The following is a 230,686-nucleotide window of genomic DNA, read 5'->3' as shown; positions in this document are numbered from 1 at the left end:
CTTAAAGAACTTAAAGTTTTAATTCAAAAAGTCTATACGAATCCAAAAAATATCAATCTAGTATTAGATAACTATAGATTTAAAATTATTAATGGTTTTGCCTACAACACAGGACTAAATAATCAAGAAATTAAATTTAAGACTGCATATGATGCTGATAGACGAGAAATTGGATTTATACATTCTAAAGAGTGAGAAAACTTTTTAGCTAAGGCTAAAGAATTTAATAATGAAATCAACTATGATGAGCTAGCAAAAATTGCTCTTGAGTTACTAGGCTACAAACGTCAAAGTGCAGTTACAATACAACAAGTTATAGACATATTAAGGAGCACTAATGAAAGAGGAGGTAAATAATGCCAGAATATCCTGAAGTTACAGTTGTAACAAACACTCTAAATTCTTTAACTAGTGGTCACAAAATAATAGATGTTAAAGTTATAAAAGATAAATTAATCAAAAATGCTTCTGAAGGCCAATTTATTGATTTCTTAAAAAACAAAACTATAAAAGAAATATGTAATTACGGTAAGTTTATTCTCTTTACTTTTAATGATAATTCTCGCATGATTTCACACTTAAGAATGTCTGGAAAATATTATGTAATAGACATAAACAGTTCAAACCCAATGATGCAAGAAAATCATAACTATATTTATTTTTATTTAGATAACAATACTGTAATGATTTATAATGACGCCCGTATGTTTGGCTCATTTGAAATCATTCCATCAAGTGATACTCGCAGCATTTATGAAATTAAAAAATTGGCTAACTTGCCGCACCAAGTTGATATAGATGATTTATGAAGCAAATTGCAACGTAAAAATATTAGTATTAAATCAGTTTTACTTGATCAATCATTAGTTTTAGGAGTTGGTAACATCTATGCTGATGAAGCTTTATATCGCATTAGAATGTATCCAATGTTAAAATGCAATAAAGTTTCAAAAACCAGATTAGCCCAATTACTTCAAGCTGCTGGAGATATTATGAATGATTCAGTAGCTCTTGGTGGTTCCTCAGTCCATACATATGTATCCGTTAACTCTAAAAAAGGGAGCTATCAGGAAAAATTGCAAGTTTATGGAAAAGAAGGACAACTTTGTTCCACATGTAAACATTCTTTAATAAAAAAAGTAAAATTAGATTATAAGCAAAATGGTCGCGGAACAAGTTTTTGCCCAAACTGTCAAAAGGAAAGTAATGGATAAAAGACTACTTATTGTAGTAGACATGTTAAATGGTTTTGCTTATAAAGGAGCTCTAGCAAGCTCCAACATCGCTAAAATAGTTCCCACTATTGCTGATATTGCTCAGGATTTCGAACACAATTTATTTGTTTGCGACCATCATTCGGCTGATGATTTAGAAATGAAGCTTTTTCCACTTCATTGTTTGGCCAATGATCCTGAATCTGAAATTGTGGCTCCATTAGCTCCTTATGCACAAGAAATTGTGTATAAGAATACCACTAATGCCTTTTGGGACATACCAACAAGAACTTGGGACCTGTATGATGAATTTTATTTAGTAGGATGTTGCACAGATATTTGCATCTTGCAATTAGGATTAACTTTAAAAACATACTTAAGTAAAATTCATTCAGATAAAAATGTAATCGTATTTCAAAATGCACTTGCTACATATGATAGCAAAGAGCACAATGCTGAGCAATATACTGAAATAGGCTTAAAAGCCCTAAAAAATGCAGGAGTAATTATTAAAACATGAGAACAGTAGATTTACACGGTTTAACTTCTGAACAAGCAATGGTTGAAGTTGTTAAACATCTATATGACCTAAAAAGAAATAAAGTTGACTCAGTACTATTTATTACTGGAAATGGTACTGGAACACTTAAGGCTGCTCTAGAAACTTTTTTAGTGAAAAATAAGATTAAATACAATCTTCAAAATGATGGAGCTGCTTACTATCTAGACTCTAGAGATTGCTTTTCTAGTTCAAATTCAAGTTTATATGACGAAGAAGAGTTTGAAGATGAACTGCTGGATGAAGATGATTTAGAAGATATCTTTACAGGTTACAAATTTTAATTTTAATTAACACCCTCGTGGTGTTTTTTTATATATAAATGTGGAACAATTTTCCAATTTCCACATTTACGATGGTTTTTTTATTATAAATATTTAAATTTAATAAAATAATAATAGAAAAAGAATAACACTGATTACTCAACAAATTAAATGTTAGCTTTAAAAACTTTCAGCTATGATGCAAATTTTAGACCATGAATATTCTAATTCTTGATATGGATCTCAAAAAGCTGTTGGATATCCAAACTTAGATTATCTAAAATCAGTTTTAAAAGAATATTATTCTAAATACATAAATGAAGTAGCTGAAATTAAGTATTTTGTTAGAGTTAATCAATAAGGAAAAGATATGAAAAAAATTTGAAAATATTTAATATTAGGAGCAACTACAATTACTCCAATTTGCGCAACGGTGTCATGTTATACACACGATGAAAATCAGTCTCAAAATAATCATCAAAATTATAAAGGTGAAGTTAATAATAATTTAGCCAAAATTAAAGGAATTGATGAATTAATTTGAGATAAGCCAAATAAAGATTTTGATTTAAAAGGATTAAATGCTGCTGCATTAAAACTTTTAAAAAGTAATTCTGCTGACTCAGTTAATGCAAAACAATATATTAAAGACTTAAAAGACATAATCAAAGTTATTAATCGTCATCCGAAAACTTATGTTAAAATCTTCATCGATGAAGAAGATGAAGACATTATTAAGGATTCATGAGTTGCGATAAGTTTGGTTAATAGTTATATTAAATATTTAAATAGTGAAAAATACGATCTTGGATATCTTCGCGATGTTAGAATTCATAACGATGATAATTCTCGCCCAATTTATGGTCCAACATGATCTGAACTAAAACTAGGTTCAATAAATCTTTATAGTGAAATTGGCCAAGCATTATATTTTGATTCATTATTTAAACCTGTTAGTCAAGAAAAAAATATTAATTTAGTTCAAGATGTTATTAATAAAAAAGACAAAATAAATTGAGAAGAATATGGAAAGCAACATAAGAAATTAAATGCAAATAACCGCAAATATGCTATGGACATACTTAGTGGTGTAGATTTATCTGCTCTTTCAAAACACAGCAAACTATTCCCCGCTAAACTTATGCCTTTGTGAAATGTAGAAGATTTAGCAATGCGTGATAATATTGGTGGATATAATGAAACCAATATGCCAAAAGGATTTAATAACATTTGAGATACAAAAATAGAATATATGGCAAAAAAACTAGATCCAGAATTCAATGCTCCTTTATCTTATATAACAAAAGAAGGCAAAATTATTGATGCAATTACAGACTACAAAATTCAAGAAGTTAAATTTACAAGAGGTGATAATCTTCTTGAACTATTAAAACTAAAAGACATTCCAACTTCAATTATTCAAGGATTAGAAAATCTAAAGAATTCTATTCTTGTTGCTGATAATATCGATTATTTATATGGTCATATTAAATACAATAATTTTGATTCAGATATTACTAAAATAAATAATGCAAACTTCAACCAAAAAGTAAAATTCTATAAGATTACAATCCCTGTTCATGTAACTCGTGGTTCACTAGTTCCTAGAGCATATAGACTTTATCGAAAAGATAATAAAGTATTTATAGATTATCAGCCAAGTAAACGCGCAATCAGTAATGAAACAGAATGATATGAAAGTTTTGAAAGCTATTCAAATTATTTTAAAGATACTTATGAAAAGCAATTCGATAGATTTGCGGGTGATAGATTTATATACCCTTCTAAATATGCTGAAAAAGTATATCAAGACATGAAGTCTGATAAACTAACTAAAGAAGTTGAATATCAAGCTTCTGATAAAGTTTTGAATACATTTGAATTTATTATTCCATTCTTAGCAAGCGAGCCTGAGCCAGAAGTTATTTTTAATGCGATGGATTCTCAAACATATTTCCAATTGAGATATGATTTCGCACATAAAATGGAAGAAGATTGAAGCGAAAGAATGATTCCTGAACCATATAAATTTGATTTCCCATTATTAAATGCTTATGGAGATATAGATTCACAAACATCAAACTTTGCTATTCTTCACAATACTACAATTCCCGAAATTGCTGCCTTATTAAAAGAAAAAGGATTATAGCTTTTATCCTATGCTAGTGCATAGGATTTTTTCTTTAAGAAAGAAATCAAAGTTGATAAGAAAAAATCCATCCGGGAGGATGAATTATTTCTTATCCATATTTTCTATTTCTTGTTTAGCAAGATCTAGCTCTTGAATAAGTTCTTTTTTATCATTATAAGTGGCGTTTAACATATTTTCTTTATTATCTGAGTTTAAATTATTGCTTTCTAAAAAAGTTTTTTGTTTTCCTAACATTTGTCTTAACTTATCCATCAATTTTTCATTTAATGTAAATGTAGCAACTAAATAAGCTGCTGCACATAGTAAAAACACTAAAACTGTATCAAATGGGAAAACTAATCATTTAGTTTCAAAAACTTCTTTGTTATCTGGGCTTTTAACACTGTGAGATTGTGGGATTCAAAATAATGTTAAAACAATTCCAATAATAAAAACATAGTTTGAAAAACGATAAATTGATAGTTTCTTATTTCAAGCTAAAATAAATCCATATATCACCACACTAAAACCATAAGCCACTGACATAACTATTCTTGCCCATAGAGGTAAATAATAGTTTGAATTGGGTATAAAAACATTTCAAGGTATGATAATCCCACTGGTCAAAATTAACAATAAACTAAAAGATATTAAATAAATATAAAATAATGTTCTATATCAATTTCTTTTCTTAGTTTTGTTAGTGGTAGTTTTTTGCTTATCCACGAGAATCTCTCAATCTCATCATTTGTAGAATGAAATCAGCTAATGGTAATGTCACAGTTTCTTCTTTTCCGTATTCTCTGTATGAAATAGTTTCGCTTAATCTTTCTTTTTCACCTAAAATAATTTGAAATTTAGATTTAGACATTTGAGCTTCACGAACCTTTTTACCTAATCTTTCATCTCTATCATCAATTTTTGATCTAAAGTCTGCATTAAATAAAATTTTATTAACTTCTTGAGCATATTTAATGTCTTCTGAGTTATTTGTTGCAGGAATAACTGTAAATTGTTTTGGAGCAAGTCAGAATGGTAAAACACCTTTAGTTTGTTCAAGTAAAATAGCAACAAAACGTTCGTATGTTCCGATTAACCCACGGTGAATCATAACTGGACGTTCTTCCTGATTATTTTGGTTAGTAAATGTAATTTGGAAACGTTCTGGTAATAAGAAATCAAGCTGTAAAGTAGAAACAGTAATTTCGTGGCCTAAAGCTGTAAAGATTTGAATATCCATCTTTGGACCATAGAAGGCAGCTTCTCCAATTTTTTCTTCATATTTAACACCTAATTCGTTAAGCACTTCACGAAGTTGATTTTCTGCTTCATTTCACATGTGGTCATCTTCATAGTATTTTTCTTTGTTTTCTGGATCTCTTAATGAAAGTGAAACATATGAAATTTGTATTTTGAAAATTTCAAGAGTTTCTTTAATTAATTGGTACATTGATTTGAACTCTTCAGCAATTTGATCTTTTCTAACAAATAAGTGCCCTTCTGTAAGAAGCATTCCTCTTACGCGTTCAAGTCCTGTAAGTGCACCTGATTTTTCATATCTGTATAATTGTGATTGTTCTGAATATCTAATTGGTAAATCACGGTATGAACGTTTTTCTGTGTTGTAGCATAAAATATGGTGAGGGCAAGTCATTGGACGTGGAATTAAACGTTCATTTTCAACTACAATAGGTCTAAACATATCATCTTTGTAGTGAGCTAAGTGTCCCGAAATTTCATAAAGTTCTTCTTCACCAAAGTGAGGAGTTAATACTTCAGTAAATCCATATTTTCTGTCCATTTTAAGCACAAGGTTTCTAATTTCGTTGTGAATATACATTCCATCTTCAAGTCAGAATGGTAATCCTTGACCACCTAATTTGTTAAAAGTAAAGAGTTTAAGTTCTTTTCCAATTTTTCTATGGTCTCTTTCTTTTCTGTCTTTCAAGATTTCTAAATAAGCATCTAATTCTGCTTGGCTTTCTCATGATGTACCATAGATTCTTGTTAGTTGGATATTGTCACTATTTCCTCTTCAATATGCACCAGCTAGTGATAAAAGTTTAAAGTATTTAATTTTCTTAGTATCTTCTACATGACCACCTGCACATAAGTCAACAAAAACAGTTTCGTTGTTAAGCGGATCAACTAGAGCATAGAATGTAACATTCTTCCCAGCTGCTACTAGTTCATCATATAATTCTTGTTTATAAGGTTTATTAGTAAAATCATATTCATCAATTGAAACTTGTTTCATAACTAAATTGCGTGAAGCTAGTTTTTTCATGTATTTTTCAATTTTAGATAATTCTGTTTCACTTAATGGTGTTTCGAATTCAAAGTCATAGTAAAACCCTTCATCAGTGGCAGGACCAAAACCTAATTTAACATTTGGATAAAGTTTTTCAACTGCTGCACCTAGTAAGTGGCTTGTTGTGTGATTTAAAAATTTATTTGCTTTCATTGTTCTCCTTAAATTAGTGAAATTATAATACTTTTTTTAGTATATATCGTGCTAAAGTAATATAAATTCTAAATATATACGTCTATAATTTAGTATTATAAGTAAAATTCATATAAAAATAAAAAAAATTAAATTTATATTGATAAAATTAATATGTTATAACTTGATTATTTTTATAACATTTTAAAATACAAAATTAACCAAGGAGAAAAATGAAGAAACAAAAGTGATTTTTTTCACTTCCATTAGTTGCTGGTGCATTTGCAGCTCCATTAGCTGTTGTTGCATGTAACGATACTAAAGAAAAAGATGAAGAAATTAATAAACTTAAAGTTGAAAAAGAACAATTAGCTAATGAAAAAGCTGCTAAAGAAGCTGAATTAACTCAAGCAAACAGTGATAAAGCAGCACTTTTAGCTGAAAAAGAACAATTAGCTAATGATAAAACTGCTAAAGAAGCTGAATTAACTAAGGCTATCAAAGAAAAAGAAGAGTTAGCTAAACTAAAAGAAGCTGAGCTTCAAAAACTTAATGCTAAAATTGCAGAACTAGAAAAGATTAATCAATATCAAAAAGAAGAAAATCTAAAACTTCAAAGTGAAAAAGAACTTAAACTTGCAAAAGGTGTTACTGAAGAAAAAATTAATGCAGTTGAAAAAGTTGAAGGAATTGAAGCAATAGTTGAACAAATCAATAAAACTGAAGGTGAAACAATTGATGCTAAAATTCAAAAATTCATTGAAACAAATTACTCAGAAAAAGATAAAGCTGATGAATTATCTATGTCAATTTTACTTGAATCACAACAATACAGAGAAAATGAAAAAGTAAAAGAAGCTAAAATTGATTTTTCAAGACTTGACACCGAAAACTTAAATGATATTCTTAAATTTGCTGTAGATTTAGTAAATGCAGCAAAATAATAATATAAAGCTTATTAAAATATTTTATGTGCCAATTAATGTTTATAATTGGCATTTTTTATATAAAAAAGTGCCAAGGCACTTGTAATTAACGTGTTGATCATTTAAATGATTTTGCTGAAAGCCCAAATAATACAACACTTCATAAGTAAGGTAAAATTAAATTTATAATGTTTTCTGCTTTTGAGCCAATTTGAATTAAATCATCTTGAGAAATTGCTTTATTGCCTATCAAAATAAATGACTGTAAATTAGTATCGAAATCCGGACGCACCTTGATTCAATTAATTATTTGGCTAGTAGTATCATTTAAATTATTAGCATTTAAATTTTGAATTAATGCATTGAAAGCATCTTGACGTTCAACTGGAGCGTTTGCTCCTAGGGCTAAATTTTGAATAAATAAGATGCTATTATTATTCATTCCTTTTCCATTTGCCAGAATATCTTTTAAACTTGTATTTACTGTTTCCATAAGAGCTGATTGAAATGGCACTACTAATGGTTGTACTGTTTTTAATGAGTTAATAGAATAATAAGTTTTATTAATATCAAAAATATTGTATTTTTCAAATGCTACATTATGAAATTCGTTTGTAGCAATATTATGCATATGATGTAACAATTGATCAATTTCTGGTTTGATTTCATTACCTTGCAATAATGGGAAACGTTTTAAAGCTTGTGTATATTTAGCAACTGATTCTAAATAAGAAATATAATCATTTAAAGCATAAATTGCTGGTGCATCTTTACTTGCAAAATTTATTTCATTATCACCCACTTTTATAATGGATGTAAGGTATGCGCTTCCTTCAAAAGCCATTTTATTTTGGGTAATAGAAGATTTGAAAGGAGATATATATGAAAATCATCACATTCCTTTTACTTCAGAAACTGCAACCATAGGAAATACTTGTCCTGTTAAAAACATGGAAATAATTAATAATGTTGAGCCTAATGCTTGAATCATTAAAATTGATTTAGAAACAGAAACTATAAATAAACCGACAGCTAAAGATACTAAAGTTAAGGTTAATAATGAATAAATTAATCCACCTATTTCTATCTGTTCAAAAATTTGTTTTAATGAAGATAAAGTTACATGGTAATTTACCCCTCCAATAACTTTACTATATACTATTTTACCTTGTGTGAAATAATCAGGTCCAAAAATAATAAATGTAAAAAATAATGTTCATAGTCCAGATAAAAACATAATTATAAAATAGTAACTAGCAACATACAGTAAGAAAACTAAAGGTTTAATTTTTGTAGCACCAATTCTTTTGAGTAATGTAGACTTTTTGAACTCAAAAATTGCCGTAGGCAACGAAACACATGCAATAGCTACCGGTCCGATTGTTAATGATGAAGACGCAATCATTGGATAGTTAAATATCAATCCACACACAACAATAAAGATAATTGGATAACCAAATGCAAAAAATGGCCCCACAAAAGCTTTTCAAAAATGAATGTTAATTAATGCGAATATACCATTAAAGGTTTTTTCAGATTGTGACTTAATTCTTTTTGTTTTCATACTTATCCTATATATTTGTCTAAACATTTAGCCACTGAGCCAAATTGCTCAATGGTTTCTTCTGTTAAAGCATCATAAATTATTTTCCCTTTATGCATAATAACAATTCGATCTGCAATAATCTCAACCTCATTTACATCATGAGAAATCAATAAAATGGAAGACTCATTTGCTATTGCAAATTTCTTAATGAAATGAATTAGTCTGGATTTAATTTTAATGTCTAGACCTGTACTTAATTCATCTAAAATGATTAATTTAGGACAGTGGATAATTGCTAATAATGCATTTAATCTTTGCTGTTGTCCCCCTGATAGTGCTGAAGCTTTGTTATAAATAAATTCATCAATACCAAAAATTTTAATCAAATTATCAATATCACTGTCGGCTAAAGCTGAACCATAAATTTTCTTCATTGAAGAAATAACATCTTTAACATTTAAACCTTGCGGATATGAAGAATCCTGAAATTGAATCCCGATTAGTGCATTGCTAATTTTGCTATTTTCTTGCATATTATAAATGATTTGACCACTTGTTGGGTTTGATATACCAACAATCATTTCAACAGTAGTTGTTTTTCCGGCTCCATTTGAGCCAAGTAAAGCAACATTTTGCCCTTGATATAAAGTTAAATTCATATCTTTTACAGCATAAAATTTCTTATTATGTCGTAACGAAAATTCTTTGCTGACATTTTCAATAGTAATTAATTTCGGTAAATCAAACTTCCTTGTTTCAATTGCCTGATATAATTCGACTTTTTGCGATTGCTTTTCTAAATCAGCTAAAAAAGCCTTTGAAATTTCTTGTACTTGAGCGATGTTATTATTCATATTCTATTCCTTAATAATTAAATTATAAAATTATTTTTATAATAAGGCAAAATATTGTAAAATATGGAAATTTTTTGTTCCACATTATATTTAGTTATTAAATAATAACCTAATAAAAAGCTGCCAGTGTTTACTAGCAGCAATTAATAGCAATTATCTTTCGTCTGTTCATTCAAATTGGAATCCATAAATACTTACAGTATCTCCAATTTCGATTCCCATACGCACTAATTCATCTCATACACCCATTTTTTTCAAAATGTTGTTAAATCTTACTAAATTATCAAATGTATTGATTGGAATACGATTGTAAAGCTCTTCAACTTTTTTGCCTTCTATTTCAAAGTATCCTTTGTACGGGTTCTTAATTACATAGTCAGGTTCGTATTCAATAACTGTTTCTTCTTCTTGATTTTCCTCAATAGTTTCATAATTATGTTTGGTGATCATGTCTCATAATTTAGCCTTAACTTCATCTAAATTTTCACGGAAAATAGCTGAAATAGTTACAACTTCAATTTCAGGATATTTTGCTTTAAATGCCTTGAAATGAGCATCGAAAGCATCTAAGTCAGATTTATTAGCAATTACTAACTGAGGTTTATTTTCGAGTTTTAAATTATATGATTTAAGCTCATTATTAATTATTTCGAAATCTTCAATCGGGTCCTTTTCTTCAGAACCAAAATCAATAATATGAGCAATTACTCTACAACGTTCTATATGTTTTAAAAATTGAATTCCAAGCCCTTTTCCTAAAGCTGCACCTTTAATTAAACCAGGCAAATCAGCTACAGTAAAGGAATCATCATGAAATTGAACCATTCCAAGTTGCGGTACTAAAGTTGTAAATTCATAATCAGCCACTTTAGCTTTCGCGTTAGAAATAGCATTTAAGAATGTTGACTTACCAGCTGATGGTTTACCAACTACTCCAACATCACTAAGTATTTTTAGTACAATATGCGCTTCGAATTTTTCTCCAGGCATTCCGTTTTCACTAATTCTTGGTGCTGTATTTTTGGCTGTTTTAAACTTGGTGTTTCCTCTTCCACCTTTTCCACCTTTAGCAATTAAGTATGGAACATTTGCTTCAATAACATCGGCAATAAGTTTTTTTTCATTGTATACTAAAGTTCCAACAGGTACCTTAATAAAAGTATCTTCAGCGTTAGCGCCATATAAGTTTTTTGGTCCACCTTTAACACCATCTTTAGCAACAATATGTTTATTTTTATAAAAGGCTAATAGTGTATTTTTTCCACTATCCCCAATGAAATAGACGTTTCCACCACGTCCACCATCTCCTCCATCGGGACCTCCTTTATCAACGTGGGCTTCTCTACGGAATGAAACCATCCCATCACCACCACGTCCGGCTTGAATGTTTACATAAACTTCATCAATAAATTTAGCCATATTTTCCCTCCTTTGGGTTATTTATTTTATATTTTATTCTTGCTTGCTTATATTATATATACTTTTGGCAAGATTATAAAAACAGCAATAAAATCTGCTGTTTTTATTCATTAATTTTATTAGATATAGTCGTTTATTCCAATAAAAGTTTGTTCATCTGGATGGTTGATATCTCAGTATCCTGTTTGAATTCTTCTAGCTCTAACTTTTTGGCGATGTAATTCAAGTTTAGATCAAATTCATGAACAAATGTAAATTGATGAATATACCCCAATACTAATTCCAAATAACATAACGATGTTAAATGAGAAATCAGTAGCATTGTTGAAGCATAGTAAAACAAGAATAGCTAAAATAGTTGTTCCTGAAGTATATAAACTTCTCTTTAAGGTTTCAGCAATTGAACTATTAACAATTTTAGTAATGTCTTCTTTTCCTAAAATTTGATTAATATATTGTGTTTTAATTGTTTCTCTAATCTTATCAAATGTAACTACAGTATCATTGATACTTAATCCTAAAATTGAAAGCATAGCAGCTACAATAATAGTTGAAACTTGTAATCTAGTAATTACAATGAAAGCCATAACCATTAAAAAGTCATGTAATAGACCAATAATAGCTGCAATTGAATAAGTTCAACTCATTCTAAATAATAAGTAAAGTACAATTCCAACAAAAGCAATAGCAGTTGCAATTACCGCATTGAGCACTAATTTTTGTGCCTCTGTTGATGAAATAGAATAATCTATTATCTTAAGTGCAGAGTCTTGCGCAAGAATTAATTCTTTAATCTTTTGCAATTGATCAAGTGAAAATTCTTGAGCAGTCTTAATTGAAATCGCTCAGTTATCACTTGCTGAACTTACTTTATTTAGTGAAATAATTGAGTCAACATTTTGAATATCTAGAGTTTGACTATTGTTTAATAAAGCTTGTTGAATAGCTTGAGCTTGAGCTTGAGTTAATTGTCCACCCACATCAGAAGTGATTGTAATATTAGTTCCACCAGAAAATTCTAATGAACGGTTGAATCCAGCTCAAATATCTTTATGAACACCAGATATAGATGCAAATACTATGATTCCAATTAACATAAAGATTAATGATCCAAGAGCGAATCATTTTGATTGTTTAAGGTAGTTGTTATTTTCAACAGCAATACCCATTTTAGTTTTATTATTAATATATCTTTTTCTAATACCTAGTAAGTAAAGCTTATTATCTAGTAAACCAGAGTTAACCAGCATAGTAGCTAAAAATCTAGAAAATAATAGCATAACTAGTAAAGTAAATAAAATTGAAAGAACTAATGTAACTGAGAATCCTCTTACTTCTTTTGTTCCAAAGTAAAAGAGAATAAATCCGACAATAATAGTTGTCACATTGGCATCTAGAATTGAAGAAAGCGATAATTTATTAGCATTCCTAAATGATTTTTTTAGGGAATCGCCACTATATACTTGACGTTTTAGTCTTTCATAAGTAATAACATTAGCATCAACACTAATTCCAATTCCAATAATTAAAGCAGCAATTGTTGCGGGTGAGTATTCACCACGAAGTACTGTAAATAGTAGTAATGTTAGAAATATATATAATGCAATAGAAATTGTGCTTAATGCACCAAGCAATCCATAGTTAACCATCATGAAGATTGAAATTAAACTAAAGATTACAAGCCCTGCATACATTGCATAATTAAATGCATTTGAATTCAAGTTTGGATTTAAATAAATGTTTGAAAGCACATTAAGTTCATAGTCACTAAGACCGAAATTAATTTTTCCAGCTAATTCCCCAGCCTCTTGTGGTGTAAAGTTACCTGTAATTTGCACATCGGCTGTATTTAATGGTCCATTAACACTAGCATCAGAAATTAAGTATTCCTTAGCATTAAATTCATGTTCTTTTAAAATATTTGGAACTCTTTGAGGCTGACCATTAATTCCAGTAATCACGCTATATGGTTGATTATTTACGTGAATAAAGTTTCATAAATTGTGACCTGATGCCTCTCAATCACTTGGATATTTTTCTTGAGCTAACTTAAGTAGCTTTTCAATATTTAATCACATTAACATTCTGTGATCTTGTAACTGAGAAACATATTCAGTTGCCTTGGTCCATTGGAAAATGGCATCTTTATCAGCTAGTCTTAAGTTAACTGAAGTTTTTCCATTTTGGGTGTTTGAAGAAACAGCTGCTGAATTTTGTTTAAATGGTGGAATTCAATTCATTGGGCTTCCACTATTTGAGTTAAGAGAGTTGATTGGGTTTCCTACTTTAAAAATGCCATCATAGAAAAGTGGTTGTAAGTCAGCATTAGTTATGGTTAAAATAGGCTTATCAACAATTTCTTTTTCAAATTCAATACGCTGTGAATCAGTTATAGCTCCACTCTTAGTGATTCTAATTTTTCCTTCACCTTCTGAAGATACTGTTATACCATTAAGTCCAGTACCACCAGTTAAACGTTCAAATAAAGATCTATTAACTTGTTCAGTTAATTGTTTATCGGCATTCTGCCCATCTTTTTTAACTTGAACAAGTACTTCAATTCCTCCACCATACTCAATTGATTTATTAACATTTTTATTTATGTAGAATACACTACCAAAAACAATCGCTAATATTGCTGAGACTATAGTGATGAAACTGATTATTAATCTCTTAAAATTATTTAATTTTAAAAATTTGTTTCATCTCTTTTTCATAACTAGTATATATTTTAGCAAAAAAACTCTATATTCATAATGAATATAGCTTATGCAGTCAATATTTTGACTTTTTTATCAATTTGTTGTGTTATTAGGTTTAAAAATTTTTTTATTGCTTATTATTTTACATGGTAGAAAATAATTACTTTTCTATCCTGCTTATAACACTTATATGACTATATATTAGAGCTAAAAGAAAATAAAAATATCAAATTAATCACAAGCGCTAAATTATATTAAAGCTAGAATTTGCTACAATTTAATTATGAAAAGGACAAATATGATAAAAACAGTTGCACTTATTTCATTATCTAGTGGAGTATTAGGAGAGCCATTTGTAAAACATGAATTAGATTTAGGACTTAAACGTTTGCAAGAAATGGGATTAAAAGTTAAAATAATGCCTAATGCTTTAAAAGGAATGAAATATTTAAATGATAACCCAGAAGCACGAGCACAGGACTTAATACATGCATTTAATGATCCTGAAATCGATTTAATTTTATGCGCCATCGGAGGATTTGATACTTATCGTCTTACACCATATTTAATGGAAAATGATATATTAGCTAAAAATCTAAAACCTAAAGCTTTTTTAGGATTTTCAGATACAACAGTTAACCACTTTTTACTTTATAAGCTAGGTTTAAAAACCTTTTATGGGCAAGCCTTTCTTACTGATATTTGTGAGTTAGATACAGAAATGCTACCTTACTCAAAGCATTATTTTGACCAGTTGATTTCAACCAATACAATTGATCAAATTACTCCGGCAAAGAATTGATATAAAGAAAGAACTGATTTTGGTCCTGATGCCCTAAATACTAGTCGCCAACCTTTGAGCAATGCTAAGGGATTTGAATTATTGCAAGGGAAAGCACAATTCGAAGGAGAGATTCTAGGTGGGTGCATTGAATCAATTTATAGTAACTTTTTAGATACAGATTCACCTGCATATGAGATAACTTCAAAATATAAAATTTTTCCATCATTAAAGGATTGAGAAAACAAAATTTTGCTCTTAGAAACAGCAGAAACAAAATCAACTCCTGAGCATTATTTAAATATGTTAAAGGCATTAAAATCTTATGGCGTTTTTGATAAAATTAATGGTCTTATTGTTGGCAAGCCTCAAGATGAAGTCTACTATGATGAATACAAGAACATTATAAAAATGGTTGTTCCAAGCCATGTACCTGTTTTATATAATATTAATATAGGACACGCTGCTCCTAGATGCATTATTCCATTTGGAATTAAAGCTAAAATTGATGCCAATAAGCAAATTATAGAGTTTGAAAAATAGAGAAAAAACCTAAATGCCTAATATGTAGGAACTAAAAAAATTATTTTTTAATAAAAAAAATACATTTTATTGTATTATATATACATAAATTAAATTGTTAAAGAAAGGAGTTGCTGGTTCAGCAACTCTTTATCATTTACATAGGAGGAAAAATGTTTAATGAAAACAAATTAAAAGAACAATTTCCTAAAATTTTATACGCAAGTATAACAAGCGATCCAGTGTTCGGAAAAACACTGTCTATCACAGTTGATTCTACAAATCTAGATGCAGTTGAAAAAATCTCAAGAGAAATTTCAACATACTTAGAATCACAAAGCTGGTTCACAGATGATTTTTCTTTAGAAGTTCTTTCTAAAGGAACAGATTTATCTGTAACATTTGATAACATTCATGAATTTATTGATAAATATTTAGATATTAAATTAATTAAAGCTTTTGAAGGTTTAACTGAACTAATTGCTAAATTATTATCAATAGCAGATGATTATATTTTAGTTGAATGAAATCAAAAAGGCAGAATCAGAAAAGTTAAGATTGAAAAAGCTAATATATCTGAAATTAGCGAATATATAAAATTTTAAGAGGACATTATGGCTACTAAAAAAACAACCCCAGAAGTTAACAATTCTGAAGAATTTCAATTATTTAGATTGATTGATGAAGTTGCTACACACAATGATTTCTTATTTGATGATATCATGGAAATCTTTCGTCAAGCTACTGAAAGAGCTTTTATCAAAAACATTGACAAAGGTGCAGAAATTGTACTTGAAGCAGATTATGAAAATAAATTAGTTAGAATGTATAACGTAAATGGTGAGGTAGTTGAAGATGACTTTGAATTCAATGAAGAAACACCTGAAGAAAAACTAATTTGCATTACTTTATCACAAGCTCAAGTATTTAATCCTGAAGTCCAAGTTGGTGATATGGTTAGAATTCCATTTACTTTTGCAGACTTGCCAAACAGAATTAATGTTGCAATCTTAAATGATTACAAGCAAGAATTCAAAATAATGGAAAAAGCAAAAATTATTGCTAAATACTCTCAATTGCTAGGCAAAAAAGTTGATGCTAAAGTTCTAACAAGAAATAAAAATGGTTCATATAATGTTTCATTTGAAGATCAAGTTACAGCTTTTTTACCTTCAAACAAAGTTAATGAAAAACTTAACTTGCAACCAGGTAAATTTATTCCTGTATACATTGATGCAATCAATGAAGATTCAAAATTAAGTATTGTTCAAGTATCTACTACTTCAAATACTGAATTATTTGATTTATTATTTAACGAAATTCCCGAAATTCAAAATGGCGACTTGCAAATTGTTGCAATTGAAAGATCAGCTGGATTAAGAGCAAAAGTTGCACTAAGAAAAAACCCGGATCGAAAACTTGATTTCGATACCATTGGTACTGTATTAGGGGAATATTCTGTAAGAATTAATGCAATTTCTGATCTACTTGGTGGAGAAAAAATTGACTTAATTAATTATTCTGATGATATTTTAGAATACATCAAAAATGCTTTAGCACCTGCCAAGGTATTAGATGTTATTGCAAGAAATGAAGACAATACAGTTAAATATTATGCAATCTCACGTGATGCTGAAATCAACATCGCTATAGGTAAAAAAGGTATCAACATTGATCTTGCATCAAAATTAACTAAATGCAAAATTACTGTTATTAAAGCTAGTGAAGCAGTTGAAAGAGGATTTGAATTTAAGAAAGCTGAACAATTTGATACACATTATTTCAAAACAACTGAAAGAAATAAAAATTCTAAAGCAGCAAAAATGCTTAATAACATCGATTCATTTATTGATACAGATGCATTATTCAGTGATTTTAATCATGGATTAGATGAATTTGGAAATGAATTAACACCTGAATCTACTCCAACAACTAAAGCTGTTAAGAAAGTAGCAGCTAAAAGACATGCAATCAACATGAAGGATCTTGATACTTTATTTGATGAAGAAGCAATTAAAATCGAGGATGAATTTGATAACATTGATAGTTATGATTTCATCAGTGAAATTGAAAAATATGATGTTGAATACAGCGATGACAATTCAGATGATTTAGAAGATGAAAAATTAGAAATTACCGAAGAAGAAAATGTTAAAGCAAGCAAAGTACTAAATGAATTTAAAAATTCTAAGGTACAACTTAAAGATTTCAAAGTTGATGATGATCTAGCATCTTATGGATTAGCTGATTCATTAGATGTTTCAGAACTAGTTGATGATGACTGAGAATAAAAATTACACTCGCAAATGTATTGCGACTAATAATATCACGCCAATTAATAAATTAGTAAGATTCAGCTTTGATAAAAGAACTAATCTAGTTGAATTGGATTTAGATCATACCAAACTAAAAAGAGGGGCTTATTTCATCCCTACTCAAGAAAATTGAAATTACATAAAGAAAACCAGAGCTCTTAACCGTGTATTTCGGACAAATGTAAGCCCAGAAACATACACAGAAATAGAGGAACAATTAAAGGAGGTGCTTTATGACAAAGAAAAATAATAGAATTTCAAACATAAATGAAATTAAAGAACAGTTATCAACCACAAAAACAGAATTAAAAGATGGTGTATTTATTTTTACAGAAAAAATGACTATTGCTGATTTCGCTGAAAAAATTAATGTTTCAGCTAATGAAATTATCAAAAAGATGTTTATGCAAGGAAAAATGTGCAACGTTAATACAATTCTGGATGAGGAACAAATTGCTGAAATTTGTTTAGACTATGGATATGACTTCCAAAAAGAAACAAATATTGATGGTTCTAACTTCCTTGATGAAGTTAATTTTACCGATGATGAACAAGATTTAGTTCGCAGATCACCTATCATTACAGTTATGGGACACGTTGACCACGGTAAAACTACTTTAATTGATAAGATCAGACACTCAAATGTTGTTGCTACCGAAAGCAGTGGGATTACACAACACACAGGTGCTTATCAAATTGATTATAAAGGGAATAAAATCACATTCCTTGACACACCAGGGCATGAAGCTTTTACCCAAATGCGTGCACGTGGTGCAAAAGTAACTGATATTGTTATTTTAGTAGTTGCAGCAGATGATGGTGTAATGCCTCAAACTAAAGAAGCTATTGAGCATTCTAAAGCAGCCGGTGTACCAATCATTGTTTTTGTTAACAAAATGGACAAACCTAATAAAGACGTTGACAGAATTAAAGGTGAGCTTGCTGAAAATGATGTTTTAATCGAAGAATATGGTGGAGACACTCAAATTGTTTATGGTTCAGCTATGAAAGGCGAAGGACTTAATGAGTTATTTGATGCCATTATGTTACTTGCAGATATTTTAGACCTAAAAGCTAACCCAAATAGATATCCAATTGGTACAGTAATTGAGTCTAGAATTGATAAAGGAATTGGTTCAGTTTCAACAATAATTGTTGAAAATGGTACTTTATATAAAGGCGACTTCTTAGTTGCTGGTTCACGTTATGGAAGGGTTAGAATGATTTTTGATTCTAATGGAGCAGCAATTGAAAAAGTTACTCCTGGTGCTCCAGGTATTATCTCTGGTCTTAACTATGTTCCAGATGCTGGTGATCGTTTTATTGGATTTAATGATGAAAAATTTGCCAAAAAGTTAGCTCAAGAAAAAGCCAATGCAGACAAAATGGATCTACTTTATTCACAAAGCAATGTAGAAGAAAATATTAATGGTAAAAAAGTTATTAATGTAATTGTTAAATCTGATGTTTATGGTACATCACAAGCTATAAAAGATCAAATTAACTTGCTTGAAAATGATGAAGCTATTATCAAAGTAATTTCAGCTGCAGCAGGTAATGTAAATGAAACTGATTTATTGCTAGCAAAAGCATCAAATGCTACAATTTTCTGCTTTAATTTAAAAGTTTCACCTAATATTAAACAAAATGCTGCCAGTGCAGGTGTTTCATTAATTGTGCACAATGTTATTTACAAAATTATTGAAGACTGTCAAACTATGTTAGATGGTGAAAAAGCTCCAGTTTATGAAGAACGTAAAATCGGTGAAGCTCACATTATAAAAGTATTCTTTTATTCAAAAGTTGGTAAAATTGCTGGATGTATGTGTGACTCAGGTTCTGTAAAAGCAAACTGCAAAGTTAAAGTTACTAGATCTGGAAAAACAATTTACGAAGGTGCTATTGATTCACTAAAACGTGATAAAAATGACACCAAAGAAGTTGTTAAAGGTAAAGATTTTGGTACACATATCAAAGGATTTAATGACATTGCAGAAGATGACATTTTAGAATTTTACGAAGATGTAAGGGTAAACTAAAATATGGATTTACAAAAATTTATTAATCATGTTCCAGATTTTCCGAAAAAAGGAATTATTTTTAAAGATATTGCGCCATTACTTAATAATCCAGATGCATTTAACTATGTAATTGATGAAATGAGTAAATATGTAGCTAATGCAGATATTATTGTAGCACCAGATGCAAGAGGGTTTATTTTTGGTACTCCTGTGGCATACAAAGCTAAAAAGCCATTTGTTATGGTAAGAAAAAAAGGTAAATTACCTGGTAAAGTAGTTCAACAAAACTATGATTTAGAATATGGTAATAGCACTTTAGAAATTCAAGCAGAAGTTCTTAAACCAGGACTTAAAGCTGTTATTATTGACGATATTTTAGCAACAGGTGGAACTACTAAAGCAATTGTTGATTTATTAGCTAATCAAGGAATTGAAGTGACTGATTTAGTTGTCTTAGCAGTCATTCCTGAATTAAATGGAGCAAAAGTCTTAGGGGACATTAAAATCCATTCAATTATGTAAAACTATCAGCCAAATGGCTGATTTTTTTATATCTTTTTTATAAAAAAATCCCATAGGGATTAGCTATGAGATTTTAAAATTTTATTTTTTTTTAATAAGATAGCAAGCATTCCACTTAATCATGTAATTGCCGAAATTGCAACAGCAATTGGTCATCAAGCTCATGGTTTTTTGCCATTTAAGTCTTGATTCAATAAATCTTGGATAGCTGGAGAGGCCATTTGATATTCAGATGAATTCTTAATTGTGTCTACAGCAGCTAAATCATCCTTATCAATTGCTTTATTGTCAGCATGATTTAGTATATCAATATAGTTGCTGTCTTGAATTAATTTTGCTAGTTTAGCATTCTTGTTATCACTCTTATCGAGTAATTGAATTGCTTTGCTTAATTTTTCATTATCACGTGTATCAAGAGCATTGATTAATTCTTCGATACCATTTGCGTGGTTTTTAATATTTTTGCTTGCTTGGCTGATAGCTTCATTAAGTTCTTTATAGCTTTCAAATGTTTCTTGAGGCATTAAACTTAAAGATGTGCTAATTGCAGCTATTTGTTTCTTAAATTTCTTATCTGCTTTTTCACTGTTTAAGGCAGCATTAAGGCTCTTATCAAGTGCAGATAATGTTTGTACGTAAGAAATCATTTTGCTTACTTGTGCAATTACTTCTGGTTTAGCAGTTAGCACAATTTCGCCTAGCAAGGTTGCATTTTCTGGGTGTTCTTGTTTTGCAACAAGTGTGTTTGTTAGGTTAGCAACAATTTGTTGAACATTTTCTTTAACCTTGTTATTTCATGCAACTTGTTCATTTAATAACTTGTCAGCTTGAGCAAAAGTTGTTGCATTGTTAAATTTAGTTAAGTTATCTTTTGCTACTATATCACTTGTGTATTCAGAATTATTATTAATTAAGTTTTGAGCTTGTGTAATACGAGCATTATTATTCATAAATACTTCAGGTGAGAATTGCTCAACTTGATCGTTTAAATTACTTAATTGGTCAACTAATTGTTTCATCTTAGCATTGCCTTCTTCCATGTAGGCAGCATGATTGTTGAAATATTTGTCGCTTAAGTCTTTAATTTTAGTTTGTAAATCTTTGATTTGATTTTGAATTGCTTTTGGTGAATTATATAGCTTATTAGCATTTACTTGTAAGTTATTTTCTAAAGTATTAGCTTTAGTGTTTAACTTAGTGAATTCTTCTTCCATTGCTTTGGCTTGGCCTTTTCCTTGACCAAGTAAATCAAGAGCAGTATTTAAATCACTGTTTAATTGTTCAATTTGAGCAGGTAAGTTATCTAAGTAAACTTGACCAGCTTCAGGAGTAACCTTGCCTACTTTAGCAATAGTGTCTTTAGCAAATTTTAATTTATCTGCTGGAATAAAGAAGGCTTCATATGGCAAGTTAGTTCCAACTTTATAAGCTTCATCCACTTTAGTATAAGTGCCTTTTAATGTTGCCATAGCTTTGTCTAAATCTTGAGCTTGTTTTAGATCTTGAGCCACTTGGTTAGCATCTTGAGCTTGTGCAATAACATTAGCTAATGCGCTAGCTTGAGCATTATTTAAGTTGTTTAAGCCAGCTATAGTATTTAATGCATTTCCTTTAGCATTGTTTAATAATTGTTTTGCAAGTTGACTTGCAATTTCTTGTGTGCTTGCTTGAGAATTATTGCTTACAGCTTGAGATTGTTCAACAATGCTTGGAACTAATGTAGCATACTTATCATTAATTGTTGGAGCAGCTGCGATAGCTTTATCAAGTTCATTTGTTGCATATCTGTGTTGTAAGCTTTCTAAAGCATTTTCAATAGCCACTACGCCACTATCTTTCTTAATTGTTTGAGCTTGTGCTAATTGTTCTTTTAATTGAGCAGAGATTTGATCTTGTGGCATTACAGCGATCTTATCTCTTAATTCTTCAAGAGCCTTGAAGACATTTTCAATAGTCTTCTTAGCATTCGCTACAGCGTTATCAAGAGCAGCAGCAGCTGTATTATATCCAGCTTGAGTATCTTGCTTATTAGCTGCAGCTGTTGCTGCTGTAATATCATCATTACTTAATGTATTAACAATTCTATCTCTTAAAGCACTGTGGTGTTGTTTGTTTCCTTCTTGTAATTCTTTAACAAAGTCTTTAGCTTGATTAATAGATACATATAATTTAGCTTTGTCAATTTCATTTGCAAGTTTATCACTAGCAGCTTTAATTGAATTTTGATCAAATGTAGAATTATTTAATGCATTTTGAGCTTGTTTAATAGCTGCATCAAGCTGACTTGATTTTTCTGCTGCTTGCGCTTTGACAATTACGCTAGCTAAATCATTTTTAGCTAATAATAAGTTTAATTTATCAGCTTGAGCATCATAAGTAGTTCTTGGAGTTGTTACATCTGTATTAGCATATTTTAATAATTCTAAATCTTTAGCTTTTTGAGCTTCCATTTCTTGTTTTAAGTTTTCAAGAAGAGAATCATTAATATTTGCTTTAGATATGGCATCATATGCTAATGCTAACTTATCTTTTAATAATTGGTGATTTACTTTAGCTAATATTTCATCATCACTTGCTTTGGTATTTGAAGCTTGCAATTCTTCTTGGGCTCCATTTAATGTAAGTGCAAAGGCATTTGAATTTTTTAGGTCTTGAGCTAAGTTATCTTTGAATTTAGCTAGTTGATCTAAGGCAGCTAAATGTTGCACTTGACGCCCATTCACAATACCTTCGTATAAGTTTGTTTTTTTATCAAGAGCCTTAGTTACAAATTCATTTGCGTTTTGTTTGTCAGTATCGTTAATAAAGTTTTCTATATTAGCTACTGAAATAATTGAATTATTGTTTGCGACAATTGTATCAATCGCATTTGCAGCTTGTTTTTTAGCTTGAGCAATAGTTGTTAAAGCTTGGGCTACTTGCTCAGCATTTAATGTTGTTGCATTTAAAGCATCATTTGCTTTTGTTTTAGCGTCTTCTAATGTTTGCTTGTTTGCGTTAATAGTATTTACTTGTGATTCAAATCCAGATAATATAGCTTGACTACTATTATTAGGTTTTGTAAATTGATTAATTAAAGCGTCTAAACTTTCATTTTCTTTTACCAAGTTTGCTTTAGCTGTATCTAGATCTTTAGCTGATTTAACTTTTGCATCTAATTGAGCTTTGTTTTCAGTTTGATTTAAAGTTTCTTTAGCCGCAGCTTTTTGATTTGAACTTAAATTATTTAAAGCATCAATAGCGGATATAGCTTCTTGTTTGTTGCTTTCACCATTTAGGCTGTCTTTTACACCATTAATCTTTTTATTTAATGCTTCAATAGCAGCTTTATCAAGTGTAGCTGCTGCTTGATTCTTTATGTTTTCAACATCTAAAACAACTTTATTAAATTCATTTTGCTTATCAACAGTTGCTAGTTTGTAATTATCTTGTTCTTTTGCTGTAGGTAATAAATCTAGGTCGTTTCTTAATTCACCAATTACTTTGTCCAATTCTTTTGCTTTAGTTAATGCAGTATTAACAGCTTTTTGTTTTTCAGCAGCTTTAACTTCATTAATTAAAGCTTGTTTTTGAGTTTTAGATAAGTTTGGCAATGTATTAATTTCAATAATTGCAGCACTTTGAGCTTCTTTTAAAGTATCTGCACTAGCTTTTATTTTATTAAGTACTTCTACTAATTTAGCATTAGCTTTATTAACTTCAGAGATATTTGCATCTTGTTTTAGCTTGTTATCAATTAAAAACTTATTAGCACCATCCTTAGCTTCTTGAATTTCTTGAGTAATTGAATGATCTAATGAATTTCCAGCAGTTTGTAAAGCTGCATTAACTTTATTTAAGTTTTCCACTAATGCTTTAGCAGCTTCTTGCGCCACTTGAACATCATCTTTAATTTTATTTACAGCAGCAATTGTTGTTGCATCTTTTACATTTTGTTTGAATCCTTCAGTGACTTGTGAAGATAATTGACTTGCTGATGTAATTACGCCATTTGCTTCTGCTTTGGCTCGTTCTAGAAGTGTTTGACCATCTAAATTAGCATTCAAGTCATTTGTATTAGTTGTATCTTCTTTTAATGCCTTAACTAAATTGTCTAATTTGTTAACTGTATCTAAATCAGTTGATGTGGTTGCAGTTGTAATATCAGTGTCTAATTTGCTTGTTGCTTCATTAAATGGATTCTTAGTTGTATCGCTTGATTCAGTATATTTAGGTGTGCCCTTTACTTCTTGCCCAGCTTGTTGAGCTTGTTTAGCAGTTGCAATAGCTTGAGCTAAATCACTAGCTTTATTTGCTATATCATTTCCGGCTTCAGGGCTAGAAGCTTTATCAATAGCTGCATTAATAACTTCTTTTTGTTGTTCACTTAATTCATCTAAAATTTGAACCTTATCCTTAGCAGCTTGTTTAGCATTAGCTAATTTAGCTTCACCATTTAAAGCACCTTGTGCAGTAGTCAATTGATCACTTAATTGTTGAATTTGTTCCTTGTTTTTATCTGCAAGGCCCTTAGCTAATTCAATTTTTGAATAATTTAAACCATTGTTAAAGGCATTTTGTTTATTTTCATCAGCATACTTATAATTATTGCTATTTTTATCAAGTTTATCAGCTGATTTAATTACATCTTTTAGCGTTTTTGTAACTGCGTCTAACTCTTGAGCTTTTGCAACTGCTGAATTAATATCTTCATTAGTTACAGCAGAAGAAACTTCACGTTTTAGAGCTTCTTTTTGTTGTCCTGTTAAGTTAGTTAAGTTATCAATTTGATCTTTAGCTTCTTTTTGAGCTTTTAAAATTTCATCTGCTTGACCTGAAGCTTGAATAAGAGCTTGAGATAAGTTTTCTCTTGCCTTATTAATATCAGTAACTTCACTTGGTTGACTAAGTTTAGTATCATTAGATGTTAATAAGTTCTTAGCAGCACTTAATGCAGTATTTAAATCTTGCTTTTTGGCTTCAGGAACTAACTTGTAATCAGGTGTTTTAATAAGTTCTTCAGCTTTTTTTACTTTTTGAATTAATTCTTTAACAGCTGCATTTGTAGATTTAGCTTGTTCTACAACAGAATTAATATCTTTAATTGAAGTTTTGTCTTTTAATTGATCTTCAAAGTGTTTCTTTACTAATGTATCAATATTTTCTAATGCTTCAATTACTGCTTTAGATGTGGCCTTAGCATTTTCTAATTTGTTATTTCCATCTAATGCTAATTGAGCTGTTGCTAGCTCATTTGTTTTAGATTGTAAGTCTATTGTATTTGAAGCAATTTTTTCAACATCAGTTTGAGCTTTAGCTGTATTTACTAATTCTTTTAAAGTTTTAAGAGCATTATCAAAGGTTTCTTGTTTAGTATCTGTAGCCTCTTTATATCGAGGTGTTTCTTTTAAAGCTTTAGCAGCTGTCAATGCATCATTTGCACTACCAAGAGCGCTATCTAGTGCTGCTTCTTTAGTCGCAATATCTTTTACAGCTTCAACAGTTTTTGCTTTATTTACTACGTCATTAGCAGTATCTTTTGCAGTTTTATCTATATTTGTTAATTTTTGGATAGTTTCTAAAGCATCTTTTTGTGCTTCAGCTAAAATAGTATCTCCATCTAAATTAGCAGTTAAAGTATTTCATGCTTGTGTTGCCTGATTAATTGAACCGGCATCAGTAACAGTTAATGTGTCTGGATTTGCATTATGGTTATTCATTTGATTATCAAAAGCAGTTTTTGATTCTTTAGTAGCATTTAAGTATTTTGGAGTATTCTTAGTTTCTGTTGCCTTAGTATAAGCATCACGCAGACTCTTCATTGAAGTATTTAATTTTGTAGCATTTTCTAAAACTGTATTTACTTGAGCTTTATTTTTTGCTTTATTAAAACTATTCTTAATAGCTAGTTTTTGAGCTTCTGTAAGCGAATCTAACTCTTGAGCTTTTACTGCTTCTTGTTCGCGGTATTTTAGAAATTCTTGATATTTAGTTTCGATTATTTGTTTATTGGAGTTAATTTTATCCAAAATACCATCAACAGCATTTTTGTTTATATCAGCATTCCCTTTTTCTACTTCGAAATTCTTTTCTATTTCAGCAAGGCTTTCTCTTATAGTATTGTATTCCGATTCACCATTTAATGCTTCAAATTTATCACCTTTAACTAAATTTTGAAGATTATTTAATGGACTAATTGTTGTTCCGTATGAGGTATCAACATCTTTTAATTCATTAAATTTAGCATCAACTAAATCAATTGTAGTTTCTGAATTAATTTTTTCTTTAAATGTATTTTTTAATGTATCTGAAATATTATTAAATTGTTCAATTAAATCATTTTTTGCTTTTTTGACATCTTGAAGTGCTTTAATTCCATCTAAAGACGATAAATTAAGCTTGTATTTTTTAATAATACCATTTAATACAGATTTCATTAACGGAAGATTATTTGTTCAAGACTCAGGATTAGTTGACTTATATTCATCAATCTTAGCTTGGTAGCCTTGTGCAAATTCTTTAAGCATTTTAGCAGATGCATCATATGGTGTTTTAGTTTCATTTGTAGCATTGATGTATTTATTTTCATTTGTTATTTCATCAAATTTAGCAACAAGTTCTTTAGCAGCAACAATTTCAGAGTTGAATTCTGAATATTCATTTGCTTTAGCTTTTGCACCATCAAGATCTGCTGTTTTAGCTAATACATCTTTTAATCCTAGAATTTGGTCTTCAGTATATGATGGAAGAGCTTTAATTGTAATTTTATCTTGTAAATCTTTTAATTCTTTTTCTCCATCTAAAGCATCTTGATTAGTTTTTATTTCTCGAGCTAGCTGATTTAAAGCAGATACAACTTTATCTAAATCTTCAGCTTTTGTTACTTTAGTTTGATTAATAGTTGTTTTCTTTTCACTTAATGATCTCAACAATGAATCAAATACTGTTTTTGTGTCATTTGAAGCAAATTTGTAATTGTTTTGAGCTTGAGTCTTAACATTATCTGCAGCTTTTGTTGCTGTGTCAAGATCTTTGTAAGCTTTAATAACGGTATTGAATTTTGACTCAATTACTTCTACAGCTTGTTTAGAATCTGCTTGTTGTGCTAAATTATTTAAAGCTTCCTTAGCTTCTCCATTCAAGTCAGTAGCATTAATCGCTTCTACAAGACTGCCAATCTTGCTATTTAAAGCTTGAAGTTCATCTAATTTAGTTTTGTAAAATTGGTCTACATTGGCATTTGTTGCTTCTTTTAAGTCCTTAAATTCTTTTGTATAGTTATCTTTACTTAAGTTATTTAAAGAGTAGAAATCCCCAAATGAATTTCAGTCTGATTTAACAGATTCATTTGTTTTGTAAAATGCATCACCTTGATCTTGCGTAATTCTTTGCTCATTAAGGCTGTAGTATGTAATAGTTTTTTCTATCTCAGAAATTATCTGATTTTTATATTCAGAGTTTTTAATATTTGAGAATGTTTGATTATCATTAATTTTTTCTCTTAAACCAGCAGCTGCTTGTTTTAAGATATCAAATTGAAGGTTTTTATTTAATAATTCTTCAATTTCAGACGTGTTTTTAATTGTATTTTTATTAGTTAAATTTGAAAGTTGTGTAGCTAGTGTTTTTGTATCTTTTAATAAGATTTTAGATTTCAAGATTGCTTCTAAATAATTTTTATTATTAGCTAATAGTTTTTGTGATAATGTGTCCGGTTGAGCATTTTGCTTTAAAAACTCACATATTTCAAATAAAATTGCTTTTAATTTTTCAGCACCTTCTTTTTTGCTATAAGCATTAGCTGTTGAGACACTGTATTTATCATTTTTAATTAATCAATCATTAAAAATGTATCCAAAAATAACATCTGCAAAACCTGTATCAGAAAGCACTACAAGATTATCATAATCATTAATATTGGCCACTGCTAATTTTAGAGGGTTAATTAGTTCATTTAATACTGAAGAATTTATAACATCAGAAGGTAAATATTCCTTGACATATTGTTCAAACATATTTCAGTAATTAAAGTCATTACTTTTTAATATTGAGTCAAGTTTTTGAGAAATTTTGTTATATGTATTGTATTTGCTTACTATTTTTTCGTAAACATTGCTATCACTAACATTAGTGTCTGATTTTAATTCTTCTTTAAAGCTCTCTAATTCTTGTTTTGCTCCTGCAGAATTAAATCATTTGTATAACATTTTATATTTATTGCTTGAAGTATCTTCTGATGATTGCTGACTAATGAATGATTCAATTATTTTAATATTGTGATATTTAGTTAAATAGTTTGTGACATTATTTAAAAAATCATTAAGTGTTTCTGAAGTTACTTTTGTGTCTAAATAAGATTTTAATTTTTCAGCTGTTTCTTTTAATTCTGTTAAATCAAAAATCGTTTTAACTTTATCTGCATCATTATTTAATGTTTTAGCTAAGAAATATAATTTATTTGTTTCTTCGAATGTAGAAATTTTCTTTTCTAAACTTGACACGAAAGTGTCGTAAATGTTATTACCATTCATCTTTGCTTTTAAATTATTAAAATCATCGATTAATGAATCCAATGATATTTTTGATAGTTCTTTATATTCATCAGGAAGTTGAACTTCGCCACCTTCTATAACAAATAAAGAAAAATCATCAATGTTCATTTTGTTAATTTTAGAAATTTCATTTAGTTTTTCATCAATTTGACTTTTATTGCTTGATAATCTATAATTTTTTGTATCTGTAATGTTTGTATTAATCAAATTAATTTTATTTTTAAAATAGTTAATTTTACTAATATTATTAATTAAGTCTGTTCAAAAATTACTATAAATAGTTGAATTATCTACTGGATTAGTGGTTTCATTACCAAATCTTTTTTTATTGAAATCAGAAATTACAGCTTGTTTTATTGCACTTAATTGATTCGGCAAAAGCTGCTCATTGTTAAATAAGAGTTCGTTGAGCCTAGAAGGATTATTTAGTTTATCTAGTAAATCAATTTTCTTTTTGTATTCATCTGAAAGTTTATATTCAACTATTCCTGTTAATTTCCCATCTTTAATTTCAAACTGATGTGAAATAGCACTATATTTAAATGAGTCTTCTTTATCTATAATTAGTGGAATCAGTTTTATGCCATCAAAATCATTAATTTTTGATGTATCTAGCTTAAAATCTTTTATTGTAGTCTTGTATCCATTTTTAATAAATGAATCAGTGTTTTTAAAGTCATCTCAATCAAGTTTAATGAAATCAATTTTTTGATTGTCTTTCATGACATTAAAACCAGAAATTTTTGGATATTGATTTCTGCTTTTATCAATATCATCAATTTGTTCCTGAATATTTATATCAATATTTCTGTATTGTGTTCTTTTAGCAAATGATGTATAAACACCAATATATTGATTAGCAATATCACCCACGCTTGTTGGGTAAAGATATTTTTTTCTAAAATCATCATAATCATTTGCATCAGAAGCTGTTTTATCAAAGACAAACTGAGTATCTTTATCGCTTCTAAATAGCCCTGATACAAATGAAGCATAATTTTTTTGAGAAGCTGTTTTATCTAAAAATGAATTAATTGGTTGTGGCCCAAACTCACTTGAGTAATCAATCAATGAATAATTCATTTTTCTACGAGTTTTAAATTTAACAGTAACTAAGGGAATAGGTCTTAAATTTTTATTGTATCATGTGTCATATCTATTTTTGTCCAAGCCAGAAAAATAATGGAACATAAATACTGAACCAACATTATTGGCAAAAGGGATATATGGACTATCTGGAGTAGTTAAATTTTTTATAAATTTATCAGTATTTAAACCTAAACCAAAATATCTATTATAACCTTTGCTTTCGAAGAAATCTGGTATTTGTGTCATAGAAAACATATCATCAATATCTTTCGGTGAAAAGGCAGGATTTTTTTCATTTCCTCAAAATTGACTATCGGTTGTAATAAATTCCATTGCATCAATAGCTGGTCTATTACTTCCTAAATTTTCATATTCAGGAATAACATTAATTGCTAAAGGAATGGTATTATTTTTATCATTTGGGTTATTTCAATTATGCATTCAATTCCCAATTCTTTGTGACCCGTTTGTCACATTAAATTTGAAGTCTTTAACTCAAAAATTCTCTATTTGATCAATTGGTTTTGTACCATCTGCAGTTTTTACAGGTCATAATCCAAATTTTTGATCAGCAGAATTGTCAAAATGCCCATTGCTATCAGTTATTCTTATATATGCACCTACTTTATTTTCAAGATTTTCGCCTTTATTATCTGGGTTTTGGCCACTAATACGATATCCTAGAATTCTACGTCGATCATCTTCGCTTTGAATTATATGAGAATCATCTTCAACGCCCATATATTCTAATTTAATAGATATTGTTCCCGGAACAATTTCTAAGTCATTAGAAATAGCAAAACCATATGTTCTTTGTCCGAATGTGTATTCATTTCATCAATAAGTTCCATATTGATATACATCCTCACTTAAAGTGCCGGATTCATAAATCATTTCTCAAGTTTGCTCTGGCTTATTTCAGTCTTCAGCATTTGGCGCCTTAGTAAATTTCACAGTTTTTAAAGCATCACTAACTTTCATTATCTTGTCTTTAGAACGCCCATACCCAAATGGTATGTTTTTGACATCAGTATATTCTTCTCTGCCATTATTTTCAGCATTCTCATAAATAATTTTGTCTGGATTAAAAGAGTTGTTTGCAATAACAGTTTCTGAACCTCAGTCAAAAGCCAAAATAGCTGATGGAGCTATAATTGACGCTGTAGTTGCAAAAAGTGGAAATATAATTTTTTGCATTTTTTTGTCTTTCATAACAATATTCCTCCAAAAATGTAATATTTATACTATATTTTACAACTTTTTGCGTTTTTTATAAAAAATGCAGATATCTTTGTTATTGCATTAAAAGTAATTTATTTTAAAAAAATATTTTTAAAATAAAATTTGATTTAAATTTTTGTTTGATTTCGTGATGAGCAGTGCAAAAGATGCAATAAAAGTTAAGCACTGTGTTATGCACTCTACTTAAACCACCTCACTTCGAAGGACTTTATATAAATTTATACAAGCTTAAATTGAAAATAGTTGAGATCCATATATCCAATTCTGGAAGGCTGAAAAAAATTAATAGTTGTGACAAAAGAAATTTACTAAAATCTCAAATTTCAATAACATATCTAAAAAATATTAGAAATATAAAATAAGATAAATACAATGCCTGGAGAATTCTAGGCTAGCAAATTATTTTTAGATTGCAACTGTTATAAGGATAAGTGATTGCATTTCCTGCATAAAGAAAAATATTACATTAAATCAAAACTCAATAAACCTATTGATACATCTAAAAATATTTTTTAAAGATAAATATTTATTTTAATATTGAGAAGTAAAAAATATCTGACATGAAACTAAGTATTTTAGTATTATGCTAAAAATTACATTCAAGAAACGAATAGTTCTATATTATTGGGGCATTCTTTTTTACATCGCATTAGCTTAGAAACATAGGTTTTTATAAAAAATCCCATAGGGATTAGCTATGAGATTTTAAAATTTTATTTTCTTTTAAATAAGATAGCAAGCATTCCACTTAATCATGTAATTGCCGAAATTGCAACAGCAATTGGTCATCAAGCTCATGGTTTTTTGCCATTTAAGTCTTGGTTCAATAAGTCTTGGATAGCTGGAGAGGCCATTTGATATTCAGATGAATTCTTAATTGTTTCTACAGCAGCTAAATCATCCTTATCAATTGCTTTATTGTCAGCATGATTTAGTATATCAATATAGTTGCTGTCTTGAATTAATTTTGCTAGTTTAGCATTCTTATTATCACTCTTATCAAGTAATTGAATTGCTTTGCTTAATTTTTCATTATCACGTGTATCAAGAGCATTGATTAATTCTTCAATACCATTTGCGTGGTTTTTAATATTTTTGCTTGCTTGGTTGATAGCTTCATTAAGTTCTTTATAACCTTCAAATGTTTCTTGAGGCATTGAACTTAAAGATGTGCTAATTGCAGCTATTTGTTTCTTAAATTTCTTATCTGCTTTTTCACTATTTAAGGCAGCATTAAGGCTCTTATCGAGTGCAGATAATGTTTGTACGGAAGAAATCATTTTGGTTACTTGTGCAATTACTTCTGGTTTAGCAGTTAGCACAATTTCGCCTAGCAAGGTTGCATTTTCTGGGCGTTCTTGTTTTGTAACAAGTGTGTTTGCTAGGTTAGCAACAATTTGTTGAACATTTTCTTTAACCTTGTTATTTAATGCAACTTGTTCATTTAATAACTTGTCAGCTTGAGCAAAAGTTGTTGCATTGTTAAATTTAGTTAAGTTATCTTTTGCAACTATATCACTTGTGTATTCAGAATTATTATTAATTAAGTTTTGAGCTTGTGTAATACGAGAATTATTATTCATAAATACTTGAGGTGAAAATTGTTCAACTTGATCGTTTAAATTACTTAATTGGTCAACTAATTGTTTCATCTTAGCATTGCCTTCTTCCATGTAGGCAGCATGATTGTTGAAATATTTGTCACTTAAGTCTTTAATTTTAGTTTGTAAATCTTTGATTTGATCTTGAATTGCTTTAGGTGAATTATATAGCTTATTAGCATTTACTTGTAAGTTATTTTCTAAAGTATTAGCTTTAGTGTTTAACTTAGTGAATTCTTCTTCCATTGCTTTGGCTTGGCCTTTTCCTTGACCAAGTAAATCAAGAGCAGTATTTAAATCACTGTTTAATTGATCAATTTGAGCAGGTAAGTTGTCTAAGTAAACTTGACCAGCTTTGGGAGTAACCTTGGCTACTTTAGCAATAGTGTCTTTAGCAAATTTTAATTTATCTGCTGGAATAAAGAAGGCTTCATATGGCAAGTTAGTTCCAACTTTGTAAGCTTCATCAACTTTAGTATAAGTGCCTTTTAATGTTGCCATAGCTTTGTCTAAATCTTGAGCTTGTTTTAGATCTTGAGCCACTTGGTTAGCATCTTGAGCTTGTGCAATAACATTAGCTAATGCGCTAGCTTGAGCATTATTTAAGTTGTTTAAGCCAGCTAGAGTATTTAATGCATTTCCTTTAGCATTGTTTAATAATTGTTTTGCAAGTTGACTTGCAATTTCTTGTGTGCTTGCTTGAGAATTATTGCTTACAGCTTGAGATTGTTCAACAATGCTTGGAACTAATGTAGCATACTTATCATTAATTGTTGGAGCAGCTGCGATAGCTTTATCAAGTTCATTTGTTGCATATCTGTGTTGTAAGCTTTCTAAAGCATTTTCAATAGCCACTACGCCACTATCTTTCTTAATTGTTTGAGCTTGTGCTAATTGTTCTTTTAATTGAGTAGAGATTTGATCTTGTGGCATTGTCGCAATCTTATCTCTTAATTCTTCAAGAGCCTTGAAGACATTTTCAATAGTCTTCTTAGCATTTGCTACAGCGTTATCAAGAGCAGCAGCAGCTGTATTATATCCAGCTTGAGTATCTTTTGTATTCGCAGCAGTTTGAGCAGCTGGAATATCATCATTACTTAATGTATTAACAATTCTATCTTTTAAAGCACTATGGTGTTGTTTGTTTCCTTCTTGTAATCCTTTAACAAAGTCATTAGCTTGATTAATAGATACATATAATTTAGCTTTATCAATTTCATTTGCAAGTTTATCACTAGCAGCTTTAATTGAATTTTGATCAAATACAGAATTATTTAATGCATCTTGTGCTTGTTTAATAGCTGCATCAAGCTGACTTGATTTTTCTACTGCTTGCGCTTTGACAATTACGCTAGCTAAATCATTTTTAGCTAATAATAAGTTTAATTTATCAGCTTGAGCATCATAAGTAGTTCTTGGAGTTGTTACATCTGTATTAGCATATTTTAATAATTCTAAAGCCTGAGCTTTTTGAGCTTCAATTTCTTGTTTTAAGTTTTCAGGAAGTGAGTCATTAATATTTGCTTTTGATATAGCATCATATGCTAATGCTAACTTATCTTTTAATAATTGATGATTTACTTTAGCTAATATTTCATCATCAGTTACTTTGGTATTTGAATTATTTAGTTCTTTTTTAGCTAATTCTAGGCTTTGTCCAAATGATGTTGAAGCTTTTAATTCTTGAGGTAAAGCTTCTTGGAATTTAGCAAACTTGTCTAAGGCAATTAAATGTTGTACTTCACGTGCAGCAACAAGTTCTTCATATACATTACCATTCTTATCTACTGCTTTTGTACCTGCTAATGTGGCTTTTTCTTTATCTGCAGGAATTACAAAGCTTGGAATATTAGCATCTGAAACAATAGCGCTATTCTTTGCTACAGTAGTTTCAATTGTTTTTGTAGCATCTGTTTTAGCTTTTGAAACATCAGATAAGGCACTTGCAACTTCATTTGCATTTAAAGTTGTAGCTTCAAGTGCTACTCTAGCAACTTCTTTCGCGTTTTCTAATGCTTTCTTGTTATCAGCAAAGTTCTTTGTTTCATTATTAAATGAACTTAAAGCAGCTTCATTAATGTTACTTGGTTTTGTAAATTGATTAATCAAAGTATCTAAGCTGTCTTTAGCTACTTGTAAGTTTGCTTTAGCTTGATCTAGATCTTTAGCTTCTTGTACTTTAGTATCTAATTGTTCTTTATCTTGGGCTTGATTTAATGTATCTTTAGCGGCTGATTTTTGATTTGAACCTAAGTTGCTTAATGCATCAATTACATCTTTAGCAGCTTGTTTATTATCATTACCATTTAAAGCTTCTTTAGTTGTATTAATCTTGTTATTTAATGTTGCAATTGCAGCTTTATCTAAAGCAGCTGCTGCTTGATTTATAATGCTGTCTTTATCTGATGCAACTTTATCAAGATCATTTTTCTTGTCAACATCAGCTAACTTGTAATTGTCAGTAGCTTTTGTTGTTTCAACTGAAGCTAAGTTATCTTTTAATTGAGCAATAGCTTTATCTAACTCTTTAGCTTTTGTTAATGCAGTATTTACAGTTTCTGTATTTTCAGCAGCTTTCACTTCATTAATCAAAGCTTGTTTTTGAGTATTAGATAAGTTTGGCAACTTATTAATTTCAGTAATAGCATCATTTTGAGCACCTTTTAATGCCTCAACATTAGCTTTAATTTTATCAAGTACTTGAGCTAATTTAGCAGTAGCATTATTTACTTCAGTAACATCTACCCCTTGTTTTAGCTTATTATCATCTAGGAATTCACCAGCCTTTGTTTTAGCATCACTAGCTTCCTTAGTTGTTGCTGCATCAAGTGTATTTCCAGCGTTTTGTAATGCAGTATTTACTTTATTAATATTATCTACTAATGCCTTAGCTGCTGCTTGAGCTGCTTTGGCAGCATCTTTTGCTTCATTTACAGCAGCAATTGTTGTCGCTTTATCAACCACATCCTTAAATGCGTTTGCTGCTTGAGGTGATAATTGACTTGCTCCAGCAATTAAACCATTTGCTTCTGCTTTAGCAGCATCTAATCGTTTTTGACCATCTAATGAAGTGTTTGCATCATTTGTCTTAGTTGTATCTTCTTTTAAAGTTTTGACTAAGTTGTTAAGTTTTTCAGTTGAGTCTAAATCTAAGGTTGTTGTTGCAGTTGTAATGTCACCATCTAATTTATTTGCAGCTGTATCAAATGGATTCTTAGTTGTATCACTAGCTTCCGTGTATTTAGGTGTAGTTTTTACTTCAACAGTAGCTTTTTGGGTTTCTTTTGCTTTCGCAATAGCCTGGTCTAATTCAGTAGCTTTATTTGCTATAGTGTTAGCAGCTTCTGGACTAGTAACTTTATCAATAGCAGACTTAATAGCATCTTTTTGTTGATTGCTTAAATTGTTTAAATCTTGAACTTTGTTTTGCGCACCCTTTTTAGCGTCAGACAACTTAGCTTCCCCATTTAAAGTACTTTGAACTTCAACTAATTTGTTGCTTAATTCTTTAATTTTATCTTTGTCTTTATCTGCAAGGCCTTTAGCTAATTCTACTTCAGCTTCTTTTAGTTTGTTATCAAAGGCATTTTGTTTACTTTCATCAGCATATTTATATTTATCTGAACTCTTATCAAGTTCCTTAGCTGATTTAATAGCATCTTTGAAGTCTTTTGTAACTTTATCTAATTCTTTGGCTTTTTTAACAACTTCCTCAATTCCTTCACTAGTAACAGCTGAAGAAACTTGGTGTTTTAAAGCTTCTTTTTGTTGATCAGTTAAGTTTGGCAGCTTATCAACTTTATTTTTAGCATCTTTTTGGGCTTTTAAGATTTCATCAGCTTGTCCTGAAGCTTGAATAATAGCTTGGGATAATTGTTCTTTAGCATTATTAATATTAAGGATTTCTGTAGGGATTTTAAGTTTATCACCTTGGCCTGTTAATAAATCTTTAGCAGTTTTTAAAGCACTTTGTAAAGCTTGTTTCTTTTCTTCAGGAACTACATTGTAATCTGGTTTGTCAATAAGTTCATTAGCTTTAGCTACTTTTTGAATTAATTCTTTTATAGCTGCATTTGTATTTTTAGCTTTTTCAACAACTGATTCAATATCTTTTGTTGAGTTCTTATCTGCTAATTGATTTTTGAAATGATCTTTGACTGGAGTATCAATGTTTCCTAAAGTTTCAATAACTGCTTTTGCGGCTGATTTAGCAGTTTCTAATTTAGCATAACCATCTAAGGCAGATTGTGCTTTTTCTAATTCTGTTTTATTAGTTTGCAAGCTAGTTGTATCTGTTTCAACTTGTTCTAAATTAGTTTGATCTTTTGCTGTGTTAACTATGCTTTCAAGAACTTCAATAGCATTATCAAAGGATACTTGTTTGCTGTCAGTAGCTTCTTTGTATTGAGGCGTTTCTTTTAAATCTTTAGCAGATTTTAAAACAGCTTTTGCATCTGCAACAGTTTTATCTAATGCTGTTTCTTTGGCTACAATAGAATTAATATCATCAACAGTTTGTTTTTTTGTAATGGTTTCTTTTGCAGCATCTTTTGCTTTTTGATTTATGTTAGTTAAAGCATCAATAGCTTTTACAGCATCTTCTTTTGCTTTAGCTAAGATTTTATCTCCATCTAATGAATCATAAATTTCTTTCATGCCATTTATAGCATCAACAATAGCACTAGGTACAATACTGTCTTGATTGTCTCTTACTCAATTATTTTTATTATTGTAGAAACTATCAAAAGTTTTTTTAGAATTTTCAGAAGCTTGAGTGTATTTGGTTTCTCCCTTAACTTTTTCTATCTTTTGTCCTCATGTAATTAATTCGCCCATATTTGTGTTTAGAGCTTTAGCATTATCTACTAGGGAAGTTATTTCAGCAGTTGTATTGGCGCCTTTGATTTTATTTGAAATGTGTTCTTGTTGATGTTGGCTTAAGTTTGTTAATTTAGCTAATTCTTCATTTGCTTTGGTTCTTTCTGTAGCTAGAACTTCTTTATCAGCTTTAATGGCTTCTAAAGCAGCATTATTTGCAGCAATAGCAGTTTCAATAGCGTCCTTAACTTTTCCGTTGTTTAATAAGCTATTAGTTAATAAGTCTTCATTTTGTCTTTGAACTTGAGCAACTTTTCCTTTGGTATCTTCACTTGCATTAGCATATTCAGGGTCTTTTAATGCTGTTTCTAATTTCTTAGCAACTTCATCCAAGTTTCCAGCAGCTATATCAAGAGCAGGAATATTGGCTGTAAGTTCATTTAATTTATCGACTTCTTTAGCATTTGTAATTTGTTCTTGTAAGGCTTTTTTGTATTCTTCTGAAAGATGTTTAACATTATTTAGAGCACTTTGGGCTTTTGATCTTGCATCAGCTAATAGTGTTTCTCCATCAAGAGCACTCTTAGCATCATTTGAATTATCAGTAGCTTTAGTTAATTCTTCAGCTAACTTGTTAATTACATCTGCATTCTTAAATGTATTTGTTCCTTTGGCTGTTTCAATTTCAGAATCAAGAGCTTGTTTCATAGAATCGAAATCAGATTTTGGAGTTTGTGAAGCTTGTTTGTAGTTGTCACTTTCTTTAGCAATATTTGCTTCGCTAGCAGCTTCTTGAGCTTCTTTTAAAGCTTTGTTTAATTTTTCAGCTGCAGCTTGCAATTTATTAACTTCAGCATCATCCTCAGCATTTGCAATCTTACCTTTAATGTTCTTTCTTTGTTCATCTGTTAATGAACTTAATTTATCTATAGCTTTATTTGCTTCTTCTTTATTATTAATTAGTTTAGCATCACCATTTAAGTTTCCGATAGAATCAGTTAGGTTTTTAGCTAGTTTATTAATTCTATTAGCATCTTTATCAGCAAGACCAGCATCAATAGCAGTTGTAGCTTCTAAATTAGCTGTATCAAACTGACTTTGTTTTTCTGGGTCAGCAAATTGATAGTTGTTTGCTTGTTTATCAACTTGTTTAGCTTTTTTGATTGCATCTTTAAGAGCTTTTGTAGCTGCATCAAGTGTTTTAGCATTTTCTAAAATAGAACTAATACTTTCTTTAGTTGTTGCGGAATCTACTTTTGAATTTAAGGTATCTTTTTGAGTTGGTGTTAAATCTGGCAACTTATTAATTTCTTCTTTAGCTTTATTTTGAGCGTCAGTAATTTCACCTGATAATTTATTGATTGCTTTAATTGCGCTATCAATAGCATCTTTTTTAGTTTGAAGTTCATCGGTTAAATTGTTTGGCTTCATCTTCTTAGCAGAAGAATCCAAAATATTTTCTTTAACATCTTTAATTGCTGCTTCTAGAATTTGTTTTTGTTCTGCTGTTGCTTTATTATAAACAGAAGTATTTTTCTTTAATGCTTCAGCTTGTGATAATGAATTTACAATACCACCTACTAAGGTATTTTGATTAACTGCTTTATCTTTGATACCATTTACAGCTGTAACATCATTAGTTTTTGAAATTTCTTCTTTAAATTTGCCAATTACTTCAGAGTTTAAATTACTTAAGGTATCTAAAACATCATTTGCGCTTAATTTAGCACTAGCTAATTTAGTATCACCATTTAGCTTGTTGTAAGCATCCTTAGCAGTTTGAATAGCATTTTCGCTTTCAGCTTCTTTAATTGCAGCGTTTGCTAAATTATTATCTAATGAAAGTTCTTGCAGTTCTTTTAATTTATCCGCAACAGCTTGTGCTTTAGCATCATAAGTTTCTTTAGGTCCTTTATCAGCTTGTTGATATTTGATTGCTTGTTTATTACTTGTATCTGTAGCAACTTGATCTTTGAGATCTTGGATTGCTTTATTAAATGCTGTTGCTTTGTTTACTAGTTCATTAATATTATCAACAATATTAGCTGAATTAATTCCAGATTTTGCAACCTTTTTTTGTTCTTCAGATAAATTTGTTAATTTTTTAATAGCTTCTAAAGCATCTTTTTGCGCTTTAGCTAGAACAGTATCACCATCTAAATTCTTAGTTAAGGTATTTCATGTTTGAGTCGCTTGATCAATTGAGCTAGTATCAGTAGTGGCTAAGGTATCTGGATTTGCGATATGGTCATTCATTTGATTATCGAAAGCAGTTTTTGGTTCTTTTGAAGCATTCAAGTATTTTTGAGTTTTCTTAGCTTCTATAGCTTTAGCATAAGCATCACGTAAACTCTTCATTGAATCATTTAATTTTGTAGCATTTTGTAAAGCTGTATTTACTTGAGCTTTATTTTTAGCTTGATTAAAGCTATTCTTAATTGCTAGTTTTTGAGCTGGTGTAAGTGAATCTAGCCCTTGAGCTTTTGCTAATTCTTGTTCACGGTATTTTAGAAATTCTTGATATTTAGTTTCAATTGTTTGTTTATTAGAGTTGATATTACTTAAAATAGTTTCAACATCTTTTTTGCTTATATCAGCATTTCCTTTTGCTGTTTCAAAATTCTTTTCTATTTTTGCAAGACTTTCTTTTACAGTGTTGTATTCTGCTTCGCCATTTAATGCTTCAAATTTATCACCTTTAACTAAATTTTGAAGATTATTTAGCGGACTAATTGTTGTTCCATATGCAGAATCAACATCTTTTAGTTCATTGAATTTAGCATTAACTGAATCAATTGTAGTTTCTAAGCTAATTTTTTCTTTAAATGTAGTTTTTAATGAATCTGAAATATTATCGAATTGATCAATTAAATTATTTTTTTCTTTTTTAGCATCTTCAAGAGCCTTAACTCCATCTAAAGCTGATAAATCAAGCTTGTATTTTTCAGTAATACCATTTAATTCAGATTTCATTGTAGGAAGATTATTTGTTCAAGACTCAGGGCTAGTTGACTTATATCCATCAATCTTAGCTTGGTAGCCTTCTACAAACCCTTTAAGAATTTTAACTGATGAATCATATGGGGTTTTAGTTTTACTTGTAGCATTGATGTATTTATTTTCTTTTGTTATTTCATCAAATTTAGCAACAAGTTCTTTAGCAGCAACAATTTCTGAGTTAAATTCTGAATATTGAATTGCTTTTGCATTTGCACTGTTAAGATCTGCTGTTTTAGCTAAAGCATCTTTTAATCCTTCAATTTGGTCTTCAGTATATGCTGGCAGAGTTTTAATTGTAATTTTATCTTGTAAATCTTTTAATTGTTTTTCACCATCTAAAGCTTCTTTCTTATCTTTAATTTCTTTGCTTAAAGAACTTAAAGCAGATACAACTTTATCTAAGTCTTCAACTTTCGTTACTTGAGTTTTATTAATTCCAGCTTTCTTTTCAATTAGTGAAGCTAATAATGTATCAAAGTCCGATTTTGTACCACTTGAAGCAAATTTGTAATCGTTTTGAGCTTGTGCCTTAACATTATCTGCAGCTTTTGTTGCTGTATCAAGATCTTTGTAAGCTTTAATAACAGTATTAAGTTTTGACTCAATTGCTTCTACAGATTGTATAGAATCTGCTTGTTGTGTTAAATTATTTAAAGCTTCCTTGGCTTCTCCATTCAAGTCAGTAGTGTTAATTGTTTCGACTAGAGAAGCAATTTTGCTATTTAAAGCTTGAAGTTCGTCTCATTTAGCTTTATAGAATTGATCTACATTAGCATTTGGAGCTTCTTTTAAGTCTTTAAATTCTTTTGTATAGTTATCTTTACTTAAGTTATTTAAGGAGTAGAAATCTCCAAATAAGCCTCAATCTAATTTAACAGATTCATTTGTTTTGTAAAATGCATCACCTTGATCTTGTGCAATTCTTTGCTCATTAAGGCTGTAGTATGTAATAGTTTTTTCTATCTCAGAGATTATCTTATTTTTATATGTAGAGTTTTTAATGTTTGAAAATGTTTGATTATCATTAATTTTTTCTTTTAAACCAGCAGCAGCTTGTTTGAGTATTTCGAATTGGAGGTTTTGATTTAATAATTCTTCAATTTCAGAAGTATTTTTAATTGTTTTTTTATTAATAGAATCAAAGAATTTTGTAGCTAGTGTTTTTGTATCTTTCAATAAAATTTTAGCTTTTAATACTGTTTCTAAATAATTTTTATTATTAGCTAATAGTGTTTTTGACAATGTGTCTGGTTGAGCATCTTTCTTTAAAACCTTACATATTTCAAATAATATTGCTTTTAATTTTTCAACACCTTCTTTTTTACTATAAGCATTAGCTTTTGAAACACTGTATTTGTTATTTTTAATTAATCAATCATTGAAAATGTATCCAAAAATAACATCTGCAAAGCCTGTATCAGAAAGCACTACAAGATTATCATAATCGTTAATATTGGTTACTGCTAATTTTAGAGGGTTAATTAGTTCATTTAATACTGAAGAATTTATAACATCAGAAGGTAAATATTCCTTGACATATTGTTCAAACATGTTTCAGTAATTAAAGTCATTACTTTTTAATATTGAGTCAAGTTTTTGAGAAATTTCGTTATATGTATTGTATTCGTTTACTATTTTGTTGTAAACATTGCTTTCGCTAACATTAGTATCTGATTTTAATTCTTTTTTAAACTTTTCTAATTCTTGTTTGGCTCCTGTAGAATTAAATCATTTGTATAACAATTTATATTTATTGTTTGAAGTATCTTCTGATGATTGTTCACTGATAAATGATTCAATTATTTTAATATTGTGATATTTGTTTAAATAGTTTGTGACACTATTTAAAAAATCTTTAAATGTTTCCGAAGTTACTTGAGTATCTAAATAAGTTTTTAATTTTTCAGCTATTTCTTTTAATTCTGTTAAATCAAAAATCGTTTTAACTTTATCTGCATCATTATTTAATGTTTTAGCTAAAAAATATAATTTATTTGTTTCCTCAAATGTTGAAATTTTCTTTTCTAAGCTTGATACAAAAGTGTTATAAATATAATCACCATTCATTTTGCTTATTAAATCATTTCATTGTTTAACCTTAGAGTCAAAATCATATAAAGTTGGATTATTTTGAATATAAACTTCTTTAGAAGGATATTTTATTGTAATATCAAAATCATCTAAATTAATTGATTTTAAAGCTTTAATTTCTTGAGCTAGTTGATCTATAGCAGCTTTATTTTGTGAAAGTCTATAATTTCTTGTTTTAAGAACTGAATCTGTGTCAATAGCATCTAATTCATTTTTATCTTTATTTGCTTTTGAAACATTTTGTATAAAGTTTTGTCAAAATTCACTATATTTATTGGTTTCTCCGTCAGCAATAATATGATTGAAATGTGAAGTATCAAAGTCTTTTTCGATCCCTCAAGCAATATTGTTTATTTGATTTTGAGTTAGTAAAGTGTTTTTATAAAGTAAGGCATTATCTTTATTTTTTAAGGTTGATAGCAATTTTTGCTTATTAATTTCTTCAGGTGAAATTTTATATGTTATTGTTCCTGTGAATGAAACCTTGTCCTTGTCAAAAGCAAATTTATTGTGTAAAATGTTTCATTTGAAAGTCGTTTCATAGAATTTCTCTAGGTCGTTATTTGCATAATATGGAACTAAATAAATGTCATCTAAATCACTCATATTCTGAAGATTTAATGTATCTAGATTTACAGTTAAGCTTGTTTTTACACTTTTCTTGTTTATTAAACTTTCTTTATTTTTATCATCATTTCAATCAATTTTAATAGAATCAATTTTTTGATCATTTTTATATACAGAATATCCTGCTATTACAGGGAATTTGACTACACTATCTGAATTAATATTCTCGGTTATGTTAAATGTAACATTTCTATTATTAGTTCTTCTAGCAAATGAAGTAACTTCAGCAGAATATTGATTATTTTTATCACCGTTAGCTATAGGGCTTTGATCAGCATTGTAAAGATTGAATCTTTGATTTACCGTATATCATCCAGAATTATAATAATCTGTATGGTATAAAGCTGAAACAAATGATCTTGAATCATTTTTATTTAAAAATGAATTTTCTTTAACTTTTCTTCTACTTTCGCCCTCTAAGCTACCACTTAAAACTTCTTTCACTTTTCTCTTTGTTTTAAACTTTAAATAAATCTTATAAGATTTCTTTGCGTCATTTAATCACCTTTTTGTTCATCCTGGCGTTTGTTCTAAACCATTATCTAAATTAATCAAGAATGTGGTACCAGCGTTTTCTTTGTATTGGTTATATGTATAAAAGTTTCTTTTTTTGAAAAAATTATCCAATTTTTCATTTTCATTATAAATTTTAGTTGGTCATGCTCATGCATCATTTGGATTTTTTTCTTTAGATACAGCAATACCGAAAACGTGATTCAATCCTTCTAAGTTAAAGTCACCTGCCAAATTACGAGACATAAGTTCATCCATAACATAAGGTGAGTAACCTTTATGTGCATCTGCATCTGATGTTATATATTCTATGGCATTTATTCTAGGTCTATACTCCATTCAATCATTTACATAATTTGTAATTGCAGGAAATATATTTATTTCCATCTTTTTATTTATAGAATTCTCGTCATAATCATTGTAAATCAAATTACCCATTGTGTTTGTTCCTGAGCTCATATCGAACATCATATTTTTCATTCAATAATCTGATTTGTTAAAACTTTGGTCAGCTGAAAAATCAAATTTCTTATTTTTATCAGCGAATCTTAAATACAATCCTTTAATTTGTTCAAAATTTGTAACTTCATTATCATTAGAATATTTAAAAAATTTATCTTTTGCTGGGTCTTGTAAGGAAGGTATTTTATCAGGATCTCCTCAGTAAACACCATTTTTATAAAAGTTAAAGCCTTCATTCGCTTCTTTATTAACATATTCTAATCTTAATGAAACTGTACCGGGAATAACTTCTAAATCATTAGATAACATAAAGCCAAACACTCTTTGGCCATAAGTATATGTGCCGGCATTATTTAGTAATTTTGTATCATACGCAATTTCTCATGTTTGTTCTTTTTCGTTTCAATCATCCGCAGTTGGCTCATTGATGAATTTAACCATTTTTTGAAGTTCTGTTTTTCTCTCTTTAAGATTCTTAGACTGATATGAATTTCATAACTCATCAATTCTTTGATTTTTTATATGAATATCTGATATTTTACGAATTTCGTTTAACTTTTCTTTATTATCATTTTCAAATTGCTCATATGAAAGTAATCTGTAATAAATATTTTCTGGATATCTTTTAAAACCAAAATATCTTGTTTCTACATTCTCGTATTCTTTTGCTTCTACATTTCCTTGAATGGTAAAATCAGGGCTAAATACTGTGGAAAGTGCATTACTTTCTACTACATTATCAGTTCCCGCAAGAACTAATAATGGTGAAGTTAAAGTAGCTGCACTTGCTGTTACTGTTAAAAGTATTTTTTTAGCTTTACCATTTTTGTTTTTTTCTGACATGTTTCTCCTTTACATTTTTCGAAAAAAATTTTTTGTCTATTTTTAAGCTCTAAGTGCTTCAAATCTGCAAAAATGCAGTTTTTTTCTTGTATATAATCATGATTATTATACTCTTTTTTATTTTTATAGTATTTTGGCAAAAAATAAAAAAGACCCATTTTTTTAGGCCTAAATGGGACTTTATGCTATTTAAGTAATATATTAATTAATTATTTTTCTTCTTTAATTTGTAAAAAAACATCAGCAAGTTGATTTGTTTCTACATTCGAAGGAGCTTGAGTCATTAAATCTTCATTTTTTGAGTTTTTAGGGAATGCAATAACGTCTCTAATTGTTTTATGATTACTTAAAATCATAACAAGACGATCAATTCCGAGTCCAATTCCGCAGTGTGGTGGTACACCATATTCAAATGCTTTAAGGAAGAAGCCAAATTTGTTTTGTTGGTCTTGTTTACTTAAACCAATCATTTCAAACATTTTTTCTTGCATTTTTTCATCATAAATTCTAGCTGAACCTGAACCTAGTTCAAATCCATTAAGCACCAAGTCATAACTACGAGCTCTAATTTGTTCTTTAGGTAAAGTATCTAATTCTTCAAGTGTGTTATCAAATTGTGTAAAAGGGTGGTGAGCTGCTGCTCAAGAGTTATTTTCTTCATCATATTCAAACATTGGCCAGTCAACAATTCACTTAAAGTTATATTCATCTTTAGCTCATCCATATCATGAATTAAGTTCGACTCTAAGTGCTCCAAGAGCCTGTGATGCATTTTCGTATTTATCTGCACAAATTAAGTAAGTACCATTTTGATTATTTTGAGACTTGATTAAAGTTTCAATTTCACTAGCTGGTACTTTAGAAGCAAAATTGCTTTCTGCAATTTGGAAATTTTCAACAGTAAAGTAGAATAAAGCTTTAACTTTATTTTTCTTAGCAATTTCTTCAAGTTTCTTAAAGTCTTTTTTGCTAATAATTTCATCAATTTTTAATAGACGAATGCTACTTGCACTTTTAATAATGTTAAAGTCACTTGTTTGACAAAATTCAGGAATTGAAACAAGTTCATTACCATATCTAAAATCAGGTTTATCTGTTCCATATTTATCAATACATTCATCATATTTTACACGTTCAAAAGGAATTTGAAGTTCTACATTCATAACTTTTTTCATAAAGTATTTAAATAGCCCTTCAATATAACTTTGGAATGATTCAACATCCATGAAACTTACTTCAATATCAAGCTGAGTAAATTCAGGTTGGCGATCTTTTCTTGAATCCTCATCTCTGAAGCATCTAGCAATTTGATAGTATTTTTCAAGAGATGCAATCATTAATAATTGTTTGAATAATTGTGGACTTTGAGGTAAGGCATAAAATGCATTTGCTTTATTTCTGGTAGGCACTAAGAAATCACGTGCGCCTTCTGGAGTTGCCTTAGATAAAATAGGTGTTTCAACTTCGGTAAAGGCTTCAGATTGTAAATATTCTCTAATAGCAAAAATAATATCATTTCTTAGCTTTAAAGTATTTTGCATTACTGGTCTTCTTAAATCTAAGAACTTGTATTCAAGTCTTAATTCTTCTTTAACATCAATATCATCTCTAATTTGGAATGGTAATTGTTCTTTTGAAGTAGAAAGTACATTGTATGAGTCAACTACTACTTCAACTTCTCCTGTAGGCAAGTCGGGATTTTTATCCTTTCTTTCTACTACAGTACCATTAACTTCAAGTACTGATTCTTTTGTAAAAGTAATTGGTGTATTAAATACTAATTGAGTCACACCAAATTTATCTCTAAGATCAACAAAACTAATTTCACCAAATTTTCTTTTGTTTGCTACTCATCCATATAAAGTAACTTTTTTACCTGCATCCGCAAGTCTTAATTGATTATTATTAATTGTCTTTTTCATTTTTCCCCATCAATTCTTCTGCAACATATTCTTCGATTTCATCAATTTCGATTTCTGAATCATCTTCTACATTTTCAATCAAGAATGTGAATAAATCAGCAATACCATGTAAATTCTTACCAAATGAGATTTTATCTTTTGTGACTAATGATTTAATATTCAATAAATCATTGCCAAGCATTTTATCTTCATAAATAATAAATTGTGCTGTGCGCTTATTAGCTTTGTCAATAATTTTTTTCGCTTTAATTAATTCAAGTTCAACTTCTACTGTGAAAAAGTTTCTTAAATGATTATTTGCCAATCAAAAAGCATAATCTATATTCTTGCTATCTTCACTCATTGCAATATAAATATCAACATGTCTTGCTTCTGTTTCGATATGAGTAACTTCATTGAAGTCTTCTTTAATTAAGTCTATTAAACGATCAACACCAAATCCAAAGCCAACACTTGAAAGGTCAGGCCCACCAAGTTCTTTAATTAAATTAGAATATCTTCCACCACCAATTAAAGTAGATTGTGCTCCAGCATTTTTATCTTTTGATACAAATTCAAAAACAACTTCATCATAATAATCTAGCCCTCTTACTAATTCATTTGAAATTGTAAAAGCGATTCCATTAGTAGCTAATGTAGTTAAAACATTTTCAAAATATTGTTTAGATTCAGGCGATAAGTAATCTTGAATTAAAGGAATATTTTTCATAAATTCTTTTTTACTATCCTCTTTGTCATCAAGAATCCGAAGCACTTTTTTATTTACTAAGCGTTCTTGTGAAATTGGACTTAATTGATCTTGATATTGAATTAAATAATCATAAAGTGCTGCTTCATAATTTGCACGAGAAGCAAGATCACCAATTGAATTAATTTTTAGTTCAAAATCTAAATTAAATAATTCAAGTAATTCATTTGCGGTTAAAATAACCTCAGCATCTCTTAAGTAATTTTTGTTTCCAACATATTCAACGCCCGCTTGATAAAATTGTCTATATCTACCTTTTTGGGGTTGCTCATATCTGAACATTGGCCCAAAATATGCAAAACGATCAAAGTCATCAGCATATCATTTATTTTCAACGAATGCTCGCACAAATGAAGCTGTTCCTTCAGGACGAAGGCAAATATCTCTATCACCTTTGTCTTTAAATTCGTACATTTCTTTTTTAGCTATTTCACTTTCACCAACTGTTCTTTTAAATAAAGAACTTTGTTCCATAATAGGTGTTTCAATCATTTTAAATTCATGTTTTGTAACAACATTTTCAAATGATGTCTGAACAAAATCCTTTAACATTGCTTCAGTTACTGAAAAGTCTTTAGTTCCTTTGATTTTATTTATCATTTTTACCTCTTTTTGCCTTGTAATTATATATTATTTCTTTTTTGACTTATTTAGTTTATTAACTAAATAAGTTAACTTTTTAACAATTTTCTTTTGAATATAAATTGTGTACCATTTCTCGATAAAAGGATTAATTTTATATAGATTAATTATTGTTTCGAATTTAAATTCAATTTGATTAGTTGATTTATTAAAAGAAATATAAATATTGCTCTTATTATGCTTAGTTTTTAGGCGTAAATTGTATAAATACTCATATTTGTTACTGTCATAATTAATTGCTTTTAATTTGACAATTTTATATTTTCCAAGAGTATCTGGATTAGTTAATAAATAATCAAATACTGCCCTCATTTCTGAAGAAGTTTTTTTCACGCTATATAAATTTAATGAAGTAAAGTGACTGGCTTCTGTCATTTTTTTATATTTAAACGTAAAAAGATTATTATTTTCTTTGTAATTTAGCAGCATAAAGCAAAAATGAAATAAAAATTCTAAGTTATCATAATTTAAATTCATTTCTAAACTATTCGAAAATCCTTGTCCATATGCAAAAAGTACATTGTTTGGGTCAGATAATTCATTTTCAAATTTATATTGGATTTTATAATTTTCTAAATTAGAAATTATAAAATCAGCAGCATTCATAGGAAGAAAAATGTGTTCATTTTTTAATAATTCTTTTTGCTTTCAATATAAATATTGACTATTAATATATAAGAAAGCTATTTCATCATCATTTAAAGTTACATACCCCTCTTTTGTTTTAGTAATCAGTTTCAAATCATTATTCTTATTTAAAATAATAATTAAATCTGCTTTATAATTTGCTGTTCTTAACCACCTTCAAAAGACAATTGGTGAAGGTGAAAGTAAGTCTTTATTTAATAATGGATTTAATTTTGAATATTTAATATTGACTTGATTAAAGAAACGCTCCAAAATGTATGATGAACTAGGGTCTTCAATCATCAAATAAACAGATAATGTAGAATAATAATCTAATTTATTCTCGCGATTGACATATCTTGCTAACACTTTTTTAATGTTGCTATCAATAACTTTATTAATATTTAATGTTATTAATTCATAATTATTCATAAATACAAAGTGTTTTTTTCATTGATATAATTGAGTAATTAATTCTTCCTGTGTTTCCAGAGATATTAATTCTTTACCTAAATATATTTGCAAATAATATTTATTGTTACACTCATTAAAATTTAAGTAAAATGCATAGTCAATTTCAAGCGAATTTATGGCTGATTGAAATACAAATTGATTAATTTGCGAAACATTAAAACCATAAACAAAATGTTTTTTATCTTTTAAATAACTAGTCAAATATTGCTTTAAGTCAGAATGAAAAACAGTTTCATCAGATGTAGCAAATAAAATTCTAGCCTTTTTACGGAATATTACGGATTTATTTTTTATAGTATCAAAAATATCAACTAAATTAAGTAATGTATAGATATTTAAATTGCCGAAACCATATTGATTTAAACTATTAAATTCAATCCCATAAATCGTGGATTTGGGGCGAGTATAAAAAGTGTTGTTTGGAAATAAATTATCAATTTCGCGAACAAAATGTTCAAAACTAAAATCAATTAAATTATTATTGCGATATAAGTTATATCATGTTGCTAATTTATGTTCATTTTTTGGTTGCATAGTTTTCCTTTTACTAATTAGTTTAATTTTATCAAATTACAAAATGCCTTTCAGTATATTAATGTAAAATATAATATATTTTAAATGTTTTAAAAAGGAGATAATATGTCATTAAAAGCCGGAATTGTTGGATTACCTAATGTAGGTAAAAGTACATTATTCAGTGCAATTACTAAAAAACAAGTTGAAGCATCTAATTATGCCTTCACAACTATTGAACCTAATATTTCATCTGTTCCTTTAATCGATCAACGTTTGGTAGAAATTGCTAAAATTGTTAATCCAGATAAAATTGTTTGAGCAACTTTCGATTTTGTTGATATTGCTGGGTTAGTGCAAGGAGCGTCAAAAGGTGAAGGGCTTGGAAATAAATTCCTAGCAAATATTCGTGAAGTTGATGCCATCATTCATGTTGTTAGATGTTTTGAAGATAAAAATATTATGCATGTGGCTAATTCAGTCGATCCAGTTAGGGATAAAGATGTAATTAATTTCGAACTAATGCTAGCAGATTTAGAAACTATTAATAATGTTATTAATAGAGTGACTAAAAAAGCTAAATCTGGTGATAAAGATGGCATAATTGAATTCAATGCTGCAAGCAAAGTTAAAGATGCATTAGAAAATAACATCCCTGCTCGTGAAGTAGAATTGGATGAAAAAGAAGCTAAATTCATTAAAGGATATCATTTATTAACTTTTAAACCTATTATTTACGTAGCAAACTTAAGTAATGAACAATTTGCAAATTATATTAATGATAAAAATTACTCAGCATTACAAGCTTCATTAAAACCGGGTGAAAAATTATTACCTATTTGTGTGCAATTAGAATCTGAATTAATTGCTGTTGAAGATCAAAATGAAAAAATGGAATTACTTGCTATGTACGGAATTGAAGTAAGTGGTTTGGACATTTTAACTCGTGAAGCTTTTGATTTATTAAATTTAGAGACTTATTTTACAGCCGGAAAAATTGAAGCCAGAGCTTGGGTATATCACAAAGGTTGACTTGCTCCACAATGTGCAGGTGTAATTCATAGTGATTTTGAAAAGAAATTTATTAAGGCTGATGTAATTTCATACGAAGATTTTATTGCTTTTGGCGGAGAAACTGGTGCCAAAAATGCTGGTAAATTACGCTCAGAAGGTAAAAATTATGTTATGAAAGATGGAGATATTTGCCATTTCAAATTCGGGAAATAAAATTTCACCTCTTAATACAACATTTTAAAAAGCATAAATTTTGAAATTAAGGATATTCATAAAAATGAAGAAATTTCTTATCAGCTTTGGTTCTATTACGACTTTATTCTTAACTTTTAGCACAATTGCTTGCAAGCAAGCTGAAGAAAGCGTGAATACAAAGCCTAGAAAAAGTATTGAGAAGATTAATAACAAAATTGAATTAAAAGAGGCACTAGGTCAAGCTTATGATAACATTATGACCAAATATAATAATGATCTGTTTGACAAAATTAAGTTAAATCAGCAAGTTACTCAAGATGATTTTGAATTCTTGAAAAAACAGCTTGAAATATTTAATACTCTAATACAAAGCAGCTTACTTAATGATCAAGAAAAAGATATCAATTTTTCTGTATCTGTTTCATATTTAGAATTTAGTAACGATATGACTAATGAGGAACTCAGAGAAATGAATCAAACTAACCCTGATGCAGAATATTTTTTACCAAAAGACATAATAGTAAATGAATGAGTGGAAGAAATACTAGCAAATAAGAGAACTTCTGTTACTAGATTTCAATGAGCTATAATTGGCGATTTTGTTGGTGAAGTTATAGCAGATATTGGAATTAGTGAAGGGCTTGAAAATTCGATTTCTTAGTTCGAAATGTAATTTTATTAAATTTATTTAAATAAGAAGTTAGCCTTGAGCTAATTTTTTAATTTCAAATTTAATGTAAAATAGGATTATGAAATTTCAATTTAAAGTTTTAATGCAATTTGCATCAACCCCTTTAGTTTTGACACCTTTAGCAGCCAGCATTAGTTGCAAAAATAACAGTTATGATCAAAAACTAGATGATGAGGATAGCTCTAGTGTTCTAGTCACAACAAATGAATCGAAATATAAAGCGTTTATAGATGATATTGTTGATTCAGGTAATAATCCTTATCCATCTATTTTTCTAGGGAGAAATGCTTCTCAATATCTAATTTCCAGTGCGTATTCAATGCTCGGGCAATTAGAAATCGCAAATGAGCAAAATACAAATAATTCATATAATGATGTTATTTATATTATTGATACTGTTGTAAATGATTACCAAAAAACACTAAAAAATGAAGAACAAAGATTTGCTTATAATGTTTTATTAAATAAATTTGGCGATACTGCTTCCAAATATGAAAATGGAACTTTAAATGTAAAGAAAGGACAATTAAGAGTTATTAATAATTCAAGTGCACTAAAAGAAAACGGGTCACAATATGATTATTCAGTTTTCCCACGTAGCAAAGCAGAGTTGCTTTCTTATTTAGAAGGATACTTAGATAAGGTAAAACTGTTTGATTTTTATATTCCTGATATTAGTTTTATTGATTTAAGTAAAGATACCATTGAATGAATAATAGCTCATGCAAATAAAATTGTTATTTTGAGTGATGGAAACGCCCAACCATATAGGTTTATTCGTGATAATTATTTTCCATGAGTTGATAAACAATCTACAAATTATACAAAGGAAGAACTTTTAAGTTTTTGAAATCAAACACACGTGACAGGAAAATTACCTATAGATTATCATTATTTTTACACATTAAAAGATAAGTTTAAAATTTATAATTCTGTTAGTGATTATTCGAAATACTTTAATAAGCTTTTTGAAAAAAATGATAAAAAATGAGCGCAATTAGAAATTAATGCATATCCATTGAGCTTCGAAACATTAGATAAGCTGCTAAAGAAACACATTAATAATAAAGAATTCTTAAATACATATTTGCAACTAGTAAAATTAAATAACAAAACCATTTTAGATTTAGTAACACAAGGAAAGAATAATTATGATCCAAAAAAGAAGAATCTTGTATTTATTGGGTCATCATTATTTAGATATGAAGGCGATTACTTACCATTAACTGCCAACAATTCAAAAACTGAAGAGTTCAAGGCATATATTAATAAAATATTTGAGTTATATCCGCCTAAAGAATACAATTACTTTTATAAATTGCATCCTGTTTTTAAAAAAGAACAGGCAATTGAATTTGTGAAATGTCTTACTCAAGGTAAAACTGAAAATGCAATAATTTTAGATTCTTCTATTTCTTGAGAAAATATGTTGGCCTTAGATTTTGCTCAAATCGAAAAAGGAACAAGTATTTTCTTTGATAAAGATGACTTTAAAACAAATACAGAAGTAAAAACTAAATTATTTGGTATTCAGGCTTCTACCACAACATTATTGACAACAATTGCAATGTTAAGGGAATTTTTTGATATCAATTTACAACAAGCATTATTATTTGTGGATCCTAATAATTTCCCATTACCAGAAACTTTTAGTATCATTACTCGTGGTGCAACTTATCATATTAAAGCAAATGGATATAATGCTAATTTAAGTGAACTTGAAAAAATATATCGTTTCTTTGTTTACTCGGGTGATTTTCCTGAATTAAGCAATTTTAGACCTATGAGTGAATTCTTAAATCTAAAAAAATAAATAATGTTTAAAAAATATAAATAATAGCTATAAAAAATTTGATAACATTTAATTGTAAAGAGATTTCATTCATATCTTTATAGGAATTAGTCATTGGCTAATTCTTTTTATTTAATATTTTTGTGGCTTTATAAAGCTTTTTATCTAAAGATAATAAAAATTTGGTATTATTTATAGGTATCGCAATGGAGGTTTAGTATAATGGCAATATAGTGGTCTCCAAAACCAATGATAAGGGTTCGATTCCTTTAACCTCCGCCATATCAATCAAATTAGCTAGTAGCTAATTTTTTTGTTAAATTTAGTAAAATATTAATTATATATAAACAAATATATAAAGGAGAATAAATATGACAACAGGTGCAATTATTGGGGTTGTATTTGGTTCAATTTTTGGCTTAATATTTTTAATTATTTTAATTATTGCTTTAGTTAAGTCAATTGTAATTGTTCAAGAAACAAACTTTGTTATTGTTCAAAGACTTGGTAAATATCATAAAACATTAAGCAAAGGGTTACACTTTATTATCCCTTTCTTAGATACTAAAGCTTTAGTAGAAAATTTTAAAGAAAAAGTTATGGATTTCCCGGCTCAAAGCGTGATTACTAAAGATAATGCTACGATTAAGGTAGATACAGTTATCTATCTCAAAATAGTTGATGCTGAATTATTTGCCTATGGTGCTGAAAGACCTTGACTAGCAATCGAAAACTTAACAGCTACCACATTACGTAATTTAATTGGTGAAATCGAATTAGATGAATCACTTACATCAAGAGAAATTATTAATGCAAAACTTACAAAAATATTGGATGCAGCAAGTGATCCATGAGGTATTAAAGTCAATCGGATTGAAATTCAAAACATCATTCCACCACGAGAAGTACAAGAAGCAATGATTAGACAAATGCAAGCTGAAAGAGACAAGCGTGCAAATATTTTGGAAGCAGAAGGAATTAGACAAAGTTTAATTCTTAAAGCTCAGGGTGAAAAAGAAAGCACAATTTTAAATGCTGAAGCCGAAAGACAACAAAAGATTTTACAAGCTGAAGCTGAAAAACAAAAACGTATTCTTGAAGCACAAGGGGAAAAAGAAGCAATCGAATTAATTAATTCAGCCGGAATTAACGAAGCATTCTTAAGACTTAAATCAATTCAAGAATGAAGTGAAATCGCTAATGGTCAAGCTACAAAAATCATTTTACCACCTAATCTAGCTGATATTGCAAGTGTAGTGGCAGCAGGTGCTGAAATCTTAAAAAAGGACAAAAAATAACAATTTTAAGCATCGTTTTTGATGCTTTATTATTATGTTTTTTTATTACTAATCAGTAATATAACATAAAAAATATTTGATATAATTATTATGAATCATAAATTCTTATATATTATCATTTTGCTTTAAAAAATTTTGCATTTCAAACATAAAAATTTAATGTGAATGTGATAGTTTATTGATTGATGATTAAAAAACACAGATAAATAAAGGATATCTATGAAATTAAAATTAACTTTTATTCCATTGTTAGGAGCAAGTGCACTTTTACCAATAGTAGCTGGACAATGTACCCAACAAAAAGATACTAACAATCAAAAAAGCACAGTTTTAGGCCCACAAAATGGTACTGGAAGTGGAGAAAATTCTAATAGTAAAGTACAAGCTAACCCAAGCACAGAACAGCCTAATGAACAAAACCAAGGTTCTGATTTATCAAGTGATTCAGGTGCAACTTCTGGTTCAGGGCAAAACTTACAGCAAAAACCCGGGGTTATTCATGACAATAAATCACCTCAAGAAAAGGTTGATGGTCAAAATAGTGAAATTCAAACAGTTATAACTAATTTAAGAAACATAGCTAGCGAATCTCTACCAATGAAAAACATTATGACTACTTTAAAGAATAATTATTCATTAATTATTAAAGCTATAAAAACAAAATATCCAGTTGAAGACGATGTGCCATATAATATTACAGAATTTATGGAAACAGTTAAAGCCCTAACTAGTGATGATAATATGAATAAATTTAATGAAGAAGCACCTAGATATATGATTCCTGGAACTCATGGGACAACAATTACAAAAAAACAAATAATTAGTAAAATTCAAACTATTTTAATCAACCAATTAAATGGCTAAATATTAAACAATACCTCAATGAGGTATTTTTTTGTAATAAAAAATCCCTATAACATAGGGATATAAATATTATTGATTGTTAGAATCTTGATCAACGTATTTAGCAGCATCTTTTAGTTGTACACTAAAGAAATTTGTAACACCACGTGTTTGCATTGTTGCTGCAAAAAGTGAATCAACTCTTGACATTGTTCCAGTTCTGTGAGTGATAACAATGAATTGAGTTTGATTTTTAAGTTCTTGCAAGTATTCAGCGTATCTAATAACATTTGCTTCATCAAGAGCTGCTTCAACTTCGTCAAGAATACATAAAGGAAGTGGTCTTGCTCTTAAAATTGCAAATAATAATGAAATTGCAATTAAGGATTTTTCTCCTCCTGAAAATAGTCTTAAATTCTTAATACTTTTTCCAGGTGGTTGAGCAAAAATTGAAATTCCAGATTCTAAAACATTATTAGGATCAATGAATCTTACTTCAGCGCTACCACCTCCAAACATTGATTTAAATACTGCATTAAATTCATTATTAACATCATTTACTACACTAGTTAATCTAGTTACTATAATTTTATCTAGTTCAGAAATAGCTTCCATCAAGATGTTTCGAGTTGAAACTAATTCATCTCTATCAGCAACATATCTGTCATAACGTTCTTCAACACTTTCAAGCTGTTCAATAGCTTCTAAATTAACTGCACCAAGTTCAGCAATTTGTTCTCTTAATTCGGCAACTAATTCCCGAGCTTTTTCTACCGGAATTTCTAGTTTATAATTAGCTTCAGCATATTCAACAGTATATGAGTATTGGCTTGCTAATCTTTCGCGATAGTTCTTTAAGTTAATTTCAGAATTCTTGTAAATTGTTATCTTATTAGTAAAAGTATTATTTAACTCATTTAATGTAGTTTGGGTTTGATCTAAAGCTTCGCTTAAATGTAATAACTCAGCATCAAGTGTTTCTAAGAATTGATTTTTAATTGTTAAGTCATTTTTTACAACTGTGTATTCTTTATATAAATCATTTCTTTCTCCAATTAGGACTGATGGAGCAACTTCATCACGGTTTACTTCTAATAAATCAGTTTTTGACTTGAATTCATCAAGTTCTTTTTCCATTTGACCAATTAATAAGTTTTCTTGTCTTGACTCAAATGTATATTCATTTAAAGCAGTATTAACACGAGTGATTTCAGCATTGTGTTTTTCAATTAAAGCTTCATTATTAGCAATAATATTTGTCAATGAAGGTATTAATTGTTGTAATTGAGCAATTTTTTCATCTAGTCCAATGATGTTGTCACTTTCTTGAGCAGTTCCCCCAACAATAACACCACCAACGCGAATAATGTCACCATCTAAAGTAACTACCATATATTTACGTTCTAAAATATTTGAAATTTGGTTTGCACTCTCAATGTCTTGTACAATAACAACATTTCCTAGTAAAAATTTTGCAAGTACATCATATTGAGGATCATATTCAACTAAATCAGAAGCAACTCCGATGTAACCTGCATGATTTGAAGCGACTAATAAATAGTCATCACGCACAAATTTTTCTTTAATAGAAGTTAAAGGAATAAAGGTTGCTCTACCACCATTATTTTTCTTAAGAAATTCAACTGCTTTAACAGCTGTATTAGGCATATCAACTACAATGTGCTGTGAGGCACTAGCTAAAATAGCTTCAATAGCAGCTGTATAATCAGGTTGAACCTTAATTAAGTCTCTAACTAATCCCTTGTATCCTCTAAAGTTTGAGGCATTATCTACAATAGTTCTTGTACCTTTAAATAGGTTAGTTTTCTTGTTTTTGGTTTCGAGTAAGATTTGTAAATTAGTGTTTACTTGAGTATGTTTGGTTTTAGCATTATTTAAATCTACTTGCAAAGTATTAACTTTATTTGAAAGTTCTCTAACTTTGGCTTGATGTTCTTGAACTTTGTCATTTAAATTTTTAGCACTATCTCTGTGGTATTTTAAATTTTGTTCTAGCTCAATTATTTTAAGTGCATATGCTTTTGCAGTTTCTTCGTTTCCTACAGATAATTCACCACTTGCAATTAGCTCCATACGAGCATTTTGTTTTGTAATTGTAATTTCTAGATTTTCAAGTCTGCTTTTAATTGCACTTTGTTTACCTGTTAAAGAAGCAATTTCTTTACTTAGTTCATTTTTTTCCATTCTTTTTTCACCAATTTGACGTTGGTATTTAGAAATTTGAGCTAAATATGAATCTTTTGTTTCTTCAACCCCAGTTAGCTCTTTAGCTAATGCTTCGTAAGTTTTTTCATTAGTTCTAATTTCATGAGCTAAATAAGCTACTTCAACTTTCTTAAGTTCACGACTTTTATCTCTATAAATTAAAGCTTTTTCTGCTTGTTTTCTTAATGGAACTAATTGTTTTTCCAATTCATTAATTGTTGGTTCAATTTTTCCAATAGATGCATCAGCGCTTTGTAATAATCTTAAAGATTCAGTTTTCTTGAATTTAAATTTAGAAACTCCAGCAGCTTCTTCAAAAATTGCTCTACGTTCTTCATCTGAAGATTCAGCAATATCCGAAACTGTTCCTTGAGAAATAATCGCTAGTGAGCTTTTCCCAATTCCTGTTTCCATAGCAATTGATTTAATATCTTTAAAACGACATGGTTTACCATTTAAATAGTAATTATTAATTCCTTTTCCACGGAAAAGTTCGCGTGTAATAACAACAGTGTCATCATCAATTGAATTATCAGAATCCTTGTTATCAAAAGTTAGAGTTACACGAGCAAAGTCCATTGGTTTTGCAGTTTTAGATCCAGCAAAAATTAAATCTTGCATTGAATCTCCACGCATTTCTTTTGAGCTTTGTTCACCTAATACTCATTTGATCGCATCGTTAATGTTACTTTTACCAGAACCGTTAGGTCCAATGATTCCAGCAACACCACCATCAAAGCGTAAAACTACTGGTTCAGCAAATGATTTAAAACCATGTGCTTCAATTTTGATTAATTTCATATAGACTTCCTTTATATAATTTCATCCTTTAATTTAGCTAATGCATCTAAAGCTGCATTAGTTTCGGCTTCTTTTTTGCTTATACCTAAGCCCACTCCGTAAATTTGACCATCATGTATTGCTTGAGATTGAAATGAAGGATGGTTAAATTGATCCGGAGGTGCAATTTGGATTGTATTATATGTAATACTTTCTTTACTTGTGCTTTGAAAGTATTCTTGTAATGCACCTTTAGGATCTTTGTTATCTGCGTTATGCAGTTCAATAATTCGATCCTTCAGATAACGGAACACAAAGTCAGCTGCCACCTTTAATCCTTGGTCAATATAAATTGCACCAACCATTGATTCAAAAATATCTGCTTGTACCTTAAAACTGTTGACAACTGAATCACGCATTTTTCCAGGTCCAGTTTTTAAAATATCTAATAAACCAATTTCTCGAGAAATATATGATAGGTATTCGGTTCCAACTGTTTGAGCTCTAAGTCTAGATAAGTCACCTTGTGTTAATTTTGGATAAGCTTTATACATAAAACTTGAAGTTAATAATTGCAATACAGCATCTCCTAGGTATTCTAATCTTTCATAATTTTCAAAACCTTTGCGATTATAACTTGGGTGTGTAGTTGCCAATATATAAGGCTCATAAGAATTTGGAACAATATTATGTTCTTCTAAAAATTGATTAAGTGAGGCAGATTTTCTAATTTTCATCATTTACCTCCACATTAACAGATTCTTTTAATTTTTCTAATAAATTAGCTTCTAATGCAAGCTTCATATTGTTTAAGGCATTATAGTAAGCAAGTGCATCACTGCTACCATGTGCCTTTAATGCTAAAGCATTTACACCAAGCACTCAAGCACTAGCAATTGAACGATAATCAAGTTTATTGGCTACAGCTTTAAATGCAGGTTTAAGTAATAAAGCACCAATTTTTCTAAGTAAGCTTGGTTTGATTTCTTCTTTTAGCATATGTTTAAAACTAGAGATAGCACCTTCATAACTCTTAATCATAACATTACCTGCATATCCATCGCATAGCACAACATCACATTTACCCTTAAATAAAGATTTAGGTTCCATGAAACCAAGATATTCAAAATCTAAAGCTTGTTTAAGGATTTGATGAGCCTCTTGAGTAGTGCTATTTCCTTTATACTCTTCTGTACCGATATTAATTAAAGAAACTTGAGGGCGTGGGACTTGTCACATAGCTTTGCAATAAGCTGTGGCCAAAGAAGCTCATTCCACTAAAAATTCAGTTTTAGTTTCTAAATTAGCCCCAACGTCCAAAATAACAAATTTACGATTATTGCTTGCTGTTGCAATTGGCATGAAAGCTGGACGAGACACCCCGGGTAATCTTTTAGCCTTTAGAGTTAAAGTTGAAATATAAGTTCCACTATCACCACTAGATAAGATTGCATCAGCTTCCTTATTTAATATTAAATCTAAAGCTTGATTCATAGAAGTGTCTTCCGCCATTGATTTGCGAATATTTCTTGGATCGCTAGGTTTGTTTGCGTTTTGTATCAATTCTAAGTTATTAGCATTATTTAGGCTAGTTACTTCTTTAATATCCCCTACCAGTTTAACTAATATATCAGGATTTTCGCTAGCAAATCTTTGCGCTCCTAAAAAACATTCAAGAACACCTTTATCATTTCCATTAGCATCAAAAGCAATTGTGTATTTATATTTCATTATTCTATCCCTATCAAGAATTGATATGTTGGTTGATTACCTTCAACAATATCAACTTCACAGTCATAAGTAGCATTTATGTAGTTTGAAACCTCTTCAGCTTCACCTAAATTACTTTCATCTCCGTAGTAGATTGAAACTAATTCACTACTTGGCTTGATACTGCTTTTTAAAATTGCCTTAACAGCTGCCATTACTGTAGTATGTGAAGAAATAATTTTTCCATCAATAATTGCTAAGTATGAGCCATTTTTAATTTTAACTCCATTTAAAGTTGTATTTCTAATCGCTTTAGTTACTTCTCCAGTTACAACTGTAGAAATTGATTCTTCAATCATTTCAATATTTTCTTCAGCACTTAAATCGTGGTTAAAGTTTAACATGGCTGTGATACCTTGTATTTGAGATTTAGTTGGTACAACTAAAACATTTTTATTATCAATAACTTGTGCTACTTGTTGAGCAACCAAAATAATGTTGGAATTATTAGTTAAAACAAAAACTGTTTCAGCATTAACATTATTAATTGCATTAATCAAATCTTGTGCAGATGGATTTTGAGTTTGACCACTTTCGACAATAAAGTCGCAGCCTAATTCCTTCATGCGTTTTACAATTCCACTTCCAAGGTTACATGAAACTACACCGCATAACTTACGAGTTTCATTGTTTTGCACTTCTTGTTTCATTTTCTCAGCATTGGCTTTTGAATAATTAGCTTGTAAAGTCATATTTTCAGATTTAATTTTAATAAATTCACCATATTCTTGAGCTAGGTTTAATAATTTTCCTGGTTTAATTGCATGACCATGCACTTTAACTAAATTATCATCATTAACAACCACTAGTGAATTAGCAATTTTTTCAAGACGCTTAGTGAAACTTTCTTTATCAAATTTTTCAGGATCATCTAAATCAATTAACACTTCAGTACAATATCCAAATTCACCTTCATAAACTTCAGTTTCACTAATAAAGTTATTAATATCATCGTTTTGTTCAGAGATTGCAACAAAACGATTATGTAAAGCTTCATTAATTCCTCATAAAATTGTATAAAGTCCTTCTCCACCACTATCTGTCACCCCAACTTCTCTTAGGGTTTTTAGTTTGTTTGGAGTCTCATCACAGCTTTTACGCGCAAAAGCTAAAGCTTTATCAAAAAATTCAACGTATGAAACATTTTTTCCCTCGAATACTAACTTTAAATTTTCGGTTGTTTCACGAATAACTGTTAAAATTGTTCCTTCAACAGGTTTAAATACTGATTTATATGCTCTTGCTGTTGCACCTTCAAAGGCTTGGATTAAGTCAGCAGTATTTAGATTTACCTTATCAGCTGTACCTAATGCAAACCCTTTAAATATTTGAGAAAGAATAACTCCTGAGTTACCTCTAGCTTCATAAATCATATCATGGGCCATATCACTTAGGATTTTTGACACAGGCTGATTTGCATTTCCCTCGAGGTTAGTTACAGTAGCTGCTATCGTAGAAGCCATATTTGTTCCTGTATCACCATCAGGAACTGGAAAAACGTTTAAAGCATCTATTTTATTTTTGGCATTAACTAAAGCGTTAGCACCTGAAATTAAAGCATTCGATAAAACTTCACCAGTTAAGATATTTTTATCCTGCATTGTTTACTCCTTTAATAATTACTGTTAGATTTAATAATTTCAATTTCTTTTTCTTTAAAGCAAAATCAATTTGTTTAAATAATTGTGTGACAATAAATTTAGCTGAGACCCCATCTAAAATTGTAAAAGCCAGTTGTAAGCTTAAACCAGTTGATGAGGTTGTGATATTAATTAGTTCAGGTAAGAGCTCTTGACACTCATCTAACTCATCACAAGGTTTGTCTAAGTCTAGTGTCGGTTTATGTAACTTGACAATCCCAGGAACTGCAGATAATGAATCAATGCATAATTGTTTGATTTCTGAAATTTCCATATATTTTCTCCATTTTAATTAGTATGTATATTTTACCTTATTTTTTAATATATACTATAGTATATATTTCAAGTTATCGAGAAATAAAAAAAGTACTAAATTAGTGCATTTTTCCAGCAAAATAATATAATTAAATTATGATCACTGTTGATAAAGCGATTGTTATGGATATTTCCGAATATGAAGATAACAAATTTTTGGTTACTTTCTTTGGCGCACGAGGTACTTTTGCGCTATATGCGCAAGGTTTAAATAACCCAAGATCTAAAAATCGAAGCAATCTAATTCTGGGTTCAATTGTTGAACTTGAATATTTTAAAGCTCGCTTTGATACTAAAGTAGGAAAACTAAAAAAAGCCACTTTAGTTAAATTGTTTGACATTAGTAAACTAGATAATTCATTATTTTTTGCTAAACTAACAACAATTTTTTCTTATATAAAAACACAAAATCATATTTTTGCTGAATATGATCGCTATTTTGATGACATAGCCAAATATGATAGTAAAAAAGTGCTGACTTATTTTATAGCTCAGTTACTTGTTAATCAAGGACTTTGCAATTATTTTAATAGATGCAGAATTTGTGGCAGCACTAGAAACTTTATTTCTTTTGACGTTCAATATGGTGGTTTTATTTGTAATAAACATGAAGGTGATGAACCTTTAATGGATATAAAATTATTACAATGTATTTGGTCTTCATTCCACAATTTAAATTCTTATGTTTTCCAAGTATCCGATTCAATTAATAAATATATTTTACATACTTACGTTAGTTTTTTACGTCTAATAGGAATTTGAGTCATTATTTAGTGAATTTGAATATAATAAATAACATATTCCTTATTTTAGGTATAGCTACAATTAAAATGAGCTTAGTTTCATTAAGAAGTTAAATGATTTGATCTATTCAAAATTAAAATTAGTGTCAAAATATGAAAAGTTTTCACATTTTATGAAAACTATGTGGAAAATTTCATAAAATAGCAAGAAAAGCATTTGAACTTTATCTAAACAATATAATCATTATGTGAGAATTAATTTCTTACATAATGATATGTTAGGAAATTAGAATATCAAATTTACAGCTAATAAATATTATGCTCTAATGATGATTTCTATTGAAATTTACATGACAGAAAAAATCAAAGACACAAATTTAATAATCAAATCTTGTTTTATTAGTTTTGCATTTTTAATTTTAGTATTAATGTGTATTCCAGGACAAGTGTTGATTACTGAAATAACTAACGGACAGAAACCAATACATCATTTCTATAACTTTAACACTTCAGCAAGCACTAACTTTTCGGGTGCTATTACAAGCACAATAATGTATAGTTGAATTATTTTTATTGCTATATTTATGCTTGGAGACCTAGTTATAGAAAAACAAGTTAAAGCAGTCAAAATTACATTCACTGTAATTAAATATCTATTTATGATATTCCTGTTTATTATTGATTGCTATATGTTGGCTTACTTATCAAGTTCAAGTGTTAAATCACTTGATCGTTTACCATTTGTAATTGGCTCATTAATAGTATTAGAATTGATTGCTATTAGTAGTGTAGACATATTAACTTGATACAAGATTATTAAATAAAAAGAAGTACTTTAGACTTTTTAAAATAAAAAACTAATATCCCTAAAACATAAGGATATTAGTTTTTTTTAAATGTGCCCTATAACTCTAACAAATTCTTCTCAATCTTGGTCATACATACAGTCGTATTTTTCACAGTATTCTCTAATAATTTCATCTCATTCTTCTCTAGAGACTTGTAGGTCCATACCATTATTTGGTGCTGTTGACTGAGCCATGATTATTAAATAATGTAAAAAAGCATGTTCTTTTATATCAACAATAATAGATAGTCCGTTATCATATTCTTCTTTATATTCTGCTTTATAAATTACCCCTGATATAAATATCTCATCTATATGATGTCTTTGGTAGAATCATTGATCACCAAGATATCTGTAATTTTCAAAATAATTAGATATTTTTAATTTTTTAAAAATTGAAACATTGTAATTTGGTTCGAGCGCTTTGTATTTCTCAATTAACTTATCAATTACTTCAAAATACTTCTTTACATAGTAATAATCAACATTAACATATTGAAATGTTGCATTATCAAGAAACCCTTTTTGTTTTACTTCTTCCAATGATTCCAATATAGTTATTCCATCTAAGTTATTTGCCATCACATCCTCCATTAGTAGTTCTTATACTCATATTTTACGCCTTCCCCAATATTTTCAAAATCATATTAAAAAAGAAGCTTAAGCTCCTTTTGTAAGTAATTTGTGTAATGTAACAATTTGTTCTACAGTAAGTTGTTGAATACGAATATTATCATCATATCCCATAGTTTTATATGCAGCTAAAATTACTTCTTTAGAATATTGTGTGCTTAGTGCATATGAAAGTTTTTTACGTCTATTAGCAAAGCATAATTTGAAAAAATCTTTATGTTTATTTCAATCTTGGGAGCTAATTTCTGGTTTAAAAATTAAAGAAATAATTGCTGAATCAACTTTTGGTGCGGGCGCAAAGCATCCTCTCGGAACAATAAATTCGATTTTGCAATTTGCTAAGTATTGTGCTGAAACTGATAATTTTGAATAGTCACTTGAATTAATTTTGGCACATATTCTTTGGGCCACCTCTTTTTGCACCATTAAAAGCACACCCTTAAATTTTTCTTTGTGCTCAAAAACTTTAAAAAGAATGTCTGTGGTTATATAGTAAGGAATATTAGCAATTAAGTAACTTTCTTCAATATTATTTAGATCGCTTTGTAAAAAATCTTGATGGATTAAATGGAATTTAGGGTCATGTATTTCTGCATTTAATATATCAACCATATCTTGGTCAATTTCATATGAAATAACACTTTTAGCACTAGGTAGTAGTGCTTTTGTTAAAGCTCCACGGCCTGGTCCAATTTCTAAAACATTTTGATTAGTAATTGGAAAAACTTGTACTATTTTATTAATAATATTTTGATCTTGTAAGAAATTTTGACCAAATTCTTTTTTAGCAAATCTTGGTTTGTTATTTTTCATCTTTTAGTCCAAATAAAGTTCTTAAATTACGATTGATACGATCCACAAATTTTTCAGCTCCAACTTGTTTAATTCCCGCCATGTAATAAGCTACAAATAATACAGTATTAGGTTCATTTAACTCCCCTGTATAAGGATGGACTCTTAAATAAGGTGCGTCGGTTTCAGTTAGCAAGCGTTCTAAAGGTAGATAAGAAATCACTTCTCTAGCTTGAGTATTTGTACCATATGTTATTGAACCACTAAATGAAAAATATAAATTAGGAAATTGTTCAAACTTTTTGGCTCATTCTAATGTACCACTATATGTGTGTAACATACATTTTGTATTTGGATATTTACTTAGTATAGCAAATACATCTTGATAAGCTAAATCACAATCTTCTTTATCACGAATATGAATTACAGCAGGCAAATTATATTTATTGGCTAAAATAATTTGATTAGTTAATGAATCAATTTGATTTTGGCGACTTGGAGCATCCTGGTAATAGTAATCAAGCCCAATTTCACCAATCCCAACTACATCCTGAGTTAATAGTTCTTCAACTTGCTTATAATCATTTCCATCAATTCCAGATTCAGGGTGAATCCCAATAATGGGCTTGATAATATCATATTTTTTAGCTAGTTCTAGCACCTCTTTGTTTTCTTCTGGATGCCCACCATTAACCATTAGAAAATCAATTCTATTGTGATGTGCCTGTTCGACAATCATATCAATAATATCTGGAGATTTATAATAGTTAATGCTTATGTGATTATGAGCATCAATAAATTTATTACGTTTCTTTCCCATTTTACTTACCTAAACAGAAGTTGCTAAACATTATGTCTAGCAAGTCTTCTCTGTTTACATTTCCTTTTATATTTTGTAGTGCATCTCATGCAGCATATAAATCTACAATAATAACATCAAATGTATAATATAGCTCTAGAGAAGCTTTAGCATTTTTTAAGCATTCTAAAGCTTGCTTAATTAATGATAATTGTCTTGTGTTAGAAAAAATTCTTTCATCAAAAATATCAATGTTAGCAAAGTTAGCTACTAATGCTTGTTCTAAGGCAGAAATATTATTTTCAAGTGCTGAAATTTTAACAAGTCCCGGTTCATTGTAACTATCATCCAAATCAATTTTATTAAGTACTTTGATATAGAATTTTCCGAGTTCTTTAGCACGAGCTTGAACTTGTAAGTCAAATTCATCCATCCCTTGTACAGTGTCAATAACATGTACTACTAGGTCAGATTTTTCAATTTGTTCAAGTGATTTCTTAATTCCAATTTGCTCAATTTTTTCTTCAGTTTTTCTTAATCCAGCTGTATCTACAAGTTTAAATAACATATCATTAATTTTATAAGTAGCTTCAACTAAATCACGTGTGGTGCCTGCAATATCAGTAACAATTGCTTTGTCTTCAGAAAGCAAGCTATTTAAGATGCTACTTTTGCCAACATTTGGTTTGCCTAAGAAAGCCACCTTAACACCTTCGAAAACATAACGAGAATCTTCTGAAATTTTAACTATATCAGAAAGTTTTTTGATTAAGCTTGCCAATTTGCTTAACATTACTTGATTATCCATTTGTTCCACATCTTCATATTCTGGGTAGTCAATGTTTACTTCACAAGTTCCAATTAATAATGCTATTTCATTAAGGAATTCGTCAATCATAGTCGATGTTTTTCCCTTAAACTTATTTACTGAAGCGCTGGCTTGGGAACCAGTTTGGGCCATGATTAAGTCATGAATTGCCTCAGCCTTAACTAGATCCATTTTTCCATTAAGAAAAGCTCTACGAGTAAATTCTCCTCTTTCAGCTAATCTGGCGCCATTTTGCAATAAAAGCTCTAGAACTTTATTAGTTACTATAATTCCACCATGACAGTTAATTTCAATTAAAGGCTCTCCAACATAGTTATTATATGTAACTGATCCATCAGGATTTGGCTTGCCCAAAAATCACATTACTAGCACTTCGTCTACTAATGTTTCTCCATCATAAATGTGTCCATAAGTTATATTATGGTCACTTCCCATTCTTCCTTTATAAATTTTAGAAATAATTTCTTTTACATCAGGGCCTGCTAATCTCACTATAGAAATAGGTTGGTTAATGTGTGAACCCGAACTAATTGCTGCTATATTATCATACATAGCTATATTTTATTAAATTAATCAATTTAGTTAAATATTTTATTTTGCTACCGAATAATAGTTTAAATTTATTAAAAAGCCATATCATATACTAATATGATATGGTAAATTTTTACTTCTAATTTATTTTTGCTGCTGCTTCTTTATAGAAAATAGGTACTCAACAATCAGTAATTTTGATTTTGGCTCATATTTCACTATATTTTGTATTGATTGCTAGATTATCATTTAACACCCCTACAGGTAACTGTAATTCTAAGCTAGTTTCATTATTTTTAATGTTACCAATGTAACGGAATAATTCTTCAAAAAAGTTGTAGCTGTATTTATCTTGTCTAATTAAATTAGATTTAAATTCAATTGAATTAATATCTTTATTTTGTTTACCATTTAAATTGCTTGCATTGTTTATTGATAATATATATGCAATTGCGGAAGCGATTAATGGTTGATATTCATTTTTAAACATTGAAAATGTTAATGGAATTGCATTGTTTAAAGTTATCCCAATATCAAGAACATTTGGCAAAGCTTTATTTCTTTCTATTGTATAGTATTGATCAAACTTATTAGAAAACTTTAGTGAAATGTCTAGTACAAAGCCTTCATTTTCTTTTATGGCTTTAATTTCCTTTAAATAAATAAGGCTGTAATCTTCATTATCTTTTAAAGCTTTTAGTACATATTCCCATGAATATATAATACTTGATATTTTTTCAGTGTTGTATTGAAGTCACCCATAACGACTATATATTTTATCCGTAGTAAGAAATGGAATTTTGGCATCATCATCAGAATTATGTGGTAGTGTTTTTATTAAAGGGTCATTATTTTTTTCATTAATATCAGACTGAATTTTATTTTTTATTTCAGATAAATCTCCATTAGGAAAATCAAAAATCGAAATTGCAGCATTATTATATTTTTTTATATTGTTCAAGATATTTCACAAATTACTATTTGTTAATGGTACAAATTTTGAGTCCTCTTGAACAATATCAGGATCTACTATATATGCACTTGGGACTACTATTTTTTTAAAAAGATCTTGAATATTATTTATTCAAAATATATTTTGGCCTAAACTATTTTGTTTATAGCTTTGAACAATATCTAATATATATTGAATGTAGTTGTTCAATATATAAAGATTGGTTAAGTTATTATTTGTATTAACAAATACCATATTGTATGCATCATCAACATTATAATATTCTTTGTAATCGGTGCTAATGGCGGATTTATTAAATTCTTTAATGCTATCCTGTTGACTTAAAGCATCATATAAGTTTTTAACTAACATTTTATATCATTGCTTATCACTATGTTTTTCATTGTATTTTAATATTTTTTCAACATTTGCTCAATCAATAAAAGCTGATGCATTTATTGAAATTTTTTTATTAAACTTAGAATCAACTTTTGGAAATAACAAATTAATGTTGCTGATGGTTTTTGAATTTGACTTTTTAAGTTCATTGTAATTAGCTGCTAATTGTGCGTTTTTATACAATTTTTGTCCATTTAATTCTAGTTGTTCTTTCTCATTACATGAAGACAAAATAATTGGTAGTGTAGCAAAACTTCCAATTACTGCAAAAGATAAAATAGTTTTGATTTTTCTCATTATCGAACCCCTATAATTTATTAAGTCATAATCAACTCAGAATCATTCATTTTTATAATATGGTTTAGAAATATCTATTTATGTTCCATTTCTAATTCATTATATCCTTCAAAAATAGACAGTTGATTAGCGAAAACTTCAATTCTAGTGAGTATTTTTTCGTTTTCTTTATAGCTTACACTATCGAGTGGCACAATCATTTCTAAACTAGTTTGATTTTTCTCAAATTGTCAAAGTTGATTTAATAGTTCATCAAAAAACATACAACTGAATTTATCTTTTAATAATAAGTCATATTTAAAATCAATTTCATTAATATCTTTATTCTTAGGATTGAAAGGTTTTATCGCAGTAATATTCATTCATAATGTATATGCTATTGCATTTCGTATTAATTTTCCATAATTTTTTTTGAAACTTCTAAAACTTAATGGTAAATTATCATCAAGAATTATCTTTATACTCGTTTCATTTTTATTCTTATTTGTGTTTTCTATTTTATAGTTTTTAACTCAACTATTAGGTATGTTAAATTTAATATTTAAGAAATAATTATTATTGTCCTCTATAATTTTTTCTTTTTGCAAAGAAATTATGGTGTAATCTTTATTTGAATTGATTTTTTCGATAATTTTTTTTCAACTCCAAATAGTATCTACAGGATTTATTTTGGACATTAAATCTGCCTCAATATTATATCAGGATACGCTATTATCCTCCGGTAAGCTGTCTTTGTTCTTCTTATTTATTTCGTAATGTTTTTTATTTATTTCTTGATACTCAGAATCTGTTAAATCAAAAGGAGACATTATTGTGCTTATAAACTGATTTTTATTTTTAAGAATATCTCATAAATTACTATTTTTTAATGATAAAAAATTTGAATTATTTTCAACAACAATTGGGTCAATTATATAAGCACTTGGAACCACTAATTTCTTAAGAATATCTTTTATGTTATTTAATCAATTTATACTGTTGGTATTTTTACCTCCTTTCTTTCCTTCGATAATACCTAAAATATACTTTATATAATTATTTAATATATAAGAATTTACCAAATTATTTTCATTTAAAATAATTTTGTGGGATATATGTGCATGCAAATCAAATGCTCAATCTTTATATTCAGGATCTAAAACTAATGAGTCTTTAATGTTCCTGTTGTTTATTACAGCATCATATAAGTTTCTAACTAACATTTTATATCATTCTTTATCACTATATTTTTCGTTGTATTTTAATATTTTTTCAACATTTGCTCAATCAATAAAAGCTGATGCATTTATTGAAATTTTTTTATTAAACTTAGAATCAACTTTTGGAAATAACAAATTAATGTTGCTGATGGTTTTTGAATTTGACTTTTTAAGTTCATTGTAATTAGCTGCTAATTGTGCGTTTTTATACAATTTTTGTCCATTTAATTCTAGTTGTTCTTTCTCATTACATGAAGACAAAATAATTGGTAGTGTAGCAAAACTTCCAATTACTGCAAAAGATAAAATAGTTTTGATTTTTTTCATTTCTTCTCCTGTAAACCAAAAATCCTTTATTAATGCTTAATTAATATCCATTAGCAATATTTTGGTTAATAATATATTAGGTGTTATAAATAATTTACCTACATTTATTATATTCTTTTAATTCCAATATCTATAGGTATGTGGAAATTTTCCACATATCTTGACACTTAAAATATAGTACTAAAGGTCTTATTTTTGCATTCATTGAATTTTTTTTATTTTTGCAGTGATATAATTAAAATATTAAGCAAAAATGAATATAAAAGTTATGTTTTAAAGAGATTTCTTATCCCATTTTGTGCTTAATTTACTAAAAAATAAAGAGGTAATATGGGAATTAAAAAAGAATATACAAGACAAAAAATTAAAACTTCTTTACTTGCTTTTGCATTTTTGTATCGAATCAAAAAACCATGACAAAAAATTTTAGTAATGACCATAATTGGAACTATTATGGGGCTATTCGGGGTATTGTTACTTCAAAATACTGGATTATATGCACTTGGATTAGAAGCTTTTGGTCAAGGTATTGGTAGTTTCTTTTTATATTACATTCAATCCAAAAACCCAGACTCTAATTTAGGTTACATTGTGTTTAACCTTTGCTTCTGATTAATTTATTTTATTTTAAATATTCCTTTGTTAATCTTGTCATGAAAGAAAATTTCACATAGTTTTACCATTTACACAGGTTACTACTTATTTATCTTTACATTAGCTGGGGTAATTTTTGGTTTTATTCCCGGAATTAATGAAGTTTATTTATTCACTAACTTAAAAGCTAATTCACCAGCAATTTTTGTTCAAAATGAAGTACAAGTTGTGTTATGAAACTATGATAAAGACGCAATTAAACACATGGCCATATTCTTATATTCACTTTGTTGAGGTATGCTGCAAGGAATTGCGGCTGTATCTTGCATTATTATCGGATCTTCAACTGGTGGTTTCGATATTTACGGAATGTATATTGCTAAAACTAAACTAAAAGATATTGGCACAGTGTTCCTCTTTTTAAACTTTATATCATTAACTCTTGCCAACATTATGGGTTCTTATGTTCCGGCCTCAATGTCATTAGCACAAAAATCCTTAGATGGAAATAATCCATGAGCACTTGATATTTTCTTTAATTTAAATTATGTCTCAGGGTTTTTTATGTTATTAATTAATGCCTTTATTGTTAACTTTACTTATCCAAAAAATAAATTAGTGCAAACTCAAATCTTCTGTGATCATCCTTTCCAATTAATTGAACAAATTAATCAACTTTCAAATCGTACTTATACTTTTTCGATTGTAGAAGTAATTGGAGGGTATTCTCGTGCTAAGAAATATATGATTACAACTAATACACAATATTTAGATGCAGCAGATTTATTCTTAGTAACGAAGAAAATAAATAAGGATTTATTTATTTCAATTTTGGATCTTAAAAAAGGTGATGGTTACATGTTTATTGAAAAATAAAATATTGCTCATATATTGGGCAATATTTTATTTTTACTTGGTTTTATGCTTTAAAAATTAAAAATTTTATATAAAAAGTGCTTAATTTAAAATAAATATGCTATATAATATTAAACGTATGGGGCAGTACTCAAGAGGCTGAAGAGGTGGTCCTGCTAAGACTATAGGGGAGGCAACTCCCGCGGAGGTTCAAATCCTCTCTGTCCCGCCAGTAATTACTAGGAAACTAGTTTTTTTTATGCATTTTCGAATTTAAAATGAAAATATGGAACAAAAACTAATTTTCCACATTTCAACAGAATTATTTTCTAAAAAATATTTTTTTGTTCTATAATATAGGTATAAACAACAAACATATACCTTAGAGAGGAATAAAAACATGACAAAAAAAGAATTCATTAATGAAGTATCAGAACGTTCAGAATTTACACCTAAAGATGTAGAAAAAGTATTCGATGCTATGGTTTTCGTTCTAAAAGAACAATTAATTATGGAAGAAAAAGTAAGACTATCACACCTAGGTATTTTCTCTACTTCAATCAAACCAGCTAGAACAATGTCAAATAAATTTAAGAAATCTGCAGTTGAACCAGACTACATCGAAGTTCCACAAAGACGTGTTGTAAAATATACACCTTCTAAATACTTACGTGACTTAGTAGACTTCAAAGCTTAATTAAGAATATTTAAAAAACCAGGAAACTCAAGAATTAGTTTTCTTGAGTTTTTCTTTATTTCTTCATATGGTATTGATTTATGATTTTGATACTGTTGCATTATATAAGATAATGTCACTAAATAAAACTCATTATAAAGAGAAAAATAAACAATAACAAAAGCAACCCCATTATGAGTGGCAATTAATTCTAAATAAGCTAATTGGTGTGTTTGAAAGTTGTTTAGATCTAAACGATTTTCATTAGTACTTTTTGCTTCAAAGCAAATGAATTTACCTTGATACATCCCAATATAATCTACTGTAGACTTCCTTAAGCTAAAAGTTCCATGAAATTTATTTTTATTACTACGTGCAAGTGCTTTTAATTTTATTGGTGTAGACTTTTTCTCAATATAAGCAATATCGTTATTTCAATAATAAGTTAGTGTTTGATTAATAATTGTTTCTAAAAACATTCCTCGATTTTTATTGTTCATATATACTAATAAATTAAAAATATGCTATTGTGAACAAAAAATGAACTTTTCTCTACTTTTGTTCACTTTTTGCATAATAAAATTGCAATTTTAAAACAAAAAATCTTATAAAATATGCTGCATTTATATTTAGGTTTTAAATTTAAATTTAATAAAATATATTAAGAAGGTAAAAATGAATAAAATTTTAATAATTGGTAACTGAAAAATGAATTTAACATATACAGAAGCTGAAATGTATATCGCTAAAATTAAGGATCTTTATCAACAAAATGCTTCAGTTTTTAATGACAAAGTCAGTTTCGGAATCGCAGCTCCTTACACGTGTTTGCCTGCCTTCAGAAACCTTAAATTAGATAATTTTGTCTTAGTTGCTCAAGATGTTTCAAGTCATTTAGATGGCTCTTATACAGGGGACGTTAGTGCCACTATGCTTAAGGACTTGAATGTCTCATACGCTATTATTGGGCATAATGAGCGCAGAGCTTACCATAAAGAGGATAATGCATTAATCAATGCAAAAGCTAAACAACTCATTTCAAATGGTATTACTCCAATAATTTGTGTCGGAGAAGACTTGCATGACTTTGAAAGTAGCCAAACTAAAAACGTAATTAAGCAACAAGTACTTGAGTCCAGTGCTAATTTACCACATGATAAATTTGTCATTGCTTATGAGCCCGTTTGAGCTACTGGTACAGGTAAATGTGCTTCATCATGCCAAGCGCAAGAGATTTCTGAATACATTCGTTCTTTAGTGGGTCAAAACTGTCACATTTTATATGGCGGAAGCGTAACTGAAACTAACGTAACTAAATTAATTAATAAAGATGATATTGATGGATTCTTAATTGGCAAAGCTTCATTAAATGTTAAACAATTTTTTGACATACTAATGGAAGTAGCAAATAATGAAAAACAATAAAATTAAAGTCTTTATCGATTTTGAAGCAATTACCAATAACTTTTTAAAACGTTTACCCGGCAACTTAAATATTCAATTTCTACCTTATTGCTATACAATTGGCATGTATCGTGAAAATGATTTAAATAAAGGTTTTATGACCAAAACTTCAATGATGTCATTTAAGAATTTTAATTATCGTGCTTATCTAAATAAGCTGAAATCAAATTTACTAAATGATTTATCTATTCTAGCTAAAGAAGAGATTTCTACAGCTAATTTAAATGATAAAGTCGAATTTTACGGTTGAAATCCCCAAATGGAAAATATTATTTTAAATAAGCTATTTAGCATTAATTGTTTTAATGCTTCAAAATACAATGGTAAGCGCTTATTATCATTAAAAATCGTTGTTCCTCATTTGCATAAGGATGACTATTTCACAGCTACTAGAAGCCTATTTGAAGCTAAACAGCCAGATGTAGATTTAAGTATTTTTGATGATCCAGGTTTTGCAGCAAGCTTTTTAGGTTTTATTCGTTTTCAATTATTTAATAAAACTAAAAAGTCAACTAATAAATTAAACTTGACATTACAAGATTTGCAAGTTATTGATACCGATATTGTTAATTATAATAAAGATGATGTACTGAAACTAGATTATTGTTATCGTAATCAAGATATCATTCTACAGCGTTCAAATCACTTAAATACCATTGATTCAAATATTAATAAAACTACATCAGCCCTTTCACATCAAAAGAAGTTGCTAAATAACTTTACAAAATATGCTAAAAAATGTGAAAAAGTTAATGATGATGATAAATTGTTAGCTTTGGAAAAATATGCAAATGATAAAATTCATGAATGTAATTTGCTTTTAAAGTTTATTAAAAATCTCCCTGAAAATGTTGCTTCACTTGAGGATGCAATCATGTGAGCTGAGTTAAAAATCGAAGCAACGAATGATAAAATTGAGCATTTTAAAAAAGAACGTAAGGAATTTTAAATTACTGGTTTACCAGTATTTTTTTTATAAAAAAATGTGCACTAGGCACATTGTAATTATTATAGGTATGTTTCACTAGGTTTTAATAATTCAAGAGGGAATTCCACAACAATTTTTTTACCAAATGATTCAAGTTCTACAACAGCAATATCTTTATCAACATCAATTAAAGCAATAGGTCCAATTTCACCTTTATATGGTCCATTTATTACCTCAACAAGGTCACCTAATTTAAGTCCAAGTAAATTTTTACCTTCATTAAATAGTTTTAAGTATTCAGCTTCAGCTTTAATCATTTTTCTAATTTCGCTAGCTGATACAGGGGTTGGTTTAGCCCCTTTTCCTGATGAACCAATAATACCAGTAACATATTGAGTGTTACGAATAACATATCAAGCCTCATCAGTCATGTCCATATTAGCGAAGATATATCCTGGGTACATATTTACATATTTAATTTTGTAAGGTTCGCCAATACGTTTCTTTTCCATTTCTTTAGGTGTTAGTGTTGGCTTTGAGTACATTTTAAAAGCACCAAATTCTGTTGCTTCTTGGTTAAATGAATCAGCAACATTTTCAGCCACAATTCTGTTTTTTAATGATTCTAGAACTTGTTCTTCTTTTCCACGAATAGTAGAAATCATATATCATTTAAAATTTGTATTCATCTTGTCTCCTTATTTTGCTGCACCAATTGCAGATCATAATGATGTAAATCCTATTGTTACACCATACACAAATAAAGCAAATATTACTGTAAAGATTATTATTTTAGCTAAATTTTTTCAGTTTTCTTTTGGTGAAGATCATCTAACACGTTTAATGTCTTTGACAATCTTACGAAAGAAATATCTTTTTTTGCGATTTTTTCATCTTTCTTTTAAAGATGGCTTTTTTTCCTCAACTACTACACTAGTATCAGTTGTTTCAGGCATTTCAACTTGTGTTTCATTTTCTAAACTCATTATACTTCCTCTTTATGTAGTGAGTGCACTTTACAGCGTGGACAGAATTTTTTAATTGTAATTCTCTCTGGATTACCTGCGCTTTTAACTGTGACATAATTCTTTTTACGACACAATTCGCAAGCTAGTGATACTTTATTATTTTTCATATGTTTATTTTATCATAAGTTGCAAAATTTGCTTCTTTTTAATGTAAAACTTTATAAGTTTTATTACATTTTACGTAATTTAGTTATTTTTTCAAAAATGTAGAAATTTCTACATTTTTTTATGCCTGAAAAATAGGAATAAACAAATTAAAAATTAACTTGAAATATTATTTTTTTGTACTAGAATTAATATGTAATGGTTAATGTAACATATAAAAAGACTGAATTAAAATATGGTTTCAGTGACTTTATTAGTCTATTACACATTTTGACAATTTTAGGGCACAAGAATACTGCCATGAGCAGCTCTGAAATCGCTAAAAATGCCAACATTAATCCTGTTAAAGTCAGATTAATATTACAAGCAATTGATGACAATGATTGGATTATAAAAAGTCGAGGTCGTAAAGGAGGGTATACCTTGAATGTAGGTTTAAATGACATCAAATGCAGCGACTTGCTAGATGTATTAGACCTAAAGTTAATTAATAAAACTTGGGCCAGTGGTCTCAAGGAATCTGAATGCGTGATCTCACGAAACATAGAAGCAGTAGAACAGGATTTAATAAACTCATTAAATAATGTTATATATGAAAATTTAAAGAACAAAACACTAGAAGATATTAAAAATGATATTTTATCTAGGGAGGCTTAAAATGATAGATATAGAATATGATGTAATTATTATTGGTTGAGGAAAAGCAGGAAAAACTCTTGCAGCTAAATTATCAGCTAATAAGCAAAAAGTTGCTCTTATTGAAAAAGATTTAGATATGGCTGGAGGATCATGTATTAATGTTGCTTGCTTGCCAACTAAAGCTTTGATTCACAGTGCCAAAATTAGACAGCAAGCAGAATCACATAACCTTAATATGACTTGAAAAGAAAAAGAATCATATTATAGAACAGCACAAAGATATAAGAAAGCGTTTATCAAAAAAATGCACAATGATAGCTATGATCAAATTATGAGCAGCGAAAATGTTGATATATATGCTGGTACAGCTAGCTTTCTTGATTCTCGCACAGTTCTTGTTGAAACCCAAAATAAATTAGTTAAAGTACGTGGAAAGAAAATTGTTATTAATACAGGTTCTAAGGCTGTTAGATTAGACCTAGATACTAAGTCAAAAAATGTTTATTACTCAGACGCAATCTTAGAACTAACTACATTGCCAAAAAGACTACTTGTGATTGGGTCTGGTTTTATTGGGTTAGAATTTGCAAGTATGTATAATAATTTTGGTAGCAAGGTAACAGTTTATAGTAAACTTCACAACTTTTTACCTTCAGAAGATTATATGGATTCATATAGTATTAAAGAAACCATGCAAACTCAAGGAATTATTTTTGAAAATAATGCTGAAATTATTGCTATTAAAGATTACAGCAGAGGTACAAAAGTTACTGCCATCATTGATGGAGAAGAAGTTGAAGAAATGTATGATGCTGTTTTAGTTGCAATTGGTCGTGAGCCAAATATTGATCGTTTAGGTCTATCTAAGGCTGGTGTCATGATTGATAAAAATGCAATTAAAGTTGATGAAAATTTAAAAACTACAGCTGATAATATTTGAGCTGTTGGTGACTGTAAAGGTGGTCCTTTCTTCACATATGTCTCATTAGATGATTCAAGAATTGTATTACCTCAATTATTAGACAAAACTAATGAACGTAATTTAAACAATCGCCCACCAATTCCTTTCTGCTTATTTATTGATCCCGCATATGCACGTGTTGGGATGAATTGTAAAGATGCTGATGCAAAAGGCATCAAATATGAAATTAAGCAATTATATACATCATCAATCCCAAAAGCTAAAACAATCCACGAAACCTATGGAATAAATAAAATATTAGTAGATAGTGAAGGTTACATTATTGGGGCAACATTATTTAATTATCAAGCTGATGAAATGATTAATTTTATTTCATTAGCTATTGCTAAGAAAATTAAATATGATGAATTAGCCAACTTTATCTACACACATCCAACATTCATGGAAAGCTTAAATTTATTTGGATAAGAAAAAAGCACAAATGTGCTTTTTTTATATCTCTTATTCTTTTACTGCTTGTTGCATAGCTTTTTTGCTTCTAATAGCCTGATAAAGTTTGTATCCTTCGACACAAATTGTAAGAACAAATGCAAGTAAGATAGGAATTAATCAGTACACTACTGAATAAGAACCTGGAAAACTTAAAAAGTCAACATTACCAAATAATTGGTTAATACCTGGAATAAAAGCTGATCCCAGCATACAAATCATACTAAAGCCACTTGCTAAATAAACTAATTTGTATTTGGTTAGTGAGCATTTAAAGATGCTGTTTTTTGACATTAAGTTTAATGAGTTAATACTTGATCCAACTCCTAAAGTTATAAAGGCAGCAGAAGATGTTAACATAACAAATTCTGATCCCTTAATTTTTTGACTGCTTGCATATAATCCCACTATTAAATAAGAAAGTAATGCTGCAAGAGAAAGAATTACACTGTGTATAATTAAACGTTTTCCAAGACCATCAGCAAAAATGCTTTGATTTTTATTAATTGGCTTATGGTTCATAACATCAACATCACTAGGCACCATTCCAAGTGCAATAGCTGGTAATCCATGTGTTAATAAGTTAATTCATAATAGTTGAGCTGCAGTTAGAACAATAAATTCTTTATCATCAATTGCATCCTTAAAGATAAATCTAAAGGCAAATAGCCCAACTAACATAACAATAATTTCAGTTAATGAAGAAACTAGTAAGTTTAGAATAACTGTCTTAATACGAATAAATGTTTCTCTACCTGACTTAACAGCACGCACAATGGTGTTAAAGTTATCGTCAGTTAAAATAACATCCGCAGCTTGTTTCGAAACATCAGTTCCAGTAATCCCCATAGCACAACCAACGTCACTAGCTTTTAAGGCTGGAGCATCATTTACTCCATCACCTGTCATAGCCACTACTTGGTTATGTGCTTGTCAAGCTTTAACAATTCTAAGTTTGTCAGATGGATTTACTCTAGCATAAACTGAAATATGTTGTACTTGTTGAGTTAATTCTTCATCACTCATATTTGCTAGTGTAGTACCATCAATAGCTTTATCACCTTTTTCAAAAATACTTAAACTACGTGCAATTGCTACAGCTGTAGTTAAGTGATCACCAGTAATCATAACTGTTTTAATACCAGCACGTTTAGCTTCCTCAATACTTGCTTTAACATTTGCTCTAGGTGGGTCAATTAAACCAATCAATCCAGAGAAAATTAAGTCATGTTCATCTGCAAGTGTAATAGTGGAAGTATCTTCTGGTAGCATTTTGTAAGCTACAGCAATAACTCTAATTGCATCATTAGATCATTCTTCATTCATTTCACGAACTTTTGGATCTAATTTAACAGATTTACTAAAAATAACATCAGGTGCTCCTTTAGTAATTAAAATCTTTTGTCCATTAGGTGCTTTAATAAGAACTGACATCATTTTACGATCACTGTCAAAAGGTAAGGCAGCTAGCTTTTCAAATTTTGAATAGAATTCTTCTTTTGAATTTCCTTTTTCTAGTCCAAATCTTAGAATAGCTGTTTCAGTAGGGTCACCTACTTCAACATAATTACCATTTTCATCTAAAGTAACTTGAGCATCAGTACATGCTACAAAACTACCTAAAGTTTGTGATTTAGTTAATTCTTGTACTCCTTGAGCATCATAAAATTTAACCACTGTCATTTTATTTTCTGTTAATGTACCTGTTTTATCTGAACAAATAATGCTTGTTGAACCAAGGGTCTCTACAGCAGGGAAAGCTTTAATAATAGCATTTTCCTTGGTCATACGTGAAACACCTATAGCGAGTAGCACAGTAGTGAAGGTTATTAATCCTTCAGGAATAGCAGCTACTGCTAGCGAAATACCTATAATAAAGGCATTTGAATATAATTGTGGGTTAACTCAATCATTACTAAAAGCCCCAGTTAAAATAATTTGAATTATAGTTGAAGCAAATAGTAAGATAATCCCTGAAATTCCAAAGATTTTAGATAACTTATCTAATTTAATTTGTAAAGGTGTTTTTGGAACTTCTTGTTCTTGAATACTTGAGTTGATTTTACCAACTTCAGTATCTTTTCCGATTTTTTGTACTAATGCAATTGCTCTACCTGTAACACAATATGTACCGGAGAAAATAGTGTTGTATCTATCTCCTAGTGGTAATTGTTCAATATTAGCAATTTCACCAACTCTTTTATCTACAGCTAAAGCTTCTCCAGTAATAGCTGATTCAACTACACTAAAGCTAAAAGCTTCAACAATTTTAGCATCTGCTGAAATCATATCTCCAGCTTCAACCACAATTAAGTCTCCAACTGTAACTTGTGAAGATGGAATTGAAGCCATTTTGCCATCACGAATAACCTTAGCATACAGTTCATTGCTTTTAGCTAGAGCCCGGACAGCTTGATCACTTTTAATCTCTTGATAGGTACCAAGCATAGAATTTAAAGCAACTACTATCAAAATGATAAAAGGTTCAATATATGCAATTGCAATTTGTCCATTGGTTTCTAGGTTACCATGCACATGTTCATAAATTGTAACCCCAAAAGAAAAGGCAGCCGCAATTAATAACAAGATAATCATAAAGTCTTTAAATTGAGCTAAAAAGATCATGAAAACACTTTTACGTTCTTTGGCTTTGATTGTATTTTCACCTAAAGATGCAATTCTTGCTTGGGCTTCTTCTTGAGTTAAACCAGACTTCAGGTCTGTATTTAATAAATTCTCCATTATTTATATCCTTTCTAAAAACATGATAATTATATTATTTTTTATATAAAAAATAATGACGACTATGGCTAGATTTCTTTGTGAACTTTTAGTTTTTCAAATAGGTCATTTTCTAATTCTGAAATGTTATAAATATGCTCCATAACATCAAAAGTTTCTTTTAAATTATTTCTAGCATTTTTTCATCCCGATAGCCCATCGGTGATTCAAACAAACTTAAAATTAGAGATATTTTGTGCTTCTAATGCTAATGTTTTATAGCTTCTGGCTGTTTCATTTAATTTAGAACCTGAACTTGAATAAAAATTACATTCGATAGCATAAATTGTATCTTCAGTTTTTATAACAAAATCAAAACGTTTAGCAGTTTGGCCATCATTTGATAATGCGTCTAAATTTAAATTAAACATATGTTCTACATCGGCTAAATAAATCTCTTTAAAATAAGTTTCATTTAATCTGAAACCAGCTTTTTTAATATAACCCTCAACTAAATCTTCCATCAACTTGCCACCACGATTTTTACGCGCATTTGCATTTAAACCAGCTTCTACGCCTATGGCATAGTCGATAACATTATTTATTAGATTACTTTGTAATAATTGAAATAATCCTGTTTCTTTCATAAAATAAACTAAGTCATTTAAATATTGTTCCATGTCATTTTGGTTCATTTTTTCTAATGATGCAGCAAGGTTAAAATCATATGTTTTTGAGCCCATTTGATCAGTGCAATATATTTCAGATTCTCTTTTAGCTATCAGCAATGGAATAACATCCACTACTGCTGGATATTCCTTACATAGTTGTTTAAAATCTTGTTCAATATTTTGACTACCAACCAATGAATTTAACATATTAAGCTTAAGGCGCATTATATTAATGTTTTTGTACACTGTTTGGAAGTCAATATAATAGTTATAATTAGCAATACTTGTTTTAAAGTTGTTAAATCATGTATTAAAATCTTTTTTATTCATTTTTATCCTTTGTTTTTATAAAACGTTTTTTAGTTATCTCTAAATATTGTTCTTCCATATCAATACCGATATATCTTCTTTTTAACTTATAAGCTGCAATACCAGTTGTACCACTCCCATTAAATGGATCTAGCACTAAATCATTCTCCCTACTAGAAGCAAGTATTATTCTTTCTAGTAACTCTAATGGTTTTTGAGTTGGATGCTTGCCAAACATTTTCTCAGCTTTGCTTGGCAGTTTAATATTTCATACATCCTTCATTTGTTTATTATCATTAATCTTCTTCATTAATTCATAATTAAAGAAATGTTTTTGTTTTTTACCATTAATAATTTTGCGTGCTCATAAAATTGTTTCAGTTGAGTGGGTGAAACATCTACAGCTTAAATTAGGTGTAGGATTAGGTTTTTGTCAAGTAACATTGTTTATGATAGAAAAGCCTTCTTGCTCAAGTGCAAGCCCTATTGAATAAATATTATGCATTGTACCTGAAATTCAAATAGTACCTTCGTCTTTTAAAACTTTATAGCAGTTTCTAATTCATTTACGATTAAATTGATGCTTTTCTTTTAATTCAAGAGGAGTGTCTCATTTGGCTTTAAAGACCTTTACTTGCTTTCCAAATTGACATGAAATGCCATCTCCTGATAAAAAATAAGGAGGATCAGCAAAAATCATATCTACTGACTTGGGTTCTAATTTTTTAAGCATTTTGTTACAGTCAGATAAGTACAAAGTAAACTGTTCTTGATCATTAAAATATTTTTTCATATTAATAATTCGTGATAATAACTTCTTCTACAGCACCACGACCAGATCCTTTGGAATTAATCATTCTCTTTGCGTGAATAACTCTAATATTAAAGCCTTTATATAATTCTTGAATTAATGGTGTATTATGGTTTGAAAGCATAACATAAGCTCCCTTATCACTTAACATTTTAAAGCATTCAGCTAAATCCCTTTGTGCTTGAGCATCAAAGCCATCTTTTCCATATGATACAAAGCCTGTTTTATCCGGATATACGTCATATGGTGGGTCTAGATAGATAAAATCATTTTCCTTGGCATTCTTGACAGCATCTTGGTATGTAGTAGAAAGTATTTTAATTTTGTTTTGTTTAAAAAAATTAAAAATTGCATTAAAGTTTTCTAAATCAAAACAATTAACTTTTTCTTTTTTACCAAATGGAACATTAAAATAACCACTTGAATTTTCTCTATATAATCCATTAAAACATGCTTTGTTTAAATAAATTAATCTTGCTCCAATTTCAGAAATTGATTTCTTTCAAAAATCTGCTTCACGATCTTGTTCACGAATAGAATAATAATATTGCTCACTATTATTATTTTCATGTATTTTAAGTTTTTTTATTAACTCATGAAATGCAGTTTCATTTTCAAAACATTTAAATGCACTCATTAGATGAGAATTTAAATCATTAATTACAGCTTTTTCTGGTTGCAATGAAAAAAATAATGCTCCGCCACCCAAAAATGGCTCATAATATGTATTGAATTTATCTGGGATATATTTCTTTAATTCAGGTAGAATTTGCGTCTTTCCGCCTGCTCATTTAACAAATGGTTTAGGTTCACTCACTTGACTATTTGTAAATAGTGTAGAAACATTTATGTTCAATGCTTGTGCTATTTTAGCTACAGTTTCAATTGTTATATTCACTTTTCCTGATTCTATTTTAGATAATTGCCCTCTATCTAGTAGAGCAACTTCAGCAATATAATCTTGTGAAACTTTTTTTTCTTTTCGAATATTTTTAATATTATTTCCTACTATTTTTTTAATCATATTTCTCCCTTGCGTTTATTATATCAAATGTGTATTAAAATACACAAAATAAAGCAAAAAGAAAATTAAATATATTTTGAATTTACACCATTGGAATAAAAAACTTATAAGCCTATAGCTTATAAGTGATTAATTATAATAATTCAATCCCTTTTGTGTGCATTTCTTCACGATATTCTTCAGGTCAAAATGATGCCTGTACTTCGCCAATGTGAGCTTTTTCAAGTAAGTACATTGAAACACGACTTTGCCCAATTCCTCCACCGATAGTTAAAGGAAGTTTATGCTCAACAACATGTTGGTGGTAAGGAGAAAGTTTTTTAACTTCTTCTCTGCTTAAACCACTTTGTTCAACTAATGATTGATCATTTACCCTTATTCCCATTGAAGAAAGTTCGATAGCTTGATTAATGACATTTGAATAAACAATTAAATCACCATTTAATTTTCAGTCATCATAGTCAAATGCTCTAGCTGAATGGATTAGTCCTGATTTCATTGGGTATCCAATACCATAGATGAAAACAGCACCATGTTCTTTTGCAATTGCATTTTCTCTTTCTTTAATGTCAAGGTTTGGATATAAATTTTCTAATTCTTGAGCTGAAATAAAGAAAACTTCTTCTGGCATTTCATCTTCAAGTTGATAGTATTTAAGTTTTAAAAGTTTTTTGGTTACTTTTAAAGAATCATAAATTAATTTAACTGTTTTCTTTAAGTATTCTAAGTTACGATCTTGAGCTAAAATAACTAGTTCTCAGTCTCATTGATCGACATAGTATGAATGTAATAAATCTAAATCTTCTTCTTTTCTAATTGCATTCATATCAGTATACAAACCTTCATAAGGTAAAAAATTGTATTTTTTTAGTGCATCTCTTTTTCATTTTGCAAGTGAGTGTACAACTTCTAACCTTTCTTGTTTATCTTTCGGCAAAAATCAAACAGGTTCTTCACCATTAAGTCCATCATTTAACCCTGATGATTTAGAAACAAATAGTGGAGCAGTTGCTCTAGTTAAGTTTAGATGAACTTTTAACTGTTCTTGAAAGTATAATTTTAGATCCTGAATGGCACTTTGAGTTTGTCTGACATTTAATTTTGAGTGATACATGATTTCTCCTAAAATTCATAATGAATCTTATTTAATATTTCTTAAGTTTTTTAGCTAATTTTTAGTTCTGTTTCATATTCTTTAAGTTTTTGAATAGTTGGGACTACACTATCACCAGATAGAAGTTCAATATTTCCTATAGGAAGACTGTCAATATATGCTTTGATTTCATTTTCTTTTTCATTTAATTCTTCTGATTTCGCTTTTTGGCCAAGAAAATTTTTTAATTTTAAAGCTATTGCTTGAATTTCTTCTGTTTCGTTCATTAATCTTTGATAATCTTGTTCTAACGTTTTTATTTTATTGAAATAATCAGCTTGAATATCTCTTAACTGACTAAGTGATTTAGTAGTAAAATCTTGTTTTAAAAACTCTTGAATATTTTTAGCTTGTTGCAATAGGCTATTTTGACCTGTATTGTATAGTTTTCCGCGACTAAAAGTTTTAATATAGTCATTAATATTATTAACACTTGTTGTTTTTAAAATTTCTAATATTTTATTTCTATCACTTATGTATCTATTAATAATATTGTCCAAGATTACCAATTTATCTAATTTCATTTTTAATTCTGCTGATGAATCTGCATTATTTGCAATTAAATTATTTAATTCTTTTTTCCCATTTGCAACATAATCTTTATCATATTTATCAATTTCCGCTAGTAATGAATTAATATTTTCAATCTTAGAATTCATTTGTCGTTTTATTTTATCAATAGCTTCTTTTTCTTCTTTATCACGACTTAAAATAGCATCTCTTTCAGCTGTTACTTCAGTAATTGTTTGTTGTAAATGTTTAAGTAATTCAGCTAGTTTCTCATTAGGAATATTTAAAGTTGTAATGCCATTTAAATAATCTGATAATTTTGTATGTAATTCTTTTAATTCATCTGTATTTAATGTATTCAATAAACCAGTTTTTGTTTCTTGAATTAAGTTTGTAACTTTTTGACTTATAGAATTATGTTGTTGTGTGTTTTCATTTAATTCTTCTAAAAGTTCGTTTAATTGACTATTTACTTTTTGAATATTATCTAAGCTTTCATTAGCTATATTTTGACTTAATGTTGAAACTAAATTTTCTTTAGTTGTAGCATAATCAACATCTCAAGTTTTAACTTGTTTAATTAATTCAAGAACTTTTGTATTAAGTTGATTATATGAAGCAATTAATTCTTCTTTTTGTGTTTTATAAGTGCTGTTTTTTTGCTCTATTTTAACAATTAAACTTTTTATATTATCTAATAAGTCATTTAATGAGGCTAAATTTTCAACAGAATTTTGGGCTTGTTCAAAACCATTTAATTTTGCTTGTAATGTTTCAAATTCAGCTATTGAGTATTGTTTTAATGTTTGTAATTGTTCTTTTGCACTTGTTATTTTGATTGTTAATTCACTTTGCAATTGAGTAATTTGATTCTCAGCTTTTTCTTTAATTTGAATTAAAGCAGTTTTCTTTTCATTTATTCCACTATTAAATAAAGTTATTTGTTCATTTGATATTGTATTTATTTTTTTAACTGAAATACTTGTTAAATAATTTGTAAACTTATTTATTTCTGGTTTTAATGTTTCGAATAAAATTTTTTGTAAATTTAATCCATCTACTCAGCTTTGCGCTTCTTTTACTTGTGCTTGTAAACTATTAAAACTTGCATCATAGCTTGAAATTATTTTATTTATTTCATCAATTAAAGTTTCGATTTCTTGATCAGTTAAATTCTTTTTGATATTATCTTTGTACTTTTCATATTCTTCTGGATTAATTTGAGCAAGTAAATTAATTTTATTTACCAGCTCAGTCATCTTGTTATCAGCGATTATAGGTTTGTCAGGTTCTGGGGTAGCATTAGTGTTTTCTGCTTTTGGATTTCCACAAGAAACCACAAGTGATGTGGTTGCTAATGCAGCTATACTTCCATTTAATAAAATTCATATTTTTTTCATTTTTCTCCTAAATAAAATATATTTTTTATAATATTATAATTTTACAATAAATGCAGAAAAAAGACTGCTTTGAGGCAGCCTTTTAACATATGGGGCGAATGACGGGATTCGAACCCGCGAATGACGGGACCACAACCCGCTGTGTTAGCCACTTCACCACATTCGCCAATTAGTAAATATATTATAACTAAAAGCAATAATTTTCCAAATGCTTTTTTAATATATTTTAATGGCTGAAATTATATTAATTTATGCAAAATTATGTTGAAAAAAGTTTTATATTATTCATAAAAACTATTTCGAGATATAAAAAGTGATATCCATTTTTAATAAATATGACTTATATTGTCATTCATTTTTTAGTATGAACAGAAACAATATAAGAAATATCACATTATTTTATATTTTATATTTTCTTTCTATTCATTATTAAGTTTAAAGTATATATCCTTAATCTTATCTATTTCTTTATCAGAAAAACTACTAATTTTAAACAATTGATCATTTACTTGTAAATCAGCTGTTGATGGGTTATTTTTTAGCTTTAAAGCAATATCACTTAACTGAATTAATTTATTTTCATCAATTAATATGTCATTTTGACTTGCTATTCAAGAGTCTGTATAAGATACTACTGTTGATGTAACTGGATACTCAGGTTCGGGAATATTCATATCAATAGCGAATTTATATGCTTTTATTGATTGTAATTCGTTGAATTTTTCAAATATTTTATCATCAGAACTAGGTAAGTTAATAGAAGGAAGTGGTGTTACCGGTGTATTAAATTGCAACTCATTTTTAGATAATTTCTTATTTTTATTACAAGACTTATCTATAAAATTTGATAAATTAGTATATGAGTCTGCACTAGAAAAATTACGTGCTAGTACAATGTTAATAACTGATTTTTTTGTTTCTTCGTTATTAACTACCTTAATTATTGGTTCTAATATCGAGCTATTAATTATTAAATTCTTTTTCAGTTTCTGATTTATCCTTGAAAGTCGGGAATCAATCAAGAAATTTTACAAAATGCTTTCTAATATTTTCAGAATCAAAAGGATCTGCTTTTGCTTGTTTTAATAAATTGTCTCACATACTTATTTCATAATTATTTAATAATAATAATTTGCTGTTTTTTATTATATTGAAATCAATATTGCTATTAAAGTTATCTTTAATATAACTTCAATATTGTTTTCATATCGCATGATCTTTTGTCCCAAATATTGAATTTAATTTTTCATACATTTTTCTTTCATAGTTATATTTCTCATCTTCATTCTCGACTATTATTGACTTCACTTGCCTTTTTGATTAGATGCATTTATATCTTTTATGCTATAACCAGTTAGTAAGACAACATTTACAAATTTATTTAGCATTAATTTTCAGTATGAAATATATGAATCAATCATTTGTTTATTATATTTACTTTCATCACTAGAAATAATACTTAATACTGCTGGTTTAATCCATCAATCAAAATATTTTTGGTGTTGAATATTGTTATGATTAATTTCCTTAGAGAATGCTATTAAGTTTGATAATTTAATATTTTTATCATTCTTAATATCTTGTTTTGTAACGTTAGTTTTGTAGGCTTGATTAAATTCTTGCAATTTTTTATCTTCATTATTGTATGAAATTGCAATTATTGATGTAGGTGCTACAATTACGGGCGTAACACCTAATATTTTGATATATAGTCATTTTTTAATGTTTAGTTCCTAACTCGAATCATTAATGTAATTTGCTATTAATTTATAATTCATAATTTTTATAAATAAAATATATATTCTTATGAAAATATTAGTTATTTAAAACCTAAAAATAATATTTATTAAAATCACATTCTCGAATATATTTAATAGTGGAAAAGTAATAAAAAGGCCACACTAAAAAGTGCAGCTAATAATATATTTTTCTTATATTTGACTAATTTTATTTCATAAGTCATATATTAAATTTTTTATTTTATTTCTTCACGTTTCAGTTCTTTATACTCTCCTAAATCTAAGGCTAATTTATCTAATGATAAACTTCCGAAAGATTGGCGATGCAGCATTACTACTTCATTTCCAAATTTTGCAAACATTCTTTTAACTTGATGATATTTACCTTCACTAATAGTCAAATGCACAAAAGTGGGTTTAATAATTTCTAGCCTAGCAGGTTTAGTTTTTTCATTTTTTGATAATTCAAAACCTTCAGCAAAAACTTTTATCAGAGTGCTAGGACATGGGTCTTTTAAAGTTACATAATATGTTTTATCAACATGTTTCTTAGGAGCAAGTAACTGGTGAGTTAGCTCTCCATCATTAGTGATTAAAAGTAATCCAGTTGTATCTTTGTCCAATCTCCCCACAGTATGAATATTTTTTATTTTACTAATGTTGCTATCTAATAAATCAAAAACTGTTTGATGCATTCTGTCAAAATTGGCACAAATATATCCGGCAGGCTTATTTATTACATAATAATGAAATTTAGGTCCTATGCTTAATTCTTGTCCTTGGTAACTTACTATATCATTTGCATTAATATCGAGATTATTTGTAATAATTTGTCCATTAAGAGTAACTAACTTGCTTTTTAATAATTTAGTAGCTTGTGATCTGGTTAATCCTAAACATTGGGCTAAAAATTTATCCAATCTAATTTTCTTTTCCATTATTTAATTAATAAGTTGTATAAATTACGTTTATACACTTCTACTCCTGGTTGTGAAAACGGATCAATATCATATAAGTATGCAATTGCAATTGTAGCAATTTGCATAAAAGCAATTAAGCTTGATAATGCAATTTCTGAATAATCATTTAGCTCAAGTTTAATATCAAAATCGTTTTGAATACCGTGAATTTTATTTTTATTTTCCAGAGAATTAATTTGATCTTTATTACCTAAAAAGTTAAGTACATCATATTGTTGCATATTAATGTCAAAGACATCCTGGTTTAGATCTTTACTGCGTGAAATAAAAGTTGTAAAAATAAAATTATTGTTTAATGAATTAAAACTTTCTAGGGCGCTATAATCAAACAGTTGTTCAAAAGCAACTAGTCCTTTTTGATTTTGATTAAGTGAAGTATTTATAAGCAAGCTTAAGTATTTTCCAAGCGCTAGTAAACTTGGATCATTAAGTAACAAGTAAGTTACATTACGTTTTAATACCCGACCAATATAATGAACATAACAAGCAAAAAATAATGCAGCATTATTCTCAACATTTTGATTATTAGTTACATCTTTAAAAGTTGCTTGATAAGCATTTAAAACTTCTCGCATATTTATTCCACTAGCTAGTAAAGGAAAAATGCAAGTAGCTTCAAATAGCCCACTATAACGACATGGTAATGGAGCTTGCATATTAAATAATGTGTATTTATTTAAATCAGCCATTTTATTAAGTACATTTTCATGAACATCTGTGGTAATATAAATTAAATCTGTAAGCATAATAGGGTCTAAACCTTGATTTTTCAAATTATCAGCAAGTACTCTACGATATTCACGAAAAGCGATGGCGCTTTCTAAAGATATCCCGGATTTTGAAATATAATTAATTGCAAAAATTTCATCTTTTAATTGATATAAAGAAGTAACTAATTCTTCAGGATTAATATTTCCTTGCGTAAAAATAAGTTCAATATCTGGTTTTAAGCTACTATATTGATTGTAAAAAACATCATAAAAAGCTTTGGTTAAAATGTAAGATTCTCCATCAGCAATAATAACCATTTTATTAATTCCGTTGCTTTTTAAAAAAGCAACAGCAGAAGAAAATTCCATTTTATGTTCTTCTCAATACTTATTAGTGTATTCTAAAAAGTCAAATTCATATTCTGGATCCTTGCCTTTTAGTAAATCAAAAATCCCTTCCATTTTATTTAAATTGTGAACAAATTTCTTATCTTTTTTTGCACTAACTATGTTCTTAATTTCAATATTTAAGCCTGATAATTTCATATATACTCCTATTGACTTAAATTTTACCAATATATCTTTAGTTATAATTAAATAAACTAAATTTATAAAAAAAGATATACCCGAAGGCATATCTAAAATTATTTTATGTATTATTCTTCAACTACTTCAGCAACATCTTCATCAGCATTTGCTTGTGAATTTGCATTAGCACTTGCATTTTGTTGTGCTGCAGCATTTGCAAAGTTTTTAATTACTTCTTCAACTTGATCTAATTTTACTTTTAAAGCTTCAATATCTTTTTTAGCAATTAAGTCTTCTAATTCTTTAACAAGTTTATCTGATTCTTCTTTTGCTTTAGGATCCATTTTGTCACCTTGTTCTGCATTAGCTTTCTTAATTTGGTCAATTAATGATTCAGCTCTAACAATTGTTTCAGCTTCTTCTTTACGTTTTTTATCTGCTTCTTTATTTAATTCAGCTTCTTTAATCATTTTTTCAATTTCAGCTTCTGAAAGTTTAGATGAATTTTGAATTGTAATTGATTGTTCTTTGTTTGTTTTTACATCTTTAGCAGTTACTGTTGTAATACCATTAACATCGATTGAGAAACTTACTTCAATTTGTGGAATTCCTCTAGGAGCAGGTTCAATTCCTGTTAAATTGAATTGTCCAAGTAACTTGTTATCATTTGCCATTTCTCTTTCACCTTGTACAACTCTAATTGTAACTTCTGTTTGGTTGTCAGCAGCTGTTGAGAAAATTTGTGATTTTGTTACAGGGATTGTTGTGTTTCTTGGAATTAATGGAGTAGAAATTCCTCCAAGAGTTTCAATTCCAAGTGTTAAAGGTGTAACATCAAGAAGTAAGATGTCATTAATGTCGCCAGCTAATACAGCACCTTGAATAGCAGCACCAATTGATACAACTTCATCAGGGTTAATTGATCTATTTGGTTCTTTTCCTAATGTTAAACGTACCATTTCTTGTACTGCTGGCATTCTTGTTGATCCACCAACAAGTAATACTTCATCAAGATCTTTAGCTGTAATTCCAGCTTGTTTTAAAGCATCTTCAATTGGTTTTCTTGTTCTATCAAGTAAGTGTGAACTCATTGCTTCAAATTCACTACGTTTTAATTCTAATTCAACATTTAATGGTCCAGCAGCTGTAACAGCTAAGAATGGAAGATTAATTGTTGCTGTTGATTGGTTTGAAAGATCGATTTTTGCTTTTTCAGCAGCTTCTTTTAATCTAGCCATTGCCATTTTATCATTTCTTACATCATATGAGTGTTCATCTTTAATTTTCTTGATTAATCATTCAACAATTTCGTGATCTCAATCATCCCCTCCAAGGTGGTTATCACCACTAGTTGAAAGCACTTCGAATGTTCCATTTTCAAGTTCTAGAACAGAAACATCAAATGTACCACCACCAAGGTCATATACTAAAACTTTCATTGATTTATGAGTTTTTTCAAGTCCGAATGCTAATGCAGCAGCAGTAGGTTCGTTAATAATTCTTAATACATCAAGTCCAGCAATTTTTCCTGCAATTTTTGTAGCTTCACGTTGAGCATTGTCAAAGTAAGCTGGTACAGTAATAACTGCTTTTGAAACTTTTTTACCAAGTTTTGCTTCAGCATAATCTTTCATATATGAAAGAATCATTGCTGAAATTTCTTCTGGCTTATAATCTTTTCCATTTACATGTACAGTTTTATCTGTTCCCATTAATCTTTTAATTGATACAACTGTATTTGGGTTTGTTTCAACTTGTCTTTTTGCAGCATCACCAACAATAATTTCATTTCCTTTAAATGCAACTACTGATGGAGTTGTTCTTTTACCATTTGGGTTTTCTAACACAACTGGTTGTTTATTTTCCATAACAGTAACAACAGAGTTTGTTGTTCCTAAGTCAATTCCTAATACTATTTCTTTTGCCATAATATAGCCTCCTAAAATAAAATTAATTATTTAAGTTTAGGTAGATTTTCTTTTTTTCATCCCCTTGAACCGATAATATTATACCACCATTTTAGCAAATACAATATTAATTTGCTAATTTTTTTAAAATATTTTTTTAATTGTTTTTTACTACTATTACACCCGCAGGTTTTACTAATCTATCGTCAATTGAAAGGCCTAAACGTGCGACCCTTACAATAGTGTTATTTTCTTTTGTCTCGTCGGTAATAAAGTCTAAAACTTCTTCTTGTTCAGGATTAAATTCACTTCCGATTTCAGGCTGGATGATTAATGCACCATTTTGTTCTAATAAATTAGTGAATTGTTTAGCAACAATGCTAAATCCATAACAATAATTTTTAACAACCGGATTATCAGAGTTGGCACCAGCATTAGTTGCTGCTAAAAAATTGTTAAATGGTTCAATAAAATCTTCTAAGAAACCTTGAAGCGCATATTTTTTAATTTCAGCTTTTTCGTGTTTCATTTTTGAATGTAAATGTGCTTGTTCAGCTTCAAGCTTTTCTTTCGCTTTGGTTTGCAAGCTTTCAAGCTTTTCTTTGTACATGTATTCATCAAGTAAAATTTTGCGTTCTTTTTCAGCTAATTTAGTTTTAAGACTTTCAATTTCAGATTTTAATGTTTCAATTTCGTTGTTATTTTGGTTTTCATTACCCTTTATATGTTTGTGAGTAACCTGTACTTCTTCAATAATTACTTTAGCATTTTTACCGGCTAAAGCTTCAATTGGATAATTTTTAGCAAAATTTAATTTAACTTCTAAGTTCGGTTTCACCTTGCGATTAATTAAATATTCATCAAAATTAGGAAGATATTGATCCTGACCTAATTCAATACTGCATTGTTTAGTATATTGTGTAATGATTTCATCACCAATAAACAATGTAAAATTCCCTTTAACTATATCCCCAACATTTAGTTTTGTATTATTCATTTTTGCCTTCCTTCTTTCTATTTAAATAATTATCTAAAATTTTAATAGCTGAGCGCATCATATCATAATTAGATGTGGTGGCTCCAACTACAGAAATTTCAGTGATTTTGTTTCCTGATTCAATTTTTTTAGACATATATGCTCCGGAATCATCAATCATGATTTTGATTTTTTCATTTTCTTCTAATTCAGTTTCGATACTTTCTCAAACTGAATGATTTTCAATAAGTTCAATCATTTTATTTAAATTTTCACGGTCGATTTTAGGACTTAATATAATATTATTTTTTCCATAAATATTATTTCTAGATTTGGTTCTAAAACCTATATTGCGAAAAACGTCCTCAACAAATGAATTTATTAATTCTTGGTATTTTTTGACTGATTGTGCTAATACATCTTTTAGCAATTCTAAACGCATCGGAATTTCTTGAAGTGGTGTATTAACCAATCTTTCTTTAAAAATTTTAATAGCAATTCTGACATCATTCATTTTAAAATCTTTATCACTGATATTAAGAATTTTTGAAAATACTTCTCCTGAAGAAATAACCATCACAATAGTTGCTTTAGTGTCACTAAGGGCCACTAAATCAATGCTTTTTAGTTCCATATCATGCACATTTGATTCAGTAGTAATCATTGTAAGCCCAGTCATATCAGAAATAATTTGAGCAGCTTGATCTACTGTCTGGTCAATTGCAACATTTTTGTTTGCTAATATAGCATCTAATTTATCTTCAAAACGAGTCGTTGCTAAAGCACTTAAATGTTTTGCATAATAATTTAGTCCTTCAATTGTTGGAATTCTACCACTAGTATGAGCTTCTTTTTTAAGAAAGCCTAATTCTTCTAGATCATTCATCATGTAGCGCATTTTTGCACTAGAGAAATTAATCTCAGGATGAATGGGAGCATACTTACTTAATAAATATGATGATGAAACTGGTTCACCTGTTTCTATATAAGCTTGAACTGTGTATTTAAGCACTGGTTCATACTTTTCATTTAATCTATCCGCTGTTTTCATAGTACTATTTTACCACAATATTTTATTTTTTTAGCAAATAAACTTTTCTTTTGCTAAAAGCTTGCTAAAGAAAAAATCACCCTTATATTAGGTGACTTATTTACTTGAATAACCAAATTTTTCAAGAGCATCTGGATCATCAATTCATTTTTTTGCAATTTTAACTTTTAGAGTTAAAGTAGTTGGCACATCAAATTGATGAGCTATTTTTAATCTAGCATTCTTACCAATTTGTTTGATTTTTTCTCCACCTTTACCAATAACCATACCTTTTTGCGAAGCTTTTTTGACATAAATTACGGCATCAATTGTTATGTGTTTGTCTTCTTCGACAAACTCAGATACTTCAACAGCTATTGAATGTGGCAATTCTTCATATAAAGCATTTATAGCAGACTCACGAATAATTTCTTTAGCTAAAAATCTCATTGATTTATCAGTTAAATATTCAGGATCGTATTGAGCTTCTCCATCATAACTGTATTTCTTTATTTCATTAATTAAAGCATCAATAGATCTATAGTCATTTACATCAGTTGCTAAAATAGTTTCAAAACCATGTGCATGTAATTCATTAATTTTTTCAACTAAAATTTCAGGTTTACTTCTAATTTTGTCAATTTTAGAAATAACTGCAATCTTATTTTTAACATTTGCAATTTTTTCCAAAATCATTTCATCACCCTTGCCAAGTTTTTCATCAGCGGGGCTTAAAAATAATAATACATCAACATCTTTAGCTGCGTCATAGGCATTTTTGTTTAAAGCTTCACCAAGCTTATTTAATGGTTTGTGGATTCCAGGTGTATCAGTAAAAATAATTTGCGTGTCATCATCAGTATAAATACCAGTAATTTGATCTCTTGTAGTTTGTGCTGTATCAGTTACAATCGCAACATTGTAACCTAAAATTGCATTTAGTAATGAACTCTTTCCAACATTTGGTCTACCAAGGATACTTGCAAAGCAAATTTTCATAATTATTTAATTGTAATTTCTTCTGCTCTAATACTGAAAGGAACAAGTTCTTCAACAGTGTTTACTCTAACACTTTTACCATCATTACTGTATTGGTAAACTTTAGCGTCTAATGGCATGAATTCTGTCATTACTTGTCTACATCCAGCACATGGGCTAATGATTTCATTTTTTCCACTGATAATGTGAATTTCCTTGAATTTTCCAACTTTTCCACCGTAAGCTACTGAACCAAACATTGCACTTCTTTCAGCACAAAGTCCAGATGGGTAAGCTGCGTTTTCTACATTAACTCCGTAATATTCTGTTCCATCTTCAGCTACTAAGATAGCTGCAACTGGAAACTTAGAATATGGTGCGTAAGAATATTTTAATAAGTCTCTTAATTTTTCAAAAGTCATAATATTATCTCCTTAATAAATTTGTGAGCATATAATCCTTACTTTAGTCGCCTTTAACCGACATGCTCGTTTTAAAATGATTCACGTGTAATCTTAAGTGGATCAAATATTGCATCCACAATGGCATTCATTTCTTTTCTTTCGTTTTCTTCTTCATGGTCATATCCCATTAAGTGAACCAAACCATGAGTAAATAAGTAACAAAATTCTCTGCGAACTGAATGTCCAAACTCTTTAGCTTGCTTTTCTACTTTTTCTCAGCAAATTACTAATTCTCCAATTTGTAAAAATGGTAATGAGTCCATATCAAATGAATCAAAACCAAAGTCAAATGATAAGATATCAGTTACATAATCTTTCCCTCTATATTCAGCATTTAATTTCTTAATTGCTGCCGGTGAAACAATTGTAACATCTAGTATCACTGGTTTTTTGATTTTAAAGTATTTCTTTAAGTTAGAAACTATTTGTTCCATTTCTGCTTGATAAATAATTGCACGCTTAATACGAGAGTGAATTGAAATTTCATCTTCTACATTAATAGCATCTCTTTCTTCATTAATTTTCATAAAATTATTATACTTTTTTTATTTTGCTAAAAGAGTAATTATCTTATTAAATTTGCAGTGAAAATATATAACTTAAAACTGAAATTAAAAATTAAAAAGACGACAGTTCCACTTTAGCTTTAGTGGAATGCCATCTTTTTAATTTTTACTCATTTTAAGTATATAAAAAGTGATATTCACTCTGCGTAAACATCACTTTAAATTATGTCTCTTATTATTCATTTAGTTTGAAAATAAATACTTGAATATTTATATTTTTTGATCTTACACTATTTATTAGTATCAATTTTTGAATATATATCTTTAATTCCACTTAATTCATCATCATTAAAATCACTAATTTTAAATATTGAATCATTAATTTGAATATCACTAGCTGATGAAATTCTTCTCAATTTTGAAGCGATTTGGTTAAGTTGCACTAGTTTGCTTTCATCAATTAAAATATCATTTTGATTAAGTTTTAAGGGTCTTGCACATGAAACAGATGTTACTGTTACTGGAAATTCTGGTTCAGGGATATTGATATCTATAGTTAGCTTGTATACTTTTGGTTTAGAAAGGTCCAATAATTCAAGTATATCAGTATCTCCGGGAATTATAGGTTCCCCAAACGCAGGCAATGGTGTCACTTTAGGACCATAAGTTAATTTTGTTTCAGTTAATTTCTTGTTTGGATTATATCAATTATTAATGAAATCATTAATATTCCTATGATTTACGTAAGAATTTTGGGAATGTTGCTTATTTGTTAAAACAATATTAATAGATGATTCTTTTGTTTCATTATTATTAACAATTTTGATAATTGGCTCAAGAAAAGCAGATTCAACTTCACTGTATTTTAAAATTACTTCTCCTTTTATATTTATATTAGGCTTGTTATCAATTGTAACTTTTTTTGTCGCGATATTTGACCAAATTATTTTACTGTTGTTGAAAGTATCAAAAGCACCTGTTTCCAGTTCATTAATTATTAAATACTTTTCAGATCATGACTTATTTTTAATTGTGGGGAATCATTTAATAAATTTATCAAAAACGCGATCTATTAGGGAATAGTCTAGTGGTTGGCGTTTTTCACTTTGTAATAAATTCTCTCACATTGTTATTTCTTTATTATTAGTTATTATTTTACTTTTAGATAGCATATTTAGATGAAGATTGTTTTTAAATCCATCATCAATAGTATTTCAATAAGTTTTTCAAATCTCTGGGTCTTTTGTATTTAACAGTAAGTCAATTTGATCATGATTTTGATCTTTGTACTTAAGCACATCGCTTTCATTCTCCATTTTTGCTATATTTCAATTTGATTTAGATATATTAGCACTACCAACATTATATTTTGCTTCTAATGGTGAGTTTATAAATCTATTAATCATGAATTCTAAATATAAAACATATGAATCAATAACTTGCTTGCTATATTGATCTTCATCACTAGATACAATACTCAATACAGCTGGTTTTACTCAAGCATCAAAATATTTTTTACCTTTTTCATCATTTAAATTAACACTCTTAGCTAGAGATATTAATGATTCTAATTTGATATTTTTAATATTCTTAATGTTATCTCTAATTAAATTGGTATCATATGCTTTATTAAACTCTTGCATTTCTTTATCTTCTTTATTACATGAAATCGCAATAAAGGATGAAGGTATAACAGCTAATGATACTATTCCTAGTGTTTTACTATATAATCATTTTTTCATATTAGAAGTCTCCTCTTTTAGCATCAATATAATCTGTATTGATTATATATGTGATATGAAAACATCGCATTAAGGTTTAAAATATCTTGATTTTTAAGGTTTCTTGTACAATACATTAAGAAATCTCAATACTTTTTCGAAATATCTTTTTTATTAGCTAGATATCATAAGAATCCATTTTTATCGTTCACAGGATTTATATTATCATATGCTACTACCATTGTATATCTGGAACTAGATTTATATGAATATGAATTTGAACTAAACTCAAATTTTTCATTATCATTATCAAAATTATTAGCAGAAACATTTATTTTTTTAAGTTTATTATTTTTATTTATTTTGACATCTTTTTCAAGAGATGCTGAAAGTGTTGTGGCTACTGTAATTGTTGCTATTGATGATAAGCATATTAAAGTTGATATTTTTTTATTTTTTTCACTATGTTCTCCAATATGTATGTAAGTAAAGGTAATAAAAAGGCCACACTAAAAAAGTGCAGCCTAATAAGTGAAAATCTGTTTATAATAAACTATTTTGGTTTTCATCATATATACCCTTACATAATTATTTTACAACTTTTTTTGTAAAATAAATATTTCCACATAAATCAATTACAAAAAGATAACACCCTAATCATACTAGTTATTGTCACCTCATTTTATTAGTTATTAATTGATTCAAGTTAATCTTTCCCTCTATATTCAGCATTTAATTTCTTAATTGCTGCTGGTGAAACAATTGCGACATCTAGTATCACTGGTTTTTGATTTTAAAGTATTTCTTTAAGTTAGAAACTATTTGTTCCATTTCTGGTTGATAAATAATTGCACACATTATATGAGAGTGAATTGAAATTTTATATTCTACTTTAATAGCATCTCTTTCTTCGTTAATTTTCATAAAATTATGATACTTTTTTATTTCGCTAAAAGAGTAATTATATTATTAAATTTACAGTGAAAATATATAACTTAAAACTGAGATATCTTGCATTTTAACACTCACTTTTAGTTCAGCAATATTGTTTTGATCCAAAAAGAATTTTAAAGCTTCACTATATAGTTTTACTAAATTACTTTCTTCATTTTTTGTATCTACACTATAGGTATATAAGTGATTGTCATAGTTAAAATTAATGTTTATTTGCTCACTTGGTAAATCTTGTGACTTGAGATTATATAAATATAAATCATCACCTTCATAACGGATTAGCCCTTCTTTATAATCTTGCAATTTAACTGTAACAATTAAATACATAATGAAAGCAAAGAGTCCAAGTAGTACTATAAATAGCACTATTTCAATTAAATAGTTATGCACTAATTTCTTGTACATTTAACTCCTCACTTTCTGGATATAAGTATCTACCATTATGACTAATTTCTAGGACTAAAGCACTTCCCAATTCATTTCGTAACTTGCAACGTAAGGTTTCAAAAGTATATTGGTCTAAATTTTCAAAAGCCTCATCAAGCAGTATTACATCATAGGGAAGTAAAAATAAATTAAGTAACGCAATAAATTGCTTTTGACCTGAAGATAGATTATCAAGTGAAATATTTTGACTTAAATTAATATTTAAATGTTGCAAGCAACCTTTTAAATCTAACTGATGAATTAGCTCATTAAACTGCTCAATATTACTAATGCATAAGTAATCGAGTACTGAAAGTGTTAAATTATTATCTTTTCCAATATAAATTACTTTCGCTTTATACCCTGCATCTAAAAATGGATTAACCTTATTTTCATTAATTAGTATTTCACCATCATCAGCTTGCTTAGAGCCATTTAAAATAGCGCAAAAAGTAGACTTACCACATCCATTTGGTCCTATTAAATGTAGGTTTTTATCTATAATGCAAGAGTTTATATTAAGTGCTTTATTAATTTTAGACTCCGTATATGAATAGGTAATACTTGAGAGCTTAATTGAATTTATTTTCCTATCAACACTGTTGCTTTCTTCAGTTTCTTGTTCATCAAATTTAAAAATTTTAAGCATACTAAAAGCTTTTTTAAACTCACTATAACTACTTACCAGTGGTAAAACATTTTTAATTGGTCGAGTAAACAAACTAGCGCCAGTTAAGAAAAAGATTAAATTGGCAGCACTTAATTTATTGTTTCAAATTTGATATGAGCCTAAAATTAAGATACATAAAGGCGCAATAACATCTAAAGTGGCCAAAAAGGAATTTAACGATATGGTTTTTTCTTTAAATTGCAACAACTTTAAGTTCATGTTTTGATATGAATTAGATAGAGTATTAAATAGTTTTTCTTCTAGGTAGTAGTTATGAATGTTTTTTATATGGTTAAAATAGTTATTGAAAGCATTATCAGTTGTGATATTTTCTTGCATTAGTTTCGGAAATTCATTATCATAGATTGATTTTGAAATAAAGCTTACTATAAGGGTTAAAACTGAATAAAGTGCAATAATAATCATTAAGTAAACATTTACATTTCATAGTAAAATTAGTGCCAAAATTAAGGTAATAATGCTCGAAAACACCTCAGGTATAAAAACAATTTGGAAATGGATAATAGTATCAAAGACTGCAATTCGATTCTTAGCTTCTAGCACAGTAAGCTTATCTATAACTTTATAATTTTTAAATTTTAAGTTTTTAATAAAGTTTAAAGAGACACTTTCTCGCCTTTGTGCTAGTATTTTTTGTAAAATCTTTTGGCTAAGATTGCGCAAAGCAAAATTTAATAGAACCACAAAAATAAAGACTATTCCAAGATACAGCAAGTGAATATTTAACCTATTTGGAATAATTTTTTCCAGAATAATCTTATTAAAATAAGGTAAGGAAAATAAAATTAAAATTTCACACAATAAGGCAGCTAAATAAAAGAAGGAAAACTTATCAAACTTGACTCAAAAATTTTCTTTTAGCTGCGAGCTAAATTTTAATTCAGCTTCTTGTTTTTTAAAGTTTATCAGCAAGCCAAAAAAATTAGTTTTAAAGTCTGCATATGAGCAAGATACATTTCCAAATACAGGATCATAAAGTTTAATTTTATTATGCGTTACTTTTTTAATTACAACCATGTGAGTATTATTATCCTTTTTTATAAGCGCTGCAATTGGAAAGGTTTCAATTTCCAATTGAAGCAAGCCTAAAAAGTCACAATTGTACACTTCAATTGCAAAATTATAGTTACTAGCTAATGCTTCAAAATCAGGAATAGCAATTCCTTTTTCAGTATATTTGGCATTTAATTTCAGCTCACTAATTTCCACTGAATTCATATTATATTTATCATAAAATCATTTTAATACAAATAGTGAGCAGTCTCTAATATCAACTTGTTTTTCTCTCATATATTGTATAAATTAAATTATTTGATAAGTGCACTAAAAAAGAACAAAAAGCGTTTTTTTCTATATAATTAAAATATAAATGTGAAAGGAGATATTTTATGAATAAAGTAGTAGCACTTGCAAGTGATCACGCTGGATTTAAATTGAAAGATGAATTAGCAACATACCTTAAAGAAAAAGGTTTTGATGTTGTTGATTTAGGACCTTCTACTGACGCAAATTCTGTTTCATATGCTTTAATGGGTAAAGAATTAGCTAATTATGTAGATGAAGCTAAACCAACATTTGGAATTGGTGTTTGTGGAACAGGTCTAGGAATTTCTTATGCTCTAAACAGACACAAACACATTAGAGCAGCTAGAGTAACTTCTGTCGAAGATGCGCACTTAGCAAAACAACACAACAACGCAAATGTACTTGTATTTGGTGGACGTCAAGTTTCATTAGACCAAGCTAAAGCAATGGTTGATGAATACCTAAAAACAGAATATGAAGGTGGACGTCACCAAGCAAGAATTGATGAATTGGATGAATAATTATGGCTGATAAAAACTTAGAAGTAAACGAAAAAGAAGCTAAAGAATTAGCTGCTGTTTGACACGTTTCACAACACCCTGATGGATGAAAAGTTATTAGACAAGGTGGAGTTAAGGCAATCAAGACTTTTGATACTCAAAAAGAAGCTATTGAATATGCAAAACAACTAGCTAAAAATAATGAAGGAAGATACCTTATCCACAGTCAAAAAGGTAAAATTAGAGCTGGTCAAAGCTTTAAGGAAAAATAATAAATAACGCTTATGCGTTATTTTTAATTAAGATAAAATTTAAATATGAATAAAACTAAAATAAGTTTAAAAAATGTAGTAATTTTTCTGCTACAAATTATTTTATTTATTGGGTTTATTGCCGGAATCACGATGCTTATTTTAAATGTTGATAAGCGTTATGCATATTTACTTTTATTCCTACTTTACCTAATTAATGTACTTTTTGTTTTTGTTATTTATGCTCAAAATCGTGAGCATGAAGCTAAATTTAGCTGGATTTATCTAGTCTTATTAGTGCCTTTTATTGGTCACGCCATTTTTATTGGTTATGGTCTATTATTTAGAAATAAATATGAACTGAAAATTAACGAAGATCCTAAATACTCATTAAAAAATTACAAAGACTTAATTTATAGCAATAATTCAGCAAAACATATAGCTATGCTTAAAAGAATGGAAAACATTAATCAAAACATGGTGTTGCCATGTAACTTTGAGTTTTTTGCTGAAGGATATCGTTTTTATGATGATTTATTTGCAGCTTTAAATCAATCTCAACGTAGTATTTATATTGTCACATACATTATTAAGCAATCAGAAATCTCTCAAGAATTTTTACACATTCTTGAGCAAAAAGCTAGTCAAGGAATTAAAATCAAATGATTGGTTGATGACTTTGGAGCTATGGCATCACAAAAACGATTATTACGCAAACTAAATAAACATCCAAATATTGAAATTAAGCTAATTGGTAAAATATATTATCCATTTATTAACGCAGCCAGCTTTTCAAGAAACCACCAAAAATTTATAATTATTGATAATGAGGTGGTGTTTTCGGGAGGTAATAATATATCTGATGAATATGCATCAATGTCAAAAAAATATGGCCATTGAATTGATTTAAATTATCGAATCACTGGACCTTATATTAATGCTTATATTATTCATTTTATTAAATTTTGAAAAGTTATTACACGTAAAGAAATTGATATTCAAGCTTCACTTTTTATTTCGAATGGAATTGAAAGTTATGATGATTCAGCTTTATTAGTTACTGAATCCCCTTCTTATTCACATTCTGAAGCTGAACTTTTTTACCTTAAAATGATTCCTAATGCCAAAAAAAGCATTAAGATTGCTACTCCTTATTTTTCAATCACACGTGCGCTTGAAAAGCAAATTATTTTGGCACTTAAAAGTGGAGTTAAAGTTACTTTATACTTTCCTGGTTTACCAGATAAAAAACTTGTTTATAAAATTGGAATTTATCAATTAAGTAAATTAAGAGAATATGGATTAGAAGTTAAAATCTACCAAGATCACTTCTTGCATACCAAAGCTGGGTTAATTGATGATGAATATGGTTGAGTCGGAACTAATAATTGAGATTCACGTAGTATGTTTTCACAATATGAAACTATGGACATTTTAACTGGCAAATCTATTGAAAAACTATGTGGAATTTTCCACAAATATGAAAAAGATAGCCAAAAAGTGGAAAATTTTCCTGAAATAAACAAAAAGCCTAATGTTATTGAAAAATTTCTATATGATATTACTAAACCACTGATATAATAATAACGTACGAAAAAAGTATATAAGTTTATAAAAATAGAACTCAAATTCTATGGAGGAATCTAATGAAAGAATTTTCATCTAAGATTATCGACCCGATTGGGTTACACGCTAGACCTGCTACATTAATAGTTTCTACAGCAACAAAATTCAAGTCTGATTCTAAATTAATTTACAACGGACGTGAAGCAAATTTAAAATCTATTATGAACATTATGGCTTTAGGTGTTAAACACGGTGCCGAAATCACAATTAAAGTTTCTGGTGACGACGAAGCTGATGCAGTTAAAGCTATCAAAGGCGCATTAGAAGCTAACGGTTTAATATAATAAATATCACCACCTTAATTCAGTGGTGTTTTTTATTACAAAAAATAATAAAAAAATGCGATATACGCATATTCTGGTGCCCAAGACAGGATTTGAACCTGCACGGATTGCTCCACTAGATCCTTAGTCTAGCGTGTCTGCCAATTTCACCACTCGGGCTTGATGTAAATATTATAATATAAAAAACAAAAGAAGTAAACAAGAAAACTTGAAAAAGTTGCTTATGTTTTACCTTTTTATTCTGACATAAAATAACTAAAATACATGCCTATTTATTAAAAAAACATGCAGCAATTTTAATTTAATTAGTAAAATACATATATGGGATTTTTTACAAAATTAAAGGAAAAAGTTTTTACTAAGAAAAAAGATGTAGAAACAGTTAACAAACAACTAGATGAAAAAGAAACTAAAGAAATATTAGCTTCTGAAAAGTTTAAAAAATATGAAACAGGTTTAAACAATGCTTCTTCATTCGGAAAGAAATTACTCGAAATTCAAAACAAGCATGTCAAAATTGATGAAGATTTTTTTGATGACTTTGAAGAATTGCTAATTATGTCAGATATTAATGCTGCATTAGTTGACGTCATGATTGAAAAAATTAAAAAAGAAATTAGAACAAATAATATTGATGACCCAAAACTAATTGGTGAATTAGTAGCCGATATGATGTTTTCGATTTATGCAAATAATTCAATTGTTAACACTAATTTAAACTTTGAAGATGGTAGATTAAATGTATTTATTTTTGTTGGTGTTAATGGTTCAGGAAAAACTACTTCAATTGCTAAAATAGCAAACAAATATATCAAAGAAGGTAAAAAAGTTCTAATTGCTGCTGCTGATACCTTTAGAGCTGGTGCAGTTAACCAATTAGGTGTTTGAGCAGAAAGAATTGGAGCAAGCATTGTAAAACCTGATAAAGAAGGTGCTGATCCTTCTAGTGTAGTCTATAAAGCAATGGATAAAGCTACAAATGAACACTATGATTTATTAATCATTGATACAGCTGGTAGATTACAAAATAAAGTGAACTTGATGAAGGAACTTGAGAAAATGATTGGTGTTATTCAAAAATTTGAATCTTCAGCTCCTCATGAATCTTTATTAGTGCTAGATGCAACCACTGGACAAAATGGATTATCACAAGCTAAACATTTTAGAGATATTGCTAACTTAACCGGAATTATTCTAACTAAAATGGACGGAACATCAAAAGGTGGTATTGTACTTTCAATTAAAGATGAGTATGATATTGATGTTAAATATGTTGGTCTAGGAGAAGGACTAGATGATTTACAAGAATTTGACCTTGAAATGTTTATTTATCATATGACAAAGGATTTAATTCATGAACAATAAATCAATTGAAAATATAGATAGATATACAGCTTTATTTGATAAATATGGAAAATTACTAACTCAAAACCAGCAACAAGTCTTTCGTTTATACTATGAACAAGACCTTTCTTATTCAGAAGTTGCTGAAATTTTAGCAACCACTAGATCTGCTGCTTATGATGCTTTAAATAAAGCAATTAAAAATTTACTTAAATATGAAAAACAAATAGATCAATAAAACAAGCTCTATGGTCAGCAAATTTTAAAAATAAAAAAGATGACAATTCCACTTTTGCTTTAGCTGGATGTCATCTTTTTTATTTTTAATTTTATTAATGCTTACTTTATTAGAAATGCTATTTATAGCACCTTTTCAGGTCAACATCAGAATTCATATTGTAAATACAAAAATCCTAATTTAAGCTCTATTTAGTAATATTGTTTGAGGATTATTTTTTCTTAGAATATTGTTTTGCCCTTCAATCTCATCTATTCATATAAAAATGTTTAAAAAACTTATTCCATTTTCCACTTGTTTCAATAGAAAAAGGGTAATTTTCAATCTTCTGGCAATCCTTGTAGAAAAGTCTGAATTCTCATGTTATTTCACGAATTGCTTGGTAAATTGCAAATAAGCCTACAATTATTAAAATTGCAGCAATTACTATCGAATAAGTTTGTTTTATATAAACAATAGATAAAACTAAATAAGAAATTGTGGCCCCTAATACTATTATGCTAAATGCTAGCGTCCATGAAATAATTCAAATTTTATGTTTTTTAAGCAATTTATTTTCTTCGTTCATGTTGCCCCTAATATTAAAAAACTTTTATAGTTGTAATTAAATGTTTCTATATAAATATTCTAAAGTATTTTAAAGTAAAAAATTATAAAAAAATCCTAGTTAATCTAGAATTTTTAAATATTGTTATATGTTATATGTTATATTATTAATTATTTATTCATTAATTCATCTTGTTTTTCTTTAGTGATTGCATCAATTTTCGCAATTTCTTTATCAACTTCTTTTTGAATTGCATCTAAAAAACTCTTTTGAACATCCTCAGATAATTCATCATCAGCCTTGATTGCTTTATTAATATCTTGACGTGCATTACGAACACCCACTTTAGCATTTTCAGTTAATTTAGCAAGTGATTTAGTCATTTCTTTACGTCTTTCAGTTGTTAAAGCTGGGAATGTAAGTCTAATTTGACTTCCTTCATCAACTGGTAAGATTCCTAAATTAGCTTTTTCTAAAGCTTTATTAATTTCTCTTACAGAAGTAATGTCATAAGGTTTAATTAATAACTGTTGTGGTTCAGGAACGCTAATATTAGCTAATTCTTCAAGTGGTGTTAAAGTGTCATAATAATTAACTCTAACTCCTTTAATAATTTGAGGGTTGGCTCTTCCAGTTGAAATCTTAGATAATTCGAAACGATAGTGAGAAATAGCTTTTTCGCATTTTTCTTCAAGTTCCATTAAGTACATTTCTAATTCCATTATTTTGTAACCTCCGTATGTGTAATTGTGCCTTCTAATGCTCTTACTATTGAGTTTTCTTCAAGTAAGTTAAAGACAATTAAATTAATATTATTATCTCTTGCCATGCTAGTGGCAGTTAGATCCATAACTTGCAATTTCTTTTCAAGAATTTCATCATAAGTTACAGTATCATAACGTTTTGCACTTGGGTTCTTTTTAGGATCCGCGTCATAAACACCATCAGTTCCATTTTTACCCATTAAAATAACTTGAGCTCCGATTTCTGAAGCATATAGTGTAGCTGCTGTATCGGTTGTGAAAAATGGTCTACCTGTACCACCAACAAAAATTACAACTTCACCTTGTTCTAAGTATTTCAAAGTTTTTTCGTTTACATAATTTTCAGCAACTCTCTGGTCAATGTTTAATGAACTTTGAACTCTGGCTTTTAATCCTACTTGTTCAAACCCACTACATAACGCAAGTCCATTCATGATAGTTGCAAGCATCCCAATATAGTCAGCTCTATTTCTGTTGATTCCATTTTTTTCAGCAGACGCACCTCTTCAGAAGTTACCTCCACCTATAACAATTGATACCTCAACACCTTGAGACACTACTTCTTTTAATTGATGAGCAATTTTAGATACTAAATCATAATCAATTGCTAAATGTTTTTCTTTATTTGCAAAACCTTCACCTGAAAGTTTTATCAAGATTCTTTTATATTTGATCATTTTTCACCTCTAATTTTTATTGCTTATATTTTATATTAAAATATGCCAGAAATGAAATGGTAATTACTTTTTTTATTATATGCATATAGTTATATACATCATTTTTTGCATCTACTAAGCTTTATACAATAACAAAAATAATTATTTTGTTCTGCTTAGTTAAAATAGAAATAAAAAATATTAGCTCATTTTGATGCTTTAAAAATGTTGAAAAATCAATTAAAAATGCAAATGTGGAACAAAATGTGGAAATTATTTATCATTTTTCTATTTTTCTAAAAAATAGTTATAATTGTATAACAATTAACACGAAATGGCTTTGCGTCATTTTCATTCAATTATACAAATAATTTAATTATGAAAGGAATTAATTAATATGGAACAAAAAGAAAGATATTTATTTGCTATTGACCTAGATGGTACTACACTTCAATCAAGTGCTACAGGCGCAATACATGACAGAACAGTTTCAGCAATTAAAAGAGCTACAGAAGAAGGACACGTTGTATGTATTCTTACAGGTAGACCATGAAGAAGCACAAAATTCATTTACGACACTTTAGGTCTTAATACAATAGTTTCAAACTTTAATGGAGCTCACATTCACCACCCTTATAATCAAGAATTTATACCTTACATTAAATACTTAAATCTAAACGAAGCCTTATACATTATCGGTGATCCTCTTGTACAAAAAGAAATTACTAACCTTGCAATTGAAGGTCCAGATTGAGTGCAACTAGATCACCGTGATGAAGAGCTTGAAAAAGTTTTTGGATTTAAAACTAGTGCTAAATTACAAATTGGACTTAACTATCACAAGCTACCTTTAATGCCAACGGGTGTTATCTTTGATGTTAAAGCTACAACAGATGTTGAATTCTTAAGAAGATATTTAAAAGCACGTTATGGTGATTTAGCAGAATTTTCATACTGATCAAAAGGTGAAGGGCTTACACCAGTATTCGATATCACAAATACTCAAGCTAACAAAGGTAAAGCTTTAAGTTTATTAATTCGTTACTATGATATCAAAATTGAAAATACCATTGCTTTAGGAGATGGATTTAATGATGTGCCAATGTTTAAGATTGCTAATGTTTCAGTAGCAATGGCTAACGCATCTAAAGATGTTAAAAAATATGCTTCAATTAAAATGACAAAGACAAATAAAGAAGGTGGAGTTGGAGAATACATTCATAAATTCTTAGACAACCCTAAAGCTGAAATAGAAAAATCAAATGCTAGAAAAAGAAAAGTTCAAGCAGTTGAGGAAGAATAATCATGAAATTTATTGATGATGTTAAGTTATTTGAGTTGGAAACTTATGAAGTAATTGGAGTTGATGAAACTGGAGTTGGTGACTATTTTACACCACTGGTTGCATGTGCTGTATATTTACCTAATCGATTAAAAAAATTTGTTTTAGATTTAGGGGTTAAAGACTCTAAAAAACTAACTGATAATCGGATAAAAGATTTGGCACCTAAATTAATAGAGTTTTTACCTTATTCAGCTTACATTTTATCTCAAGCTGGATTTAATAAATTAAGTAAAAGCTTAAATAATAATGAACTTAAGTTTTTTACTCATGCAGCTGCATTATCTAATTTACATCAATATCATGTAGCTTCCACTAAGGCTAATGCTATTATTATTGATAAATATTCAACAACTAATTCAATTCTTAAATATCACGATAAAATATTTACAAATAACTGAGCAAATCTATATGAATATGACTTGCCCACACTATTAATTGAAAAAGCAGAAGATGTACACTTAGCTGTTGCTTGTGCTTCAATTATTGCTCGTTATAAATTATTAGAATACATGCAAGAACAAGAAAAAAAATGAAATTTTCACTTCTTGTTTGGAGCAAGTAAAGAGGTTAAGCAGCAAGTTCAAGACTTCGCTTTAACTTATGGGCAAGATTCACTTGCACAAGTTTGTAAGCTAAATTTTAAAATTAAATAATCGCAGATAATGCGATTTTTTATACCTTTAACATAGATTTGGTACAATTAAAACAGTAAACAATACAAAGAAGGAAGTAATAAATGAGTAAAAAAATAAGTATTAAAATTAAGGATTTTGACAATCTTGAAATTGAATTATTACAAGATGCTTCTACCGGTGACTTTATTTCACTTTTAGACCTTGATAGTGATAAAATTTCAACTTTGTTTGAAAAATATAAAGAACAAAGCGCAACTTTTGTTGCTAAAATTAAAGAACAAGTAATTAGAGAATACGAAAAAGACTTGCCAAATCAAATTGAAGTTAGAAAATTACTTGATGAAGCACAAAACAAATTCAACCTTAAATTGCAAGAAGAATTTGAGGAAACTCAAAAGATAAAGGATAAATTGGCAGATGCAGATAAAAATTATCAAGTTGCATTGGCCAAATTGGAACAATCCGATGCAAACCTAAAAGCTCAAATTGAAAATGCTCAAAACAAAGTTAAAGAGCAATTGGCTCAAGATATGGAGGCTTTAAAGGAAGAAATTAATAACTTAAATAATCAAATTTCCAAGACTAATTATGAAAAAGAAAAAGAACTTAATGAATATAAAGTTGAAATTAATAACCTTAATAAAAATCATGATCTAATAGTTCAAAATAAAGTTTTAGAACAAAAAGAAAATATCAAAAAAGACTTTGAGCAAATGTTTGAAGCTAAAAAGAATGAATTATTATTAGCTGGAAAACAAGAGCAAAAAGCTATTGATGAAGCTATCTTAAATGAAAAAGTCAGCTATCTAAATGAGCAAATTACTAATTTACAGTCTGAAATCGCACATACCAAAGAAGAAAATAATAAACTAACTCAAGCTAAGTACATGCGTTCAACTAAAGAATTGGGTGAAGATTTTGAAAAATCTATTTGAGACTCTTTAAATGAAAATTTTGGTTTTGATAGTAATATTAGATTTTCAAAAACAACTATTTCTAAAACTAAAGAAGGAAAAAATACGAATGTTAAAGACGAAGGAACTAAACCCGATTTCTTAATTGAATTCTTAAATCAAGATCCAGGTAGGGATAATGAAGTTATTGGAACAATCGTTATTGAAGCTAAAGACCAAGCTAGTGAAGAAGGAAAACAAAAAAATTCTAACTTTTACAAAAAGTTAGAAAATGATCGTAATAATTATAAAGCCGATATCGCCTTCCTTGTAACAACATTAGAACCAAATGAAAGCTATTTAGTTAAAAACGTAAATAATTATAAGAATCTTATTCAAATGCGTTTTGAAGCCTTGCCACAAATGATTCGTATTTGACAACGCTTATTCATAGAAAAAAGTAAATTGAATCGTTTAGATATCAATCTTGAGTCTAAAGCTAAATTGCTTCAAAAATTTGATGAGTTTAAACATGAATTAAGCAATTATCATGTTCGCCTAGTTGATGAAACAATTGCTAAAATGATTAAACAAGTCGATGATTTAATTAATATTGCAAATAATTTACGTAATTCAATTGATAATGAACTTAAGGGAAGATTTGAACGTTTAATGAACAAATTTATTAAATTTAGTTTACAAAAAGAATATGAAAAACTTGATATTCAAGATTCAGGAATAGACACACCACAAATTCCTCACACAATGAAAGAAATACCAAATATTCAAGATGCTGATATTGTAGAAGAAGAATAATTACCCTTGCAGTAAGCTCCTAAAGTGATTTAGGAGCTTTAATATAAAAAACTAGTAATTCAGCTACTAGTTTTCTTTTTTGTACTTATTAACTTTAACGCGTTTGGTTTTTGGAATATTAAGTACCATTGTAAATTCACCTTTAATGCTATCGAAAGAAGCAAATTCTTGGTATAGTTGTGCTCCTGAGCCAAAGAACCATTGTTCATATATTTTGGTTAATTCTTTGGCCAAACAAACTCTTTCTTTTCCTTGGAACACAGTATCAATATCTTGCAATGTTGCAAGCAGTTTATGAGGTGAAACATAAAAAATGTATGTCCCTATTTTTAAAGTAGAAAGCTGATTAATCCGTTGTTGACTTTTATCTTTTATAAATCCTAGAAAAGTAAATTCATTTGAAAAGTTAGAACCAACAAAAGCTGTAATTGCAGCATTAACTCCAGGAATAATTTCAACTTCAAGTCCAGCATCTTTTGCTTGTGCAATAACTTCAAAACCAGGATCCGAAACTACTGGCATTCCAGCATCTGAAACTAAAGCCACATCATTACCATTACGAATAAGATCAAGTAAGCCTTTTGAAGAACTCTTTTCAGTAAAGTTGTTGTAAGTTAACAACTTTTTATTTTTAATTTCATATTTTTCAAGCAGTTTATGAGTAACTCGGGTGTCCTCACAAGCAATATATTCTACTTGATTCAAGATTCGCAAAGCTCTTAGTGTAATATCTTCTAGGTTCCCTATTGGTGTTCCCACTATGTATAATTTAGCCATAATACTCCATTAATTTATTTAACATAATTTGTTTTTGTAATTCAAAAATTGCTTGTTTTTTTATTTTATTGATAAATTCATCTATATCTAGAACAAAGTTCAATATACTATTACAATGATTATATCAAGTGTTGCGTAAATCGCTTAATTCCTGAGTTAATTGGTTGCTTAATGGTAAAAAGTTCATTTTACCAAGTAGCATAGCTTTTAAAGTAAGTAAAATAAATTTACTCATTAATAAATTATCTTTGTTTAAAACACTATCAAGATAAATAAATAGCTCCTCAGGTTGTTTAAACGATTGTTTAATAGCATTTATTAATGTTTTTATTTCAACTTCCGCTACATCAAAAAATTCTTCATTATCAGATAAATTAGGATCTTTAAATAGGTAAGCTAATAATAAAGATATAGGTTTTTTTGTCACATTATTTGGCCAGCTAGCTAATATTTCTTGATAACTTGGATTCTCCACTCTAAGTACTTGTGCACGAGAAATAATTGTATCTAGCAACATATTAATATTATTGGTTGTAAGTACAATTATCAAGTCATCACTTGGTTCTTCAATTGATTTTAAAATTGAATTAAGCCCATTAATTGAAGTATTTTCAATATTCTTTATTACTAAAATCGAATATTTATAAAGTTGCTTAGTAGTGCTGCTAAATGAAAGTGCATAAAACGCGTTATCAAAATCATCTTTTTTAATACTTTCTTCACTTCCATCTAGCAATAAAACATTTGGAGTTAAATATTCAAGTGTACTTATTTCTTCAGTGTCATTAATTGCATTAATAAATTTAATCAAGTCAGCATCAAACTGATAGTTTTCTTCACCCTGTAATAAAAATAAATGATTTAACTTACCATTCAAAGCTAAATCATTTATATTTTCAAGTATTTTATTTTGTAGCATGCTTTTCTAAGTAAGCAATAAATTTAGGGTGTTGGTGAAGTTGATTAATTATATCTTGAAGAACTTCTTCTTCTGTTTGTGTTGCATCAATAACCATGAAACGTTGTGGATCTTCATGAATTAAAGCTTGATATCCTTTGTAGACTAAATTATGAAATTCTAATTTTTCTTGTTCCATTCTATCTTCAACTAGTCTAGTACTTTCTCTTCTTTGTTTAGATTCTTCCGGTGTAAGGTTTAAAAACACTGTAATATCTGGCATTGTATGATTAATAACAATGTTAGTGATTGCTTTTACAAATTCAATTCCTAGTTCTCTGGCATAACCTTGGTAAGCATAAAAACTATCAACATATCTATCACAAACCACAATTTGATTTTGCTCTAAGGCTGGTCAAATGACTTTTTCTAAATGAATTCTACGACTAGTTGTATATAATAAAGCTTCTGCTACCGGTGAAAGATCAGAAGATTTATCCAAAATTATTTCTCTGATTTTTTCGGCTTCTCTAATGCCTCTTCCACCAGGTTCCCTGGTTCAAATGACACCAATTTCGGGATGCATTTCTGCTAATTTAACTACTAGTTTTTGTGTGATGGTTGTTTTTCCTGATCCATCAAGTCCTTCAAAAGATATAAACATATCAACTCCTTTATTTTTGTCTATTATTAAGGGCAAATTTAATCGTAATTTCATCCATATAATCTAAGGAGGCACCAAGTGGCAGCCCAATAGCTAATTTAGAGACATTTAATTTTTCTTTACCTAATTCAATTTTTAATATTTGATTAGTTATTTCCCCTTTTAATGTAGGGGAAATTGCTAAAATAATTTCATCAAAAGTGCTTGCGTACTTAACAAACTCTTTAATTTCCTTTTGATATTTAATAACATCTTTTTCTTTTTCGATTAGAAAAGGCAAGATGTAGTATTTACCATGATAAAATCCTGCATCTTCAATTTTTTGCATAGCTTGCAAGTTTTCAACAACTAATAAAGAATTATCACGGTTTGGGTCATGACAAATTGTACAGATATCTTGTTGCATTAAACTACTACAAATTGAGCAGAATTTTGTTTTAATCTTAATGTCTTGGATTAATTGAGTTAATTCAAAAACATCGTTTTGTTCTGATTCTAGAATCCAGTAAACAATTTTTTCAGCTTGTTTCTTACTGATACCTGGAATTTTTTTAGCCTTAACTATAAAGGCATTGATATCATCAGTGTAAAACATAGCAGCCTAAAAAGGCATTCCTCGCATTGCTGGAGCTAGTTTTTCAGTTTCTTCTTTAATTAAGTCGATCCCTTCATTGAATGCTACAACAAGTAAATCTTGTAATAATTCTTTATCTTCAGGATCAACTAATAATTCATCTAGTTCAATAGAAACTATTGAGTAATCACCTTTCATCACTAGTTTAATACCTTGCTTCTCAATAACGAATTCTTTTTCTTCAAGTTCTTTTTGTTTAGCTTCAAGTTCTTTTTGCATTGTTTTAATTCTTCTTAAAAAATCTGGTGACATGTTCATAAGATACTCCTAATTTTATCTAAATAAGTTAGCGCGATTAATAAATCAATCATCGCTGTTTTCAGCAATTGTTTCCTCCAAAAACTCTGGTTCAACAATTGGAGGTAAGTCATCTTTATTATGACTACTAATATATTCTTTAATTTCTTGCACTTGTGAGTGAGAAATCGGGTAAATATATTTATAAGGCTCTCCAAAAAGGTATGTTACAAAGCTTTGTAGCCATTGACTATCACCTTTTTGTGCAATTTTATCTAATACTGCTTGGTCATTTGAAGTAACCACAATAAAGCGATCTGAACCAAACATAATTTTTAGTTGTTTAAATAACGCAGCTTGTTGTTTAAATTCTGGCTTTGATAACAAAATTGAATCTATATTTGCAAGTGCGTTTCTAAAAATAACTGTAAAGTTATACTCAGAATTCTGTTGAATTCATCTTGCATCATTAACATATTCTTCAATACCACGTTTTTGTAAAAATTCCGCATATGGGATCTTTTTAGCGATTGGTGTTTCTTTATTATATTCTAAACTAGTAAAATCTTGAATTTTGTTTATGTCTATCTCTCTTGTAGAAATAAGATTTTCTTTTTCGCCAGTTATGGTTTGATCATTAATTAGTTCAGAATCCACATCTTTGATGTCCCCCTCATGCTCATTATTATCAAGTAAGAATTCTTGAGTTTGATTAAGCATTTCACTAACCATAGCTTGAGTTTTATTATTTTGCTCAACTACATTTGAAAATGATAAATCCATTTGATTGTAATCATTATCATCTTCTTCTTTAATTAATTTATTAGCTAAAAATGAATCTTGCACAGAAGCATTTAAAAAATCATGCACTTTTTGATCGACTACAGTTTGAATTTGATCGCTTTCATTGCTTTGAATTAAGTTGTCATCTGAATTTGTAGCTACTAGGTCAATATCAATGTTTGAACCAATATCAAATTTAAAGTTTTCCGACACTAAATTTAGCACACTTTCAGTGGTGTGATGTTGAATATTAAGCTCATGTTCAGGAACTTTTTGCTCTTGTACTGTGTCATTTTCTTCTGGAATTAAGTTTATAAAGACTTCGGAATCTGATTCTACTTGTTTTTCTGCTTGATCCAAAATTTTAGTATCTAAAGTTGCCTCCATTATTGATTTTACAGGTTCCACTTTAACATTATTAAAATTAGCAGGTGCTGTTTCAAATTCTTGCAATGCTTTTAATAAACCAAGTTCAATAATTTCAAATGGAAAAGGGCTTCTTTGAACCTTGATAAACATATCATAAAATGCATCAGCTAAAATAAGGCAATTATGAGTTGAAGTAGATATTTGATTTAATTCCTGTGGTGTATAAATTACCAATAAATCACTTGCCTGTGTTTTTAAGTAAAGAAGCTTTTCTTTGTTTAAATTTAATAAAGCAAGTACTAATTGACTTGGATCAATTCCTTTTTGCTCTAATTCGTTTAACTTACGAATCAACTCATAAGCGCTGGCATTTAGAATTAAATTCATTAATGTGATAGTTTCGTTAGTAGATAAAATACCAAAGTTAGCATATAAACTCTCAGCTGTAATTGTTGCTCCATTAAATGAAGCACTTTGGTCTGCGATAGAAAGTGCATCCCGCATTCCACCGCTAGATAATCGAGCAATAATGCGAAGTGCTTCTTTTTCATATTGAATGTTTTCTAATTCTAAAACATGAGCTAAATGTTGCATAATGTCTTTATCACTCATTCTATTAAAATTAAAAACTTGTGTTCTAGAGCGAATAGTTAGAGGAACTTTTTGCACATCAGTTGTGGCTAAAATAAAAATTGAATGAACAGGTGGCTCTTCAAGTGTTTTTAAAAGTGCATTGAAAGCGCTCTTAGTTAACATATGAACTTCATCAATAATGTAAATTTTATATTTACTATTAATAGGAGCTTGCTCTATTTTTTCTTTAAGATCTCTGATTTCATCTACTCCATTATTTGAAGCTGCATCCATTTCGATAATATCTAAACTGTCATTGAAATGTGCAAGGCAATTTTGACATGAAATTGCATTATTATTATGTGCACAATTTAATACATTGGCAAAAATTTTAGCTACAGATGTTTTTCCGGTTCCTTTTGGACCACAGAATAAATAAGCGTGCCCAACTTTGCCTGAAAGAATAATATTTTGCAATGTTTTAACAATGTGTTCTTGACCCACAACTTGTTCAAAAGTATTGGGTCTATATTTTCTATATAACGTCTTGTAACTCATTTTGCTCCTTACTATGTTTTAATATTATAAACAATTAAAGTGATTGCTAATATAAATAAATCAAATTTATTCTAATAATTTCATTTACTACTACATTGTAGGGATAAAAGTGAATTACCACATTTTATGAAACATAAATAAAAAAAGTCCAATGGACTTATTATTTAGCTTGAGCTTCAGCAGCTTTTCTAGCAGCTTTCTTTTCTTCTTTAGCTAATTTTTTTGCACGAGCTTCAGCACGTAATTTGTTTTTTAATCTAACTACTTTACGCATGTTAATCCTTTTCATTTAATTATTAATAATTATGAATTTATTTTACTATAAAAGTTGAATTTTTAAAAATATTTTTATCTCTTATTAATCAACTAAAATAGTAAGAAAAATAATATTCTTACAAAATTGTAGCAAATATTTTATATTTTGTGAATTTAGTCAAAGAGCATCTAACAAAACATTTTTTAATAATTCTTGCTTAATGTTGTTTGTTTTTCGATTTTTAGCTTCTTGCATTTTTAATATTGAAAAATCTCTTGTATATTTATGGTTAAGAGAAAGATATTTTTCAGTTATTCTATAAAGAAATTCTGTGAACAAATCATTTTTACTTTTTAAAATTCTAATGCCAGATACAACAAAAATGGACATTTCAGTTTGTAAATAGATGGGGTATGATCTCCTATTATTATAGTCTGCAAATGGATATCTGTTTGCAAATTTTCAAATTGATTCAGCTTCTTACTAAATATCCTGAAATAAACCACCTACAGAGACACTTTTACATATTTTTTATATGCAGAAGTGAAAAAATAATATCATTTTATTAATATATTTTTTGCTCTTCTCCAAACCCTTTAAATCTTATTTCTGCACTAATTTTCTCTTTTGAATATGCCCTTCCGTCTCAAGCTTGCTTGTTTATAAATTAATTTTATCATAGCTATAAACAGTTACTGAAATATATAAATTTTGCTCTTGAAATTAAAATTTTTCACATAGATCAGTGGTTTATAGCACTTTGTAAAAAATAGTTTTCAAATTGATCATGATAGATATAGTTATTTATGACAAATTATATTTTTAGTTTTAGTAAGATTTCATAGCTTATAAAATATAATTTCTATGTAATTTTAGGTACATTTAAATGAAAAAAAACTACATATTTTAGGAACAAAAATTTCTTAATCACATGTAATTCGGAAAAGTAATTACATTAGAAACATTATGATACCAATAGAGAACTGATGTTATCTGTGTTTGCATAATGAATCAATGCAAGAATAGAATTATTTATACGTTTTGCATTAAATGTCTTAAAAGTAATGTGCACTAATAAACCATTTAAATAAAGTCGTCTTATTGTTTTTATCATTACAAATATTTTTTAAAGAATATAAAAAGTAGCAAATTAGATTTTATTGAAAAAAGTAAACTCTCAGGCCTTTTTATTACTATGTTAATAAAATAAATTATAATTAAATGGAAACTATAGAAATAGAGGAAGAATATGAAAAAAGAAAAAGAAGTACTTGTAACTGAAAAAATAATAAACGAAACACTTGATCGTATCATGGCAGATCGTTTTGGAAGATACTCAAAATATGTTATTCAGCAAAGAGCACTACCTGATGTTAGAGATGGACTTAAACCTGTACAACGTCGTATTTTATACGCTATGTATGGACTAGGATTATTTAGTGATAAACAATATAAAAAATCTGCTAGAGTTGTTGGCGATGTTATTGGTAAATACCACCCACATGGTGATTCTTCAGTTTATGAAGCTATGGTTAATATGTCACAATGATGAAAAATGAATTTACCACTTTTAGATATGCACGGAAATGTCGGATCAATCGATAACGACCCAGCTGCTGCTATGCGTTATACTGAAGTTAGATTAGCTAAAATTTCAGAATTTATTATTGGTGATATAAAAAAAGATACAGTAAAATTTGCACCCAACTTTGATGACTCTGAAGTTGAGCCGACAGTATTACCTTCAATTTTTCCAAACTTATTAGTTAATGGGTCAATGGGAATAGCTATCGGAATGGCAACTGATATGCCACCACACAACCTTGGTGAAATAATTGACGCAACCATTTATCGTATTTTAAACCCACATGCTACATTCTATGATGTTGTAAAATTTATTAAAGGTCCTGATTTCCCTACAGGTGGGATTATTCGTGGGACTAAAGGAATTTTAGAAGCTTTTGATACCGGAAGAAATCAAAAGGATAAAATTAGACTTTTCGCTAAATATACAACTTATTCAAAAGACAAATACAAGTACATTGAAATTACCGAAATTCCCTATGGCGTAGTAAAATCAAAATTAGTATATGATATCGATAATATTATTAATAATAAAGATATTGATGGTATCTTAGAAATTAAAGATCAGTCAGATCGTGAAGGAATTAATATATTAATTACACTAGATGCTAATGCTAGTGAAAACAGTATTTTAACTTATTTGTTCCAAAAAACGGATCTACAAGTTACATATTCATACAATAATACTTGCATTGTACAAAATTCACCTCGTACATTAGGAATTGTGCAACTTATTGATAACTACATCTTGCACGTTAAAGATATAAAAACTAAAACTTTAGTTTATGATCTTGAAAAATATAAATTGCGTTTAGAAATTGTAGAAGGATTTATTAAGGTATCCGAAATTACTGATAAAGTAATTGAAGTCATTCGTAAATCTGAAGGTTCAAAAGCTGGTGTCATTGAAAACTTAATTAATGTTTTTTCATTTACTAAGAATCAAGCTACAGCTATAGCTGAATTAAGACTTTATAGATTAAGTAAAACTGATAAAGAAGCTTACCTAAATGAAAAAGCTGAATTAGTTGCTGAAATAAATCGTATTAACTTATTGCTTAGTGATGAAAATAAATTTAATGACTTTATCATTGACCAATTAAGTCAACTAAAATTGCTCTTTGCTAAGCCTAGAAAAACTGAAATCGTGGAAGAGGAATTTGATTTTAGTTATAATGAGACAGATCTTATTAAAGAAGAAATGATTAATATCGGTCTTTCACGTGGTGGATATATTAAACGTCTTTCACAAAGAGTTGTGGACTCAAATAACTTCGAGACTTACAACTTAAAAGATGATGATAATTTAATTTTCTTTGGAAAAGTAAATTCAATTAATAACTTATTGATTTTCACAGCACTTGGAAACTACATGATTATTCCAGCTTATAAGATTCAAGAATCAAAATGAAAAGATTTAGGCTTCCATTTATCTAATTTTGCTGACTTTTTACTAGCTGATGAAGTGGTATCAATATTTGAAATTAATGATTGAAACTCATTAATTTATGTTGCGCTAGGAACTAAGAATGGATATTTCAAAAAAACCTTGCTACAAGATTTTGAAGTATCTAGAATCAATCGTTCTTATACAGCTATTTCGATGGAAAAGGGTGATAAACTTGTCAATGCAACCATTTGCAATGGTTCACGTGATATAGTTATTATTACAGAAAATGGTTGTGTTTCAAGGTATAGCGAAACAGATTTAGCGCAATATGGTACTAAAGCAAAAGGGAATAAAGGTGTTTATTTATCGCTAAATGATAAAGTTCAAATGTTTAGCACCATTGCTGCTGATGGTTTATTAGCTTTAGCATCTAACAATGGTCAAATTGTAAAAATTAAAGCCGATAAATTCCCATATGTTCCAAAAAACATTAAAGGTAAGCCTATTTTTAAAGATACTAAGAAATTCTCTGTTGATTCAATTGCTGAAATAACTAGTGATGAAGCAACATTAATTGCTAGAGATGTACTTGAACGTAGTTTCATTGATCAGGTTAAATCATATGCAATTTCAACAGATAGTCCAAGAATTTATCACATTGATATAGCCAACCCTGAAAAAGTAGCATTCAATATTAAATATTTTGATCAAGACTATAAAGCTGGTGAAATGATTTTTTCAAAGGAAAGAGTACAAACTGAAGCCAAAACTTTAGAACAAGTTCGTATTTTAGAAGAATCAGCTACAGCAGCAATTAATGCTTTAATGGAAAAAATTAATAAGAACTTAGAAGCAGATAAAAAGAAAAATAAATAGAATATAGCAGCAAGCCCTCTTGCTGTTTTTTCTGCTACAAACTGCATAATTCTTTTACTTGTTTAAATAATGCTGCTATAATAAGAACAATATGAAAAATCAAGCAATTAATATCTTATTTTTAGGAGATATTTTTGGAGAACCAGGTGTGAAAACTGTAGAGAAATTTCTACCTACCCTAATCAAAGATTTTTCAGTTGATTTCACTATTGCACAAGGTGAAAATGTAACTGGTAGAAAAGGATTAGATAAAAACGATTACGATAGACTTTCACAGGCTGGAGTTAATGCTTTTACAATGGGAAACCATGTTTGAGCTAACAGTGATATTGAAAACTTTATTGATAACAGTAATGTTATTAGACCTTATAACATTGACTTGGATTATCCCGGGCAAGGAAGTAAAGTATTTGAAGTTAAGGGAAATACATTAAGAGTGACATCGATTATGGGAATTACTTTTAATGAATTAATGTCACCTTGAAAACAATCTCAAGCTAATAACTTTTTTGATGCTATGGATCAATTACTGGAAGAGGGTCAAAAAGCTGATTTTCACTTTGTAGATTTTCATGCTGAAACTACAAGCGAAAAGAATGTTTTTGCCTTATATCTAGATGGAAAAGTTGACGCAGTGTGTGGAACACATACACATGTACAAACTAACGATGCTCGTATTTTACCAAAAGGTACAGCTTATATTACTGATGCTGGTATGACAGGTCCAATGAATTGTGCTATTGGAGCAAATTTTGATGAAGTTTATCACAAGATGCGCTACAATGCACATGAACGTTTTAAGGTTAGCAATAATAACACTCAAATTAATGGGGTGATTATTACACTAGATAAAGTAAATGGTAATTCGATTAAATTACTAAATATTTCAGATATTACACTTTAATTTAAATCAGCTTAGCCTGATTTTTTATTGCTTATTTATAGTTCAAAGCTGCTATAATATTTAAATCTTAGGGGTCGATATGAATAAAATAAAAAATTTAGAACAACTTAAAATCGTTACAATTATCCACATTATTTTAGTAATAATTTCTACTTCTTTTGCAATTCCTATGTATGCTGTAAATACTTGATTCGGAATACTAAGAACACTATCAACAGTCTTTTCAGGAGCAATTTATTTAGCAACTTTTATAGTATTTATTATTATGCTAGTAACAACTGCAACTTTAACTTCATATGTTTCACAAGATAATAAAACCTTGCTTTGGGTTTCGTTTATTTTTTTGTTCTTTTTCCCACTTGTAAGTTGAATTTTAAACTTTATTGTAATTTCTCATGAAAATTCATTTTATGCAAACCAATTTGAGTAGTAAAAATTCTAGACTTTTGGGTCTAGAATTTTTGTATTATTCCATAGCGTTTTGCTTGTTTTTAAAGTTCATTTTAATTGGACAACCTCTAAAGTCAAAAGTTGCTCTAAGTTGATTTTCTAAATAACGTTGATATGAAAAGTGTAAAAACTTTTTGTTGTTAACAAAAAATGTAAATGTTGGGATTTTAGCTTTTTCTTGACGAGCAAAGTAAATATTTAATCTACCACCATTGAATGGTACAGCAGGTTGAATAATTTGAGTTTCCATAATTAAATTAGAAAGCATTGAAGGTTTAATGTCTCTTTCAAGGTTGGTTCTAACCATATTGATTGTTTCATATAATTTATTTAAGCGTTGGTTATATTTAGCTGAAATAAATACAAACGGAACCCATGGTACAAAGTGGAATTTATTTCTAAGCTTCTTTTCATATTGTGCCATTGTATTAGTTTCTTTTTCAACTAAGTCTCATTTGTTAATAACTACAATAATTGGTTTTTCATTTTCTAATGCATATCCGATAATACGTGAATCAAAATGCGATATCTCTTCCTGTGTTGCATCGATAACAATTAAAGATAAATCAGCTTCAGCAAGTGAATTCATTGCTCTCATTAAGGCATAATGATCAACTGATTCAACTAATTTAGATTTCTTAGTAATTCCGGCTGTATCAATAACATTATAAACTTTACCATCAATTTCAACCAATGATTTAACTGAATCTCTGGTAGTCCCAGCAATCGGAGACACAATTGAGCGTTCTTCTTTAGCTAAATTATTAAGTAATGAGCTTTTTCCGGCATTAGGTTTCCCGATAATTGCAAGGTTAAATGTTTCAACACTTTCTTCTTCGCTAAAATCTAAGTCTTCTATACATCTATTAAGCACATCACCTATTCCTTCACCATGAAGTGCTGAAACCGGAAAAATATGTTCAACTCCTAGCTTATATCAACTGTAATCAAATTGTTGATTGTCTTCAAGTTTATTAGCTACAGCAATAATTGGTTTGTGACTTTTACGTAAAATATTCATGATAAATAAATCATCATTGGTAATTTCACTTGTTCCATCAAATAAGAAGATAATTACATCTGCTTCTTCGATAGCAATTTTAGCTTGAATTTGAATTTGTTCTTGAAAGGGTCTATTTTCAATTTCAATTCCACCAGTGTCAATAATTTTTAACTCTTTACCAGCTCAATTAATCTTCTCATAAAGACGATCACGAGTTACCCCTGGTTCATCATGTACAATTGAAACTTTTCTTCCAATTAATTTATTGAAAAAAGTACTTTTTCCAACGTTTGGTTTACCTATAATAGCTACTGTATTACGCATTATTGGCCTCCTTGTAGGGTTTTAATTTTATTATCAACAATTTGTAGGATATGATCTAATACTTCTTCTAAATTCATTTCTGTACAGTCAACATAAATAGCATCTTCTGTTTTGTGAAGAGGGTCAATAGCTCTGTTCATATCTTGTGCATCTCTTAATTTAACTTCATATAATACTTCTTGGAAATCTGTATTATAACCTAAAGCTTGATTTTGTTCAAGTCTACGTCTAGCACGTTCTTCTTCACTAGCTCATAAGAAAATTTTAACTTCGGCATGAGGCATAATTTTGAAAGTAGTATCTCTACCATCAATAATGTAACCTTTATTTTTTAATGTCATATTTTGAATAAAATTAACAACAAATTCTCTTACTTGAGGAATTTTGGCTACAGTTGGTGTGATTTTGGAAATATAATCTGCTCTAATATCATGTGAAATATCCATTCCTCTAAGCAAAGTTACATCATTAGGTCTTAGTTCTATCATCCCTGGCTCAAGTGATTGAATTATTTTTTCTGTTTCATGTGATTCAATTCCTGATTTATTTGCATTATATGCTACCGCGCGATATGCACTTCCACTGTTAATAAATGTATATCCTAAGCGTTTAGCCAATTCCTTTGAAATAGTTGATTTTCCTGCTCCACTTGGCCCATCAATTGCAATATTAACTTTCATATTTTCTCCTACAATAAATAAATAAAAATGCACAAAATTAGATTTCGAGCTTATTGACCTTAACTCGAGTAGTATTTGTGCTTTGTAAATTTTGGTTGGCTACTTGAGTACTATTAGGTTGAGAATTTATTAATTCATAGAAAACTTTATTTCTTTCGTTAGTTTGATAGAAAGGAAACTTATCTATAAAACATTCAGTTAATTTCAAGTATTCAACTTCAATTTTATTCAATTCTTCTTCTACATGTTTTATTGGTTTTTTATTGGTTATAAAAGATTGCTCATCACATCATTCTTGACAAGCTTGGACATTAAAATGTTTAATTTTTACTAAATCCGTTCCAAAAAAATTACTAATTCATTTCATTTCTTTTTCAAGTTCCTGATCTTCTTGCAAAGCTAGGTACTTTAATCTTTGAAATGAGAAAGTTTCTTGGGTAGATTGCTTTGATTTATAACCTATTTTACCCATAGCTTTATTTTACTATATTAATTTATAAAAAATTGATAAATATCAAGAAAAAAAGGCTATTTAAAAGCCTTAGTTACAGCATTCTTAAATGAAATTTCATCAAGAGGGTAAAATGTATTCACTTTTTCATATGCAGTTTTAACAACATAAGTAATATATTGCTTATTATCACTGAATAATTCAGCAATTGGGCGTTCTGAAACTAGCAATTTATCGAATTCATTTTCTTCTACTGAAACCTCATTTTGATCAACTTGTTTTTTAAATGCATTTTCATATACTGGCGAAGAATATATGAACATCAATGCATAATAAATTACTTTTGAAGCAAAGATTTTTGGATATTTTTTAAACATCATTGAATTAGTAATGTAGTCTTTAAACATTGTATAGCTGTTTCTATTTTTAATATAACTTTTATCAATATTTAAATTAAATGAATCTACATCTAAGTCACAAATATTTTCTCAAGTAATTACAATTCTTGGTTTTTTGCTAAATAATACTATTAAAGAAAATACTACAATAGCAATATAAAATGCTAAAGCAAAATAACTAATTAAAGCAAATGCCCCGATCGGTTGAAATAAAAATGGACTATAAGCATTTTTCTCTTGGTCTCAGATAGTTATTTTCAAAACTCCAGCTGCATATAAAGCAAATAAAATAATAATAATTCCAAAATAAGCACTTGACATCCCAAGTTTCCAATATGTTTGTCGTCTTACTCAAGCAATGTTAAATCCTGCTTTAATAAAATTAAAGTAACCATACATTTTAAAAACTGCATAAAACAATAAAGCAGCTAATATAATGGTAATTATATATAATCAATTTAATGTCATAATTTTATTTTACTAGATTGTATTTAAAAAATATACGATTTTTTTACATTCAATAGAAAAATATTTTTATTGAAATTTCCATATTTTTGCAAAAAAGAATCCTATATTCTAGAGTGGGATGTAAAAATATGGAAATTGATTCTAAAGTGATTCTTTGCTCATAGGTTTGATAGAATAATTATGAGGCAATTAAATGTTGCCTCAATGGCACTACTTATTTAAAAGGTTTTTCTCATCCCTCATCTTTTGTTTCCTTTTTAATATATTTTTTGCTATTAAGTATTGCCAGATATTTTCAAGTATATTCACAAATATTTTTTATTTCCATTTTCTTTTTTCACATAATTACCTCCTTATCTCTTTCTCGCAATTTTTAAGGAACTCCTTTTAGGTATAATGTAAAAATGATCGATTAAATTTTACGAATAAATATAATATATTACTATGCTACAAGATTAAACAATGTCTGTTTTTAAAAAAACAGGCATTTTATTTACCTGTTTTTTGAGTTTAAATATCCGAAAACAACTATTCCTGTAGCCACAGAAACATTTAATGATTGCACAGTACCATATTGATTGATGTGAATGCATTGATCAGTAACAGCAAGCACTCCCTTACTTACACCACTACCTTCATTACCCATTACTAATACTGTATGTTCAGGATATTGAATTGTATTATAATCCACTGAATCTTCTTGCAATGTTGTGCTATAAACTCAATATGAATTATTTTTCAGTTTAGTAAGAACAGCGCTTAGTGAACTGACTTTGTAAAAATTCATTCCCACAAAACCACCTGAAGAAACCTTTAAAGCTGTAGAGTTAACCTCTGCTGCATTATCTTTTGGAAGTAAAATATCTTTAATTCCCGCTGCATTAGCTGTTCTAATAATTGCTCCTAAATTTTGCGGATCTACAATATGGTCTAAGGCTAGAATGATACTTGGTTTTCTTTTAACAAGTTGTTCAACATCTGAATAATTGATGCTTTTAATAGCGACAATATAACCTTGGTGGTTAGCACTGTTTGACATTTCGTCTAATATATTTTTTGAAACGAATTCTATTGGAATGGCACGCTTATCAACTTTAAAACTAGTGAAATTTTCATTTACATAAATTTTGGAAATATTTAAGTTGCTGTTTAAGGCATCCATTACCGAATTCTTTCCTCAAATTAATGTTTCATTAGATGACTTAACAATCTTTTCATTACGCTTTTTGCTATCTGAACGTTCATTAGCAAAAGATTTATTTTTCTTATTAAATTCTTTTTTCATTTTTTCCTTAAATTAAGTTTTTATTAATCAATATTTCACGCAATTGATCTGCTTGACTGTATTCCTTTTGAGCAATTAATTTTTTTCACTCATAATAAATTTCAGCATATGATGCAAAGTCAATTTGCTCAAATTCATATCTTAAAGTATTGAATATTTTAATTACTGTAGCATAATATTTAACTTCTTTTGTTTTATTAGCTTGCTTTATTATTTCATTTATTAATTTATTAAAATCAGAAAATCTTAAATGTGCAATAGCTTGCATTGCTTCTGTAAATAAATCATTGTCATATGCGTAAACATCGATATTATCCAGGTAAGCTGCAAAGTATAAACGCTTAATTTTATTAATTAAAGCATTTACTGATTCCAGCGTATTACTATCAATATTTATTTCACTTGTAAATCCATTTTGTAGGAAAATAGTCTTTAATACATCAGGACTGTAGTTCTGTAAAAAATCTTTAGGTAAAATTACGTTTTGTAATGATTTAGACATCTTCATGCCATTTAGGTTTATTTGTCCAGTTCTTAGCCAATTTTGTGCTATTTGGTGTTTTGTAAGTGCATAAAATTGAATATTTTCGTTTTCGTGATGTGGAAATGTTAAATCCATCCCACCACTGTGAATGTCTACACCTTCTTGGCCAAAATATTTATAAATTAATACAGCACACTCAGTATGCCATCCAGGTCTACCTTTGCTAAAGGGTGAATCATAAGTAACTCCAACTTTAGTCTTTTTTCATAAAGCAAAATCAATTGGTGATTTTTTTAGATTACTGTATTCGTTCTCTTCCGAAAGCATGTTTTCAATTTTTTGATTTGATACTACACCATAATTATTTTGGTATTTTAAAACATCAAACCAAACATTTCCTTCAGTATCTTGATACGCAGCACCTACTTCAAGCAACTTTTGTATAAAATCAATAATTAAATTCATGTTAGCTGTCACATATTCTAAATGAGTAATAGTATCTACATTGAATTTTTTTAGAAGCTCTATGTATTTATCAGCATAAAATGCTGCCACTTCTTGCTCACTTTGATTAGTTTCAATTGCTTTGTTGATAATTTTGTCATCAATATCAGTTATATTGTGTACAAAATTAAATTCATTACCTAATGCACGATTTGCTTTTAATATTAAATCCATGGTCAAAATAGGTCTTAAATTTCCAATATGTACATCATTATAAACAGTTGGACCACAGGTATAAACTTTAATCATCTATTCTCCTTAATTAATTTATGTAATTATATTATATTTAAGCCTTAAAAATTGAAAAAAGCTATATATAAGATATAAAAAAAATAATGTTTAAAACTATACAAAATTAATAATTTTATATAATATAAAAAATTATTAATTTACCTATATTTAAGGAGTATGATGTCATTAAAACAAAAAGTTAAGTTTGCTATTAACCAAGCATTAGAGCAACTGCAAAAACAAAATTTTTTAAATCAAGAATTAGAAATTGAAAATTTAAATTTTAATGTTGTTCAACCAAACGTTCCAGAAAATCTTAATACAAATCAAATTCAATATGATTTCTCAACTAATGTAGCTTTTATTGTTAAACAATATGCTTTGGAAAAGAATCCAACAATTGTAGCTGAAAAAATTGCTCAAATCCTTTCACAAGATAACTTATTTAGTCAAATTGATGTAGCTCGTCCAGGTTTTTTAAACATTGTACTAGCTAACAATGCTTTTGTACAAACAATTCAACAAGTTATTAGTGCTAATGATGGATTTGCAGGAAACTATATAGCAGGAGAAAAATTAAATGTTGAATTTGTTTCTGCTAATCCTACTGGTTTTTTACATGTTGGTCATGCTAGAGGTGCTGCTTTTGGTGATTCATTAGTTAGAGTTTTGAGACATGCAGGTTATAATGTTGAAGCTGAGTACTATGTTAATGATGCTGGAAATCAAATCAATGTCTTAACTAATTCTATTTGAGTAAGATACTGTGAATTATTTAATATCACACACCCAATGCCTGAAGAATGCTACAGAGGTAATGATATTATTTGAGGTGCTCAACAAATTAAAGAACAATATGGTGATTTCTTTATTCAACTTGATGAACAAAAACGTGAACAATTAGCTTCTATTGCTACGAAAATTATGCTAGATAAAATTAAAGAAGACTTAGCTCATTTTAATGTTAGTTTCGATACCTTTTCAAGTGAAAAAGCTATTAAGAATTCAGGTGCGATTGAACAAACATTATCTGATTTAAAAGCTAAAGACGCTACATATCAACAAGATGGTGCATTATTTTTAAAAACTGAAGCTTTAGGTGATGATAAAGATCGTGTACTAGTTAAATCAAATGGTGACTATACATATTTCTTGCCAGATATTGCTTATCATCAAATCAAGTTTAATAAATGTCATAACTTAATCAATATCTTTGGTGCTGACCATTCAGGATATATCCAAAGAATGAAAATAGCAATGCAATATTTAGGTTTTAATCCTGAAAATCTAAATATCTTAACCATTCAATTAGTTAGATTAATTAAAGATGGTCAAGAATTTAAAATGTCTAAGCGTGCAGGAACAAGTGTTACTTTAGCAGACTTGATGGATGTTTCATCAACCGATGCAATTAGATTTATGATGTTGACTAGAGAAATTAATAACAAATTTGATTTTGATATTGATTTCGCTAACTCACAAGATTCTAAAAATCCAGTTTTCATCGTTCAATATGCTCATTCGAGAGCAGTTTCATTGTTAGAAAGATTAACTAAGGATATTATTAATACAAATATTCAATTCACAGATAAAGCTAAAAAAGTAATTATAGAATTAGATAACTTTGACGAGTTAATTAAAACAATTATTTCAACTACAAAAGTTAACTTAATGACACAATACTTAATCAATCTAGCTAAACTATTTAATAGTTTTTATGCTGAAACTAAACTGCTTAACCACGAAGATCAAAGCACATATGCATATCTAGTTCAAGCTGTGCAAATTGTTTTACAATTAGGACTTAAACTTATTGGTGTTTCAGCTCCTAAAACAATGTAATATTAAAATAATGAAGTATAATAGAAATACTTAATTTAAGGGGAAAATATGTCAAAAAGAACAATGTTAGAAATCGCAATTAATAAAGTAAGTTTAGACCCTACAGCTGAATTTACATTTTTCGAAATCTTTGATGCTGTAGAAAATGAATTAAAATCAGACTGAGAAGAACGTTTTGTAACTGATGCTAAACCATATGAAAAAGTCAGAGAAACAAAGATGGGTGAATTACATCGTCTTTTAACTGTTGATAAAAGATTTCAAAGAACAGCTAATGATAAATGACAAGGTAAAAACACTGGATTTTAGTAGGTAATTATGGCTTTAGTAAATGCAAAAGATATGCTTAAAAAAGCTAAAAAAGGTAAATATGCTGTTCCACACTTTAATATTAATAATTTAGAGTGAACTAAAGCAATCTTAATAACTTGTGAAGAAATGAAATCGCCTGTTATTTTAGGTGTTTCAGAAGGTGCTTTGAAGTATATGGGTGGTTTTGAAACTGTTTCAGGTATGATACTTGGGATGATTAAGGATTTCAAAATATCAATTCCAGTTGCTTTACATTTAGATCACGGTTCATTTGATACTTGTGTAGAAGCTATTAAATCAGAAGCTTTTACATCAATTATGTTTGATGGATCACATTTACCATTTAAAGAAAACAAAGAGTTAACTCAAGAGCTAGTTTTCCTAGCTGCAAGTCGAAACATGTCAGTCGAAGCTGAAGTTGGCTCAATTGGTGGTGAAGAAGATGGAGTGATTGGTTCAGGGGAAATCGCTGATATAAAAGAGGCTGTTTCTTTAAGCAAGCAAGGAATTACAGTGCTAGCTGCTGGAATCGGAAATATCCATGGAATTTATCCAAAAGATTGAAAAGGGCTTAATTTTGATGTACTTGCTGAACTAGCTACTGAAACTGGGCTTGGAATTGTGCTACATGGTGGTAGTGGAATTCCAAAAGATCAAATCCAAAAAGCTATCTCACTTGGTGTGACTAAAATAAATGTTAATACTGAACTTCAACTCGCAAATCACCAAGCAATCAGAGATTTTATTATTTCAAATAAAGATCTAGAAGGTAAAAATTACGATCCTAGAAAACTTTATAAACCAGGTTATGAAGCTATGTGCAAAGTCATTAAGGAAAAAATTCTTGAATTTGGCTCACAAGATAAGGCTTAGGCCTTTTTTCTTTTACTTTAATATGGAAAAATTATAAAATTTATATATGAAAAAATTTAGAAAACTACTTTTACCAACAGTTGTATTAAGCACGCTTATCCCAACTGTTGCTACACAATGTAATCAAACTAACACAAACAATGGAAAACCTGAAAAACCACAAGATGACAGAAATGATAAAGAACTTAAAGATTTGAGTGCTAAAGTAATTAAATATGCTAGAGAAAATTTACTAACTCAAAAGGAAATTGTTAAATATCAACCATTACTTAATTATCTTAATACTCAAGTTAATAAAATAGATGCTTTAGGGCAAGAAAAACCGATAAATAAGACAAAAGTTAAAGCATACATTATCAAGCAAGAAAATAACTTTAAAGCTATGAATAAGGTATTTTCGAGTGGTGATATTTTCGATAACGCACTCAAACAAGCTTGAATGCATTTCAATAATTCTTTAGATAAAATGGTTGAAAAATCTAATTTCATTATTCAAAATGATTTAAAATTGCAAGAAAGTAAAGCAAAATATAGAAACTTTATTCAAGATTTAACCAAAAATTTTGCCGATAATAGGTTCGACTTTATTTCAAATACTGAAGTTGAAAATTTTAATAGTCTTTATAATCAAGCATTACTTCTATATAAAACATTTATGAGAGAGAACTTGCCAAAAAATTATGTTGTCTTAATGAATAATTATGTAGCAGATGGTGATACCATTTATCAAATTTATCTTGGAGAGCCAGCGCAAGGGCAAGACACTAGTGTAGCTACACAGCCACTTGTAGTTAAAGAGGCAAAACACAAAGAAAATATAGGGAGAACTTTAGGGCTACGTTTTAGAGGAATTGATACTCCAGAAACTTTTAAAAATATACCTGCAAAAGATGCTAAATTGGCTCCATTAGAAAATAAATATGCTCATGAAGCCAAGTGAAATCTTATGAATATTTTAGATGAAGAAAATTGGGTTTTTTATATCCACAAAACAGGAAATGACGTTTATGGAAGATGAGTAACATTACTATTTTCTAATTCTAAGCAAGATTTCGCTACTGAATTCGGTGCAAGACAAGTTGCTGCTGGAATGGCGCGTGTCTGATATATTAATGACACAGATAAAAAGAGCATTTTCTATGCTAAAACACCTTTAGAAAAAGAATATTACAAGTATATAATCAAGGTGCAAGAACAAGCTCAAGCTGAGAAAAAAGGATTTTGAAAAGAAAATATTAATAATGTTTTTCACATTGACTAAAAGATAGCAATTTTGCTATTTTTTTATCTATCTTATAGTCATATTTGATTTTGTTTTAGGTAAATAGACAATTTGGAAAAAGCTTAAATTTAGGTATAATTCTAATAAATATAAATATTTATTAGAATTGGAGCTAAAATGGCCGAACAAAATAAAGAACAAAATAACTATAATGCAAGTAATATTCAATTTTTAGAAGGACTTGAACACGTTAGAAAAAGACCAGGTATGTATATTGGTTCTACTTCTAAATCTGGGCTACACCACTTAGTTTGAGAAATTGTCGATAACTCTGTGGATGAATGTATGGCTGGCTATGCAAGTAGAATTGATATCACCATTAACACCGATAACTCAATCATTGTTGAAGATAATGGGCGCGGAATTCCAGTTGACACACATGAAAGATTTAAGATTTCAGCTCTTGAAGTTGTTTTAACCAAGTTAAATGCCGGTGGAAAATTTGAATCTAACGCTTACAAAGTATCCGGTGGATTACACGGAGTTGGAGCTTCTGTAGTTAATGCCTTAAGTGATTCATTTAAAGCTTGAGTTAAAAGAAATGGAAACATCTATTTTGCAGAGTTTGCTAACGGTGGAAAAACTATTCAATCAACTCATATAATTGGAACATGTAATCCAGAAGAAACAGGAACAAAAATTCAATTTCACCCTGACTACTTAGTTATGGAACAACTTCCTTTTGACAAAGAGTTAATTATTGATCATGCTAAACAAATTGCTCACTTAAATAAGGGACTTTATGTTTCAGTTACTGACTTACGTGACAATACACAAGTTGAATTCCAATATGACAATGGTATTATTGACTATGTAAATGAGTTAAATGAAGGATATAAGCCAGTTACACCTGTAATTTATGCAGAAGGTGAATATACAGCTAAAAACAATAAAGATGAAGATGTTGTTATTGGTGTGGAAGTTGCTATGCAGTATCTAGCAGATTTATACCGTGGGAATGTTATTTCATACACCAACAATATTTCAACTCACGAAGGTGGAAGTCACGTATCAGGGTTTTATGATTCATTAATGAGACTAATTAATAACTATGCAATTGAACATGGAATTATTAAGACTGATGCTGAAAAATTCACTCGTGATGATTTACTCGAAGGTGTAACTGCAGTTATTTCAATTAAACATCCAGATCCTGAATTCGAAGGACAAACCAAAGGAAAACTTGGGTCTAAGGACGCAAGACAAGCAGTAAATAAGGTATTTAGCCCTATTTTAGAACGTTTCTTAAATGAAAATCCTGAACTAGCTAAGAAGATTATTGAAATCGCTACAACAGCTAGAAAAGGACGTTTAGCATCAAATGCAGCTAGAGAAAATGCTAGACGTAAAAATGTATTTGAAAGTGGTGGCCTTCCAGGTAAACTTTCAGACTGTAGTTCTAAAAATGCAGAAATTTCTGAACTATACATAGTCGAAGGGAACTCAGCTGGTGGTAGTGCTAAAATGGGTAGAGATAGAAAAACACAAGCAATCTTACCTTTAAGAGGGAAAATTATTAATGTAGAAAAATCTCGCCAAGAAAAAGTGCTTGCTAATGAAGAAATTCTTTCATTAATCACAGCACTTGGAACAGGACTTGGAGATAACTTTAACATTAATAAACTTAGATATCACAAGATTGTTATTATGACGGACGCTGACGTTGATGGTGCTCACATTAGAACCTTACTTTTAACATTCTTTTATAGATACTTTAAACCATTAATTGAACATGGTTTCATTTATATTGCTCAACCACCTTTATACAAAATTCAACAAAACAAATTTGTTGCATATGCTTTTAATGATGCACAAAAAGATGCTATTTTAGCTGATTTAAATCCTAATACTAAAATTACTATTCAACGTTATAAAGGGCTTGGAGAGATGGACCCTGAACAATTGTGGGAAACAACAATGGATCCCGAAAACAGAAAGATGCTTCAAGTACAAATTGAAGATGCTTATAAAGCCGATCAAGTATTTGAAACCTTAATGGGTGAACGTGTTGAACCGAGACGTGAATTTATTCAAACCAATGCTAAATATGTTAAAAATATCGATTTATAATAATTAAAAAATTCAGAGTAGCTCTCTGAGTTTTTAATTTTGCTTCTAAAATTTAGGACAAAAAGATTTAATTTCACAATATATGGAAATATTCTATATAATAGAATATAAGGAGAATTATGAAAGAACAAAACACTAACTTAAATGCTAAGGCTAGTGAATTTATTACATCATTTAAAAATACTAAAAATAAGACCTGAACTATCACCTTTATTGTGCTAAATTCATTTTTATTAGCAGCATTTCTTGTTGCATTCTTATTAGCATGCTTTGGAGAAACATTTTCAAGCCTTACACAACGTATTGCTGCTGCCTTCATATGATTGTCTTTAATCCTAATAGATGTATATTTCTTAGCTAGATTAATTAGCTTGCTTATTATTTTATATGCAAGTGAGGATAGTTCAATTAACAGCTTAAATCGCAATTTAAAAATTTATTTAGTTTTATCATGTCGCTACCAAGCTTTAAAAGAAATTAAACTAACTAATTAGTATTATAAATTCCTTTGTCCCTACCAGATAGGGATTTTTATTTTGCAAATAAAAAAGTGCTAATGCACTTTCTATCTAATAATATCAATTAGATTTTTCATTAATGAAACAACTGTCATTGGTCCAACACCACCAGGAACTGGTGTAATTGCGGCTACTTTGCCTTTTACATCCTCATAATCAACATCACCACAAAGTTCATCTGTAAGTTTATCATCTAAGTTTGTACCAACATCAATAACTATTGCTCCATCTTTAACATTTTTGGCTTTAATATATTTAGCCACACCAATTGCAACTATGACAATATCACCTGATTCAATCCCCTTAATTCCAGTTTCTTCATTATATGTAGCAACTGTTGCTCCCATACGCTTAATAATGTGAGCTAAAGGTTTACCAACAACATGAGAACGACCCACAACGCATACTTTTTTATCTTTTACGTCTATTTTATAGTGTTCCATTAATTCAAGAACACCACGAGCCGTGGCTGGAACAAAGTGTTTTTCGGGTTGATCATTATATAATCTGAATTCATTTTTGCTTGTTAATCCATCAATATCTTTGTCATATGGTACAGCATCTAAAATTACTTGGGTAGGTAGATGTTTTGGCAATGGTAGTTGCACAATAATTCCGTCATGTTTTTCATTAATACGATCCATTTTCTTTAAAAGGCGATCTTGACTAATGTCTTCTGGAAATTTGTATAAAGTTGCTTCAATACCTAAATCTTCAGCAACCTTTAACTTATGTTTAATGTATTTGTTTGAAGCTTCATTGTCACCAACTTGAATAATTGCCATTGTTAAGGCTCTTGGTAGTTCTAAATCAATTAGTTCTTGTTTTAATTTTGCTAATTCACTTTTGGCTAATTCTCTTCCACTTAATATTTGCATCTTAGCTCCTCTTCGTATTTTTCTAGTTCTTCACTATATTTCTTTAGTTTATTTTCTTCAGCTTCAACTTTATCTCTAGGTGCTTTTGCGACAAATTTTTCATTGCTTAATATACCTTTAGCACGAGCAATTTCACTCTTAACAAAAGCGATTTTTTCTAATAACATTTCTTTATTTTTTGCTTTTGTTTCTTCAGATTGTTTAATATATAAAGTGTTGTTTTCTAATGCAATCATGTAATCAACATTAGCTTGCACTTGTGCATAAGCCATCTTATTGATCATAGCAATTGCATTAGGGTTTAATTCAGTAACTAAGTTGTATAAAATAATTTCTTTTTTAGATATGTTGTTGTCTTCACGATATTTTCTAATTTCAGTAACTACTGCAATAACATCATTAATATAAGAAGCTTGGGCTTCAATTTCAAAGTTAGGTCAACTTTGTTCAAGTAATTCAGCATTAAATATTTCACTGTATAGTCTATCTGTAATAAAAGGCAAGAATGGATGTAGCACAATTAAGGTTTTTCTAAGGACTTCCATTGCACTTTGCTTTGAATATGCTGTTTTTAAAAATTCAACATATCAACCTGATAAATCATTAAATAAATAACGATAGATTTCTGTTCCAAGCACAGCAAAGTCATAGCTCTTAATGTGAGTGTTAATTTTAGTTTCTAAGTAAGCTAATTTTTCCATAATTCATTTATCAGCATCAGTTTGATCACAATCGTTTTCTGGTAAATCAGAAATATATTTGGCAATATTTCAAAGTTTATTATTAACTCTTCATGCTGCTTCAACTTTTTCATCGCTAAACTTGATGTCAAGTCCAGGGGTTGTGTTAGTGATTAAGAATCATCTCAAAGCATCTGAACCATATTTATCAACCATATCCATAGGATCAACACCATTATTTAAAGATTTTGACATCTTTCTTCCTTGAGCATCACGAATTAATCCATGTAATAATAACTCATCAAATGGCTTTTGCCCCATGAATTCAAGACCAAAGAAGTACATTCTTGCCACTCAGAAAAAGATAATGTCATATCCAGTAACTAATAAAGAAGTTGGGTAGTATCTTTTAACTAATTTATCATCTTGAGGTCAACCTAAAAAGACAAATGGTGCTAATCCAGAAGAGAATCATGTATCAAGTACATCAGGATCTTGGACTCAGCCTTCACCAGGACAAGCTACTTGCACCTTCATATTACCAGATGCATCATATCAAGCTGGAATTCTGTGCCCTCATCATAATTGTCTTGAAATAGTTCAATCATAAACATTTTCCATCCATTGTCTCATAGTGTTTTCAAAACGTTTAGGGAAGAATTCCACCCCTTTACCAGAATCTAAATCATTTAAAATTAAATCTCTGAAGTGTTCCATTTTAACAAATCATTGGGGTAATACTAGAATTTCAACAGGAGTCTTAGATCTGTCTGAAATCCCAACATTAGAAATAGTAGTTTCAACTTTTTCAAGCAAGTTATGATCTGCTAAATATTGGCCAATAGCTTCACGTGCTGCAAAACGTTCCATTCCATGGAAAAGCTCATTTTCTGGATAATTAATTTTTCCAGCTTTATCAATGGTTTCAAGAATTTCGAAACCTAGTTTTTGCATAATTTCAATGTCTGCTTCAGCATGCGCACTAAGTTTCATTAGCCCTGATCCAAAGCCAATTTCTACATAGTCATCTGCAATGATTGGTAAACGTTTTCCAGTAACTGGATGAATTACATATTTACCTACTAAATGTTGGTAACGAGTGTCTTCTGGATTATAAACTACAGCAACATCACTAAGTAAGGTTTCAGTTCTAACTGTGGCAATAACTAAATACTCATTTGAATTTTCAATTGGGTATTTAATGTAATACATTTTTTGCTCAGTAGGTTCATTATTTACTTCAATGTTAGAAAGTGCAGTTTGCAATTTAACATCTCAATTAATTGCTTTTACACCTTTGTAAATAAAACCTTTATTATATAAATCAACAAATACTTTTGAGACTGCTTCATTAGCTTTTTCATCTAATGTGAAACGTTCATTTGAATAATCTAAAGCCAGTCCAATTGTTGACCATTGTTTTCTGAATAAATTTGCATATTCGTGTTTTCATTCTCAAACACGTCTAATAAATTCTTCACGCCCTAAATCATGACGATTTAGTCCTTCTTTTTTGTAAATTTCATCTTCAACTTTTGATTGAGTCGCAATTCCTGCATGATCCATACCAGGAAGTCAAAGTACATCAAAACCATTTAATTTCTTATAACGGATAATGGTGTCAGGAATATATACATCTAGGGCATGTCCTAAGTGTAATTTACCTGTAACATTAGGAGGTGGTAATAAGATTGTAAAAGGTCTTTTAGCCTCATCATGAGTTTGAAAATATTTTTTAGCTTGCCATTTATTATCAATGCCAGCTTCAACAAGTTTATGATTATATGATTTGTCCATTTTTCTCCCAATTTTCTTGAAATTTATATATCAAATATAGTTAATATAATTATATAGTATTTTGCGAAAAAGGGCAGTATTATACATTTTTAAATAAAAAAGAAAATAATTTTTTATTGAAAATTTTTGAGCCTATAAACATGTTTTAAAAAAATTTTAAATAGTTAATTAATAATTAAGTTTGTCCCTTTAATTATTTAGTTTCAATTAATTTTGATAAATATATAATTGATATGGTAACAATTATGAAAACAGGACAAAGTTATATATCAGATATATTATCTGCAAACCAAACTAAATACATCATACCTATTTATCAAAGACCTTATAGTTGGAATGAAAAACAATTGTCTAGACTATGAGATGATATTACTAAAATACATAATTTTAATAAGAAAGATTACTTTATTGGAGCAATGGTTTCTGTGGAAGAAGGAATATCACCAAACCTTGTCAAAGATTTAGTTATCATTGATGGGCAGCAAAGATTAACAACATTTATCATCTTATTTGCAGCTTTAAGGGATTACTATTTAGATAATAATCAAAATTATGAAGCTCAGAAAATTCAAGACACTTATTTAACTATACCAACTAGAGAGAATACTTATAATCGGATCGAATCAAGAAAAAATGACCAAGATACATTAGTTTCTTTAATAGAAAATAAACCACATCACAAAAAAGATTCTTTAATCATGTTTGCTTATGATTTCTTTACGAAAAAAATTAAAAATTCAAAAATTAAATGTAATGAATTAGTGGAAGCTATTAATCAAATTTGTCTAGTTCAAATTATTTTAGATAAAGAAAACGAAGATTCACAATCTATTTTCGAATCTCTTAACTCAACAGGAAAAAATTTAACTGGATCAGATTTAATAAGAAATTACTTATTGATGAACTTAAAATATAAAGAACAAGAACAAATTTATAATGATTATTGAATTAATTTAGAGGAATTATTTACAATTAACAATACATTCAATAATGAAATTGCAGATAATTTTATACGTGATTATTTAACTATGAAGACTAAGGTTATCCCTAATAAAGATCAATTATATGAACAGTTCCAAACATACTTTAATAATTTAACAATTGAAAATAAAAATTTAGAAGTTTGCAAAGATCTCTATTCAAAAGCAATAATATATGAGCAAATTATTAATGGATATTATAGAAATGATAAAGAAATAAGCACAATTCTAGGGAACATAAAAGGGCTGCAAATTAACATTACTTACCCATTTTTTATGCAATTAATTGACTTATTTGAAGCTGGAAAAATAACTCGAGAAGATCTTTGTTTAGGATTGCAATTATCAATTAGTTTTATTATACGTCGTAATGTATGTGGTCTTCCAAGCAATAGATTAAATAAAATATTCGCTTCATTAATTAGCCATCTTGATCTAAATAACTTCTCAAAATCTATTAATGAGTATTTCTTTAGTTTAAGAGATAAAGACAGATTCCCAAGAGATGATGAATTCATGCAAGACTTTAAGACATTTAATGTTTATAAGAAATTAAATAAGAAGTACATCTTGAAGTCTCTAGAAGAATATGATAATAAAAATCATATTAATATTGATGCAGCTACAATTGAGCATATTTTACCTCAAGGAAGTCTAGGGGCTGAATGACAAAAAATGCTAGGGGAGAATTATCGTTCTATCCAAGAACAATATCGTGACAGAATAGGAAATCTAACTTTAACCAACTATAATTCTGAGCTAAGCAATAAACCATTTCCAACAAAATTAACTATGAAGGGCGGAATCAAAAAAACTCCTTACAAGTTAAATCAATATTTTATTGAAAATGATATACAAGGTTGAAATCCTGATCAAATTGATAAAAGAGGCTCAATCTTAGCACAAGAAGCAGTTAAAATTTGAATTTTTCCTACTGTTGAAAAAGACTTTGTGCCTAAGCAAAAAGCGCAATATACGATTAATGACTTTAATACAAGCGAAGAATCTTTACATATATTTAAAATGATTGATGCTTATGCTATGTCACTATCAGAAAATGTAAATCGTTATATCACTAAAACTTATGTTGTTTATGAAATCAAAGATAAATCATTCTTATCATTAGCTCCAAGAGTATCTAAAATTGTTGTCGGACTACATTTAAATATGAGTGAAATTAATGACTCTAAGCAAATTTGTAGAGATGTAACAAATATTGGGCATCTACACTTAGGTAAAAGTGAGTTTTCATTCACAAATAATACTAATCCAACATATGCTTTTGATTTAATTCTTCAATCATTTAATAAAAGCAAATAATTTAAGCAGCTATATAAATAGCTGTTTTTATTTACCTCTAGTATCAATATTAAGGTAAAATAGGTATATGAAAATAATAGCAAATAACAAAAAAGCTTTTCATGATTATGAAATCATTGAAAAATTTGAAGCTGGAATTGAATTAATGGGCTGAGAAGTTAAATCAGCACGTGCTTCTAGTGTTGATATAACAAATGCATTTTGTTCAATTTATAAAGGTGAAATGTATCTTAAAGAGGCTTATTTTAAGCAATATATGCAAGTCAAATGTGATGAAACTAGAGATCGTAAATTGCTTTTACATAAAAATGAAATACGTAAAATAGGGTTTAAGGAAGATACTTTACGTTTAACTATTATTCCACTAAAAATTTATTTTAACGAAAAGTCTCGGCTTAAAGTTGAAATAGCACTTGCTCGCGGGCTTAAAAAGTATGACAAGCGTGCTAAAATCATTAAAGAAGAAGTCAATAAAAAAATTGCTAAAACTTTATTATTTTAATACAATTTTAGTTATGGGGATATAATGGTTTCGACATGTTATGGAGTCTTATTATTGCAGTAGTTTGGTAGACTATAATACTTCTAGACTTTTTAAACGGAAACGCTAAAAAAGAATCAAGCATCAACCCAATGGTTTTTGCTTACAACAATGCAAATCTAGCTTTCGCTTAATATTCGCGAGCTAGTGACTTATAAAAAGTTCCTCGATTTTATAAGTCGGTTAGAGGATAGTGCAAGGGTTGACAAGCTTGCATGAAAAATGTCAAGCATCATAAAACCTTTTAGTTTGCTTTAGGCTTATGGTGTTATTAAAAGCAAACTAAACTGTAGAAGTAGTAAGTCCTTTATAATGTGGACAGGGGTTCGATTCCCCTTATCTCCACCATGCCCTTTTAGTTCTAGTGGTAAAACAGTTGACTCGTAACCAACCATCATGAGTTCGATTCTCATAAGGGGCACCATATATCATGCTATGCATGATTTTTTTATACTAAAATTTAATATAAAAAGAGCCACTAATTAGTAGCTCTATTATTATAATTTTAGAATTTATCTTCAGGTAAGTAGATATTTCCATCAATACTCTTAATTTCCGATACTGAAATAAAGGCATTTTCATCACATTTACGTACATCTTTAATAATACGAAGTACATGTCTAAATAAAGCAATAGATGTAATAACTTGAAGGTCTTCTCCTTTATATCCACCTTTTGCAGGGAATATAGTCATACCTGTAACAATTTTGTTATCATTGTTAATAATATTTCTGATCAAGTCAGCATTTTTTGTAAAGATTTGAACACGAACAAGTTTAAATTTAGGATATAACTTGTCAAGTATCATAATGTAAACTACGTTAACTAAAATTGTAGCAATAAAGTTTGGCGATAAGTATAATTCGAATGATCAAGCTTTGTTAAATAATTCGCTTGCAGCTGCAAAGTCTTTGCTTAAAGACAAGTAATTTACAAGGTCAGCTTTATTACTAAATGCAGCATTTCAATCTATATTCTTAAATTCATTAAAGTTTGTTAAGTTAATTCCATTTATGTTTTTTGCAGCTTCAGATACAGATGTTTTAAGTGCTTCTGCTGTTGTTATTTCTGCATTAGATTGAATAGTTGTTAAACTTGCAGCTCAAGTTTTTTGAGCTTCAGTCATATTTGTTTTAGCATCTTGTAATAATAATGAACCTGGTAATCATGACCCTATGGCAACCGCAATAAAGACAATGATAATGTTCATATATCCTGAAATAGCACCAAATGATTTTTGTTTTGCATTAGCATATCATTCACCAATAACCCCTGTAACACCAGCTGTACCACCGATAATTTGGATAATTGCAAAAATGTAAGCAAGCATGTATCCATATATGATTGAGTAAAGCATTAAGGCAATTGTGTTACCTGCATCAGCCCCTGTTCATTGCATAGGAATAATGCTACTTAATGATTTTTTGTAATCTGATAAAAAGTTCTTTACGTGAACGTTTGAATAATCCCCAATAATGTAAACACTATTAGCACCTGGAATTAATCCAATTGAGAATGATACTAATGATGAAACTGCTAGGAATAAAATTGTAATGTTTGTAAATAGCTTACCAACTTTTTTATATCCAAATACGAATATTGGAATACTTAAGATAATGTAAGCCACCCAGAAAACGAATTGGTCAATAAGGTTTCTAACTGTTTCGCTAACTTGTGATTGTTTCAAGTTAACAACAATGATTTTGGCAGCAGATTGTCCAAATGCAGCTAAACCAAAGTTATAAATACCAACGTTCTTAACAAAGAAAACACTGATAACCCCAAAGAAAATAGCTGTTACTATAGTAATTGTTACTATTTTTCACATTGGCATTTGTGAATAAAAACGATTTAACTTAAGACCGAAGTTAGACATTCTAGTTCTTTTATATAATGTGTTGCGTTTTTGAATATGTGTTGCTCCACTTTGATCATATCCTTCAACTAGATTATGCATTTCTTGGTTAAATTCACTTTCATGAGATTTTTCTTTTTTCTTAGAAAAGATATTCTTCATTTTTCCTCCCTTCCTTAAAAAATAAATAAAAAAGATTATTAGCGACAGCTAATATCCTTTTTATTCTACTACTTTTTAGCACCTATATCACTAAAATTTTAATTAAAAACCTAGTTAAAGCTTAACTAGGCAAAAATTGGTCATCAAAAGATGAAATGGTACATCGTACAGGGTTCGAACCTGCGACCCGCTGGTTAAGAGCCAGCTGCTCTACCGACTGAGCTAACGATGCAGTATTATTATAAAACTTTTTTTATATGTGATAATAAAAAATGTTCTTTTTTATATTAGCAAGCAAGTATGCTCTTTCACCTAATTTATAGCCTTAATAATTAGATACTTTTGAAATAATATTTAAGTCTTATTTTGTCGCTTTAAAAAACACAATAACTAATAAAGTATCAAGCGAAAATGCTTTTATATATGCTAAATAAGCCTTAATTATATTTTGTTTGATTAGAATAGCTTTTTAGAGTTAAAACAAAAGTCACATTTTTAGATTTTAAAAACTGTGACTATAATTTTTTAAATTAAAATTTTACAAATTCATATTTTTGTTTTTGCTTATGCAGCTAAATTATTGTTTCTTTTAGATAAAGTTATTTTTTGATAACCATCAAAAACTAGAATACAAATGAACAAGAAAATAATAATTAATATAAAAGTATGCACAAATAGAAATATAATAAATTTCTTTTATAGTTAAATTATTTACTTTTCACCATCACTAGCATGTTGCAAAATGTAATATTTAATACTAATTCAGTATTTAGAAAGTCCAAACTGTTTTCTCATAAAAGAGTTGATATATTTTTCTACTATCAAACTATCAACAGTAAGGTATAAATAAATTACTGCATCCATTGTAAATGTGTCTGTATTTGATAAAAAAGTTGTTTTCTTATTGTTAAATGGTTGCTTATATAGTATCAATAATAATATAGTAAATATAGTGTCAATTATGCATTGAAATATATATAAACCTGTGTATGCATATGAATTATGTTTTAAGGCAACTTCACCTAAAACTAAAAGCAATATATATAATGTAAAGAAAAAAGTATATAAAGCAATTGAAACATTTCTTGATTTAGATGCAGCATATAAAGTTTGATAAATTTCTAGATCATTTGGCTTTCTTAATTTATATTGAATATTTTCCATATTATTTCTCTTCTTCAAAGCTTATTTCTAAGCATTCAACAATTTTTCTACGATATGTAATTAGATACATACATCTGAGAAGATTTTTGTACATAATTGTTGCTTTTGAAGCTTTAGTTTGAAAAATTATATTTACTAATTTTTTAGTATCAATATTTCTTCTTGAAATTGCTCCAATAATAAAATAAGCAGCAATTAAAGCACAATATGCAGCTACTACCACTCCAATAGCTCCAAACATTACATATAAAGCTTTAGAATCACTGTCAAATGCACCTGTAATTTCCATAATTACTCATATAAGAATAAAACAAAGAAATGCAGCACTAATTCCCGCACCTGCTCAAAACATACTTCTAAGCATAAGAGAGTATTTAAAAATATAAGTTTCTTGTTTTTTAGTATGAGCCATATCAATCTCCTAAAATGTAAAGCGAAATATCACTATTATTATAATTACTTAGTTAGAAATTTTATTAAAATGCATCCTAAAATGTGGAATACTGTGATTTTTTTCACATTTAAAACCTATTTGTGGAAAATTTGCATATTATAGGCCTTGGATAGTTATTAAAATACCCTTTATTAAATTAATTGATTAATTTATAATAAACTTACACATATTATTAACAAATAAGCTTATAAACCACATAAATAAATTTAATAACACATATCTAAATTAATTTATAATTTAACTACTTTAAAGGAGAATATATGACTAAAAAAGTTAGAACACGTTATGCACCTAGTCCTACTGGATATTTACACATCGGAGGAGCTAGAACTGCCCTTTTCTGTTACTTATTTGCTAAACATTACAATGGTGACTTTGTTTTCAGATTAGAAGATACAGATGTTAAGAGAAATGTAGAAGGTGGTGAAGAATCTCAACTTCTTAACCTTGCTTGGTTAGGAATTGTGCCTGATGAAAGTCCACTTAATCCAAATCCTAAATATGGAAAATATCGTCAAAGTGAAAAGTTAGATAGATATAACAAAGTACTAGAAGAATTATTAGCTAAGGGATTAGCTTATAAAGCTTACGATACTACTGAAGAATTAGAAGCTCAAAAAGCTGAATCAGATGCTAAAGGAATTCCAAGCTTTAGATATAACAAAAACTGACTAAAAATTTCTGATGCTGAAAAAGCTAAAAGAGATGCAGCTGGAGAATTCTCATATCGTCTAGTAATGCCTAAAAATGTTGAATTAGCTTGAGATGATATGGTAAGAGATAGAATTAGCTTTAATTCTGATGAAATAGCTGATTGAGTCATTTTTAAATCTGATGGATATCCTACATATAACTTTGCCGTAGTAGTAGATGATCATGATATGGAAATTACACACATTTTACGTGGTGAAGAACATATCGGAAATACACCTAAACAACTTGCTTTATATCAAGCTTTAGGTTGAGATACTCCATCTTTTGGCCACATGACAATTATTACTAACATGGAAGGAAAAAAACTTTCAAAACGTGATTTAGAAACAAAACAATTTATTGAAGACTACCGTAATGAAGGATACATTCCAGAAGCTATTTTTAACTTTTTAGCTCTGCTTGGATGAACTGCAGCAGATGCTAGTGAAGTGATGTCTCAAACCGAAATCATTGAAAAATTTGATCCATCTAGACTTTCAAAAAGTCCTTCTAAATTTGACATCAGTAAGATGGACTGATTCTCAAAACAATACCTTAAAAATGAACCTAATGACAAATTAATTAAACTTATGAATCTAGATGCTAGTGCTTTTGATGCTGATTGATTAGATACTTTTGTTGAAACATTTAAATCTAGTGCAGTTACTACAAGTGAACTTAAATCACACTTAGACTTATACATGCAACCTGCATTTGAAAAACAAGAATTTAATGAAGCTGATTTAAAAACAGTTACTACATTTGCAAAATATTTAAAAACTAATTTAGCTAATAATATCTTTACTATTTCAAGCATTCAAGAAGCAATTAACCAAACTCAAAAAGAACTTGGGGTTAAAGGTAAAAATTTATTTATGCCAATTAGATTAGCTGCTACTTGTGTAGCTCATGGACCTGAGTTAGCTAAAGCTATTTGACTTTTTGGCGTCGATGTAATTAAAGAAAGATTAGCTCACTATGAAAATTAATTTTAAGTCTATTATTAAACCTGTTTTTACAGAAAATGGTGAAGAAAAGATTAATGAAGAAGCAATTCAAATTATTGAATTTGATGCACCTGTTAATCGTAACTGAAACGAGGAAGAACAAGCTGTAGAATTGATTTTTAAAGAGCCAAAATATAACGAAACCAATCGGATTGATATTTATGATTCTGAAGCTTGAGTTTACACCAATCAAACTACAGTTCAAATTAAGCATAACGCTTTCGGTGAAGTTAATGTTACTTTCTTAGATCCTAAAACAAAACAACTACATGAATTAAATATGCGCACTTATTGCTCTGAATTTATTAAAGGGGATAATAAATATGAATTTAAGTATTTCATTTGTGCACCTGATAATAATTCACCTGCAAGTTATTTTGATTTAACATTAACTTTATCTGAATAATATAAGGAGCTAGTAATACTAGCTTTTTTCTGCTTTTAATGTCCCAAATATATGGAAATTTTTCACAAAATATGGAAAAACAAATGTGTTTTCACATTTAAGCTTTATTTATTTATCTATTTGTGGCGTTATTATAAAATGGAGATAGTATTCAAAAAATACACAAAATATGGAGAACAAATGAAAAATAAAACTAAATGACTTTTAAAATTGATGCCACTTGGTACTGCTGCTATCACTTTACCATTAGCAGTTGTATCATGTAATGATCCTGAAAAAGATCAAGTTAAAGCTCAATTAGAAAAATTAAAAGGTGAAAAAAGTAGTTTAGACAGCAAAATTGCTGAATTAGAAGCTAAACTTAATGAAAGCAAAGCTAGTGCTGATAAATTAAAAGAAATTCAAGCACAATTAGAGCAATTAAAAAGTGAAAAATTAGCTACAGCAAATGCTATTTTAGCTGTAGCAAAAGATCAATATAATGAAGCTTCAAAAGCTTATGATAACAAACTAAAAGAGCTTGCATTAAAGCTTAAAGAAGTTAAAGCTATTAAGGAAGAAGCCAAAAGAAACGAAGGTATCAATGAACTTAAGACCAGAGTTACAAAAGAATTACAACCTTTAAGTGTAAAACATGACCAAGCATTCAATCTTTTAAGAAAAGCTGAAAAGGATGCTAACTCAAGAATCAAAACAGTTAAAATTTTCCACTCAAATGATGAGCACGGAAGAATTAAGATGGATGATGGAAAATACTCACTATACTCAGGTATGATTCGCACAGGAGAATACTTAAATGGTAAAGCACGTGACTTGCTTCTATCAGCTGGAGATATGATTCAAGGTTTACCACTTTCAGATACAGATAAAGGAAAAACAATTACTCACATTGCTAAAAACATTGGTTATGAAGCTGTGGCTGTAGGTAACCACGAATTTGACTATGGACTAAAACACATTTTAGACCTTAATGCAGAACTTAACCAAGAAAAAGAAGTTATGCCATTTTTATCAGCTAATATTTACTATAAAGAATTATCAGCTGAAGAACAAAAATCAGTTGAAGGCTACGATGCAAGTAAAATTGGTCAACGTGCTTTCAAACCTTACATTGTTAAGGAACTAGAAAGTGGAATTAAAGTTGGTATCTTTGGCCTTACAACTCCTGATACAAGTGTTACATCTCACCCAAGAAATTCAAGACTAGTTAAATTTACAGAACCAGTAGAAGAATCTAAAAAAGTTGTGGCAGAAATTAGACAAGAACATCCAGATATTAATTTTATTATTTGTATTGCGCACTTAGGAAAAGGAAGATCTAATGCTGCTTGAACTTCTGAATATTTAGCTGCTCATACTGACAATGAACTAGACTTAATTTTAGATGGACACTCACACACATTAATCCACATCAATAATGATAATAATAAAGAAGTTTATGTAACACAAACTGAAGCTTATACTAAATATCTAGGTGATATTGAACTTGAATTTGATACACAAACAGGTAAGATTGTTAGCCAAAAACAAGTTCTTAGAGACATGTATGAAATTGCTGTTGCCACAATTAATGATGTAGTTGATCCTAATAGTCCAAATGAAAAACTTTTAAAAGCTTTAGAAGAAATTTATAAAGCTGAAAATGACAAAGTGGTATTTAATTCTACACAAGAATTTGTACACACAGATAGTGTTAATATTGATGGAGTGCCATACTGAAGAGGTAGAGTTGAACCAACAACATTAGGTATGTTATTTACTAATGCTGCTGCATGAAATTATTTAAATACCAAAGCATGAGAAGGCCAACCTGATGCTGAAGCTGCTACTATAGATAATACATTTGGACTTATGAACGGTGGAGGTCTTCGTGAAAACATTACTAAAGGTGATGTTACATATGGAAAAATGAGAGGTATTTCTCCATTCGGAAATAGACCAAATGTAATTCAAGTTAAAGGTGATAGAGCTTTACAAGCTATTAAATACGGGCTTTCTAAAGCTAGATCAGGTGGATTCTCGCAATTATCTTCAAACATTACATATGAAGTTGAAATTAACAAGGAATTAAACCCTAAAACACAAAAACAAGAATACATGTGAAAAGCTAAAGAAGGAACAATCAAGATTAATGGAAAAGATATTGATCCTAACAAATACTATTACATCTGTACAAATGACTATTTAGCTGCAGGTGGTGATGGCTACACAATGCTTAACTATGTAAAAGATAAAGATCAAGTTAAATTGATGTATGAAGGACAAAGTTTAATTGAAGAAGCAATTAAATTTGTAAAACACATTTTAACTCCTGAAGCACAACTTGATGCAAATAAATTTGAAAAAACATATGATCAATTTGCAAATAAAGAAACACTTAAAGGACAAGTAGTTAATATCCCTTCTGAAGCTGGGGAAAAACCAGTTCCAACAGCTGACTAAAATAATATAAAATAAATGAAAAAACTGCATAATCCCACTGCTATAAGCAGAAATGCAGTTTTTTATTTTTTAAACAAACTTGTACTTGCTAATTAGTTCATTATTTCATTTGTTATTTAATCTTTTTTTATATGTCTGTGGCATAGGCTTTTTACCGCAAAAGAAAAGTACCACTAGGGTACTTATGGACTAATATTTTAGTTAAAGAAATTTCCTCTGGCTTTTGCTTTCATTTCACTTGAAGTTGTGAAAGGTATTCTAGTTGTATATCCAGCTTTAGCAGCAACAATCATTTTTGTAGGTCATCTAAAAATTTCACTGTTTCATAATAAAACTGAATCATTGTAAATTTCTCTAGCTGCTGTAATTTCTTTTTGTAGGTAATTGTTTTGTTGTAGAACTTGCATTAAGGTGTCATGAGCTTTTAATTCAGGATATTGTTCAACTTGAACACGGATATCTCTAAACATTCTATCTACATTTTGGTTTATAGTGCTTCTTTCTGCTTCGCTGTGTTCTTCAGCTCCTGAACGCAGTTCAGCAACTTTTGTCATAACTTCTTTGTCTAGGTTAATTGATTTGTTTACAATACCTACTGCGTTTTCAAGAATAATTACTCTTTGTTCAATAAAGTTATCAACCTGAGATGCATTGTGTTGAATCTTTTGTTGAATTCTCTTTAAATAGTTAGCAGCACTTATTTTCATAAACAAGAATACTAGTCCCGGGATGATTAATGGGAATCATAGAAACACTTGAAATATTGTTGATCCCACTCCAACCTTTACAGGTAGTTGTTTGTTAATAACATTAACGTCACGTCCTTCTTCATTTACTGGACCTGTTAATTCATCTAATTCGTTAGCCATTTTATTCTCCTTTATTTAAGAAATTATTAATTTCTGTATGTTCTTTTATTAGTTCGCTTTCATCTGTTGTTTTTTCAACTTCGATATATTCAATTCATTCAACAGGAACTTGATATTTTTGACCATTTCCTGCTTTTACAGTAACATACTCAATTCTTGGTATTTCTTGGTGTCCATATGCAGTAATAGAGTAGTTAGCTTGATTTCCATTTTGAGTTTTATTTGAAACACAATAAATTTGTTCGCCAGTTGAATCTTCGTGTCTTAAGGTATCTCTATAAAAATCTGACTTAATAGAGTTAATATCAGCTTCTAATTGCTCTACTGCAATATTTTCTGTATAGTTATTAACTAATTCATGATTATTTTGACGATCTAAATATAATGGAATAGCCATAAAAGGAACTAGAGCCTTATAAAGACTTTCCATACCTTGTCTATAAGCTTGAATGAATCCTTCTTTCAATTCATTATATCCAAGACCTCAATTATCAAAAGATTCAATGTATTGATCAAATGGAACTTTTGCTTCTACATGTGACAATTGAGGTTTAATTAATTTATGGAAGTTTCCTTGTTTATTTAAAATGAAGTTATCCCCATCTGAAAACTCACGAGTTAATAATAATTTTTCATATTGCTTTTGAGCTAGTGGAGTAAATAATAAACGATATGCAGCTTCATTATCTCTATCTAAACAGTTAAATAAAGACTCAAATTTTAGGTTTCCTAAAATTGGTTGGAAGCTTGTGTTTTTGTTAATTGCTTTTTTGTATTCATTTTCAAATAGTTTGCTTTGCTTTTTAATGAATTTATTAAGTTGACTCTTATTAAATTCATCTGCATGATTAGGTGTTCTTGTGAAGCTTAATGATGGAGCAGCATCATTGTAGTAGTATAAGGCATCTTCAACATAATATTTAGGTGCTGGAGCTGTATGATATGCTACTAATGTTTCAGTGTACTTATATGATTCAACTGTAGAACTTCCATTTCTAGTCACTTTACGTGTTTTGAGATATGTAACTTGCATTGTTCCTCTATAAGTTACATTTTCATATTTCATATTCTTTGTAGATAAATATAAGAATGGGAAACCATTTAAAACACCTGATTTTACGTATCTTACAGATTTATTTCTTTTATTTGGAATTAAAGATGCAGCCACTTCTCATAGGCTAGCAACTTCCATTGCACTTTGACTTGTCTTTACATTTAAGTTAATAAATGGGAAAATTTTATCAGCAATCTCTTTTTCAATTCCATCTAATGTACTTAGATTTTTAAGTGGTTTTAAATTATTTTTCAATAATTCATTTGTAGCAAATAATCTTGCTCCTATTTCATCCACTTGAGCTTGAATTGTTTTAGAAACTTTTGAAAAGTATATTCACATTACAATATCAGCAACCATGAAAATTAATCATAATGTTAAAAATACAATTATAAGAATTTTTGCAATTTTTAACTCCCCAGAACCAACACTTAAACTTAACCCTATACTAAAAAAAGTTGTAAATGCTAAAATCGAGTTAATTGTTAAGTTTATACAAGTTATAATGCTAATTTCTTTTTTGAATAGTCTAGGCTTTCCTTGTTTTTCCCGCATCTTGTCACCTAACTTAAAACTTCAAACAAGTGAGCCAACCAATAGAAATACAAATCCCACAAAAAGGCATATTGTACCAAAGCTGGATAATAACTCTTTATCTTCATTAAAACCAGTTCCGCCAGCTTTAGCCATCATAAACACAATTATTAAAAATCCAGATATTAATAAGCTATATACCAATTGAATAATAGCTGTCTTTTTTCATCCATTACTTATTCTTTGCTTTTTTGATGCTACATTAAACTCCTGACTTTCTTTTTTGAATTTATCTGATATTTCCTTACTTTCATCAAGATTTATTTCAGATTTCTCAGTTAAGTAGTCAAAATATTTTTCTACTTCATCATTAATTTTGGGCTGATAAGTTGTTTTATAATCGTCTATAACGTTTTCAATCTCCATTTTAAAATTCTCCATTCTTTTTGTTAAATTTTTCGTAATCCTTTAACAATTCATTAATCATTTTTTCACCACGATCAGTGATGAGCTGAGGTGTTCACACAAGTTTTTCTTCGACACTACCATTTGGTAGAGTTGCTCTTTCACTGTTTTGCTTTATGTATGAAATAAATTGTTTAGTTATTAGGAAATCTTTAAATTCCTTTTCTATAAAGCTAATTTTTTCTTCAATATTATTATTTGATAGTTTAGAGTTGTCTTTAAGATCTAAAATTGTTAAGTTACCAATTTTGTGTAGGTATTCTTCATGCTCTACAGATGAAAAATATTCCTTTCATTCCCCTTCCATTTTTTGAGGGAGAATGTGTTCGATTGTAACCTTATCACCAGATTCGGTTATTGACTTATTACCACAGAGAATTTTTTCATATCTAAACAAAATATATGAACGATACTTTAGTTTATAGATATTTCCTTGTAAGGATTCTTTTAATTCCTTCGAGCTGTACTCTTTATATCAAAGTTCACTTTCTAAAACTTCTCTAACTGAATTAGATCTTTCTATTAATTTCAATATTTTAGCCAATTGAGTAAATGCTTGTGTCCGAGTTTGTAACGTGATTCAAAAGAAGGTATAGTAGTTTTCTAAGCGTTTAATAAATTCTGTTTTTAAATCTTCTTTAGATTCATTTATTTCGTCTTCAAATTTATCAACAAACATTAGAACAGCAGATTTTCAAATATTGTCATTAATATATTTATTCATTATTTTTATTGTATTTTGGTATTCAACATCTTTCCCTTGAGATTGGTTATTTTCCAAGTCGATATATGTCTTGTAAATGTTAAAGAATTTAACCATTTTATCAATAAATTCTTTTCCAACATTAACTAAAGGTTTACTTTTATCTCTGTTCTTGATTTTAAAAATATCTTCTTCATATCAAGCATATAGCGATTTTTGACCTGACTCTTTAACATAAATGGTTTTAATCAATTCTAAGAATAAATCTAAATTTAGCTTAGTTGCTTTACATTCTGGTCTTGAGAAATATTTTTCTATTTCTTCCCATTTTTTTGCATACAATTTAACTTTTTCATCATCTCCATCAGAAGAAATTGCTTGTAAGTTAATTGTTTTAATAATATCTGAGTTAGATAATTTAACTCCACGATTATTAATTACTGTAAATAGTTTATATGCATCATTTAAAGAATTAGCATCTATCTCTGCAAAAGAAATTTTTTCTCATAATAATGTAAACATAAATTCATATAACTTAACAGGATCATTATATATACTGTTATCTTTATAGTTTTCTTTGTTTTGTTTAATATATGCTTGTATATATTTGACTCCGTGATATATAGACTTCACAGTTGGCTCTATTTTAGTAAGGTTCTTAACATCAATGTCACTTAAAAATTCTTCAATTTGGCCTTTTTGCGCATAATGAATTAATTTTAAAAGCACATCATTAACTTCTATTCTAGTTTCAAATGTAATGCGACAACGTTTTCTTGTATTAGATTTCATAGCTCCCATTTTTTCATTAATATAAGCTAACTTATTTTCATCTAATGCCTCATCGAAATTGTATTGATCATCTTTATCTAGCCCTGTCTTAACAATTAAGTCAATAAGAGATAATCAAATAATTAATATTGTAGTAAGTCTTTGCTGTCCATCTAATATGTAATATTTAGACGATTTGCTTTCAATAGAGCACAAGAGGATTGATCCAATAAAATAATAATCATTAATTGATTGATCAGGCCCTTTATATGATTGAATAAAAAAGTCTTCTAAATCATCTAGTAATTCAGTGATTTCATCCTTTCCTCAAACATAGGCTCTTTGGTATGAAGGAACTATATATGATTTATTGTCATTAAAAATTTTCTTTACATACGTTTGTTTAATAAGAAATTCACTATTTTCCATAGATTTTTTTATTGTCTAATAGTATTGTTGTTTTTTAAAAGTAATTTTTTATTATACATAAAAAATCTTTATTTTTTAGACACTCCTTTACTATTAGATTAACAAAAAAAAAAAAAAAACAGAAGTAAATTGCAGCAAAATGTACAAATAGTCCTAGAAAATAGGCAAATATAAAAATTTGAAAAAATGAATAATGCATGACAGACTTATTGGATATATTTTTATTTGTATTTATAATGACTTTTTAAAAATACAAAAAACACCAGCTTATGCTAGTGCTTAAATAAAGAAATTCTTATTTATTTTCTGCTTGGTAACGTTTAACTTCAGCAATACAGTCATCAATAACAGCTTCAACTAAGTCTAAAGAGTCAATAATAGCGCCTGAAGCTCTTTCGTGGCCTCCGCCACCTCATTTAACAGCTACATTACGTACAATAGGTCCATTCGATCTAAATTCAACACGAACTTTTCCATTTTCTTCTTCAGTAAATTGAACTCAGAATGGATATCCATCAATATTAGCAATAGAGTTAACTCTAACTGATTGTTGTGGAGTTTTACCCATTGCTCTTGTAGAAGCTAAATCATTTTGAATGTAAGCTACACCATCCCTAGTTTTAAGGCTTGACATTAATCAAGCATTGAATTTTAAATCGTCTAAAGTTACTGTAGCTAGGTTTCTGTGAATAAAGTCAGCTTCTAACCCTGCTTCATAAAGCTTAGCTGCCAATTTTAATGTTCTAGCAGAAGTTTTATCAAATAAGAATCTACCTGAGTCAGTATTGATTCCTAAATATAATAAGTTAGCTGCTCTTTGAGTGATTTTTCATTCGTTTGTTACAGCAATATCTGTAATCATTTCATCGGCAGCGATGTATGAAGAATCAACTCATCTAATAGTGTCATCGCCTAAATCATCACTATTTGGGTGGTGATCAATTCTTATAACTTGTTTGAAAATGTTTTTATCTAACACTTCTCTACATTCAAGTCTTTCTTTATCTCCACCATCAACAACAACAGCAAGTGAATTAGCTAAAATTTCATCACTAGGAATTGGATCCATAACAAGATTCATGAAGGGAAATGATCCTTTAGCATCTCCAATTGCATAAACTTTTTTGTTAGGGAAATTTGTTTCCAGTAATTCTTTAAGTCCAAATTGTGAACCTAAACAGTCGCCATCGGGTCTAATGTGGTGAAAAATAACAATAGAGTCATATTTGTATAGTTCTTTAGTAACTAATTCTAAACTACCAATAACCATTATTTAGCCTCTCATTCCACGATAGCTTGGTTTAATGCTGCTAATACTTCAGGTACTTGATCTCATGAATCAATAGTAATACCTGCAGCATTATCATGACCTCCACCACCAAATTGGTTAGCTACTTTATTTACAAGTGGTCCGTTTGATCTTAAACGTCCACGTACTTTGCCATCTTCAAGTTGAATAAATAATGCTCAACATGAATTATCTTCAATGTTAGCAAGTTCATTTACATATTGAGCTGCTTCAAATGAATCCATGTCATATTTCTTTAATGTATCAGCATCAATTTCATAGTAAAGAACTCTTCCTTCTTTTTTAAATTCAGAAAGAATCTTTCCAACAAATTTAATTGATTTAAAGGTACGTTTTGAAAGTTCTCTTAAGATGTCTGCTGGATGGAATCCAGTATCCATTAAGAAGGCTACTAAACGATGTGTTCTAGCTGATGTATCTGGGTACAAGAATCTTCCAGAGTCAGTATTGATTCCTAAATAAATGTGTGAAGCAGCTTTTTCTGTCACTGTATAATTACCATCATAAGCAATTTGAGCAATCATTTCTGCTGCTGCTACATAGTGTTCATCGATTCAATTATAATCATAATCAATATCAGCTCCGTTAGGGTGATGATCGATTCTTAATTTAGCTGTAGTTCTGTTTTCATATAATAACTCAGCACATTCAATTCTGTCTCCACTAGAAGCATCAACAACAATAGCCAATGAGTTACTAAAGTCAATATCTTCAATATTATCAAAGTGATATCCCATGAAGTCAAATAAGTGTAAGTTGTTTCCAGGTGTAAATACCTTTTTATTAGGGTAATTAGTTCTGATTAATTCAGCTAGACCAGCTTGTGAACCTAAACAGTCTCCATCAGGTCTAATGTGGTGAAAAATAACAATATTATCGTATTTTTCAATTGCGTCAATCGCAACTTTTGAATTTCCTATAATCATATTATTTCCTTTCTATTTTATTTTAATTCTTTGAAATATTATTAGTTAAATACTCTTTAATTTTATCATTTATTTCACTATATTCTTGTGTTGTTATTACTTTAAATTCATCCACCTTTTTGTTGGTTTCATTATCGATAGAGTCCTTACTTAATATTAAAGAAAGATTAATATAAGTTTCATAACTATTGCTTAAGGCAGTGATCAATTTATTATAAGTAGTTGTTGGTAAAATTGCAGCAAATTTATCTGTTTCATAAAATGTGAATAATATTTTTAAATATATATCTTTAAATACTTGATCTAAATTAGTTGTCATTATCGCTTGCAGATGAGCTAATCTAGCAGTATTTGCCATTTTAGCTATTTGGCTTTGATATTGTTTAACATTTGCTTTTTGTTCAGCAGTTAGTGACTTTAAAAAGTCTGGATTAGCTAAAAGTTTATTTAGGTAATCGAATGCCACATTATAACTAATAAGTATATTATTTAGAAGACTTCCAGCTAAATCAATTTTAACTCATTTATCCTCACTAGTTTGAATAAGGCTAAGGCTTAGCTCTTTAAATGATGATGCTTGATTTTTTATTTCTTGGTGTTCTTGAACATAAGGATAAGGCGTAATGCTGTCTCAAATTTGGTTTAAGATTTTAAGATCATTTTTATAAGTCTTGCTTGCTTCAATTACATCGCTAGCTAATGAGCTTGAATTAGGTTGCATTTCTCATATATCAAATATTTTCTTCCCAAGCGCATCAGTTGAGCCAAGAGATAAATCATTTGAATTATCAGTATAAATTAACTTATAAAATGAAATGACATCTAATGTCTCTGAATTATACATTTTAGGGTCTTTTTCTAAAGCTTCAGCGACATATTCTACATATTTCTTTTTTGCTTCTATTTGGGCAACAAGTTGGAAATATTGATTTGCTGAAAAGTGGCCACCTGCTTGTAAAGCCAGTTCATTCCCTTTATTGTAAAATGAAGCTGCATTTTTCATTGCTATAGTCAAATAATAATATTGCTTTTCGCCTTTTTTAACTTTTGCTTCATACTGATCACTAAGCTTATTTCAGCTTTCAACTGCGTCAATATATTGTTGCTGTGGTGTGCAAGCTAATGATACCATCGGCAATGAAACTGTAGTAATAATTGGTGTTATAAATAATAATTTCTTTAAGTGTTTAAACATATTTTAATTGTACTACATTTATTAGTCTAAAAAATAAAGAAAATATTCCCTATTAAAATAAGGAATATATGATTTATTATACAAGAAATATTTTAAAATACCTTTATATTAGTATTTTATAAGAACATGTAATTCAGTTATTTTATTTACCTGTAGCTGGTGCAGGTGTGGCAGGTTCAGCAACTGGTGTGTATTGTCATGAAGATAATAATTGAATTGCTTTATCGTAATCAATTGAGTATCCACCATCCATTAAGTGTCTTACTCATGTACCATAGCTTTCATTTCCAGATACTAATACATAACTTTCAGATTGAGGTTCGGGTTGTCATGTATTTGTTGCTGGGTCAAAGTATGTACCTTTTACTTTTGTGTCCATATTAGCAAACAATTTTCCATATGTTGTTGCATCTGATTTAAGGCCATCAATAACTTGTTGTGCTGTAATAAATTTACCATCAATTTTTCTCTTTGTGAAGTTATCATTAAAGTCAGAAATGTCGTCCCCAATTCTAACTACAGATTTAAATTGTACTTGATTTCCTCCTATAGTAAGTTTATTTTTGTTTACATAAGTCATTCTTTCTTCTTTTGAAACTTTAATATTTCTGTTTTCAAAATTGTATGTTTGACCTTCTTGAGCTTTATTTTCACCAGCCATGAATCAAATTCAATCTGGCATATATTTTTTGTCTAGTCCAAGTATTTCAAGATTTTTTACAGTTCCAGCCATTTCTGAAACTTGTTTTCTATTAGAGTTGAACATTACAACTCCACCTTTAGATCATACATATTTAATAAATTCAATAGCTCCAGCTACTTCTTTTGCTGTTGCTGTGTTTACATATTTTGTTCAATCAGATGAGCTAAATTCTGTTTGGTTTGTAACAACAGATCAATTTTGGTATAAGAAGTTGTTTAAAACTGTGTCATCTAAATCCATTCATACAACTGGAACAAATTTATCTCCGTCAGTAGCGTCAACAGTAATTGTTGCTTCTGATGTTTTTACTTTAGTTAAATCTGCATTTTCTTGTTTGCTCATTGCATCAAAAGCAATTTTAGCAAGTCTATATGTTTGGATACCTGTTACATATTTTTCTGATGAGAATGAGTTCCATAAGTCTGATGTAATTTCTTGTGTCATTCCACGTTTGCTCAATAAATCATCAGCTTGTTTTTTATTAGCTGCTGCAGCTGCTTGTGCAGCTGTTAATGCTGTGTCTTTTGTTTGAACATCTGCTTGTAATGCCTTAACTTGATCTTCTAGTTTTTGATTTTATCTGTATCTTCAGTGTTGTTGCATGATGAAGCAACAATAGGCAATACAGCTGCTGAAACACCAGCAAATGATAGTAATACTGATTTTATTTTATTCATTTTTTAACCTTTCATTCGGGCCTTTACCCACCTTTATTCTAGTACTTATAAATTTCAGTATCATAAAAAATGAAAAAAATGTGGAAAAACATAAAATTTCCACATTTTCACCTAATAAATGTGGAAATTTCCATATATTTATGTAATAAAAGCATACTATTCATATATAAAAATTAATTTTATTGGTTATTTTATAAAAAATTTGTTGTTTTATTTTTTATTAATTACATTAATAGTTAATCTACTTTAATTTTATATTTGCACTTATAACCATTTGTTATTTTTGTAAAAGATCTATATACTAATTTACTTATGGGTCATCAAGTAGTTGTAAATTTACTAGTAATAAAAAAATGCTTAGGCTAATGCCTAAACATTTTTGTAATTGAATTCTAACGTTTTGATTTGTCGTATGGTATTCCGGCTGCAGCAGGACCAACATTTGATTTTGAAGTGAACACCATAATTACAAGTGTTACAATATATGGAATTGTCTTTAGTAAGTCTCCATATCTTCCTGCATTTAATAAGTTTACACCATAATATGATAGTGACATTAACGCAGCAAATAATGTTGATACAATTAATGAAATTGATATCTTTCATCTTGCAGTGATCATAATTGCAAGAGCTAAATAACCATAACCATTTACTTCTTTTGTAGCTGATAATGAGTCAGGGTTAACAACTCCATAAAATGAACCAGCAAGACCAGCGATAGCACCTGCTAATAATACAGCTTCTCATTTAATTTTGTTAACATTAATTCCAGCTACGTCAGCTGCTTGAGGGTTTTCCCCAATAGCTCTAAATCTAAGCCCTCATTTTGTTTTTCTTAAAGCAAATCATGAAGCTATGATTGTGAACACTGATACAAATGTTTTAAATGAAAGTATATTACCATAGTTAGCGAATGAAGCATTTAAGGCTAATTCGTTTCTTTTTAATTGAACGAAGTTACCTGATAATTGTAATCTTGTTAACACAAGTATTAAGATTGAAGCAATACCTGTGGCGAAAACGTTAATAGCAAAACCTGAAATTGTTTGTTCTGCTTTTAATTTAATTGTAGCGAACCCAAATAATAGTGAGAATACCATTGTTGCTAATACCGATACTATTGTAAGAGGTATTTGTCAATATGGTGAAGAGTAAATTTCTGGTGAATTAGGAAAAATTACATTTGTCACTAATACTGAGAAGGCTAAATACATAACAGCACCAAAGACCATGAAACCATTAATTGCGATGTTGACAATTCCTGCTCTTTCAGAGAAAATACCTGAAATTGTACCAAGCATTAATAGTAAAAAGAAGAAAATAAAATAAGTGATAATTGGAGTTATATCAGCCATATTAAATTGCCTCCCCTTCTTCATTTAACATAGGCACATATTTCATAACAAAGTTATGATATGGTGTTTTAAAGTGTTTTTCATGGAAATCATTAAAGATTCTATTTTTAAGTGCTTTGTAAATTTGTTTTGCGTTTCTTTTTTCAGCTTTTTGAATGTTCTTAAGTTCGATAACTCTATTAAGACCTAGACTATCTTTATTCTTGTATAGTTCAAATTTTAATTTTGAAATTTCATCGTAAATTGCCATCTTTTCATCTGGTGTTTTATCTTTTAATGAAACAAGTAATTTAGATACTTTATTTTCATATTGTCTTAATAAGTATTTGTATTCGTTCTTACGAACACTAATTGATTTAGCTGCAATTTTAATCTTTTTGTGATATGTAATGTTTTTAATTTTGCTTAATAAGTCTAAATATTGAGTTTCGTAATCTGATGTAATTCTATTAATTTCTGAATAGTAAGCATTAATTTTTTCGGCTAGTTCAGGGCTAACTTGTTTGTTTTTAGCTGCTTCACTAATAATTGAAGAATTATTTGCTTTTAAGTTTTTAACATCAGCTACATATTTAGCGTTTAAACCTTTTAATTTACTTTTAGCTTGTGCAACATTTTGTTCGTATTCTTTAAAGAATTCTTTTGACATTTCTTTAATAAATGCGTTGTAATCTGCATATTCAGCTTTTAGTTTATTAACTAAAGTTTCATTGTTTTCTTTTCTTGCGTTCTTAACAAGTTTATTGTATAAATGTTTAACCACATGTACAGAATCTGTATCATAAGCTGCTAAGGTTTCATTATTAATTAATGATTCAGCTTTTTTAGAATTTTGTTCCATTCATTGGTTTGTTAAGAAAATTAATTGTTTATCTCATGCTTTTTGTTTATGAGTTTTATGTACAAGTCTGTGATATATCTTGAAGTTTTCTCAGTATTCCTTGTGGAACGTTAGAACTGCCTGTTTTCTAATTCATTCTAAAGGTCTAAATGAATAAAACATCAATGATAAAGCAGCCATGAAAACAATAAGACCAGTGATAATAGGACTGAAGTCACGAGAAATACTTCTTACTGCTTGGAATCCTGGTTGTGCAGCATTTAAAAATGCATATAAAATAGATGTAAATACAGTTCCGATTGGGTTATTTAACGCAATAAGAGCAATAGCAATACAGTCAAACCCAATGTTTAATGGAGCTGCTGCTAATGATACTTTCTTTTGTTGGATAACTATATAGTAGAATCCAGCAACACCTGATAAAGCACCTGATGCAAACATAATTAAAATGATCATTAATTTTTCATTAATTCCAACATATTTGGCATTAGTTTTATTTAATCCAACCATTTTAATCTTATATCCTAATGTTGTTTTTGAATAAATAAATCAAATAACTAACATTAAAAGAACTACAAATGCAATACCAAAGTAAATAAAGTTATTAACTAATTCATTTGAAATTAAAATAACGCTTGTTCCAAATGGTGGGTTAAGTCATTGTTTAACATAACTACTTGGAGCATCTGGGCTGAATAGAACATTGTTTGTTGAAGTAAAAATTCAAATTGAAATAAATGTAATAATTCAGTTAATAAAGATTGTTGAAATAACTTCGTGAACGTTGAAGAAAGCTTTTAAAACCCCTGATAATCCACCAGCAATTCCTCCTACAATAATTGAAAGGAAGAACATTCCAACAAGATATGAAGCTGAAATGTCATCTTTTGGTAGTCTTGAGCTAATTAAAACAGCAAAGAAGATGACACCTGGAAGTAGCATTTGGCCGGGAACACCAATATTAAATAGTCCGGATTTAAATCCAATAGCCACAGCTAATCCAGAAAATGCGAAAACTATAAAGAATATAATAGTATTTCTAAATGTTGAGGGTCCTGTTGCAAAATTAAATACATCAATAAAGAAAGAAAAGAAGTTTAAACTACCATCTGATGTACCTGAACCTACTGCATAGTATAAAATATTTGCTAAAAACAGTCCAATAACAACTGCTCATAATGAAGAATAGAATTTTCTTCTGTTTGATTTTTTATCTTCAAACATAAAGTATTTTCTAGTCTTTTCAAGAGAAGAAACAAGTGTTTTTGTAAAACTGTTTGGTTGTTTTAAACTATTTGTCATTTTCATCTCCTCCCTTGTGAGCCATATATAATCCTATTTCTGTACGTGTTAAATCTTTTGCATCTTTACATGCAACAATTTCACCAGTATTTAAAACTGCTATCTTGTCAGCTAAAGCAAGAACTTCATCTAATTCATATGAAATAAGTAAGATAGCTTTACCAGCTGCTTTTTCTTTTAAAATTCTTTCGTGAATATTTTTAATAGCACCGACGTCTAATCCACGTGTTGGTTGAAGAATTAAAATGAAATCGTGTGGCGAATTCATTTCACGACCAACGATAAATTTTTGTTGGTTACCACCTGAAAGTGAACGAGCTTGTGAATATCCTTTTCTAGCTCCACGTACGTCAAATTTTTCTATGATATCTTTTGTTTCATCAGCAATTGGTTTGTCTTTAAAAATACCAAAGCGATTGTATTTTTTATCTCACAATCTACGTAAAACAGTATTTTCTTTAATTGTGTAGTCTAGTGCTAAACCATGTTTGTGTCTATCACTAGGGATGAAACTTAATCCAAGTTCGGAAATTTCTTTTACATTTAATTGGTTTAATTCAATAAATGTTTGATCTGATTTTTTGCTTCCTTTTATTTCCTTAACAAATTCAATAATTAATACAATTGCTAGAATCAATCCAAAAGAAGCAAAAGTACCACCTAAAATGTAAAAAATTGTTTTTTGAGATATTTCATTTATCGGTGAAAAGAACATAACTAATGATATATAAACCATCAATAGTGTACTTAAAAATAGTGATATGTTTTTAAGCTTTTTCTTCTTGTAAACTTCTTTAGATTTTTGCTTAATTAAATCTGTTTGTCTTAATAAGATATCACCAGAAACAGGTTTAATCATACCACTTATTACATACTCTAGATCTCTTTGCCCATTACCTTCAACACCGGCAATAGCAACGATTTCACCTTTTTTAATGTCTAGAGATAAGTTACGTAATGGTTTTTCTCCATTAGTTGTAACATTTCTTAGGCTTAAAATAACTTCATTATCTGAAGTGTCAGAATATGTGTTTCTTGTAACTTCAACTTCTCCGCCAACCATACGGTTAGCCATTTCTTCAATTGAAACGTCAGCTACTTTAAAGTTACCTTTAACTTGACCGTGTCTTAAGACAGTAGCATTGTCAGCTACTTCTTTAATTTCGGCAAGTTTATGCGAAATAAATAGAATAGTTTTCCCTTGCCCCCTAAACAACTTGAATGTGTTTAAAAGACCTTGGATTTCTTGATCAGTTAAAACAGCTGTAGGCTCATCAAAAATTAAAATTTCAGAATCACGATATAGCATTTTCATGATTTCAACTTTTTGCTGAGTTGCAACTGTTTCTTTTCCTGTTAAACGATTTAAATCAAAATGCAAGTCAAACATTTCTTGAATTGTTTTAATTTTTTCGATAGCAGGTTTATAGTCGATTACTCTTGAATACTTCTTGTTATCTTCTGTTCCTAAAACAATGTTTTCAAGGTTTGTATATACATCGACAAGTTTAAAGTGTTGGTGCACCATACCAATACCAAGCTTGTTAGCATCGTTAGGTCCAGAGATTAATACTTCTTTGTCATTAACTTTGATAATTCCTTCATCAGGTTCATATAAACCAAATAAAATTGACATTAAAGTACTTTTTCCAGCACCATTTTCACCAATTAATGCATGGATAGTACCTTTTTTGACAGAAAAGGAAATATCTCTGTTGGCTTTAATTGAGCCAAAAGATTTAGAAATATTAATGAATTCAATAGCGTTAACAGTTGTTTTCATTTTCCTCTTTTCTAAAATTAAAAATAAGTTACCTTATTTAGTTAAATTATACATTAAAAAATTGTTTTTTTTTATTTTAAAAAAAGCTGAGGAAAAAGTAAAATGTATAAAAAAGAAAAGCCCTTGAGCTTTTCCTTTTTTAGCAAAACTATTTAGCTAATTTTTCAATTTCTTTAACCACTGCATCAGCAACATTAACACCGTTTACATTATCTTGTGCTGCTTGCCCTGGCATTGTGCTGTTTGTGTATACATAGTTTTGTGTTTCTTGGTTTGCACCTAAGAATTGTGTCTTGTATGCTTCTAATTTTTGGTTAACAAAGTTTCTTTCTTCTTCATTTGTTAATGTACTTTGTGCATATCCAACTCAGTTATTTTGAAGTGTACCATTTAATGTTTGAACTGTTGTAGCAGCTGTGTCAAATGTATTAGCTGAGTTGTTTAATCCAAAGATTGTGTATAGAAGAGCATCATAAACTGATTGTCCTAAGTTCTTTGTAATTGAAGTAATGAATAATCCTTTTGCTGATGGGAATGCTCTTGATTGGTCAGCGTCAACACCAATAATTACTGTACCTTGTGCATTAGATTGTTCTAACTGTGTTTTTAAAATAGCTGTTGCTGTTCCAGCAACTGGTAAGATAACTTTAGCGTTTGTAGCAACAGCTTGTGTAATAGCTGATTGCATTTTAGGATCTGATTCGAATCCTGAGTTAATTTCAAGTTTATTGTCTGAACCTGATGTTAATACTTTAACTTTAGCATCTGCATTAGCTTTGTCAAATGAATAGATACCTTTTACATATCCATTCATAAATGCTGTAACACCATCATAATCACCACCACCAAATGTTGTAGTTGTTTTATTTGTTTTTGAGTATGTGTTTAAGTAATCGGCAATCGCTTGCCCAACAACATATGAAGGTCCTTGAACTTGATATGTTACTGTGTATAAGTCTTTAAATGGAACTGTAATTTTATCTGGAGTAATAGCGTAGTCTAACCCAATGATTTTAACCTTGTTTGCAATTAATCTTTGATAGTTTTGATTAATAAAGTCTGGTAAGAAGTCACCGTGTGCATACCCTGATAAAATTCAGATTTGTGTTTTTGAATCTAATAATGCATTGTATTGATCAGTTAATGCAGCACCAACTGTAGGTTCAATTGGTTTAGCAACTAGGTCTTTACCAGCAGCTTTAAATTGGTCAATTAAATCTAAAAGCCCTTCTCATCCTGATTGGTTGAATGATTGGTCTAAGATACCTCCTGATTCTGTAACGAATGCAATTGAAGGTAATGATTTTAAAGCTTGAATTTTATCTGTTAATTGTTCATTTAATTTAATAACACCTTTTGTAACACGTTCATTTGGTGTAATATATTTAGCTTGCTTTCCTTCTGCTTTATCTGTTACACCACATGCACCTGCAACAACAGGTAATGTAGCTGCTGAAATACCAGCAAATGCCATTAATAATGATTTAATTTTTTTCATAATTCTCCGATATATAATTAATTAATTAATTTCTTCGAACAAATCATATTTTTAATTAGTACTAATTTGTTCACTATTATTATATAGAATTAGAAGGCTGTAAGTCTAAAATATGGAAATAAGTTTATTTTTGTTCCACATTTTTAAAAAATCAATAAAAATAAACTTTTTGACTTATTTTTTAGGCTAAAATAACATTTTTTTCTATTTTTTTAAAAAAATAAAAATGGTTTAAAATCGTTTTTTCTATAATAAAATATCATAAATTAAAGAAAAAGCCCCAAATATAGGGCTTATAAGTAATTAAAATTGATATTTTTCTGGATGTTTCTCTTGCATTAGTTTAATGAAATCTTTTTTATCCATGTCACCATATTTATTCATTAGTTCAACACATTCATCATATTCTGCCATAGCTCATGTAACGTCTTCAAATCCATCAACCGAGGTTATACCTTCACGTTTTCAGTTTTTGTATGTTGAGAAGAATGTTTTAACTGTATCTAAAAATGGTAAAGGAAGATCTTTTAATGATTGAATATGATCAAGTCTGTAATCGTCTGCATGAACAGCAATTAATTTAGTATCTGTTTCACCGTCGTCAATCATCTTCATAGCACCTATAATACGTGCATTTAAAGATACTCCTGGCATGAATGTTTCTTCTGAGTATAATAAAACATCAAGTTCATCACCATCTCAGTCTAATGCATTAGGAACAAAACCATAATTACATGGGTAAACAAAATCTCCTCTTAGTATTCTGTCTACTTCAATTTGTTTAGTTTTTCTGTTGTATTCATATTTGATTCTTGAATTCTTTTGAATTTCAATTTTTACTTGGATTTCTTTTTGCATATCTATATAGTAGCATATTGGCGAAAAAAAATTAAAAAAAATGTTTGAAAAAAAATTCTTGTGTTATAATACTTAAGCAACAAGCAAAAACAAGTTGCCCAGGTGGTGGAATGGTAGACACAAGGGACTTAAAATCCCTCGGTAGCAATACCGTGCTGGTTCAAGTCCAGTCCTGGGCACCAATATCTGCGCCCTTAGCTCAGCAGGTAGAGCAAATGGCTTTTAACCATTGGGTCAGAGGTTCGAATCCTCTAGGGCGTACCATTTCAAGAAATTGACCGAAGCTTCTGAAAAGAAGCTTTTTTTTATAGCTTGTTTTTTGCAAATAAAAAAACAAAAACACCCTATTGCTATAAAAACATGTTTTTGTTTTACTCTTGCATATTTTTTAAATTATATAACCATTTAAATGATTTTACAGAGTCTATAGTTATTTCAACATTTGATGCAGAAAATCTACTCCTTTCACAATAATTAAAGTAAATTTGTAGATCTCTTCGATATAATTCAGTGATTTCTAAATTTATTTCAGAAAGAATTATGTTATATAAAATAGCTTTTGAACAATCATATTCTTCTATATCTTTTATAATATGGGCTACATTGGAAGTAGTTTCATTATTACGTAGCTTTTCATATGAATTATGAAGTGTAGTTTCTACATTAATTAAAAATTTTTCTTTTTGGTCAAAATAGCTAAAATCAGCTCTTCCGCCTGGTGCATGTGAAATTGGCTCTAGTTTATTGTTAACAATTGTGTTTGAATATTTTTTGAAATTTTTAGGTTCGATATTTAATAAATAAGCAAATTTTAAATTGACAAGATATTCAGCTATTGTTGCTCTTGTTGCATTTAAAATTTCACCCTTGCCTTTAAAAATTGTAGTTTTGAATTTTTTGAATTCATCCAAAGTTAAATTGTCAATTTCTTTCAATCATTCATCAACTTGCTCTAAATCATAAGGATATTCATTCAACTGTTTCGTTTGGTCAGCGATGTAGTATTCTTCTTCTTGTTTTTCTATAAAACTGGAATCAATGAAAATATCTGTCTTTGCATTTATAAATCCAAAGTCTTTCATCCATCTAAATCAAATATCAAAATACTCTTTATTTAGTAATTCCGATAACCTATTCATTTCAATTAACAAAATAAAATCTTCTAAACTTAAATTATTATAAAAATTACAATAATTAAAAGCTTTATTGTTTTTAGAAACATGAATAGTATATTTTTCTATTTGCCTAATATCTAGATTTTCAAAAAAGTCACTTGGTATCAGATTATTATTGAGCTTATATGTAAAAATACTTTTAAGTATATTAATGCCTTTGGGTGGTTTTTTAAAATTTAATGACTTTTTATATTTGTTTATATCTTTTAATATATTTTTTGTGCTTATATTAGCTAAATAATTTATACAATTTTCTTTTGTTTCCAGCTCATCAAATTTACTATAAAGTTTATAAAAATTATCATTTTTCTCAAAAGTGACCATTGCGAAATATAAAGGTAATGTTTTAATTTCCTTTTTTTGATATATAAAATTAACCATATTTTTAAATTCACTATGATTTCCATATTTTAAAATAGACTTAAAAAATGAGTTAGTTAAATCACTTTCATTAATTAATTGTACATTTAAGTGGCATTCACCATTCATTTTTGTTATAAAACCCATTGCAGTAAGTTTAGATATAAACATACTAAATCTATTAATACCAGTTTTATCTTTGTAATTATAAATACCTTCGCGTTCACAATAATCTTTAAAACTTTTTTCAAGTGCAATGTCAGAAAAAGCATATTTATTGTTTTCTGTTACTTCTTTAATTCAAATTAGAATAGACGAAAAAGTATTTAAAATGTTTTTTGTTCTAAGCTCTGTACCAGAAAGTTTATTAAAATTATTTAACTTCATAATTTATAATTAATACCTCGATATCTTTTAAATTTCTATTTTTTCTTTGGTAATTTGAATTTTTGTAGTTTTTATTTAAAAAATAAATGTTGTATCTTTTGGCTCAATTAATTAATGTTTCGTTTTTAAGTCCTTTTGATTCGAATACATTACTCATTGCTCACTTAATTTTATGTTCAGTTAGAACATCTAGAAGTTTGCAAAGTTCCCTATCTTGTTCAACATTTCAAATGCTATTATATGTAGCTTGCGTAATAGAATATGGTGGATCAAAATAAAAGAAATCATTAGGAGCTAATTTATTATTATTTAACAGTTCATAAATATATGTAAAATCATTTGAACTAAATTTAATTTCTTTTGTATCTATTTTTTGTTTAAATTCAATTAAAACTTTTTGGCGGTTATCATTTAAAGTCTGTTTTCCTACTGGTATATTAAACATATTCTTAGAATTAAATCTGATTTGGCTGTTAAAACTATGGACAATAAGAAGAAATAATCAAATATTTCCTATTTCTGTATTTTTATTCTCAAGCATATTATATTTACTTCTTAAATTTAAATAGGATCGCTTGAATTTATCTTTATCAGTTTTAAAATACTTTTTAAATTTAAATGCTTCTATTTCAGTTTCAATCTGGGCAATCAATACAGCTTTATTAGTTATATAAATAAATTTCAGCAAATTAGTTAAATTTATATCAATGTCATTATAAGCATACTTTTCAGCATTAACATTTGCTAACATTGTTCCGCCACCACCAAACACGTCATAAAATGTTTTAATATCTTTGGGCAGATAGCAAGCAATTTGATTAAATAAAATGTATTTGTCTCCAAGATAATATAATGGGCTTCTATAAACTTTTGAATTCATTAATTCTTTTAATTGACTTTTCATAATAATCTTTATCTATTTCAGTTCCTAAATATCGTCTGTTATTTTTTAAGCATGCAATCGCAGTTGTACCAGAACCCATAAATGGATCAAAAATCAAATCATTTTTATGTGTATGTGTTAATATTAATTCTTCAATAACTGAAAGTGGCTTTTGTGTTGGGTGTATACGATTTTTGCCTGAAGCGACTGTAGAGAAAAATATCTCTGGCCTTTTATATTTAATGTTTTCACCTTTATTAAAAACTCATTTTTTACCTGGCTTCACTGCTCAAATTGCAAGCTCAAAATCAGTTACATAACGTCTTAGGGTATTTCGCGGCATTGGATTTGATTTAATTCATCTAATTAAATCTTTGATTATAAAACCATTATTTTCTAAAGTTTTACAAATTTCTCCAAAATTTTTATAATCATTAAAAATGATAATTGAGCCACCTTTTTTAACAAATGGTGAAACAAGTTTTATTCATTTAGTTTGATTAAAATTATAATCTCAAGTGCCAAAGTCAATACCTTGTCTACCTATTGTTTTAAAATTGTTTTTTCTGGATATGTTATATGGTGGGTCTGTTATTATTGCATCAATAAATGGCTCTATATTTGCTTTTCTTCACTTATGAAAAAGTTTAATATTATCAATGTTAAAAATTTTGTTTTCTAAATCCATAGTGGATGAATTATATATATATATATATATATATAAGTCAAGTAAAAAGGTTAAATAAGTAACAAAATATACTATAAAAATTTAATAAATTTTATATTAATTAATCTAAATTGTTAATTTTAAAATTTGTTTTGTTTTTATAAGGGAAATAAAAAAATCTCATAAATAATTATGAGATTTAATTTGGTCAATTTCTTGAAATGGTGCGAACGAATGGACTCGAACCATCGACCTCACGATTATCAGTCGTGTGCTCTAACCAGCTGAGCTACGCTCGCGAATATGTATGCATATTATACCATAAAATATTATTATGCATACAAAAATTATTAAGTTTATTAACGTTTTGAGAATTGTCTTGCACGACGTGCAGCACGTAAACCTGGTTTTTTACGTTCTTTAGCACGAGCATCTCTTGTTAGCATTCCTGCAGCTTTAAGAGCAGCACGGTAATCTACGTTAGCTTCTAATAAAGCACGAGCGATTCCTAGTCTAATTGCTCCAGCTTGTCCGCTAAGTCCCCCACCAGTTACGTTTACACTAACATCAAATGTTCCAAATGTATCTGTTAAAACAAATGGTTGGTTGGCATCTTTTAAATAGATATCAGATGTTAAGTAATCTCTAGCATCACGGTTGTTGATTACAAATTTTCCTGTTCCTGGTGTAAGTCTTACACGAGCAACTGATGATTTTCTTCTTCCTAAACCACGGTACATTACATTGTTATTAGCCATAATTATTTAACCTCTAATCTTTCTGGATTTTGAGCTGCGTGTTTGTGATCTGGTCCTGCGTAAACGAATAAGTTTCTACGTTGTTTGTTTCCTAATTTTGTGTGTGGAAGCATACCGCTAACAGCTTTTTCAATAATAGCTGTAGGTCTTTTCACTCTTAATTTAGCAGCTGTGATAGATTTAAGTCCACCAGGGTATCCTGAGTGTGAGTAGTAAATCTTATCTTCTTCTTTATTACCTGATAAAACAACTTTTTCAGCGTTGATAATAATTACGTTATCACCCATATCTGCATTAGGTGTAAATGTTGGTTTGTTTTTTCCTCTTAATACTGATGCTACTTGTGCAGCTAAACGACCAAGTACTTGTCCTTCAGCATCAACAACATATCATTTTTTGTTAGCTTGTTGAGTATTTACTATTGTAGTTTGTCTCATGCTAATCCTCCTACGTTAACTATAAATTTATTTAGGTTTCGGTTAATTTTTTAAATTGCTTATTAATTATAACACACAAAACCCAATAAGCTAATATTTTTTAATTATCTATTTTTGCTTAAAAATAAGGGTTTTGGTTTCTTTTTTCTTTATTTATTGTATTTTTATTTGGCTTAATAAATAAATAGCAGCTGTTTCAGCTCTTAAAATGCGACTTCCCAACGAAACTGGACTAACTTGATATTTTTCAGCTAATGTAATTTCTGCTTCGCTAAAGCCACCTTCAGGACCTACTAAAAACAATACATCATAATTAATTGGTTGTGGAAGAGCGATTGAACTAGCAATTTTTTCGTGTGCTATATATTTAGTAATGTCATTAGCTTTTATTACGTCTTCAAACTTTGCCAAAGGCATTAGTTCTGGAATCTTATTACGAAAGCTTTGCTCAGCTGCATTTCGCAAAATACTTTGAAAACGTTCATATTTGCTTTCAAATTTATTGTATTTTACTAAATCATGTTGAGTGTATTGAGTTAACATTGGAATAATCTTGGTAACTCCAAGTTCAGTAGCTTTTTGCAATGCTCATTCAAAACGATCTAGTTTAATTACGCTTATAGCCAAAATAACTTCATGCTTTAGTTCATGATCTTCTTCTAGTTTAAATTGAATTTTAGCTTGGCTTCCGTCAAGTATACATTGATAAAATTCATTTTGGTAAACACAGATAAAAGGCTTATCTTGTGCTCTAATTACCTTTATATGTTTGATAATTTCTGGATCTAAATCAAATCCATCTGTATTTTTTTTAGTTACAAAGAAACGATTCATGATTAATCCTCATTCATGATTGCTTCATAATCTTCAAGTGTTCCTCTAAAGATAAAGCTTTTCTTTGGTGATTGAAGTTCTAATATTACATCAGCACATTGGTTAACAAAGGCTCTATTATATGTAGTAAAAATTGCTCCACCTTTATAGTTTTTAACTCCTTCAATAACTGAGTCGATTGATTCAGCATCTAAATGGTCTAATGGTTGGTCTAATATTATAAAGTTTGATTCAAGTAACATCATCCGAGAAAACATTAGTCTAGCTTTTTCTCCCCCGCTTGTTACTCTAACTTTTTTAAATACTGAATCATTATTAAATAACATACGTCCTAAAAATCCACGCATACGCGCATCATCATTTTCACGGTTTTCTTTTTCTTTATTTTCTAAAGGTCATTTTGAAATTCATTCTAAAATATTTTCATCGGTATCAAAATATTTTGAATTTTCATTTGGAAAGTAAGAAGGAGTAATTGTTTGTCCCCATTCAACTGTTCCACTAGTTGGTTTAGTAATACCAAGTAAGCATTCTAAGAATTTAGTTTTAGCAATATCATCTTCTCCAACAATAACCATTTTTTCACCTGGTTTTAATGAGAATGAGACTTTTTCAAAAACTGTTTCACCCTTATCATTAACATAAGTTAAATCTTCAACATTTAAAATTTGTTTTCCATGATCACGGTTCATTTCTCAACGAACATAAGGGTATTTACGGTTAGATGGTTTAATTTCATCTAATGATATTTTTTCAAGTGCTTTTTTACGCGAAGTAGCCTGACGAGATTTAGAAGCATTGGCACTAAAACGAGCAATAAAGTCCTTTAATTTTTCAATTTGTGCTTCTTTTTTCAAGTTAGATTGTTTCATCATTTCCCGTGCTAATTCTGATGATTCTTTTCAAAAACTATAGTTACCTGTATAAATTTTAGCTTCATTATAATCGATATCCACAATGTGAGTACAGATTGCATCTAAGAAATCACTGTCATGAGATACTACAATAACAACATTTTGATAATCAATTAAAAAGTTTTCAAGTCATCTAATACTTCTTAAGTCAAGGTGGTTAGTTGGCTCGTCCATGATTAAAATATCAGGATTTCCAAATAAAGCTTTTGCTAAAAGTACCTTTATTTTTTGGTTAGCCGTTAATTCACGCATTGGAACTTCTCATTTTTCTTTAGGTATATGTAAGTTAGCTAGTAATTCTTGTGCATCATTTTCTGCTGTTCACCCGCCTAACATACCAAATTTTTCTTCCAAATCTGCGGCTCTTTCATAATCTTTATCAGTTGCATCTGGATTCATATAAATGGCATCTTTTTCTTCTTTAATTTGATATAAATCTGTATTACCCATAATCACAACTTCAGTTACATTGATATCATCATATGCATTGTGATCTTGAGAAAGAACAGAAATACGTTTATTCTTTTCAATTAAAATATTTCCACCAGAAGCTTCAATTTGTCCTGCTATTATTTTTAAAAATGTAGACTTTCCAGCACCATTAGCTCCGATAATACCATAAGTATTTCCTTCTGTAAATTTTAAGTTTACATTTTCGAATAACTTTTTATCACTAAAAATTTTGCTTAAATTTTGAACTTCAATCATTTAGTCTCCTTTTATATTATTAATTGCTATATTATATTTTAATTTTAAATTTATAAAAATATTAAAAAAACCTTCTAAATGAAGGCGATTGGCATCAAAGTTATTCACTCGATGTCGGCTCAGGTATATTATACACAATAATTAAATAAATTAATAAAATTCACCTAACTTAATTAGGCGAATTAATATTTTTATAATCTATTTTTTAGTTCTACAAAATAGTCAACATATTCTAAAGCAACATCATGTAATGTATAGCAGTTGCATTCTTCATTTTGACCAGCAACATTATCTGCTGCACATTCTGACATGCATTCTTCTTTAATTTCATCATGTGCTGCTGCTCTTGCTGTTTCTATTTCATTAACTCTTTTAGCAATGTTTTCAGAATCTAATTCTTGTTCTTTTTCTTGGTAAGCTAGAATAGCAGAAGTAGATTTTTTTTCATCAACGTGACGTTTAATTTTATTAGCATTCTCATTAGCTTTACATTTTCCACCACAGCATGCTCCACCAATAGGTTCCATAACATTTTCTTCTCTTGTTTCCATAGTTTGAAAATCGCAATCATCTTCTTTAGCAACTTCTTCAACTACTTGTTCCATTTGTTCAGTTGCTTGTAAATCTTGAGCAACTTCTTCTTTTTCTTCTTTACATTTGCATTCTGTTTCTGATGGGCATTCACATTTTTCGTCACAATGGCATTTTTTAATAGTAACTAATTCTTCAATAACCACGGGTTCCTTGTGTTTAATTTTTTCGATAATTACTTCTTCAGCAACTTCATCCACAACAGGAACTTTGTTGAATTCTTCAAATTCTTCAGCAGTTAATTTTCATTGTCTTACGTGCTTACAATTTCTAAAATTTCTTGAACATCTAAGGCATCTTTTCATATTATTCTCCGTTTCTTTTAAATCTATTTCATCATATGTGGGTAATGAGACATATTGAATGATAAATTTTCTTGGTCTACTTGGGAATCTTCTCACAGGATATAACGTATGAGCACGAAGTACTCTGTGTTGGTTGTCCCTTGTTATTGAGTTTTCCATATATAAATTATATGGTTTTTCCTTGTTTTTATCTGTAAAATTATTCTTTTTTACATTTAAGCTATTTGAATCATTATTTAAATTATCTCAATTACTTTCAGCTTGATTATTTTGGTAAGTTTCTTCTAAAAAGCTAGGTGTATTTTCTTCTGGCTGATATGGTAAACTAGCTTCTTGTAATGCTTGTTCCATTTTAGCAAGTTGTTGAGCTTCTTCTTGTTTAATTTCTTCTAATCTACGTTTAATTGAATTATAAATATCAATTAAAGTACGTTCTTGTTCTTCGATTGAACGATATGGATCCATTGGCATAGTTGAAAGTATTTGTTGAAAAACACTGTCAGCACGCATTTCTTTTGTTATTAATGATTTCATTCCGATTCTATTTGAGAAAATTCGAAGCAATACTCCATAGGCAATATCATCTACCATTGCGTCAAAAGTTTTCGTACCTTCTTCGGTATATATTTGATATGGATTTTTTTGTGAGTATTGTACTAAATTAACATTTGAACGCAATTTATCCATTTTGTTAATATGTGCTTGTCATTTTTCGTCTAGAGTTTGCAAAATAGTCTCTTTAAGTAAACTTAAAATTTCATCTTGACTAGCATTTTCAAAAGCGTTTTCTTGTCATTGTTCATAAACTGTTAGTACAATATTAGCTATATATTCAGGTAAATCACTTTCATGTACTTTTGAAATTTCACCTAAATCAAAATGGAATTTAATTAAGCTTCCAATGTTTTCATTTAAAAAACTTACTAGTGCTGCATAATTGTAAGTATTATTATGTAATCTATATTCACCTCTACGCACAATACTACGTGCTGAGGATGCAATCATTCTTTGTACAATAAAAACAATATCCTTGCTATATAAAATTAAGTCTCTTTGTGCGTAAATTAAATCACGTTGTTGTCTAATAACATCATCATAATTTAAAACTGACTTACGTGAGTCGTAATTAAAACCTTCAATTTTCTTTTGTGCATGGTTAAAAGCAAAACGTAGTTGTTTATTAGTTACTTCTTTTCCTTTAGAATCAGCATATGCTTCTCTAAAACTTTCATAGTTAGCGAATCTTTGCATCAATTGATCATCAATAGAAACAAAGAATTTACTTGTCCCAACATCACCTTGACGTCCTGAACGTCCCCTTAATTGATTATCAATTCTTCTTGATTCAGCTTTGTCAGTTCCAAGGACATATAAACCACCGCGGGCAAGTGCTTCAGCAGAAGGCTTAATGTCAGTTCCACGCCCCGCCATATTTGTTGCTATTGTTACTGAAGCAACTTCTCCGGCATGTGAAATAATTTCGGCTTCTGAGGCATTTTGTTTAGCATTAAGCACTGTGTGCGGAATTCCGCGGTTAATCAACATTTTGTGAACAATTTCTGAATCTTCAATTTGAGCTGTTCCAACTAAAACTGGCTGCCCTTTTTTGTGTAGCTCAATAATTTTTTCAACAACAGCGTTTCACTTATCTTCTGCTGTAGCAAAAATTGCATCAGGTTCATCAACTCTAGCTATTGGTTTATTGGTTGGAACTACATTTACCCGCATGTTATAGATATCAATGAATTCTTGTTCTTCAGTTTTACCTGTTCCTGTCATTCCACAAAGCTTTTTAAACATTCTAAAGAAGTTTTGATATGTAATAGTTGCCAATGTTTTAGTTTCTGGTTCAATTTCGACCATTTCTTTAGCTTGAATAGCTTGTTGTAACCCTTCTGAATAACTACGTCCATCCATAATACGACCAGTAAAGGCGTCAACTAGTTCAATTTTTCCTTCACGCACAATGTATTCAACATCAATTCTCATGATCTTGTGAGCTCTAAGGGCATTTTGCACAAGGTGCACAGTTTCTGAATTTTCAATGTTATAAAAATTAGGTGTGTGGTAAAACTTATTAGCCTTTTCAATACCAGCATGTGTTAAAGTAACTGCCTTAGATTCTTCATCAATTAAATAGTCATTTTTATTTAATGTACGAACAAATTGGTCTGCTGCAAAGTATGAAGAAGTATCTTCGGCATCTCCACCAGAAATAATTAAAGGTGTTTTTGCTTCATCAATTAAAATTGAATCTACTTCATCAATTAAGCAGAATTGTAAACCTCTTTGAACTTTTTCACTTCCATCCTTAACCATGTTATCTCTTAGATAGTCAAAACCTAGTTCAGAGTGTACTGAATAAGTAATGTCAGCAGCATAAGCATTACGTTTATCAAATGGGTTCATTTGTGCTTTATTAATGCCAACTGTTAGGCCTAAAAAGTTAAATACTTGTCCCATTTCGATAGCATCACGTTCTGATAGATATTCATTAACTGTTGAAACAATAGCTCCTTTACCTAACAAAGCATTTAGATATACGGGAGCAATAGAAGTAATAGTTTTTCCTTCTCCTGTTTTCATTTCTGCAACTGATCCTAAATCTAAAAGTAATCCACCTAGAATTTGCACATCATAAGGACGTTTCCCTAGTACTCTTTTAGTTGCTTCACGAGCTACTGCAAAAGCATCATTTCTAATATCATCTAAGCTATAACCTTTAGCTAATAAGTCCTTGAAGAATTGAGTCTTTTCTTTCAATTCTTGGTCAGTAAATTTCTCAACAATAGGTTCTAATTGATTGATCTTTTTAAGAGCTTTTTCAGCAATACGCATTTCAGTAGTCTTTAGATCGAAAAATTTATTTAAATTACTCATAATGTTTAAATTATACTGACTTTTTATTTAAATAAAGTGAATTATTAACTATTAAGAAATAAATATGTGCAAAGAGCTTTTACAAATTGATTTATTTTAAGGTTATTAAAAATACTAAATAATGTTGCTTAAGTAAAAATTTTTAGCCTATCAGTAAGATTCAAAAAAATAAATAAAAACTTCAATTCCTTTGAGTGAATTGAAGCTTAATTTCAACTATCTTTATTATATTATGATTCTTTATTTAATAAAACTTTCATCAAAGACACCAATGTAAGGTAAGTTACGTAATTTTTCATCATAGTCTAGACCAAATCCAACTAGAAATTCATCAGGTGCAATAAAGCCATAATGGTCAGCTTGAAAATCTACCTTACGGTTATAAGGTTTATCCATCAAAGTTAGCACTTTTAAGCTGTGAGGATGCCTTTCTTTTAACATTGAACATACCTTTTGTAATGTGATTCCACTATCAATAATATCTTCAGCAATTAAGACATCTTTTCCTTCAATATCATTAGCTAAATCCATAATGATTTTAACACTTCCGCTGCTTGCATGTGAGCCCGCATAAGTACTTACAGTCATAAAATCTAACTTATGATCTACTTCAACATTTTTAATTAGTTGAGCTAAAAAAGGAATAGAACCCTTAAGTAAGCCAACTATAATTAAGTCATTTGAATCTTTATAAGTTTGATTAACTCAGTTTGCACATTGCACAATATGTTTTTCAATAAAAGCTTGGTCAAAAAGCACTTTCTTAACCATTGGATGCACTTTTGTTTGTTTATTCTTATTAAATATTTGTAGCATGATGTTCTTTATACTCCTCAATTAATTTAACTGCTTGAGCAAAAACCTGTTCTTCGGTTAGAACATTGGTATCAATAATGGCATATTTAATATTGTAAGTATTAGCAATCTTGATAAAAGCTTCCTTATAAACTTGATAAAGTTCCTTAAAATAAGCCTTATTTACTTCATAGTTATCAATTTCTACTTTTCTACCACGCGCAAAAAGTCTTTTTTCAAAATTTTCATATGAAACATCTAAAAAAATAGCAAATTCAGGTAACTCATTTTGACTAACTAATACTTTAAACAGTGCGTCGTAGGCTTGCATAGCTTTAGGAGATAAGTTTTTTAAGTTAACTAGGGCAAAAACATAATGTTCTGCACTGAAACGATCTAGGAATAATAAGTCTTTATTTGGATCCATTTTAAGTTGATTAAATTTAGCAATGGCTTTATCTACATTAGCTAAATGGTTTTCAACCACATACGCTTGAAATGATAAATCTAAATTAGGTCTTTTTTCATAGAACCAATTTAGCATAGTGGTAAAGACTTCATCATTTTCTGAATATTCCTCAAGTAAGATTGAATTTTTATAGTGCTGTAGTAATTTAGAAGTTAATGTACTTTTTCCACTACTAATCATTCCTGAAATTCCAATAATCATATGATCCCCCCTTGCAGTTATAGCAATTAATATTTGTTTTATTATAAAGCAAATTTAGTCCCTAAGTTTAAAAAAATCAAAAATACTTTTTAGTATTTTGACTCATTTCAAAATTCTTGAGCAGTTCTGCTTTTTACTCATTTTAAAAATGGATATAAAGCTAGTGAAATAACTTCTAATATGCCTCATTCTACTAGCATATTTATTCAAATTAAGCCAAATCAAATTTTAGCATTGCCAATGTTTAGATCCTTAAATTGAATCGTGATTAATAAAGCACTTGACACTAGCATAGTATTTAGCATAAAGATGCAAAAAGCATAAATAGCCACTGAAACTAAATTAAAGCTTCACACTTTGAATAATAAATAATAAATGGCACAAAGAATAAGCCCAAGTAATATTCTTGGTATTAATGAAATATAAACTAAGTTAAAAATAGGTAACTGCAAAATAATTGATCCAATAAAAGATCAGAACCCAAAATTAAAACACGTTCATAAAATCCCAATGTATCCTAAATGAATTGATGCAATTAATATAATTAATGGAATAGTAGTTATCGATACTATTCCAACTGTAATATAACCTGTATATGGTGTAAACGTAAAAACGATTATTATTGCTAAATATAGAGCTAAGTAAACAATTATTTTAATATCTCATATTTTTGTAATACTTTTTTTCATAGGAAATATTATATGTTAAAAACATAATATTTTAAAATAATGTTTTAGACCTACTGCACAGAAATAAAAATCATTATAAAACTAAAAAAGTTTATTTTTCTTTTAATTTTATATCACATTTATAGTTTTTTATTTTTATCTTTTTACACCTATAAAATAAGAATATAAATAAAAAAATTTAGCTATACGCTAAATTCTACATTTTCTATTCTAACATTATATTTTGTAGCTGTATCGACCTCAACAATATCACCTACTTCTTGACCCAACATTGCTACTGCAAGAGGACTTTTATTAGAAATTTTTCCATCAAATGGATCTGCATCATGCACACCCATGATTGTAACTTTTTTTCTTTCTCCTGTTGACATAACAGTAAATTCCACTGTTGAACCAATTGTTACAACTTCTTGGCTTTGGTGTTTTTCATTACCTTCAATTAAAACAGCATTATCAAGAATTTGTTCTAATTCTGAAATACGCCCTTCTATAGCACCTTGTTTATCTCTAGCTGCATCATATTCAGCGTTTTCTGACAAGTCACCTTGTGCTCTAGCTTCTTTTAAGGCAGCTTGTACAGCTGGTCTTTCAACATTAATTAAATGTTCATATTCTTTTTTGTATTTATCTAATGTTTCTTGTGATAAATAAACTTTTCCTTGTTGTTCTGTGTTTTGCATAAGAATCCTCTTTCTAATTTATTATATTTTACCTTATTATTTTTTAACTATAAATAGATATTTTGAACTTATATATGACACTTCATAAGGCATGTCAGTCATCTTAAGATAGCTAATCATTCGTTTAATTTCGCTTTTAGGGTTAGCAAATGAAACTAATATCATTCCTTTATGCAATTTCTTATTAAATTTATCAAAAATATCATTGATATCACCTTGAGCATCCATGATAATTAAACAATCAATTTCTGATTCATCATAAAGTTTAATTTCATTTGGAAAATGATCAGGGAATTTTAATCTTAAATCTTCAAGTTTATCATATTGAATTTCTTTTGAATAAACATAAGTTTGTCCCTTAATTTTTTGAGCAATAGCAACAATTGGAAATAAATCATGATTATTAACTACTAGCACATTTTTATATTCATTACGATAAATGGTATTAATAATACCTTCAACATCGATATCATTAGCTTTTGATTTCAAGTAATCCTTTAGTTCATATGGGAGTTCACCTAAATCATTTCTCAAAGCTTGAATTTGAATCATAGCTTCTTCTTGTGTCTTTTTTAGCATTTTATTACGCATTTTTCTAGCCAATACTTGCATTACAATGTAAACTGTAAAACCAATTATAACTAGGACTAAGGCAGAAACACCTAATGCTACTCTAGCTTCATAAGTCATTTTATTTACCTCACTTGTTTTGATAATAGTCTAAGTAATCTTGCAAAATAATCAACGCTGCTAACTGATCTTTTTTAGCTTTACGCTTTTGTTGAGTTAATCCAGCAGCCATCATAGCTTCATTAGCTCTTTTTGTTGAATATTGTTCGTTAACAAAGAGCACTGGTAAATTAAAGCGTGCAATTAATTTTTGTTTAAAATCTTCCACCATATAAGTGCGTTCACTTTTATCGCCACTAATTTTAAGTGGATAGCCTAGTACAATACCATCAATTTTATTTTTATATTCATTAAGATAGAAATCAACACGATTAAGTGCAGCCTCAAAATCATTTTCAGCAAACATAAAGTTTTCAAGACCACTAGCTATAATTTCATTTTCATCAGTTATAGCAAAGCCACAACTTTTGATCCCTAAATCTAATCCTAGTTTTCTCATACCAATTCTTCTTGTATGTAGGTTAATAATTCATTAGCATTCTCTACTTTACCCATTGATAAAATAGCATTTCCACCACCACGACCATTTAATTTTTTAAATAATTGTTGTGCAATAGTATTTGAATTATAAGTTTTTGAAGCAACCACTAACATTGGATTGTTTTCTTCTGAAGTAAGTACTACTAAAACATCTTGATATTTTTCTCTTAGTGTAGAAGCTACAGTTTTAATATTAGCTTTATCAATTGTTTGATTTAAGTAAACTTTATGTCCTTTAATATCAAGTAATTCGATATTGTCATAATCGAATTCAAAACTACTTGCTAATTCTTTCTGAATTTTCTTATTATCGTCTTTTAAAGCTTCAAGTGTAGCTTGTAAGTATTCAATTGCTGCTTCTTTATCCTCAGGCACATTTAGTTCATAAGTATAGTCTTTATTTAATTTAGTGTTCTTTTCAAGCATCTTTTCAACTTCAACAAGTAATTTATTAACTTCTTCTTCTAAATATTCATTAACTAAAGCGTTTGAAGAGATGGCTCTGATTCTATAAACACCAGCTGCTTTTTTATCAACATTAGTAATTTTGAAATTTTCAAGTTTAGCTGTATTTGAAAGGTGAGTTCCTCCACAAAGATCTGCTGTAATTCCATCAAACTTAACAATGCGAACATTTTGAGGATTCATGTATTCAGATTCCTCAAGTGTCATAATTGCACCAAGTTCCTTAGCTTGTTCTGTAGTCATTTGTAAGTAATCACGTTTGGCATCTTGAGCAATATAACTACGTACTAGGCGTTCTACTTCTTTAATTTGTTCATCGGTAGGTTTACTATCAGCTGGAAGGTCAAATGTTAAACGTTCTTCATTGTTATCTGATCCAAGTTGTTTAATTTGATTTCCAAGTACATTTCTTAAAGCACAAAACATTAAGTGTGTTCCTGAGTGATTTCTTTCAAGACCTAAACGAATTGTTTCATCAACAAAACATTCAACAGGTAAGTCTTTTTTAATCTTGCCTTCAACTTTATGAATGTGGTTTCCGAATTTATCTTTAAATACATCTAAAATTAAGATTTTTTCATGGCCTTGTTGCATGTAACCACGGTCGTGTTTTTGGCCACCACTAGTTGCATAAAATGGTGTCTCTTTTAGTACTACATAAGCAATGCCATTAGCACTAGTAACTTCTTTTTCTGCATCAAGTAAGTATAAAATATCACTAACATTATGAGTAGTTTCATATCCAACAAATTTATCAACTTTTGATTTTAAGATTGTAAGTGAGTTAATAACTTTATCCATTCCAGATAATTTAGCATTTCTTGAAGCATCAGCATGATCTTTCTTAGCTTTTTCATATCCTTCATAATCAATCTTTATATTCTTTTGCTCTAAAATTTCAGCTGTTAATTCAACTGGGAATCCATAGGTTTCAAATAATTTGAAAGCAACATCACCAGGGAAAATTACAATATCATCATTTAAATAATTATTTAATAGGTTTTTACCATTTTCAATGGTACGTGAGAAAGTTAATTCTTCATCCTTAATAATTTGTTTAATTGGGCCAACTTCATATTCAAAAGGTAAACTAGCTTTAACAACATCAACTAATTTATATAAAAATGGGTCATATATTTTAAGTTGCATTGCTTTATAAACACTTCTACGAATTAGTCTTCTTAAGATATATCCTCTACCAACATTTGAAGGTTTAGCACCATCAGCAATAGCATTTGTTACAGTACGCATGTGATCAGCAATAACTTTGAAGCATGAGTTAATAAACATTTGTTCAGGTTCTTTAGTAAAATAGTTATTAATATCATATCTAAATTCAGTGAATTTTTCTATTTCATGAATAATAGGTAAGAATAAGTCAGTATCAAAGTTAGTTGGAGCATCTTGCATAATTGAAACAATTCTTTCAAGTCCAGCTCCTGTATCAATGTTTTTTTGTTTTAATTCCGTATATTCACCTTCTCCGTTTGAATTATAAGTTGAAAAAACAATGTTTCAAATTTCGATATAACGATCATTTTCTAAGTCTTCTTTTAATAATTCAATTCCTCTAGCATCATACTTTGAACCACGATCATAAAAGATTTCAGTATTAGGCCCACAAGGTCCTGAACCAACTTCTCAAAAGTTAGTGTCTTTGCTTCCTGGTATCATATGGTCTTCTTCGAAACCATGTGACATTCATTCGTTTTTAGTTTCTAAATCTTCATAATAGTATGTAAAATAAAGTTTTTCTTTGTCTATTTTAAGTACATCAAGTAAAAACTCACTAGCGAATGCAATAGCCTCTTTTTTAAAGTAATCTCCAATTGAAAAGTTACCAAGCATTTCAAAAAATGTATGGTGACGAGCTGTAATACCTACATTTTCAATATCATTGGTTCTAATTGCTTTTTGTGAGTTAGTTAATCTTTTTGCGGGTGCTACTTTTTTACCAGCAAAATAATCTTTTAAAGTAGCTACCCCACTATTAATTCATAAAAGTGAAGGGTCATTATGTGGCACTAAACTTTTTGAAGGCACAATAAAGTGTCCTTTTGATTCAAAAAATGATAATCACTTTTCTCTAATTTCTTTTGAATTCATAAAAACCTCTTTTAAATGTAATCTTTCTTAATATTATCCATATATATTTCATCAATTATGGCTCCACCAATACATTTGTCTCCATCATATAACACAACTTGTTGCCCTGGGGTTACTGCAGAAGCAGTTTCTGGATAAAAGACTTTAATTTTACGATCGGGTAAAAATTCTACTGACACTTTAATGTCCTTTTGTCTATATCTAAACTTAGCTGATAAATTATTAGGATTGAAATCAGTGTTATTTAAAGTTAAATCACTAGCAAGTAAACTATTTGAAATTAAATATTCAGGATGAGAGTTAGGGGCAACATATAAAATATTCTTTCTAACAGCATGACCACAAACATAATATGGTTCACTCATTCCGCCTAAGTTGAGTCCTTTACGTTGTCCAATTGTATAGTAGAAACATCCGATATGTCTACCCATTTTTTTACCTGTAGTAATATCTACAATATCCCCTTCTTGGGCAGGGATATAATTTTGTAAAAATTGTCCAAAGTTTCTTTCACCTATAAAACAAATTCCGGTTGAATCTTTTTTGGTTGCTGTTACTAAATTTAACTTTTTAGCAATTTCTCTAATTTCAGGTTTAGTCAATTTAGCCAGTGGCATAATTACTTTTTCAAGTTGTTTATGTGAAAGTTGCGCTAAGAAATATGTTTGGTCTTTGTCTTGATCAGCTGCTCGATATAAGTGCCCATCAATTACATTAGCATAATGCCCCATTGCTATATAATCAGCTTTTAATTCATTAAAAGCATATTGTGCAAAAGCATTAAACTTTATGTACTTGTTACATAAAATATCTGGATTAGGGGTTCGCCCCTTTTTATATTCTTCAATAAAGTTTTCAAATACATTATCTCAATATTCCTTAACAAAATCTACACGAAAAAGAGGAATATCTAGCGCTTTTGCTACAGCCTGAGCATCTTGATAGTCTTTTTCTTGTGGACAAACATCTTGTGAAATATCAGCATTACCTAAAATATCATTATTAACAATACTATCTCAATTGCGCATGAATAAGCCCACAACATCATAACCTTGTTGTTTTAAGATATAAGCAGCTACAGAAGAATCAACCCCTCCCGACATACCAATAACTACTCTTTTTGTCATATATATTCCTCCTTAAATGTATTGTTATCAAATTTATAAATAAATTTTATAACAATATCACATTTTGCACAATTATATAAATATAAAACTCTATTTTTTTTACCTCTAATACATAGGAATAAAAATATATCACACAGTTTTTTAGTGTGATATAAAATTTATTATTATAAATTAATTGTCTAATTTAATTTTTGCAATTTCGATTTTATTTTGTACCAAATCTTGTTCTAGTTCAATAATTCTGTTTAGTTCGCCTTCTAATTTTTTTGCTTCTTCTACACTTGGCTTTGTAACTGGTTCTTTTGGTGCAAATAATTCACAAGTTTCATTAGCCTGTATAATCGAAATTTCATATGTACCAATTTTTTTGGCAATATCAATAATCTCATTTTTATCATATGTAAGTAATGGACGTAGAATTTGTCTATGGCAAGCAGCACCAATTGTACTTAAAGATTCTAAAGTTTGTGAAGCAACTTGTCCTAGATTATCACCATTTGAAATCGCTATTTGACCATATTTATCGCAAATTTGATCAGCAATACGATAAAAACTTCTGCGCATTAAAGTAATTTTGTAAGATTCTCGAGACACAAATGAAATATAGTTCATTAAATTAGCATAATTAGCTATAAGTAAGTTTGAAGTAACTTGATATTGATTTAGTACCTTTACTAGGTTAGTGATTTTTTCAATTGTTCGCTCATCAGTTTGCGGTGGAGTAATAAAGGTTAAGAAGTCAACCTTAATTCCACGCTTCATCATTTTAAACGCAGCAATAGGCGAATCAAATCCTCCAGAAATTAAGTGTAGCACTTTTCCTGATACACCTACAGGTAGTCCCCCTAGCCCTTCGTAGTACTCTGAAAACATATACGTTCTACCATTTCTTACTTCAACATAAAAAGTTTGATCAGGGTTATGTACATCAACTTTTAAATTAGTAGCTTTTAATATTTCACCACCCAAAATATGATTGATTTGATCTGATGAATATTCGAACTGTTTATAATTTCTTCTAGCAGCTATTTTAAATGTTTTAGCTTCTGGCTTAACAAGTTTTAAAGCAGTTTTCTTAAATACTTCTATATCGTTTTCCACCACTGCTACAGGTGAAAATGAACTAATACCAAAAACATAGTTCAATTTCTCCATATTATGTGGCGAATATGTTAAATACATTCTATCAAATTCAACCTGTGGAGCTTCTCCAACAATGTGTTTAATATTATTTGCTAATGTATTAATAAATGTTTTACGATTTTTTTTCTTGAGCACTAGCTCACCATATCTAATTAAAATTTTACTGTACATATTTCTCCTTAATCAAGAATCTTTTGACAGTTTGATAAGATTCTTTGTAATCGTTGTTTTGTTGTATTTGAATTCGAGTTTGATTAATTAATTCTTTATAAGCATTAATTTTTTCTTCCCCAATCAAAAAGCGCTCATTACTTGCAACTTCGAAGCAAAGTGCATCATACATTTCATGATATTTTTCATTTATTGCTATCTTTCTGATTAAGAAAGCAAGAGTATGGATAAAATCATTTCAAACAAGCTGATGTTTACCTCAACTCTTATATTTTTTAATATTAGTTTCAAACTGATTTTTTAAAATTTTTTGCGCTTCATTTATTTCAGGATCATTGACTAAATGATCATTTTCTATGACTGCAAAATAGGCTTCAACTGCATTAGATAAGTCTATATCGCGCTGAACCTTAATCCCTGAGATATGGTGTATTTCAAGTTTATAATTTAAATATGCATCATCAAATTTTTTTACAGCTTGTAAAAACTCTTTTACAGCTTTTAAAATATCTAATAGGACACTTAAATTATTAATTGCATTAACTTTTGATTCTAAGTCACAGTAAACTTTATTCAATTTACTAGTTTCCTTATGTAATTCAATATAAATTGTTTTACGTGTCACTCACAAGGATGCAAGATCTTTTTTTATAACTTCAAAAAAATCTTTAATACTTTGATTTAATATTGTTCCATGATAAATCTTTCAATATACATCATAAATTTTAGTAATATTAGTAGCTAGCTTATTTGAATCAAACTCAAATCATGTTTGAGAAAGTTTTTCAATATTTTGATTTAAGGTTTTATATTCTGCTAATACTTTTGTTTTTGTTTCTTTTTTAATTGCTTTTTTGAGCTCATTGGGCAAAGCATCAAATAAATAATATTCAATTTTACTTGCTCCTATGATTAAATTATTTAAATCATTTAATCTAACTCTTAAATCATCAATTTTTTTATCAGCTTGTGAAAATTGTCCTTTGTATTTGGAATTATCTAGTTCATTTAGACGCTTAGCCATTTTTTGTACTTTATCAGTTAAAATAGGATTTAAATTCTTTGTGATAGATTTATTCTTATTTAAAACTTCCTTATAGTATTCAACTATTTCAAGGTAATTAGTAAATACATCATCAATGAGTTTTCAATCAATATCAAACTCTTGTGCAATTTGATCAAAAGACTTACATTTGTCTTTGTACAAGATAAATAAACGTCTGAGTGTTTTTCTTTCTTTAACTACTTGAAAAAATTTCTTTTCTTGAATAACAGCATTTAAACTATAAATATGCTGTAAAATTACATCTTTTTTCTGGCAAATATCTTGATTAGTACTTTTTAACTTGTCACAAATTGGCTCAAATGATTTCTCATTCTTCGCTAAAATAGCACACTTTTGAATAGCATCTTTGTTTTTAGTGTTTTCTCTCTGTAATGTTATTCTTAATTCTGAAATATATGCTGCATTCTTTTTGAAATAAATGTTCCTAATAAGAATTATTGAAAGGAACAGTATGAGTAATACCGCAATAACAACAAATACAATAAAGATAGCTAAAACAGTTGTATTATGTTTCTCCATGTCCCTTCCTTTTAACTTTAATTATTAATAATTAAAGTTTATCAAAGTTTTAATTTTATATCCTTAAAATAAAGAAAAAACTCCAAAGTGGAGTTTATGGTCACTAAAGTGATATGGAGCGAGTGAAGGGAATCGAACCCTCATAGTCAGCTTGGAAGGCTGAAGTTCTGCCATTAAACTACACTCGCAACTTGTTATTTGCGTTATTATTATATCACGAATAACAATCTTTGGAAATAAATTTTTTATTTTTTTACACAAAGCAAGTCATTGGCGCGCCCGGCAGGAGTCGAACCCGCAACCTTTAGGGCCGTAACCTAACACTCTGTCCAGTTGAGCTACGGGCGCATTAATGGAGGCACCAACGGGATTCGAACCCGTAATCAAAGTTTTGCAGACTCATGCCTTGGCCATTTGGCTATGGTGCCTTGTGCTTTATTATTATAATACAAATTGGATTTTTGATAAATATTTTTTTCATATTTTTTCCCAAATTGGCAAGACAATTAGTCACTGATTGACAAGCAATTGAAAATTATAAAAAATGCAAGCATAAGCTTGCAAATAATTATTTATCAAATTGTGATGTGTATAAGTTGTAGTAAAATCCTTGTTTTTCAAGTAAGCTTTCGTGGGTTCCTTGTTCAATGATTAATCCATTATCAACTACTATAATAACATCTGCGTTTTTAATTGTACTTAATCTATGAGCTATAACAAAAGTCGTCTTATCTTCCATTAATTTTAACATTGCTTGTTGCACAATTTGTTCAGTACTTGAATCAATATTCGAAGTTGCTTCATCTAAAATTAATAAACTTTTGTTGCTTAAGATCGCTCTAGTTAATGAGATTAATTGTTTTTGGCCTTGTGAAAGGTTAGCACCATTGTTTTCGATTAATGTGTCATAACCATTAGCCATATTCATAATAAAGTGATGCGCATGTGTGAGTTTGGCAGCTTGTTCAATTTCTTCTATAGTTGCATTTGGGTTTGTCATTTTTAAGTTGTCTAATATTGATTCATTGAATAAAAATGAATCTTGTAGAACAATTGTCATATTATCTCTAAGGCTGACTGTATCTATATTTCTGAGTTCATTGCCATCAATTTTAATTGAGCCACGAACATAGTCATAATATTTTGAAAGTAGGCTAATAATTGTTGTTTTTCCGGCACCAGTTGGCCCTACTATAGCAACTGTTTGACCTGGTTTAATTGAAAAACTAGCTGCCTTCAATTGATATTCTAAAGCGTCAGGGTTATATTTAAAATAAACATCTTTAAAATCAATTTGTCCAATAATTTTTTCAATTTTAATAGTTTCATGTTCGCGACTTGGCACTTTTACTTGTAATAAGTTAAAAATACGTGAAGTAGATGCAACTCCTACTTGCGCATTAAATGTACTTGATAAAATACTTTGGAACGGTCCCATAAAGTTTCAATTTAATGAAACATATAGCACAATTAGCCCAGCTGTCGGAGAACCATCTTTATTTACCATAAAATTAAAAGCACTTCAAACATTAACTCCTTTTAGATAAAAGACAGCTGCAATAGCTGAAATAGCTAAAATAATTAAATTAGAGATCAATCCATATCAAGTATCAAATGATTTCGCAATTATATCACCCTTATAAGCTGAATTACGAATGTTTTTGGTAATAATTTCAAGTTCACTATAGATGTAAGCTTGGCGATCAAATGAATTTGTCACTTTAGTGTTTACTAACATTTCTTCTACAAATGCATTTAATCGACCAAAAGCATTTTGCACACTTATAAAGTAAGGTTGTGATTTCTTAATTAATAAGAAAACAAAAGCAAATAAAATTAATGATACAGGAATAACAATTAATGTTAAAAGTTCAGAAGCAAGCGACATAACAACTATTGAAATTAAAATGTTAAATGTACTTGTTGCAGCTTGCACCATCATTTGAAATAATGAGTTAGCCACATTATTTATATCAACAACTAAAGTTGAAATTAAATTTCCAGTTTTATTTTTGTCATAAAAACTAATAGGTGAGCGAAATAATTTATTCATTAATTCACCACGTAGTCTAGCTCCGGCTTCGAAGCATAATTTAATATAAACTCTTTGTTCAAGGTAACGGAAAATTCCATATAAGATAAATGATAATCCAAGCCCAACTAAAGCTAGTGCAAAATGCAAGGTATTAAAATTATTAATATTTCCAGTAGCTTTTTCACCTAAGTAAGGTGCAAAAAATAATTGAATAATTATCCCAATCATAAAGCTACCAACTATATAACACACAGAATTAATAAAACTGAATGTTAATGCTATAGCTAAACTTTTTTTGTCTTTAGTAATGTAAGAAAGGAGAGTTTTAAATGTTTGAAATGCTTTAACATCAGTCTTCATCTTCTTATTTTTACTTAGTTCTTTACTAATTTGGCGACCTTCATACATATTATCCATAAGTTACTCTCCTTTCTATTGTTCTAATTGATTAGTATTAATATCTCTATATCATTGACAGCTTGCTAGTAACTCATGATGAGTTCCTTGTGCAATTATTCTTCCTCTGTCCATGACTAAAATCTTATCTGCATGTTTAATTGAATTGATTTTTTGTGAAATAATAACAGTTGTACAGTTGTAATCTTCCTTAATGTTTTTAATTAAAGCTTTTGTTGTTATGTTGTCCAGTGCTGAAGTTGAATCATCTAAAATTAAAATCTTAGGATCAATAATTAAACTACGTGCAATTGAAAGGCGTTGTTTTTGACCACCTGATAAGTTTTTCCCACGTTGTACAACAGGATGTTGCAATCTATCCTCAAATGTCATTATAAAGTTATTAGCACATGAGGCTTTTAAAGCACGATTGATTTCTTCTTGACTAGCATTTTCATTTCCAAATGTTAGGTTTGAATGAATTGTTCCAGAATACAATAAAGCTTCTTGATAGACAATTCCAACATTTTGGTGTAAGTTAGTTGTATCAATATCTTTAACTTCCTTACCATTAATCAAAATATTACCCTCATTGTATTTCATATTATTAACAATTAAATTGGCAATAGTACTTTTACCAGAACCTGTAGGTCCTATAATTCCAAGTGTTTGCCCACCTAATATTTTGAAATTAATATTTGATAAAGCATAATCCTCAGATGTCTCAAAATATTTGAAGTTAACATCTTTAAATTCGATCGAATAATCTGCTACATCGTTTTGTTCACTAATAATTAATCCATTTGTGACATGTAAGTCATCATATTCCTTATCAAGCACTTGTACAATTCTGCCTGCTGAAATTTTGGCTTTAAAAAATGATCCTAAAAATTGTGAAAACAGAATAATACCTTGTGCAATTAAGACTTCATATTCAATAAATACATTTAATTTAGCAATTAATTGTGCACCATTTTCAGTTCTTAAACTATTACTTGCTGCAAGGGCATCTAGTTGTACTTTACCTATGGCGTAAATAATAACCACAATAGTGTTAATGATTACAAAAAAAGCTGGCATACCAATTGCAAAGTACTTAAAGCTAGCTCTTTCAGTTTTTAATCAAGCTGAATTAGCTTTATTAAATTTATTGTATTGATTTAGTTGCAAATTATTTGCTTTAATGAATCTAGCTCCATTAATTGACTCATCAACTTCTTTTGTAATTCAATCTAGGTTCTTTCTACTCTTTTTAATTAATGGATTCGTTTTAATAAACATAAAGGCAATCACAAAGATTAAAAGAGGAATAACTGCGATAATTGACCACGTTAAATTAACATCAGTCATAAATGCAAAAACTAACCCGACTACAATATATAAAGGTGCCTTAATTAACGAAATGGAAGCACCAATTAAGAAATCTCAAAATACAGCAACATCATCATTAATTCTTGTAATTAAACTTTCATTTGTTAGTTGTGCAATATCTTTTAAACTAAGCTTTTGATATTTTTTAAATAAGGTATTTCTGTAAAAGTTGGAAGCTTTTTCACCAGCTCAAATAATGATTAGTACATATCCAAATGATGTACCAGCTGCCAAAATTAATACCACAATAAATGTTATAAGCAATGTATTAAAAACTTGTTGCCAATTTTTTGATGAGTAAACAACATAATTAAAAATTTCAAGTTGAATATCTTTAGTTGGATCATCATGTGGTTGAATAACCAGTGGCAAGAATTGAGAAAGTAAAATAGGTAACATCATTGTTAAAGCAACATTGATAATAACAATTAAAACACCAATGCCAAATTGTGCTTTTATTTTACCGGGCAAAATCTTAAACATTTTTCACATATTTACCTCCTTTATTTATGGACTATATATTGTCCTGATATTATAACATTTTTATAAAAAATGTTATCAGAGCTTAAGTGGTTAAAAATTTAAGTTAAGTTATTATTTTTTTGAAATTTTATTAAAAAAGGCATAAAAAAAATGGCGATCACGAGAGGATTCGAACCTCCGACCACAAGCTTAGAAGGCTCGTGCTCTATCCAGCTGAGCTACGCGACCACGCTAAATATATTTTACACACTTTTTAAAAAAATTGCATTATTTATTTTTTTATTTTTTTTGTTTAAAAAAGAAAAATCTCAGCCATGTGGCCGAGACTTATATACTATTATGTATGTTTGAATCCACCTGATTTTTCATCTAATGAAACCGTTGGTTTATGAATTTTTAAAGCTTCAATTGCTTTTTTAATGTCTTCGATTAAGATTGAAGCCATATCTTTGCTGAAACCTTGGCGAACTAAAACTCTTTGCACTATAACATTTTGAGCATTTGCTGGCATTGAATAAGCAGGGACTTGTCAACCTCTAACTCTAAGCTTATCTGCTAAGTCATATAAATTAAATCCTAAGTCAACACCTTTTTTAAATCTTCAAGTTGTAGCTGGGATACCATGTTTTGGATCACCATCATTAATTAATTCAAAATATCCCATTTTTTCTATTTCACTTGCAATGTATTGTGCTGTGTCATAACAGTTTTGGTGAATTTTTCTATACCCTTCTTTTCCAAGTCTTAAGAAAAGGTAGTATTGAGAAATAATTTGTCCAGCAGGTCTTGAAAAGTTAATTTGGAATACAGGCATATCACCACCTAAGTAATTAACATGGAAGACTAGTTTTTCAGGCAAGAATGACTTATCTCTTCAAACTACTCATCCAGCACCTAGTGGGGCTAACCCAAATTTATGACCAGATGATGAAATTGATTTAACTCTAGGTACTCTAAAATCTCATTCGATTTCTGGTGCAACAAATGGAGCTAAAAATCCTCCGCTAGCTGCATCAATGTGCATATCGACATTTAGTCCCGTATCTTTTTCCAACTTATCTAAGGCTTTAGATAATTCAAAAATGGGTTCATATGCTCCTGTAAAGGTTAATCCAAATGTTGCAACAACTCCAATGGTATTTTCATCAATATATTTCAACATACTTTCTGCATCCATATAGAATCTGTCTTCTTCCATTGGAACTTGTCTAATTTCTATGTCTCAATAACGACAGAATTTTTCCCAGACTACTTGGACAGGTCCACATACTAAGTTTGGTTTATCAATTGGTTTTCCTTGAGCTTTTCTTTTTTCTTTTCAACGTTCAAGTAAAGCCATTCCTCCTAGCATGCAAGCTTCTGAAGAACCAATACCAGAGGTCCCGACTGGTTCTTCTTTTTTAGAGGCATTCCATAAATTTGCAATCATTGACACACAACGTTGTTCGATTTCTGCAGTTTGTGGATATTCATCCTTATCAATTAAGTTTTTATTAATTGATAAATCCATTAATTCATGAACTTGTTTTTCTTCATATGTTTGACAAAATGTTGCTAAATTTTGTCTTGCATTACCATCCAAAAACAATTCGTCTTTAACAACTTCTAACACTACATCTGGATTAGATTCTTTGTCTGGCATTTTGTATTTTGGTAATTGAATGTCTGCAAGTCTTGAACCAAAAATGCTATCATTGTCATTTTGTTTAACTTTGTGTAATGGCATTGACACCTCCTTTATTTTTCATTTAAATATAAATTAAATTTCATTTTATTACAAAATTCTTTAATGATTTTAAATCCTCTAACACTATTCCCGTATTGGTCTAATGGTGGACTGAATACTGCAACTCCCAATTTTCCAGGTACCACTGCTATAAGTCCTCCACCCACACCACTCTTACCAGGTAATCCTACCATATAAGCAAAGTCGCCTGATTTATCATATAAGCCTTCCATGGTCATTTCAGCTAAAATATGTGGTATATTGTGTTTAGAGATAACTTGTTGTTTCGTGATTGGATTAATTCCATTATTAGCTAATGTTGCCGCTAAAGTGGCTAAATCTTTGCTTGTTACAAGTGTTGAGCATTGTTGAGTATATACTTCACATGCTTCCATTGGGTCACAATATATTTGACCCGCTGAATATAGCAGCCAAGCAATCGCACGATTATGAAAATTAGTTGTTTGTTCAGATGTGTTTACTTCATTAGAAAGAGTCACATCAGAGGACATCGTTTTTTGCTGAAAGTTTAAAATTTTATTTCATCTTTCAATCTTATCCTTAGCTTGTATTAAGCTGGTTGTAGCCATAGCCCCAGCATTTACCAAAGGTGATAATGGTTTATCTTTATGTAATTCTAAAGCTATAACTGAATTAAATGGTAATCCAGTTGGGGATGTACCTATTTTTTCTCTAACAGTTCTTGCATCTGTTTCTTCCAAAGCTAATGCTAAGGTGCATACCTTAGATATAGATTCAATTGCAAAGGCATAAGAATCATCACCATAACTAAATACATCGCCATCTGTTGTTATTACAGTAGCACCACATAAATTTGAAGGCACATTAGCTAAATATGGGATATAGCTAGCATTTTTTCCTTCTTTATGGTCTTTGAATTTTAAATATGATTCTTTTAAAGTTGATTCAATAAGCTTTTTATCTAACATAGTTTCTCTTTATTGCGTTTTTGACTGCGAATCTTGTGAACCCGAATCTGTTTCGGGTGAGCTAGAAGTTTGTTGAACTTTATTTTTATCACTCGTATCTAGTGAAAAGCATTTAACAGCTGAATCATGAGCTTTAGAAATTGTTTTTAATGTTTTATCGTTTTCTTTTTTGATTTTATTTAGAATCTTATTTTCTGCCATTTCGTAAGCTATACTGTCTTTTCCAATTTTAGCTAAAAGTAATTCCTCACGTTTTGAAATATATGTTTCTAATTCCTTCAATTTTCTTTGAATATCAGAATCAAAAGATTGGAAATCACCTTTTACTTTATTATCAAAGTAAGTTTTAGCTAAGTCGCTACTTGCACAATTTGAGTGATTGATAATACCTGGATGTATACCTTCAATTTCTCATGTGAATGGAGCGAAATCTGAGTTTTGATCAACTCAGTGTGGCTTTCTTGATGCATAAATAATAAATGGGATAACACAGAAAACAGCAGATACGATGATTAATATTGCTACATATGCTATTGGACTACCAACTGGTATTTGGTTTGGTGGTGCAAAACTAACAATGAAAGCTAGTAATGAGCCAATAAGTCCTAATCCAGCTACTATTCACATTCCAATATTGTGTCGACCGGGTATACGATATGGTCTAGGTCGATTTGGTTGAGAATAACGAAGGTATATGGCTGCAGCAAACATTAACATATACATAATTAAGTATAAGATAACAGTTAGTTGACTTAAAATTTGGTAAGCAGCTTGTACTGATGGAAGAACCACAAAAAGTACTGATAACACAGTAACAATAAGTCCTTGAATTAGTAATAAATGCGTTGGAATACCATGTTTGTTGGTTTTTTGGAATCATCTAGGTAAATATCCAGCTTTTCCAACCACCAACATACCTGCACTAGGCCCTGATACTCAGGTAACAATTCCTGCTAAAACCCCTATCGCCAGCATGGCTGCTAGCACAGGCGCTAGTCATGGGACACCAGCTCAAGTAAATGCTTTAATATATGTAACTAAAAGCCCTTGTGTTAAGTTGATATCATCCTTTGGCAGAATGAATGCGATAGCAAGGGTTCCAAGTACGAAAATAAGAACTGTAACCAATGAAGAAATTAAGATAGCTATTGGGTAATTTCTTTTTGGATTGTTAATTTCTGTAACATGAATTGCATTCATTTCCATTCCAGCATAAAATAGGAAAACACTAGCAGCAAGTACTAAAGAGTCAAATCCTTTAAATGCAGGTAATAAATCTGAAGCTTCCATTGGCGTTTGTGATGGGTTACCAGCAATAATATAACCGAATCCAAATCCAATTAAAATCACAACAGGAATAATTGTCCCAATAATTCCACCTCATTTTGCAACTCTTGCAAATGCTTTTGTGCCAAATGAAGATAATATTGTAGCTATTCAATAAATAGCAAGCACTATTAATAGAACAAAAACCTTGTTATTCGAGATCGCCTTGGCTATTGCTGTATTTGGCGCAAGATAAGCCAATGAGACAGCCCCGAAAGTTAAAGCTGTAGGAAATCAAATAGTAACCTCAGCCCATAACAAGAACATAGATAGGAAAGCTAATCTAGGTCCAAAAGCTTCACCTACCCATCTAAATACTCCACCTTTTTCAGTATAGGTAGAAGCTAGTTCAGCTGCAACAAGTGCAACAGGTATTAAGAAAAATATAGCAGCAAATATGTAGTAGAAAATTGATCCTAAACCATATTCTGCTTCAGCAGGTAAGCCTCTAAGGCTTACAACAGCAACTATATTCATTAAAACTAAACTTAATAAACTTAGTGCTTTAGTGTTCTTTTGTTTAGTCTTGGAATCAGTTGTTGATTGAGAATCAGTTGCGTTTTTAGACTTAAATTTAAACATGTGCTCCTCCTTTACATAATTATGACAGCTATCTCTGTCATATAATTATTATAAACTTTTTTAATTGCGCAAAACTATGAAAAAAATGCGGAATCACCCACATTTAAAGCTTTGTTTAGTTTTTTTTGTAATCTGAAATTAATTTTAAATCTATTTCTCTAGTTTGTTTTTCCTTAGTTTCTTTTTGATCTGCAATCATTTTTTCAATTTCTAATCCGATTAATGGATAGTCAACAAAAATTTTGCTTTTGTAAACATTCAAACTATCATAAATTGATTGATATCCAATATCAGTCAATTTAAAAGTATTATTTGCTAAAGCAATTAAGGAAATAAATGAGTCGTGTGTTGAACAAACGATATTTGAAAATTGATGTTTAGCTGCAAAACGAACTAAATCTTTGACTTCACTTTCTTGTTTTCTTGTGCTAATTTCATATTTTGAATGACTAATCCCAAGCTCTGCACATGCTTGTAAAAACCCTTCATATCTTTTATCTTTTTGACGACTAAGTAATTTCTTATCTTCTAAGAAAAGAATTTTATTATCATCTTTTGGTAATTGATTATATAAATCAACTGTTACATCATGGAAACCTTTCACTTCATTTGGAACGATCCAACTTAATCCATCAACTTGATATCCATAAACAACTATAGCAACACCATCAATTGATCTTAAATAACCAAATAAAACTTCATCATATTCAGGCACAAAAATTACCAATGATGTTGGTCTTCAAGAAAGAATATATTTGATGGTATCTATATATTCTTGTGTTGAAGGGTTTGTATATGTTGTTATAACTCTTTTACTGCTTCTTGAACAAGCTGCAATAATTCCATTAATTATATGTTGATAAATATTGCTTCCAAAAATAGGTGCAATAACAAAAACTGAATTGTCCTTTCCTCTGATCATTCTTGCACCATGATTTGGCACATATTCATACTCTTTTACTACTGACGCAATTTTACGTTTTGTTTTGCCAGATACATACCCTCCATTGTAATATCTACTAATTGTTGAAATCGACACATTAGCTATGGAAGATATATCTTTATAGGAAATTTGTTTATTCTTTTTAGCTTCACTCATATTTTAATTATAACATTTTGTGGAAATTTTGTTCCACATGCCACATTTTTGCTGTTGACTCAATCTACAGAAGAAAAAAAGTATAAAAAATCACACTACTGTGCATTATTTGTAGTGTGAAATAAAATATTTTTAAATTATACTAATTCTTCAAATACATCGTCACCAGTTTCAGTAATGATGTCAGCACCGAAGTTTCTTGCCACGATGTTTCCAAGTGTTCCTAAACCTGTGAAGTTAGGTAATACTCTAGGTGATTTAAATGATTTTGAATAAATTGTAGCTGGTAAGAATTCTCTTGTGTGGTTGAATCCTGGGTATAATGGATCATTTCCGTGGTCACTTGTCATAATTAATAAGTCATCTTCGCGCATTGCGTTGATTAATTTTCCAAGTTTAACGTCAAGATCAGAAATGTTTTGAGCATATCCATGAACATCTCTTCTGTGTCCGTAGTGTGAGTCGAATTGAACTAAGTTAGTGAAGATAAATTGGTTTTCTCCATCTTGTTCAGCTAATTCGATTGTAATGTCAAGACCTTTAGCATCAGAACCACTTGGGTAGTGCTTTGTAATACCTTGTCCTACGAAAATATCATTGATTTTTCCAACTGAAATAACTTCAACACCTTTAGCTTGAAGTTCGTTTAAAATCATTTCTCTTGGTTTGTTTGCATAGTCATGACGATTGAATGTTCTTGTGTATTCACCGTTATCTCCAACGAATGGACGAGCAATAATTCTTCCTACGTTTCATTCTGGACGTGATGAACAAATTTCACGAGCAGCTTTTGCATATCTGTATAAGTTATCTAATCCTACTCATTCTTCATGAGCAGCGATTTGTAAAACAGAGTCCATTGATGTATAAACAATGATTCCACCATTTTCTTTTTGTTCTTGAGCATATTCAGAAATCATTTCTGTTCCTGAACCTGATTTGTTTGCAAGAATTTTTCTTCCGTCAAATGCTTTTGATAATTCATCAACTAAGTCTTGTGGGAACCCTGTTTCTGTAAATGTAGGAAATGGTACTAATGTTTTAATTCCCATCATTTCTCAGTGTCCTGCTAATGTATCTTTAGCGTTTGATACTTCTTGGACTTTAGCCATGTAAGCCATTGGTTGTTTAACATGGTAATTTCCATTTAAGTTAGTAATATTACCAATTCCAAGTTTCTTTCATGTATCAATTTTGAATTCTTCTACCATTGAAGCAGATCTAATTGTGTTTGCTCCGTCGTCACCAAAACGTTTTTGATCTTTATCTGGTCCAATACCTAAACCATCTGTAACGATCATAAACACACGTCTAAATTTAGCCATATTTTCTCCTTTTTAAGTGGACGTTATCTTAGTAATAACATCGCTATTATTTTAAAACTTTTTTTATTATTCTATAACTATTTATTAAGGAAAAAATATTAAAAAATGAGAAATATATTCCACATTTTTGCATTTTATTGTTTTAATTTGATGGTTTTTTTATACATTCAAAAATAAAAATAAAAAATGTTAAAACTTAAAATTTTATGTTTATAATTTAAAAAATAAAAAAAGACTAAAAAGCACAATATTATAAATTAAATTTAACTTTTTAGTCTTTTTTCAAACTTTATATAAGGAGAATAAAATGAGGAAGAAAACAATATTAAAAAACTTTTTTGTAATTATAGGGGCAAGCAGCACTGCTCTTTTGGCCTCAAGTTGCCATGATACTAGTGAAGTTCGCAGCAATAACACAACTCAAAAAAATGATTTAGCACAATATGAAACATTAGTTAATGAACTAGAAACTCTATTAAATAATCAAAACGTTTATATTTCAAATTCATTAGTTAATAATAATCCAATTAAGAATTTAATTACTCTGATTAATCAAGAGATAGAAAATCACTTATTTTCAAGTGATAAATTAAACGAATTAAAGATACAAGTCTCTAATGCAAAAGATAGTTTTCTTGCAGATTGCAACAATGCATTAAAAAGCCAAATAGCTATTTTAAATAAAAAAGTAAATTTATTTACTTCAGATTTTCTAAACAATGTTCAAAAGGAAATAAAAGATACTGTTAATCAAGCAATTAATGCTGCGCAAATGCACATTAATGAGGAAAATATTGCTGCTATTTTAAAAGATATTTCTGTATTAGATAATTTATATGGACAAATAGTAAAAGAAAAAGATCAAGCAGAAGCAGAGTTGCAATTGTTTAAACAAGAACTTTTAAATTTTAACAGCAAACTTGACAATTTTAAAAATGTATATAAAGCTTATCCACAATTAATTACCTTGTTAAATAAATATGCAAAAGTTGATCAAGATGTGAATTCAGACAATTTGAGCCAAGTAAAACAGGCTCTTCAAAATGCTGAACAAAATTTTGCATTATTACAGGCTGAAGCAAGTGTAATTAACTATGATTCAGATTTTAAAGCTTGAGTTCAGGCTCATAAAGATGTGAATCCAGAATTGTCAAAATTAGCTAATGCAGTTATTAAGTCATTTGAAAATAATTTTAATGATTCAACTTTACTTTCAGCAGAACAGCTTAATGAAATTAAACAAGCTTTTGACTTAAATGTTGAAAATGTTAAAAAGCAATATCTAGAAAATCAAAGCTCAGAGTACTCTGGACTTTACACCGAAACAAAGAATCTTATTGTACGTTTAAGTGCATTGCCATCTACAAAATCAGATGCTGCTGAATTTTTAAAACGTTTCATAACACTCCCTGATAATCTTAATAATTTACCACAACAACAAAAAACATTAGCTAGTGATAATTTATCTAAGCTTAATCATGATGTTTTAGAAAAATATCCACTCAATATTATCAATCTAAAAGAGGCTGGGCAAAAATCGATTTCGTTAGTTTTAAATCCAAAAACAACTAATGAAAATATGGGATATGATTTAAATGTTAATAGTGCTTCAATTAACAAGCAAAACTTTAATTTATATTTAAAAGAAGCTAATTCAAATGCCCAAATTAAAATTTCTTCGAGAGAAGAAGGTTTAAATCCAGATAATATAGATCAACTACAAGTGAAATATGCATTATCTACCAACGAAGCTTCTACATATATCTTAAAAAATGTAGATTTTGATTTCAAACTTACTAGTCTTTTAAATCGAATTAATTATGAATATATTGATGATTTATACAATTTAAACTACAATCAATTTACTTGATCTTATGAAGAAAATTTTGTAGCAAACTTAGCAAAAAACTTCAGCAATATGCTAAGCCCTAAATTCAAAAAATTACAGCAATATTTTACATATGAACTCATAAATTCAACTATTAATTTTAGTAATAGCAAGATAAGTGCGCAAGTTAATATAAAATTTAAAAATTCAATAGTTAAAACACTAACATTGACAACTAAAAATACAATTAACTTTAAAAATCTTTTAAATAGAAAAGTAAATATGTCTTTATTGCCTTCATTAACTAATAATCCTAAATTCAAAGATAATTCAACTAATAACTTATTGTATGCTTTTGCTTATCTTGTTCAATCAGCCTTATATAAAGAAGATCCTAATTCAACAATTGGATATAATCCTAATGACTGAATTTATGTGGAAAATCTAATGTCTACAAGCAATCTTCCAAATAGATATAGTAGTTTTGACTATTCTCAAAAATTTCGCTTATTAAACAAAATGTTGCATAATGTTACTAATTTATCACTTGAAGGATATAACAAATGAGAATTAGTTAACTATTCAAAAGACAATATCTTTATTTATAATGACAAAAAGCATGCTGCAACATTTAAAGTTAAATTTACAGGTTCAAATAAGGAACCATTTGTTTACGATTTAGTTATTCAAACCTTGAATGGTCAAAAGAATTACCTTCAAAATGAAGAAATTTTTAAACTATCTGACTATTTAAAAAATACATCTGATATTTTATCGAAAGCAGTTATTAATAACCCAAAATTAACACATTCTAACTTTTATGCTGGTGAAGGTGTCAAGAAGCTAAATGAACTTTATACACTACCTAAATTTGGTGACTATCAAATTATTTTTGACATTAATAGCCCTAATAATTACACCGTTAATAATGTGGAAGGCTTTGCAAATGTTAATTTTGCTGTGACACTTAATGGTCAAATTGTAAATAACAAATTATTAAAATCACCAAAATTTAAACTTAATTATTTTAGACCACTTGTTTATACCGATATCAAGCCAAGTAATAACAAGACTTGATTTACAAGTGAAGATTTTGCCAATATAGGCTCAAACAATGACGTAAAAAATAAAGTTGCATTAATTAATTCTTATAATTTTGAATATCGTACTTTATTTGGCAAAAGAGTCTTTGACGCAGATACTTTAATGCAAGAACAAGCTTTTGATAAACTAAATTACTTATTTAAGTTCAAAGGCGAAAAAGCGCCTGAAGAAAATAATGACAAGTTTGATAATAAGGATTATGATGAAAAAGATAAGGGTCCAAGCGCACCTACTTTAGCTAGTGGCAATGATATTTCTAATCCAGGAGATCAACAACACACTGTAGACCCAAATTCATTGCTTGGAAGTTACTTTGTTTATTACTATGATGTGAAGGCATTATTTAATCCTAGATACAGAACATCTACCATGACTTTCAAAGTTGGATTTATCAACAAATGAAATTGAAATGATCGCTATACAACAGGGGAAATCACTCTTAGAAATCTCAAGAATGATTTTGCTGATGAATTCTTCCCTGACATAATTCTTAATAAGATAACTAATAATCAGATCTTTATAAGTGGTATCGAAACTATTACAGCATCTCAATTTGCTTCTGACATTAAATCTAACACACCACATTATTGATCACTTAATATAAATGCACCTGCATATAAAAAATATTTACTATATAGAGATCAATTTAGCATTTCAGATGTTAAAATGATTGATGATAAAAATGGTCGTGCTATGATTAGGCTAGCTTACCAGCAAAAACCTCAATTTGGTAATCGTAAGTACATCGGTGAAGTTTGATATGAAATAAGTGGATTTAAGACCATTCCGAATGCTTCAGAAGTTTCTTATAGCGATGATCAACTTTTAGCTTTACCATTTAAGCAAAAAATGAAGAAAATTTTCCGTGCTAATGGGGACGTTTTAAGACAAAGAACAAATGAAATAACCGCAAATGATAATTATTGATTATTAAATAAAAATACTGGTAAAGTAGAATATACATTACCAAGCAAATATTTTAAGCCTATTTTAGAACAATCAAATAAACAAGCATATGTTAATGTGCATTTAAGTGCAAATATTAAGTTCTTAGACTCCATTTCTTATGCTAGAGTTTTTTCATACACAAATGGAAAGCTTGGTGGCATTAACCTTTCATTTAACTATAATGATTTAATAAAAAATGGTTCTGTTGTAATTAAACAAAGTACTGAAAAAATTCAGCCTAAAGGTACTATAACGCCTTTCCAAATAGATTACACAATGACTGTCACATTAAATGAACAAGGTATGCATTTTGAATTCGGACTCGATAATCCAAAATATAAAATTACACAAGATAATCCAGTTGCTTCATTGTATCAACCACCTTTACTTGCAATACCTAATAACTTACAAAACACTTTTAATCCAAATCAAGCTTTCTTCTTTGATTATTTTGCAGGAGATATAAGTTATCAATACACAAACAATATAACTGAAGAAGATTTTGGAACAAATAATTCTACAAACGTAATTAGTTACAAAAATATGGATTATACACAAGAAAACATGCCTATTGTTTTATCAAATAAAGATTCATTTAATGACCCATTTAAATATAATCCAAATCAAATGTTAAGTTACAAATTACAAGATGGATATAAGTTTAATAACGAATACTTAAATCGTTCTTATGTTGCCACATCACCAATTGCGCAAGACCTAATGGCTCGTTCATTTGCTATGAATTTTGGTAGTGCTATGATGGTAGCAAAAGTTAATTCAGACCCTAATGATGGTAGATTTTACGCTTTAACAAATCACCATGTAATTAACAATGATGCTAAAAATTGAACTCCCGAAAAAATAACGTTCGATGCTGGTACTAGTCCAACAATTGCTGGACTTGACTTCGGTAATAATGTTAATGCTGGATTTAGTTATTGAAATGGTTTATATAATCAAGGAACTAAAGTGCAAGTTGTTTGATCTGGAATAAACCAAGTAGGATATTCATCACAGCTTGATAGAAATACTGGTACTTTTAATACAGGAATACTAGACAAAAACAGATTTTTAGACCTAACATTAATTATTTTTGATGTTAATCCATTAATTAAGCAATTAAAAGCTGAAGGAAAATTCCAAACAGCAATGTGATACCAAAATTGATTTAATTTAAAAAATTTAACATTTTCAGACTTTTTAAATAAAGAATCTGTTAATAGAAACAAAAATATACATCATAGTTTATTTAATGGTTTCCCATATGGAAAACAATCTACTTACATTATTCACCGTAATGATTCTGGCTATGAAGCTGATAGTTTCAAAAAACAAACTCCATATGAACCTACTTACTATAACGCCGGGAATTCAGGTACTGGTGTTATGAATAATTTAGGTGAATATGTTACAACAATTAACTCTGGTGGGCCTTTATGATTGCTTGTTGGTAAAAATGGAGCTTTTAACTCCGGAAGAGAATCATTTAATTTTTATGGCGTTAATGAGGAAGGCCAAAATCCATTAGATTTAATAAACTATCATTCAATGGCACGTAATATTATGAGATTAAATGCTTTTGACCCAGATGTTTATGATATTCCATGATTCTTCAAAAACTGAAATAAATAAAATAACACCTTAAGACACTCGGCTATACAAAAAACTATCTAGAATACATACTAGATAGTTTTAATTTTATAATTTTCCTTGTTTAATTTCTTGTTTAATGGTTTCTGTTGCTTGAACTAATAATGATTGATTTCTGGCATCTCATTGAGTATGTCCGGCACCATCAACTAAATGTAAATCTACTTTAGTAAGATGTTGTGAAACTAGTCATGCACCAATTGGACGTGTGTCAATATCTTGCCGACCATGCACTATTATTGTTCTGATATCTTTAAATTTATCAATGTTATCTAAAATATAATTATCATTTGGGAAAAATGAATTATGCATAAAGTAATGAGATTCTAATAAAGCTATTTGATAGTCATGTTTGTAATTTGGTTTTAATTTGGCTTTATTAATTGAAACAACTTCTGATTCTCAGTTAGCAAATAGATCAGCTGCTTGTCTTCTTTTTTCTTCGCTATTTCCAATAAGCAAATTATAGTATTTTTCCAAAATACTATTACCTTTTTCATTTGCTACAAAAGCTTGATACTTGGCAAAGTAATCAGGGTAAAAAACATCAGCACCTTTTTCATATAAGAAATCAATGTCTTCCTGACGAGCTAGAAATACGCCACGTAAAATTAATGCTTTAACGTTTTTAGCATATTTAATTGAATAGCACATAGCAAGCGTGCTTCCTCATGAGCCACCTAAAATAATCACTTTGCCTAAATTAAGGTGTAGACGTAATTTTTCAACATCTTCTACTAATTCTTGAGTAGTGTTATTTTTTAATTCACAATATGGAAGCGACTTACCAGCACCACGTTGATCAAATAATATAATTTTATAAAAGTTAGGATCAAAGAATCTTCTACATTTAGCTGAAGTACTTCCTCCTGGACCACCATGGAAGAAGAAAACAGCTTGCCCATTAGGATTCCCACTTATTTCATAGTAAATTTTATGAATGTCATCTACTTGTAAGTAGCCTGTTTCATAAGGTTCGATATTAGAAAATAGTTTCATTATTTTCTTCTTGTCTTGAAAATACGTAGTGACCTTTTTCAGTAACTAGAACATCATCTTCGATTCTAGCTCCTCCAAGCCCTTCGATATAAATTCCTGGTTCAACTGTTAAAATCATACCTGGCTCTAATACTCATTGTGACATAGGTGAAATTGATGGTCATTCATGAACGTCAATTCCAAGTCCATGACCAGTAGAGTGAACAAAATAGTCGCCATATCCTTTGGCTTTAATGTAATCACGGCAAACTTTGTCCACATCACTAGCTTTCATTCCTGGCTTAACACTGGCTCTCCCAGCTGCTGCTGCTTCTTTAACAATGTTTAAAATTTCTAGCGCTTTAGGATCTTTAACTTTATCTTCACCACCTAAAATTCATGTTCTTGTAATGTCTGCTGTATATCCCTTGTATCTTGCACCAAAATCAACTTTTAATAAACAACCTTCTTCAAGTTTTTTGTCAGTTGTGTGGTGGTGAGGTTCAGCTGATGAAGAAGCTGTTGCAATGATTTCATCAAACCCTTCTTTATCTCCACCATGTTTTTTGAGTAAAAAGTTTAAGTAAGCACCAGCTTCTTTTTCAGTTACACCTGGTTTAACTCATTGTTTGAATTCTTCTAAAGCTGAAAGTGAAATATCAATAACAGCTTGCATAATTTTTAATTCATCTTTTGATTTAATTACCCTTAATGCTTGCGCATCAATTCATTTAATTTCTTCTGGGTTTACCATTTTAACAATACGATCTTGTACTTCTTTTGTTAAATAATTTTTTTCTAAAGCTATTTTTTTGTAGCCTCTTTTAGCAAATCATTCAGCTAATGAATTCCCTTTAATTAAAACTACATCTACATTTTTCGCATTATTTTTGCAGTATTCAATATATCTTCCATCAACAAATAATGTAGCTTTTTCTTTTTCGATCGCTATGAAACCATCTGTTGTTTGGACACCAGCATATCATAATCTAGTTTGTGGAGCTTCTGAAATTAAGACTTCAACTCCAGTTTCTTCAAACATTTCATTTAATTTTCGTTTATCCATAAAAGTTCTCCTTATATTTATATAGTGTTTTAATTATATTACTAAGTAGTTAAATTAGCATAATAATAAAAAAAATTCAGCATTTGCTGAATTGGGAAATTATAAAAAGAAATACTATTTCTTTTCTTTGTGGTTTGTGTGAGCATTACATTTTGAACAGTATTTTGAAAGTTCAACTTTTTCTGGATGGTTTTTCTTATTTTTCTTAGAAATATAGTTTTCCATTTTACATTCTGTGCACACTAATGTATAACCTTCTCTTGCCATATTTTGCTCCTTTTCTTTTTTTTAATTGATATCAATAAAATTCTTAACAATTATAGCAAAAAAACTAAATTTTTATTCGATAATTTGATGAATAGAATATTTTTTCTATTTTTCGACTTGCTCTAACCATATATTATAAAAAAGTTTATCATTTGCAATACAAAATTTTTAAAAAACTTTGTTAAATAGCACATTTAAATTATTAAAAAAGAAAAAAATTAGTGCATAGTAGAAAAAATAATTCTAAAAAATGCACAAGAAAAAAATTTTTATTCCTAAAAAACAGTCATATTCATGTAAAATATATAATTAAATATTTTTGATAAGTTTTTTCTGGTCCTCAACTGTTTTTTTTTTTTTTTTTTTTTGAATACAATATTTATGTATTAATACACATAAGTAATATCTACATATAAGATAAATACAAATAAAAACTAAAAAGGATACTAAAAATATTATGAAAAACTTTAAATCAATAATTTTTTCATTAGGAGTAGCAGGTGTGACTGTAGTTCCAATGGTTGCTAGCCAATGTCAACCAGAAGCTGCCAAACCTGTTAAACAAGAAGATGCATCAAATTCAGTTAAAGCACCAATTATCGCATCATACAAATCAATAAAAGACAGTTTAACAACTGATGCTCAAAAAGCTGCTTTAGATGCATATGTAAATAAAGAAGCTGAAGCATTAGCAACGCAAAGCTTAGCAGTGCTAAATGCTGTTGCTGGTGTTTTACCAGAAGCTCAAAACAAGACAGTTACTGACTTATACAACTCAGTAGCTTTAAAATTAAACTCAGCTCTTGTTGAAGTATTACAAACTTCATTAGCTCAAGGAGCTACAGGAACTGGACTTGAAAGAGTTAAAAACGCTTTAAATGCTGAAAAAATGACAGCAATCAAAAACGATCTTGCTGATATCTTAATCAGTAACTCTGATACAATTGCAAATGTTGGAAAATCAATTTTTGAATCATTAAAAACAAACGAAAGTACAAAAAACATTGCAACATTAGATTCATTTATCAATGGTATGACAACTTTCTTTAGTCAAGAAATTAAAGCTGTTGCTAACCAGGTTAAAGCTGTAAAAGTTGAAGGAAACGCAAGTATGGCTGTTCTTAAGCAATTTGAATCACTAATGCCTGCAGTTAAGACAAAAGCTGCGGCTAAAGCACATGAATTATTAACACAAGAAGCTGATTACAATGCAGTTAAAGCTGTCTTAAAATCAAAATATGAAGCATTAGAAGCTTCAGTAAAATCAAATGTTGCTTTATTAGTTTCAACAGCAAAAGACCTTGCAGAATTAATTAATACATTAACTACATCAACAACATCTACACCAAGTGCTAAATAATTATCGAAAATTATAAGAAAGGAAAAGTTAATGTCTATAAAGTGCATTAACTTTTTTGTTATGAAAAAGAAAACAAGAAAAATTTTACTCTCTTTATTGCCTGTTTGGTCTTTAACAGCACTAGCTGCTTCATGTAATAATCCAGCAAAAAGCAATGATAAGAGTGATACAAATCAACAAATACAACAAAATCTTAAAGTCCAACTTAATACTGAAGCAAATAGTTATACTATAAATCTAAAAGATAATTCATTTTTAACAAAATTACCATCAGAAATTGTTTTTGACAATTTACAAGGCATTAACACAAATAAGAATAAAGATTTTGTATTCCAGTTTACTGGTAATCTTGTGCCAGATCAAAGTGCTGGAACGCTCCAAGTTTCTTATTACATTAGAGCCCTTGATCCTGAAACAAAAAAATGAGAGTATTCAGATGTTAAAACAGTTACTCTTTCTGGTTTTAAAAATGATAATAATTTAACTGATGAAGCAATAGAGCAAGCTAAATTAGAAATTAAAGCTTTTGATTATAAAACCATGTTACCAAGTGAAGCTAGTCAAAGAGACTTTATTTCATTAACTAACTATAATAAGGAATTTTATAAAGCACATATTGAGTTAGTGCCAGTAGATAAATCTGGTTACTTATGTGTTTACTATAAACTTGAAAATATCACATCACAATATAGCACAAAAGTAATTCTACATGTAATCAAAGGATTTAAAACAACACTTGAACATAATAAAGAACAAATTCAAGCTAACCTTAATAGCCAAATTAATTCAATTGCACTTTTAACATTAAAAAGCTCAATTAATAAAGATGAAACAAAAGCAAGTCAAATTACCAATAGCGAATTAGTTTTCCCACAACTAGTGGATGCTACAGCAAATTTTGTTGATAGCTCATTTGATGATGAAAAAGGGACATACACAGTTAAATTCCAATTAGTTTCGACTATTTACCCTGAACTTAAATCAAAAGAAAAAACCATTACTATTTCAGGCTTCTTAACTAATGGGCAAATAATTAATAAAGCTGATAATGAATTTAGAAAAGAATTGCATGACTTTATTGTGGCTAACCCTATAGCATTCCAATACAAAGAAAATGAAAATAGAGATCATACATTACCATCAAGTACAAATGATGCTGATTTTAAAGCATTAAATGTTCCGGAAAACTTGAATATTCACATTAAATCTCTTAATAAAGATGATTCTAATGGTATTGTTTCAATTATTTATACAGTTTCACGTTTAAACCCTGAAACAAATAATGCTGTCGAAACGAATGAAGAACAAGTTGCAACAATCAATGATTTCTACACACAAAGACAATTAGAAATCGACACTGAACAAGCTCGTCTAGACCAAGAAATTAGCGGGTTTAACTTAGTTTTATTAGATTCTGTTAATAAGGCAGAAACCTTACCATCTCAAATCACAAAAGATAGTTTTGATGTTTCAAAATTAAATCAGGAATCAAAAATCAATATTTCATTTGAAGCAAACGATAATAATGGAGAGTTATTAGTAAAATACCAATTAGTTTCTAATAAATCAAACTTATCAAATCTTCATACAGAGACTAAAGAATTAACAATCCAAGGATTTAATACTGCTGAACGTGCCAGAATGTCTGATATTTATAATAATTTTGAATTAACAGTTCAAGATATAAATTTAGATGCATCTGTTATGGATAAAGAATCTTTTTATGCTTACTACGCAGGCAGCAAGTATAAAAATGAAATTACTAAAATTGATGATAAAGTAAAATCGCTTATAAACAAAAATATAGAAAATGTAAAAATAGAAATTAAAAAAGTTGATGTTTTTGAAGATTTCACTTCTTCTGAGCCTTACCTAAATCTAAAATTCGCATTAAGCATCACAAGTTCAATAGACCCAACTATTTTATTTGAAGATAAAATAGTTGAAGTAAATATTTTGGATTTAATAGCACAAAAGTACTTAAACAGCTATATACAAAAAGTCAAAAAAGTTAAGCTAAGAAGTGAATATTTGTATTACCTCGGCACAACAAAGCCAAGTGTTGCATTACAAACATTGAATAATGATATGCTTCAAACAGATGTACCTAATTGCGGATTAATTTTATGCTCAAATGATGCCAGAAAAAATGATACAGTTGAAATCGTTTCAGCTGATGATGAAAATAAACTCATTAACGTTATTGCAGTTGCGCACCTAGGAAAATTTAGTGCAAGAAAAAATTTAACAGTTAATGGATTTTTAAGCGTAAAAGACTATCAAGATAAACTAAATAAATGAATTCAAGAGAAACAAAGAGTAAATAGTTTGCTTCAAGATTTCTCTTTACTCAAAAATCATAAAATGCAGGAAATATTAAACAATACATATATAGGTTTATTAAATAAAAATTCTTTTTCAAACCTTTCATATTACAATGATCACGTAAATATTATTTATTCTGACTTCTCAGTAGACAAAGCTAATAAAACCATAAGTTTAACATACAAATTAAAATCAACTACATACGGTTTAATAAAAGAGGTCATTTCTGATAATTCAAAAACAGAAACTTTAAAAGTTAAGTTAGATGATACTTTATTTACACCTAAATATTTAGAAGGAAAATTAATTCTAGATAGTGATTTAAAAGACCCGCAAAATTTATTAAATATTAAATCTAAAGAATATATTCCATCAAAATACTATGATAAATTTAATAAAGAAAGTAAATACATTTTATTCAACGGGATTCAAGAATTATTTAATAAATGAAATTTACAAATTATGACAAGTTATATAAATAATACAGATCAGACTAGTCAAAATTTAATAGATTTATTTGAGTTCCTTTCTAATCGTGTTCGAAATGTTCTGCCTGAAGTAACTAAAATGTATTCTTTAGGGTGGCCAAAAATGAGCACTAGTTCATATGGGTACACATTTGAAACATTAAGAGGTTATGCTTTAGGGCCAATTTTAGAAAAAATATGAAAAGAATTTTTGGACAATAAAATGGTGTTTTTAAATCCAGTAAATAACTATGTAGAAAATAATATGCCTCAAGTATTAGAAAAAGATGAAAATCAAAAACTGCAAAATGACATCAAAAATGCTTTAGAAGAATCATTTACAAACATGTATAAATTTCAACTTGATGTCGTTGACTGAAAATATGTTATAGATGGTACAAGCCCTTCTGCAGAACGTAAAGCAAAATTCGATGCTGCATTCCCTAAATATAAACCAGGCAGAACCTATTTAACAACAAATGGTTGAGACAGAATTTTTGACAGTGAAAGAGATATTAAAGACCTAAAAGAAAAGATTAAAGTATTGTCTCAAAAATATCATTTGGACAATGAAAAAACTAAAATAATTAGTGATTTTGTTTTACAAGCTCAAAAACCTTTAGTTGATTCTTTACAAGTTTATAGAAATGGAATTAAAAAAGGCTTTAGCTCAGAGCTATTAGATACTGTATTAGAAGCATTCAAAAATAACATATCAATATAATTATTTAAAAAACACCATTAGCTCTGTGCTATGGTGTTTTTTGTATTAAAAAGCTAGCTGGTGCTAGCCTATTTTTGTAATAACATTGCAATTTCTTCTTTATAAATTGGTCCAGTTTCTGGGACTGGGGTTTCTAAAATAATTGGAATATTGTCAAAATCAGGATCAAAGACAAATTTTTGTAATGTTTCTAATCCGATCGCCCCTTTTCCAATATTTGCATGTCTGTCTTTATGTGAAGCAACTTCATTTTTTGAATCATTTAGGTGAATAACTTTAATGTGTTTTAAAATATCTCAATCTTTTAGTTCTTGCTTAAAGGCTTCATAATCTTGAATATCATATCCAGCATCCCATACATGGCAGGTATCTAGGCAAACTTGTATTCTTTCATTATCAACTCATTTTAGCACGTGAGTTAATTGTTCAAAATTAATCCCCACTTCGCTACCTTTACCAGACATAGTTTCGAGGCATATTACAACATCTTTGGTGCGAGCCAAGATTTCTTTTAATGAATCTACTAAAGTATCTAAAGCTTCTTCAACTGAATGTCCAACACTTGCTCCAGGATGTAAAACTAAATATTTAAATCCAGCATAATTCATTCTTTCAATTTCTTGTACAAGAAAATCTACAGCAAAGGCGCTTTTATCTGGATTTGAAGGATTAACAATGTAAGGAGCATGTACAACTATATGTTCCTTCTTAATTAACTTTTCAAATTGTGCTTCATATTGTACAAGATTGTATTTTTCAGGCTCTACTCTACGCACATTTTGCGGAGCGCCTAAATAAATCATCATTGTATTAGCATCATTATCAATAGAAAATTGGCAAGATTCTGCTAGGTAGCTAGGTGCTTTAAAAGGCACATGAGATCCTATAAGTTTCATAATTTATCCTCCTTAGTTTAGTCTATTTTATCATCATTTTTATTTTTGTCATCTACTTCAGGTTCGGGTAATACATTGCTTTTATTTTTCACTTTTTTAATTGGACTAACGATAATTTCTTTTGCATTTGCTTCTGCTAAAGCTTCCTTGACTTCTTCCTTAATCTCGCTTAGTTTTTCTTTAGCTTTAATATGTACATTTTCATCATTATTTTTAAAATGTTTTTGCATTTCATTTAAAAATGAACCAGCAATAAGACCTGATGGAATAGCAATAATAGCAATTGAAACTAAAGAAATAAATGTAACGATACCTTTAGTTACAGGAGCATGTGGAACGAAATCACCATATCCAATTGTAGTTAATGTAATTGTAGTGAAGTAAATAGCGTTTCAGAAGTTAATTGCGTATCCGTTCCCTAAAGCTGCAATATTTGCTTGTATATTAGCTATTGTTAAATCATTAATATTTTTTAGTTCAGTAAAATATTTATAAATAGCTAAATTTAAATCATCTCCAGTTTTATTGACTAACTGCTCTATACCTTTATTTTGTTGATATCAGTTATATAATTCCGATCCTTTCAATTCTCTTTGCTCTGATATATATTGTATTTGTTGTATGCGCAAGTAGTTGGCCTCATTATTTCATATAATTAAAGCAAAAAGAACAATCATAATTATGATTAAAATAAAAACATATGTAAGTACTCTTCTTTGTTGATTGAACACTTCCGCAATAATATGAAATGGCGCAAATAATGTTAATACAAAAAAGAAACGAATCATTTTAAAAATAGTAAGTGACTTAATATCACTGAAAAATTTGGCCGCACCACTATCTTTATAATTGCCTTGTTGATTAGTTGGTAACATGTATTCCACGGCATTAAAAGATGCTAAAATACAAAAAAGAATAATAATCCCTGTAAATGAAAATATGTATTTGAGACAGGCTTTTCACATCGGAAGTTTTAATTCTGGGTAATGAATCCGATATGTGATCATATGTAACCCATAATCAATAATAAAAACAAAAAAAGTAATAATTTGCATAGCTGCCAAAAAGTGGCCTCAACTAGATACCTTTTCTGTTGGCACTTGAATAAGTGAAAGAAAAGACACAAAACAAGCAAAAGAAATTATTCCTGCATATAAATAAGTGATTAATTTAATCTTTTTCTTTTCTTTTATTAATGAACTAGGGATTTTTGAATTTGACCAAGTCATTAAAGAAATAATTTTTAAAATTGTGCTTTTGTTTTCTAAAGTAAGTTTAATTGCTTCCATATATATATTTTATAAAAGTTTTAACTTTTATAAAATGCTAGATAATACTTTATTTGTGAAAGATGTGAAGCTTTTATGCCTTGTGGCAAGTAATAAAAGCGAAATAAAAATGCATCAATAAATGATGCATAAGATTATTATTAAGCAAGTGGCTCTCAAAGTTCAAGATAAACTTTTGGATTTGTTTCTTTTAATAAGGCTTCGTCTACATATTTACGATCTACAATTACTGAAAAATTATATTCATCAAATCATGAATCCGACATTGAGTAAACACCTTTATTCCCAGATTTATCACCTCAAGAGTTTTCTACTTTTCAAGCTACTGGCTTACCTTCATTAGTTTTAACACCAACAAAAGCCATTGCATGGTTTAATGAAGAATTAAATAAATCAACTCTAGCTGCTTTATTTAAGTTATTAACAGGAGTAAATAGTTCATCATATAAATAAAGTTCCGGGTCTAAAACTCCTGATTTATTGTCTTTAAATGGGTCGATATCGCATCCAAATCAAACAGGAACATTGTCTTTTAATGAGGCAATTACTGCTTCTTTAATCACATTTAGAGGAGCATTAACCATTGCAACTTCACTATCTTGATAAATTGAATTTTGGTATTTAAGGATATATTTTGTACCTGTTGGATATAAATCACGAGGATCATGAATTAGATCAACTTTATTATCGAAATCAGTCCCTACAAATCTATCAAAAAATTCTTTAGGTGTAACATTTTGGACTTTTTGATATTTATCATCTTTATCCTTATACTCATAAGTAAACACTTTAGGTGGGCGTCCTAAACATTTTGCTACTATGTCATATACTTCAAATAAAACATCTTCTCTGTATTCGTGCATAGCTTGTAAACTTTTACCTTGCTTATGCATTTGTTTTAAAGTATTGTAAGCTTGTTTTAAATGTAAGTCAATTTGTTCATTCATTTCATTTGTATTACCTGATAAGAATGTTTCGGGCATTATATTTTTTGGCACAGCTCCATATTTTCTAAGCAATGAGGCAAATCATTCTCAGTAACCACCATCAGTTGCAGTTGAATGTGCTATTAAATGATAAATTAATCTATCATTTGCATCTTTATCAATGTTTTCAATCGCTAAATTAAGAAATGTATTAGCTTTTTCTAATTTATCATAAAAAGCAAAGTAGTTTTGTGAAAATTCAAATGTTTTAACATTAAGATTTTTCATAGCCGCAACTCTTGCCATATTTAATGAGGCAAAAATTCAGCATCTACCACTAGAATTTTGAGATGTTATATCACCAAGTGTAGTTTCTATATCAAAAACAAAATCATGTTTAATTAGAACTTCGTGGTTGATACATGTATTTTTAATACCATTTTTTATAACTGCATTTTGAATTAATTTATTATTTTCTTTTGCATCAAATCTTTGTGCAAATTTATTCAATGTTTCTAATTTTAATTCCATTTTGGTCTCCTTTAAGTCTTTATATATGATACAGTTTTTTAATGAAAACAAGGTAATATTATGCTTTTTTTGTTATAAACAAATATGGTACAATAAAGATATGAATTTAACTAGAAAACATGAACGTTCAGAAGCCTATGAAGTAGAAAGCGTGGCTTCTACATCACAATTTTACGCAGTAATGTTAGCTACTTTTATAGTAGGGCTAATCGCTATGCTTTCAGTTGCAGCTGGATTTAGTGTTTGATTTGGAAGCGATACATTCCTTTCACTCGCCACAAATAATCCAGTAGCACTAATTGCAACATTTGCTGTCTTATTTATATTAACATTAATAATTACTATTTTTATACCAAGGATAAAAAACAATATATTTAAATTAGTAATTTTTCCAATTGTCATTTTATTTTATGGGCTTGTCATCGGATTAGCCTTTGTGATGTATTTTATAGCTAAATATAATATAAACGAAATTCAATGGAGTTTAATTCCTCAAATGATTGGAATTATGTTAATTCCAGCTGGAATTATGATTGTTGCTGCAATTTTAGGACTATTTAATTTAATAAACATTAGAGCATTAGGAATATTTTCAGCCTTCTTATTTGTCGGGTTTTTAATCACTTTAATTGTTTCATTATTTGTTTATAAAGCTGATTGATATGCAATTGTCATAGGTACAGTTTTAATTTCAATTAACATGATTATTCAATGATGACAAGTTCGTAAAACTGCAGACATGGCTCAGTACATGAGTAAAAAAGATATGTGTTCTCAAGCAATAATTGCTGGAATTATGTTGTTTATTTCTTATGCACAATTGTTATGATACATTATTACATTAATGACAGGAAGCAGTAGAAATTAAAAAAACTAGCTTAAGCTAGAATTAGTTGGTAAAGTCCAACTTTTTTTATTCTATTTTAGCTAGTTAAATATTAAATTTCTTTTCCAGTAACACGATTGCGTTGTAAATCAATTTCGATAATTTCTGCTTTCAAAATCATGCCTGGATAATATTGATCAAAAATACTATTTCCTGCTTCTAATTTTAAATTACTCACATGAATAAATAAGCTTTGCTTTATTCCAATATACATAAACACGCCAAAATCAGTTATATTTTCAACTGTTCCAGACACAATTGAGCCTATGCGCAAGTCTTCAACATTTGTTACACTGTCTTTCAAAAGAAATCCTTGCTTGTCATCTAAAATCTTTTTAGTTGGTGTGGATAAAGCTTTTAATATTAACTCAATTGCATACTTATCCGAATTATATTGTTGTACTAAATTTTCAACTTTTAAATTAGAAACATCAATACCATCATCATTAGGCATTAAATTATAATCTCTTATTATTGCTTGCGCTAATGCATATGATTCAGGGTGGATAATTGTCTTATCAAGAAAATTATCAGAACTAAAAATTCTTAAAAAGCCTATGCACTGTTCAAAAGTTTTTTCCCCAATTCCTTTTATATTTTTAAGTTCAAATCTAGAATTGAAACTCTTATCAACTTTATTGTTACGATATTCTATAATGTTTTCAGCATTCTTAGGGCTAAGCCCAGCTATAAAAGTCAAAATATGCTTAGTAGCTGTATTTAAATCAACACCAACTTCATTAACCACTTTTTGAACTTTAAAATCAAGATAATGTTCTAATTCTTTTTGGTTTACATCATGTTGATATTGCCCGACACCTATTGATTTAGGATCAATTTTAACTAATTCATTTAAAGGATCTAAAAACTTACGTCCAATATTAATAGCACTACGCTCTTCAACGTGTAAATTAGGAAATTCCTCAATTGCTAATTTTGAAGCAGAGTATACACTAGCCCCAACCTCAGATACAATAGCATACTTTACATTAAGTCCATTTTTCTTAATTAAATTTGCTATAAAACTTTCTGTTTCGCGAGAAGCTGTTCCATTTCCAATAACCACTATATCAATATCATATTTTTTAATCATATCTAAAGTAATTTTATTTGCTTCATCAATACGCTCTTGAGGTTTATTAGGAAATATCTTATTAATTTGTAAAACATCTCCATTTTCATTTAAAGCTGCTAATTTACATCCATTAACAAATGCTGGATCAATAGCTAAAATATTGTGGCCAGAAATAGCTGGTGCAAGTAACAATTTTTCAACAGAATTAGCAAAAATTTGAATGCTTGATGTTTCAGCTTTAGCAAATAAGTCAGAAAAAATTTCTCTCTCCACACTAGGTAAAATTAAACGTTTTAAGCTATCTTTTATAGCATCAATAACATTCTTTTTATTATTACGTGTTTTATCAATTTTTTTAAGGATGATTGTTTTTAAGACATTTTCATTATAAGTGAAACTTAGTTTTAAGATGCCTAATTTTTCACCACGATTAATTGCTAATACATTGTGATTTTTTACATATTTGATAGGAATTGAATAATCATAATAATTTTTGAATTTCAGTCCTTCATCAACGACTTTAGTATTTTGTTTTGTTACTAATACGCCAAATTTTACAATATCAGATTTAATCTTTTCTCTAATTTCAAAGTCTTGTGAAATTCATTGAGCAATAATGTAATTAGCTTGTTCTAAGGCAAATTCAACTGTTTTTACTTCGTCAGATAAGTACTTTTTTGCTTCCATTTTAGGATCAAAATTAGGCGATTTATTTTCGAAAATTCTTTTAGCTAAAGGTTCTAACCCTAGTGCAATTGCTTTAGACGCCTTTGTTACTTTTCCGACTTTAAATGGCTCATAAAGGGCCTCAAGATCACTTTTAACAGTTGTAGATAGAATCTTTGCTTTTAACTCTTCAGTTAACAAATCTTTTTCTTGCAAAATCTTTATAATCGCTTGTTGTCTTTCGAGTAATTCGTTTTTATATTTAAAAAGCGCTTCAATCCGGTAAATTTGTTCTTCGTCAAGACCACCAGTTTTATCTTTTCTATAACGAGAAATGAATGGAACTGTGGCACCTTCAGCTAACATATCTAAAACTATTTGTACTTGATTTGTTTTAATGTTTAATTCTTCTGCAACTAGTTTAATTGCTTGTATATCCATATATATCCTCCATATTGTGCTAATAAAAGCCCATAATGGGCTTTTAACATCATAACTTAATTATATCAATTTACTATTTCGCAGGTTGTAATTTTTTAGGGGTAGGTTTTAATTCATTTTTAATTCAAATGTTATACATAATTTTGCCATATTTAACATTAACAAAAATAGTTAATATTAAGGAAGTTGTAAATAACACTAACCCTATAGTAATTAATGTAATACGAATAGCATCGAATCTAGCTTCGTTAAAATAGAATAAAGCAAAGTGGATTGTTCCTGAAGCAGAAATAGATGCAGGGAAAGTTAATGAAGTTCAAGATAAATTATATTTTCATAACTTTAATGACTTAATTAAAATTGAGTAATAAAGTGCTACACTGACTGCACCATAACAAAATAGAATAATTGTAACTACTTGAAAAAATGCATCATTATTAAATAATGTCATAGTTAAGTGATCAGATTTACCAATAATTTGAGGTATAACGGTTAAGTCTCCACGGTGTGGGCTGAATGAAACCAAGAAACCACTAGCAAGCATATTAGCAGGTGAAGCGAAAATTGCCATAGATGGAATATCAGATTCACGACTGTGTGGCTTGAATAAGAATTTATAAAATACGAATGGATACATAACTAGAAACATTCCAAATGCAACAAATCATATAATTTGTCAGTAGTATAGTGGAATTAAGTCACCTAAATCATTTGCATATGCTGTAGAAAGTCCAAGTCCAATTAAAGGAACAAATCAAGAAGCAAAGGCTTCTCCACGCATAACTTCTTTTTTAATTAAAACAATTTTAATGAATAAAATCATGTAGCAAATTTGGCATAAAGTTGTAGTGAACACCAAAATATTTGGCCCTATAAGCAGAATATATCTGGTTTTTGCATCAGTAATAAAGTTGGCATAAATTCATCCAAAAGAGTTACCTAGGATGCAAAGACTCAAGAAGAGTACCCCAACCATTCCGGCAACATGTGGAATTTTGAGCTCTTCTCAAATTTGTTTCTTATTCATGATATATCTTAAACAAGTTAATGAAATATAAAATATGCAAATACTAATGCAAATAATTTGTAATGTTAATTGCACATATCTAATATTAAAATAATTAAGATTTAACTGTTTGTATAACAAATCAAGAAGAAAAGTTCCAGTGTTTGCAATCCCCATTGTTCCGACTGCTACACCGTTAACGCCTAGGGGAGTTGCTGAAATTTTTTCTTTTATGCGCTCATTTATGTCTGATATCTTATCTTTTGTATTTCACTTCATAACAGAAGCATTATACACCTTATAAAATTTCATATCTTCTAAAGATAAATTTTTTTCATCACTATAAATGAGGCAAAAAAATCAGAGCAATGCTCTGACTAAAATTATTTCTTATGATTTGATTCAATCATTGATTGACTTCTAAAGTTCTTGAATTTAATAATGTGAACTACTAATGGGTTAACTACAGTCTTTGTTAATCCTTGTACAAATAAGTAGAATACAGGTGCAAATAAATCACCTAAAACCATTGCGATTGTAGCATTAACAGTTGAATTTCAAACTGTTTTTGTTAGTAAGTCTTTTTCTGTAATTTCAATACCTGAAGACCCTAAGTCCATGTTTGGTCATTTAGCTTTGTCAAACATTCCATCACCATCAATTAGTGGATTGACTGAAGGTGTATTAAATAAGGCTTCACTGCCTCTTCCTTCAAAGAATAAAGCAGGAATTTGTTGTGCCATTCCACGAGCTGGGTTAATTGCAGCTGAACCCCCTAAAAGTCCCATTCAAACAGAAAGTGAAATTATAAACATAATGTATAAATCACGATACTTGTTGTTGATGTTTGGAGAGAAAATAGGGAATAATAATATTGAGGTCATAACTAACTCAATAAAGAAAATTCAAGTTGATCCTGCTGCGATTAATTGATTTACACTTGTTAATTTTGAATAATCAATAAATGATTTTTGAGCAGCAGTAATTGCACCAATTGGCGCATTAGAAATTAATCCATCTTTAGCTGATAAAGAACCTCATCAGTAAATTAATGAACCAGCGACAAAAGCGCCTAAAGTTTGACAAAAGATTTTGTATGTAGTATATCATCCATCATTTGTTCCATTTAAATATCTATATAATGAAACTGAAGGGTTTAAATCACAGCTTCAACGTAGAAAGACAAATAAACAAAATCCAACTACAATAAATCCAGCATAAAATCCAACAATAATTGGGTGTAACAAGTATGATTCTGCAACTGCACCTGAAGCTGTATAAATTGAAAGGCCAGCAAGTCCTAAAGAAATAAGAATTGTACCTATAAATTCTGATATACCATGCACTATTCATGTTTTAAAATCACAAGGCTTTTGTGCTTCTGTTCTTTTAGATGGTTTCAATTTGAAAAAGCTAAAAAGTTCCTTAAAAAATTCAATTACTTTTTGTTTTTTAGTTAAACTAGTCTGGGTATTTAAACAATCATCTTGTGTGGTGATTTTACTATCCATTTTGTATTTTTCCATTCTCTAGTACTCTTAGAGCCTTAGAGAAATCTCCTTTTTCTGCATTATCAGCATTTTCGAGTGTTGCCAAAGCAATTTGGCTCAATGCTAAATCTGTTAAGTAAGCTTGGTGAGAAGTAATTAAAACATTGTCCATTTCGATTAATTCTTTTCATTCTGGATCCATAGCTTTTAATTCAGTTATACGTGCTGAAACGTCTTCGTAAAATCTACCTTCTTCTCTTTCAAGAACATCAGTAGCAAATCCACGAACTTTTCCTGATTTAAGACCGTTAATCATCGCTTTTAAGTCAACAATTTCGCCTCTAGCTGTGTTTACTACGATAACACCATCTTTCATTGTACTAATAGCTGCTTCATCAATTAAATATCTTGTTGAAGGTAGTAAAGGACAGTGAATTGAAATGAAATCACTTTGTTGCAATAATTCTGTTAATGAAACAAATTCAAAGCCGAATTGTTCAGCAAGTTGTGGGAAGTTATCTCTAGCAAATGCATCGAATACTAAAACTTTAGCACCAGTAGCTCTAGCAATTCTAATAAATGTTTGACCAATTTTACCTGAACCAATAACCCCAATTGTTGAGTTACCAATACATTTTCCGTCTAATCCATTTAGTGAGAAATTATATTTTTGAACTCTTGAATTTGCAATTAATAAATTTCTGTTTAATGCAGATAATCCTGCGAAAGCAAATTCACCAATACTTTCTGCTGAGTAATTAAAAATTCTAAATACTTCGATTCCTAATTCATTGGCTTTAGCAACATCTATTTTATTATATCCCATTGATCTTTGGAATCAGTATTTAACTCCCATTTTAGATAATACTTCTAAGATAACTTTATCTCCGTAAGTATTAACAAATCCACAAACAGCATCATAACCTTGAGCAAGTTTTACTGTATCAAGGTTAAGGTTTTCTTTAAAAAAAGTAATTTCATGTCTTCCATTGTTGTATCTTTCAAATGACTTTACATCATAGTCTTTAGAATCAAAGAAAGCTATTTTCATATTTTCTCCTACTATAATATTAAATATAAGTTTATTTTGTGTATATTATAATATTTTAGATTAAAATAGAAAATATTTAAGAGGACTATTTACCAGGCATAAAAGTTTTAAAAAATGCACTTTTTCCACTTTTTGTTCATTTTGTAAAAAAATAATTTATATAGTGGAGGTGAATATGAATGATTTATTATTTTATGCTTCAAACAAGTATAAAGGAGACTCATTTCTTATCTTTAAAGAAGTGAAAAATTTTAAGCACATTAGTCGTAAACAACTGCTTGAATGAAAGCAATTATATGCTGACCTTGGAGTTCAATATTGCACAATACTTGATGCAAATTATCCAACTGATTTTAATGTTTTGCGTTATCCACCATACGTTTTATATTTTAAGGGGAATGATAAACTATTAAATCATAAGCATCGTTTTTATTTAATTAATGAAATCGATAATACAACAACCCAAGCCTACTTAAAAGAAAATATTAATACTCTAGTGGACAATTGTGTATTAATTACGAATGATTATGAAACTGAGCACCATATTGTTAATTTATTCCGCGAAAATAATGGAAAAATAATTCACATTTTAAAAGAGGGACTTGATAAGATTAATTATTATGAGACTAATTTAAATAATGAATTGTTTATCACACAATATCCATTACGCGTACATCCAAAAAGACATTATTTTAAGGAAGCTAATATTATCGCTTCAATTATATCTACACAATTAATTGCTTTTTCCCTGACAGCGGATTCTAAAGCTTTTAACTTGATTAACTATTTTAATGATATCGGTAAAGAAATCAATTGTTTTCCAAGCAGTCAAGCAAATGATGGTAATGATGTATTGATTAAAAGTGGCGCAAATTATATTACCAAAATTACTGAATGTGTCTAAAAGAAAAAATGTGCTCTTAGTGGCACATTTTATAATATATTAATTTTGTTTTTCAGGGTATACTGAAACATACTTTCTGTTTCTTCTGCTTTCGTATTTTACATAACCATCGATTTTTGTAAATAAAGTATCGTCTCCACCACGACCAACATTTTGTCCAGGGAAGATTTTTGTCCCTCTTTGACGATAAATAATTGATCCTGCTGTTGCGAATTGTCCATCACCTAACTTAGCACCTAGACGTTTTGAATGTGAATCACGACCATTACGTGTAGATCCACCGGCTTTCGTGTGTGCCATAGTCTAATTAACCTGCAATTCCTGTGATTTTAACACGTGTGTATGGTTGACGGTGTCCAAGTTTTCTCTTGTGAGTAGATTTCGCATTGTGACGATAAACAACGATTTTTTTCGCTTTACCTTGTTTTTCAATAGTTCCTGTTACGACTGCACCTTCTAAGTATGGTCTACCAATTTTGTCATCAACAAGTAAAACTTTGTCAAATTTTACTTCTGTGTTTTCTTCACCTTCGATTTTTTCGATGAAGATTGTTTGACCTTCTTTAACTAAAAGTTGTTTCCCACCTGTTTCGATAATTGCTAACATGCAATACCTCCAAAATAGTGGCTCGTCTTTAAGGTGGCAAATGCACTTAATAAACCTTTTCAGTACGGTTACTTGAAGTAACATGCATATTATACCCTCTTTGCAAAAAATAAAAAGTTAAAATAGTATGTAATTTTCTAGTATTTTTGGAGCATTTTTTTCATTATTATCTCATTTGTACTCTGCATCTTTTGTTTTATATGAGCCGGTAGTAGACTTAAAAGATTTAAATAAGCTCACAAATTGGGAAATTACACCAATTCCAGCTGCTGCAAGTGAAAGAATGCCAGTTATTCCCATTCCGGGAGTAACATTACTAAGTTCCTTAGTTTGTACTTTTTCAAGCTCATTCAACTTCATAAATACCTCCTTTCACAATATAAATTATTTTATGCTTAAAATGTACAAAAAAAGAACAATAGCAAGCTATTGTTCAACAAAATCAGTATTAAATGAACCATTAACACCACGAACAGACACTGTTGAAATTCAAACATTGGGATCAACCAATTTTAAGTCATCAATAATATTTTTTGTTTCTAATAATAATGTAACTGTTTCAATCTTATAAGTATATTTACCTGTATATCCAGATTTGAATCTAACAAGTCTATAACTATGTCAATAATTAATTAATTTAAAGTAAGCAATCACCTTTTCAGGTTCGGTTGAAATAATTGTCATTTTGACTTTCTTATATTTAGGATATAGTATGCTTACTACAAAATTAGTTACAAGTAAGTAAGCGAATGTTGAAAGTTCTCTCATTCCAAATATTTCGCCATTTACATTTGGTCTAACAAAACCATAAATCAATAAGAAAACGCAAGCAGTAAAGAAAGCTACTGTGGCTAATATTCCACCTACACTCTTCTTGTATTTCGTTGAAAAGAAGTAAGCAATAATATCAGTTCCACCCGTTGATCCACCAGCTTTTCAAGACAAGGCAATTCCAACTCCAATAAAACCAGCCCCAATGCAGCCATAAAGTAATATTGGTCATGTTTGTCCATCAGCATATCAAACAAGTTGATTAGTTTGTTCTAATGTTAAAGTTTTAATTGCATCCATTGGAATGGCTGATGATAGTGAAGCATTATTTTCTAAATAATCAAAAACTTGGTTTAAAGGAGCTTCTAGCCATTTACTTTTATCATAGCTATCTCCAATTTCAACTACTCTAAATTCTTTAAAATCTGGATTATAAATTAATCTATAATCATTAAAATCATTGTGAACAAAGTTAATTTTTTCAAATAAGAAAACATGCACTTCATGTTGAGTAAAAATAAAGTTAGTTATTTGTAAAAACAACATAAAAATTAATGTGTAAATCATAAAGCTACGTTTAACTTTTCGTCAAAAAATTAAAAACAGTGGGAGGTTGCAAGCAAAATAAATTAAAGCAAAATATGAACGTAAAAATGGAAATAAATATTGTAGAATGGTTGGAATACCTGTAATACCAGAAGGAATGGTATCAGACTTAGCTAGAAAAATATGAATTCCAAAATTAAAGACAAAGGCAGCCAAAAATAATAAAAAGATTTTGAATCAATACCTTTGTATAAATTCTTTAAAATTCAATCTTTTGGTGTTTTTAGCGTTGTTAAGTAAGTACTTACCCATTTTGTATTTCAAGAATTCTTCTTCACAAATAACTTTTTCAGTATTGATTAATGAGTTAGTATCACTTTGGACTGGATAGTAGTTATTAGTCACTTTCTTATTTACCATTTCTTTTCAAATTTTTCTTCTAACTTTTTCATTAGAAGTTGGATACTTAAATTTATGTTTATTTTCACTCGAATTTGTTTGCTTTATCATTGCTTAATTTTACAACATTTTAAAAATAAAAATCATAGTTTTTATAACTATGATTTAGGGCTTTCTGTTTTTTCTTTCTTTTCTTTAATAATTTCCATAATAGTTGTTACAACAATAGTACCCATGATAAGAATTACACCTATAAATACTGTTATATCAGCAAAATTAAAGGTTCCTTTATCTAATCATGGTACAAAGAACTCATCCTTTACATATCCACTGAAAGCAACTCTATCGGTTGCATTTCCTAAATCTCCGGCTAGTAAAATACCAAAGAAAGCAGAATACAATAAAGAATGTCTAGAAGGATATAAAGGTGCAAGCAAAATTGCTATTGCAATTATAAAACTTATTACTTGAATAAAAGTTATATTATTAGTGGTTAAAAACGTAACTCCTTTATGCCAAATACTTCTAATCCCAAAAACACCCCCAAAATTAGTTCACTGCTCAGAATTAGGAAAAATTTTTTCAGGATGTACATCAGTAAGCATCCCATTATTAAGGGTTCAGGTGCTTTTTCCTGCAGCTTCCATTGCATTAACATCTACATGGTAAAATAAAAGGGTTTTTGTCACTTGATCAATAGCATAAAAGATAAAGAAAGCACAAAGCATAATTACATATCCAGCTATCACCTTTTTTCAATTGCTTTTAAAATATTTTTTATAATTTAATCAATGTGTTTTAATATTACTCATAGTATTATTCTACTATTTTGGAAATTATTTCAAAACAAAGAGGACATAAGTCATCATGCATTTCTTCCGGTGAGAAGTGATTTCAACATCTAGCACATTTAACAGAGTTAAATGTTTCAAGTTTTAATTCACTTCCGTAAACTACTTTTCCAACCATTAATAGAGTTCTTAAGTCTAATGAATTAATAAAATCAGATTGTGGTGGTAAAATTAGAGCTACTTCATTAGAACGCTTAATTAAACCATTTTTTGTTGCTTCATCAATTAAGACATTTACTTTACTGCGTAATTCAAAGAATTCATTGAATTGTTCTAATAAAGCTTCATTAACATTAAAGTCCTTGTTATAAGTTTCAAACATAATTGATTCATATTTATCAATTTTGTTAAAGTGCATATAAGCTTCTTCGATTGTAGTTGGTAAAATAGGCGCAAGTGCCATAAGTAAGAAATCTAAAATTTCATATAAGTTAGCAAGAACCATAAGTCTTTCAGTATCATTAAATTCTCTAATATAAAGAATATCTTTTGTTACTGAGAGATAAAAAGAGGATAGTTCAACAATATAATTGTTAATTAATTTAATTACATTTATAAATTTGTATTCATCATAAGCTGCAAAAACATCAGATTTTAATTTATTAAGTTGTTCTTTAATAAATAAATGAATACCGGTTCTTTCAGTATTTGGTTGATATTTATATCCATCTAAATTACCTAAAATAAATTTAATTGTGTTACGTATCTTACGATAAATTTCAGTATTTTGATCTAATATTTCATTTGAAATTGAAACATCATTTGTATATTCACTATTTGCTACTCAAAGACGTAAAATGTCGGCTCCTCGTTTTTGAATGACATCAACAGGTGCGACTATATTGCCCTTTGATTTAGACATTTTTTCACCTTTTCCATCGAGCACAAAACCATGAGAAATTAAATTACGGTAAGGTGCAAGTCCTTTATAAGCTACTGATGTAATAATAGAAGAGTTAAATCATCCTCTGTATTGGTCAATACCTTCTAAATAAAGGTCATATGGTGATAATACATTATCAGATATATTAACAGCTACAGAAGAAACTCCTGAGTCGAATCAAACATCCATGATGTCCATCTCACGTGTGAAGTTTTTACCTTGGTATTTAGGTAATAGTAAAGCTTCTGTATCTCATTCTCATCAAATATCGCTACCGTGTTGTTTTACTAGGTTAATCACATAGTCAAATTGTTCTTTATCAACAATAGCTTCCCCGTTTGCATCATAAAAAATAATTAATGGTAAACCTCAAGTTCTTTGACGCGATATAGTTCAATCATGTCTATTTTCAATCATTTGGAATAATCTACGTTTAGCTCAATCAGGATATGTATTTACACCTGTATCAATTTGTTCTAATATTTGATTTCTAATCTTATCAATAGAAACAAATCATTGTGGTGTACCTCTAAAAATAATTGGTTGATGTGTTCTTCAATCATGAGGATATGAATGTTTTACTCATTGAAAATGAATTAAATCATTTCCTAAAAATTCAGAAATTTCTTTATTAGCATCAGCGTAAAATTTGCCATCAAATTGTGTATTTGTGTTTTCGATATATCCTTTATCTGATACGTGCATTATGTTATCTAGATTGTTTTTTAATCCAATCATGAAGTCATCTTCGCCAAACATAGGAGCTATATGAACAATACCAGTTCCTGATTCATTTGTAACATGATGTCCAATTACTGCAGGAGCCAATTTATGTAGTATAGGGGTTGTGTACTCAATCTTTTTATTCTCGATTTCTTGCCCGTAAAATGAAGATATGATTTTACTTTCTCAACCAATTCTATCCATGAAATCTTGATACAAGTCTTTAGCCATTACATATCTATTGTTATCATGATTAAATACTACATATTCAATATCTCTTCCTAGTGCTACCCCAGCATTAGCGATTAAAGTTCAAGGTGTAGTAGTTCAAACAATAAAACTATCACCAGGTAATATTTTATCGAAGTCGGAGTTTTCAACATGCATTTTAACATAAATAGACGGACTCTTAATATCTTGATATTCTACTTCAGCCTCAGCTAAAGCACTTTGAGATGAAGGAGATCAGTAAATTGGTTTTAATCCTTTATAGACTAAACCATCTAACATCATTTTAGCAAATACTTCAAGTTGTTTAGCTTCATATTCAGGAGCTAATGTTACATAAATCTTTTCAAAATCTGCGAACATTTGTAATTGTACAAATTGAGCTTTTTGTCTTTCGACTTGGCTTAATGCATAGGCATGTGCTTTTTTTCTTAATGTTACAGGATCTAATTCATCTTTAGATACATTCATTTCTTGCAACATTTTATGTTCAATAGGTAAACCATGTGTGTCTCAACCAGGCACATAAGGTGAATAAAATCCACTTAATGTTTTATATCTAACAATAAAGTCTTTTAGAATTTTATTTAAAGCATGACCAACATGAATATCTCCATTAGCATATGGAGGACCATCGTGTAAAATAAAGTGTGGATCATTTTTATGTAATTCTAAAACTTTTTTATAAACTTGATTCTTTAGTAATTGTTCTCTTAGAAGAGGTTCTTTAGTAGTTAAGTTAGCTCTCATTTCAAATGCTGTATTTGGCATGTTGAGCGTTTTTTTGTAATCCATTTTATATCCTTTCATTATGAAAATTTATTAAAAATAAAAATTCCTCTATTTCATTAACAGTTATTGCTAACAAAATAGAGGAATTTTGGTGGTGGCCTCGGCAGGAATCGAACCAGCGACACACAGAGCTTCAATCTGTTGCTCTACCAACTGAGCTACAAGGCCATTATGGCGGTCCAGACGGGAATTGAACCCGCGATCTCCTCCGTGACAGGGAGGCGTATTAAACCACTTTACCACTGGACCATGGTTGCAGAGGAAAGAATTGAACTTTCGACCTTCGGGTTATGAGCCCGACGAGCTTCCACTGCTCCACTCTGCTATAACTTTATACTATTTAAGTTGGCGGGTGATGAGGGATTCGAACCCCCGCGGGCCGTGAAGCCCCTGCTAGTTTTCAAGACTAGTCCCTTCAGCCAGACTTGGGTAATCACCCTTGGTGGACCCAACAGGACTCGAACCTGTAACCGACCGGTTATGAGCCGGTTGCTCTAACCATTGAGCTATAGGTCCGACTGTTAGTCAGTTTTAAATAGTATAAAAATGGTAGCACCGATGAGATTCGAACTCATGACCTTCCGGGTATGAACCGGATGCTCTAACCAACTGAGCTACAGTGCCATAAATGGTGGAGAGTATGGGATTCGAACCCACCACCTCCTGCGTGCAAGGCAGGCGCTCTAGCCAAATGAGCTAACCCCCCATAAATGGTGAAGAAGACAGGATTTGAACCTGCGACCACTACAGCCCAAATGTAGTGCTCTACCAAACTGAGCTACTTCTCCAAGAACTGCGTTTATATTATACTATAACTTTTTTTAGTTCCAAAAAAATTTTTAATGTTCTTTGGAAACTGAATAGTAATTAAATAATTCATTAAAATGTCTGAATACATTA

At 29.1% G+C, this 230,686-nt stretch carries 176 protein-coding genes, 21 tRNA genes and 1 other RNA gene (1 of these 198 cut by a window edge); 60 read left to right on the top strand and 138 right to left on the bottom strand.

Annotation, left to right across the window (positions count from 1 at the left end; all coding sequences use genetic code 4):
• The 6 genes from ACNQ12_RS00990 to ACNQ12_RS00965 form a co-directional block, all read left to right on the top strand.
• Positions 1 to 357 carry the 3' end of a PDDEXK-like endonuclease domain-containing protein gene (locus tag ACNQ12_RS00990; protein ID WP_418036907.1) on the top strand. It extends 4,017 nt beyond the left edge of the window, so only the last 357 of its 4,374 coding nucleotides appear in the window; the start codon falls outside the window, past its left edge; it ends in the stop codon at positions 355 to 357.
• Positions 357 to 1,214, top strand: coding sequence for a bifunctional DNA-formamidopyrimidine glycosylase/DNA-(apurinic or apyrimidinic site) lyase (gene mutM / locus ACNQ12_RS00985; RefSeq protein WP_416754294.1), 858 nt, complete (start codon positions 357 to 359; stop codon positions 1,212 to 1,214). Before ACNQ12_RS00990 ends, mutM begins: the two co-directional genes overlap by 1 nt.
• Complete coding sequence (locus ACNQ12_RS00980) at positions 1,207 to 1,743, top strand: cysteine hydrolase family protein (RefSeq protein WP_418036906.1); 537 nt, start codon at positions 1,207 to 1,209, stop codon at positions 1,741 to 1,743. Before mutM ends, ACNQ12_RS00980 begins: the two co-directional genes overlap by 8 nt.
• Positions 1,731 to 2,057 carry a Smr/MutS family protein gene (locus tag ACNQ12_RS00975; RefSeq protein ID WP_416754296.1) on the top strand — a complete coding sequence of 109 codons (327 nt, stop codon included), beginning with the start codon at positions 1,731 to 1,733 and terminating at the stop codon, positions 2,055 to 2,057. The genes ACNQ12_RS00980 and ACNQ12_RS00975 overlap by 13 nt, the downstream gene beginning before the upstream one ends.
• A 175-nt stretch (positions 2,058 to 2,232) precedes the next feature.
• Positions 2,233 to 2,397, top strand: coding sequence for a hypothetical protein (locus ACNQ12_RS00970; protein WP_418019069.1), 165 nt, complete (start codon positions 2,233 to 2,235; stop codon positions 2,395 to 2,397).
• A 9-nt stretch (positions 2,398 to 2,406) separates the two neighbouring features.
• Positions 2,407 to 4,185 (top strand): hypothetical protein, encoded by a 1,779-nt coding sequence (locus ACNQ12_RS00965; protein WP_418036905.1) that lies wholly within the window; start codon positions 2,407 to 2,409, stop codon positions 4,183 to 4,185.
• Positions 4,186 to 4,269: 84 nt separating this feature from the next.
• Here the strand turns inward: ACNQ12_RS00965 and ACNQ12_RS00960 are convergent, their stop codons facing one another.
• Both ACNQ12_RS00960 and thrS read right to left on the bottom strand, forming a co-directional pair.
• The gene (locus ACNQ12_RS00960; protein WP_418036903.1) at positions 4,270 to 4,713 is read right to left on the bottom strand and encodes a hypothetical protein; all 444 of its coding nucleotides are present in this window, start codon (positions 4,711 to 4,713) and stop codon (positions 4,270 to 4,272) included.
• 172 nt (positions 4,714 to 4,885) lie between these two features.
• The gene (gene thrS, locus ACNQ12_RS00955) at positions 4,886 to 6,631 is read right to left on the bottom strand and encodes a threonine--tRNA ligase (RefSeq protein WP_416754302.1); all 1,746 of its coding nucleotides are present in this window, start codon (positions 6,629 to 6,631) and stop codon (positions 4,886 to 4,888) included.
• Between the two features lie 212 nt (positions 6,632 to 6,843).
• Between thrS and ACNQ12_RS00950 the strand changes: the two genes are divergently transcribed.
• The gene (locus ACNQ12_RS00950; RefSeq protein ID WP_418027222.1) at positions 6,844 to 7,554 is read left to right on the top strand and encodes a hypothetical protein; all 711 of its coding nucleotides are present in this window, start codon (positions 6,844 to 6,846) and stop codon (positions 7,552 to 7,554) included.
• An 88-nt stretch (positions 7,555 to 7,642) separates the two neighbouring features.
• Here the strand turns inward: ACNQ12_RS00950 and ACNQ12_RS00945 are convergent, their stop codons facing one another.
• The 4 genes from ACNQ12_RS00945 to secDF form a co-directional block, all read right to left on the bottom strand.
• Positions 7,643 to 9,100, bottom strand: coding sequence for a hypothetical protein (locus tag ACNQ12_RS00945; RefSeq protein ID WP_418036901.1), 1,458 nt, complete (start codon positions 9,098 to 9,100; stop codon positions 7,643 to 7,645).
• Between the two features lie 2 nt (positions 9,101 to 9,102).
• Positions 9,103 to 9,936: an ABC transporter ATP-binding protein gene (locus ACNQ12_RS00940; protein ID WP_418019065.1), complete on the bottom strand. Its 834-nt coding sequence runs from the start codon at positions 9,934 to 9,936 to the stop codon at positions 9,103 to 9,105.
• Positions 9,937 to 10,089: 153 nt separating this feature from the next.
• Positions 10,090 to 11,355, bottom strand: coding sequence for a GTPase ObgE (obgE, locus tag ACNQ12_RS00935; protein WP_418036899.1), 1,266 nt, complete (start codon positions 11,353 to 11,355; stop codon positions 10,090 to 10,092).
• A gap of 119 nt (positions 11,356 to 11,474) precedes the next feature.
• Positions 11,475 to 14,072, bottom strand: a complete 2,598-nt coding sequence (secDF, locus tag ACNQ12_RS00930; RefSeq protein ID WP_418036897.1) for a protein translocase subunit SecDF — start codon at positions 14,070 to 14,072, stop codon at positions 11,475 to 11,477.
• Positions 14,073 to 14,355: 283 nt separating this feature from the next.
• Here secDF and ACNQ12_RS00925 point away from each other — a divergent pair, with 283 nt between their 5' ends.
• The 6 genes from ACNQ12_RS00925 (at position 14,356) to ACNQ12_RS00900 (ending at position 20,218) form a co-directional block, all read left to right on the top strand.
• Positions 14,356 to 15,381 (top strand): S66 family peptidase, encoded by a 1,026-nt coding sequence (locus tag ACNQ12_RS00925; protein WP_416754310.1) that lies wholly within the window; start codon positions 14,356 to 14,358, stop codon positions 15,379 to 15,381.
• Between the two features lie 152 nt (positions 15,382 to 15,533).
• Complete coding sequence (locus tag ACNQ12_RS00920; RefSeq protein WP_416754311.1) at positions 15,534 to 15,965, top strand: LSm family protein; 432 nt, start codon at positions 15,534 to 15,536, stop codon at positions 15,963 to 15,965.
• Between the two features lie 9 nt (positions 15,966 to 15,974).
• Complete coding sequence (locus ACNQ12_RS00915; protein WP_416754313.1) at positions 15,975 to 17,651, top strand: NusA N-terminal domain-containing protein; 1,677 nt, start codon at positions 15,975 to 15,977, stop codon at positions 17,649 to 17,651.
• The gene (locus tag ACNQ12_RS00910; protein ID WP_418027212.1) at positions 17,638 to 17,925 is read left to right on the top strand and encodes a YlxR family protein; all 288 of its coding nucleotides are present in this window, start codon (positions 17,638 to 17,640) and stop codon (positions 17,923 to 17,925) included. The genes ACNQ12_RS00915 and ACNQ12_RS00910 overlap by 14 nt, the downstream gene beginning before the upstream one ends.
• The gene (gene infB, locus ACNQ12_RS00905) at positions 17,909 to 19,714 is read left to right on the top strand and encodes a translation initiation factor IF-2 (protein ID WP_418036894.1); all 1,806 of its coding nucleotides are present in this window, start codon (positions 17,909 to 17,911) and stop codon (positions 19,712 to 19,714) included. The genes ACNQ12_RS00910 and infB overlap by 17 nt, the downstream gene beginning before the upstream one ends.
• A 3-nt stretch (positions 19,715 to 19,717) precedes the next feature.
• Positions 19,718 to 20,218, top strand: coding sequence for an adenine phosphoribosyltransferase (locus tag ACNQ12_RS00900; RefSeq protein ID WP_418034921.1), 501 nt, complete (start codon positions 19,718 to 19,720; stop codon positions 20,216 to 20,218).
• Positions 20,219 to 20,277: 59 nt separating this feature from the next.
• On the opposite strand, the gene ACNQ12_RS00895 is transcribed toward ACNQ12_RS00900, so the two are convergent.
• The 5 genes from ACNQ12_RS00895 to ACNQ12_RS00875 all read right to left on the bottom strand — a co-directional run bounded on the left by ACNQ12_RS00895 (position 20,278) and on the right by ACNQ12_RS00875 (position 49,982).
• Positions 20,278 to 31,050 carry a hypothetical protein gene (locus ACNQ12_RS00895; RefSeq protein ID WP_418036893.1) on the bottom strand — a complete coding sequence of 3,591 codons (10,773 nt, stop codon included), beginning with the start codon at positions 31,048 to 31,050 and terminating at the stop codon, positions 20,278 to 20,280.
• 743 nt (positions 31,051 to 31,793) lie between these two features.
• Complete coding sequence (locus ACNQ12_RS00890; RefSeq protein WP_418036891.1) at positions 31,794 to 45,035, bottom strand: hypothetical protein; 13,242 nt, start codon at positions 45,033 to 45,035, stop codon at positions 31,794 to 31,796.
• 209 nt (positions 45,036 to 45,244) lie between these two features.
• Positions 45,245 to 46,957, bottom strand: coding sequence for an aspartate--tRNA ligase (gene aspS, locus ACNQ12_RS00885; protein ID WP_418019057.1), 1,713 nt, complete (start codon positions 46,955 to 46,957; stop codon positions 45,245 to 45,247).
• Entirely contained in the window at positions 46,941 to 48,305 is a 1,365-nt protein-coding gene (gene hisS / locus ACNQ12_RS00880; RefSeq protein ID WP_418036889.1) for a histidine--tRNA ligase, read from the bottom strand. Before hisS ends, aspS begins: the two co-directional genes overlap by 17 nt.
• 30 nt (positions 48,306 to 48,335) lie before the next feature.
• Positions 48,336 to 49,982, bottom strand: a complete 1,647-nt coding sequence (locus ACNQ12_RS00875) for an MAG5620 family putative phospho-sugar mutase (RefSeq protein WP_418036887.1) — start codon at positions 49,980 to 49,982, stop codon at positions 48,336 to 48,338.
• A 105-nt stretch (positions 49,983 to 50,087) separates the two neighbouring features.
• Between ACNQ12_RS00875 and ychF the strand changes: the two genes are divergently transcribed.
• The 6 genes from ychF (at position 50,088) to ACNQ12_RS00845 (ending at position 55,815) form a co-directional block, all read left to right on the top strand.
• The gene (ychF, locus tag ACNQ12_RS00870; protein ID WP_418019054.1) at positions 50,088 to 51,188 is read left to right on the top strand and encodes a redox-regulated ATPase YchF; all 1,101 of its coding nucleotides are present in this window, start codon (positions 50,088 to 50,090) and stop codon (positions 51,186 to 51,188) included.
• Positions 51,189 to 51,252: 64 nt separating this feature from the next.
• Positions 51,253 to 51,831: a hypothetical protein gene (locus tag ACNQ12_RS00865; RefSeq protein ID WP_418036885.1), complete on the top strand. Its 579-nt coding sequence runs from the start codon at positions 51,253 to 51,255 to the stop codon at positions 51,829 to 51,831.
• An 88-nt stretch (positions 51,832 to 51,919) separates the two neighbouring features.
• Positions 51,920 to 53,674, top strand: a complete 1,755-nt coding sequence (locus tag ACNQ12_RS00860; RefSeq protein WP_418036883.1) for a hypothetical protein — start codon at positions 51,920 to 51,922, stop codon at positions 53,672 to 53,674.
• Between the two features lie 187 nt (positions 53,675 to 53,861).
• Positions 53,862 to 53,935, top strand: a tRNA-Trp gene (locus ACNQ12_RS00855).
• 89 nt (positions 53,936 to 54,024) lie between these two features.
• The gene (locus ACNQ12_RS00850; RefSeq protein ID WP_416754330.1) at positions 54,025 to 54,951 is read left to right on the top strand and encodes an SPFH domain-containing protein; all 927 of its coding nucleotides are present in this window, start codon (positions 54,025 to 54,027) and stop codon (positions 54,949 to 54,951) included.
• A gap of 219 nt (positions 54,952 to 55,170) precedes the next feature.
• Entirely contained in the window at positions 55,171 to 55,815 is a 645-nt protein-coding gene (locus ACNQ12_RS00845; RefSeq protein WP_418019051.1) for a hypothetical protein, read from the top strand.
• A 69-nt stretch (positions 55,816 to 55,884) separates the two neighbouring features.
• Here the strand turns inward: ACNQ12_RS00845 and ACNQ12_RS00840 are convergent, their stop codons facing one another.
• Genes ACNQ12_RS00840 through ACNQ12_RS00820 form a run of 5 tightly spaced genes read right to left on the bottom strand, consistent with a single transcriptional unit; the run spans position 55,885 to position 62,484 of the window.
• Positions 55,885 to 58,821 carry an SMC hinge domain-related protein gene (locus ACNQ12_RS00840; protein WP_418036881.1) on the bottom strand — a complete coding sequence of 979 codons (2,937 nt, stop codon included), beginning with the start codon at positions 58,819 to 58,821 and terminating at the stop codon, positions 55,885 to 55,887.
• A gap of 11 nt (positions 58,822 to 58,832) precedes the next feature.
• Positions 58,833 to 59,540: a ribonuclease III gene (gene rnc, locus ACNQ12_RS00835; protein ID WP_416754335.1), complete on the bottom strand. Its 708-nt coding sequence runs from the start codon at positions 59,538 to 59,540 to the stop codon at positions 58,833 to 58,835.
• Positions 59,527 to 60,531, bottom strand: coding sequence for a phosphate acyltransferase PlsX (plsX, locus tag ACNQ12_RS00830; protein ID WP_416754337.1), 1,005 nt, complete (start codon positions 60,529 to 60,531; stop codon positions 59,527 to 59,529). The genes rnc and plsX overlap by 14 nt, the downstream gene beginning before the upstream one ends.
• Positions 60,531 to 62,171: a fatty acid kinase ATP-binding subunit FakA gene (locus ACNQ12_RS00825; protein ID WP_416754339.1), complete on the bottom strand. Its 1,641-nt coding sequence runs from the start codon at positions 62,169 to 62,171 to the stop codon at positions 60,531 to 60,533. Before ACNQ12_RS00825 ends, plsX begins: the two co-directional genes overlap by 1 nt.
• Positions 62,161 to 62,484 carry a hypothetical protein gene (locus tag ACNQ12_RS00820; protein ID WP_416754341.1) on the bottom strand — a complete coding sequence of 108 codons (324 nt, stop codon included), beginning with the start codon at positions 62,482 to 62,484 and terminating at the stop codon, positions 62,161 to 62,163. The genes ACNQ12_RS00825 and ACNQ12_RS00820 overlap by 11 nt, the downstream gene beginning before the upstream one ends.
• Before the next feature lie 137 nt (positions 62,485 to 62,621).
• On the opposite strand from ACNQ12_RS00820, the gene recO reads away from it, so the two are divergent.
• On the top strand, positions 62,622 to 63,299 hold the full coding sequence (recO, locus tag ACNQ12_RS00815; protein ID WP_416754342.1) for a DNA repair protein RecO: 678 nt from the start codon (positions 62,622 to 62,624) through the stop codon (positions 63,297 to 63,299).
• 418 nt (positions 63,300 to 63,717) lie between these two features.
• Positions 63,718 to 64,092, top strand: coding sequence for a hypothetical protein (locus tag ACNQ12_RS00810; RefSeq protein ID WP_418019048.1), 375 nt, complete (start codon positions 63,718 to 63,720; stop codon positions 64,090 to 64,092).
• A 68-nt stretch (positions 64,093 to 64,160) separates the two neighbouring features.
• On the opposite strand, the gene ACNQ12_RS00805 is transcribed toward ACNQ12_RS00810, so the two are convergent.
• From ACNQ12_RS00805 to ACNQ12_RS00780, 6 genes are all read right to left on the bottom strand, one after another.
• The gene (locus ACNQ12_RS00805; RefSeq protein ID WP_418019047.1) at positions 64,161 to 64,697 is read right to left on the bottom strand and encodes a hypothetical protein; all 537 of its coding nucleotides are present in this window, start codon (positions 64,695 to 64,697) and stop codon (positions 64,161 to 64,163) included.
• Positions 64,698 to 64,775: 78 nt separating this feature from the next.
• Entirely contained in the window at positions 64,776 to 65,561 is a 786-nt protein-coding gene (rsmA, locus tag ACNQ12_RS00800) for a 16S rRNA (adenine(1518)-N(6)/adenine(1519)-N(6))-dimethyltransferase RsmA (protein WP_416754348.1), read from the bottom strand.
• Entirely contained in the window at positions 65,551 to 66,360 is an 810-nt protein-coding gene (locus ACNQ12_RS00795) for a TatD family hydrolase (protein ID WP_416754349.1), read from the bottom strand. Before ACNQ12_RS00795 ends, rsmA begins: the two co-directional genes overlap by 11 nt.
• 1 nt (position 66,361) lies before the next feature.
• Positions 66,362 to 67,720, bottom strand: a complete 1,359-nt coding sequence (gene mnmE / locus ACNQ12_RS00790; protein WP_418034744.1) for a tRNA uridine-5-carboxymethylaminomethyl(34) synthesis GTPase MnmE — start codon at positions 67,718 to 67,720, stop codon at positions 66,362 to 66,364.
• Between the two features lie 118 nt (positions 67,721 to 67,838).
• Positions 67,839 to 69,347, bottom strand: a complete 1,509-nt coding sequence (locus tag ACNQ12_RS00785) for a hypothetical protein (protein WP_418036878.1) — start codon at positions 69,345 to 69,347, stop codon at positions 67,839 to 67,841.
• Positions 69,348 to 69,421: 74 nt separating this feature from the next.
• A complete protein-coding gene (locus tag ACNQ12_RS00780) occupies positions 69,422 to 70,873 on the bottom strand; it encodes a hypothetical protein (RefSeq protein WP_418036876.1) in 1,452 nt (483 codons plus the stop codon).
• 330 nt (positions 70,874 to 71,203) lie between these two features.
• On the opposite strand from ACNQ12_RS00780, the gene ACNQ12_RS00775 reads away from it, so the two are divergent.
• The 3 genes from ACNQ12_RS00775 (at position 71,204) to ACNQ12_RS00765 (ending at position 73,019) form a co-directional block, all read left to right on the top strand.
• Positions 71,204 to 72,343: a YitT family protein gene (locus tag ACNQ12_RS00775; protein ID WP_416754354.1), complete on the top strand. Its 1,140-nt coding sequence runs from the start codon at positions 71,204 to 71,206 to the stop codon at positions 72,341 to 72,343.
• A 120-nt stretch (positions 72,344 to 72,463) separates the two neighbouring features.
• A tRNA-Ser gene (locus tag ACNQ12_RS00770) sits at positions 72,464 to 72,554 on the top strand.
• Positions 72,555 to 72,704: 150 nt separating this feature from the next.
• A complete protein-coding gene (locus ACNQ12_RS00765) occupies positions 72,705 to 73,019 on the top strand; it encodes an HU family DNA-binding protein (RefSeq protein WP_418036945.1) in 315 nt (104 codons plus the stop codon).
• Here the strand turns inward: ACNQ12_RS00765 and recU are convergent.
• Positions 73,016 to 73,498 (bottom strand): Holliday junction resolvase RecU, encoded by a 483-nt coding sequence (recU, locus tag ACNQ12_RS00760; protein ID WP_418027195.1) that lies wholly within the window; start codon positions 73,496 to 73,498, stop codon positions 73,016 to 73,018. The genes ACNQ12_RS00765 and recU overlap by 4 nt on opposite strands.
• 175 nt (positions 73,499 to 73,673) lie before the next feature.
• Here recU and tpiA point away from each other — a divergent pair, with 175 nt between their 5' ends.
• Both tpiA and ACNQ12_RS00750 read left to right on the top strand, forming a co-directional pair.
• The gene (gene tpiA / locus ACNQ12_RS00755; RefSeq protein ID WP_416754356.1) at positions 73,674 to 74,423 is read left to right on the top strand and encodes a triose-phosphate isomerase; all 750 of its coding nucleotides are present in this window, start codon (positions 73,674 to 73,676) and stop codon (positions 74,421 to 74,423) included.
• Positions 74,410 to 75,411, top strand: coding sequence for a hypothetical protein (locus tag ACNQ12_RS00750; protein ID WP_416754357.1), 1,002 nt, complete (start codon positions 74,410 to 74,412; stop codon positions 75,409 to 75,411). Before tpiA ends, ACNQ12_RS00750 begins: the two co-directional genes overlap by 14 nt.
• 59 nt (positions 75,412 to 75,470) lie before the next feature.
• Here ACNQ12_RS00750 and nusG read toward each other — a convergent pair whose 3' ends face one another.
• Genes nusG through rpmG (ACNQ12_RS00735) form a run of 3 tightly spaced genes read right to left on the bottom strand, consistent with a single transcriptional unit; the run spans position 75,471 to position 76,525 of the window.
• Positions 75,471 to 76,079, bottom strand: coding sequence for a transcription termination/antitermination protein NusG (nusG, locus tag ACNQ12_RS00745; RefSeq protein WP_416754358.1), 609 nt, complete (start codon positions 76,077 to 76,079; stop codon positions 75,471 to 75,473).
• A 9-nt stretch (positions 76,080 to 76,088) separates the two neighbouring features.
• Positions 76,089 to 76,376 carry a preprotein translocase subunit SecE gene (gene secE, locus ACNQ12_RS00740; protein WP_416754359.1) on the bottom strand — a complete coding sequence of 96 codons (288 nt, stop codon included), beginning with the start codon at positions 76,374 to 76,376 and terminating at the stop codon, positions 76,089 to 76,091.
• A complete protein-coding gene (gene rpmG / locus ACNQ12_RS00735) occupies positions 76,376 to 76,525 on the bottom strand; it encodes a 50S ribosomal protein L33 (RefSeq protein ID WP_416754360.1) in 150 nt (49 codons plus the stop codon). Before rpmG (ACNQ12_RS00735) ends, secE begins: the two co-directional genes overlap by 1 nt.
• Positions 76,526 to 76,721: 196 nt before the next feature.
• On the opposite strand from rpmG (ACNQ12_RS00735), the gene ACNQ12_RS00730 reads away from it, so the two are divergent.
• Both ACNQ12_RS00730 and ACNQ12_RS00725 read left to right on the top strand, forming a co-directional pair.
• The gene (locus tag ACNQ12_RS00730; RefSeq protein WP_416754361.1) at positions 76,722 to 77,180 is read left to right on the top strand and encodes an Rrf2 family transcriptional regulator; all 459 of its coding nucleotides are present in this window, start codon (positions 76,722 to 76,724) and stop codon (positions 77,178 to 77,180) included.
• A 1-nt stretch (position 77,181) separates the two neighbouring features.
• On the top strand, positions 77,182 to 78,552 hold the full coding sequence (locus tag ACNQ12_RS00725; RefSeq protein WP_418019037.1) for a dihydrolipoyl dehydrogenase family protein: 1,371 nt from the start codon (positions 77,182 to 77,184) through the stop codon (positions 78,550 to 78,552).
• Positions 78,553 to 78,585: 33 nt separating this feature from the next.
• On the opposite strand, the gene ACNQ12_RS00720 is transcribed toward ACNQ12_RS00725, so the two are convergent.
• From ACNQ12_RS00720 to ACNQ12_RS00615, 22 genes are all read right to left on the bottom strand, one after another.
• Complete coding sequence (locus ACNQ12_RS00720; protein WP_418036874.1) at positions 78,586 to 81,315, bottom strand: cation-translocating P-type ATPase; 2,730 nt, start codon at positions 81,313 to 81,315, stop codon at positions 78,586 to 78,588.
• A gap of 68 nt (positions 81,316 to 81,383) precedes the next feature.
• A complete protein-coding gene (locus ACNQ12_RS00715; protein WP_418036872.1) occupies positions 81,384 to 82,295 on the bottom strand; it encodes a type II restriction endonuclease in 912 nt (303 codons plus the stop codon).
• Positions 82,288 to 83,067 (bottom strand): DNA-methyltransferase, encoded by a 780-nt coding sequence (locus ACNQ12_RS00710; protein WP_418036870.1) that lies wholly within the window; start codon positions 83,065 to 83,067, stop codon positions 82,288 to 82,290. The genes ACNQ12_RS00715 and ACNQ12_RS00710 overlap by 8 nt, the downstream gene beginning before the upstream one ends.
• Position 83,068: 1 nt before the next feature.
• Positions 83,069 to 84,109, bottom strand: coding sequence for a Dam family site-specific DNA-(adenine-N6)-methyltransferase (locus tag ACNQ12_RS00705; protein WP_418019034.1), 1,041 nt, complete (start codon positions 84,107 to 84,109; stop codon positions 83,069 to 83,071).
• Positions 84,110 to 84,242: 133 nt separating this feature from the next.
• Positions 84,243 to 85,223, bottom strand: a complete 981-nt coding sequence (gene asnA / locus ACNQ12_RS00700; protein WP_418036868.1) for an aspartate--ammonia ligase — start codon at positions 85,221 to 85,223, stop codon at positions 84,243 to 84,245.
• Positions 85,224 to 85,273: 50 nt separating this feature from the next.
• Entirely contained in the window at positions 85,274 to 87,172 is a 1,899-nt protein-coding gene (locus ACNQ12_RS00695) for a coiled-coil domain-containing protein (RefSeq protein WP_418036866.1), read from the bottom strand.
• Positions 87,173 to 87,262: 90 nt separating this feature from the next.
• A tRNA-His gene (locus ACNQ12_RS00690) sits at positions 87,263 to 87,338 on the bottom strand.
• A 253-nt stretch (positions 87,339 to 87,591) separates the two neighbouring features.
• The gene (locus ACNQ12_RS00685) at positions 87,592 to 88,194 is read right to left on the bottom strand and encodes a hypothetical protein (RefSeq protein ID WP_418036864.1); all 603 of its coding nucleotides are present in this window, start codon (positions 88,192 to 88,194) and stop codon (positions 87,592 to 87,594) included.
• A complete protein-coding gene (locus ACNQ12_RS00680; RefSeq protein ID WP_418036862.1) occupies positions 88,136 to 88,480 on the bottom strand; it encodes a hypothetical protein in 345 nt (114 codons plus the stop codon). Before ACNQ12_RS00680 ends, ACNQ12_RS00685 begins: the two co-directional genes overlap by 59 nt.
• Positions 88,468 to 88,797 carry a hypothetical protein gene (locus ACNQ12_RS00675; protein WP_418036860.1) on the bottom strand — a complete coding sequence of 110 codons (330 nt, stop codon included), beginning with the start codon at positions 88,795 to 88,797 and terminating at the stop codon, positions 88,468 to 88,470. The genes ACNQ12_RS00680 and ACNQ12_RS00675 overlap by 13 nt, the downstream gene beginning before the upstream one ends.
• Positions 88,798 to 89,147: 350 nt before the next feature.
• Positions 89,148 to 89,849 (bottom strand): pseudouridine synthase, encoded by a 702-nt coding sequence (locus ACNQ12_RS00670; protein WP_418042091.1) that lies wholly within the window; start codon positions 89,847 to 89,849, stop codon positions 89,148 to 89,150.
• Positions 89,849 to 91,147 carry a glucose-6-phosphate isomerase gene (locus tag ACNQ12_RS00665; RefSeq protein ID WP_418036854.1) on the bottom strand — a complete coding sequence of 433 codons (1,299 nt, stop codon included), beginning with the start codon at positions 91,145 to 91,147 and terminating at the stop codon, positions 89,849 to 89,851. Before ACNQ12_RS00665 ends, ACNQ12_RS00670 begins: the two co-directional genes overlap by 1 nt.
• Before the next feature lie 110 nt (positions 91,148 to 91,257).
• The gene (gene dnaK, locus ACNQ12_RS00660) at positions 91,258 to 93,057 is read right to left on the bottom strand and encodes a molecular chaperone DnaK (RefSeq protein ID WP_416754383.1); all 1,800 of its coding nucleotides are present in this window, start codon (positions 93,055 to 93,057) and stop codon (positions 91,258 to 91,260) included.
• A 136-nt stretch (positions 93,058 to 93,193) separates the two neighbouring features.
• Positions 93,194 to 94,033, bottom strand: coding sequence for a nucleotide exchange factor GrpE (locus ACNQ12_RS00655; RefSeq protein ID WP_418027179.1), 840 nt, complete (start codon positions 94,031 to 94,033; stop codon positions 93,194 to 93,196).
• Entirely contained in the window at positions 94,026 to 95,063 is a 1,038-nt protein-coding gene (locus ACNQ12_RS00650) for a heat-inducible transcriptional repressor HrcA (RefSeq protein ID WP_418019378.1), read from the bottom strand. The genes ACNQ12_RS00655 and ACNQ12_RS00650 overlap by 8 nt, the downstream gene beginning before the upstream one ends.
• A gap of 96 nt (positions 95,064 to 95,159) precedes the next feature.
• Entirely contained in the window at positions 95,160 to 96,041 is an 882-nt protein-coding gene (gene era, locus ACNQ12_RS00645) for a GTPase Era (protein ID WP_416754387.1), read from the bottom strand.
• A 2-nt stretch (positions 96,042 to 96,043) separates the two neighbouring features.
• Positions 96,044 to 96,442, bottom strand: a complete 399-nt coding sequence (cdd, locus tag ACNQ12_RS00640) for a cytidine deaminase (protein ID WP_416741579.1) — start codon at positions 96,440 to 96,442, stop codon at positions 96,044 to 96,046.
• A gap of 71 nt (positions 96,443 to 96,513) precedes the next feature.
• A complete protein-coding gene (gene ybeY, locus ACNQ12_RS00635; RefSeq protein WP_418036852.1) occupies positions 96,514 to 97,011 on the bottom strand; it encodes an rRNA maturation RNase YbeY in 498 nt (165 codons plus the stop codon).
• A 269-nt stretch (positions 97,012 to 97,280) separates the two neighbouring features.
• Positions 97,281 to 98,732 carry a hypothetical protein gene (locus tag ACNQ12_RS00630; RefSeq protein WP_418036850.1) on the bottom strand — a complete coding sequence of 484 codons (1,452 nt, stop codon included), beginning with the start codon at positions 98,730 to 98,732 and terminating at the stop codon, positions 97,281 to 97,283.
• Positions 98,733 to 99,482: 750 nt separating this feature from the next.
• Positions 99,483 to 99,635: a hypothetical protein gene (locus ACNQ12_RS00625; protein WP_418027170.1), complete on the bottom strand. Its 153-nt coding sequence runs from the start codon at positions 99,633 to 99,635 to the stop codon at positions 99,483 to 99,485.
• Between the two features lie 51 nt (positions 99,636 to 99,686).
• Positions 99,687 to 100,070: an MAG1140 family protein gene (locus tag ACNQ12_RS00620; RefSeq protein ID WP_416754394.1), complete on the bottom strand. Its 384-nt coding sequence runs from the start codon at positions 100,068 to 100,070 to the stop codon at positions 99,687 to 99,689.
• Positions 100,048 to 102,072, bottom strand: coding sequence for an Mbov_0121 family peptidase domain-containing ABC transporter (locus ACNQ12_RS00615; protein WP_418036848.1), 2,025 nt, complete (start codon positions 102,070 to 102,072; stop codon positions 100,048 to 100,050). Before ACNQ12_RS00615 ends, ACNQ12_RS00620 begins: the two co-directional genes overlap by 23 nt.
• A 98-nt stretch (positions 102,073 to 102,170) precedes the next feature.
• On the opposite strand from ACNQ12_RS00615, the gene ACNQ12_RS00610 reads away from it, so the two are divergent.
• The 4 genes from ACNQ12_RS00610 to ACNQ12_RS00595 all read left to right on the top strand — a co-directional run bounded on the left by ACNQ12_RS00610 (position 102,171) and on the right by ACNQ12_RS00595 (position 104,748).
• Positions 102,171 to 102,608 carry an RpiB/LacA/LacB family sugar-phosphate isomerase gene (locus tag ACNQ12_RS00610; protein WP_416754396.1) on the top strand — a complete coding sequence of 146 codons (438 nt, stop codon included), beginning with the start codon at positions 102,171 to 102,173 and terminating at the stop codon, positions 102,606 to 102,608.
• Between the two features lie 2 nt (positions 102,609 to 102,610).
• On the top strand, positions 102,611 to 102,859 hold the full coding sequence (locus ACNQ12_RS00605; protein ID WP_416741585.1) for a DUF2188 domain-containing protein: 249 nt from the start codon (positions 102,611 to 102,613) through the stop codon (positions 102,857 to 102,859).
• A 45-nt stretch (positions 102,860 to 102,904) separates the two neighbouring features.
• Positions 102,905 to 104,419: a phospholipase D-like domain-containing protein gene (locus tag ACNQ12_RS00600; RefSeq protein ID WP_416754397.1), complete on the top strand. Its 1,515-nt coding sequence runs from the start codon at positions 102,905 to 102,907 to the stop codon at positions 104,417 to 104,419.
• A gap of 65 nt (positions 104,420 to 104,484) precedes the next feature.
• Positions 104,485 to 104,748 carry an HPr family phosphocarrier protein gene (locus ACNQ12_RS00595; RefSeq protein ID WP_416741587.1) on the top strand — a complete coding sequence of 88 codons (264 nt, stop codon included), beginning with the start codon at positions 104,485 to 104,487 and terminating at the stop codon, positions 104,746 to 104,748.
• A gap of 74 nt (positions 104,749 to 104,822) precedes the next feature.
• Here the strand turns inward: ACNQ12_RS00595 and ACNQ12_RS00590 are convergent.
• Positions 104,823 to 104,907, bottom strand: a tRNA-Leu gene (locus ACNQ12_RS00590).
• A gap of 162 nt (positions 104,908 to 105,069) precedes the next feature.
• Here ACNQ12_RS00590 and ftsY point away from each other — a divergent pair.
• Together ftsY and ACNQ12_RS00580 are read left to right on the top strand one after the other, a co-directional pair.
• Positions 105,070 to 106,113, top strand: coding sequence for a signal recognition particle-docking protein FtsY (gene ftsY, locus ACNQ12_RS00585; protein WP_418036846.1), 1,044 nt, complete (start codon positions 105,070 to 105,072; stop codon positions 106,111 to 106,113).
• Positions 106,103 to 106,330: a sigma factor-like helix-turn-helix DNA-binding protein gene (locus tag ACNQ12_RS00580; RefSeq protein WP_416754399.1), complete on the top strand. Its 228-nt coding sequence runs from the start codon at positions 106,103 to 106,105 to the stop codon at positions 106,328 to 106,330. Before ftsY ends, ACNQ12_RS00580 begins: the two co-directional genes overlap by 11 nt.
• Positions 106,331 to 106,541: 211 nt before the next feature.
• On the opposite strand, the gene ACNQ12_RS00575 is transcribed toward ACNQ12_RS00580, so the two are convergent.
• The 3 genes from ACNQ12_RS00575 to pyrH form a co-directional block, all read right to left on the bottom strand.
• Positions 106,542 to 106,898, bottom strand: a complete 357-nt coding sequence (locus tag ACNQ12_RS00575) for a hypothetical protein (protein WP_418036844.1) — start codon at positions 106,896 to 106,898, stop codon at positions 106,542 to 106,544.
• Between the two features lie 149 nt (positions 106,899 to 107,047).
• Complete coding sequence (gene frr / locus ACNQ12_RS00570; protein ID WP_416754401.1) at positions 107,048 to 107,599, bottom strand: ribosome recycling factor; 552 nt, start codon at positions 107,597 to 107,599, stop codon at positions 107,048 to 107,050.
• Positions 107,599 to 108,318 carry a UMP kinase gene (pyrH, locus tag ACNQ12_RS00565; protein ID WP_416754402.1) on the bottom strand — a complete coding sequence of 240 codons (720 nt, stop codon included), beginning with the start codon at positions 108,316 to 108,318 and terminating at the stop codon, positions 107,599 to 107,601. Before pyrH ends, frr begins: the two co-directional genes overlap by 1 nt.
• Before the next feature lie 376 nt (positions 108,319 to 108,694).
• Here pyrH and ACNQ12_RS00560 point away from each other — a divergent pair, with 376 nt between their 5' ends.
• The 3 genes from ACNQ12_RS00560 (at position 108,695) to ACNQ12_RS00550 (ending at position 111,986) form a co-directional block, all read left to right on the top strand.
• Positions 108,695 to 109,600 (top strand): Cof-type HAD-IIB family hydrolase, encoded by a 906-nt coding sequence (locus tag ACNQ12_RS00560; RefSeq protein ID WP_416756025.1) that lies wholly within the window; start codon positions 108,695 to 108,697, stop codon positions 109,598 to 109,600.
• Between the two features lie 2 nt (positions 109,601 to 109,602).
• Positions 109,603 to 110,295, top strand: a complete 693-nt coding sequence (locus tag ACNQ12_RS00555) for a ribonuclease HIII (RefSeq protein ID WP_416754405.1) — start codon at positions 109,603 to 109,605, stop codon at positions 110,293 to 110,295.
• Positions 110,296 to 110,378: 83 nt separating this feature from the next.
• Positions 110,379 to 111,986, top strand: a complete 1,608-nt coding sequence (locus tag ACNQ12_RS00550) for a DUF2130 domain-containing protein (RefSeq protein ID WP_416754407.1) — start codon at positions 110,379 to 110,381, stop codon at positions 111,984 to 111,986.
• 66 nt (positions 111,987 to 112,052) lie between these two features.
• Here the strand turns inward: ACNQ12_RS00550 and rsmI are convergent, their stop codons facing one another.
• The 7 genes from rsmI to ACNQ12_RS00515 form a co-directional block, all read right to left on the bottom strand.
• Positions 112,053 to 112,763, bottom strand: a complete 711-nt coding sequence (rsmI, locus tag ACNQ12_RS00545) for a 16S rRNA (cytidine(1402)-2'-O)-methyltransferase (RefSeq protein ID WP_418034774.1) — start codon at positions 112,761 to 112,763, stop codon at positions 112,053 to 112,055.
• Positions 112,756 to 113,682 (bottom strand): DNA polymerase III delta subunit-related protein, encoded by a 927-nt coding sequence (locus ACNQ12_RS00540; RefSeq protein ID WP_416754410.1) that lies wholly within the window; start codon positions 113,680 to 113,682, stop codon positions 112,756 to 112,758. The genes rsmI and ACNQ12_RS00540 overlap by 8 nt, the downstream gene beginning before the upstream one ends.
• Positions 113,669 to 114,325, bottom strand: coding sequence for a dTMP kinase (tmk, locus tag ACNQ12_RS00535; RefSeq protein ID WP_416754411.1), 657 nt, complete (start codon positions 114,323 to 114,325; stop codon positions 113,669 to 113,671). Before tmk ends, ACNQ12_RS00540 begins: the two co-directional genes overlap by 14 nt.
• Before the next feature lie 10 nt (positions 114,326 to 114,335).
• The gene (locus tag ACNQ12_RS00530) at positions 114,336 to 114,920 is read right to left on the bottom strand and encodes a toprim domain-containing protein (RefSeq protein WP_416754412.1); all 585 of its coding nucleotides are present in this window, start codon (positions 114,918 to 114,920) and stop codon (positions 114,336 to 114,338) included.
• A 6-nt stretch (positions 114,921 to 114,926) separates the two neighbouring features.
• Positions 114,927 to 115,211 (bottom strand): YbaB/EbfC family nucleoid-associated protein, encoded by a 285-nt coding sequence (locus ACNQ12_RS00525; RefSeq protein WP_418036842.1) that lies wholly within the window; start codon positions 115,209 to 115,211, stop codon positions 114,927 to 114,929.
• Between the two features lie 21 nt (positions 115,212 to 115,232).
• Positions 115,233 to 117,479, bottom strand: coding sequence for a DNA polymerase III subunit gamma/tau (gene dnaX, locus ACNQ12_RS00520; RefSeq protein WP_416754414.1), 2,247 nt, complete (start codon positions 117,477 to 117,479; stop codon positions 115,233 to 115,235).
• Positions 117,480 to 118,699: 1,220 nt separating this feature from the next.
• Positions 118,700 to 118,849: a hypothetical protein gene (locus tag ACNQ12_RS00515; RefSeq protein ID WP_418019006.1), complete on the bottom strand. Its 150-nt coding sequence runs from the start codon at positions 118,847 to 118,849 to the stop codon at positions 118,700 to 118,702.
• A gap of 198 nt (positions 118,850 to 119,047) precedes the next feature.
• On the opposite strand from ACNQ12_RS00515, the gene ACNQ12_RS00510 reads away from it, so the two are divergent.
• The 3 genes from ACNQ12_RS00510 (at position 119,048) to ACNQ12_RS00500 (ending at position 122,919) form a co-directional block, all read left to right on the top strand.
• Positions 119,048 to 121,585, top strand: coding sequence for a DNA topoisomerase IV subunit A (locus ACNQ12_RS00510; protein ID WP_474623448.1), 2,538 nt, complete (start codon positions 119,048 to 119,050; stop codon positions 121,583 to 121,585).
• A gap of 91 nt (positions 121,586 to 121,676) precedes the next feature.
• Positions 121,677 to 122,489, top strand: a complete 813-nt coding sequence (locus tag ACNQ12_RS00505) for a TIGR00282 family metallophosphoesterase (protein ID WP_416754417.1) — start codon at positions 121,677 to 121,679, stop codon at positions 122,487 to 122,489.
• Positions 122,490 to 122,568: 79 nt separating this feature from the next.
• Positions 122,569 to 122,919 (top strand): hypothetical protein, encoded by a 351-nt coding sequence (locus ACNQ12_RS00500; protein WP_416754418.1) that lies wholly within the window; start codon positions 122,569 to 122,571, stop codon positions 122,917 to 122,919.
• 36 nt (positions 122,920 to 122,955) lie between these two features.
• Here the strand turns inward: ACNQ12_RS00500 and der are convergent, their stop codons facing one another.
• The 7 genes from der to ACNQ12_RS00465 all read right to left on the bottom strand — a co-directional run bounded on the left by der (position 122,956) and on the right by ACNQ12_RS00465 (position 128,785).
• Positions 122,956 to 124,266 carry a ribosome biogenesis GTPase Der gene (gene der, locus ACNQ12_RS00495; protein WP_416754420.1) on the bottom strand — a complete coding sequence of 437 codons (1,311 nt, stop codon included), beginning with the start codon at positions 124,264 to 124,266 and terminating at the stop codon, positions 122,956 to 122,958.
• Positions 124,266 to 124,946, bottom strand: a complete 681-nt coding sequence (gene cmk / locus ACNQ12_RS00490) for a (d)CMP kinase (RefSeq protein ID WP_418036840.1) — start codon at positions 124,944 to 124,946, stop codon at positions 124,266 to 124,268. The genes der and cmk overlap by 1 nt, the downstream gene beginning before the upstream one ends.
• A 37-nt stretch (positions 124,947 to 124,983) precedes the next feature.
• Complete coding sequence (locus ACNQ12_RS00485; protein ID WP_418036838.1) at positions 124,984 to 125,418, bottom strand: hypothetical protein; 435 nt, start codon at positions 125,416 to 125,418, stop codon at positions 124,984 to 124,986.
• Between the two features lie 56 nt (positions 125,419 to 125,474).
• Complete coding sequence (locus tag ACNQ12_RS00480) at positions 125,475 to 126,263, bottom strand: hypothetical protein (RefSeq protein WP_418036837.1); 789 nt, start codon at positions 126,261 to 126,263, stop codon at positions 125,475 to 125,477.
• Positions 126,264 to 126,477: 214 nt separating this feature from the next.
• Positions 126,478 to 126,606 carry a hypothetical protein gene (locus tag ACNQ12_RS00475; RefSeq protein ID WP_416754425.1) on the bottom strand — a complete coding sequence of 43 codons (129 nt, stop codon included), beginning with the start codon at positions 126,604 to 126,606 and terminating at the stop codon, positions 126,478 to 126,480.
• 150 nt (positions 126,607 to 126,756) lie between these two features.
• The gene (rlmB, locus tag ACNQ12_RS00470) at positions 126,757 to 127,548 is read right to left on the bottom strand and encodes a 23S rRNA (guanosine(2251)-2'-O)-methyltransferase RlmB (RefSeq protein WP_416754426.1); all 792 of its coding nucleotides are present in this window, start codon (positions 127,546 to 127,548) and stop codon (positions 126,757 to 126,759) included.
• A 7-nt stretch (positions 127,549 to 127,555) separates the two neighbouring features.
• Positions 127,556 to 128,785: a class I tRNA ligase family protein gene (locus ACNQ12_RS00465; RefSeq protein ID WP_418034781.1), complete on the bottom strand. Its 1,230-nt coding sequence runs from the start codon at positions 128,783 to 128,785 to the stop codon at positions 127,556 to 127,558.
• Positions 128,786 to 128,947: 162 nt separating this feature from the next.
• Between ACNQ12_RS00465 and argS the strand changes: the two genes are divergently transcribed.
• The 6 genes from argS (at position 128,948) to ACNQ12_RS00435 (ending at position 135,640) form a co-directional block, all read left to right on the top strand.
• Positions 128,948 to 130,609 carry an arginine--tRNA ligase gene (gene argS / locus ACNQ12_RS00460; RefSeq protein ID WP_418019003.1) on the top strand — a complete coding sequence of 554 codons (1,662 nt, stop codon included), beginning with the start codon at positions 128,948 to 128,950 and terminating at the stop codon, positions 130,607 to 130,609.
• A gap of 48 nt (positions 130,610 to 130,657) precedes the next feature.
• Positions 130,658 to 130,918: a DNA-directed RNA polymerase subunit delta gene (gene rpoE / locus ACNQ12_RS00455; RefSeq protein WP_416754430.1), complete on the top strand. Its 261-nt coding sequence runs from the start codon at positions 130,658 to 130,660 to the stop codon at positions 130,916 to 130,918.
• 9 nt (positions 130,919 to 130,927) lie between these two features.
• Positions 130,928 to 131,794 carry a class II fructose-1,6-bisphosphate aldolase gene (gene fba, locus ACNQ12_RS00450; RefSeq protein ID WP_416754431.1) on the top strand — a complete coding sequence of 289 codons (867 nt, stop codon included), beginning with the start codon at positions 130,928 to 130,930 and terminating at the stop codon, positions 131,792 to 131,794.
• Positions 131,795 to 131,840: 46 nt separating this feature from the next.
• Positions 131,841 to 133,055 (top strand): thermonuclease family protein, encoded by a 1,215-nt coding sequence (locus ACNQ12_RS00445; RefSeq protein ID WP_418036835.1) that lies wholly within the window; start codon positions 131,841 to 131,843, stop codon positions 133,053 to 133,055.
• 138 nt (positions 133,056 to 133,193) lie between these two features.
• Entirely contained in the window at positions 133,194 to 135,146 is a 1,953-nt protein-coding gene (gene gyrB, locus ACNQ12_RS00440; RefSeq protein WP_418019000.1) for a DNA topoisomerase (ATP-hydrolyzing) subunit B, read from the top strand.
• Positions 135,147 to 135,265: 119 nt separating this feature from the next.
• On the top strand, positions 135,266 to 135,640 hold the full coding sequence (locus tag ACNQ12_RS00435) for a hypothetical protein (RefSeq protein WP_416754434.1): 375 nt from the start codon (positions 135,266 to 135,268) through the stop codon (positions 135,638 to 135,640).
• Between the two features lie 71 nt (positions 135,641 to 135,711).
• On the opposite strand, the gene ACNQ12_RS00430 is transcribed toward ACNQ12_RS00435, so the two are convergent.
• Together ACNQ12_RS00430 and ACNQ12_RS00425 are read right to left on the bottom strand one after the other, a co-directional pair.
• On the bottom strand, positions 135,712 to 136,542 hold the full coding sequence (locus ACNQ12_RS00430; protein WP_416754435.1) for a bifunctional 5,10-methylenetetrahydrofolate dehydrogenase/5,10-methenyltetrahydrofolate cyclohydrolase: 831 nt from the start codon (positions 136,540 to 136,542) through the stop codon (positions 135,712 to 135,714).
• Entirely contained in the window at positions 136,530 to 139,019 is a 2,490-nt protein-coding gene (locus ACNQ12_RS00425) for a valine--tRNA ligase (protein ID WP_418027146.1), read from the bottom strand. The genes ACNQ12_RS00430 and ACNQ12_RS00425 overlap by 13 nt, the downstream gene beginning before the upstream one ends.
• Before the next feature lie 245 nt (positions 139,020 to 139,264).
• Between ACNQ12_RS00425 and ACNQ12_RS00420 the strand changes: the two genes are divergently transcribed.
• The 4 genes from ACNQ12_RS00420 to ACNQ12_RS00405 all read left to right on the top strand — a co-directional run bounded on the left by ACNQ12_RS00420 (position 139,265) and on the right by ACNQ12_RS00405 (position 142,284).
• Entirely contained in the window at positions 139,265 to 141,319 is a 2,055-nt protein-coding gene (locus ACNQ12_RS00420; RefSeq protein ID WP_418036834.1) for a DUF262 domain-containing protein, read from the top strand.
• 67 nt (positions 141,320 to 141,386) lie between these two features.
• Complete coding sequence (gene smpB, locus ACNQ12_RS00415; RefSeq protein WP_418019382.1) at positions 141,387 to 141,821, top strand: SsrA-binding protein; 435 nt, start codon at positions 141,387 to 141,389, stop codon at positions 141,819 to 141,821.
• A 15-nt stretch (positions 141,822 to 141,836) separates the two neighbouring features.
• Positions 141,837 to 142,208, top strand: a transfer-messenger RNA (tmRNA) gene (ssrA, locus tag ACNQ12_RS00410).
• 1 nt (position 142,209) lies between these two features.
• A tRNA-Thr gene (locus tag ACNQ12_RS00405) sits at positions 142,210 to 142,284 on the top strand.
• Positions 142,285 to 142,365: 81 nt separating this feature from the next.
• Here ACNQ12_RS00405 and ACNQ12_RS00400 read toward each other — a convergent pair.
• The 4 genes from ACNQ12_RS00400 to ACNQ12_RS00385 all read right to left on the bottom strand — a co-directional run bounded on the left by ACNQ12_RS00400 (position 142,366) and on the right by ACNQ12_RS00385 (position 145,453).
• Entirely contained in the window at positions 142,366 to 143,877 is a 1,512-nt protein-coding gene (locus ACNQ12_RS00400) for a YitT family protein (protein WP_416754440.1), read from the bottom strand.
• A gap of 156 nt (positions 143,878 to 144,033) precedes the next feature.
• Positions 144,034 to 144,109, bottom strand: a tRNA-Lys gene (locus ACNQ12_RS00395).
• A gap of 479 nt (positions 144,110 to 144,588) precedes the next feature.
• Positions 144,589 to 145,041, bottom strand: a complete 453-nt coding sequence (locus ACNQ12_RS00390) for a hypothetical protein (protein ID WP_418027143.1) — start codon at positions 145,039 to 145,041, stop codon at positions 144,589 to 144,591.
• 1 nt (position 145,042) lies between these two features.
• The gene (locus ACNQ12_RS00385) at positions 145,043 to 145,453 is read right to left on the bottom strand and encodes a hypothetical protein (protein WP_418036832.1); all 411 of its coding nucleotides are present in this window, start codon (positions 145,451 to 145,453) and stop codon (positions 145,043 to 145,045) included.
• Positions 145,454 to 145,755: 302 nt separating this feature from the next.
• Between ACNQ12_RS00385 and gltX the strand changes: the two genes are divergently transcribed.
• The 3 genes from gltX to ACNQ12_RS00370 all read left to right on the top strand — a co-directional run bounded on the left by gltX (position 145,756) and on the right by ACNQ12_RS00370 (position 150,043).
• Positions 145,756 to 147,177, top strand: a complete 1,422-nt coding sequence (gltX, locus tag ACNQ12_RS00380; protein WP_418036830.1) for a glutamate--tRNA ligase — start codon at positions 145,756 to 145,758, stop codon at positions 147,175 to 147,177.
• Positions 147,167 to 147,601: a hypothetical protein gene (locus ACNQ12_RS00375; RefSeq protein ID WP_418036828.1), complete on the top strand. Its 435-nt coding sequence runs from the start codon at positions 147,167 to 147,169 to the stop codon at positions 147,599 to 147,601. The genes gltX and ACNQ12_RS00375 overlap by 11 nt, the downstream gene beginning before the upstream one ends.
• 180 nt (positions 147,602 to 147,781) lie before the next feature.
• Positions 147,782 to 150,043 (top strand): 5'-nucleotidase C-terminal domain-containing protein, encoded by a 2,262-nt coding sequence (locus tag ACNQ12_RS00370; RefSeq protein WP_418036826.1) that lies wholly within the window; start codon positions 147,782 to 147,784, stop codon positions 150,041 to 150,043.
• 197 nt (positions 150,044 to 150,240) lie between these two features.
• Here ACNQ12_RS00370 and ACNQ12_RS00365 read toward each other — a convergent pair whose 3' ends face one another.
• The 12 genes from ACNQ12_RS00365 to ACNQ12_RS00310 form a co-directional block, all read right to left on the bottom strand.
• Positions 150,241 to 150,912, bottom strand: a complete 672-nt coding sequence (locus ACNQ12_RS00365) for a LemA family protein (RefSeq protein ID WP_418018989.1) — start codon at positions 150,910 to 150,912, stop codon at positions 150,241 to 150,243.
• A gap of 1 nt (position 150,913) precedes the next feature.
• Positions 150,914 to 152,926, bottom strand: a complete 2,013-nt coding sequence (locus tag ACNQ12_RS00360) for an MAG1210 family protein (RefSeq protein WP_418036824.1) — start codon at positions 152,924 to 152,926, stop codon at positions 150,914 to 150,916.
• Between the two features lies 1 nt (position 152,927).
• Complete coding sequence (locus tag ACNQ12_RS00355) at positions 152,928 to 154,868, bottom strand: DUF262 domain-containing protein (protein WP_418036823.1); 1,941 nt, start codon at positions 154,866 to 154,868, stop codon at positions 152,928 to 152,930.
• 295 nt (positions 154,869 to 155,163) lie between these two features.
• Entirely contained in the window at positions 155,164 to 156,138 is a 975-nt protein-coding gene (nrnA, locus tag ACNQ12_RS00350) for a bifunctional oligoribonuclease/PAP phosphatase NrnA (RefSeq protein ID WP_416754463.1), read from the bottom strand.
• Entirely contained in the window at positions 156,138 to 157,103 is a 966-nt protein-coding gene (gene nrnA / locus ACNQ12_RS00345) for a bifunctional oligoribonuclease/PAP phosphatase NrnA (protein ID WP_416754464.1), read from the bottom strand. The genes nrnA (ACNQ12_RS00350) and nrnA (ACNQ12_RS00345) overlap by 1 nt, the downstream gene beginning before the upstream one ends.
• A gap of 22 nt (positions 157,104 to 157,125) precedes the next feature.
• Complete coding sequence (locus ACNQ12_RS00340) at positions 157,126 to 158,298, bottom strand: hypothetical protein (RefSeq protein ID WP_418036821.1); 1,173 nt, start codon at positions 158,296 to 158,298, stop codon at positions 157,126 to 157,128.
• Between the two features lie 142 nt (positions 158,299 to 158,440).
• Positions 158,441 to 159,445, bottom strand: a complete 1,005-nt coding sequence (locus ACNQ12_RS00335) for an HAD family acid phosphatase (protein ID WP_418042087.1) — start codon at positions 159,443 to 159,445, stop codon at positions 158,441 to 158,443.
• A 625-nt stretch (positions 159,446 to 160,070) separates the two neighbouring features.
• Entirely contained in the window at positions 160,071 to 161,033 is a 963-nt protein-coding gene (locus ACNQ12_RS00330; RefSeq protein WP_416741637.1) for an ABC transporter permease, read from the bottom strand.
• A gap of 1 nt (position 161,034) precedes the next feature.
• Positions 161,035 to 163,176, bottom strand: coding sequence for an ABC transporter permease (locus ACNQ12_RS00325; RefSeq protein WP_418036818.1), 2,142 nt, complete (start codon positions 163,174 to 163,176; stop codon positions 161,035 to 161,037).
• The gene (locus tag ACNQ12_RS00320) at positions 163,166 to 164,959 is read right to left on the bottom strand and encodes an ABC transporter ATP-binding protein (RefSeq protein ID WP_416754474.1); all 1,794 of its coding nucleotides are present in this window, start codon (positions 164,957 to 164,959) and stop codon (positions 163,166 to 163,168) included. The genes ACNQ12_RS00325 and ACNQ12_RS00320 overlap by 11 nt, the downstream gene beginning before the upstream one ends.
• A gap of 148 nt (positions 164,960 to 165,107) precedes the next feature.
• Positions 165,108 to 166,457 carry a BMP family ABC transporter substrate-binding protein gene (locus ACNQ12_RS00315; RefSeq protein ID WP_418018982.1) on the bottom strand — a complete coding sequence of 450 codons (1,350 nt, stop codon included), beginning with the start codon at positions 166,455 to 166,457 and terminating at the stop codon, positions 165,108 to 165,110.
• A 303-nt stretch (positions 166,458 to 166,760) separates the two neighbouring features.
• Positions 166,761 to 167,315: an inorganic diphosphatase gene (locus tag ACNQ12_RS00310; protein ID WP_416741641.1), complete on the bottom strand. Its 555-nt coding sequence runs from the start codon at positions 167,313 to 167,315 to the stop codon at positions 166,761 to 166,763.
• A gap of 96 nt (positions 167,316 to 167,411) precedes the next feature.
• Between ACNQ12_RS00310 and ACNQ12_RS00305 the strand changes: the two genes are divergently transcribed.
• Positions 167,412 to 167,497, top strand: a tRNA-Leu gene (locus tag ACNQ12_RS00305).
• Positions 167,498 to 167,503: 6 nt separating this feature from the next.
• A tRNA-Lys gene (locus ACNQ12_RS00300) sits at positions 167,504 to 167,579 on the top strand.
• A gap of 107 nt (positions 167,580 to 167,686) precedes the next feature.
• Here ACNQ12_RS00300 and ACNQ12_RS00295 read toward each other — a convergent pair.
• The 30 genes from ACNQ12_RS00295 to ACNQ12_RS00150 form a co-directional block, all read right to left on the bottom strand.
• Entirely contained in the window at positions 167,687 to 169,237 is a 1,551-nt protein-coding gene (locus tag ACNQ12_RS00295; RefSeq protein WP_418036816.1) for a hypothetical protein, read from the bottom strand.
• Positions 169,224 to 170,141 (bottom strand): Dam family site-specific DNA-(adenine-N6)-methyltransferase, encoded by a 918-nt coding sequence (locus ACNQ12_RS00290; protein ID WP_418034878.1) that lies wholly within the window; start codon positions 170,139 to 170,141, stop codon positions 169,224 to 169,226. Before ACNQ12_RS00290 ends, ACNQ12_RS00295 begins: the two co-directional genes overlap by 14 nt.
• Positions 170,098 to 170,808, bottom strand: a complete 711-nt coding sequence (locus tag ACNQ12_RS00285) for a DNA-methyltransferase (RefSeq protein WP_418034879.1) — start codon at positions 170,806 to 170,808, stop codon at positions 170,098 to 170,100. Before ACNQ12_RS00285 ends, ACNQ12_RS00290 begins: the two co-directional genes overlap by 44 nt.
• 201 nt (positions 170,809 to 171,009) lie before the next feature.
• A tRNA-Ile gene (locus tag ACNQ12_RS00280) sits at positions 171,010 to 171,086 on the bottom strand.
• A 60-nt stretch (positions 171,087 to 171,146) separates the two neighbouring features.
• Entirely contained in the window at positions 171,147 to 171,545 is a 399-nt protein-coding gene (gene rpsI / locus ACNQ12_RS00275; RefSeq protein WP_416754477.1) for a 30S ribosomal protein S9, read from the bottom strand.
• A gap of 2 nt (positions 171,546 to 171,547) precedes the next feature.
• Positions 171,548 to 171,982 carry a 50S ribosomal protein L13 gene (rplM, locus tag ACNQ12_RS00270; RefSeq protein WP_416738470.1) on the bottom strand — a complete coding sequence of 145 codons (435 nt, stop codon included), beginning with the start codon at positions 171,980 to 171,982 and terminating at the stop codon, positions 171,548 to 171,550.
• 153 nt (positions 171,983 to 172,135) lie between these two features.
• Complete coding sequence (locus tag ACNQ12_RS00265) at positions 172,136 to 172,816, bottom strand: 16S rRNA (uracil(1498)-N(3))-methyltransferase (protein ID WP_418036814.1); 681 nt, start codon at positions 172,814 to 172,816, stop codon at positions 172,136 to 172,138.
• 2 nt (positions 172,817 to 172,818) lie between these two features.
• Positions 172,819 to 174,438 carry an ABC-F family ATP-binding cassette domain-containing protein gene (locus ACNQ12_RS00260; RefSeq protein WP_418018978.1) on the bottom strand — a complete coding sequence of 540 codons (1,620 nt, stop codon included), beginning with the start codon at positions 174,436 to 174,438 and terminating at the stop codon, positions 172,819 to 172,821.
• Between the two features lie 191 nt (positions 174,439 to 174,629).
• Complete coding sequence (gene secA, locus ACNQ12_RS00255) at positions 174,630 to 178,214, bottom strand: preprotein translocase subunit SecA (protein WP_418036810.1); 3,585 nt, start codon at positions 178,212 to 178,214, stop codon at positions 174,630 to 174,632.
• A gap of 240 nt (positions 178,215 to 178,454) precedes the next feature.
• Complete coding sequence (gene hpt, locus ACNQ12_RS00250; RefSeq protein ID WP_418036808.1) at positions 178,455 to 179,030, bottom strand: hypoxanthine phosphoribosyltransferase; 576 nt, start codon at positions 179,028 to 179,030, stop codon at positions 178,455 to 178,457.
• Complete coding sequence (locus ACNQ12_RS00245; RefSeq protein WP_416754482.1) at positions 179,014 to 179,679, bottom strand: deoxynucleoside kinase; 666 nt, start codon at positions 179,677 to 179,679, stop codon at positions 179,014 to 179,016. The genes hpt and ACNQ12_RS00245 overlap by 17 nt, the downstream gene beginning before the upstream one ends.
• A gap of 89 nt (positions 179,680 to 179,768) precedes the next feature.
• The gene (locus ACNQ12_RS00240) at positions 179,769 to 180,368 is read right to left on the bottom strand and encodes a hypothetical protein (protein WP_416754483.1); all 600 of its coding nucleotides are present in this window, start codon (positions 180,366 to 180,368) and stop codon (positions 179,769 to 179,771) included.
• Positions 180,369 to 180,550: 182 nt separating this feature from the next.
• Positions 180,551 to 181,048: a transcription elongation factor GreA gene (gene greA / locus ACNQ12_RS00235; RefSeq protein WP_416754485.1), complete on the bottom strand. Its 498-nt coding sequence runs from the start codon at positions 181,046 to 181,048 to the stop codon at positions 180,551 to 180,553.
• A 36-nt stretch (positions 181,049 to 181,084) separates the two neighbouring features.
• Positions 181,085 to 181,738, bottom strand: coding sequence for a BC85_0335 family putative methyltransferase (locus tag ACNQ12_RS00230; RefSeq protein WP_418018975.1), 654 nt, complete (start codon positions 181,736 to 181,738; stop codon positions 181,085 to 181,087).
• 1 nt (position 181,739) lies between these two features.
• On the bottom strand, positions 181,740 to 182,177 hold the full coding sequence (gene ruvX / locus ACNQ12_RS00225) for a Holliday junction resolvase RuvX (protein ID WP_418036806.1): 438 nt from the start codon (positions 182,175 to 182,177) through the stop codon (positions 181,740 to 181,742).
• On the bottom strand, positions 182,165 to 184,789 hold the full coding sequence (gene alaS / locus ACNQ12_RS00220; RefSeq protein ID WP_418036804.1) for an alanine--tRNA ligase: 2,625 nt from the start codon (positions 184,787 to 184,789) through the stop codon (positions 182,165 to 182,167). The genes ruvX and alaS overlap by 13 nt, the downstream gene beginning before the upstream one ends.
• Before the next feature lie 11 nt (positions 184,790 to 184,800).
• Positions 184,801 to 185,916, bottom strand: a complete 1,116-nt coding sequence (gene mnmA, locus ACNQ12_RS00215) for a tRNA 2-thiouridine(34) synthase MnmA (protein ID WP_418036802.1) — start codon at positions 185,914 to 185,916, stop codon at positions 184,801 to 184,803.
• 171 nt (positions 185,917 to 186,087) lie between these two features.
• A complete protein-coding gene (thiI, locus tag ACNQ12_RS00210; RefSeq protein WP_418018972.1) occupies positions 186,088 to 187,230 on the bottom strand; it encodes a tRNA uracil 4-sulfurtransferase ThiI in 1,143 nt (380 codons plus the stop codon).
• On the bottom strand, positions 187,220 to 188,815 hold the full coding sequence (locus ACNQ12_RS00205) for a hypothetical protein (protein ID WP_418018971.1): 1,596 nt from the start codon (positions 188,813 to 188,815) through the stop codon (positions 187,220 to 187,222). Before ACNQ12_RS00205 ends, thiI begins: the two co-directional genes overlap by 11 nt.
• A 114-nt stretch (positions 188,816 to 188,929) precedes the next feature.
• Positions 188,930 to 189,003 (bottom strand) — tRNA-Gly (locus ACNQ12_RS00200).
• An 83-nt stretch (positions 189,004 to 189,086) separates the two neighbouring features.
• Positions 189,087 to 189,163 (bottom strand) — tRNA-Arg (locus ACNQ12_RS00195).
• 5 nt (positions 189,164 to 189,168) lie between these two features.
• Positions 189,169 to 189,243: transfer RNA gene (locus ACNQ12_RS00190), tRNA-Cys, on the bottom strand.
• A 140-nt stretch (positions 189,244 to 189,383) separates the two neighbouring features.
• On the bottom strand, positions 189,384 to 191,267 hold the full coding sequence (locus ACNQ12_RS00185; protein WP_418018970.1) for an ABC transporter ATP-binding protein: 1,884 nt from the start codon (positions 191,265 to 191,267) through the stop codon (positions 189,384 to 189,386).
• A 15-nt stretch (positions 191,268 to 191,282) separates the two neighbouring features.
• Complete coding sequence (locus ACNQ12_RS00180) at positions 191,283 to 193,109, bottom strand: ABC transporter ATP-binding protein (protein ID WP_418018969.1); 1,827 nt, start codon at positions 193,107 to 193,109, stop codon at positions 191,283 to 191,285.
• Between the two features lie 142 nt (positions 193,110 to 193,251).
• Positions 193,252 to 193,328, bottom strand: a tRNA-Arg gene (locus ACNQ12_RS00175).
• A gap of 109 nt (positions 193,329 to 193,437) precedes the next feature.
• The gene (gene gad / locus ACNQ12_RS00170; protein WP_416754495.1) at positions 193,438 to 194,826 is read right to left on the bottom strand and encodes a glutamate decarboxylase; all 1,389 of its coding nucleotides are present in this window, start codon (positions 194,824 to 194,826) and stop codon (positions 193,438 to 193,440) included.
• A gap of 11 nt (positions 194,827 to 194,837) precedes the next feature.
• Positions 194,838 to 195,776 carry a glutaminase A gene (glsA, locus tag ACNQ12_RS00165; protein ID WP_418036799.1) on the bottom strand — a complete coding sequence of 313 codons (939 nt, stop codon included), beginning with the start codon at positions 195,774 to 195,776 and terminating at the stop codon, positions 194,838 to 194,840.
• Between the two features lie 9 nt (positions 195,777 to 195,785).
• Positions 195,786 to 197,684: a glutamine/gamma-aminobutyrate antiporter GadC gene (gadC, locus tag ACNQ12_RS00160; RefSeq protein ID WP_418036797.1), complete on the bottom strand. Its 1,899-nt coding sequence runs from the start codon at positions 197,682 to 197,684 to the stop codon at positions 195,786 to 195,788.
• Between the two features lie 115 nt (positions 197,685 to 197,799).
• Positions 197,800 to 198,783, bottom strand: a complete 984-nt coding sequence (locus tag ACNQ12_RS00155) for a LacI family DNA-binding transcriptional regulator (protein WP_416754498.1) — start codon at positions 198,781 to 198,783, stop codon at positions 197,800 to 197,802.
• Between the two features lie 137 nt (positions 198,784 to 198,920).
• On the bottom strand, positions 198,921 to 200,108 hold the full coding sequence (locus ACNQ12_RS00150; RefSeq protein ID WP_416741663.1) for a phosphopentomutase: 1,188 nt from the start codon (positions 200,106 to 200,108) through the stop codon (positions 198,921 to 198,923).
• 307 nt (positions 200,109 to 200,415) lie between these two features.
• Between ACNQ12_RS00150 and ACNQ12_RS00145 the strand changes: the two genes are divergently transcribed.
• Positions 200,416 to 205,620 carry an MGA_1079 family surface serine endopeptidase gene (locus tag ACNQ12_RS00145; RefSeq protein ID WP_418036795.1) on the top strand — a complete coding sequence of 1,735 codons (5,205 nt, stop codon included), beginning with the start codon at positions 200,416 to 200,418 and terminating at the stop codon, positions 205,618 to 205,620.
• Between the two features lie 66 nt (positions 205,621 to 205,686).
• Here ACNQ12_RS00145 and pip read toward each other — a convergent pair whose 3' ends face one another.
• The 3 genes from pip to rpmG (ACNQ12_RS00130) all read right to left on the bottom strand — a co-directional run bounded on the left by pip (position 205,687) and on the right by rpmG (ACNQ12_RS00130) (position 207,949).
• On the bottom strand, positions 205,687 to 206,637 hold the full coding sequence (gene pip / locus ACNQ12_RS00140) for a prolyl aminopeptidase (RefSeq protein ID WP_418018966.1): 951 nt from the start codon (positions 206,635 to 206,637) through the stop codon (positions 205,687 to 205,689).
• Positions 206,621 to 207,682 carry a M24 family metallopeptidase gene (locus ACNQ12_RS00135; protein WP_418035052.1) on the bottom strand — a complete coding sequence of 354 codons (1,062 nt, stop codon included), beginning with the start codon at positions 207,680 to 207,682 and terminating at the stop codon, positions 206,621 to 206,623. The genes pip and ACNQ12_RS00135 overlap by 17 nt, the downstream gene beginning before the upstream one ends.
• A gap of 114 nt (positions 207,683 to 207,796) precedes the next feature.
• Positions 207,797 to 207,949 (bottom strand): 50S ribosomal protein L33, encoded by a 153-nt coding sequence (rpmG, locus tag ACNQ12_RS00130; RefSeq protein ID WP_078747366.1) that lies wholly within the window; start codon positions 207,947 to 207,949, stop codon positions 207,797 to 207,799.
• Between the two features lie 457 nt (positions 207,950 to 208,406).
• Here rpmG (ACNQ12_RS00130) and ACNQ12_RS00125 point away from each other — a divergent pair, with 457 nt between their 5' ends.
• Both ACNQ12_RS00125 and ACNQ12_RS00120 read left to right on the top strand, forming a co-directional pair.
• On the top strand, positions 208,407 to 209,309 hold the full coding sequence (locus ACNQ12_RS00125; protein ID WP_418018964.1) for a hypothetical protein: 903 nt from the start codon (positions 208,407 to 208,409) through the stop codon (positions 209,307 to 209,309).
• 60 nt (positions 209,310 to 209,369) lie between these two features.
• Positions 209,370 to 212,825 (top strand): lipoprotein 17-related variable surface protein, encoded by a 3,456-nt coding sequence (locus ACNQ12_RS00120; RefSeq protein ID WP_418036792.1) that lies wholly within the window; start codon positions 209,370 to 209,372, stop codon positions 212,823 to 212,825.
• A gap of 68 nt (positions 212,826 to 212,893) precedes the next feature.
• On the opposite strand, the gene ACNQ12_RS00115 is transcribed toward ACNQ12_RS00120, so the two are convergent.
• The 3 genes from ACNQ12_RS00115 to ACNQ12_RS00105 form a co-directional block, all read right to left on the bottom strand.
• Entirely contained in the window at positions 212,894 to 213,721 is an 828-nt protein-coding gene (locus tag ACNQ12_RS00115; protein ID WP_418036790.1) for a deoxyribonuclease IV, read from the bottom strand.
• A 17-nt stretch (positions 213,722 to 213,738) separates the two neighbouring features.
• Positions 213,739 to 215,010, bottom strand: coding sequence for a potassium channel family protein (locus tag ACNQ12_RS00110; RefSeq protein WP_418036788.1), 1,272 nt, complete (start codon positions 215,008 to 215,010; stop codon positions 213,739 to 213,741).
• Between the two features lie 140 nt (positions 215,011 to 215,150).
• A complete protein-coding gene (locus ACNQ12_RS00105) occupies positions 215,151 to 216,467 on the bottom strand; it encodes a C1 family peptidase (RefSeq protein ID WP_416754506.1) in 1,317 nt (438 codons plus the stop codon).
• Positions 216,468 to 216,567: 100 nt separating this feature from the next.
• Here ACNQ12_RS00105 and ACNQ12_RS00100 point away from each other — a divergent pair, with 100 nt between their 5' ends.
• Positions 216,568 to 217,335, top strand: coding sequence for an MAG0110 family membrane protein (locus tag ACNQ12_RS00100; protein ID WP_418036786.1), 768 nt, complete (start codon positions 216,568 to 216,570; stop codon positions 217,333 to 217,335).
• A gap of 70 nt (positions 217,336 to 217,405) precedes the next feature.
• Here ACNQ12_RS00100 and ACNQ12_RS00095 read toward each other — a convergent pair whose 3' ends face one another.
• The 4 genes from ACNQ12_RS00095 to ACNQ12_RS00080 form a co-directional block, all read right to left on the bottom strand.
• Complete coding sequence (locus ACNQ12_RS00095) at positions 217,406 to 219,535, bottom strand: Tex-like N-terminal domain-containing protein (protein WP_418036784.1); 2,130 nt, start codon at positions 219,533 to 219,535, stop codon at positions 217,406 to 217,408.
• 73 nt (positions 219,536 to 219,608) lie between these two features.
• The gene (locus ACNQ12_RS00090) at positions 219,609 to 220,820 is read right to left on the bottom strand and encodes an SLAC1 family transporter (protein WP_418036782.1); all 1,212 of its coding nucleotides are present in this window, start codon (positions 220,818 to 220,820) and stop codon (positions 219,609 to 219,611) included.
• A gap of 104 nt (positions 220,821 to 220,924) precedes the next feature.
• Positions 220,925 to 222,067 (bottom strand): aquaporin, encoded by a 1,143-nt coding sequence (locus tag ACNQ12_RS00085; protein ID WP_416754511.1) that lies wholly within the window; start codon positions 222,065 to 222,067, stop codon positions 220,925 to 220,927.
• Positions 222,045 to 223,082, bottom strand: coding sequence for an NAD(P)-dependent oxidoreductase (locus ACNQ12_RS00080; RefSeq protein ID WP_416754512.1), 1,038 nt, complete (start codon positions 223,080 to 223,082; stop codon positions 222,045 to 222,047). Before ACNQ12_RS00080 ends, ACNQ12_RS00085 begins: the two co-directional genes overlap by 23 nt.
• Positions 223,083 to 223,257: 175 nt before the next feature.
• Between ACNQ12_RS00080 and ACNQ12_RS00075 the strand changes: the two genes are divergently transcribed.
• Positions 223,258 to 223,986, top strand: coding sequence for a DNA-processing protein DprA (locus ACNQ12_RS00075; protein WP_418036779.1), 729 nt, complete (start codon positions 223,258 to 223,260; stop codon positions 223,984 to 223,986).
• 39 nt (positions 223,987 to 224,025) lie between these two features.
• On the opposite strand, the gene rpmA is transcribed toward ACNQ12_RS00075, so the two are convergent.
• From rpmA to ACNQ12_RS00005, 14 genes are all read right to left on the bottom strand, one after another.
• Positions 224,026 to 224,286, bottom strand: coding sequence for a 50S ribosomal protein L27 (rpmA, locus tag ACNQ12_RS00070; protein ID WP_416738506.1), 261 nt, complete (start codon positions 224,284 to 224,286; stop codon positions 224,026 to 224,028).
• A 7-nt stretch (positions 224,287 to 224,293) separates the two neighbouring features.
• Positions 224,294 to 224,593: a 50S ribosomal protein L21 gene (gene rplU / locus ACNQ12_RS00065; RefSeq protein WP_416754514.1), complete on the bottom strand. Its 300-nt coding sequence runs from the start codon at positions 224,591 to 224,593 to the stop codon at positions 224,294 to 224,296.
• 117 nt (positions 224,594 to 224,710) lie between these two features.
• Positions 224,711 to 224,953: a hypothetical protein gene (locus ACNQ12_RS00060; RefSeq protein WP_418018956.1), complete on the bottom strand. Its 243-nt coding sequence runs from the start codon at positions 224,951 to 224,953 to the stop codon at positions 224,711 to 224,713.
• Between the two features lie 66 nt (positions 224,954 to 225,019).
• A complete protein-coding gene (locus ACNQ12_RS00055; protein WP_418036777.1) occupies positions 225,020 to 226,420 on the bottom strand; it encodes a YitT family protein in 1,401 nt (466 codons plus the stop codon).
• A gap of 47 nt (positions 226,421 to 226,467) precedes the next feature.
• Complete coding sequence (locus ACNQ12_RS00050) at positions 226,468 to 227,121, bottom strand: signal peptidase II (protein ID WP_418018955.1); 654 nt, start codon at positions 227,119 to 227,121, stop codon at positions 226,468 to 226,470.
• Positions 227,122 to 227,125: 4 nt separating this feature from the next.
• Positions 227,126 to 229,789, bottom strand: coding sequence for an isoleucine--tRNA ligase (gene ileS / locus ACNQ12_RS00045; protein WP_418034795.1), 2,664 nt, complete (start codon positions 229,787 to 229,789; stop codon positions 227,126 to 227,128).
• Between the two features lie 89 nt (positions 229,790 to 229,878).
• Positions 229,879 to 229,954: transfer RNA gene (locus ACNQ12_RS00040), tRNA-Phe, on the bottom strand.
• A gap of 4 nt (positions 229,955 to 229,958) precedes the next feature.
• Positions 229,959 to 230,035, bottom strand: a tRNA-Asp gene (locus tag ACNQ12_RS00035).
• Position 230,036: 1 nt separating this feature from the next.
• A tRNA-Met gene (locus ACNQ12_RS00030) sits at positions 230,037 to 230,111 on the bottom strand.
• Between the two features lie 21 nt (positions 230,112 to 230,132).
• Positions 230,133 to 230,225 (bottom strand) — tRNA-Ser (locus ACNQ12_RS00025).
• A 1-nt stretch (position 230,226) separates the two neighbouring features.
• Positions 230,227 to 230,302: transfer RNA gene (locus ACNQ12_RS00020), tRNA-Ile, on the bottom strand.
• A 31-nt stretch (positions 230,303 to 230,333) separates the two neighbouring features.
• Positions 230,334 to 230,410, bottom strand: a tRNA-Met gene (locus ACNQ12_RS00015).
• A 5-nt stretch (positions 230,411 to 230,415) separates the two neighbouring features.
• Positions 230,416 to 230,492 (bottom strand) — tRNA-Ala (locus tag ACNQ12_RS00010).
• Between the two features lie 5 nt (positions 230,493 to 230,497).
• Positions 230,498 to 230,574 (bottom strand) — tRNA-Pro (locus tag ACNQ12_RS00005).
• Positions 230,575 to 230,686 lie beyond the last annotated feature (112 nt).

The organism is Mycoplasma paraquilae (assembly GCF_048284415.1).
GTDB lineage: Bacteria > Bacillota_I > Bacilli_A > Mycoplasmatales > Metamycoplasmataceae > Mycoplasmopsis.
Note: the sequence above shows the minus strand (reverse complement) of the source record. Positions and strands in the feature narration are given on the sequence as shown.